At 62.5% G+C, this 224,621-nt stretch carries 209 protein-coding genes, 3 tRNA genes and 8 pseudogenes (2 of these 220 running past the window's edge); 151 read left to right on the forward strand and 69 right to left on the reverse strand.

The features are described from left to right. Positions 1 to 25: the end of a hypothetical protein gene (locus CLU85_RS09035; protein ID WP_100409970.1), read on the forward strand. The gene continues 668 nt to the left of window position 1, outside the view; only the last 25 of its 693 coding nucleotides appear in the window; the start codon falls outside the window, past its left edge; the stop codon is at positions 23 to 25. 116 nt (positions 26 to 141) lie between these two features. On the opposite strand, the gene CLU85_RS09040 is transcribed toward CLU85_RS09035, so the two are convergent. The 6 genes from CLU85_RS09040 to CLU85_RS09065 all read right to left on the reverse strand — a co-directional run bounded on the left by CLU85_RS09040 (position 142) and on the right by CLU85_RS09065 (position 3,644). Further along, positions 142 to 519: a hypothetical protein gene (locus CLU85_RS09040; protein ID WP_232727774.1), complete on the reverse strand. Its 378-nt coding sequence runs from the start codon at positions 517 to 519 to the stop codon at positions 142 to 144. A gap of 147 nt (positions 520 to 666) precedes the next feature. Next, positions 667 to 852 carry a hypothetical protein gene (locus CLU85_RS09045; RefSeq protein ID WP_100412455.1) on the reverse strand — a complete coding sequence of 62 codons (186 nt, stop codon included), beginning with the start codon at positions 850 to 852 and terminating at the stop codon, positions 667 to 669. Between the two features lie 303 nt (positions 853 to 1,155). Beyond that, the gene (locus CLU85_RS09050) at positions 1,156 to 1,935 is read right to left on the reverse strand and encodes an alpha/beta hydrolase (RefSeq protein ID WP_232727775.1); all 780 of its coding nucleotides are present in this window, start codon (positions 1,933 to 1,935) and stop codon (positions 1,156 to 1,158) included. A gap of 154 nt (positions 1,936 to 2,089) precedes the next feature. Further along, positions 2,090 to 2,179: transfer RNA gene (locus CLU85_RS09055), tRNA-Ser, on the reverse strand. A gap of 83 nt (positions 2,180 to 2,262) precedes the next feature. Then, positions 2,263 to 3,180 carry an SPFH domain-containing protein gene (locus tag CLU85_RS09060; RefSeq protein ID WP_100409971.1) on the reverse strand — a complete coding sequence of 306 codons (918 nt, stop codon included), beginning with the start codon at positions 3,178 to 3,180 and terminating at the stop codon, positions 2,263 to 2,265. A gap of 38 nt (positions 3,181 to 3,218) precedes the next feature. Beyond that, a complete protein-coding gene (locus tag CLU85_RS09065) occupies positions 3,219 to 3,644 on the reverse strand; it encodes an NfeD family protein (RefSeq protein WP_100409972.1) in 426 nt (141 codons plus the stop codon). A gap of 145 nt (positions 3,645 to 3,789) precedes the next feature. Here CLU85_RS09065 and CLU85_RS09070 point away from each other — a divergent pair, with 145 nt between their 5' ends. Continuing rightward, the gene (locus tag CLU85_RS09070) at positions 3,790 to 6,072 is read left to right on the forward strand and encodes an arginine/lysine/ornithine decarboxylase (protein ID WP_100409973.1); all 2,283 of its coding nucleotides are present in this window, start codon (positions 3,790 to 3,792) and stop codon (positions 6,070 to 6,072) included. A gap of 106 nt (positions 6,073 to 6,178) precedes the next feature. Here CLU85_RS09070 and CLU85_RS09075 read toward each other — a convergent pair whose 3' ends face one another. Both CLU85_RS09075 and fabI read right to left on the reverse strand, forming a co-directional pair. Next, the gene (locus tag CLU85_RS09075; protein ID WP_100409974.1) at positions 6,179 to 7,072 is read right to left on the reverse strand and encodes a DNA ligase; all 894 of its coding nucleotides are present in this window, start codon (positions 7,070 to 7,072) and stop codon (positions 6,179 to 6,181) included. Positions 7,073 to 7,178: 106 nt separating this feature from the next. Further along, the gene (gene fabI / locus CLU85_RS09080; protein WP_100409975.1) at positions 7,179 to 7,979 is read right to left on the reverse strand and encodes an enoyl-ACP reductase FabI; all 801 of its coding nucleotides are present in this window, start codon (positions 7,977 to 7,979) and stop codon (positions 7,179 to 7,181) included. A 104-nt stretch (positions 7,980 to 8,083) separates the two neighbouring features. Here fabI and CLU85_RS09085 point away from each other — a divergent pair, with 104 nt between their 5' ends. From CLU85_RS09085 to CLU85_RS09125, 9 genes and pseudogenes are all read left to right on the forward strand, one after another. Continuing rightward, the gene (locus CLU85_RS09085; protein ID WP_100412457.1) at positions 8,084 to 9,883 is read left to right on the forward strand and encodes an extracellular solute-binding protein; all 1,800 of its coding nucleotides are present in this window, start codon (positions 8,084 to 8,086) and stop codon (positions 9,881 to 9,883) included. 116 nt (positions 9,884 to 9,999) lie between these two features. Continuing rightward, on the forward strand, positions 10,000 to 11,031 hold the full coding sequence (locus CLU85_RS09090) for a microcin C ABC transporter permease YejB (protein ID WP_100409976.1): 1,032 nt from the start codon (positions 10,000 to 10,002) through the stop codon (positions 11,029 to 11,031). A gap of 9 nt (positions 11,032 to 11,040) precedes the next feature. Further along, the gene (locus tag CLU85_RS09095) at positions 11,041 to 11,475 is read left to right on the forward strand and encodes a nucleotidyltransferase domain-containing protein (RefSeq protein WP_232727776.1); all 435 of its coding nucleotides are present in this window, start codon (positions 11,041 to 11,043) and stop codon (positions 11,473 to 11,475) included. Beyond that, positions 11,465 to 11,881 (forward strand): DUF86 domain-containing protein, encoded by a 417-nt coding sequence (locus tag CLU85_RS09100; protein WP_100409978.1) that lies wholly within the window; start codon positions 11,465 to 11,467, stop codon positions 11,879 to 11,881. Before CLU85_RS09095 ends, CLU85_RS09100 begins: the two co-directional genes overlap by 11 nt. Before the next feature lie 18 nt (positions 11,882 to 11,899). Next, positions 11,900 to 12,966, forward strand: a pseudogene (locus CLU85_RS09105) (ABC transporter permease). Positions 12,967 to 12,983: 17 nt separating this feature from the next. Further along, the gene (locus tag CLU85_RS09110; protein WP_100412458.1) at positions 12,984 to 14,603 is read left to right on the forward strand and encodes an ABC transporter ATP-binding protein; all 1,620 of its coding nucleotides are present in this window, start codon (positions 12,984 to 12,986) and stop codon (positions 14,601 to 14,603) included. Positions 14,604 to 14,922: 319 nt separating this feature from the next. Then, on the forward strand, positions 14,923 to 15,480 hold the full coding sequence (locus CLU85_RS09115) for a DUF1003 domain-containing protein (protein ID WP_100409979.1): 558 nt from the start codon (positions 14,923 to 14,925) through the stop codon (positions 15,478 to 15,480). A 145-nt stretch (positions 15,481 to 15,625) separates the two neighbouring features. Continuing rightward, positions 15,626 to 16,207: a hypothetical protein gene (locus CLU85_RS09120; protein WP_198509162.1), complete on the forward strand. Its 582-nt coding sequence runs from the start codon at positions 15,626 to 15,628 to the stop codon at positions 16,205 to 16,207. A gap of 212 nt (positions 16,208 to 16,419) precedes the next feature. After that, positions 16,420 to 17,586, forward strand: a complete 1,167-nt coding sequence (locus tag CLU85_RS09125; protein ID WP_100409980.1) for a DUF4382 domain-containing protein — start codon at positions 16,420 to 16,422, stop codon at positions 17,584 to 17,586. A gap of 103 nt (positions 17,587 to 17,689) precedes the next feature. Here CLU85_RS09125 and CLU85_RS09130 read toward each other — a convergent pair whose 3' ends face one another. Next, positions 17,690 to 18,616 (reverse strand): LysR family transcriptional regulator, encoded by a 927-nt coding sequence (locus CLU85_RS09130; protein WP_100409981.1) that lies wholly within the window; start codon positions 18,614 to 18,616, stop codon positions 17,690 to 17,692. 115 nt (positions 18,617 to 18,731) lie between these two features. Between CLU85_RS09130 and CLU85_RS09135 the strand changes: the two genes are divergently transcribed. The 4 genes from CLU85_RS09135 to leuD are packed head-to-tail and all read left to right on the forward strand — an operon-like array spanning position 18,732 to position 22,791. Further along, entirely contained in the window at positions 18,732 to 19,733 is a 1,002-nt protein-coding gene (locus tag CLU85_RS09135) for a tripartite tricarboxylate transporter substrate binding protein (RefSeq protein WP_100409982.1), read from the forward strand. A gap of 26 nt (positions 19,734 to 19,759) precedes the next feature. Continuing rightward, complete coding sequence (locus tag CLU85_RS09140) at positions 19,760 to 20,665, forward strand: alpha/beta fold hydrolase (RefSeq protein WP_100409983.1); 906 nt, start codon at positions 19,760 to 19,762, stop codon at positions 20,663 to 20,665. Between the two features lie 33 nt (positions 20,666 to 20,698). After that, complete coding sequence (leuC, locus tag CLU85_RS09145; protein WP_100412459.1) at positions 20,699 to 22,117, forward strand: 3-isopropylmalate dehydratase large subunit; 1,419 nt, start codon at positions 20,699 to 20,701, stop codon at positions 22,115 to 22,117. Next, positions 22,114 to 22,791, forward strand: coding sequence for a 3-isopropylmalate dehydratase small subunit (leuD, locus tag CLU85_RS09150; protein ID WP_100409984.1), 678 nt, complete (start codon positions 22,114 to 22,116; stop codon positions 22,789 to 22,791). Before leuC ends, leuD begins: the two co-directional genes overlap by 4 nt. A 187-nt stretch (positions 22,792 to 22,978) precedes the next feature. On the opposite strand, the gene CLU85_RS09155 is transcribed toward leuD, so the two are convergent. Further along, positions 22,979 to 23,881, reverse strand: a complete 903-nt coding sequence (locus CLU85_RS09155) for a LysR family transcriptional regulator (RefSeq protein WP_100409985.1) — start codon at positions 23,879 to 23,881, stop codon at positions 22,979 to 22,981. Positions 23,882 to 24,007: 126 nt separating this feature from the next. Here CLU85_RS09155 and CLU85_RS09160 point away from each other — a divergent pair, with 126 nt between their 5' ends. From CLU85_RS09160 to CLU85_RS09170, 3 genes are all read left to right on the forward strand, one after another. After that, positions 24,008 to 25,408 carry an acyclic terpene utilization AtuA family protein gene (locus CLU85_RS09160; RefSeq protein ID WP_100409986.1) on the forward strand — a complete coding sequence of 467 codons (1,401 nt, stop codon included), beginning with the start codon at positions 24,008 to 24,010 and terminating at the stop codon, positions 25,406 to 25,408. Between the two features lie 104 nt (positions 25,409 to 25,512). Beyond that, positions 25,513 to 25,902 carry a hypothetical protein gene (locus CLU85_RS09165; protein ID WP_100412460.1) on the forward strand — a complete coding sequence of 130 codons (390 nt, stop codon included), beginning with the start codon at positions 25,513 to 25,515 and terminating at the stop codon, positions 25,900 to 25,902. Positions 25,903 to 25,969: 67 nt separating this feature from the next. Then, positions 25,970 to 26,971, forward strand: coding sequence for a Bug family tripartite tricarboxylate transporter substrate binding protein (locus tag CLU85_RS09170; protein ID WP_369858179.1), 1,002 nt, complete (start codon positions 25,970 to 25,972; stop codon positions 26,969 to 26,971). A 279-nt stretch (positions 26,972 to 27,250) separates the two neighbouring features. Here the strand turns inward: CLU85_RS09170 and CLU85_RS09175 are convergent, their stop codons facing one another. Beyond that, positions 27,251 to 28,144 (reverse strand): LysR family transcriptional regulator, encoded by an 894-nt coding sequence (locus CLU85_RS09175; RefSeq protein WP_100409987.1) that lies wholly within the window; start codon positions 28,142 to 28,144, stop codon positions 27,251 to 27,253. A 145-nt stretch (positions 28,145 to 28,289) separates the two neighbouring features. On the opposite strand from CLU85_RS09175, the gene CLU85_RS09180 reads away from it, so the two are divergent. The 3 genes from CLU85_RS09180 to CLU85_RS09190 all read left to right on the forward strand — a co-directional run bounded on the left by CLU85_RS09180 (position 28,290) and on the right by CLU85_RS09190 (position 30,150). Beyond that, entirely contained in the window at positions 28,290 to 29,153 is an 864-nt protein-coding gene (locus tag CLU85_RS09180) for an MBL fold metallo-hydrolase (RefSeq protein WP_100409988.1), read from the forward strand. Positions 29,154 to 29,229: 76 nt separating this feature from the next. Next, complete coding sequence (locus CLU85_RS09185; RefSeq protein ID WP_232727777.1) at positions 29,230 to 29,496, forward strand: hypothetical protein; 267 nt, start codon at positions 29,230 to 29,232, stop codon at positions 29,494 to 29,496. Positions 29,497 to 29,508: 12 nt separating this feature from the next. Further along, the gene (locus CLU85_RS09190; RefSeq protein WP_100409990.1) at positions 29,509 to 30,150 is read left to right on the forward strand and encodes a DsbA family protein; all 642 of its coding nucleotides are present in this window, start codon (positions 29,509 to 29,511) and stop codon (positions 30,148 to 30,150) included. Positions 30,151 to 30,375: 225 nt separating this feature from the next. Here the strand turns inward: CLU85_RS09190 and CLU85_RS09195 are convergent, their stop codons facing one another. Continuing rightward, a complete protein-coding gene (locus tag CLU85_RS09195; protein ID WP_100409991.1) occupies positions 30,376 to 31,242 on the reverse strand; it encodes a LysR family transcriptional regulator in 867 nt (288 codons plus the stop codon). Between the two features lie 93 nt (positions 31,243 to 31,335). Here CLU85_RS09195 and CLU85_RS23110 point away from each other — a divergent pair, with 93 nt between their 5' ends. Together CLU85_RS23110 and CLU85_RS09205 are read left to right on the forward strand one after the other, a co-directional pair. Then, entirely contained in the window at positions 31,336 to 31,515 is a 180-nt protein-coding gene (locus CLU85_RS23110; RefSeq protein ID WP_198509163.1) for a hypothetical protein, read from the forward strand. Then, positions 31,512 to 32,465: a DMT family transporter gene (locus CLU85_RS09205; RefSeq protein WP_100409993.1), complete on the forward strand. Its 954-nt coding sequence runs from the start codon at positions 31,512 to 31,514 to the stop codon at positions 32,463 to 32,465. Before CLU85_RS23110 ends, CLU85_RS09205 begins: the two co-directional genes overlap by 4 nt. Positions 32,466 to 32,504: 39 nt before the next feature. Here CLU85_RS09205 and CLU85_RS09210 read toward each other — a convergent pair whose 3' ends face one another. The 4 genes and pseudogenes from CLU85_RS09210 to CLU85_RS09225 all read right to left on the reverse strand — a co-directional run. Beyond that, positions 32,505 to 33,500: an endonuclease/exonuclease/phosphatase family protein gene (locus CLU85_RS09210; RefSeq protein ID WP_100409994.1), complete on the reverse strand. Its 996-nt coding sequence runs from the start codon at positions 33,498 to 33,500 to the stop codon at positions 32,505 to 32,507. Between the two features lie 125 nt (positions 33,501 to 33,625). After that, a complete protein-coding gene (locus CLU85_RS09215; RefSeq protein ID WP_100409995.1) occupies positions 33,626 to 34,708 on the reverse strand; it encodes an NAD(P)/FAD-dependent oxidoreductase in 1,083 nt (360 codons plus the stop codon). Continuing rightward, complete coding sequence (locus CLU85_RS09220; RefSeq protein ID WP_100409996.1) at positions 34,632 to 35,159, reverse strand: Rrf2 family transcriptional regulator; 528 nt, start codon at positions 35,157 to 35,159, stop codon at positions 34,632 to 34,634. The genes CLU85_RS09215 and CLU85_RS09220 overlap by 77 nt, the downstream gene beginning before the upstream one ends. Before the next feature lie 370 nt (positions 35,160 to 35,529). Beyond that, a pseudogene (locus CLU85_RS09225) lies at positions 35,530 to 36,101 on the reverse strand (IS5 family transposase); the annotation flags it as partial. 490 nt (positions 36,102 to 36,591) lie between these two features. Here CLU85_RS09225 and CLU85_RS09230 point away from each other — a divergent pair. The 17 genes and pseudogenes from CLU85_RS09230 to CLU85_RS09310 all read left to right on the forward strand — a co-directional run bounded on the left by CLU85_RS09230 (position 36,592) and on the right by CLU85_RS09310 (position 56,146). After that, positions 36,592 to 37,449 (forward strand): type II secretion system protein, encoded by an 858-nt coding sequence (locus tag CLU85_RS09230; RefSeq protein ID WP_100409997.1) that lies wholly within the window; start codon positions 36,592 to 36,594, stop codon positions 37,447 to 37,449. A 23-nt stretch (positions 37,450 to 37,472) separates the two neighbouring features. Next, positions 37,473 to 38,312 (forward strand): type II secretion system protein, encoded by an 840-nt coding sequence (locus tag CLU85_RS09235; protein ID WP_100409998.1) that lies wholly within the window; start codon positions 37,473 to 37,475, stop codon positions 38,310 to 38,312. Between the two features lie 61 nt (positions 38,313 to 38,373). Next, positions 38,374 to 39,300 (forward strand): type II secretion system protein, encoded by a 927-nt coding sequence (locus tag CLU85_RS09240; protein ID WP_100409999.1) that lies wholly within the window; start codon positions 38,374 to 38,376, stop codon positions 39,298 to 39,300. Then, positions 39,301 to 39,804, forward strand: a complete 504-nt coding sequence (locus CLU85_RS09245) for a hypothetical protein (RefSeq protein WP_100410000.1) — start codon at positions 39,301 to 39,303, stop codon at positions 39,802 to 39,804. Continuing rightward, complete coding sequence (locus tag CLU85_RS09250) at positions 39,801 to 41,105, forward strand: hypothetical protein (protein WP_100410001.1); 1,305 nt, start codon at positions 39,801 to 39,803, stop codon at positions 41,103 to 41,105. The genes CLU85_RS09245 and CLU85_RS09250 overlap by 4 nt, the downstream gene beginning before the upstream one ends. Before the next feature lie 698 nt (positions 41,106 to 41,803). After that, positions 41,804 to 43,591: a pilus (MSHA type) biogenesis protein MshL gene (mshL, locus tag CLU85_RS09260; RefSeq protein ID WP_100410003.1), complete on the forward strand. Its 1,788-nt coding sequence runs from the start codon at positions 41,804 to 41,806 to the stop codon at positions 43,589 to 43,591. A 568-nt stretch (positions 43,592 to 44,159) separates the two neighbouring features. Further along, entirely contained in the window at positions 44,160 to 44,534 is a 375-nt protein-coding gene (locus tag CLU85_RS09265) for a tetratricopeptide repeat protein (protein WP_157803951.1), read from the forward strand. Beyond that, complete coding sequence (locus CLU85_RS09270; RefSeq protein ID WP_100410005.1) at positions 44,531 to 45,979, forward strand: ExeA family protein; 1,449 nt, start codon at positions 44,531 to 44,533, stop codon at positions 45,977 to 45,979. Before CLU85_RS09265 ends, CLU85_RS09270 begins: the two co-directional genes overlap by 4 nt. Beyond that, positions 45,963 to 47,708, forward strand: coding sequence for a GspE/PulE family protein (locus CLU85_RS09275; protein WP_100410006.1), 1,746 nt, complete (start codon positions 45,963 to 45,965; stop codon positions 47,706 to 47,708). Before CLU85_RS09270 ends, CLU85_RS09275 begins: the two co-directional genes overlap by 17 nt. Before the next feature lie 22 nt (positions 47,709 to 47,730). After that, entirely contained in the window at positions 47,731 to 49,005 is a 1,275-nt protein-coding gene (locus CLU85_RS09280) for a type II secretion system F family protein (protein WP_100410007.1), read from the forward strand. 108 nt (positions 49,006 to 49,113) lie between these two features. Further along, positions 49,114 to 49,692, forward strand: a complete 579-nt coding sequence (locus CLU85_RS09285) for a hypothetical protein (RefSeq protein WP_100412462.1) — start codon at positions 49,114 to 49,116, stop codon at positions 49,690 to 49,692. Beyond that, positions 49,689 to 49,793 (forward strand): annotated as a pseudogene (locus tag CLU85_RS23325) (prepilin-type N-terminal cleavage/methylation domain-containing protein); the annotation flags it as partial. The gene CLU85_RS09285 and the pseudogene CLU85_RS23325, both read left to right, overlap by 4 nt. Positions 49,794 to 49,973: 180 nt before the next feature. Next, positions 49,974 to 50,471, forward strand: a complete 498-nt coding sequence (locus CLU85_RS23330) for a hypothetical protein (RefSeq protein WP_232727966.1) — start codon at positions 49,974 to 49,976, stop codon at positions 50,469 to 50,471. A gap of 22 nt (positions 50,472 to 50,493) precedes the next feature. Further along, positions 50,494 to 52,833, forward strand: coding sequence for a hypothetical protein (locus tag CLU85_RS09295; protein WP_100410009.1), 2,340 nt, complete (start codon positions 50,494 to 50,496; stop codon positions 52,831 to 52,833). Beyond that, complete coding sequence (locus CLU85_RS09300; RefSeq protein ID WP_100412463.1) at positions 52,833 to 54,050, forward strand: type II secretion system protein; 1,218 nt, start codon at positions 52,833 to 52,835, stop codon at positions 54,048 to 54,050. Before CLU85_RS09295 ends, CLU85_RS09300 begins: the two co-directional genes overlap by 1 nt. Beyond that, positions 54,047 to 55,360, forward strand: coding sequence for a prepilin-type cleavage/methylation domain-containing protein (locus tag CLU85_RS09305; protein ID WP_100410010.1), 1,314 nt, complete (start codon positions 54,047 to 54,049; stop codon positions 55,358 to 55,360). The genes CLU85_RS09300 and CLU85_RS09305 overlap by 4 nt, the downstream gene beginning before the upstream one ends. A gap of 27 nt (positions 55,361 to 55,387) precedes the next feature. Further along, complete coding sequence (locus CLU85_RS09310; RefSeq protein ID WP_100410011.1) at positions 55,388 to 56,146, forward strand: type II secretion system protein; 759 nt, start codon at positions 55,388 to 55,390, stop codon at positions 56,144 to 56,146. A gap of 164 nt (positions 56,147 to 56,310) precedes the next feature. Here CLU85_RS09310 and CLU85_RS09315 read toward each other — a convergent pair whose 3' ends face one another. Both CLU85_RS09315 and CLU85_RS09320 read right to left on the reverse strand, forming a co-directional pair. Then, positions 56,311 to 56,661: a hypothetical protein gene (locus CLU85_RS09315; RefSeq protein WP_100410012.1), complete on the reverse strand. Its 351-nt coding sequence runs from the start codon at positions 56,659 to 56,661 to the stop codon at positions 56,311 to 56,313. A 323-nt stretch (positions 56,662 to 56,984) separates the two neighbouring features. After that, positions 56,985 to 58,448 carry a PLP-dependent aminotransferase family protein gene (locus tag CLU85_RS09320; RefSeq protein ID WP_100410013.1) on the reverse strand — a complete coding sequence of 488 codons (1,464 nt, stop codon included), beginning with the start codon at positions 58,446 to 58,448 and terminating at the stop codon, positions 56,985 to 56,987. Between the two features lie 149 nt (positions 58,449 to 58,597). On the opposite strand from CLU85_RS09320, the gene CLU85_RS09325 reads away from it, so the two are divergent. The 12 genes from CLU85_RS09325 to CLU85_RS09380 all read left to right on the forward strand — a co-directional run bounded on the left by CLU85_RS09325 (position 58,598) and on the right by CLU85_RS09380 (position 75,664). Continuing rightward, positions 58,598 to 59,419 (forward strand): c-type cytochrome, encoded by an 822-nt coding sequence (locus CLU85_RS09325; protein WP_100410014.1) that lies wholly within the window; start codon positions 58,598 to 58,600, stop codon positions 59,417 to 59,419. A gap of 14 nt (positions 59,420 to 59,433) precedes the next feature. Beyond that, positions 59,434 to 60,714, forward strand: a complete 1,281-nt coding sequence (locus CLU85_RS09330; RefSeq protein ID WP_100410015.1) for a cytochrome c — start codon at positions 59,434 to 59,436, stop codon at positions 60,712 to 60,714. Between the two features lie 77 nt (positions 60,715 to 60,791). After that, on the forward strand, positions 60,792 to 61,193 hold the full coding sequence (locus CLU85_RS09335; RefSeq protein ID WP_198509164.1) for a thioredoxin family protein: 402 nt from the start codon (positions 60,792 to 60,794) through the stop codon (positions 61,191 to 61,193). 205 nt (positions 61,194 to 61,398) lie between these two features. Next, complete coding sequence (locus CLU85_RS09340; RefSeq protein ID WP_100410016.1) at positions 61,399 to 64,746, forward strand: DEAD/DEAH box helicase; 3,348 nt, start codon at positions 61,399 to 61,401, stop codon at positions 64,744 to 64,746. A 363-nt stretch (positions 64,747 to 65,109) separates the two neighbouring features. Beyond that, positions 65,110 to 65,706, forward strand: coding sequence for a ribosome maturation factor RimP (gene rimP / locus CLU85_RS09345; protein ID WP_100410017.1), 597 nt, complete (start codon positions 65,110 to 65,112; stop codon positions 65,704 to 65,706). A 78-nt stretch (positions 65,707 to 65,784) separates the two neighbouring features. After that, entirely contained in the window at positions 65,785 to 67,269 is a 1,485-nt protein-coding gene (gene nusA, locus CLU85_RS09350; protein ID WP_100410018.1) for a transcription termination factor NusA, read from the forward strand. A 24-nt stretch (positions 67,270 to 67,293) separates the two neighbouring features. Beyond that, positions 67,294 to 70,158, forward strand: coding sequence for a translation initiation factor IF-2 (infB, locus tag CLU85_RS09355; RefSeq protein ID WP_100410019.1), 2,865 nt, complete (start codon positions 67,294 to 67,296; stop codon positions 70,156 to 70,158). 18 nt (positions 70,159 to 70,176) lie between these two features. Beyond that, on the forward strand, positions 70,177 to 70,548 hold the full coding sequence (gene rbfA / locus CLU85_RS09360) for a 30S ribosome-binding factor RbfA (protein WP_010458038.1): 372 nt from the start codon (positions 70,177 to 70,179) through the stop codon (positions 70,546 to 70,548). A gap of 3 nt (positions 70,549 to 70,551) precedes the next feature. After that, positions 70,552 to 71,532, forward strand: a complete 981-nt coding sequence (gene truB, locus CLU85_RS09365) for a tRNA pseudouridine(55) synthase TruB (RefSeq protein WP_100410020.1) — start codon at positions 70,552 to 70,554, stop codon at positions 71,530 to 71,532. A 163-nt stretch (positions 71,533 to 71,695) separates the two neighbouring features. Beyond that, on the forward strand, positions 71,696 to 73,519 hold the full coding sequence (typA, locus tag CLU85_RS09370; RefSeq protein ID WP_100410021.1) for a translational GTPase TypA: 1,824 nt from the start codon (positions 71,696 to 71,698) through the stop codon (positions 73,517 to 73,519). A 178-nt stretch (positions 73,520 to 73,697) separates the two neighbouring features. Beyond that, positions 73,698 to 74,573 (forward strand): DMT family transporter, encoded by an 876-nt coding sequence (locus CLU85_RS09375; RefSeq protein WP_100410022.1) that lies wholly within the window; start codon positions 73,698 to 73,700, stop codon positions 74,571 to 74,573. Further along, complete coding sequence (locus CLU85_RS09380) at positions 74,570 to 75,664, forward strand: enoyl-CoA hydratase/isomerase family protein (RefSeq protein ID WP_100410023.1); 1,095 nt, start codon at positions 74,570 to 74,572, stop codon at positions 75,662 to 75,664. Before CLU85_RS09375 ends, CLU85_RS09380 begins: the two co-directional genes overlap by 4 nt. A gap of 52 nt (positions 75,665 to 75,716) precedes the next feature. On the opposite strand, the gene CLU85_RS09385 is transcribed toward CLU85_RS09380, so the two are convergent. From CLU85_RS09385 to smpB, 4 genes are all read right to left on the reverse strand, one after another. Beyond that, on the reverse strand, positions 75,717 to 76,610 hold the full coding sequence (locus CLU85_RS09385) for an anti-sigma factor (protein WP_198509165.1): 894 nt from the start codon (positions 76,608 to 76,610) through the stop codon (positions 75,717 to 75,719). Positions 76,611 to 76,633: 23 nt separating this feature from the next. After that, complete coding sequence (locus CLU85_RS09390) at positions 76,634 to 77,194, reverse strand: RNA polymerase sigma factor (RefSeq protein ID WP_100410025.1); 561 nt, start codon at positions 77,192 to 77,194, stop codon at positions 76,634 to 76,636. Positions 77,195 to 77,225: 31 nt separating this feature from the next. After that, complete coding sequence (locus CLU85_RS09395; protein ID WP_100410026.1) at positions 77,226 to 77,600, reverse strand: hypothetical protein; 375 nt, start codon at positions 77,598 to 77,600, stop codon at positions 77,226 to 77,228. Between the two features lie 144 nt (positions 77,601 to 77,744). Further along, on the reverse strand, positions 77,745 to 78,218 hold the full coding sequence (gene smpB, locus CLU85_RS09400) for an SsrA-binding protein SmpB (RefSeq protein ID WP_100410027.1): 474 nt from the start codon (positions 78,216 to 78,218) through the stop codon (positions 77,745 to 77,747). A 319-nt stretch (positions 78,219 to 78,537) separates the two neighbouring features. Between smpB and CLU85_RS09405 the strand changes: the two genes are divergently transcribed. After that, positions 78,538 to 78,978 (forward strand): type II toxin-antitoxin system RatA family toxin, encoded by a 441-nt coding sequence (locus CLU85_RS09405; RefSeq protein ID WP_100410028.1) that lies wholly within the window; start codon positions 78,538 to 78,540, stop codon positions 78,976 to 78,978. Then, on the forward strand, positions 78,971 to 79,339 hold the full coding sequence (locus tag CLU85_RS09410) for an RnfH family protein (protein WP_100410029.1): 369 nt from the start codon (positions 78,971 to 78,973) through the stop codon (positions 79,337 to 79,339). Before CLU85_RS09405 ends, CLU85_RS09410 begins: the two co-directional genes overlap by 8 nt. A gap of 61 nt (positions 79,340 to 79,400) precedes the next feature. Here CLU85_RS09410 and CLU85_RS09415 read toward each other — a convergent pair whose 3' ends face one another. After that, positions 79,401 to 79,934, reverse strand: a complete 534-nt coding sequence (locus CLU85_RS09415; RefSeq protein WP_100410030.1) for a DUF4124 domain-containing protein — start codon at positions 79,932 to 79,934, stop codon at positions 79,401 to 79,403. A 306-nt stretch (positions 79,935 to 80,240) separates the two neighbouring features. Here CLU85_RS09415 and guaB point away from each other — a divergent pair, with 306 nt between their 5' ends. The 5 genes from guaB to CLU85_RS09440 all read left to right on the forward strand — a co-directional run bounded on the left by guaB (position 80,241) and on the right by CLU85_RS09440 (position 85,414). Beyond that, on the forward strand, positions 80,241 to 81,716 hold the full coding sequence (gene guaB / locus CLU85_RS09420; RefSeq protein WP_100410031.1) for an IMP dehydrogenase: 1,476 nt from the start codon (positions 80,241 to 80,243) through the stop codon (positions 81,714 to 81,716). A gap of 92 nt (positions 81,717 to 81,808) precedes the next feature. After that, the gene (locus tag CLU85_RS09425) at positions 81,809 to 82,066 is read left to right on the forward strand and encodes a type II toxin-antitoxin system Phd/YefM family antitoxin (RefSeq protein WP_100410032.1); all 258 of its coding nucleotides are present in this window, start codon (positions 81,809 to 81,811) and stop codon (positions 82,064 to 82,066) included. Next, the gene (locus tag CLU85_RS09430) at positions 82,063 to 82,497 is read left to right on the forward strand and encodes a type II toxin-antitoxin system VapC family toxin (RefSeq protein ID WP_100410033.1); all 435 of its coding nucleotides are present in this window, start codon (positions 82,063 to 82,065) and stop codon (positions 82,495 to 82,497) included. Before CLU85_RS09425 ends, CLU85_RS09430 begins: the two co-directional genes overlap by 4 nt. A 12-nt stretch (positions 82,498 to 82,509) precedes the next feature. Next, positions 82,510 to 84,156 carry a glutamine-hydrolyzing GMP synthase gene (gene guaA / locus CLU85_RS09435; protein ID WP_100410034.1) on the forward strand — a complete coding sequence of 549 codons (1,647 nt, stop codon included), beginning with the start codon at positions 82,510 to 82,512 and terminating at the stop codon, positions 84,154 to 84,156. A gap of 184 nt (positions 84,157 to 84,340) precedes the next feature. After that, positions 84,341 to 85,414: a DUF6352 family protein gene (locus CLU85_RS09440; RefSeq protein ID WP_232727778.1), complete on the forward strand. Its 1,074-nt coding sequence runs from the start codon at positions 84,341 to 84,343 to the stop codon at positions 85,412 to 85,414. Between the two features lie 101 nt (positions 85,415 to 85,515). Here the strand turns inward: CLU85_RS09440 and putA are convergent, their stop codons facing one another. Further along, positions 85,516 to 89,274, reverse strand: a complete 3,759-nt coding sequence (putA, locus tag CLU85_RS09445) for a trifunctional transcriptional regulator/proline dehydrogenase/L-glutamate gamma-semialdehyde dehydrogenase (RefSeq protein WP_100410035.1) — start codon at positions 89,272 to 89,274, stop codon at positions 85,516 to 85,518. 126 nt (positions 89,275 to 89,400) lie between these two features. Here putA and CLU85_RS09450 point away from each other — a divergent pair, with 126 nt between their 5' ends. The 3 genes from CLU85_RS09450 to rlmD all read left to right on the forward strand — a co-directional run bounded on the left by CLU85_RS09450 (position 89,401) and on the right by rlmD (position 91,797). After that, positions 89,401 to 89,874, forward strand: coding sequence for an Lrp/AsnC ligand binding domain-containing protein (locus tag CLU85_RS09450; RefSeq protein ID WP_100410036.1), 474 nt, complete (start codon positions 89,401 to 89,403; stop codon positions 89,872 to 89,874). Positions 89,875 to 89,984: 110 nt separating this feature from the next. Further along, the gene (locus tag CLU85_RS09455; protein WP_100410037.1) at positions 89,985 to 90,278 is read left to right on the forward strand and encodes a hypothetical protein; all 294 of its coding nucleotides are present in this window, start codon (positions 89,985 to 89,987) and stop codon (positions 90,276 to 90,278) included. 58 nt (positions 90,279 to 90,336) lie between these two features. Next, the gene (rlmD, locus tag CLU85_RS09460) at positions 90,337 to 91,797 is read left to right on the forward strand and encodes a 23S rRNA (uracil(1939)-C(5))-methyltransferase RlmD (protein WP_100410038.1); all 1,461 of its coding nucleotides are present in this window, start codon (positions 90,337 to 90,339) and stop codon (positions 91,795 to 91,797) included. Between the two features lie 75 nt (positions 91,798 to 91,872). Here the strand turns inward: rlmD and CLU85_RS09465 are convergent, their stop codons facing one another. Together CLU85_RS09465 and CLU85_RS09470 are read right to left on the reverse strand one after the other, a co-directional pair. Continuing rightward, positions 91,873 to 92,247, reverse strand: a complete 375-nt coding sequence (locus CLU85_RS09465; RefSeq protein WP_100410039.1) for a hypothetical protein — start codon at positions 92,245 to 92,247, stop codon at positions 91,873 to 91,875. A 114-nt stretch (positions 92,248 to 92,361) separates the two neighbouring features. Beyond that, a complete protein-coding gene (locus CLU85_RS09470) occupies positions 92,362 to 93,057 on the reverse strand; it encodes a Bax inhibitor-1/YccA family protein (protein WP_100410040.1) in 696 nt (231 codons plus the stop codon). A gap of 235 nt (positions 93,058 to 93,292) precedes the next feature. Between CLU85_RS09470 and CLU85_RS09475 the strand changes: the two genes are divergently transcribed. Beyond that, positions 93,293 to 93,700, forward strand: a complete 408-nt coding sequence (locus tag CLU85_RS09475; protein WP_100412466.1) for a heme-binding protein — start codon at positions 93,293 to 93,295, stop codon at positions 93,698 to 93,700. A gap of 352 nt (positions 93,701 to 94,052) precedes the next feature. On the opposite strand, the gene hemP is transcribed toward CLU85_RS09475, so the two are convergent. The 9 genes from hemP to CLU85_RS09520 all read right to left on the reverse strand — a co-directional run bounded on the left by hemP (position 94,053) and on the right by CLU85_RS09520 (position 101,585). Further along, positions 94,053 to 94,280 carry a hemin uptake protein HemP gene (hemP, locus tag CLU85_RS09480; protein WP_100410041.1) on the reverse strand — a complete coding sequence of 76 codons (228 nt, stop codon included), beginning with the start codon at positions 94,278 to 94,280 and terminating at the stop codon, positions 94,053 to 94,055. Positions 94,281 to 94,460: 180 nt separating this feature from the next. Further along, a complete protein-coding gene (locus tag CLU85_RS09485; RefSeq protein WP_100410042.1) occupies positions 94,461 to 94,868 on the reverse strand; it encodes a biopolymer transporter ExbD in 408 nt (135 codons plus the stop codon). 3 nt (positions 94,869 to 94,871) lie between these two features. Then, positions 94,872 to 95,588, reverse strand: a complete 717-nt coding sequence (locus CLU85_RS09490) for a MotA/TolQ/ExbB proton channel family protein (RefSeq protein ID WP_100410043.1) — start codon at positions 95,586 to 95,588, stop codon at positions 94,872 to 94,874. A 25-nt stretch (positions 95,589 to 95,613) separates the two neighbouring features. Continuing rightward, positions 95,614 to 96,309: an energy transducer TonB gene (locus CLU85_RS09495; RefSeq protein ID WP_100410044.1), complete on the reverse strand. Its 696-nt coding sequence runs from the start codon at positions 96,307 to 96,309 to the stop codon at positions 95,614 to 95,616. A 98-nt stretch (positions 96,310 to 96,407) separates the two neighbouring features. Continuing rightward, positions 96,408 to 96,680 (reverse strand): bacterioferritin-associated ferredoxin, encoded by a 273-nt coding sequence (locus CLU85_RS09500; protein WP_100410045.1) that lies wholly within the window; start codon positions 96,678 to 96,680, stop codon positions 96,408 to 96,410. Positions 96,681 to 96,805: 125 nt separating this feature from the next. Continuing rightward, positions 96,806 to 97,945 (reverse strand): alpha-hydroxy acid oxidase, encoded by a 1,140-nt coding sequence (locus CLU85_RS09505; protein WP_100410046.1) that lies wholly within the window; start codon positions 97,943 to 97,945, stop codon positions 96,806 to 96,808. Between the two features lie 123 nt (positions 97,946 to 98,068). Continuing rightward, the gene (locus tag CLU85_RS09510; protein WP_100410047.1) at positions 98,069 to 98,758 is read right to left on the reverse strand and encodes a Fe2+-dependent dioxygenase; all 690 of its coding nucleotides are present in this window, start codon (positions 98,756 to 98,758) and stop codon (positions 98,069 to 98,071) included. A gap of 29 nt (positions 98,759 to 98,787) precedes the next feature. Beyond that, positions 98,788 to 100,956 carry a TonB-dependent siderophore receptor gene (locus CLU85_RS09515; RefSeq protein WP_232727779.1) on the reverse strand — a complete coding sequence of 723 codons (2,169 nt, stop codon included), beginning with the start codon at positions 100,954 to 100,956 and terminating at the stop codon, positions 98,788 to 98,790. Positions 100,957 to 101,264: 308 nt separating this feature from the next. After that, positions 101,265 to 101,585: an SWIB/MDM2 domain-containing protein gene (locus CLU85_RS09520; protein ID WP_100410049.1), complete on the reverse strand. Its 321-nt coding sequence runs from the start codon at positions 101,583 to 101,585 to the stop codon at positions 101,265 to 101,267. Between the two features lie 418 nt (positions 101,586 to 102,003). Here CLU85_RS09520 and rraA point away from each other — a divergent pair, with 418 nt between their 5' ends. Next, entirely contained in the window at positions 102,004 to 102,516 is a 513-nt protein-coding gene (rraA, locus tag CLU85_RS09525) for a ribonuclease E activity regulator RraA (RefSeq protein ID WP_100410050.1), read from the forward strand. A 36-nt stretch (positions 102,517 to 102,552) separates the two neighbouring features. Here rraA and CLU85_RS09530 read toward each other — a convergent pair whose 3' ends face one another. Next, positions 102,553 to 103,470, reverse strand: coding sequence for a DMT family transporter (locus CLU85_RS09530; RefSeq protein ID WP_100412467.1), 918 nt, complete (start codon positions 103,468 to 103,470; stop codon positions 102,553 to 102,555). 69 nt (positions 103,471 to 103,539) lie between these two features. Here CLU85_RS09530 and CLU85_RS09535 point away from each other — a divergent pair, with 69 nt between their 5' ends. The 12 genes from CLU85_RS09535 (at position 103,540) to CLU85_RS09590 (ending at position 114,397) form a co-directional block, all read left to right on the forward strand. After that, on the forward strand, positions 103,540 to 104,055 hold the full coding sequence (locus CLU85_RS09535) for a gamma-glutamylcyclotransferase (RefSeq protein WP_100412468.1): 516 nt from the start codon (positions 103,540 to 103,542) through the stop codon (positions 104,053 to 104,055). 153 nt (positions 104,056 to 104,208) lie between these two features. Next, the gene (gene aceA, locus CLU85_RS09540) at positions 104,209 to 105,540 is read left to right on the forward strand and encodes an isocitrate lyase (protein WP_100410051.1); all 1,332 of its coding nucleotides are present in this window, start codon (positions 104,209 to 104,211) and stop codon (positions 105,538 to 105,540) included. 318 nt (positions 105,541 to 105,858) lie between these two features. Next, positions 105,859 to 107,778 carry a threonine--tRNA ligase gene (gene thrS / locus CLU85_RS09545; RefSeq protein ID WP_100410052.1) on the forward strand — a complete coding sequence of 640 codons (1,920 nt, stop codon included), beginning with the start codon at positions 105,859 to 105,861 and terminating at the stop codon, positions 107,776 to 107,778. A gap of 80 nt (positions 107,779 to 107,858) precedes the next feature. Beyond that, positions 107,859 to 108,464 (forward strand): translation initiation factor IF-3, encoded by a 606-nt coding sequence (infC, locus tag CLU85_RS09550; RefSeq protein WP_100410053.1) that lies wholly within the window; start codon positions 107,859 to 107,861, stop codon positions 108,462 to 108,464. 180 nt (positions 108,465 to 108,644) lie between these two features. Next, on the forward strand, positions 108,645 to 108,848 hold the full coding sequence (rpmI, locus tag CLU85_RS09555; protein ID WP_100410054.1) for a 50S ribosomal protein L35: 204 nt from the start codon (positions 108,645 to 108,647) through the stop codon (positions 108,846 to 108,848). Positions 108,849 to 108,874: 26 nt separating this feature from the next. Beyond that, the gene (rplT, locus tag CLU85_RS09560) at positions 108,875 to 109,234 is read left to right on the forward strand and encodes a 50S ribosomal protein L20 (protein WP_055402682.1); all 360 of its coding nucleotides are present in this window, start codon (positions 108,875 to 108,877) and stop codon (positions 109,232 to 109,234) included. A gap of 101 nt (positions 109,235 to 109,335) precedes the next feature. Then, positions 109,336 to 110,388 (forward strand): phenylalanine--tRNA ligase subunit alpha, encoded by a 1,053-nt coding sequence (pheS, locus tag CLU85_RS09565; RefSeq protein WP_100410055.1) that lies wholly within the window; start codon positions 109,336 to 109,338, stop codon positions 110,386 to 110,388. Between the two features lie 72 nt (positions 110,389 to 110,460). Next, positions 110,461 to 112,908 carry a phenylalanine--tRNA ligase subunit beta gene (pheT, locus tag CLU85_RS09570; RefSeq protein WP_100410056.1) on the forward strand — a complete coding sequence of 816 codons (2,448 nt, stop codon included), beginning with the start codon at positions 110,461 to 110,463 and terminating at the stop codon, positions 112,906 to 112,908. Between the two features lie 23 nt (positions 112,909 to 112,931). Beyond that, the gene (locus tag CLU85_RS09575; RefSeq protein ID WP_232727781.1) at positions 112,932 to 113,258 is read left to right on the forward strand and encodes an integration host factor subunit alpha; all 327 of its coding nucleotides are present in this window, start codon (positions 112,932 to 112,934) and stop codon (positions 113,256 to 113,258) included. A gap of 97 nt (positions 113,259 to 113,355) precedes the next feature. Then, positions 113,356 to 113,793 (forward strand): MerR family transcriptional regulator, encoded by a 438-nt coding sequence (locus CLU85_RS09580; protein ID WP_100410058.1) that lies wholly within the window; start codon positions 113,356 to 113,358, stop codon positions 113,791 to 113,793. A 29-nt stretch (positions 113,794 to 113,822) separates the two neighbouring features. After that, a tRNA-Pro gene (locus CLU85_RS09585) sits at positions 113,823 to 113,899 on the forward strand. A 204-nt stretch (positions 113,900 to 114,103) separates the two neighbouring features. Beyond that, positions 114,104 to 114,397 (forward strand): single-stranded DNA-binding protein, encoded by a 294-nt coding sequence (locus CLU85_RS09590; protein ID WP_100410059.1) that lies wholly within the window; start codon positions 114,104 to 114,106, stop codon positions 114,395 to 114,397. Between the two features lie 206 nt (positions 114,398 to 114,603). Here CLU85_RS09590 and CLU85_RS09595 read toward each other — a convergent pair whose 3' ends face one another. Beyond that, on the reverse strand, positions 114,604 to 114,810 hold the full coding sequence (locus CLU85_RS09595) for a hypothetical protein (protein ID WP_232727782.1): 207 nt from the start codon (positions 114,808 to 114,810) through the stop codon (positions 114,604 to 114,606). A 697-nt stretch (positions 114,811 to 115,507) separates the two neighbouring features. Here CLU85_RS09595 and nirB point away from each other — a divergent pair. The 5 genes from nirB (at position 115,508) to CLU85_RS09620 (ending at position 122,740) form a co-directional block, all read left to right on the forward strand. After that, on the forward strand, positions 115,508 to 118,051 hold the full coding sequence (gene nirB / locus CLU85_RS09600) for a nitrite reductase large subunit NirB (RefSeq protein WP_100410061.1): 2,544 nt from the start codon (positions 115,508 to 115,510) through the stop codon (positions 118,049 to 118,051). Between the two features lie 16 nt (positions 118,052 to 118,067). Then, on the forward strand, positions 118,068 to 118,436 hold the full coding sequence (nirD, locus tag CLU85_RS09605; RefSeq protein WP_232727783.1) for a nitrite reductase small subunit NirD: 369 nt from the start codon (positions 118,068 to 118,070) through the stop codon (positions 118,434 to 118,436). Between the two features lie 58 nt (positions 118,437 to 118,494). Continuing rightward, entirely contained in the window at positions 118,495 to 119,808 is a 1,314-nt protein-coding gene (locus CLU85_RS09610) for a nitrate- and nitrite sensing domain-containing protein (protein WP_100410063.1), read from the forward strand. A 330-nt stretch (positions 119,809 to 120,138) separates the two neighbouring features. Then, complete coding sequence (locus CLU85_RS09615; protein WP_100410064.1) at positions 120,139 to 120,951, forward strand: formate/nitrite transporter family protein; 813 nt, start codon at positions 120,139 to 120,141, stop codon at positions 120,949 to 120,951. 49 nt (positions 120,952 to 121,000) lie between these two features. Further along, positions 121,001 to 122,740, forward strand: a complete 1,740-nt coding sequence (locus CLU85_RS09620; protein WP_100410065.1) for a bifunctional protein-serine/threonine kinase/phosphatase — start codon at positions 121,001 to 121,003, stop codon at positions 122,738 to 122,740. Between the two features lie 251 nt (positions 122,741 to 122,991). Here CLU85_RS09620 and dnaJ read toward each other — a convergent pair whose 3' ends face one another. The 3 genes from dnaJ to grpE form a co-directional block, all read right to left on the reverse strand. After that, positions 122,992 to 124,137 (reverse strand): molecular chaperone DnaJ, encoded by a 1,146-nt coding sequence (dnaJ, locus tag CLU85_RS09630; protein WP_100410066.1) that lies wholly within the window; start codon positions 124,135 to 124,137, stop codon positions 122,992 to 122,994. Between the two features lie 86 nt (positions 124,138 to 124,223). Beyond that, positions 124,224 to 126,176 carry a molecular chaperone DnaK gene (gene dnaK, locus CLU85_RS09635; protein WP_100410067.1) on the reverse strand — a complete coding sequence of 651 codons (1,953 nt, stop codon included), beginning with the start codon at positions 126,174 to 126,176 and terminating at the stop codon, positions 124,224 to 124,226. 94 nt (positions 126,177 to 126,270) lie between these two features. Then, entirely contained in the window at positions 126,271 to 126,822 is a 552-nt protein-coding gene (gene grpE, locus CLU85_RS09640; protein ID WP_100410068.1) for a nucleotide exchange factor GrpE, read from the reverse strand. Positions 126,823 to 127,125: 303 nt separating this feature from the next. On the opposite strand from grpE, the gene rpsF reads away from it, so the two are divergent. The 5 genes and pseudogenes from rpsF (at position 127,126) to dnaB (ending at position 130,220) form a co-directional block, all read left to right on the forward strand. Further along, positions 127,126 to 127,551: a 30S ribosomal protein S6 gene (gene rpsF / locus CLU85_RS09645; protein WP_100410069.1), complete on the forward strand. Its 426-nt coding sequence runs from the start codon at positions 127,126 to 127,128 to the stop codon at positions 127,549 to 127,551. A 14-nt stretch (positions 127,552 to 127,565) separates the two neighbouring features. Next, a complete protein-coding gene (gene priB, locus CLU85_RS09650) occupies positions 127,566 to 127,856 on the forward strand; it encodes a primosomal replication protein N (RefSeq protein WP_100410070.1) in 291 nt (96 codons plus the stop codon). Between the two features lie 18 nt (positions 127,857 to 127,874). Continuing rightward, entirely contained in the window at positions 127,875 to 128,156 is a 282-nt protein-coding gene (gene rpsR / locus CLU85_RS09655) for a 30S ribosomal protein S18 (RefSeq protein ID WP_005795932.1), read from the forward strand. 12 nt (positions 128,157 to 128,168) lie between these two features. Beyond that, positions 128,169 to 128,621 (forward strand): 50S ribosomal protein L9, encoded by a 453-nt coding sequence (rplI, locus tag CLU85_RS09660; protein ID WP_100410071.1) that lies wholly within the window; start codon positions 128,169 to 128,171, stop codon positions 128,619 to 128,621. A 178-nt stretch (positions 128,622 to 128,799) separates the two neighbouring features. Beyond that, positions 128,800 to 130,220: pseudogene (gene dnaB, locus CLU85_RS09665) on the forward strand (replicative DNA helicase). A 116-nt stretch (positions 130,221 to 130,336) separates the two neighbouring features. Here the strand turns inward: dnaB and CLU85_RS09670 are convergent. The 4 genes from CLU85_RS09670 to CLU85_RS09685 all read right to left on the reverse strand — a co-directional run bounded on the left by CLU85_RS09670 (position 130,337) and on the right by CLU85_RS09685 (position 133,754). After that, on the reverse strand, positions 130,337 to 130,726 hold the full coding sequence (locus tag CLU85_RS09670) for a hypothetical protein (protein ID WP_100410072.1): 390 nt from the start codon (positions 130,724 to 130,726) through the stop codon (positions 130,337 to 130,339). A 1-nt stretch (position 130,727) separates the two neighbouring features. After that, positions 130,728 to 132,482: a PhoH family protein gene (locus CLU85_RS09675; protein ID WP_100410073.1), complete on the reverse strand. Its 1,755-nt coding sequence runs from the start codon at positions 132,480 to 132,482 to the stop codon at positions 130,728 to 130,730. Positions 132,483 to 132,670: 188 nt separating this feature from the next. Next, complete coding sequence (locus tag CLU85_RS09680) at positions 132,671 to 133,156, reverse strand: peroxiredoxin (RefSeq protein WP_100410074.1); 486 nt, start codon at positions 133,154 to 133,156, stop codon at positions 132,671 to 132,673. Between the two features lie 226 nt (positions 133,157 to 133,382). Further along, positions 133,383 to 133,754 (reverse strand): Mth938-like domain-containing protein, encoded by a 372-nt coding sequence (locus CLU85_RS09685; RefSeq protein WP_100410075.1) that lies wholly within the window; start codon positions 133,752 to 133,754, stop codon positions 133,383 to 133,385. A gap of 153 nt (positions 133,755 to 133,907) precedes the next feature. On the opposite strand from CLU85_RS09685, the gene CLU85_RS09690 reads away from it, so the two are divergent. The 6 genes from CLU85_RS09690 (at position 133,908) to moaD (ending at position 140,361) form a co-directional block, all read left to right on the forward strand. Further along, positions 133,908 to 135,143 carry a pyridoxal phosphate-dependent aminotransferase gene (locus CLU85_RS09690; RefSeq protein WP_100410076.1) on the forward strand — a complete coding sequence of 412 codons (1,236 nt, stop codon included), beginning with the start codon at positions 133,908 to 133,910 and terminating at the stop codon, positions 135,141 to 135,143. A 95-nt stretch (positions 135,144 to 135,238) separates the two neighbouring features. After that, positions 135,239 to 136,573, forward strand: coding sequence for a homoserine dehydrogenase (locus CLU85_RS09695; RefSeq protein WP_100410077.1), 1,335 nt, complete (start codon positions 135,239 to 135,241; stop codon positions 136,571 to 136,573). Continuing rightward, positions 136,573 to 138,018, forward strand: a complete 1,446-nt coding sequence (gene thrC / locus CLU85_RS09700; RefSeq protein WP_100410078.1) for a threonine synthase — start codon at positions 136,573 to 136,575, stop codon at positions 138,016 to 138,018. Before CLU85_RS09695 ends, thrC begins: the two co-directional genes overlap by 1 nt. 109 nt (positions 138,019 to 138,127) lie before the next feature. Further along, positions 138,128 to 138,697 (forward strand): molybdopterin-guanine dinucleotide biosynthesis protein B, encoded by a 570-nt coding sequence (gene mobB, locus CLU85_RS09705; RefSeq protein ID WP_100410079.1) that lies wholly within the window; start codon positions 138,128 to 138,130, stop codon positions 138,695 to 138,697. Next, the gene (gene glp, locus CLU85_RS09710; RefSeq protein ID WP_100410080.1) at positions 138,682 to 139,944 is read left to right on the forward strand and encodes a gephyrin-like molybdotransferase Glp; all 1,263 of its coding nucleotides are present in this window, start codon (positions 138,682 to 138,684) and stop codon (positions 139,942 to 139,944) included. The genes mobB and glp overlap by 16 nt, the downstream gene beginning before the upstream one ends. 165 nt (positions 139,945 to 140,109) lie before the next feature. Next, positions 140,110 to 140,361, forward strand: coding sequence for a molybdopterin converting factor subunit 1 (gene moaD / locus CLU85_RS09715; protein WP_100410081.1), 252 nt, complete (start codon positions 140,110 to 140,112; stop codon positions 140,359 to 140,361). Here the strand turns inward: moaD and dapA are convergent. The 3 genes from dapA to CLU85_RS09730 form a co-directional block, all read right to left on the reverse strand. Continuing rightward, positions 140,348 to 141,268, reverse strand: coding sequence for a 4-hydroxy-tetrahydrodipicolinate synthase (dapA, locus tag CLU85_RS09720; RefSeq protein WP_100412469.1), 921 nt, complete (start codon positions 141,266 to 141,268; stop codon positions 140,348 to 140,350). The two genes, moaD and dapA, sit on opposite strands and share 14 nt — an antisense overlap. A gap of 270 nt (positions 141,269 to 141,538) precedes the next feature. Next, a complete protein-coding gene (locus CLU85_RS09725) occupies positions 141,539 to 141,898 on the reverse strand; it encodes a hypothetical protein (RefSeq protein ID WP_100410082.1) in 360 nt (119 codons plus the stop codon). 9 nt (positions 141,899 to 141,907) lie between these two features. Then, the gene (locus tag CLU85_RS09730; RefSeq protein ID WP_100410083.1) at positions 141,908 to 142,162 is read right to left on the reverse strand and encodes a hypothetical protein; all 255 of its coding nucleotides are present in this window, start codon (positions 142,160 to 142,162) and stop codon (positions 141,908 to 141,910) included. Between the two features lie 73 nt (positions 142,163 to 142,235). Between CLU85_RS09730 and CLU85_RS09735 the strand changes: the two genes are divergently transcribed. The 5 genes from CLU85_RS09735 (at position 142,236) to CLU85_RS09755 (ending at position 147,793) form a co-directional block, all read left to right on the forward strand. Beyond that, the gene (locus tag CLU85_RS09735) at positions 142,236 to 142,466 is read left to right on the forward strand and encodes a hypothetical protein (protein WP_100412470.1); all 231 of its coding nucleotides are present in this window, start codon (positions 142,236 to 142,238) and stop codon (positions 142,464 to 142,466) included. A 45-nt stretch (positions 142,467 to 142,511) separates the two neighbouring features. Then, positions 142,512 to 142,988 carry a molybdenum cofactor biosynthesis protein MoaE gene (locus tag CLU85_RS09740; protein ID WP_100410084.1) on the forward strand — a complete coding sequence of 159 codons (477 nt, stop codon included), beginning with the start codon at positions 142,512 to 142,514 and terminating at the stop codon, positions 142,986 to 142,988. Positions 142,989 to 143,180: 192 nt separating this feature from the next. Continuing rightward, positions 143,181 to 145,787, forward strand: a complete 2,607-nt coding sequence (gene clpB / locus CLU85_RS09745; protein ID WP_100410085.1) for an ATP-dependent chaperone ClpB — start codon at positions 143,181 to 143,183, stop codon at positions 145,785 to 145,787. A 75-nt stretch (positions 145,788 to 145,862) separates the two neighbouring features. Beyond that, a complete protein-coding gene (locus CLU85_RS09750) occupies positions 145,863 to 146,219 on the forward strand; it encodes a hypothetical protein (protein ID WP_100410086.1) in 357 nt (118 codons plus the stop codon). 134 nt (positions 146,220 to 146,353) lie between these two features. After that, positions 146,354 to 147,793: a coniferyl aldehyde dehydrogenase gene (locus CLU85_RS09755; protein ID WP_100410087.1), complete on the forward strand. Its 1,440-nt coding sequence runs from the start codon at positions 146,354 to 146,356 to the stop codon at positions 147,791 to 147,793. Here CLU85_RS09755 and CLU85_RS23335 read toward each other — a convergent pair. The 3 genes and pseudogenes from CLU85_RS23335 to CLU85_RS09765 form a co-directional block, all read right to left on the reverse strand. Continuing rightward, complete coding sequence (locus CLU85_RS23335; protein WP_369858310.1) at positions 147,765 to 148,334, reverse strand: response regulator; 570 nt, start codon at positions 148,332 to 148,334, stop codon at positions 147,765 to 147,767. The genes CLU85_RS09755 and CLU85_RS23335 overlap by 29 nt on opposite strands. After that, positions 148,329 to 149,731 (reverse strand): annotated as a pseudogene (locus CLU85_RS09760) (sensor histidine kinase); the annotation flags it as partial. The pseudogene CLU85_RS09760 and the gene CLU85_RS23335, both read right to left, overlap by 6 nt. Then, a complete protein-coding gene (locus CLU85_RS09765) occupies positions 149,625 to 150,260 on the reverse strand; it encodes a response regulator transcription factor (protein ID WP_100410088.1) in 636 nt (211 codons plus the stop codon). The gene CLU85_RS09765 and the pseudogene CLU85_RS09760, both read right to left, overlap by 107 nt. Before the next feature lie 163 nt (positions 150,261 to 150,423). On the opposite strand from CLU85_RS09765, the gene CLU85_RS09770 reads away from it, so the two are divergent. The 3 genes from CLU85_RS09770 (at position 150,424) to CLU85_RS09780 (ending at position 152,859) form a co-directional block, all read left to right on the forward strand. Then, the gene (locus CLU85_RS09770) at positions 150,424 to 151,017 is read left to right on the forward strand and encodes a hypothetical protein (RefSeq protein ID WP_100410089.1); all 594 of its coding nucleotides are present in this window, start codon (positions 150,424 to 150,426) and stop codon (positions 151,015 to 151,017) included. A gap of 154 nt (positions 151,018 to 151,171) precedes the next feature. After that, positions 151,172 to 151,693: a GNAT family N-acetyltransferase gene (locus tag CLU85_RS09775; RefSeq protein WP_100412471.1), complete on the forward strand. Its 522-nt coding sequence runs from the start codon at positions 151,172 to 151,174 to the stop codon at positions 151,691 to 151,693. A gap of 8 nt (positions 151,694 to 151,701) precedes the next feature. Beyond that, the gene (locus CLU85_RS09780; protein ID WP_100410090.1) at positions 151,702 to 152,859 is read left to right on the forward strand and encodes a class I SAM-dependent methyltransferase; all 1,158 of its coding nucleotides are present in this window, start codon (positions 151,702 to 151,704) and stop codon (positions 152,857 to 152,859) included. A gap of 84 nt (positions 152,860 to 152,943) precedes the next feature. Here CLU85_RS09780 and CLU85_RS09785 read toward each other — a convergent pair whose 3' ends face one another. Then, positions 152,944 to 153,522 carry a hypothetical protein gene (locus tag CLU85_RS09785; RefSeq protein WP_100410091.1) on the reverse strand — a complete coding sequence of 193 codons (579 nt, stop codon included), beginning with the start codon at positions 153,520 to 153,522 and terminating at the stop codon, positions 152,944 to 152,946. 247 nt (positions 153,523 to 153,769) lie between these two features. On the opposite strand from CLU85_RS09785, the gene CLU85_RS09790 reads away from it, so the two are divergent. Then, the gene (locus tag CLU85_RS09790) at positions 153,770 to 154,729 is read left to right on the forward strand and encodes a tRNA-dihydrouridine synthase (protein ID WP_100410092.1); all 960 of its coding nucleotides are present in this window, start codon (positions 153,770 to 153,772) and stop codon (positions 154,727 to 154,729) included. 60 nt (positions 154,730 to 154,789) lie between these two features. On the opposite strand, the pseudogene CLU85_RS23115 reads toward CLU85_RS09790, so the two are convergent. Both CLU85_RS23115 and CLU85_RS09800 read right to left on the reverse strand, forming a co-directional pair. Then, a pseudogene (locus CLU85_RS23115) lies at positions 154,790 to 156,666 on the reverse strand (phospholipase D-like domain-containing protein). 441 nt (positions 156,667 to 157,107) lie between these two features. Continuing rightward, the gene (locus CLU85_RS09800; protein ID WP_100410094.1) at positions 157,108 to 158,310 is read right to left on the reverse strand and encodes an ammonium transporter; all 1,203 of its coding nucleotides are present in this window, start codon (positions 158,308 to 158,310) and stop codon (positions 157,108 to 157,110) included. A 279-nt stretch (positions 158,311 to 158,589) separates the two neighbouring features. On the opposite strand from CLU85_RS09800, the pseudogene CLU85_RS09805 reads away from it, so the two are divergent. From CLU85_RS09805 to CLU85_RS09905, 21 genes and pseudogenes are all read left to right on the forward strand, one after another. Further along, a pseudogene (locus CLU85_RS09805) lies at positions 158,590 to 159,727 on the forward strand (IS3 family transposase). Positions 159,728 to 159,871: 144 nt separating this feature from the next. Continuing rightward, positions 159,872 to 160,339 (forward strand): Spy/CpxP family protein refolding chaperone, encoded by a 468-nt coding sequence (locus tag CLU85_RS09810; protein WP_100410095.1) that lies wholly within the window; start codon positions 159,872 to 159,874, stop codon positions 160,337 to 160,339. Positions 160,340 to 160,355: 16 nt separating this feature from the next. Further along, positions 160,356 to 160,685, forward strand: coding sequence for a hypothetical protein (locus CLU85_RS09815; RefSeq protein ID WP_100410096.1), 330 nt, complete (start codon positions 160,356 to 160,358; stop codon positions 160,683 to 160,685). Positions 160,686 to 160,702: 17 nt separating this feature from the next. Continuing rightward, the gene (locus CLU85_RS09820; protein ID WP_100410097.1) at positions 160,703 to 161,389 is read left to right on the forward strand and encodes a response regulator transcription factor; all 687 of its coding nucleotides are present in this window, start codon (positions 160,703 to 160,705) and stop codon (positions 161,387 to 161,389) included. Then, complete coding sequence (locus tag CLU85_RS09825; protein WP_100410098.1) at positions 161,386 to 162,765, forward strand: cell wall metabolism sensor histidine kinase WalK; 1,380 nt, start codon at positions 161,386 to 161,388, stop codon at positions 162,763 to 162,765. Before CLU85_RS09820 ends, CLU85_RS09825 begins: the two co-directional genes overlap by 4 nt. A 409-nt stretch (positions 162,766 to 163,174) precedes the next feature. After that, complete coding sequence (locus CLU85_RS09830) at positions 163,175 to 164,140, forward strand: ABC transporter substrate-binding protein (RefSeq protein WP_100412472.1); 966 nt, start codon at positions 163,175 to 163,177, stop codon at positions 164,138 to 164,140. Between the two features lie 140 nt (positions 164,141 to 164,280). Continuing rightward, positions 164,281 to 165,117 (forward strand): ABC transporter permease, encoded by an 837-nt coding sequence (locus CLU85_RS09835; RefSeq protein ID WP_100410099.1) that lies wholly within the window; start codon positions 164,281 to 164,283, stop codon positions 165,115 to 165,117. Beyond that, entirely contained in the window at positions 165,114 to 165,893 is a 780-nt protein-coding gene (locus tag CLU85_RS09840) for an ABC transporter ATP-binding protein (protein ID WP_100410100.1), read from the forward strand. Before CLU85_RS09835 ends, CLU85_RS09840 begins: the two co-directional genes overlap by 4 nt. Before the next feature lie 22 nt (positions 165,894 to 165,915). Next, complete coding sequence (gene hutC, locus CLU85_RS09845) at positions 165,916 to 166,731, forward strand: histidine utilization repressor (RefSeq protein WP_100410101.1); 816 nt, start codon at positions 165,916 to 165,918, stop codon at positions 166,729 to 166,731. Positions 166,732 to 166,798: 67 nt separating this feature from the next. Next, complete coding sequence (hutH, locus tag CLU85_RS09850) at positions 166,799 to 168,340, forward strand: histidine ammonia-lyase (RefSeq protein WP_100410102.1); 1,542 nt, start codon at positions 166,799 to 166,801, stop codon at positions 168,338 to 168,340. 39 nt (positions 168,341 to 168,379) lie between these two features. Then, the gene (gene hutU / locus CLU85_RS09855; RefSeq protein ID WP_100410103.1) at positions 168,380 to 170,110 is read left to right on the forward strand and encodes a urocanate hydratase; all 1,731 of its coding nucleotides are present in this window, start codon (positions 168,380 to 168,382) and stop codon (positions 170,108 to 170,110) included. 106 nt (positions 170,111 to 170,216) lie between these two features. Beyond that, on the forward strand, positions 170,217 to 170,963 hold the full coding sequence (locus CLU85_RS09860) for an IclR family transcriptional regulator (protein ID WP_232727786.1): 747 nt from the start codon (positions 170,217 to 170,219) through the stop codon (positions 170,961 to 170,963). 31 nt (positions 170,964 to 170,994) lie between these two features. Beyond that, a complete protein-coding gene (locus CLU85_RS09865; protein WP_100410105.1) occupies positions 170,995 to 171,744 on the forward strand; it encodes a glutamine ABC transporter substrate-binding protein in 750 nt (249 codons plus the stop codon). Between the two features lie 36 nt (positions 171,745 to 171,780). Continuing rightward, on the forward strand, positions 171,781 to 172,449 hold the full coding sequence (locus tag CLU85_RS09870) for an amino acid ABC transporter permease (protein ID WP_100410106.1): 669 nt from the start codon (positions 171,781 to 171,783) through the stop codon (positions 172,447 to 172,449). Beyond that, positions 172,446 to 173,240: an amino acid ABC transporter ATP-binding protein gene (locus tag CLU85_RS09875; RefSeq protein ID WP_100410107.1), complete on the forward strand. Its 795-nt coding sequence runs from the start codon at positions 172,446 to 172,448 to the stop codon at positions 173,238 to 173,240. The genes CLU85_RS09870 and CLU85_RS09875 overlap by 4 nt, the downstream gene beginning before the upstream one ends. A 65-nt stretch (positions 173,241 to 173,305) precedes the next feature. Further along, entirely contained in the window at positions 173,306 to 174,166 is an 861-nt protein-coding gene (locus tag CLU85_RS09880; RefSeq protein ID WP_369858311.1) for a phytanoyl-CoA dioxygenase family protein, read from the forward strand. Further along, positions 174,166 to 174,849, forward strand: a complete 684-nt coding sequence (locus tag CLU85_RS09885; protein ID WP_100410109.1) for a HutD family protein — start codon at positions 174,166 to 174,168, stop codon at positions 174,847 to 174,849. Before CLU85_RS09880 ends, CLU85_RS09885 begins: the two co-directional genes overlap by 1 nt. Before the next feature lie 66 nt (positions 174,850 to 174,915). Then, positions 174,916 to 176,202 carry an imidazolonepropionase gene (gene hutI / locus CLU85_RS09890; RefSeq protein ID WP_100410110.1) on the forward strand — a complete coding sequence of 429 codons (1,287 nt, stop codon included), beginning with the start codon at positions 174,916 to 174,918 and terminating at the stop codon, positions 176,200 to 176,202. Continuing rightward, positions 176,199 to 177,595: pseudogene (locus CLU85_RS09895) on the forward strand (formimidoylglutamate deiminase). The gene hutI and the pseudogene CLU85_RS09895 overlap by 4 nt, the downstream one beginning before the upstream one ends. Before the next feature lie 42 nt (positions 177,596 to 177,637). After that, positions 177,638 to 178,456, forward strand: coding sequence for an N-formylglutamate deformylase (gene hutG, locus CLU85_RS09900; protein ID WP_100410111.1), 819 nt, complete (start codon positions 177,638 to 177,640; stop codon positions 178,454 to 178,456). Positions 178,457 to 178,591: 135 nt separating this feature from the next. After that, complete coding sequence (locus tag CLU85_RS09905; protein WP_100410112.1) at positions 178,592 to 178,801, forward strand: hypothetical protein; 210 nt, start codon at positions 178,592 to 178,594, stop codon at positions 178,799 to 178,801. Between the two features lie 71 nt (positions 178,802 to 178,872). Here the strand turns inward: CLU85_RS09905 and asd are convergent, their stop codons facing one another. From asd to CLU85_RS09935, 6 genes are all read right to left on the reverse strand, one after another. Continuing rightward, the gene (asd, locus tag CLU85_RS09910) at positions 178,873 to 179,724 is read right to left on the reverse strand and encodes an archaetidylserine decarboxylase (protein WP_100410113.1); all 852 of its coding nucleotides are present in this window, start codon (positions 179,722 to 179,724) and stop codon (positions 178,873 to 178,875) included. A 63-nt stretch (positions 179,725 to 179,787) separates the two neighbouring features. Continuing rightward, complete coding sequence (locus CLU85_RS09915) at positions 179,788 to 180,504, reverse strand: ABC transporter ATP-binding protein (protein ID WP_100410114.1); 717 nt, start codon at positions 180,502 to 180,504, stop codon at positions 179,788 to 179,790. Between the two features lies 1 nt (position 180,505). Continuing rightward, entirely contained in the window at positions 180,506 to 181,279 is a 774-nt protein-coding gene (locus tag CLU85_RS09920) for an ABC transporter ATP-binding protein (RefSeq protein ID WP_100410115.1), read from the reverse strand. Then, positions 181,272 to 182,270, reverse strand: a complete 999-nt coding sequence (locus CLU85_RS09925; RefSeq protein ID WP_100410116.1) for a branched-chain amino acid ABC transporter permease — start codon at positions 182,268 to 182,270, stop codon at positions 181,272 to 181,274. The genes CLU85_RS09920 and CLU85_RS09925 overlap by 8 nt, the downstream gene beginning before the upstream one ends. Before the next feature lie 58 nt (positions 182,271 to 182,328). Continuing rightward, on the reverse strand, positions 182,329 to 183,192 hold the full coding sequence (locus CLU85_RS09930; RefSeq protein ID WP_100410117.1) for a branched-chain amino acid ABC transporter permease: 864 nt from the start codon (positions 183,190 to 183,192) through the stop codon (positions 182,329 to 182,331). A gap of 127 nt (positions 183,193 to 183,319) precedes the next feature. After that, positions 183,320 to 184,510 carry an ABC transporter substrate-binding protein gene (locus tag CLU85_RS09935; protein ID WP_100410118.1) on the reverse strand — a complete coding sequence of 397 codons (1,191 nt, stop codon included), beginning with the start codon at positions 184,508 to 184,510 and terminating at the stop codon, positions 183,320 to 183,322. A 476-nt stretch (positions 184,511 to 184,986) separates the two neighbouring features. Between CLU85_RS09935 and CLU85_RS09940 the strand changes: the two genes are divergently transcribed. The 5 genes from CLU85_RS09940 to CLU85_RS09965 all read left to right on the forward strand — a co-directional run bounded on the left by CLU85_RS09940 (position 184,987) and on the right by CLU85_RS09965 (position 188,579). Then, the gene (locus CLU85_RS09940) at positions 184,987 to 186,231 is read left to right on the forward strand and encodes an HPP family protein (protein ID WP_232727787.1); all 1,245 of its coding nucleotides are present in this window, start codon (positions 184,987 to 184,989) and stop codon (positions 186,229 to 186,231) included. 230 nt (positions 186,232 to 186,461) lie between these two features. Then, positions 186,462 to 186,713: a translation initiation factor IF-1 gene (gene infA / locus CLU85_RS09945; protein ID WP_100410119.1), complete on the forward strand. Its 252-nt coding sequence runs from the start codon at positions 186,462 to 186,464 to the stop codon at positions 186,711 to 186,713. A 199-nt stretch (positions 186,714 to 186,912) separates the two neighbouring features. After that, a tRNA-Pro gene (locus tag CLU85_RS09950) sits at positions 186,913 to 186,989 on the forward strand. Positions 186,990 to 187,365: 376 nt separating this feature from the next. Further along, positions 187,366 to 187,575 carry a hypothetical protein gene (locus CLU85_RS09960; protein ID WP_100410121.1) on the forward strand — a complete coding sequence of 70 codons (210 nt, stop codon included), beginning with the start codon at positions 187,366 to 187,368 and terminating at the stop codon, positions 187,573 to 187,575. Between the two features lie 197 nt (positions 187,576 to 187,772). Further along, positions 187,773 to 188,579, forward strand: a complete 807-nt coding sequence (locus CLU85_RS09965) for a heparan-alpha-glucosaminide N-acetyltransferase (protein WP_100410122.1) — start codon at positions 187,773 to 187,775, stop codon at positions 188,577 to 188,579. A 120-nt stretch (positions 188,580 to 188,699) separates the two neighbouring features. Here CLU85_RS09965 and CLU85_RS09970 read toward each other — a convergent pair whose 3' ends face one another. From CLU85_RS09970 to CLU85_RS09995, 6 genes are all read right to left on the reverse strand, one after another. Next, positions 188,700 to 189,485, reverse strand: coding sequence for a peptidylprolyl isomerase (locus CLU85_RS09970; RefSeq protein ID WP_100410123.1), 786 nt, complete (start codon positions 189,483 to 189,485; stop codon positions 188,700 to 188,702). A 67-nt stretch (positions 189,486 to 189,552) separates the two neighbouring features. Next, positions 189,553 to 189,813 (reverse strand): BolA family transcriptional regulator, encoded by a 261-nt coding sequence (locus CLU85_RS09975; protein ID WP_100410124.1) that lies wholly within the window; start codon positions 189,811 to 189,813, stop codon positions 189,553 to 189,555. Between the two features lie 11 nt (positions 189,814 to 189,824). Continuing rightward, a complete protein-coding gene (locus CLU85_RS09980) occupies positions 189,825 to 190,364 on the reverse strand; it encodes a septation protein A (protein WP_100410125.1) in 540 nt (179 codons plus the stop codon). A gap of 24 nt (positions 190,365 to 190,388) precedes the next feature. Further along, positions 190,389 to 190,802: a peptide-methionine (R)-S-oxide reductase MsrB gene (gene msrB, locus CLU85_RS09985; protein WP_100410126.1), complete on the reverse strand. Its 414-nt coding sequence runs from the start codon at positions 190,800 to 190,802 to the stop codon at positions 190,389 to 190,391. Continuing rightward, a complete protein-coding gene (locus CLU85_RS09990; protein WP_100410127.1) occupies positions 190,799 to 192,280 on the reverse strand; it encodes a YdiU family protein in 1,482 nt (493 codons plus the stop codon). Before CLU85_RS09990 ends, msrB begins: the two co-directional genes overlap by 4 nt. A gap of 77 nt (positions 192,281 to 192,357) precedes the next feature. Then, a complete protein-coding gene (locus CLU85_RS09995; protein WP_100412473.1) occupies positions 192,358 to 193,416 on the reverse strand; it encodes an AraC family transcriptional regulator in 1,059 nt (352 codons plus the stop codon). A 239-nt stretch (positions 193,417 to 193,655) separates the two neighbouring features. On the opposite strand from CLU85_RS09995, the gene CLU85_RS10000 reads away from it, so the two are divergent. Then, positions 193,656 to 195,317, forward strand: a complete 1,662-nt coding sequence (locus tag CLU85_RS10000; RefSeq protein WP_369858312.1) for a carboxylesterase/lipase family protein — start codon at positions 193,656 to 193,658, stop codon at positions 195,315 to 195,317. A gap of 46 nt (positions 195,318 to 195,363) precedes the next feature. Here the strand turns inward: CLU85_RS10000 and CLU85_RS10005 are convergent, their stop codons facing one another. Beyond that, positions 195,364 to 196,050 (reverse strand): Crp/Fnr family transcriptional regulator, encoded by a 687-nt coding sequence (locus CLU85_RS10005; protein WP_100410129.1) that lies wholly within the window; start codon positions 196,048 to 196,050, stop codon positions 195,364 to 195,366. Between the two features lie 272 nt (positions 196,051 to 196,322). On the opposite strand from CLU85_RS10005, the gene CLU85_RS10010 reads away from it, so the two are divergent. The 20 genes from CLU85_RS10010 to CLU85_RS10105 all read left to right on the forward strand — a co-directional run bounded on the left by CLU85_RS10010 (position 196,323) and on the right by CLU85_RS10105 (position 218,026). After that, positions 196,323 to 197,966, forward strand: a complete 1,644-nt coding sequence (locus CLU85_RS10010) for a 3-(methylthio)propionyl-CoA ligase (protein ID WP_100410130.1) — start codon at positions 196,323 to 196,325, stop codon at positions 197,964 to 197,966. Between the two features lie 188 nt (positions 197,967 to 198,154). Further along, the gene (locus CLU85_RS10015) at positions 198,155 to 199,387 is read left to right on the forward strand and encodes a branched-chain amino acid ABC transporter substrate-binding protein (protein WP_100410131.1); all 1,233 of its coding nucleotides are present in this window, start codon (positions 198,155 to 198,157) and stop codon (positions 199,385 to 199,387) included. Between the two features lie 82 nt (positions 199,388 to 199,469). Further along, complete coding sequence (locus CLU85_RS10020; protein WP_100410132.1) at positions 199,470 to 200,423, forward strand: branched-chain amino acid ABC transporter permease; 954 nt, start codon at positions 199,470 to 199,472, stop codon at positions 200,421 to 200,423. Between the two features lie 4 nt (positions 200,424 to 200,427). Continuing rightward, a complete protein-coding gene (locus CLU85_RS10025) occupies positions 200,428 to 201,750 on the forward strand; it encodes a branched-chain amino acid ABC transporter permease (RefSeq protein WP_100410133.1) in 1,323 nt (440 codons plus the stop codon). A 2-nt stretch (positions 201,751 to 201,752) separates the two neighbouring features. Continuing rightward, the gene (locus tag CLU85_RS10030; protein WP_100410134.1) at positions 201,753 to 202,538 is read left to right on the forward strand and encodes an ABC transporter ATP-binding protein; all 786 of its coding nucleotides are present in this window, start codon (positions 201,753 to 201,755) and stop codon (positions 202,536 to 202,538) included. Positions 202,539 to 202,540: 2 nt separating this feature from the next. Then, positions 202,541 to 203,236, forward strand: a complete 696-nt coding sequence (locus CLU85_RS10035; RefSeq protein WP_100410135.1) for an ABC transporter ATP-binding protein — start codon at positions 202,541 to 202,543, stop codon at positions 203,234 to 203,236. 334 nt (positions 203,237 to 203,570) lie between these two features. After that, the gene (locus tag CLU85_RS10040; protein ID WP_100410136.1) at positions 203,571 to 205,670 is read left to right on the forward strand and encodes a 3-hydroxyacyl-CoA dehydrogenase NAD-binding domain-containing protein; all 2,100 of its coding nucleotides are present in this window, start codon (positions 203,571 to 203,573) and stop codon (positions 205,668 to 205,670) included. 35 nt (positions 205,671 to 205,705) lie between these two features. Then, positions 205,706 to 206,881: an acetyl-CoA C-acyltransferase gene (locus CLU85_RS10045; protein ID WP_100410137.1), complete on the forward strand. Its 1,176-nt coding sequence runs from the start codon at positions 205,706 to 205,708 to the stop codon at positions 206,879 to 206,881. 2 nt (positions 206,882 to 206,883) lie between these two features. Next, positions 206,884 to 207,375 carry a PaaI family thioesterase gene (locus tag CLU85_RS10050; protein WP_100410138.1) on the forward strand — a complete coding sequence of 164 codons (492 nt, stop codon included), beginning with the start codon at positions 206,884 to 206,886 and terminating at the stop codon, positions 207,373 to 207,375. A 110-nt stretch (positions 207,376 to 207,485) separates the two neighbouring features. Then, entirely contained in the window at positions 207,486 to 209,345 is a 1,860-nt protein-coding gene (locus CLU85_RS10055; protein WP_100410139.1) for an acyl-CoA dehydrogenase, read from the forward strand. After that, positions 209,345 to 209,554, forward strand: a complete 210-nt coding sequence (locus tag CLU85_RS10060) for a hypothetical protein (RefSeq protein WP_100410140.1) — start codon at positions 209,345 to 209,347, stop codon at positions 209,552 to 209,554. Before CLU85_RS10055 ends, CLU85_RS10060 begins: the two co-directional genes overlap by 1 nt. A 126-nt stretch (positions 209,555 to 209,680) precedes the next feature. After that, positions 209,681 to 210,472, forward strand: a complete 792-nt coding sequence (locus CLU85_RS10065) for an SDR family oxidoreductase (RefSeq protein WP_100410141.1) — start codon at positions 209,681 to 209,683, stop codon at positions 210,470 to 210,472. Between the two features lie 70 nt (positions 210,473 to 210,542). Further along, the gene (locus CLU85_RS10070) at positions 210,543 to 210,974 is read left to right on the forward strand and encodes a PaaI family thioesterase (RefSeq protein WP_100410142.1); all 432 of its coding nucleotides are present in this window, start codon (positions 210,543 to 210,545) and stop codon (positions 210,972 to 210,974) included. Between the two features lie 95 nt (positions 210,975 to 211,069). Then, positions 211,070 to 212,086 (forward strand): NADP-dependent oxidoreductase, encoded by a 1,017-nt coding sequence (locus CLU85_RS10075; RefSeq protein ID WP_100410143.1) that lies wholly within the window; start codon positions 211,070 to 211,072, stop codon positions 212,084 to 212,086. Next, positions 212,086 to 212,538, forward strand: a complete 453-nt coding sequence (locus CLU85_RS10080; protein ID WP_100410144.1) for a GNAT family N-acetyltransferase — start codon at positions 212,086 to 212,088, stop codon at positions 212,536 to 212,538. Before CLU85_RS10075 ends, CLU85_RS10080 begins: the two co-directional genes overlap by 1 nt. Further along, positions 212,535 to 214,220 (forward strand): isovaleryl-CoA dehydrogenase, encoded by a 1,686-nt coding sequence (locus CLU85_RS10085; RefSeq protein ID WP_100410145.1) that lies wholly within the window; start codon positions 212,535 to 212,537, stop codon positions 214,218 to 214,220. The genes CLU85_RS10080 and CLU85_RS10085 overlap by 4 nt, the downstream gene beginning before the upstream one ends. Before the next feature lie 30 nt (positions 214,221 to 214,250). Further along, entirely contained in the window at positions 214,251 to 215,186 is a 936-nt protein-coding gene (locus CLU85_RS10090) for a glutathione S-transferase family protein (RefSeq protein WP_100410146.1), read from the forward strand. Further along, complete coding sequence (locus CLU85_RS10095) at positions 215,187 to 216,092, forward strand: SDR family oxidoreductase (protein WP_100410147.1); 906 nt, start codon at positions 215,187 to 215,189, stop codon at positions 216,090 to 216,092. A 101-nt stretch (positions 216,093 to 216,193) separates the two neighbouring features. Then, on the forward strand, positions 216,194 to 216,787 hold the full coding sequence (locus CLU85_RS10100) for a methylated-DNA--[protein]-cysteine S-methyltransferase (RefSeq protein ID WP_100410148.1): 594 nt from the start codon (positions 216,194 to 216,196) through the stop codon (positions 216,785 to 216,787). Between the two features lie 216 nt (positions 216,788 to 217,003). After that, positions 217,004 to 218,026 (forward strand): diguanylate cyclase, encoded by a 1,023-nt coding sequence (locus CLU85_RS10105; protein ID WP_100410149.1) that lies wholly within the window; start codon positions 217,004 to 217,006, stop codon positions 218,024 to 218,026. A gap of 16 nt (positions 218,027 to 218,042) precedes the next feature. Here the strand turns inward: CLU85_RS10105 and CLU85_RS10110 are convergent, their stop codons facing one another. From CLU85_RS10110 to CLU85_RS10120, 3 genes are all read right to left on the reverse strand, one after another. Next, complete coding sequence (locus tag CLU85_RS10110) at positions 218,043 to 219,116, reverse strand: DUF72 domain-containing protein (protein WP_100410150.1); 1,074 nt, start codon at positions 219,114 to 219,116, stop codon at positions 218,043 to 218,045. A 46-nt stretch (positions 219,117 to 219,162) separates the two neighbouring features. Further along, entirely contained in the window at positions 219,163 to 219,567 is a 405-nt protein-coding gene (locus tag CLU85_RS10115; protein WP_100410151.1) for a hypothetical protein, read from the reverse strand. Positions 219,568 to 219,935: 368 nt separating this feature from the next. Next, a complete protein-coding gene (locus CLU85_RS10120; RefSeq protein ID WP_100410152.1) occupies positions 219,936 to 220,229 on the reverse strand; it encodes a DUF4148 domain-containing protein in 294 nt (97 codons plus the stop codon). Between the two features lie 495 nt (positions 220,230 to 220,724). Between CLU85_RS10120 and CLU85_RS10125 the strand changes: the two genes are divergently transcribed. From CLU85_RS10125 to CLU85_RS10135, 3 genes are all read left to right on the forward strand, one after another. After that, the gene (locus tag CLU85_RS10125; protein ID WP_100410153.1) at positions 220,725 to 223,118 is read left to right on the forward strand and encodes a Tex family protein; all 2,394 of its coding nucleotides are present in this window, start codon (positions 220,725 to 220,727) and stop codon (positions 223,116 to 223,118) included. 84 nt (positions 223,119 to 223,202) lie between these two features. Next, the gene (locus tag CLU85_RS10130) at positions 223,203 to 224,030 is read left to right on the forward strand and encodes an HDOD domain-containing protein (RefSeq protein ID WP_100410154.1); all 828 of its coding nucleotides are present in this window, start codon (positions 223,203 to 223,205) and stop codon (positions 224,028 to 224,030) included. Between the two features lie 147 nt (positions 224,031 to 224,177). Then, positions 224,178 to 224,621 carry the 5' portion of an acyltransferase gene (locus tag CLU85_RS10135; protein WP_100410155.1) on the forward strand. It continues 663 nt past the right edge of the window, so the window shows 444 of its 1,107 coding nt (coding positions 1-444); it begins with the start codon at positions 224,178 to 224,180; its stop codon lies off the right edge, out of view.

Genomic DNA, 224,621 nt, shown 5'->3' on the forward strand with positions numbered 1-224,621 from the left:
GCAGGGGGGTGCTCTGCAGCGTTAGGGAGACGCAGGTGCTGAGGAGCGGCTGGCGCTAGATATCCGCGCAGGCTTGCCCGGCAAGGTCATAGGCTATCAGCCGCAGTCCGAATACCGCGCTTGCGCCGTCTGTCAGCAGATTCAGCGTAAGCGCGCCTGCAACTGAGTATCGATGTCGTCACGCTCCCTCGCAAACTGCTGGGGACTGATTTCGTTGGACTCCAGCTTGCGCGCCACGGACAGCAGTAGTACGGTGTTTTCGAGGCGCGTGTCTTGCTGCAGCGAGGGGGGTAGGGCGGTTAGGCGGTCAAAGCTTTGTTTGTAAAGCTCGCTCCAGCTCATGGCGCCTGCCTGGGCCTGAGCCTGAGCGCCGTCGTACCAGCGCGAGAATTCATCCAAGGAGTTGTCGCGGGGGCTGGAACAGCCCAGCAGAGCCGCCAGCAGCACCGTCGTGCCCCAGGATTTGGGGTAGAAAAATGAGAAGCAACGGTTTGCAGAGATGCGAAAACGTGTGGTCACGATCGTCCTCCATTTCAGAATGCCACCGAAAAAAACTCGGTGTGCAGCGTCAAATGGTACTCCGATGCTATGCTTTTTGCTACTTGGTTGCTGTTTCGACCCATAATGTGGTGGCGCAGTGCCAACCACTTCTGCAAACATCACATGTCAGTGGTCCAGGAAGCTGGTGGACAAAATCTGATCCAGCCCCGTGAGCCCGTAGGACATTGAATCCACAGACTGCACGGCCACGTCCGGCATGAGCAACGATACTGCAGCCAGCACAGCCAGCACCACGGTCCCGACGAACGCAACGAATGCGCGTGCTCCTGGCGGTAAAGAATGGCGTTTCATGGTGAAGTCCTTTTCAGCAAAAGGGTGAGGGGCCGCAATGACCTCCCAGTGCAACCTCAATGGCTGCTGGCTAGGATTTCAGCAAAATGCCGCAGTTCCGCGTGTAAGACAAGTGCCATAACAGTGCTTTATGGGTAACTGTTACGGCCTGTTGCCTTTACAAACCTGCCAAAAACCTTCCTCTCCGTGCACGCGGTGAGTGGTCCAATTCAGTGTCTGCAGCGCGCGGCGGATGGAATGCCAAGTGAACGGACTGCAGAGGGCTTCCTGTGGGGGTCAATCGTCGTCCAGGCACGGAATGGTTCAGGGCGCGGGCGCCTGAATCCACGCGGTGATCTTGGCTATTGCCTCCTGCTCCATGCCAATGAAGCCGTGCCAATGCTGGCCCGCACACTCATCACCTACAGGGTGGGCGCCGCCATTCACCACCATGAGCTTTTTGACCGGTGCCCGCGTCAGCCCTTTCAGAATGGCGGGCGTTTCGCCGGCTTGGCAGTGTTTGCAGCCGTCCTTCGCGTGGTGGTACACCAGCACCGGGATCTGTATGGCCTGCAGGTCCTGAGTGGGCACTGCGCCCGGTGTGTTCCTGTTCACCACGCTGGAGGTCAGCACCAACCCCGCAATCACCGGGTCTTTGACACGAATGGCCACAGCCGTCGCAGACACCGTCCCGCGGCTGGTGCCCACAACCCATACGGGTAAGTCGCTTTGGTGTTTCACAAATTCGAGCACTTTGGCGACGTCGGTCATGTGTGCGGGGCCCGTGCGCTCGTTCCAGCCCAGCTCCATGTCGCTGGGCCGCCCGAAGATCGCCACGTTGTAGCCGCGCGCAATGAAATGTGGCGCAGAGCGGACCAGAAAATTGCCGCCGGCGGCGCTGCCATCCTCCACCTTCCCGAATCCACCAGCGCCGCCTGGGAAAAGAAGCACGGTGGCCTTGGCGCTTGGAGCAACTTCCCAGAACACGGTGTTGGTTACCCCGTCACGTGTCGGCACCTTGAACAGCGTCCCTTCAGCCCACACGGGTGCCACCAGAGTCGTCAGGCACCAGCAGATGCCAACATACATCCAACGCATCAGCATTCGCAGAACTCCGGAAATTTCACCGATAACGCAATGAACCGGGCGCTCCGTCGGCGATGTTCAGCGCACAGCCGCGGCTGATTGGCGTACTGCGCCCAAAGAGCCAGCCAAACAACAAAAAACCCAGGTGACCTGAATCACCTGGGTTGATATGTGGCGGAGAGGGCGGGATTCGAACCCGCGGTGGGGATTAGCCCACACACGCTTTCCAGGCGTGCGACTTAAACCGCTCATCCACCTCTCCGAAGCCCTCGATTATAGCCACAGGAATGGGTGCATTTTGGCGACCTCTCAGCGCGGCCCGAAAATTCCCTCAGCCAATGGGTATCAGCCTGCCTTCTGCGACGTCTGCACCATCTTCATCGCCGACCCAATCAGCGCGGATACCTCGGTCATGTTGCTGGGGACGATAAGGGTGGTGGTGGCGTCCGATGCGACTTGGCTGTAGGCCTCTACGGCCTTTTCGGCTACCTTGAGCTGTACGGCTTGCTCGCCGCCGGGTTGGCGGATGGCGGCTGCCACGCGTTCGATGGCCTGGGCGTTGGCTTCGGCCACGGCTTTGATGGATTCGGCCTCGCCCTGGGCCTTGTTGATGACGGCCTGCTTTTCGCCCTCGGAGCGAGCGATGAAGGCTTCGCGCTCGCCGGTGGCGATATTGATCTGCTCCTGGCGACGGCCTTCTGATGCGGCGATCAGGGCACGTTTCTCGCGCTCTGCCGTGATCTGGGCCTGCATGGCGTGCAGGATTTCCTTCGGCGGGGTCAGGTCCTTGATCTCGTAGCGCAGCACCTTCACGCCCCAGTTGAGGGCCGCCTCGTCAATCGCCTGGACGATCTGGGCATTGATGATGTCGCGCTCTTCAAAGGTCTTGTCCAGCTCCAGCTTGCCGATCACGGAGCGCAATGAGGTCTGCGCCAGTTGCGTCACGGCCATGATGTAGTTGCTGGAGCCGTAGCTGGCTCGCATCGGGTCCGTGACCTGAAAGTACAGGATGCCGTCCACCTGCAGCTGGGTGTTGTCGCGCGTGATGCACACCTGGCTTGGGACGTCGAGGGGGATTTCTTTCAGGCTGTGCTTGTAGGCGACCTTGTCCACAAACGGGATCAGGAAGTTCAACCCCGGAGTGAGCGTTCCTGCATATTTGCCCAGACGCTCCTTGACCCAGGCATTTTGCTGGGGCACGACCTTGACGGACCGGGCGATGAAGATCACGGCAATGATCAGGATGACGATGGCAATTTCCATGGAAGGCCTTTCTTTTATATCGACAAGGAATCTGGGTTTTAAACCGGGTCCACCAGCAGGCGGTTACCCACCAGCTCGGCGACACGGTGCATTCCGGTAGAGGGCGTGACGCCGGGGCGATGGATGGCGGTCCATGGGGCGCCTCTGTACTTCACAGTAGCGGTGCCGTCGGAGTTCCAGCTCTCGATGAGGATGGTTTCGCCCACATCCATATTGACGCTCCGGTCTGCACGCGCCGACGGATCACCGGGCCGCCTTTTTCTCAGGAGGTAGCACGCCACAACCGCGCCTCCGCCCACGAGGGCTGCCGACACCATTTGCGGTGCGGACGGCAGGCCCAGATGGGCGGCCAAGGCGGCGGCCACCAGTCCCAACGCCACCATCAGCAAATAGAACGTGCCGGTCAGAAGCTCTGCCACGACCACCGCCCCTGCTGCCAGCCACCAGATGGTGGATGCCTCCATGTTGAACCTCCGCTTTTGATTGTGTTTAGTGCACCACATTCTGGGTCAAAAGGGGGGGAGTTCAAAGGCAGGTCAAGGTTATTCCTTACACTTCGCGCCTATTTCGTTTTTTGGCCGGCAGGGCACGGTTTCACGGAGGCTGCGCATGAAGTTTCGTTTTCCCATCATCATCATCGATGAGGACTATCGTTCCGAGAACACCTCGGGTCTTGGCATCCGTGCCCTGGCGCAAGCCATCGAGGCCGAGGGTTTCGAGGTGGTGGGGGTCACCAGCTATGGCGATCTGTCCCAGTTCGCGCAGCAGCAAAGCCGCGCCAGCGCCTTCATTTTGTCGATCGACGATGAAGAGTTCACCGTGGGCGAGGGGCTCGACCCCATCGTGCTGAGCCTGCGCAATTTCATTGGTGAAGTGCGCCGCAAGAACACCGAAGTGCCGATCTACGTGCACGGTGAGACCAAGACCAGCCGCCACCTGCCCAACGACATCCTGCGCGAGCTGCACGGCTTCATCCACATGTTCGAGGACACCCCCGAATTCGTGGCGCGCCACATCATCCGCGAAGCCAAGAGCTACCTGGAGAGCGTGCAGCCGCCGTTCTTCAAGGCGCTGCTCGACTACGCCGAAGATGGCTCGTACAGCTGGCACTGCCCAGGGCACTCGGGTGGCGTGGCCTTCTTGAAGAGCCCTGTGGGCCAGATGTACCACCAGTTCTACGGCGAGAACATGCTGCGCGCCGACGTCTGCAATGCAGTAGAAGAGTTGGGCCAGCTGCTGGACCACAACGGCGCCATCGGCGAGAGCGAGCGCAATGCCGCGCGCATCTTCAATGCCGACCACTGCTTCTTCGTCACCAACGGCACCAGCACCTCCAACAAGATGGTGTGGCACCACACCGTGGCACCGGGCGACGTGGTGGTGGTGGACCGCAACTGCCACAAGTCCATCCTGCACAGCATCATCATGACCGGGGCCATCCCCGTGTTCATGAAGCCCACGCGCAACCACTTCGGCATCATCGGGCCCATCCCGCAAAGCGAGTTCGAGCCTGCGGCCATCCAGGCCAAGATCAAGGCCAACCCGTTGCTCAAGGGCGTGGACGCCAAGAAGGTCAAGCCGCGTGTGCTGACGCTCACCCAGTCCACCTACGACGGCGTCCTTTACAACACCGAGACCATCAAGGGCATGCTCGACGGCTACGTGGAGAACCTGCACTTCGACGAGGCCTGGCTGCCGCACGCGGCCTTCCACCCCTTCTATGGCACATACCATTCAATGGGAAAGAAGCGCACGCGCCCCAAGTATTCGGTGACCTATGCCACGCAGTCCATCCACAAGCTGCTGGCCGGCATCAGCCAGGCCAGCCACGTGCTGGTGCAGGACTCGCAGACCACCAAGCTGGACCGCCACCTCTTCAACGAGGCCTACCTGATGCACACCAGCACCAGCCCGCAGTACAGCATCATCGCCAGCTGCGATGTGGCTGCGGCCATGATGGAACCGCCCGGCGGCACCGCGCTGGTGGAAGAAAGCATTCTGGAGGCGCTCGACTTCCGCCGTGCCATGCGCCAGATTGAGCACGACTTCGGCAAGAACGACTGGTGGTTCAAGGTCTGGGGCCCCGACAAGCTCGTGGACGAAGGCATTGGCCGCGCAGAAGATTGGATCATCCGCAGCGACAGCAAGAGCAAGAAGGCCGGTACCAAGTGGCATGGCTTCGGCCAGATGGCGGACGGCTTCAACATGCTGGACCCGATCAAGTCCACCATCGTCACGCCCGGCCTGAATCTGGACGGTAAGTTCGACAAGACCGGCATCCCCGCGTCCATCGTCACCAAGTACCTCGCCGAGCACGGCGTGGTAGTGGAGAAGACGGGCCTGTACAGCTTCTTTGTGATGTTCACCATCGGCATCACCAAGGGCCGCTGGAACACGCTGCTCACCGCGCTGCAGCAGTTCAAGGACGACTACGAGAAGAACCAGCCCATGTGGCGCATCCTTCCCGAGTTCTGCCAGCAGCACAAGCGTTACGAGCGCATGGGCCTGCAGGACCTGTGCCAGCACGTACACACCATGTACGCCAAGTACGACATTGCACGCCTGACCACCGAGATGTACCTGTCGGACCTCACGCCGGCCATGAAGCCCTCCGATGCTTACGCGCACATCGCGCACCGCAAGACGGACCGCGTGGAGATCGACCACCTGGAAGGTCGCATCACCGTGGGTTTGGTCACGCCCTATCCACCGGGCATTCCGCTGCTGATTCCGGGCGAAGTCTTCAACAAGAAGATCGTGGATTACCTGAAGTTCGCCCGCGAGTTCGCCAAGCTGTGCCCTGGTTTTGAGACCGATATCCACGGCCTGGTGGAAGTGGAAGACGAAAGCGGGCAGGTTCGCTTCTACGCGGACTGCGTGGCCAAGTCTTGACCACTGCTTTTTAGTCTGCCCCGGGTCCTGATCTCTGATCGGGTCTTGGGTAAAAAAGGCTGGTAGCGCTTATTCAGTAAGTGCTATCAGCTATTTTTTTGATAGCTTATTGCCTGGGTGACGCGGGGGATGATGCGGGGGGCATGTCCAGTCGCACCCGCACAAAGCTGGCAAAACGCGGCAGGCCGCCGTCGTGTGTGCCCCTGAAACGATAGGTCACCCAACTGCCAATGGGTGGCGGATTGGCGCGGTCCGCGTCTGTCAGCCCTGCGCCCAGCTTGAAGCGCTGGCCTGCGGGCATTTCCACCAGCAGCGCGCCCAGTCGCCCAGCGTGTTTGCCCTTGCCCGGCAGGTGGCCCACTACCAGGGCCTCGGTGTCTTCGTGCGTCTTGAGCTTGATGAGATCGTCGCTGCGGCCTGATCGGTACAGCGAGCTGCCTTTGTGCAGCATCAGCCCCTCGCCCCCGGCACGCACCGTGCGTTGCAGCAGGGCCTGCAAGGCGGCATCGGTGGCCAAGCGCTGTTGCGGCACGGCCTGTACCCAGGGCTGATGGATTTGGGCGACCAGGGCTTTCAGTGCAGCCAGCCGCTCATCAAACGGGCCGCCCTGGGTCGGCAGGTCAAACACCATGAAGCGCATCTGCCGCCAGGCCGCATCATCGGGCTGTTGTTGGCGCGTGGTGGACTGGGCGTGCGCAAAGCGCCCGCGCCCGGCCCACAGCTCGCCGTCCATGGGCGTGGCGGGCCAGTCTGCCGTGAACCACGCAGGAGCAGACACGGTCTCGCCGCCCCGGGTGCGCAGCGCGCGCCCATCCCAGTAGCCTCGCACACCGTCGTATTTCTCGCTCACCCAATAGTCCGCCAGCGGCATGCCGGGGCGGTACACATTGGCCAACAGCAGGGCCGGGGCATCCGCCGCCCAAGCCTGGGGCGTGACCAGCGGAATGAAGGGGCTGAGGGGCGCCAGGCCCAGCCAGGTCAGGCAGCGTCTGCGGTGCATAGGGTAATGTGGCGGTGGTTTTTGCTATAAAAAAATAGCTTCTAGCGCTTATTTGGTAAGCGCTAGAAGCCAATTTGGCATTGAGCTTGTTCAGCCCTGCAGAGCTTTAGACCTGGTCAGCACTCAGGCCTGCGGTCTGGCTGAAGCCACCGTCCACGTAGGTGATCTCGGCCGTCATGCCGCTGGCCAGGTCGGACAGCAGGAAGGCGGCCACATTGCCCACGTCTTCAATGGTCACGTTGCGGCGCAGGGGCGAGGCATCGGCCACGCGGCTGAGCAGCTTGCCGAAGTCCTTGATGCCACTGGCGGCCAGGGTTTTGATAGGGCCAGCGCTGATGCCGTTAGCGCGAATGGCGCGGCCGTCTTCGGTGCGGCCCACGGCTTCGGCCAGGTAGCGCACGCTGGCTTCCAGGCTGGCCTTGGCCAGGCCCATGGTGTTGTAGTTGGGGATGGAGCGCAGGGCGCCCAGATAAGACAGCGTCAGCAGCGACGACTTGTCGTTCAGGTAGGGCAGGGCGGCCTTGGCCATGGCCGGGAAGCTATAGGCGCTGATGTCATGCGCAATGCGGAACCCCTCACGCGACAGGCCTTCGAGGAAGTTGCCGGCAATCGCCTCGCGGGGCGCAAAGCCAATGCTGTGGACAAAGCCGTCAAACTTCGGCCACACCTGGGCCAAGTCGGCAAACATGCGGTCGATCTGCTCGTCACTGCCGACATCGCAATCAAAGATCAGCGTGGAGTTGAACTCGGCGGCAAAGTCGGTGATGCGGTCCTTGAAACGCTCACCCACGTAGCTGAACGCCAGCTCGGCGCCCTGCGCGTGGCAGGCCTTGGCAATGCCGTAGGCGATGGAGCGGTTGGACAAAACACCCGTGATGAGCAGCTTCTTGCCGGTCAGAAAACCCATGTTCAATCTCCTTTTGGAATGGCGAAATGTCGGCGGGCGGGCTGGCACACATGGATATGCGCGATCTGCAGCAAGGCCCGGCGAACGTAGTGCAGAATTGTCGCATGCGGTTTTGGCTGGTTTTTTTACTGATGGGTTGCGCTGTTCCTGCGTGGGCTGCGCATGCGTATGCGCTCTGGGGCGAGCCTCGCTATCCGGCTGGGTTCGGGCATTTCGACTATGTCAACCCCGATGCCCCTAAGGGCGGAGAGCTGCGGCTGGTGAGCAACCTGCGCACTTCCACCTTCGACAAGTACAACCCGTTCACCATCAAAGGCAACGCGCCTGCGTATTTGGCGTCGCTGATGTTCGACTCGCTGCTGGTGGGCTCCATGGATGAAACCGCCACGGGCTATGGTCTGCTGGCCGAAGACGTGGAGGTGGCCGCCGACGGGCTGTCCGCCACCTTTCGCCTGCGGCCCGAGGCGCGGTTTCATAACGGCAAGCCGGTGTTGGCGCAGGACGTGAAGCACAGTTATGAAACCCTGGTTGGCCCCTTCACATCGCCCGCCTATAAAACCCTGCTGATTGAGGTGGCGGGTGTGGATGTCATCAACGACCGCACCGTGCGTTACCGCTTCAAGCAGCCCAACCGGGAGTTGCCGATCACCGTGGGCGGCTTGCCGGTGTTCAGCCGCGACTGGGGCGTGGAGAACGGCAAGGCCAAGCCTTTCGATCAGGTGGTGATGGACATCCCCATCGGTAGTGGCCCCTACAAAATCGGCCCGGTGCGTTTTGGCAAGGACATCACCTATGTGCGCGATCCGCAGTATTGGGCGCGCAACCTGAACGTGCGCAAGGGCACGGCCAATTTCGACAGCATCCTGGTCAAAATTTACAAGGACAACACCGCGCGACTGGAAGCCCTCAAGGCGGGCGAGTTCGACCTCATGCGTTTCTTCAGCGCGGGCGATTGGGCCCGGCGCGTGACGGGCAAGAAGTTCGACACAGGGGAGCTGGTCAAGGGCGAGTTCAAGCACAAGTTGCCCTCGGGTTTTCAGAGCTACGTGCTCAATACCCGCCGCCCGCTGCTGCAGGACGCCCGCGTGCGCGAGGCCCTGGGCCTGGCCATGGACTACGAGTGGATGAGTCGGCAGATGTTCTACGGTGCCTACCAGCGGGTCAACGGCCTGTTTGGCAATACCGCGTGCGAGACCAAAGGCACTCCATCGCCCGAAGAGCTGGCGCTGATGGAGCCCTATCGCAAGGACATCCCGGTCGCAGCGTTTGGACCCATGACCGTCCCCCCGCGCACTGACGGTGATTCGTCGCTGCGCGCCAACCTCCGTCGTGCGCAGGCGCTGCTCAAGGACGCGGGCTGGGCGGTGCAGGATGGCGCCCTGCGCAATGCCCAGGGAGAAGCTTTGGTGCTCGAATACATGGACAGCAACGAGGGCGGCGTGCGTACCATCACGCCCTGGATGCGCAACCTCGAAAGGATTGGCGTCACGTTGCGGTTCCGCTCGGTGGACTTTGCGCTGTATCAGCAGCGGCTGCAGAAGTTCGACTTCGACATCACCTCGCTGGCTTTTCAGGGCACCAACAATCCGGGGCAGGAGTTTGCGGACATGTTTGGCAGCCAGGCGGCCGATGTGGAGGATTCTGGCAATTTTGCGGGCGTCAAGAACCCGGCGGTGGACGCCATGATCAAGGCCATGACGTCGGCCAAGACCGAGGCGCAGTTGCTGCCCGCCTGCCACGCGCTGGAGCGCATCATTGCGCACAGCCATTACCTCATTCCCCAGTGGACGGCGGCCACGCACCGCATGGCCTACAACGCCTGGCGGCTGGCCAAGCCCGCTACGGTGCCGCCGTACTCCAGCGGCGAGGGCTGGGTCATCGATACCTGGTGGGCCAAAAAATGATGCCCCCACGCTCCGCCGTTGCACGGGTCGCTGCCCCCCCAGGGGGCTTGCCTCGCTGGGGGCGGCCCAGCAAGGCGGCCGGTCGCCCTGCGACAAGAACCAGGGGTTGATTCCATATGTTTGCCTACATCCTCAAACGCGTGCTGCTGATGCTGCCCACTCTGCTGGGCGTGCTCTTGCTGACCTTTGTGGTCATCCAGTTCGTGCCCGGCGGCCCCGTGGAGCAGTACATGGCCGAGGCCAAGGCCGGCCTGGGCGGCAGCGGTGCGGAGGGTGGGGGCTTGAGCTATCGGGGTGCGCAGGGTGTGGACCCCAAGCGGCTGGAGCAGATCAAGGCGTTGTACGGCTTTGACAAGCCTGCGCATGAGCGCTTTTTTCAGATGCTGGGCCAGTTCGCACGGTTTGACCTGGGCCGGAGCTTTTTCCAGAACAAGGACGTGTGGCAGCTGGTGGTGGAGAAGCTGCCGGTTTCCATCAGCCTGGGCTTGTGGACATTTTTCATCAGCTACCTCGTCGCTGTGCCGCTGGGTGTGGCCAAGGCGGTCCGGGCCGGGTCGCGGTTTGACCTGGTGACCACGCTGCTCATCTTGCTGGGTTATGCCATCCCGGGCTTTGTGCTGGGCGTTGCGCTGCTGGTTGTTTTTGGCGGGCAGTTGCAGTGGTTCCCGTTGCGGGGGCTGACATCGGCCAACTGGGATGAATTGTCCTGGGGCGCACGCATCGTGGACTACCTGTGGCACATCACGCTGCCGGTGATTGCCATGGTGCTGGGCAGTTTTGCCGTGACGGCCATGCTGACCAAGAACGCGTTCCTCGAAGAAATTCGCAAGCAGTACGTGCTGACTGCGCGTGCCAAGGGACTGAGCGAGCGCCAGGTGCTGTGGAAGCACGTGTTCCGCAACGCGCTGATCCCCATCATCACGGGGTTCCCGGCCGCCTTCATCGGCGCTTTTTTTGCGGGTTCGCTGCTCATCGAAACCCTGTTCTCGCTCGACGGCCTCGGCCTGCTCAGTTACGAGAGCGTGATCCGCCGCGACTACCCCGTGGTGTTGGGGACGCTGTACCTGTTCACGCTGATCGGGTTGGTCACCAAGCTCATCAGCGACCTTTGTTATGTGTGGGTGGACCCGCGCGTGAAGTTTGACTGAAGGATTCAAATGCTCTCTTCGCGTATGGCGCTCCCATCGATGGCCCCTGAGGTGATTGAGCGCATCGTGCACCTTTTGCGTGCCCAAATGCCAGGGCTTCTGGCGGTGTATGGCTTTGGTAGCCGGGTGCATGGCACAGCCACGAACCGTAGCGACCTCGACCTGACGGTGCTGGTGGCTGGCTATGCTGACGTGCACCTGCTTTGGCAACTGTCTGGCGAGCTGGCTGATGTAGCCGGTTGTGCGGTCGATTTGCTGGATTTGCGTGCCGCCTCTACAGTAATGCAGTATCAGGTCATCACGCAGGGCGTGCGATGGTGGGTGGAGGGTGCACAGGCCGCGATCTTCGAGAGTGCGATCCTGAGCGAAAAAACTGAACTGGATGCGGCGCGGGCCGGTTTGCTGGCCGACATCCAGCAGCGTGGGAGCGTTTATGGCCGATGACGTGCTGATCAACAAGGCCGCCACGATTGAGCGCTGCGTGCTGCGAGCGCGTGAGGAGTATTTCACTGACCCCGGCAGTTTTGCCACCAACGTCAGTCGCCAGGATGCCGCAATTTTGAACATCCAGCGCGCGTGCGAGGCTGCGCTGGACATGGGGCAACACCTGATCCGGCGAGCCCGGTTGGACGTTCCGCAGAGCGCGCGCGATGTATTTGCCTTGCTGGCCCGTGCAGGCAGGATCCAGCAGGGGCTGGCTGAAGGGCTACAGCGCATGGTGGGCTTTCGTAACATTGCTTTGCACGACTACCAGAGCCTGCAATTACCCATCACTGTCGCCATCATCGAGAAGCATCTTGACGAATTTCTACACCACAGCAAGGCCCTCCTGCTGAATGACGCTGGATAGGCAAAGACCATCCTCACCATGGGTTTCACAACACTTTTGGGTTCGACGGACGCTGGGTCCGTGTCTCTTTCCCCCTCCCGCCGTGCCTGGCTGCGCTTCAAGCGCAACCGCCTGGGGTACTGGAGCCTGTTGATCTTCTGCGCCCTGGTGCTGGTGAGCCTGTGTGCCGAGCTGGTCAGCAACGACAAGCCGCTCATCGTGCGCTACGAGGGGCAGACCTACTTTCCCATGCTCAGGGACTACCCGGAAAAAACCTTCGGGGGGACTTCGAGACACCCACGGACTATCTGGACCCCTTCATCAAGGAGCGCCTGACCGCTGGCAGCAACTGGGCGCTGTACACATTGAACCCCTACGGGCCCAACACGCTCAACTACTTTGCCAAGGCGCCCAACCCGTCAGCCCCTGCGGCAGACAACTGGCTGGGCACGGACGACCGGGGGCGAGACCTGCTGGCGCAGCTGCTCTACGGATTTCGCGTGAGCGTGCTGTTTGGCCTGGCGCTCACCATCACGGGCGTGCTGCTGGGCATGCTCACCGGCGCCATCCAGGGCTTTTTTGGCGGCAAGACGGACCTGGCGTTTCAGCGTTTCATCGAGATCTGGGGCTCCATGCCCGAGCTGTATCTGCTCATCATCTTCAGCGCCGTGTTTGCTCCCAGCATTGCGCTGCTGCTCATTTTGCTGAGCCTGTTTGGCTGGATGGGGCTGTCGGACTATGTGCGCGCCGAGTTTCTGCGCAACCGCCAGCTTGACTACGTGAAGGCTGCGAGGGCATTGGGCGTGAGCAACAGCCAGATCATCTGGCGCCATATCTTGCCCAACAGCCTGACCCCCGTGGTCACCTTTTTGCCCTTCCGCATGAGCGGGGCCATTCTTGCGCTCACATCGCTGGACTTTCTGGGTCTTGGCGTGCCGCCTGGCACGCCTTCGCTGGGTGAGCTGCTCAGCCAGGGCAAGAACAACATTGATGCGTGGTGGATATCGTTGTCCACCTTTGGCGTGCTGGTGGTCACCTTGCTGCTGCTGACCTTTATGGGCGATGCCCTGCGCGATGCGCTGGACCCTCGAAAGGCGGACCTGTGACCAAGACTGCTCCGGCCATGAAGCCAGCGCTGCTGGATGTCCGCGACCTGCATGTTCGCTTCGGTGCCAAGGAAGTGGTGCGGGGTGTCCACTTCAGCATTGCTGCGGGCGAAAAGCTCGCGCTGGTGGGAGAGTCCGGCTCAGGCAAGACCATCACGGCGCTGAGTCTTTTGCGACTGGCGGGCGATGCGGCCATCACCGGGCAGGCGCTGCTGCAAGGGCGTGGCGATCTGCTGGCATTGACCGAACGCGAAATGCGCGGCGTGCGGGGTGGCGACATCGCCATGGTGTTCCAGGAGCCGATGACGGCCCTCAACCCGCTCATGACGATTGGCCAGCAGATCGCCGAGATTTTGCTGCTCAAGAAGGGCCTGACCGGAGCGCAATGCGCGCAGGCCGCGATCGAGCTGCTGGCGCAGACCGGCATCCCCGAACCGGCGCGCCGCGCCAACAGTTTTCCGCACCAGCTCTCGGGTGGGCAGCGCCAGCGCGCGATGATCGCCATGGCGCTGGCCAGCAGCCCGAAGCTGCTGCTGGCCGACGAACCCACCACCGCGCTCGATGTGACCTTGCGTGGCCAGATTCTGGACTTGCTGAGCGACCTGCAGCGCCAGACCGGCATGGCGGTGCTGCTCATCACGCACGACCTGAACCTGGTGCGCCGCTTTGCCGACCGCGTGGCCGTGATGGATCAGGGCGTGCTGGTAGAGCAGGGCCCTGTGGCCGAGGTGTTTGGCGCGCCCCAGCATGCCTACACCCGCCGCCTGATTGCCAGCCAGCCCCGCCGCGACGTGGTTGAGGCCGACCCGCCGGCAGAGACCGCACCGGTGGTGAAGACGCAGGACCTGCGTGTGGTGTACCCCACCCCCTTGCCTGGCATCAAGGGTTGGTTCCACAAGGGCGAGTTTGTGGCGGTGCAGGGCGCTACGCTGCAGTTGCTGCCTGGGCAGACGCTGGGGGTGGTGGGTGAGTCCGGCTCGGGCAAGTCCACGCTGGCGCAGGCCATCCTGGGCCTGCTGCCTTCTGCGGGCCGGTTGCAGGTGGGAGGGCAGGCGTGGCAACAGCCTGCCACGCGCAACACGCCGGCCAACCAGCAGCTGCGCCGCCGTGTGCAGGTGGTGTTTCAAGACCCGTTCTCGTCGCTGTCGCCGCGCCTCACGGTTGAGGAGATCGTGGGCGAAGGTCTCAAAGTGCACGAGCCTGCTTTGACCGTGGCCCAACGCCGTGCTCGGGTCGAGGCGGCGCTGGATGAGGTGGGGCTGGCCGAAGCACAGTACCCGCGCCTGCTGGAGCGTTACCCGCACGAATTCTCGGGCGGACAGCGCCAGCGCCTGGCCATTGCGCGCGCCCTCATCGTGCAGCCACAGGTGCTGGTGCTGGACGAGCCCACCAGCGCCCTGGATGTGACCATCCAGCAGCAGGTACTGGGCCTGCTGCAGCGACTCCAAAAAGAAAAGGGCCTGAGCTACCTGCTCATCACCCATGACGTGGACGTGATCCGCGCCATGGCCCACGACGTGGTGGTGATGAAGGATGGTGCGGTGCTCGAAAGCGGCAGTGTGACCAACGTGCTGGATGCGCCGCAGCACCCTTACACCCAGCGGCTGGTGGCGGCCGCCATGGTGCCTGGCGCCTGAATTTTTGGCGAAATATGCCGTTAGCGCCGGTGGTATTTGCGCTGGCTGCTATCAAATTTGAAGTGCCGGACGCTGCGCAGCGGTTGGGTTGGTCTCTGCGCTTGAAGGTAGGCACGCGCGCAGTACGGTTTGGCGGGGAGGCGCAGGCTGGCAGGTACTGTCGGCGCTGCGTCGGTGGGCCTGCCGCCATGCGGATGGCGTGGGGCACCGGATCGGTCTTGTGTCGCAGGCGATGTGCCGCCAGACATCAGGGCGTAGAGTGTGGCCAAGCGCTTTCTGCATTCTTCCAATGCGCCCTGACCTGGAAAGAAACATCCCCATGACTGCCCACGCCCACCCCGCGCATGACGCCGCAACCCATGCGGAGAGTCCGCCATCGGTGGATCATTTGCGCTTCCATCGGCGCCATTCGCATCTGGCGCCAACCTTTGGAACCGACCGATTTGCGCTGCGGGCAGAGGCTTTTGCGCGCTTCTTTGGTACGCCATTGTTTCTGGGGGCCCAGACGCTGATCGTGGCTGCGTGGATATCGATCAATGTGCTGGGTGTCGCCCAATTCGACCCCTATCCCTTCATCCTGCTCAACCTGGCGTTCAGCCTGCAGGCTGCCTACGCTGCGCCACTCATCCTGCTGGCCCAGACGCGGCAGGCCGCGCGCGACAAGCACCATGCCGACGCGGATGCGCAGCACCGCGAGGCGCTGGCTGTCGCCAGCGAACAGCGCCAGGCCATTGCCGCCCAAAATGCGGCACAGGTGCTGGAGCTGTTGCAGCAAAACACCTTGTTGACCGAGCAGACCCGCCAGCTCACGGCGCGCGTCGAAGCACTGACGGTGGAGATTCACCAGCGATTTGTCGCGCAGGCCGCGCGGCCGTGACGGGACGGATCCAAGAACGACTTCCTGCCGCCCCCGCGGGCCCGGGCCTAGCCCTCCCGCTCCATGGCCGACCAACCGCGGAATGCCCATGCCTTCACTATCTCCACCATCCCCTCCATCTCCATCGTCCCCACCGGCCCCGCCGGTGGCGTCATCGCCGTGGCCCCAGAGGGATGATGCGGACTTTGATATCGCGGCGCTGTACCGCCGGGTCCGGGGCCTCGCTGTGCCAGGGCAGCTGGCTACCGCCCTGCACATGGGGGCGGAGCACACCGTGGTGGCGACGGGGCTGGATCCTCGGTTGCCTTCCGTGGTGCTGACCCTGGCGCTGGGCAGCCAGAAGACGGCGCGCGATTTTTTCCGCGGAGCGCTTCCCACCCCCTTCGAGCTGGAGACCGCCATTGCGTGGGTGGAGGACGAGGTCTACGCAGCCCATGTCCGCCATCGCCCCTGGGTGCCGCAAGGTGCGGTGGCCGCGCCGTGCTCCACAGATCCGGCGCTGCACGAGATCGCCACCCTGGCGGGCATTGCGCAAGGTCCGCGGCGGATACTGAGTCTCGACGCCCTGGAGCATGTGTTCAACCGGCTTGTCTCCGTGTCGCAAGGGCGCCCGGTTTCGCAAGAGGGGTTGCCTGCCCAGGCCGCATTCGCGGCCAGCCTGCTCGTGCTGCGCGAACTGATGCACCACATGCCGTTCGGGTCGGTCACCCTGATGGACGGTGCCTGAGGGGCCGATCGGCGACAGGCGCCCCGTGCTGGGCGGTACTGACATGCAGTGGAAAGCGGCGCGCAGAGCGTGCGCTGCTCGTGGCCAAGTCTGGGTGTTGTCCTACAGACACGCGCCGGGATGTCTTTAAGGTTGTTTGTGTGAATTTTTCACATTCTTCGGGGTGCTCCCTGGTCCCGAAGCCGCCAACATCTCACCAAAGAGGCCACCCCATGAAAACCCATCCTTGTCTTCGCACCGTCCTGTGTGCACTGTCCATCGTCGGCCTTGCCGCCTGCGGGGGCGGCGGTGGAGGTGGAGGTGGTGAAACCAGCGGAAATGGCACGTTGCGCCTGGCGATGACGGATGCCCCCAGTTGCGGCTATTCCGCCGTGAATGTCACGGTCGAGAAGGTGCGCGTCCACCAAAGTAGCAGCGCTTCGGACAGCGATGCGGGCTGGTCCGAGGTCGTGCTGAACCCGGCGCGCAGGGTGGACCTGCTGACGCTGACCAACGGTGTGCTCATGGAACTGGGGCAGGTGCCGTTGCCCGCGGGAAAGTACACGCAGTTGCGGCTCGTGCTAGCCAGCAACACAGGGGCGCAGCCCCTGGCCAATTCGGTGCTCCCCACCGGGGCATCGGAAGTCGCGCTGAAAACACCGAGCGGGCAGCAATCTGGCGTCAAGACGAATGTAAATATCGACGTGGGCGCCAATCAGATGGCCGACTTCGTTCTGGACTTCGATGCCTGCAAGTCGGTGGTGGCCGCTGGTGCCTCGGGCCAGTATCTGCTCAAACCCGTGGTGTCGGTGATCTCGCGCTTCGTTTCCGGGGTGCAGGGCTATGTGGAACTAGGCACGGGCACCAGCGTCTCCCTGCAGTTCAATGGCGAGCTGGTGCGTGCCACCACACCCGACAGCGCGGGCAAGTTCCTGCTTCAGCCGGTGGCTCCGGGCAGCTACACGCTGGTCGTCGTGGGTGCGGGGCGCACCACGACGGTGGTCACGGGGGTGCCGGTGGCCGCCGAGACAGTGACTTCCGTGAGCACGGGCGCCGCGCCTTTGAGTCTGCCGCCCTCTCCGGTCGCGACGGTGCAGGGCACCGCCCCGGTGGACACCATGGTGCGGGTGCTCCAGCCCTTGTCGGTGGGGGGCACGATCGAAGTGGCCGGCCGGGGCGTTGACGGGGTGACAGGGGCCTACGGCTTCATGGTACCTACCCTTGCGCCGCGGGTCGCGCCCTATGCCGCGCCAGGCACCGGCCTGGTGTTTGCCGCCGACTCCGCGGCGACGGGGCGCTACGCCGTGCAGGCCCGCCTAGGCGGTTTTGCCGACAAGACGCAGGCGCTGCCTGTTCTGACGGAGGGCGCTGTACAAACCATGGACTTCACCTTCCCCTGACGCCGCGGGGGAGGGCGCCGTCCTGCCTGCGATGAGGAGGCCTTGCAAGCCGGTGGTGCATGCGGGAGCCGCGCCCTGGTGCCTATCGGCCAGGGTCGTGGTGTCAGGGCCGTGGGGCGGGCCGCGCCAGGAAGTCCTTCCTGTCGCCGGAAAACCAGGCTGCCAGGAAATCCGCCAGTGCCCGCGTCTTGGCCGACAGGTCGCTGCGGGTGGGGTACACCAGCGTCACGTCTGCCGCGGGCAAGGCCCAGGCGGGCAGCACGCGCCGCAGGCGGCCGGCGGCCAGGTGGGTTGCCACATCCCACTCGGATCGCATGAGCACGCCATGGCCAGCCAGAGCCCAGTGGGTGGCGGCCCCACCATCGTTGGTGCTGAGCATGCCGCGCACCTTCACGGTCTCTTGCCGCTGGCCCTGGTGCAGGTGCCAGGTGCCATAGGTCTCGTCGCTCTCGCGGATCACGATGCACTGGTGGGCCAGCAGGTCGGCTGGCTGGGTGGGCGCACCGGCCTGCGCCAGGTAGGCGGGTGATGCGCACAGCAGGCGCTGGTTGGCCATCAGGCGGCGCGCGGTCAGGCGTGAATCGGGCAGGTCGCCAAAGCGCACGGCGGCGTCAAAACCCTGCTCCACCAGGTTCACCGGCCGGTCGGTCAGGTGCAACTGCACCTCCACCTCGGGATACGCGCGCGCAAAGGCAGACAAGGCCGGTGCAATGTGCACGCGGCCAAAACCCAGCGTGGCGGCCAGCTTGATCAGGCCCCGGGGCGAGCTGCGTGCGCCGGCCACCGTGCGCTCCAGCGCCTCCAGGTCACCCAGGATGCGCGCGCCGTCCAGCAGGTAGGTCTCGCCCTCGGGCGTGAGGTGGATGCGTCGCGTGGTGCGGTGCAGCAGGCGCACCCCCAGCCGGTGCTCCAGCTGGGCCAGGCGCCGGCTGACCGCAGGCGGCGTGATGCCCATCTGCTGTGCGGCAGCGGCCAGGCTGCCTTCCTTCATGAGCAAAGCGAAAAAGCGCAGGTCGGAGAAGCCGTCCATGGTGTATCAGTGATTCGTGCGTTTAAATTATCAATGAAGTAATTTTGACGGTATTTATGGCTTTCAACATCACTCATAAGATGCAGGCAACAACAAATTGAAGGAGACAAACCCCATGACCGCGTTCACCGCCATTTCCTTCGCTTTTCGCCCGCTGGCCGCTGGCGCTGTGGCCACCCTGGCATTGCTCTCGCTGCCCGCCGCCGTGGCCCAGCCTGCGGCCTACCCCAACAAGGCCATCAAGCTGGTGGTGCCCTATGCACCGGGTGGCAGTGCCGACATCGCCGCGCGGCTGGTGACGGACGAGTGGGGCAAGGCGCTGGGCGGCTCGCTGTTCATCGAGAACAAGGGCGGGGCAGGGGGCAACATCGGTGTGGACATGGTGGCCAAGGCCGCGCCCGATGGCTACACCATCGGCCTGCAGACCGTGTCGCTGGCGATCAACCCAGGCCTTACGGCCAAGATGCCCTACGACACGCTGAAAGACCTGGCACCCATCGGCCTGGTGGCCAGCTCGCAGCATGTGCTGGTGGTCAACAACGCGCTGCCCGCTAAGAACATCAAGGAACTGGTGGCGCTGCTCAAGGCGAAGCCAGGCCAGTATTCCTACGGCTCGGCCGGGGCGGGCAGTACCTTCCACATGTCGGCCGAGCTGTTCAAGGCCGTGGCGAGCACGCCCATCGTGCACATCCCTTATCGGGGCGGCGGCCCGGCCATGATCGACACCATGTCGGGCCAGGTGGCGCTGAGCTTCCCCGTGCTGTCGGCCGCGCAGCCCCATGTGCAGGCCGGCAAGCTGCGGGCGCTGGGCGTCACAGGCACCAAGCGCTCGGCGCTGATGCCCGATGTGCCCACCATTGCCGAGGCGGGCCTGCCCAGCTACGCTTTTGAAACCTGGTTCATTGTTTTCGCCCCGGCCGGCACGCCCAAGCCTGTCATCGACAAGCTCAACGCCAGCTTGAACCAGGCGCTCAACACCCCCGCGCTCAAGGAGCGCATGGCCAAGGACGGGTTCGACCCCATGCCATCGACCCCCGAGCAGGCCCGCGCGCGGCTCGAGAAGGAGATGCCGCAATGGGCCAAGCTGATCAAGGAGCGTGGCATCACTGCCGAGTAGACCCGCGCCGAAACTCCAACGACACCATGACCGCCACCACCCCGCTTTTTCCCGGCTTCACACCCCACCGTGTGCCCACGCCCGATGGGCAGCGCATCCACGCGCTGGTGGGCGGCGATGGCCCGCCGCTGTTGCTGCTGCACGGCCACCCGCAAACCTCGGCCATCTGGCACAAGGTGGCGCCTGCGCTGGCGCAGCACTTCACGCTGGTGCTGGCGGACCTGCGGGGCTATGGCGATTCGGCCAAGCCCGCCGGTGACGCAGAGCACCTTCTCTACAGCAAGCGCACCATGGCCGCCGACATGCTGGCGGTGATGCAGCACCTGGGCCACCCGCGCTTCACGGTGCTGGCCCATGACCGGGGCGCGCGCGTGGCGCACCGCCTGGCGGCCGATCATCCTGCTGCCGTGCAGCGCATGGTGCTGCTCGACATCGCGCCCACGCTGGCCATGTACGAGCAGGCCAACAATGCCTTTGCGCGTGCCTACTGGCACTGGTTCTTTTTGATCCAGCCCGCGCCGCTGCCCGAGCGGTTGATCGAAGCCGACCCCGCCGCCTATGTGCGCGACGTGATGGGCCGGCGCAGTGCGGGCTTGGCCCCGTTCGATGCGCGTGCGCTGGCCGAATACGTGCGCTGCCTGGGCCTGCCCGGCACGGCCCACGGCATCTGCGAAGACTACCGTGCCGCCGCCGGCATCGACCTGGTGCACGACCGGGCCGACCGCCATGCGGGCCACCAGTTGCCCATGCCGCTGCTGGCCCTGTGGGGCGAGCAGGGCGTGGTGCACCAGTGCTTCCAACCGCTGGCCGAGTGGCAGCGCGTGGCGGCCGACGTGCGCGGCCATGCGCTGCCCTGCGGGCACTACATCGCCGAGGAAGCACCGGATGCGCTGCTCGAAGCGGCTTTGCCCTTCCTGCTGGATGGCCGATAGGTAAGAACCTGCACAACAAAACCCACGATGACCATGACCACTCCCACGACGCTCTACCAAAAGCTGGTGGCATCGCACACCGTGGCCGTTCTGGACGAACAGAACGTGCTGCTGTTCTGCGACCTGCACCTGATGAACGAATACACCAGCCCCCAGGCCTTCGCCGGCTTGCACGAGGCCGGGCGCGGTGTGCCCGCGCCGGGGCAGAACGTGGCGGTGGTGAGCCACATCATCCCCACGCACCCGGTGCGGTACCGCACCATCCAGGACCCGCCCTCGGCCCTGCAGGCCAGCAACCTCAAGGCCAACTGCGACCGCCATGGCATCCCGCTGTTCGACACCAACGACCCGCTGCAGGGCATCGAGCATGTGATCGCGCCCGAGCACGGCATGGTGCGCCCGGGCATGGTCATCCTCTGCGGCGACAGCCACACCACCACCTACGGCGCCCTGGGCGCCTTGGGCTTCGGCATCGGCACCTCGGAGGTGGAGCATGTGCTGGCCACCCAGACCCTGGTCTACCGCCTGGCCCGGGACATGCGCATCCGTGTGGACGGCGTGCTGCCCACGGGCACCACGGCCAAGGATCTGATCTTGATGGTCATCAGCCGCATCGGTGCGCAGGGCGCGCGCGGCTATGTGGTGGAGTTTGGCGGCAGCGCCATCAGCGCACTGTCGGTCGAGGCGCGCTTCACCCTGTGCAACATGGCCGTGGAGGCCGGTGCGCGCGGCGCGCTGATCGCCCCCGATGCGACGGCCATCGCCTATGTGCTGGCCAAGGCCCCCGACATCATCGGCGAGGTGCGTGCGCAGGCCCTGGCCCACTGGGCCACCTTGCACAGCGATGCGGGCGCCGTATTCGATGTGGAGCATGTGTTCGACGCCAGCGCGGTCGCCCCCTTCGTCACGTGGGGCACCAGCCCCGACCAGGCCATGGCCATCAACGCCACCGTACCCCGGCCAGAAGACATCACCGACGCCGTGCAGCGCAGCAGCGCCGAGCAGGCCCTGCGCTACACGGCCCTGGCCGCCGGCCAGCCGTTGGCGGGTGTGCCGGTGCAGCATGTGTTCATCGGCTCGTGCACCAATGCCCGCATTGAGGACCTGCGCGAGGTGGACCGCATTGTCGGCAGCCGTCACGTGGCCAGCGGTGTGCGCGCCATGGTCGTGCCTGGCTCGGGTGCCGTGAAGGCCCAGGCCGAGGCCGAGGGCATTGCCGCGCGTCTGGTGGCCGCCGGCTTCGAGTGGCGCCAGCCCGGCTGCTCCATGTGCCTGGCCATGAACGACGACGTGCTGGCCCCCGGCCAGCGCTGCGCCTCCACCACCAACCGCAACTTTGAAGGCCGCCAGGGCCGGGGCGCCATCACTCACCTGATGAGCCCGGCCATGGCCGCCGCCGCAGCCATCACCGGCTACATCACCGACGTGAGAACCCTGGAGGTGGCCGCATGACCACGGACAACCATAACGCCACCGTGCGCGGCCTGGCTGCGCAGCTTGATATCGCCAACCTCGACACCGACCAGATCATGCCCAAGCAGTTCCTGCGCGGCATCGACAAGGCGGGCCTGGCACCGGGCCTGCTGTACGACCTGCGCTTTGACGGCAGCGGCCAGCCGCGCGCAGACTTTGTGCTCAACCAGCCGGCGTTTGCCGGCACCGATGTGCTGCTGGCCGGCAGCAACTACGGCTGCGGTTCCAGCCGCGAGCATGCCGTGTGGGGCATGCAGCAATATGGTTTCAGGGCCGTGGTGGCGTCGAGCTTTGGCGAGATCTTCTACTCCAACGCCATGAACAACCGCCTGCTGCTGGCCATGGTGACCGAGGCCGACGCTCAGGCCTTTATGCGTGAGGCCCGCGCCACCGCAGGCCCGCTGGCCGTGGAGATCGACGTGGAACAACGCCTGGTGCGCACGGCAGGGCACTGCGCGCCGTTCACCCTCTCAGAGCGGCACCGGCGCATGTTCCTGGATGGCCTGGATGTGATCGGTGCATCGCTTGCCTACCAACGCCAGATCGATGCCTTTACCCAGCGGCACTGGGCTGCGCAGCCCTGGGTGAAAGACGTGGCGCTGCGCACGCGCGAACGCCTGGACCGCCAGGCGCTGCCGACTACGGGAGCCTGAACAGGCCGTCGTCGTCGACGACGCGCCCGATCTGCCTGTCAATCAGCAGCGTGTGGTGCGCAACAACGCAGTCGCTGAACCTGCATCGCACCCCATCGTTTGCTGAGAAAGGCGAAACCCCTGAACACTGGTATGCCCTGTTTTGTGCCGCGATCAAGCGGTGATGGGGCGCAAAACGAGGCCGCGTTCAACCCACATCCGGCCGTTTCTCCATCACCAGCGCATACAGCGCCTGCGCTGCCACCGACAGGCTTTCGTCCCGCCTGCGCACCAGGTAGATCTGCCGCATCAGGCCCGGCAGCGACAACGGCCGCGTGACCAGCCCCGGCTGCTCAAAGTGAAACAGCGTGAGTGCCGGCACCACGCTGATCCCCAGCCCCGCACGCACCATGCCCATCACGGTGGCCAGTTGCTCCACCTCCATCAACGTGTGCATGGCCTGCGGGTGCAGGGCCGCCTCCAGGTACTGCCGCACGCTGCTGGTGCGGGCCAGGTGGATGAAAGGCCAGGCGGCCAGGTCTTGCGCGGTGATCGCCTTGCGGCGGCGCGCCAGCGGGTGGTTGGCGGGGCACACCAGGTAGAAGTTGTCGCTGCAAAAGGGCTCGGCCTGCAGCGCGGGCGTGTCGGCGCGGATGGCGGCCAGTGCAAAGTCGGCGTGGCCGCTGGCCACACGGTCGATGCAGGGCTCTGACAGCACATCGGCAATGTCGATCTCAATGCCCGGGTGCGCCGCACGGTATTGCGCCAGCACGCCTGGCAGCCAGCCTGCTGCCAGTGAGGGCAGCAGCGCCATGGCCACTCGCCCGCGTTGCAGCGTAGCGGTGTTGCGCACGGCGGCCAATGCGTTGGTGATCTCTGCCCGGATGCGGCGGGCCGACTCCAGAAAGTTCTGCCCCTCGGGCGTCATGGCCACATGGCGCGTGCTGCGGTCAAACAGGCGCAGGCCCAGGGCGTCCTCCAGCGCGCGGATCAGGGCGCTGAACGCGGGCTGCGACAAATGGCACAGCGCGGCTGCGCGTGTGAAGCTGCGCTGCTCGGCCAGCGCAATGAAGGCGTCGACCTGGCGGCTGGAGAGGTGATAGGCGCTCATGGGCAGATTGGCATGTGGGCTAAGAATGTCCAATATTGATCTGAAAAACAGATGGATTCATCTTAACAATCGATTTCACAGAATACCGCCGCCTGCCTACAGTCTGGGCCAGGAGACAAAGGACGCATGGCGAACCATACAAACCTGCTGGTCGGCTGTGCCGCTGGCTTCTCGGGCGACCGCACCGATGCCGCAGCCCCGGTGGTGCAGGCACTCATTGCCAGTGGACAGCCGTCGGTGCTGATTTTTGAGACGCTGGCCGAGCGCACGTTGGCGCTGGCCCAGCTGGCGCGCCGCACCCACCCCGAGGCGGGCTACGAACCCTTGCTGGTCGACCTGCTGCAGCCCGTGCTGGCGCAGTGCCTGGTGCACGGCGTGCGCATTGTCAGCAACTTCGGTGCAGCCAACCCCTACGGCGCTGCGCGCCGCATCCACGCGCTGGCTGCCGAGCTGGGCCTGCGCCGCCCGCGCATTGCCGTGGTGCAGGGCGACGACCTGAGCGGCCCTGAACACCGCGCATTGCTGCAAGGCGCATTGGGCGATGCCATGCCCACCGAGCCCCTCGTCAGCGCCAACGCCTACATCGGCGCGCAGGCCATTGCCGATGCGCTGCGCGCAGGCGCCGACATCGTGGTCTGTGGCCGCGTGGCCGACCCGTCCTTGGTGCTGGGCCCGGCCCTGGCGCACTACGGCTGGGCGATGGATGACTGGGACCGGCTGGCCCGCGCCACCATGGCCGGGCACCTGCTGGAATGCGGTGCCCAGGTCACAGGCGGCTACTTTGCCGACCCCGGCTACAAGGACGTGCCGGGCCTGGCGCAACTGGGTTATCCCATCGCCGAGATCGACGCCGACGGCCACTGCACCATCACCAAGCCCGCAGGCACAGGCGGCTGCATCAACGAGCGCACCGTGAAGGAGCAGCTGCTGTACGAGCTGCACGACCCGGCGGCGTACCTCACGCCCGACGTGGTGGCAGACATCACGCAGGCCCAGGTGCGGGCTGTGGGCACCGATGCCGTTCGGCTCGACGGCGTGCAGGGCCACACGCGGCCCGCCACGCTCAAGGTCAATGTGTGTTTTGAATCTGGCTGGTTTGCCGAAGGCGAAATCTCCTACGCCGGCGCCCGCGCCGAGGCGCGTGCCCGCCTGGCGGGCGAGGTGCTGCGCGAACGGCTGCGCGGCCTGGGCCCGCTACGCATCGACCTGATCGGCGTGACCAGCGTGTGGGGCGACGACACCAGCCGTTGGCTGGATGCGCCCGCCGGTGATGGAGACGACACCCGCAACAGCGCATGTGACGTGCGCCTGCGCGTGGCCCTGCAGCACCGCGACCACGCCAGCGCCCAGCGCCTGGTGCGCGAGGTGACCGCGTTGTACACCTGCGGCCCCGCAGGCGGTGGCGGCGTGCGCACCGCCATGCGCCCACGCCTGGGCACCGTGTCGTGCCTGGTGCCGCGCGAGGCGGTGGCGGTGCGCTTTGAAATGGTAGAGCCCACGCCGCAGCCCTTGGAGGTATCACCATGACCACGACGACCACCCATCCATCCGACCTACAGCCTGTCAACATGGCGGGGCTCCTACCAGCGGCCGCCGTGCAAGGGCCGCCCCGCCGCACCGGCGGCGTTCCCCTGGGGGGGGAAGACGCGCAGCGTCTCAGGGGGGGCTTCCTAACCTTTCCCCTGTACCGCCTGGCCCACAGCCGCACCGGCGACAAAGGCAACCGTTCCAACATCAGCGTCATCGCCTGGCACCCCGCACTGTGGGATGTGCTGGTCGATCAAGTCACGGAAGCCACCGTCGCACGCCAGTTTGCGCTGCGCCAGCCGCGCCAGGTCACGCGCTACCTGCTGCCCCCATTACAGGCCATGAACATCGTTCTGGACGACGTGCTCGATGGCGGCGTGAACGACTCCCTCAACCTCGACAGCCACGGCAAGGCACTGAGCTACCTGCTGCTGGACCTGCCCATCCACGTACCCCAGGCGCTGGTTCAACACCTGGCAGGGCCTTCGGCATAGCCACTCACCGCGTTCCCGTTTTGGCTTTCCCCTTTTCGCATTCATACCAACACACAAGGAGACAAACATGACCCCATCCACTTCGCTGATGACCCTGAGCCGCCGCCATGCCATGGCCGCTGCCGTGCTGGCGCTGGGCGCCTTGCACGGCACGGCTGCGCGTGCGCAGGCCCCCGCTTACCCGGCCAAGGCCATCACCTTTGTGGTGCCGTTTGCCGCCGGCAGTGCCACCGATCAGCTCGCCCGCGCACTGGGCCAGTCGATCACCACCGACACCAAACAGCCCGTGGTCATCGACAACAAGGCCGGTGCCAGCGGCATGATCGCAGCGTCTGCCGTGGCCAAGGCCGCAGCCGACGGCTACAGCGTGCTCATCACCACCAACACCACGCACGCGGCCAACGAGCACCTGTACAAGAAGCTTTCGTACGACCCCGTGAAGGACTTCGCCCCCGTCACCGGCCTGGGCAAGGGCGGGCAGGTGCTGGTGGTCAATGCCAGCGCGCCTTACAAGAGCGTGGGCGAGCTGCTGGCGTTTGCCAAAAAGAACCCCGGCAAGCTCAGCTTTGGCAGCGGTAGCTCATCGAGCCGCATGGCGGGCGAAATGCTCAAGCAACTGGCAGGCGTCGACATCTTGCATGTGCCCTACAAAAGCAACCCCCTGGCCATCACCGACCTGCTGGGCGGGCAGATTGATCTGATGATCACGGACACCTCTACCGGCGTGCCGCAGGTCAAGGCGGGCAAGCTGCGAGCCCTGGGCTATTCCACCCAAAAGCGCAGCGCGCAACTGCCCGACGTGCCCACGCTGGATGAGGCCGGCGTGAAGGGCTACGACATGGGCTACTGGTTTGCCGCCTATGTGCCTGCCAACACGCCCGCACCCGTGGTGGCGCGCCTCAACGAGTTGCTGACCGCCGCCACCAAAAGCGCCGGCGCCAAGAGCTTCTTCGACAACGCGGGCTCGGAAGCCTGGAGCACCACCCCCGACGAGCTGGCCCGGTTCCAGGCGGCAGAGACGGTGAAGTGGGGCAAGGTCATCAAGGCGGCTGGCATCGAAGCGGAATAGACCGCAGGGCCGCAGGCCCGGCGGCGGTAGGTGGTCACACGCGCCACCCCGGTCTTCGCTCCCTCTCATCTCGCGGGAGCGGGCGGGGGAGAGGGGACTCTTCTTCAAGGCGCCGCGCCCCATACGCCCCCTCTCCCCCACCCACTCCCACCCAGGGAGAGGGAGTCTCAGCGCGCTTTCAGCGATTGTGAAAAATCAAGCCTGATGGGCCTCTACTGCTTGATGAATAAGCGCTGGTAGCTATCAAATTAGTAGTTCTTCAGCAGCGGCCTCCATCCCTCACCACGGCACCCCCGCAAACCTCTCCACCAAAAAATCCAGCAGCGCCCGCACCGCAGGCGACAAATGCCTGCGCGACGGGTACAGCGCATAAATCGTCATCACCGGCAAATCCCACCCCGGCAGCACCGCCTGCAGTTCGCCGCTGCGCAGGTAGGGGTTCACGAGGTACGTGGGTTGCAGCGCTATGCCCCCACCCGCCAGCGCCGCGCGCATCAGCGTGGTGGCCTCGTTGGCGCTGAAGGGGCTGGTGACGCCCACCTTGGCGACCTCGTCGCCGCGCGACAGCTGCCACACGCTTTTGCCAAAGTTGGCGTAGCTCAGGCAGCGGTGGCTCGCCAGGTTGGCAGGCACCTGCGGCGTGCCGTGTGCAGCCAGGTACGCGGGCGATGCCACCAGCGCCGAATCGCAGCGCGCCAGCGGCCGACCAATCAGCAACGGGTCGGGCTCGGCGCTGATGCGGATGGCCAGGTCGATGCGCTTTTCCACCAGGTTCAGCGAGCCTTCGCTCGCGTCCAGATCGATCTTGAGCTCTGGGTGCTGCGCCAGAAAGTCGGCAATCGCCGCGCCCATCTGCGCAAACGCAAACGACACGCTGCAGGTGATGCGCAGCTGCCCGCGCAGCTCGCCCTCGGTCGTGGTGGCGGTTTCTTCTTCCAGGTCTTGCGTCAGCGCCAGCATTTGCTGGCAGCGGCGCAGGGCCAGCTCGCCCGCGTCGGTCAGCGTCACGCTGCGGGTGGTGCGTTGCAGCAGGCGGGCTTGCAGCCATTGCTCCATCTCGCCCACATAGCGCGTGACCATGGCGCGCGACATCTCCAGTTGGTCGGCCGTAGCGCTGAAGCTGCCACTGGTGGCCACTTCGGTAAACACGCGCATGGCAGTCAAACGGTCCATAGGGTGGTTGGCAGGGTTATTTGATCGATTTTTGCAACAAGTTTGCGCATTTTATGGCGTTTATTAGATCGATTGGTGCAAATAAACTGCATCCCGTACCTCACGCAAACCCTTTCAACCCATCTCATACCCTGGAGATTTCGCCATGTTCCGCACCACCCTCATCGCCGCCACCTTGTCGCTCGCCTTCGCAGGCGCCCAGGCTGCCCAGCCCTTGCAGATCAAGGTATATAACGCCGACGGCAACAGCTTTAACGTGAACTCCACGCTGGTCTATGGCGAGAAAGAAGCCATGGTCATCGACGCAGGTTTTACCCGCGCCGACGCGCTGCGCATTGCCGCCAACGTGCTCGACAGCGGCAAAGAGCTCAAAACCATTTACGTGAGCCAGGCCGACCCGGACTACTACTTTGGCGCCGAGACGCTCAAGGCGTTTTTCCCCCAAGCCGAAGTGGTGACCACCCCCGCTGTGCTGGAGAAGATCAACGCCAAGCTCGCAGGCAAGCTCGCTTTTTGGGGCCCCAAGATGGGCGCCAACGCACCGCGCACGCCCGTACTGCCCAAGGCCATCAGCGGCAACACGCTGATGGTCGACGGCCAGACGGTCGAGATCCGTGGCACCACCGGCCTGCTGGCGCACCGCCCCTATGCGTGGATTCCATCGGTGAAGGCCGTGGTGGGCAACATTGGCGTGTTTGGCAACCTGCATGTGTGGACGGCCGACACCCAAACCGTGGCCGAGCGCAGCGCCTGGGTGGCCCAGCTCGACGACATGGCCGCCCTGCAGCCCACCGTGGTCGTGCCCGGCCACATGCTGCCCGGCACTACGCTGGATGTGACCGCGGTGACCTACACCAAGGGCTACCTGCAAGCGTTTGAGAAAAACGCTGCCGCCACCAAGACGGGCGCCGAGTTGATCGACGCGATGAAAAAGGCCTACCCCGCAGCACCCATGGGCCTGTCGCTGGACATTGGCGCCAAGGTGAACAAGGGCGAGATGAAGTGGTAAGAAGCGCCCTGGAGCGTGGGCCTGCCACCGTTGAAAGCCCGCGCCGCCACCCCTGTTAATTGAAAGGAACCCGATCGTGACGACCACGCACACCCTCCAACAAGTCCTGCAGCACCTGCACGCCGGGCGCTGGAACGCGGCGCATGATCTGGTGCAGCACGACGGCTCCCTGCTCGCCGCCTGGCTGCACGGCATCCTGCATGTGCAAGAGGGCGACCTCGAAGACGCCGAGAACTGGTACGACCGAGCCGGCCGCCACTTTCGCAGCCGGGGCACGCTGGCCGAGGAGATCGCTGCGTTTGAGGCCGCACTGGCCTCATCTCCCTCACTTGACGTTGAATAAAGACCCTGACGTATGTCCACCACGCTGACTTATCTGTTTGACCCCTTGTGCGGCTGGTGCTATGCCGCCGCACCGGCACTGGCGCGCCTTCGGGCCACGCCGGGCGTGCATGTGGCGCTGGCGCCCACCGGCCTGTTCGCAGGTGCCGGTGCCCGGCCCATGGATGCCCAGTTCGCCGCGTATGCGTGGTCCAACGACCAGCGCATCGAAAAGCTCACGGGCCAGCCATTCACCCAGGCCTATCGCGACCGCATTCTGGGCGCCGCGGAAGGCCGCTTTGACTCAGGCCCCGCCACGCTGGCACTCACCGCTGTGGCCGAGACAGAGGCAGAGCGCGAGCTGTATGTTTTGCATGCCCTGCAGCGCGCCCGTTATGTGGATGGCCGCGACACGGCCGACGCGCAGGTGCTGGCCGATGTGTTGACGGCCCTGGGCCTGGCCGATGCGGCTGCAAAGGTGCTCTCGCCCGATGCCGCATTGCGCGGCGCCATGGCCGAACGTGTTTCCAAAGCCCAGGCCACCATGCACACCGTGGGAGCGCGGGGCGTGCCGCAATTGGTGGTTACAGGGCAGGGCGGGGCGTTGCGTTTGATAGGCGGCGACGCTCTGCTGGGGCCGCACGAGGGTTTGCTGGCGCAGGTTTTGGCAGGTTGATGGAGACGGGCACGCGCAATGCGCGGAGCTGGTTTGCCCCATTTCCCTCACAGCGCTTTTTGCCGCCATCTCGACTCTATTCACCCACGCCCCACCGTTCGGGCTGAGCCCGTCGAAGCCAGGGCCCGCTGGTGCAAAAACCTTTGGCAAGCTCTGCACAAACGGTGCGGGTGCAGGCAGCCACGTCGGCCACCGCGCTCAACGCCACCACAGCGCTGAATGCCTTTAACCTGACAGCGTCCGCACCATCTGCTCATACATCGCATCCACCGCAGGCACGCGGTGTGACGCCTTGCTGCGCAGCACCGCCACGTTCATGGAGTCCAGCGCTGGCAGGTCAAACTCAGCGGGCAGGTTCTGCAAAATCTGCAAGTTGGCGGGCACGCTGCAGCGCGTGAGCACGGCCACGGCCAGGCCGCTTTCCACCGCTGCCAGCTGCCCCGCCAGACTGGAGCTGTGGTACACGATGCGGTAGCCGCGCCGCCGCGCCGCCAGTGCTTTCAGCGTGGCCGTGCGGGCCATGCTGGTGGCTTCGTACACCGCCAGCGGCAGCGGGTCGCGCCGCCACACGTCAAACTGCGCCGCGCCCACCCACACCAGCGGTTCTTCAAACAAAAAGTGCCCCCGCTGCGGCTTGTCGCGCGACACCAGCGCCAAGTCCAGCTCGCCACGCACCACACGCGGGATGAGTGAGGTCGATTGCTCACACGTCAGCTCAATCTCCACCCCCTGGTACCGGTGCGAAAAGCTGCGCAGCACCGGCGTGAGGTAGGTGCTGGCGTAGTCGTCGGGCACGCCCAGTCGCACGCGCCCCGCCAGCTGCGGGCCAAACATTGCGGCCTGTGTTTCGGCCTGCAGCTCCAGCATGCGGCGCGCGTACGACAGCAGCTCTGCCCCGGCAGGCGTCACCTCCAGGTGGCGCGGGCCGCGCAGCAGCACCGGGCGGCCCAGCGCGGTCTCCAGCTTCTTGATCTGCATGCTGACCGCTGATTGCGAGCGGTGCACCAGCGGCGCCGCGCCAGACAGCGAACCCGCATCCACCACCGCCACCAAGGCACGCAGCCAGTCGATTTGAAAGTCGGGGTAGTTCATGGACAAGATGGAGTCTGCTTATTCGATTAACGAATGATAGTTCTTCGAACTATGCGCTTTACGGCCTTAGAGCAAGCGCCGACCATCGGTGCCATGACCCATACGGCCTTTGCACCTCCATTGCTCTCCATGCTTTCAACGCTCGAATCCACAGCCGCTATCGATTCGGCCTCTTTGAACTCGAAATATCCGTTCGGTCTGAGCCTGTCGAAGCCTCGCGCAGCGCTTCGACAGGCTCAGCGTGAACGGCTCCAGTGGATGGATGCCGAATGAACACCGCCACCAATACCACGTTGGGCGATCCTGTCGTTGCCAGTGAGCGCAGCGGCCAGGGACTCATGATCTCTGGCGGCGTGCTGCTGGGCACCGTCGGCGTGTTTGTCGAAGAAGCGGGCCAGCACCCGCTCATCACCGTGTGGTTTCGCTGTGTGTTTGGCGCGATGGCGCTGCTGGCCTGGTGCCTGGCCACCGGGCGCGGGCGCGAGCTGCTGCTCCAAGGCCGCAGCCGCTGGGTGGCGTGCGCCACGGGCGTGCTGATGGTGGTGAACTGGGCGCTGTTTTTTGCCGCCATACCGCGCACGTCCATCGCCGTGGCCACGGTGATTTTTCATGTGCAGCCCATCTGGGTCATCGTGTTTGGCGCGCTGTTTCTGCGCGAGGCGGTGTCGCGCAGCCAGTGGCTGGCCACGGTAGCCGCGCTGGGTGGGCTGGTGCTGACCACGGGCTTGCTCGACGGCACCGCAGCCAGCAGCAACACCGGCACAAGCATCGGCATCGGAAGCAGCTACATGGCCGGCGTGCTGATGTGCCTGGGTGGCTCGCTCTGCTATGCGGGTGTGACGCTGCTGGCCAACACGCAAAAATCCGTCAGCCCGTTTGCCATGGCGCTGTGGCAGTGCCTGGTAGGCGCCGTGGCGCTGGCCTGGGCACCGTTTGTGCTGGGCTGGCCACCGCTGGGCGCTGCGTGGGGCTGGCTGCTGGGCCTGGGTGTGCTGCACACCGGGCTGGCGTATGTGGTGCTGTTTGCTGGCATGTCGCGCCTGGGGTTGGGGCGCATCGCCGTGCTGCAGTTTGTGTACCCGCTCACCGCCGTGCTGGTGGACTGGGCCGTGTACGGCCGCACCCTGAGCCCTGTGCAATTGGCCGGTGTGGTGTTGATGGCCGCCGCGCTGTGGACGATTCGGCGGCCCGGCGCTTCACCAGTGGTGCCAGCGCGGGCTTGAGCGCTTGGGTTGAGTTGCTTTGACCGCTTTGACTTCGGCCTAAGGCACCACCGCCAGCCGCACCACCACGGGCCGGTGGTCAGACCCCAGATCAGGCCCGATGCGCGAGCCCGCCACCTGCCAGCCCGGCGACGCCAACACATGGTCCAGCGGCAACACCGACAACCAACCCCACGCTTTGGGCCAACTGGGCGCAACGCTGTTGGCGCGGCGCATGTGCGCTTCTACCGCGAACAAGCCGCGTGCCCACGGGGTGATGTTCAAGTCGCCCGCCATCACGCCCAGGTCGCCCGTTTGCTGAATGTGCAGGGCTTCTTGCATCAGTGCGCGGTCGCGCGCCTGCGCAAACGCCGCATTCAGCGGCGGCATGGGGTGCAGCGCGGCCAATTGCACGGTTTTGCCCTGCCACGCCAGCGTGGCGCGCAGCCGCAGGGTGTCGAGGTCGTTGTGCGGCTGCAGCGTTTCGGTGCGGGTCAGCGCGTGGCGCGACAGCACCGCCAGGCCAAACGGGTCGGGCTGCGGCACCAGCAGCCGGTGTGGGTAGCGGGCCGCAATTTCGGGGTGGCTTTCCAGCGCGTTTTGCGCCCGCTGGGTGAACTCTTGCAGCATCACCACATCGGGCGCATCGGCCGATGCAAGCCACTGCAAAAGCGCTGTGAAATCGGTGGTTGCCAGGTTCATGTTGGCCGTGCCCACGGTCAACACCGGGGTGTCATCAGCCGGTTGGGTTGCGCGTTGCAAAGTGCCCGCCTGCCATGCGAAGCAACCCCCCAGCGCCACCGCCGCGATCAGCAGCCGCCACCCGCTGCGCTGCCCGCGCAGCAGCACCAGTGCACCCAGTGCCAACACGCCGACTGCGGCATAAGCCCATTGCCAATGGGCTGCCAGTTCCACCAGCCACTGCAGCCGGGGCCAAGCCTGCGCAGGCAGCAGGCGCGACATCGGCGCCGTCAGCGCACCTAGCGTGCACAGCCACACCAGCCATTGGCATCGCGCACTGATAAAACGAGAGAGGTTGAAACGTTGTTCTGGCATGGCGAGAAGAAAGTGGCCGCCAGCGCATTCTGCGCGAGGCGCGTGTCGCCCCCCGCTGTCGATGCGTCTAGCAAAAACCGGGGCTCAAACCAAGCCCCGGTTCGTGCGTTGGCTCATGCGTTGGTTCAGGTGTTGAACACCATCGCTTGGTGCGCGCCCACCCCCGCCAGCACGCCCTCGGCCGATGCCAGGGTGGCGTTGTGCCGCGCCAATGACAAATCGCCCGCCGCGTACACGCCCGGCACGGTGGTCATCTTGTTGGCATCCACGCGTATCACGGGGCCCGTCATTCCATCGTCCAACGCGCAGCCCAATTGCTCGGCCAGCGGGCTGGCGGGGCGGGTGACAGGGGCTATGTACAGCGCATCCACCGGCACGGTGCGGTCAACTCCCGCACCGTTGCTGGCGCCCTCTGCCACGCGGATGAGCTGCAGCGTGGTGCCAGCGCCTTCTAGCGCCGCAATGCGCGCAGGCTCAATGGCAATGCCCAGCGCCAGCAGCCGCGTGCGTTCGCTGTCTTCCAGCGTGGTTTCGCCATTCAAGAAGAGGGTGGTGGGGCCCCAGTCTGCAATCAGCTGCGCGTGCATGCCCGATTGCGGCGAGTGGTACAGCACGCCCAGCCGCTGGCCCGCAAATTCATAGCCGTGGCAATACGGGCAGTGCAGCACGCTGGCGCCCCAGCGCTCGCGCAGGCCTGCAATCTGCGGCAATTCATCGGCCACGCCAAACGCCAGCACCAGCTTTTTCGCGGTCAGTCGCGATCCGTCTTGCAACACCACGTCAAAGCCGCCATGCGCGTTGGCGGGTGTGGCTGCGCCTTGCGCTGCGGCCTCTTCATCGTTTCGGCCGGTGCGGCTGGGGGCGCTGGGGGCGCTGGGCGTGCTGTGTAGTGCCGTGGCAGACACCACCGTGCCCTGCACCAGCATCACCGTGGGGTAAGCCAACAGCTTGGCGCGCGCCTGCTCAATCATCGCCAGCGGCGGCTCGCCGTCTTGCCCAAAAAAGCCGTGCGATGCGGCTGCAAAACGGTTGCGCGGCGCGCCTGCATCCACCACGCACACGCGCCGCCGCGCCCGCGCCAGTTGCATCGCGGCCGACAGGCCCGCAAAGCTGCCGCCAATCACGATGGCGTCATACGCTGTCGCTGTCGCTGTCGCTGTCGCTGTCGTTGTCGTTGTTGGTGGGGTCGCTGGTGTTGTCGTCGTCATGAGAAATCTCCTGGTGCGAGTGGCTCCCGGCCACCATGCGTTGATGAAATTCGGCTGAAAGTTGCGCCAGCGTTACCTCGCCCAGGCGCGCCAGCAGCACATCCTCGGCGGCTTGGTAAGCGTCGGTCAGCGCGCGGTTAACTGCCTGCTCGACGATGCAGCCCGGGCTCTCCACCCGGTTCCCCACCGCCAGCAGCGTGGGCGCGCCCAGCGCCTCGTGGATGTCGCGCAGCGTGATGTCTGCCAGCGGGCACGACAGCACCCACCCGCCGCCATGCCCCTTGGCAGAGGTGACAAACCCCGCATACCGCAGCCCCGCCATCAGGCGGCGGACCACGACCGGGTTGGTCTGCATGGCCTGCGCCAGCGATTCAGATGTGGCGGGGCCATCCATCTCTGCCATGTGCAGCAGTGCGTGGAGGACGTTGGAAAGGCGGCTATCTCTTTTCATGCAACATTCAAAGTTGCTTGATATTGGCATGGGCGGAAAACCTCAGACTAGCACCGGAATACTCGTGATTTGATAGCTGTTAGCGCTTATCAGATAAGCACTGGAGGCCAGTTTGGCTTGATTTTGGGTGCAGGTTGGGCTTCACCACCACCCGTTCGGGCTGAGTTTGTCGAAGCGCTGCGCCAGCCCGGCAAGCTCTTCTCAACAAGCTCATCCCGAAGCGCCGTACAGCAACAGTGGGTGCAGACGGCTAAGGCTGGTCTGTACGAATCCCGTTTGACCATGCCATCAAGGGTCCTGAGCTAAGCGGTTGCCCAGGCCGCAGGCTGTCGGCCTCGATCGCATCACCCACATTTCCGCAGGTGCCTCATACCGCGTGCACCAGGCACGAGTCAGCATCCACTCCAATGTGGGCCTTCATACCGAAGTACCACTGGTTGCCCTTCTTGCTTTGGTGCATCTCGGGGTCACACTCGCCGCTTTGGTTCTTGGTTGAAGCGGGCGCAGCAATCAGCGCGGCATCCACCACCGTACCTGCTTTGAGCTGCAGCCCCCTGGCTTTCAGCGGGCCATTGACCATGGCCAGGATCTGATTGGCCAGTTTGTGGCGCTCCAGCAAGTGCCTAAAGCCCAGAATGCTCGATTCACTGGGAATGTGCTCGTCCTAGTGCGACAGGCCTGCAAAGTCACGAAATACGGGCACATCGTGCAGGACTTGTTGCGTGGCTGGATCGCTGAGCTTGAACCACTGCTGCATGAAGTGGATGCGCAGCGGGATATGCACTGCAAAAAGTTGTTGACCCCGGCGTCCACTCTCGGGTGCTTAGGGCTCAATGAGCGAGACCAGTTCAGGCCAGGGAGACATCAATTCCATGGCGTCGAGAAATTCGCACTTCCGGGTGCGCTCGGCTGTGTTGTCTAGGCCCAGCGGCTTTGTTTCATGCGCTTATTTTTTGGGCTTCAGGCTTGCTCAATCACATCACTCGGGGATTCGTGCAGAGGCTTCTAGAGCTGTCGCCGTTGCCGGTCGTCGCCAACACCAATTCGGTCGTTTCGATTTTTACAAGGGTAAACCCTTGTTTATTTTTGATAGTAAAAATGTATTGAATTTATTTTTCAATTGTTTATTGTTGTTTTTGTTGTGTCTCTAATACATACGCACTATGGCTAGCAAGCCCCGCTTGCGCGATGCTTGGACACTTTTCTGCGAGGACAGTGATACGGGGCCGCATAGCAGAATGATCGTTGATTTTATTAAGAAAATCGGCATTCTGAAATCCATGTGGTATCGCGAAATACACCCGTTCCAACGGATCGGAAGCAGGGTCCAAAAACGCGTTGCAGTTCATTTGTTGACGCCAGTTTTAAGTTGTTTACATTCGTTACATTCATTAGTCTTGGCGCTCAACCTTATTTAACGCTTGAGGAAATCATGCGATCACTTTTCTCCGTCCTGCCCGCTCGGCGCACGCATTTTTTCGCTGGCCCCCGAGCTGCGCAGGGTGGTTTCACCTTGGTGGAACTGGCTGTGGTTTTGGCCGTCATCGGTCTGATCATCGGCGCAGTGGCCATTGGCAAAGATGTTCAGCGCAACGCCGAATACACCAAGATCAAGAACAAGTTCATTGACCAGTGGGAGCAGGCCTACAACCAGTATTACCAGCGCACGGGTGTTGTGGTGGGTGACAACCAGGTGGCTCCTCGGATCATGGTCAATGGGACCGCTTACGTGGCGACGGCAGGTAATCCGACTTCAGGTGGAGACATGGCTGCACAGGTTGCCGTGGGCGCTGAGCCTGTGCCGGTGTGTGCGCGGAACCCTGAAGCAGGTGTGATGCGCGCAGATGCACCGTTTGATATTGCGACGAACAATCTTCGTTTGTACATGACGCGAGTTGGCATTCGCATGCCTCCAGGCCGTGCCGAGGGTCAAGAAGATCTCTATGTCTACACCGATACCAACGGCTCCCCGCAGGAAGTGCAGGTGTGCTTTCAATGGAATCGTCCAACCACGCCCGAAGGCGCTGGCAACGTGATGGTCATCTCGGGACTGACGCCTGATCTGGCGCGCATGCTTGACCAGATGATCGATGGCAAGCCGGACGCCAGGGAGGGGCGGTTTCGTCTGCGCGGTATCGACAACGCTACGAACAATGCACCTGGTGTGGAGTGGTCTGCGAACAACAGTTACGGCCGTGGTGCCGCTGCTACCACCGCCACAGGGGCGGGCAACACCCGCGACGAGGAGCAGGTCATTACGTTGACCGCCATTTACAAGATGAATCAGTGACGCAGGGCTAGGGAATCAACATCATGAACCAAGCATTCAAGCACCCTATCCGCCATCTGCGTTCTTCGCGCCAGCAGGGTTTTACTTTGGTGGAGCTGGCCGTTGTGCTAGCAGTTATCGGACTCATCATCGGAGCGGTGGCCATCGGCAAGGATGTCCAGCGCAATGCTGAATATACGAAAGTCAAGAATAAATTCATTGACCAATGGGAGCAGGCGTACAACCAGTATTACCAGCGCACGGGTGTGGTACTCGGAGACAGCCAGACTGCCCCGCAAAACATGGTGAACGGCGAGCAGTATTTAGCTGCGGGGACCCGATCTGGCCGCAACATGACCGGAGTGACGCCCCCCAACGCGATTTGCCGTGCTGCTGCCGGTCGCGGAATGACGCGGGGGTTTACGAATGGCACGGATCCTGATCTGCGTGCATTGATGACGCGTGCCGGTATTCGCATGCCACCTGGCCGTGCGGAAGGTCTGGAGGATCGTTATGTTTATCTGGACAGCAACGGCAACCCCCAAGAAATCCAGGTTTGCTTTCAGTGGAATGTGCCACTGGCTAACGGGTCTGCAGCCAATGCAGTTGGGGACGGCGCAGGCAATGTGATGATCATCACGGGCCTGACACCAGATTTGGCGCGCTCACTGGACCAGATGATCGATGGCAAGCCTGATGAGCGCGAAGGCAGATTTCGTCGTCAGGGCGTGGAGAACAACGCCGGAGGAAGTGCCATCAATGGGCCAGGCCAAGAATGGCAGGCTACCAACCGCGATTCGATCGATGCAGCGCACGCGCGAGATCGCAGTTTTGATGAAGACCAGGTGGCTATTGTCACGGCCGTCTTCCGGATGAACCAGTAACCGTTCTCCACTCTTTCCAATTTTTACCCCATCCGCATCGACTTATTGCCGGAGATTTTCAATGTCAAGAACCAATTCATTTCGCAGGCTGGGCCACAAGGTTCAGCAGGGTTTCACGCTGGTGGAGCTGGCCATTGTGCTGGCCGTCATTGGCTTGATCATTGGCGCAGTGGCCATTGCCAAAGACGTCCAGCGGAATGCTGAGTACCAGAAGGCCGTCAACAAGTTCGCCTATCAGTGGAAGATGGCCTACGACCAGTATTACCAACGTACAGGTGTTGTCCTGGGCGATTGCCAACAGGCCCCGACCTACATGGTCAACGGCTCTGAATCGGAAATTCCGGCTGGTACCAGCGCCTGTACCCGCGCGGGCTCTATGGCGGTTGCAGGGATTCCAGAGAATTTTGCCAATCGAGGTCTGAAAATCTGCAGCGGACAAGGCTACACCGCGGGTCAGGTTGGCGTGGGCGACGCTGCATTGGCAACGCAGAATCTGCGCACTGTCATGACCCGAGCGGGTGTTCGCATGCCCCCGGGCCGTGGTGAGGGGCATGAAGACCGTTTTCTCTATATCGATTCCAACGGCAATGCGGCAGAGATGCAGGTGTGCTTCCAGTGGAATACCTCGGGCACAGCCAGCGGTGCTGGCAATGTGATGGTGATTCGTGGTCTGACGCCTGACCTGGCCCGTTTTATGGATCAGGTGATTGACGGAAAGCCTGATTCACGGGAAGGCCGCTTTCGCATTCAGAGCCGTCCTGCACACAACGCTGCCAACGAGGCCAATGCTCCAGGTACGCAGTGGGAGGCCAATAATACAGAAGGCAACAACATCGCCAACACCGCTGCCAACAGCGCCATGGTCAATAGCGATGCTCGTCAGGCTGTTACCAACACCAGTGGTAATGCCGGGGGTACTGCCACCGGACGGACTTTCGACGAAGACCGTGTCATTTTGCTTACCGCCCACTGGACGATGGAGCAGTAATTGAACGGCACCCGTACCCTCAAGCTTGTCTCCCTGGCATTGGCCACGGCCCTGTTGGGGGGAGGGGCCTGGCTGGCCCACAGCGGGCTCAAGCGGCTGGCCATGGAGCGCCAGCAATTCGCCCAGTTGCAGTTAGGGCTGGACAATGCCCGCCGCCTGATGCCAGAGGTGCAGCAGCGTGAGCAACTGGTGCGTTCCATCAAAGATGTGGCGCAGCAGGTAGAGCGCATGGGCTTTGATCCCTCCCTTTGGGGAGAGCGACGGCTGCGGCGCGCCCAAGGGCCCTCCACTCGTGCAGAGGCTGCACAGTTCCTGGGTGAACTTGGGCGTGGTGGCGCGGGCCAGATTTTTGTCGCTGATGTATTCGATATTGGCACCGTGTCTCCGGGCGCCAGTTTGTTTCATCCTCCGTTGCCTGGTGACCAGGGACTGACACTGGGTGTCACTGGCACATTGCACTTTCAGGCAGTGTCTGCTTTTCAATCGCCCAGGGTGAAGCCATGAGCGCTGAACATGTTTATCGCGTTGCAAGCGCTGGTTGGCTGCATTGTCATGACCACCAGGTCGAAGAGGTGCCCGCATGGCCCACGTTGACTCACAGTGCTTTGGTCGTGTTGGATCTAGATGACATTTTTACGGACGTGTGGCGGTTTGAGGGCAAGCCCGAGTACGCCGCAGCCCTGATAGAGAAACGTGTGCGTACCCAGGGGTTGGTTGAGGGTGCGGCTCACATCGTGGTTCACCGGCTGCTCAAGCTGCCAGGTGGATTTCAGGTGTTCTTTTCCGCCATCTCACTTGAACTTTGGCAGCGCTGCACCCAGTGGGCCCACGAGCAGGCGGATCATTGCCTGGTGATGGTGACTGCTGGACTGCTGTGCCATGGTGTCGCATCTGGCAATGCACGGTTGATGCTTTCCCAGCGGCGACTGATGTGCTTTATTCAGTCTGAGGAAGGTATGGTGTTCGGGTCCACCCAGGCTTTGGGCTCTGGTTTGTCGGCCATGGCCAGCGCTGCACAGGTGGTGACCGCCAACCATGGCGCTCTCTTGGCCCGGCTTGGACCGGAGGCAGTGGAATGGGGAACCTTGTGGTCTACACAGTCGGTGGACAGTGAGACCTGTCTTGCTGCCGTGCAACGAGTGGCAGGTGGTGCACCGATTGTTCTCTCTGCGAAAGATCTCGGGTTTGCTGGTGAGCGTGTGCAGTCGGTGTTACCCGTTCTTGCGCGTGAAGCAGCCGGCCGTCACGCTCTCAATCCACTGCTCGAACGGGTCGCGTGGCGAGCAGAACGCTGGGTGTCTCCGATCACGGTAGTGACTGCCTTGGTAGGACTTGTGATGGCAATCGTTGGTGTGCTGGTCGGCCAGATGGCAGACCAGCAGCGTGCCGAAGGCCAAAATCAACGTGCTGAATTGATGGCATTGCAGGATCGCATAGAAGCAGTTTCGACCGTGGAGGCACCGCAAAAACTGTTGCCGGTGGCTGAGTTTTCACGAGCACTGGACGATGGTGCGAGACACGATCCTGTTGCTTTTATGGCGTTGTTGAAGGCATCGGCAGGAAAAGACATCTTGATTCAGCGAGTACGCCTGGAAGCGGCCGCCGTAGGCCAGGCGCGTTCCCGGGCTTTCAGGGTGGATGGTGTGTTGGCTCCTGGTGCTTCTGCCGCCGTGACCCAATGGGTGTCCCAGATGGTGGCGGCAGGTTGGACGCTGAAAGCCGTTGATCCCACTTACACGATCCCCGGTGCTTTTTCATATGAGTTGGTTGCTGCCGCGATCTCACCAGGAAACGTAAAACCATGAAATACGCGGCTTTGCTTTTGAATGGACTCGCCATACTTCTTTTGGGATGGGGCCTGTATGGTGTGCTGCAACTGACGCGCGCCCACACACCCTCTGTGCGCCCGGTGACAACCGAATTGGCCCCGCTGCCCGCAGCGTTGCGTAATGACCAAGCCCGTGTGGTGGACGCATTCGGAGCTATGTCGCGCATCCAGAAGCAGGCGTCTAGTGCCGGCACGGACCCATCGCGTCTTATTGCATTGCCCCTGCCTGGCAGCGATGTTGTGGGTAGTGTCCAAATGCCGCGCCGCTCGTTGTCTTTGCATCTGGATGACCTTGCGGCTGAGACCCAGTCAGTGGTGATTGATGGTCATCTGGCTCGCCAGGGTGCTCGTCTGGAGGGCGGAGGTCGGGTCGCCCGCCTTCGTCCCAATGAGGCCGTCGTTACTGAGCGGCTGGGGCGTCAAACGCTGACCCTGCCGGCGGGCGAGTTGCGGGTTGGGACTCTGCGTTGGGCGGATGGCTCATTGGCGAGCATTAATACGCAGGAATTCCGGTCAGGACTGCCGGGTAGCCAGCCGGGCCCGATCAGGAGTCTCCCATGAAGAGCGCAGCCGGTGTGCTCTCGGTCGCAGGAGATCCTGGTTTCGTTGTGTGCCCGCACGAACTTCCCATTTCGAAATTTCAAGAATCACGCTAGCAGCGCCGAGGACAGCGATATGAACAATCCCCCGTTTTTCAAACCTCTGGCGCTGGTGTGTGCCGCTCTCGTACTGAGTGGGTGTGCCAGCCAGTCCCCACGCAGTGCATCGAGTCTTCCTCCGCCAGATAACACGGCGGCAGATCAGATGCGCGAACATGCCGCACAGGAGTCACAGCGACTTCTTGTCCATCAGCAAATGCTGTTGGCTGAAATGAACAAGCCTGCACCCGCCCCGGTGATCGCTCCTGTAGCGCCTGTATTTGATCCTCTGGAGGGCAAGCTGATCAACGTGGCAATGTCCAAGGCCAGCATCAGTCAGATATTGGGTGCGTTTGCCGACGCGGGGAAGCTCAATTTGATCGTTGATCCTAACGTTCTCAAAGGCGGGCAATTGGCAGACATGCATTTGCGCCAGGTAACTTTGCGCGAAGGTTTCAACGAAGTGCTGCGCACTTACGATGTGGCCGGAGAGTTTCGGGGCAATACCCTGCGCGTGAACCTGACAGAAGAAAAGTTTTTTGCGCTGAATTTTCTCAACACCAAGTCGAGCATCCAGATGGGGTCCGGTGGCAATGTGTTTGGGAGCAGTAATTCCGGTGGAAGCGGAGGGGGAAGTAGTAGCGGCGGTGGTGGTGGCTCTGGCGCACAACAAGGCAGTCTCACGATGTCGGGCTCTGGTGGTACCAACACGGATCCCTATCTGGAGCTGGAGAGCGCGCTCAAGTCGGTGCTGGGCGACAGCGCTCAAGATCGAGCAGCCCAACAACAACAGCAGAGCTTGAGTATGGCCTCAGCTGTGCCCTCATCGTCGGCCTGGACGGGAGGAGCAGTTGCTGGCAAGCCACCCGTCATGCCGCAGGCACCCCTTGCAACCATGGGTGAAGACAGTGGCTTCACATTGAACAAGATGACGGGCACGCTGTACGTCAAGGCGCGCCCCTCGAAAATGCGTGCGGTTGAGAAGATGCTGGCCCAGGTGCACAAGGTGCTTGGTAAGCAGGTCTATGTGGAAGCGCAGCTGATCGATGTTCAGCTCTCCGATAACTTTGAGTTCGGGGTGGATTGGACGACGCTTCGCAGCCGTTTGGCTGCGGGTTTTGGATCTTCCCCGATGCAACTGGGCGGCAGCTCTGGGCTCTTGCCCAATGCAGCAGCCGGTTACCCTGCACGTGCCATTTCGATTCCTGCTGCATTGATTGGTAGTATGACTGGCCCCGCGCTTGGTATGTCTTACCAGGGCAGCAACTATGGTGTGGTGATCAACGCACTGCGTTCTTTCGGCAATCTCAAGGTGTTGTCGAACCCCAATGTGCAGGTTCGCAACGGCACGCCTGCTTTGCTGTCGGTTGGAACGAGTTCGCGCTACGTATCTCAGTCAGCGTCCACACAGACGGTGCCCGGCGGCGGGGCGTCCACGACGTCCTCCAGTGTGCAGACGGACACCGTGTTTTCCGGCGTGATGGTTGGTGTACTACCCATGGTGCGTGACGATGGGCGCATTGAGCTGTTGTTGAATCCGATGCAGAGTGATGTGGACCCCGCAAGCTTGCAACTGGTGTCTGTGGGTGGGGATAATTTGGTATCCCTCCCTAAGGTGAGCTACAAGGGGCTGACCACGACCCTCAACGTGGGTGATGGTGATGTCGTGGTAGTGGGTGGGCTGATTGATCAACGCACTTCCAGCAATGACCGAGGTGCACCGGGCGTTTCCGATATTCCCTTGTTGGGCAAACTCGTTGGCAATGAGAACAAGGTGCACGGCAGTCGAGAACTGGTGATTGTTTTGCGGGTGCGTGTGCTATGAGTCTTATCCATGACGCGCTGAAATCCATGGAGGCGCCCCAAGAGTCAAAACCCGTTGGGGCGCGTGCGCCCGCAGTGATGGCGCGTCATCGCCCAGCTTGGCTGGATGCCGTGCTGGCCTTCGTGGTTGTTCTGGGTGCGGGTGTGCTGGGTTGGTTCATTTGGCAGAGTCAGATGAAGCCCAAGACCGATCTGCCTCCTTCTTCCGCCGTATCGGTGACTTCACCTGCGAGCGTTCCCCAGCAATTGGTTGCTGCATCACCCCCTCCCACCGCAGAGATGGCGCAGTCGCCACAGCAGCCAGCAGCCCCGCAGGGTAATTTGGCGGTTCCGGCCGACGTCGCGATTCTGCTTCCAAATCCGATGGCGCAGCCGAGTCCAGTGCCGCAGCAACAGATGCCATCGCCGTCTGCACTGGATACGGCGGTACCCAAAGCGTTGGCTTCTGTCTCGCTGAGTGACGTGCGATCAGCACCTGCACAAACTGCAGCTCGGCAGTCTTCGTCCAGACAGGTGCAGACAAGCAAGCCTGGGGGTTGTCGGTGGCTGCACCTGCTGTGGCACCAGTGGTGGATGACACGCCGGTGGAACTTCGCTTTGCGCGGTTCGTATCTGCTATGAAGGAAGGGCGGACGGTCGATGCAGAGAATGAGCTGACCGCTCTCAAGGAACGGCTCCCCTTGGGTTCTCTGGGGCTGTTGCGTGCCCAGGCCTGGTTTGATCTGCGTGCGGGGCGCGATGCTGCTGCCACAGAGGGTTATCGCGCAATTCTTGAGCGCATGCCTGGAGATGAAGAGGCGGCCATTAATTTGGCCAGCATTCAGTCACGTCAGCATAAGTCTGAAGAAGCGCGTGCAACGCTGGACGCTGCTGCGCGTCTGCAGCCTGATTCCGCAGCATTGCGTGCGGCTTTGGCCCAGTTCACCCCTGCGGCGCGGCAATGACAGCGAGCTCCATTTATGCAACGCTGGGGTTGTCGCGTAACCCGTTTCCGCCGACTCCGGATGCGGGCTCCTACTTCTTCACCCCCCGCCTGGAGGAGGATTTTGTAGAGATAGTTCATTGCATCGAGGCCCGCAAAGGCTTTATTTTGTTGACTGGCGAGGTGGGCCTTGGAAAAAGCACGCTGGTGCGGCGATTGCTGGATAACTTGCAGGAAAGAAATTGCCATTCGGCGTTGATTCTGAATACCTTTCTGCAAGACGGTGCGCTGTTGTCTGCGATTCAGACTGATTTTGGTCTTCCTCCCACAGATTCTTTGGATCAGGGGCTTGCGCGTTTGACGGAGTTTCTGATTGCCGGGCACCAGGCGGGTGAAATCAATTTGCTGGTAATCGACGACGCGCAGAACCTGAGCGTGGACTCCTTGGAACTGGTACGTCTGTTGTGCAATCTTGAGACCGGCCAAGAGAAGCTTTTGCAGATCTTGTTGGTAGGTCAGCCGGAACTGGAGCAGACGCTTGCAACGCCAGAACTACGGCAACTGAAGAGCCGGATTGTTAAACATGCGCGTCTTAGTGGGCTGCTGAGGGATGAGGTAACGCGCTATTTTGATTTTCGAGTCAATGCTGCGGGAGCTGAAGGGCGTTTGTCCCTGGATCCTGCCGCAGCCGAAGTTTTGCACCGTGCTACCCAAGGCAACTTACGCCGGATTCATTTGGTGCTGGATCGCTGCTTGTATGGGCTTGCCAGCACCCGCGCATCGGTGGTGAATGTGGAGTTGTTAAACCGCGCGGTTGCAGACCTCCCCGTTTTGGGCGATGAATCTGTCGCTGGGGTTGCCTCTGTAGGTTTGCGTCATCGCAAAGCATGGATTTTTGCGGGTTTGCTGGCAGGGACAACAGCCACTGTGGCTTTAGCGAGCTTTAGTTTAGGGTCATCCTCGCAACCGACTTTGTCTGTCGCAAGGGGCGACGCCCAATGGCCACCCGCGCAAGAGGCGCCTAGTCAAGCGTTCCCTACGGCGTCCTCGGAGCTTGCGCGGGTTTCCACGATATCGCCTCAACTGGCCTGTGAAAACCAGTTGAAGGCTATTGCTGAAAAAGACGATGTGGTGCATGCGCAGGCCCTGCCTGACGGTGTGGTCAATAGTTTGAAATCCTCTTCGCGATTCTGCCGCTTTGCTCAGGGAAAAGAGTCCTGGATTGTTTGGTTGGGGCGCAGCGAAGCTCGGCATATTGTCGCGGCGCAACAGGCGACACGCAAAGTCCAAGGAAGGCTCAAGAGCATGGGCTTGCTCGACGTGCGAGAGCCTGACGATGGGTTTTTTGGTTCCAAGACTGGGGAGGCGCTTGCTCGCTTTCAGCAGCAACATGGTTTGGCGGCCACGGGCAGGCCAGACGAATTGACCTTATTACTTCTGGAGCATCAGGATGCATCCCCCCGCTGAATCATTGCTGGAGACCTCGGGCCCGATGTTGCCATCCGCTCCCACAGCTGAAGATCGCCTGGCGGTTTTGAGAGACAAAAGCCCCTCCCTGGGAGCCTCGTTGGTAAGTGCCGGTCTTGTTTCAGCAGTGGCCATCGACTATGTGTTGCAAAAGCAAAAAATCGAGAAGGTGCCAATGGGCAACCTCTTGGTGGAGCTGGGGTTTGCAAGTGCCAATGAAGTGGCGCGCCAGTTGGCGGAGCAACGCGGTCTGCGCTTTGTCAACGCCGATGAAATGCCCGAACCAGACACGGGTGTTGCGAGCGTATTTAATCGGTCCTTGTGCCTTACCTATGGCTTCTTGCCAGTGCGGGAGAACGCTGACGGGTTGATTGAGGTTGTTCTTGGCGATGCCCAGCCTGATGCGGTCACTGAACTGGTGCAGAGAAAGTTAGGGAAAGCGTGTCATTTCTTTCAGGGGGAGTTTGACAGCGTTGCGCAGGCCATTCAGCAGCACTACTACTTTGCTGAACATCCTCCAGCGAGATTGATCGAAAGCGAGGTGCGAAAGCTCGAGGCCGATGTGGACCGGGCCTACAGTCCAGCTCGGCTTTTAGAGCACATGCTGCACTTGGCGGTGCGAGAGCGCGCCACAGACATTCACTTGGCGCCGACCGCACGCAGTCGCTCGGTGCTGTTGCGTGTGGATGGCGTGTTGCGTCCCGTCTTTGCTTTGTCTCCGGCGCTGGATCGATTGGTGGTTTACGTCAAGCTTCAGGCGGATATGGATGCGAGCGAGCAGCGTCTTCCGCAAGACGGGAGTTTTACTGCGCAGGTGATGGAGCACAACTTCACTCTCCGGGTTTCGACGCTTATTTCCGAGTTTGGAGAGCGCATGGTGCTGCGCCTGCTTCCGGAGCGTAGCAACCTTGACAAACTCACTGACCTAGGGTTTTTGGAAGAAGATGTCGCGGTCATGGCCAAGGCGTTCTCGCGTCCGCATGGGCTGATCTTGATCACTGGTCCTACGGGCTCCGGAAAAAGCACCACATTGCATGCAGCATTGCGCATGCAGCCACTGATTGAACGCAATGTGCTCACGGTGGAGGATCCAGTCGAGTACAGAGTTCCAGTGGCTTGCCAGACAGAGGTCAACCGCAGGGCGGGTTATGAGTTTGCCAACGCCATGCGGCATTTTTTGCGCCATGACCCGGACATTATTCTGGTAGGGGAAATCCGCGACGCTGAGACCGCCAGAGCCGCACTGGATGCCTCGTCTACGGGGCACTTGGTTCTGTCCACTCTGCATGTGGGCACCATTTTTGGTGTTATGCCCCGACTCAAATTGTTGGGTGTTGACACCGAAACGATTGCTGAGAATTTGGTTGCGATCGTCAATCAGCGGCTGGTTCGGAGAATTTGCCCGCATTGCGCAAAACCGCGTCTCGCAACCGAAGATGAACGCCGCTGGCTGGGGAAAATGGAGTCGTCGCAAGTACCGCAGGTTTTCCAGGGTGCAGGCTGTCATAACTGCCGCGACACCGGCTATCTGGGGCGACTGCCCGTATATGAAATGCTGGCAGTCAGCCGCGACCTGGCGGATGCCATTGCTTCAGATGCTAATCGAGCCGATATGCGGCAGCGTGCTCTGACTGCGGGCATGCGCCCTATACATACCCTGGCGCGTCATCGTGTTCTGGCGGGGGAGACCACCATGGAAGAGATACTGCGCGCGGTGGGCGAGGACTGATCTTTATCGGCGGAACCATAGCATGGCCAATCTCAATACCTACTATTACCGGGTCTTGCTTCCCCACGGATCTGTTCGATCAGGCCTGCTGCGTCTGGCCGTGAAGCGCGACCTTTCAGCACGCCTGCGCCTAGAGGCGGACACGGACGGCACGGTCATCGGGCTGTGGCGTTTCCCCGTGTGGCTGGCACTGATCGCCGATGTAGTGATGCATTTTCTCCGCCGCCAGGTGCGTAGCGAAGATTTGGCGGGCTTCTTGCGCGACCTGGGTTTGATGATGCGCGCAGGTGTCCCAGCCCTTGATGCCTTGACCACCTTGGTGGAGGAGAGTAACAGTGTAGGTAATGCTGCCATGGCAACGGTGGCTCGGAACATGCTCGATGACCTGAATGCTGGTGTTGGCATGACAGAAGCGTTCAATCGACACCCGAATGTGTTTCCAGAGACCGTGCGTAATCTCGTCTCCATTGGTGATCAGACCGGTACGCTTGATCGCATGCTGGGTGAGGCTGCTGAGCACGTGGAGCGAATGATCAACATTCGGCGTGATATCAAAACCGCCCTGATATATCCGGCTTTTGTTTTTGCCACGATCATTGGGGTGGCAATCTTCTGGATCTATTACGTCGTGCCAAACATGGCACGTCTTTTCAAACAGTTGCAGGCCAAACTTCCGCCCATCACCGAGGGGTTGGTGGCGTTTGCCAACCTGCTTACTGCCCATCTTCCGTGGGTGTTGCTGGTGACGGCAGTGGTGGTAGTTATATGCACTGTTTTCTTTAAGCGATCTGAGCCTTTCCAACTGGCCACATACAGTTTGCTACATCGTTTGCCTATTGCGCGAACGCTATTGGTCTCGTCGGGTATGGCTCACATTACTGAGCATCTCTCCATTTTGGTGAAAGCGGGTGTCGATCTGGTGTCGAGCCTGCGTATTCTTGGACGCGCCACAAAGAATCGTTATTACCGAAGCCGATTGATTCAAGTCGCTGAGTCTGTTTCTCGTGGGGAATCAGTGTCTGCGTCCATGCGGCGTGTGGGGGGATTTCCTGCGATGGCTGTGCGCATGATCTCGGTAGGGGAGGAGTCAGGTAGTCTCGATCAGCAACTTTCTCACTTGGCAGGCGACTATCGTAAACGCTTGGAAGTATTGGTTAAGTCACTGGCGGAAATACTCAAACCCCTGATCATTCTGATTGCTGGTGGGCTGTTTCTTTTTCTGATTGTTGCTTTGTTGCTGCCCATTTATGACCTCGTCCGTCAGTCGGTCACCCAAAGCATGGGAGGCGTGCAGTGATGCGGCGCGCTCATTGGTGGCAGGCTATGTTTCGTCTGCTTTGTGCGCTTGGCTGGCCTTGCAGTTCGTCCTTTGTCGATGCTTGTCCGCTCTACAGAGGGGCGCTGCATGCGTAAGCCTTTAATGATTGGCGGCGGTCTGGGATTGCTGGTGTTGGTGCTGGTTGTGGGTGGGGGCTGGCTCGTTGGAAAAAACGCCGAACCAGGTGCTGTGGCCGTGAACAAGGCAGTTCGCAGTGATCGTGCTTCCCAACAAGGACTCTCCGGAGTGCTGGCTCCGCCTGCGATATCAGGCTCTGCGCCGCAGCCGCGATCTTCTCCGGCCGCTCAGGAGCGTCGCAGACGCTTGGCCGAGGTCCGGGCTGAATTCAATGCTCTGCGGGCCAAGGGTACACAGGCTCCTCCTGAGAAAATGCGGGCACTTATTGACGAACTCGAAGCGCTCTCACCGCCTGGTTTTGACCCGCGTTACTTCCAAACTCTGCGGAATATGCTGGATGCCAGTGCCCGAATCCAGACACTCAACCAAGAGCTACAAGGTCTTAGCAAGAGCGCCTCTTCGAAGGACGCAGTACGCCAACAAGCCATTGTGGATGAGATGCGCAGTTTGGGAGAGCGGGTCGGGGCAGAAGCGCGCAATCTTCAGGTGTATGCGCCCAAACCACCATCTGGAGTAAAGACTCCATGACAGGCTTTGCACTGCGAGCGTGTGCACGAACCGCTCATTCTGCGCAGCGCGGGTTTTCCTTGTTGGAGTCGGCTGTGGCGTTGGTTGTCGCAGGCCTTATGTCGTGGGCTGCTTTCAGTGGCTATGAAACGGTGTCTGCACAACAGGAAACTGAGCGAGGCCGTGCTGAGGCCCAGCAATTACAGTCAATGCTCCGTGCGTTTGCGCTGCGGCATGGGAGGTTGCCTTGCCCGGATGTCGGTGCCAGTGGATACGAATCTTTGGCGGCAGGGGTTTGCCCCGTGGGCACACAACTGGGGTGGTTTCCCTATGTGAGTGTGGGTTTGGAGATCCCAACTGACAGACTGAGGGCCCGTTACTCGGTGTTTCGCGCACCGAATGCGATCTTCGCCCAGGACGCAGATCTTGTTGCGGTGGCCATGGATCGCACCGGTGATAGCCCCGGAGATCCCCACTTCCTTGATATCACCGACCTCATCGTTGCACTGAACAACGCATCTGTACTACCGGTGGTTTCGACGCGCACGTATCTAACGGGTGATGCCGGCGCCGGGGGCGCGATTGATTGCGGTGCCAACCTGCTTATGGCTGCCGCTTACTGGGTGGTTGTTCCTCTCCAGGACAAGGACGGCGATGGCGCCCGCCTGGATCCGCCTCACGCCATGAACAGCCTTTGTGCAACCAGCCCTTCTGCTCCGCTTCGGCTCTTGTCTGACGATGTGGTTATCGCCGAGTCCCCTGCCCAACTGGCCGGATGGCTGCGCATGAGCCTGCCTTAGTGGCAAATGCCTTCAAGATTCCATGCTGTCTACCAATCTGACTCTTTTCATGTACCGACCGTCGGCTCGTCGTTTGCGGGGCTTTGGTTTGTTACAAGTGCTGCTGCTCATTTCCGTCATGGCGGGTCTTGCGACAATGGGTTACTTGCAATGGCGTGAACGCACTGCCATTGAGTCCTCGCGTCAGGAGCGCCAAGCTCTGGCGCAGGCAGATCAAGCGATCATCGCCTTTGCCACGGTGATGCGCCGCCTGCCATGTCCTGACACCAACCGTGATGGCGAGGAGGATTGCGGTGCTTTGGCCGATCAGAAAGGCTGGTTACCGTCAACGACGCTGCGCTTGGCGGGAGCCGATCCTGGTGTGGACGTCGGCCAGTTGCGCTACTTGGTGCAAAGGGGGGCAGGTGGGAACAACCTTACTGAATTGACCGATTCCTGGAGGCCCCTAGAGTACGACGAAGATGGTCAGACCTTTAGTGCCATGCGCGCTGGCGGATATCCGAACGATATCCTCACGCTGACCGACTTATGCCAACGCCTAGAGACTGCGCGCACTACGGCCCCAGGCGCGGCCCTGGCCAGGGTCAACGCGACTCCGCTGCGGTCTGTGGCTTACGCATTGGCGCATCCCGGTAACAACGACGCTGATGGTGACGGGGATCTGTTCGATGGGGCCAACTCGAATGCGGGGGGCAATGCCAATCTGATGGAAGATCCTGTCCGTAGGCCTGTGCTTGCGGTTTACAACGACATTGTTTTGGAGCGCTCGTTTGCCAGCCTGCAGTCGTCCTTTCATTGTCAACCGTTGATCGATTCCATCAATACTGTGGCCTTGGGGCATGACGTGGTTGAGCAGGTTGCAGAGATGCGGGCCGACAACATCGAAGCTGCGCAACGCGCTGTGGCTTTCTCCACCCTGGCGGCCGTCATGACAGGCTTGGAGATTGTGCTGGCAGTGGCGGAAGGAATTTCCGATGCTGGCAACGCGGCAGCGGAGTGGGTGATCTGTGCAGCATCGCTGGGGCTGGCTGTAAATGCCTGCGCCGCAGCGCCGCAGCACACAGTCGCCATCGGGCTTGCGGGTGGGGTTGTTTATGCAAACATTGCCGCAGTTGCCCTCAATGCCACTGCGGCTGGCATCGCCGGGACTGCATTGACCCTAGCCGACGACGCTGCCACGCCGGCTCAGGTATGCCCTCCTCGTGATCAGACGCTCGTCAACCAGATGCTGGCCAACGCCAAGACAGAGCGTACAAATGCGGCCAATGCGCGGGCAGCCGTGCAGACCGAAGTCACCAACAAGACCAATGAGTTGAATGCGGCGATTGCAGTCAGGACTGCGGCCATCGCGAATTTGCGCGCTGTGCTGCGTGGCAATGGAGCGTCTTCGCAGATTGACGATAGGGTTGATCCGCTACTTACGGCGGCCCTTGAGTGGGGTAACAATTCTTTTAATAACGAAGTGGCTCAGTCAAACCTGTCCCGGGCCACTGAGGCGCGAGATGTGTGGGCGGACAAGGTTGCGAGCTACGATGCCATGCTGACTGACAGCGCTGCCTCCCTGGTGCGTTTGAATTCGGATATTGCGACTCTCGATGCGCAAATTGCGGCGACCAGCCCTGCAGATACGGATGCATTGAATTTGCTGAGGGGGAAAAGGGCCAGCAAATTGGCCGAAATTCAGATGCTTCAAAGCATCCCCGCCATGGTGACGCTTCGCAATGAAATTGCGGCCTTGGATGCGCAAATTGCGACCAATCCCCCGAACAAGGCGGAGTTGCAGGCACAGCGTGCGAGAAAAGCCCGAGAGTTGGACAGTAATCTCTTTGCAAGTGCTCGTGCTGATGCCGTAAGTTCACTGGCATCTGCTCAAGCTGCACTGGATACCGCTGTAGCAGATCGAGATACAGCTGCATCGAACTTCAGCCTCTCACAGACAAGATATCAGAACGCCTTTTCTAATTTGCTTAGTGGCTCTAGCCGCTACGCCATTTATAACGGAAATGGCGATGTGATCGGTTATCGGTGCACGAGTGCATGTACTCCCGGTGATGTGGATGTGACCAGTGCCCTCAATACCGAGTTGTGGGGTCTTTTTGGCTTTCCCGGAAATGTAAGCCCGAGCACTGACGCGACATACCTTAAACCGCTGAAGTTGCAGAAAGAATTGGATGCGCTGAATGCGAAACTGGCTGCTGCGCGGACGCGTGAGATCAACGCTCAGGCGCAAGTCGATCAGATGCAGCAGATGGTGGATAACCCGGCTGCGTGCAATGTCACCGGGTCGGCTGTCATTCCCATGACACCCGCCCAAGCGGAGGCCATTTTGGTGGATGTAGATCGCAAGGGAGGGACGCGATGATGAGCAAGCGTCTTTTGCCTCGGCAGCAGTCGGGTTTTTCACTGGTGGAGCTTGGGGTGGTGATGGCCATCGTGGGCATCATTGGGATCATTGCTTGGCGCTGGATTGCGTCCACGAGAGAGCCTCTGCAGCGACCTGCAATCGTGAGCCAACTGGCAGAGGCGCAAGCGGCGATAGAGGGCTTTGTTCTATCCCGTCATCGCCTTCCCTGCGCCGCCCTTGATGCTGATGGTCGTGAGGATTGTGGTAGCGCTACTGCCATTTTTGTGCCCTGGCGAACACTCGGTTTGGGCAGTCGCTTTGGCCAGTTGCATTACGGAGTCAACCGCGGTGGCGTGGGCTTGGACCTCGCTGTTCTGCCGCCAGCATCCGTAGCCCCTGATTTGAATATCAACTTCAGCCCTTCTATTCCGGTACTCGCGCTCGATACTGATGCGGATGTCAACACGGCGGCAGCTGCAGTCACAGTCGCCATTGCTGCAGCCAGCGACCGTCGTACACAGATCAATGGCCTCGATTGGTGCCGTGTGGTTCGGCGGTTTGCGAGCAATTCCACGACGGCAGGGGTGCTGGAGGCGGGAAATTCGGGGGCCAGTATTCCAGTGGCGTTCGTGTTGGTGCACCCGGGTTTGAATAATATCTTTGAAGGCAGCAATGTGTCTGGCGGCGTAGGTGGCCGGCGATTCGATTTTCCGGGGCGACCGCAGGCTTCTGATTTTGACGATATTGCTATTGCCGTAGGGCCTGCCGATCTGTCTGCCCGTATTGGTTGCGCCGCGCGTTTGGGAGCCATGACGGCAGCGGGGCAGGGGGCTTACACCGCTTACGACAATGTGCGTGTGGTGCAGGAGTACTGGTCGTTGCGGGTGTTCGACATTGACCAGGCAGAGTCAGCTCTGGCGGGCGCTCAGTCGGGTGTCACGCTGGCCGCTGTGAATCTGGCGCTTGCCGTCGGCAGCGCTGCACTGGCGATCGCTTCCGCTTCCAATACGGAAGGAATCACGATTTTCGGTATTGCACTTTCAGCAGCGAATGCGATTGCCGCAGGTGTTGAGGTGGGTTTGGCTGCAGTAGATTTGATAGAGGCGCAACAAGCGCTGCAGGACTCCATTGATAAGGAGGCTGCTGTCCGCGCATATGTCGTGCAGCTGTTTGAAACATTCACACAGTCAATGAATGCTGCGGTATCGCTGGACGTGAAGGGACTCAATCCATGAAACACCGCATGATGGGTTTCACCCTGGTTGAACTGTCTCTGGTGCTGCTGGCTCTGGGGTTGATACTGCCGGGTGCCGTGATTTTCTGGCAGTTGTCCGAGCGACATCGCGTGACGACGGTGCAGATGGATGTGCAGAAGCAATCACGCGATGCACTGGTTGGTTACCTGTATGCCAACTTTCGGCTGCCTTGTCCTGCTGCAGACACGCTGGGGGTGGAGGATTGCTCCGCGACACGCCAGGTGGGTTTTTTACCCTGGCGCACGCTCAACCTGCCCCGTCCAGAGGCTGGTACGTTGCGCTACGGGGTATACCGTGGACCATCGGCGGCAGGGGCGATTGCTGCACCCCTTGATCAGGACTTGGCGGTCGTTCGGGATCGCATGAATCCGCTGCGCGTTCGGACTCCTGACCCGATCCCGCGTAACGCAGATGCCCCAAATCCCAACGCGCCGCCCATTCCGACGACAGCTGCCGGTCTGCTGGGCATGACGCAGTCGGGCAACGACGCTGCCCCCCTGAACGCGGCTTGTAATGCGTCCAATACTCCGCCATGCCCGCTGGGTGTGGAGAACGCGGTCAATCTGATTGACGTGTGCTTGGCTTTGAATACCGCCAGCGATGCGCTGGTGGCTCCTGCGGGGCGTCTCGCTTCGCAGGTGGGCGCGAGCAGGCGTGCCGCTGCTTTTGTGATCGCTGCACCGGGCATGCTGGATGCAGACGGTAATGGTCAGGCTTTTGATGGAGCGAACGCGTCGGCGTCCAATGCTGACCCCACTTTCGAGGCACCAGGTCGTGCAGTGACTGATACCTACGATGACATCGTGATCGCAGCAAGTCACACCGAGCTGTTTGCCGAACTGCACTGTGGGGCGGTGCTTTCTGCCGTGTCTCATGCCCATTTCAATGTAGCGACGGGTGCGTTTGTGCTTGAGCGCGCCATGTATGACTACCGGGATCAACTCTACATTGCTGTCGTATTGGCCAGGGCGGATGTGGCGGCTGCTGCTGCGGGGGTCGCCTCTGCGATAGCGGGGTCCCTGGATGCAGCCAAGGAGATGTTATCGGCCGTCGCGGACACGACGATGTCTGTTGGCGCGAGGTCGTTCCAGATTGCGCTTGCTGCCGTGGGCATCGGTCTCGCTGTTGCCAGTGACATTGCTGCTGCTTATTCAATCATTGATGCGGGGCTGTCTCTGGCAGAAGCCGAGGCTGTACATAACGATTTTGCAGCTCGTACCACGGCGATGACCGAACTGTCCCGTTCGATCAACGTGAATGCACTGACGGCCGACGCCATTGGCCACTGATATTTTTTGCCCAAAGAGTTACGCATCATGACCCCCATTTCAGCAATTTATCCCGCGCCCGGTGGCAAAGCGAAGCGCTCTCAGCACGGTTTTTCGCTCGTTGAATTGAGTGTTGTACTGATCGTGATTGGCTTGGTACTCGGGGCGGTGGCGGTGGGACGAGACCTGCAACGTTCCGCCGCTAATCAGCGCCTGTCGACGGATTTCATACAGGGGTGGCAACTGGCGTATGAGGCCTATTTCAACGGTGTGGGGCATCCTCCTGGAGACAGCGCCACGAGCCCAACGGGCCGCGTCAATGGCAACGTAGCTCCTGCAGGCACCGAGCTATGTGGCACCGAAATGATCAACGCATTTCTGGCTGCGGGCATTCGTGTTCCAACGGGTCGGACTGAAGGTCAGCAAGACCGTTATGTGTATCTGGATAGCAATGGCAATCCCCAGGAAGCACGTGTCTGCTTTCGAAGTGTCAATTGGTCGGAGCCTGCGGCAGCGGTCGGACGGTATGTGGCACTGCCGCGTAACGTGATGGTGATCCGGGGGTTAACATTTTCTTTGGCCGGTAGCCTGGATCAACAGATTGACGGCCGCACTGATGCCCGCTTCGGGAGTCTTAGGGAGGGACCTCTACCCAATGGGACTGTTCCAGCCAGCAACGTTGTAGATGACAACCCAGGGATGGCCTGGTCAATCGATGATCGGGTTGCCTTTGGTGCCACGCTGCCAACTTCGTTGGACGAGTCGCAAATCGCCATCACCACCGGGTTCTTTAAGATGATGCGCTGACCGTCGCGCTGAGCTGCCTTCGCCGTCCATGCAAACCGTTGCGTTAACGCAGCCTTTTTTGCAAAAGCGGTAATCCGATTCAGTGAAGGCGCACAGGCTTTGGAGCATGGCGTTGGGCCGCAGCGGAGTGGCAGGGTGCGCGGTTGTTTTTGCGGTCGCAGCCACTAGCCACCTGCCAGCTGAAACCGCTGGTCGAAGTTCATCTTGCCCAGCACGCGCAGTGCCGCGGTGCAGGTGGCGTTGTCTACCTTGCTGATGTCCAGGCTGTAGCGCTTGGCGGTGGACACCACGTCCACGCTTTTGGCGCCCCATTGCACGGCCACCAGCAGTGCGTGTCGCTGGCCTGCTTCGGCGCCCACCGACACGCCGCGTTGTTCAGGCCGCAGCATGAACTCCAGCCGGGGTGTGCGCACCAGCGTGAGGCGGTGAGCACCCTGGGGGCCCAGCGCAAACGAGACAACCCAGTCGTCTTCGTCTTCCACCGTCAGAAACGGGACATGTTGGCAAGCGGCCATGGGGAGGGCGTTGGGAGTTGGGGGAGGGCTTGCGGATAACCCCCGCAGGAGTCGGACGCGCAGCCCAGGGGGTGGACGGCAGTCAGTATGCCGATGCAAGGGCTGCGCCAACTGCGGAAGAACCCGAGGTTGGGCCCTTCCAACGGTGTGCCTCGCTTGTCAGCCTGGCGCAAGCCAAAGCGGGTGACAGTCCGCACGCGGTGGGTGCGCAGGCTACGTGCAGCGCACAGTGGTCTATGCATGTGCCTGTGTTGAATCAAATAGGTCGGTAGCGCTTTCTGAATAAGCGCAAGTAGCTATGTTTTAAATAGCAAATTGTGTTGCTAATGCGGTGGTACGCTGTTGGCCAGCGCCGTCGCCAGAGCGCCCACTGTTTGCAGCGCTTCTTCAAAGCGGCTCTGCGCGGGGTGCCCGTAGTTGATGCGCACGCAATGCGCAAAACGCCGGTCCGCCGAAAAGATCTGCCCGGGTGCAAGGCTGATGCCCCGCTGCAGTGCTTGCCAATGCAACTGCAGGGCATCGACCTGGGCTGGTAGCTCTACCCACAAGAAATACCCTCCTTCGGGCCGCGACACGCGCGTGCCGGGCGGAAAGTGCCGTGCCACCGCCGTCAGTGCGATCGCCTGCTGCTGCTCCAGGCTGCGGCGCAGGGCGCGCAAGTGCCGGTCGTAGCCGCCCTGGGCCAAGTATTCAGACAACGCCTGCTGCGATGGCGTGGCAGCCGAGAGCGTGGTCATGAGCTTGAGCCGCTGCACCGCCGTGGCATAGCGGCCCGCCGCCACCCAGCCCACGCGGTAGCCCGGCGCCAGGCTTTTGCTGAACGAGCTGCAGTGCATCACCAGCCCGTCGCTGTCAAACGCCTTGGCGGGGGGCGGGCGCTGGTGTGCAAAGTGCAGTTCGCCATACACGTCGTCTTCGATCAGTGGAATGCCGTGGCGGGCGAGCAGGGCGACCAGTTCGCGCTTCTTGGCTTCGGGCATCAGACTGCCCAGCGGGTTCTGAAAGCTGGGCATGAGCCAGCAGGCCTTGATGCGTTGTGGCGGGGGGCGCGACGATTGGCGCTCCAGCGCCTCGGCCAGTGCCACCAGATCAATCCCGTCGCGCGGGTGGGTGGCGATTTCCAGGGCCTGCAGGTTCAGCCGCTCCAGCGCCTGCAGCGCGGCATAAAACGTGGGGGATTCGACCACCACGATGTCGCCAGGCTGGGTAACAGCCTCCAGGCACAGGTTGAGCGCCTCCATCGCGCCGTTGGTGATGACGATCTCGTCCACATCCACCGCGCTGCCGTGCAGGCCGTACCGCAACGCAATCTGCTGGCGCAGGCGTTCGTCGCCGGGCGGCAGGCTTTGCACGATGCTCCAGGGGTCCAGCTTGCGCATGCCGCTGGCCAGGCAGCGCGCCAGCCGCTCCAGCGGGAACAGCTCCAGCCCCGGAAACGCCGAGCCCAGCGGCACCAGGTGGCGGTCGCGCGCCAGGCCCAGCACTTCAAACACCAGGTCGCTGATGGCCACACCAGTCGAGGTGGCGGCGGGCTGCGAGGGCAGGGGCTCGGCGGGCCGGGCTTCTGCCGTGGTGGGCAGCCGCGCACTCACGTAGTAGCCGGAGCGCGGGCGCGCGTGGATCAGGCCCTGCGCCTCCAGCAGGTAATACGCCTCGAACACGGTGGACGGGCTGATGCCCCGCGTGCGGCTGGCCTCGCGCACCGAGGGCACGCGGTCGCCCGGGCGCAGCGCGCCGCTGTGGATGAGCTGGGCAATGGCGTCGGCGTGGCGTTCGTAGCGTTTCATGGGGGGTGCGGTGGGATGCAGGGCAAACTGATCTGTATTTTTAACTCGAAACTGAATCTGTACTGTTTTTGGGGCTGCGCGTAGAGTGACGGCGTGTGCTGGTGTGCGTGTTGGCATCCACCAGCCCGTTTATTCACGGACCAAAGCCCATGACCGATCGCCCGCGCGGCCTGATGCGCCCTGTTTTTTGCCTGCCGTCCGGCCTGCCTGGCGTTGCGGCCCTGGTGGCGCTGCTTTTGAGCGCTGGTGCCGGGGCCCAAACGGCGCCCGCCAACGCGTCTGCTGTGGCCCTGGTCGCCCCGGTCGCCACGGTGTCTGCGTCATCGATGTCATCGCGCGTTCTGGCCTGTACGGCCTGCCATGGCAAGGAAGGCCGCGCCACGCCCGACGGCTACTTTCCGCGCATCGCCGGCAAACCTGCGGGCTACCTGGCCAACCAGCTGCTCAATTTCAGGGAGGGGCGGCGCAGCTACCCGCAGATGACTTACCTCATCGAGCACCTGACCGACGATTACCTGCGCGAGATGGCCGCGCACTTTGCCGCGCTGAACCTGCCGTACCCGCCGCCGCCCGCCCCCCAGGCGCCAGCCGCTGCGCTGGAGCGCGGCCGGGCGCTGGTGCACCAAGGCGACGCGGCGCGCAATATCCCCGCTTGCGTGGCGTGCCATGGGCCGGCGATGACGGGCGTGAACCCGTCCATCCCCGGCCTGCTGGGCCTGCCACGCGACTACCTCAACAGCCAGTTGGGCGCCTGGAAAACCGGCCAGCGCCGCGCGCATGCTCCCGACTGCATGGCCGACATCGCCAGGCAACTCACGCCCGACGACGTGAGTGCCGTGTCTGCCTGGCTGGCCGCCCAGCCGGTAGCGGCCGGTGGCAAGCCCGCCCGTACTTTGCCCGCTGTGATGCCCGCGCGGTGCGGTGGTGTGGCCGAGGTGCCCGTGGCTGCTGCGCCTGCGGCATCACGTTGAAAAAGGGTGTACCGATGAAACGCATCCTGTGGACCCTTTCTTCCGTGCTCGCGGCGTTGGGAGTGATCGCCGCCGTGCTGCTCACCCTGAACCTGCGGGGCGAAGAGCCGCTGCCCGCCGCCGAGACGCTGCAAAGCACGCCCGAGCTCGTGCAGCGCGGCGAATACCTCGCCCGTGTTGGCAACTGCATGGCCTGCCACACCACGCAGGGCGGAGCGCCGTTTGCAGGTGGGCGCGGCATCGAGACGCCGTTTGGCGTGGTGCACAGCTCCAACCTCACGCCCGACAAGGCGCACGGCCTTGGCGCCTGGACCTCGGCCGAGTTCTGGCGCGCCATGCACCATGGCCGCAGCAAGGATGGGCGGCTGCTGTACCCGGCGTTTCCGTACCCCAACTACACCGAGGTGACGCGAGAGGACTCGGACGCGATCTTTGCCTTTTTGCAAAGCGTGCCCGCTGCCGCCGACACGAACCGCCCGCATGCGCTGCGTTTTCCGGTCAACACGCAGGTGGCGTTGGGTGTTTGGCGGGCGCTGTTCTTCACTCCCGGTGCACCCCAGCACGAACCGACGCAAACCGCCGAGTACAACCGCGGCGCGTACCTGGTCAACGGCCTGGGCCACTGCACGGCCTGCCACACCCCACGCAATGCGCTGGGCGCAACGACGGACGCGCAGGCCTTTACGGGTGGGCTGATCCCCGTGCAAAACTGGTATGCACCGGCGCTCAACGCGGCGGCCGAGGCGGGCGTCAAAGAATGGGCCACCGACGACGTGGTCGCCTTGCTGAAGACGGGCGTGGCCCCGCACGGTTCGGTGTTGGGCCCGATGGCCGAGGTGGTGTTTCGCAGCACGCAGTACCTGAGCGATGCCGATGCGCGGGCCATGGCGGTGTACCTGCAAGCCTTGCCGCAGCAAAACCGCACTGCGCCAGCGCCACCGGTGGTGCCGCCCTCAGCCACGATGGACCGTGGCGCCAAGGTGTACGAACAGCAATGCGCGCAATGCCATGGAGACAAGGGGCAGGGCGAGGCCGGGGCCTTCCCGGCGCTGGCGGGCCATCGGGCCGTCACGCTCAGTGACCCGACCAATCTGGTGCGCGTGGTGCTGCAAGGCGGCTATCTGCCTGCCACGGCAGGCAACCCGCGCCCGCACGGCATGCCACCGTTTCAGCAGTTCCTGTCGGACGAGGAGGTGGCTGCCGTCACCACCTTTGTGCGCAACAGCTGGGGCAATCAGGCGCCTGGAGTGGGTACCATCGAGGTTTATCGCGCCCGCGAACGGCGCGGCATGTAGCGGGTGGCAGTGGGCGGTCGTGTTGGTCCGCCTCCAGCATCCGCCGCCTGCTGACCGACCACCCAGGAGCCCCGTTGATGCAAAGCCCGGCCGCATTGCCCGATCCCACCCAGCCCCCTTCGGTTGCCACCGTGCCCCGCGGCTGGTGGGCCGTGTGCTTGTGTGCAGGTTGGTGCGGCACCTGTGGTGTTTACCGCCCGTTGTTTGACGAGCTGGCCCGCGCGCACCCGGACGTGCGTTTCGAGTGGGTGGACATCGAAGACGACTCCGACATCGCGGGGGATCTGGACGTGGAAACCTTTCCCACCCTGCTCATTGCAGACGGCCAGCGGGCGCTGTTCTTGGGGCCGCTGCTGCCGCAGGCGCCGGTGCTGGCGCGCCTGCTGGCCAGCCTGCAGGCTGCTGCGCCCGGTGCTGCAGGGGCGGGCGGCGAGGCTCAGGCGGTGTTTGAGCGTGTGCGGGCTGCGCGCAGTGCTTAGTTGAATTGGGGTAGGTAGCTACCGCGTACCTTGGTTTGTGACCGTTCCCGTGTCATTGGTTACTCCTAATTTTATAGCTTCTAGCGCTTGATGGATAAGCGCTATAGGCATTTTTGACTTGAAATTTGTGCCTGCTTCCCGCACTTCGTGGTTTCCGCTGAATTCACTCCAAGCCCAATGTGACAAGGGCGCTTGGGCGCGTGGGATGGATCTGTACCTTGGCGGAGAGGTGGTCCAGTTGGATATCAAAGACGCCGGGGCTGGCCGCTGGCTGCTTGTGGGCGAGGTGCGGGGCAGTCTGCCCGAGCCGTATGCCGTGTCGGCAGAACTCATCCTAGCGCCCAACGGGCAGGTCAAGCACTGGTCGGGTGACTGCAGCTGCCCCGTGGGCGGTGATTGCAAACACGCCGTGGCCCTGACGCTGGAGGCCGCCCATCGGGGGCCCGAGAACAGCCCGCTGCCGGCGCAAACCGTGGATGCGCTCAAATCCCTGCAAGACCGCAAGGACGCCCTGGCGCGCGCCGAAGCCGAGGCCCGCCTGGTGCACTGGCTGCAGGATTGGGACCGTGCCATCGGCACCGCCGCTGCGCCGGGATTGAGCGCGCGGCCAGAGCGGCCCGAGTGCTATCTCTATCTCGTTTCCACCGTGGGGCGCTCGCGCACCAAGGTGCCGCAGATGCAACTGGAGGCCGTGGTGTCTTACCCCAAGGTCACCGGCGGCTGGGCCAAGCCCAAGCAGATCCGCACGCAGCCCGGGCCGGGCCAGGCGGTGTATGACCGCGCCAGCGATGCCGACCGCCAGGTGCTGCAGCTGCTGCGCGCCATGCCCCGCAGCGTGGGGTATTACTCGGCCTACAGCGTGGCGCCCATCGGGGTGCTGGAAGGCGCGGTGGGCGTGCTCGCGCTGGAGCAGGCCGCCGCCACGGGCCGCCTGTTTGCGGATGCGGGTGGGTCGACCGTGGGCACTCCCTTGCGCTGGGGCGACCCTCTGCCCATCGCTTGGGGATGGAAGGAGTCCATCGCTGCCGGTGGCGGCGAGAGTGCCTGGGGGCTGCAGGCCACGCTGCCCACCCCCACCGCCACCTTGTGCGACAACCACCCGCCCGTGTACCTGGACGCAGCCCACGGTGTCTGCGGTCCGGTACACGCCGATGGCCTGAGCTCGGCGCAGGTGGCCATGCTGCTCAAGGCCCCAGCACTCAACGCCATGGCCCTGCAAAAACACCACGCCGAATTGGCCCGCCGCATCGGCGGGGTGCTGCCGCTGCCGCCTGTGCTCGGCACGCTCACGCGGGTGCAGGGGGTGGAACCGGTAGCCCGCCTGCATCTGGCGCCGTCGCCCCCGCATGAGGTGGCTGCCTTGGGCCTGATCACTGCGCAACTGCGGTTTGACTACCAGGGCCATGTAGGTTGGTGGGCAGGGCAGGAGCTGGCTGTGCTGGTGCGTGGCACCGGTGGCAGCCAGGTGCTGCTTCAGCGCGACGCGCTGGCTGAACTCAACGCCATCGAGCGCCTGATGGGCCTGGGCCTGTTGGCCACGGATGACGGGGTGTTCGGCATTCCGGGCGAACGCTCGCAGGACGACTGGATGCACTGGGCGGACCAAGGCTTTGTGGTGCTGCGCGATGCGGGTTTCGAAATCACGGTCGATGCTTTGCTGGACGGCTGGATTCAGCATGCCGAGACGCTGGCCGTGGCGTTGCACGCCCAAGGTGATGACGAGGCCACCTCGCCCTGGTTTGGGCTGTCATTGGGCATGGAAATTGATGGCGTGCGCCACAACATCCTGCCGTGGCTGCCCCGCCTGATCGCTGCCGCTGCGGCCCAACCGGTAGACCCTGCCAGCGGCCTGCCCCCGCTGCCCGCCCATGTGTACCTGCCCGCACTGGTGGGCCCCGGCTTCGTGCGGCTGCCCACCGATGCGCTCCAGCCGTGGATGGCGGCGCTGCTGGACCTGGTGGGTGACCGGGCGCACGATTTCAACGGCGATAGCTTGAAGCTTTCGCGCCTGGACGCCCTGCGCACCAGCGCCGCCTTGGGGGGGGCGGTGTGGGAGGGCGCAGGTGCCTTGCGGGCCATGGTGGCCCAGCTGCAAGGCGCCACCGCGTTGCCCGAGGTGCCGCTGCCCGCCAGCGTGCGCGCCACGCTGCGGCCTTATCAGCAACAGGGCCTGAACTGGCTGCAGTTCTTGAGCACGCACGGTCTGGCTGGGGTGCTGGCCGATGACATGGGCCTGGGCAAGACGCTGCAGGCGCTGGCGCATATCCAGGTCGAAAAAGACGCCGGGCGCCTGACGCACCCCGCGCTCATCATTGCGCCCGTGAGTCTCATGGGCAACTGGCAACGCGAGGCTGCGCGGTTTTGTCCGGGTCTGCGGTGCCTGGTCCTGCATGGCGCCGGCCGCCACGAGGTGGCTGATGCCACGGCAGAGCACGATCTGGTCATCGCCCCGTATTCACTGCTGCAGCGGGACCGCGAGCGCTGGTTGGCCCAGCCCTGGCACTTGGTGGTGCTGGACGAAGCACAGAACATCAAAAACGCCAGCACGCACGCCGCCCAGGTGGTCGGCCAGCTGCAGGCGCGCCACCGGTTGTGCCTGTCGGGCACGCCCATGGAAAATCATCTGGGCGAGATATGGAGCCTGTTTCACTTTTTGATGCCCGGCTTTCTGGGCAGCCAGCAGCGCTTCAAAGAAGTGTTCCGCACGCCCATCGAGAAGCTGGGCGACGGTGCCCGCATGGCGCAGCTGCGCGCGCGCATCACGCCATTCATGCTGCGCCGCACCAAGGCGCTGGTGGCCAGCGAGCTGCCGCCCAAGGTGGAATCGATGATGCCCGTGGAGTTGACTGGCGCGCAGGCCGATCTGTACGAAACCATTCGCTTGGGCATGGAAAAAACCGTGCGCGAAGCGCTGCAGTCCAAAGGGCTGGCCAAGTCGCAGATCACCATCCTCGATGCGCTGCTCAAGCTGCGCCAAGTGTGCTGCCATCCGCAATTGGTGCCGCTGGAGGCGGCCAAAAAAGTCAAAACCTCGGCCAAGCTCGACCAACTGATGACGCTGTTGCCCGAAATGCTGGCCGAGGGACGGCGTATTTTGCTGTTCTCGCAGTTCACCAGCATGCTGACGCTGATCGAGGCGGAGCTGAAAGATCGCGGCGTGCCCTGGGTCAAGCTCACCGGCCAAAGCGTCAAGCGCGACGCGATCATCGAACAGTTCACTAGCGGCCAGGTGCCCTTGTTCCTGATCAGCCTCAAGGCGGGCGGGGTGGGGCTGAACCTGCCCCAGGCCGACACGGTGATCCACTTCGATCCTTGGTGGAACCCGGCGGTGGAAGCCCAAGCCACCGACCGCGCCCACCGCATCGGCCAGACGCAGAGCGTGTGGGTGATCAAATTGGTGGCCCAGGGCACGATTGAAGAGCGCATCCTGGCGCTCCAGGAGCGCAAGGCCGAGCTGGCTGGCAGCCTGTACAGCGGGTCTGCGGCGCGCAAGGAGCCGTTGTTTACCGAGGGCGATCTGGCGGAGCTGTTAGCACCGCTATCACTGTCATAGCTGCTAGCGCCGGGTGGACAAGCGCCAGATGCTGTTTAGGCACTGCGTGGCCCGGCAGGCCGCATGCACACTGGCCTGGGCGCGTTGACAACAGTTTTACCCGTCCACGCCTTTGCAGATCAACACTTTGCACGCTACAATACGACTCTCACGACCAAACGGGCGGGTACCAACCGCCCGTTTTTTTTGGTCGAACGCTTTTGGAGCTCGAAGCTGTCGGAGAGGGTCTCCGGGGGTTATCGGGTTTTTTGTTTTGGACTTGCGCAATCGAGGGGCACAAAGGTGCTTCTCTGGAATGGGCTGTTTTTTGGCCTGCTCCGCATTTGTGCAAGTTGTGTTGTTTTCCGGGATTGAACTGAACACGTGGCATTGCAGCAAGTCGTTGAACAAATTGTGACTGGCCTGGGGTATGACCTGGTGGAGATTGAGCGCTCTGCCGGTGGCCTGCTGCGCGTCACCATCGATTTGCCTTGGGTTCAACCGGCCGCCGATGCGCCTGCCCCCGTGCTCGATCAGTTTGTCACGGTCGAGGACTGCGAGAAAGTCACGCGTCAGCTGCAGTTTTCGCTGGAAGTGGATGGCGTTGAATACAAGCGCCTTGAAGTTTCGTCACCCGGTATTGATCGTCCATTGCGCCATGAACAAGATTTCGTGCGCTTTGAGGGCTCGATCATCGACGTCACCCTGCGGGCGCCCATTGGCGTAGCAGCAGCGGCGGGGCAGGTGAATGCCACCCGCAAGAAATTTCGCGGCACGCTGGAGCGGGCCGAGGCTGGAGGCTGGCAGATCGTCTGGAGTGACGAGCCGGCGGTCAAGCCAGGCCAAAGAGTCAGCAAGAAGCGCGTGCCCGCCCCGTTGCAGGCGCTGGGCTTTACCTTGGATGAGGTCCGGGATGTCCGTCTGGCGCCCATCGTGGATTTCAAGGGGCGTGGAGGCAAGGCTGGGTCTGAGCCCGTCTGATGTACTGAATGAATTGGGGTGGGTTGGCCGCTGCACATGGCGCCTGCCTTCGGGTGATTGAAACAGGAGAGTCGTCGCATGAATCGCGAATTGTTGATGTTGGTTGAGGCCATTTCGCGCGAAAAGAACGTGGAGTTGGACGTGGTCTTGGGCGCCGTGGAGGCAGCCCTGGCCCAGGCTACCAAGAAGCTGTACCAAGGCGAGGTGGACATTCGCGTGTCCGTCGATCGCGACAGCGGCAACTATGAGACTTTCCGTCGCTGGCTGGTGGTGCCTGATGATGCAGGTCTGCAGAACCCTGAAGCCGAAGAGTTGCTGATGGATGCGAAGGATCGCATTCCCGACATCGAAGTCGGCGAATACATCGAAGAAGGTGTCGAATCCGTGCCTATCGGCCGTATCGGCGCCATGGCTGCCAAGCAAGTCATCCTGCAGAAGATTCGCGATGCTGAGCGTGAAATGCTGCTTAACGACTTCATGTCGCGCGGCGAACGCATCTTCACGGGCACCGTCAAGCGCATGGACAAGGGCGACATCATCGTCGAGTCCGGCCGCGTCGAAGGCCGTCTGCGTCGCTCCGAGATGATTGCCAAGGAAAATCTGCGCAGTGGCGATCGTGTGCGCGCCATGATCATGGAGGTGGACCTGACGCTGCGCGGCGCGCCCATCATCCTGTCGCGCTCGGCCCCCGAGTTCATGATCGAGCTGTTCCGCCAGGAAGTGCCCGAGATCGAGCAGGGCCTGCTGGAGATCAAGAGCTGCGCCCGTGACTCCGGTTCGCGCGCCAAGATCGCCGTGCTCTCGCACGACAAGCGCGTGGACCCCATCGGTACTTGCGTCGGCGTTCGTGGCACCCGTGTGAATGCGGTGACCAACGAACTTGCCGGCGAGCGCGTGGACATCGTGCTGTGGTCCGAAGACCCCGCCCAGTTCGTGATTGGTGCGCTGGCTCCGGCCAATGTGTCTTCCATCGTGGTCGATGAAGAAAAGCATGCCATGGACGTGGTGGTGGATGAGGAAAACCTCGCGATTGCCATTGGCCGAGGCGGTCAGAACGTGCGCTTGGCGTCCGACCTGACCGGCTGGAAGATCAACATCATGGACGCCGCCGAAAGCGCGCAAAAGCAGGCCACCGAGACCGACACGGCCCGCAAGCTGTTCATGGAAAAGCTCGATGTGGACGAGGAAATCGCCGACATCCTGATCTCCGAAGGCTTCAACAGCCTCGAAGAAGTGGCCTACGTGCCGCTGCAGGAGATGCTGGAGATCGAAAGCTTCGATGAAGACACCGTGAACGAGTTGCGCGCCCGTGCCAAGGACGCGTTGCTCACCATGGAAATCGCCCGTGAGGAAAGCGTGGAAGAGGTCTCCCAAGACCTGCGCGACCTTGAAGGCCTCACCCCCGAGTTGATTACCAAATTGGCTGACGGTGGTGTGCACACACGTGACGACCTGGCCGATCTGGCCATTGATGAACTGACCGACCTGACCGGACAGTCTGAAGAAGATGCCAAAGCCTTGATCATGAAGGCGCGCGAACACTGGTTCGCGGGGCAAGAGTAAAGGTCAGGGAGGCACGAACCACATATGTCCAGTAATACTGTCGCCGAGTTTGCAACCGAACTCAAAAAATCGCCTGAAACCCTGCTCGACCAGCTCAAAGCTGCGGGCGTGGGCAAGGCTGCCCCCTCCGATGCGTTGACCGAGTCGGACAAACAAAAGCTGCTCGCATATCTGCAAGCCAGCCATGGCACGGCCTCCGCCGATCGCAAAAAAATCACACTGGTGAAGAAGTCCACCAGCGAGATCAAGCAGGCCGACGCCACCGGCAAGGCCCGCACGATTCAGGTGGAAGTGCGCAAAAAGCGCACGTTCATCCAGCGCGATGAAGGGGGCGATGTGGCTGTGGATTCCGAAGCTTCGGTGATGGAGGAAGCGGCTGTTTCCAGCGAGGACCTCGAATTGTCCCGCCGTGAGGAAGAAGCCCGCCGCCAAGCCGAGTTGATTCGCCGCCAAGAGACCGAACTGGCCGAAAAGCGTGCGGAGCGCGAAGCCCGCGAAAAGCGCGAACGCGAAGCCGAAGAGCGCGCGGCTGCTTACGCTGCCCAGGAAGCCGAGAAAAAGGCCCAGGCCTCTGCGGTCAAGCAGGAGGCTACCCGCGAGCAGGCGGCTGAAGCCGCTGCTCGCAACGCTGCACAGAGCGAAGCCCGCGAGAAGGCTGCCGCCGAGTCCAAGGCCCGATCCGACGAAGAGTCGGCCCGTGCTGCCGATCTGGATGCCCGTCGCCGCAAGGCCGAGGCCGAAGCCGCTGCCATTCGTTCCATGATGGCCACGCCCAAGAAGGCGGTCATGGTGGCCAAGAAGCCCGAGGAACCCAAGCCTGTGGCCAAGCCCGCAGCCGTGGGTGATGCGAAGAAGGGCACGCTCCACAAGCCTGCCGTGGGTGCTGGCGCCGCTCGCGCCGGTGCGCCGGCTGCTGCTGGTGCTGCCGCGCCAGGGGCTGGCAAGGAAGTGAAGTCCGCCAAGCTGTCCTCCAGCTGGGCCGGTGACACTGCCAAGAAGAAAGAAATCAAGACCCGCGGCGACAGCAGCGGCGGTGTCGGTCGCAACAACTGGCGCGGAGGTCCTCGTGGCCGCCGTGGTGACAACCGCGATCACCGCGACGATCACCAGCAATCCGCACCGGTCGAAGCGCGCATCATTGAAGTGCATGTTCCCGAAACCATCACGGTGGCAGAGCTGGCACACAAGATGTCGATCAAGGCGTCTGAAGTGATCAAGGCGCTGATGAAGATGGGCCAGATGGTCACCATCAACCAGCCACTGGACCAGGACACCGCGATGATCATCGTGGAAGAACTGGGCCACAAGGCTGTCGTGGCAGCGCTGGACGATCCGGAAGCCTTCACGGATGACGACTCCAAGCAACAAGATGTCGAATTGCTGCCCCGCGCTCCTGTGGTGACGGTGATGGGCCACGTCGATCACGGCAAGACCTCGCTGCTGGATTACATCCGCCGTGCCAAGGTGGCGGCTGGTGAAGCCGGTGGTATTACGCAGCACATTGGCGCTTACCACGTGGAAACACCACGCGGCATGGTCTCGTTCCTCGACACCCCTGGTCACGAAGCCTTCACGGCCATGCGTGCCCGTGGTGCTCAGGCCACCGACATCGTGATTCTGGTAGTGGCTGCCGATGACGGTGTGATGCCCCAGACCAAGGAAGCCATCAAGCACGCCAAGGCGGCTGGTGTTCCTATCGTGGTCGCCATCACCAAGGCCGACAAGCCCGATGCCAACCCCGACCGCGTCAAGCAAGAGCTGGTGGTTGAAGAGGTGGTGCCGGAAGAATACGGTGGTGATTCGCCGTTTGTGCCGGTGTCCTCCAAGACCGGCATGGGCATCGATACGCTGCTGGAGCAAGTGCTGTTGCAGGCCGAAGTGCTGGAACTGAAGGCTCCGGTCGATTCGCTGGCCAAGGGCCTTGTGATCGAAGCCCAGCTCGACAAGGGCCGCGGCCCTGTGGCGACGGTGCTCGTGCAGTCCGGTACGCTCAAGGTGGGCGACATCGTGCTGGCCGGCCAGACCTATGGCCGCGTGCGTGCCATGCTGGACGAAAACGGCAAGGTGGCCAAGACGGCAGGTCCGTCGATCCCTGTGGAAATCCAGGGTCTGACGGAAGTGCCCCAGGCGGGTGACGAATTCATGGTGCTCACGGACGAGCGCCGTGCCCGCGAAATCTCGACCTACCGTGCTGGCAAGTTCCGCAACACCAAGCTGGCCAAGATGCAGGCGGCCAAGCTCGAAAACATGTTTGCCGACATGACTGCGGGTGAAGTCAAGATGCTCCCGATCATCGTCAAGGCCGACGTGCAGGGTTCGCAGGAAGCACTGGCCCAGTCGCTGCTCAAGCTGTCGACCGACGAAGTCAAGGTGCAGTTGGTGTACGCCGCAGTGGGTGCCATCAGCGAGTCGGACATCAATTTGGCGATCGCCTCCAAGGCCATCGTGATCGGCTTCAACGTACGGGCAGATGCCGGTGCACGCAAGCTGGCCGAGGGCAATGGCGTTGATCTGCACTACTACAGCATCATTTACGATGCTGTCGATGAGTTGCGTGTGGCGATGTCCGGCATGTTGGCTCCTGAGCAGCGCGAAGAAATCATTGGTACGGCCGAGATTCGGACGGTGTTTGTGGCAACCAAGATCGGTACGATTGCCGGTTCCTACATCACCTCTGGCATGGTCCATCGCAATGCACGCTTCCGCTTGCTGCGCGATAACGTGGTGGTTTACACCGGCGAAGTCGACTCGATCAAGCGCCTCAAGGACGATGTCAAGGATGTCAAGGAAGGTTTTGAGTGCGGTATCAAGCTCAAGAACTACAACGACATCAAGGAAGGCGATCACCTCGAATTCTTTGACATCAAGGAAATCGCTCGGACGCTGTAAGGCAACGACGACGACGACATGGCTGCGAAGAAATCTTCCACCCCCAACCGCGCCTTCAAGGTGGCTGACCAGATCCAGCGCGATCTGACCGAGCTGATCGCGCGCGAGTTGAAAGACCCGCGCGTGGGCATGGTGACGCTGCAGGGCGTGGAGGTGACTCCCGACTACGCCCATGCCAAGGTGTTTTTCAGCCTCTTGACGGGCGACCCTGTGGAAACACAGGCAGCACTCAACCAGGCTGCGGGCTTCCTGCGCAATGGGCTGTTCAAGCGCCTGCACATCCACACCGTGCCCACGCTGCATTTTGTGTTTGACCGCACCTCCGAGCGTGCCGCCGATATGAACGCCTTGATTGCCAAGGCGGTTTCTTCCCGCGCTAAAGAGGAGTAGTCCATGCATGCGCCTCGCACCAGGGTGCAGCGGCGCCCTGTGCATGGGGTGTTGCTGCTCGATAAACCGCTCGGCCTTTCGAGCAATGACGCCTTGCAAAAGGCGAAATGGCTCCTGCGCGCCGAAAAAGCGGGCCATACCGGCACGCTGGATCCTCTGGCCACTGGTGTATTGCCCTTGTGCTTTGGGGCTGCCACCAAATTCAGCCAGTTGCAGCTGGACGCTGCCAAGACTTACGAAGCTGTTGCACTTTTGGGTGCGACGACAACCACCGGCGATGCCGAGGGTGATGTGGTGCAACGTTGTGATGTGAACCCCGAGCAACTCACTCCTGAGCGTTTGCTGGCCGTTCAGCAGCAGTTCACCGGGCCCATCCAGCAGGTGCCGCCCATGCACAGCGCCCTCAAGAAAGATGGCAAGGCGCTGTACGAATACGCTCGCGCAGGCGTGACGGTTGAGCGCGAGGCGCGTGATGTGGTCATTCATGCCTTGAAACTCACGCTGGTGCAGACGGATAAAGCGGAACTTGCTATCAATATGATAGTGAATTGCAGCAAAGGCACCTACATCCGCACCTTGGGTGAAGACATTGGTGCGGCTTTGGGTTGTGGCGCGCACCTGACCTTCTTGCGCCGTATTGATACAGGGGGGCTGGGTGTGGAGCGTTGCGTCACGCTGGCCCAATTGGAGGCCATGTCCGAAGCAGAGCGCCTGGCCAGCCTGGAAGCGCCCGAGTCGCTGTTGGCACAACACGTGCGTGTCACGCTCGACAGTGACAATGCGGCTCGGTTCCTGTCGGGCGTGCGCCGCCGCGGAGCCTGGCCGGACGCCAGTGCCGTGGCGGTTTTTGGAGAAAATCCCCCGGCATTGCTGGGGGTAGGCCACATCGTTGGCGGGGAGCTGGTGCCGGGCAGGCTCCTGAGTCCGCTGGAAATTCAACAAATCTTGGAAAGCACGTCGCAGCTTTCGCCATATCCCGCATGACGGATCGACTTGCACTTGCTCTCGCCACGCAGCACCGCGCTGCAGCCCTTGCCCATGCTTCAGCATGGGTTGCGGACTGCGCCTTGTGCTGCGCGCCGATGGCTTTGCGCAAATGCGACCCCTCATGCGGGATGTGACGCAACCGCGGCACATTGGAAAAACTATGACTAAACAAATCCGCAACATTGCCATCATTGCCCACGTTGACCATGGCAAAACCACCATGGTCGACCAGCTGCTGCGGCAGTCCGGCACTTTCGCCGACCACGAAAAAGTGGTGGACACCGTGATGGACAACAACGCGATTGAAAAAGAGCGTGGCATCACCATCCTGGCCAAGAACTGCGCCGTGAGCTGGGAAGGCACCCACATCAACATCGTCGATACCCCCGGTCACGCGGACTTCGGCGGTGAAGTGGAACGCGCCCTGTCCATGGTCGACAGCGTGGTGCTGCTGATCGACGCGCAAGAAGGCCCCATGCCCCAGACGCGTTTCGTGACCAAGAAGGCCCTGGCCCTGGGTCTGCGCCCGATTCTGGTGGTGAACAAGGTGGACAAGCCTGGTGCGAACCCCGACAAGGTCGTGAACGCCGCGTTCGACCTGTTCGACAAGCTCGGTGCCACCGACGAACAACTCGACTTCCCTGTGGTGTACGCCTCGGGCATCAACGGCTGGTCTTCGCTGGAAGAGGGCGCACCTGGTGAGCAGTGGGGCCCCGACATGTCGGCCCTGTTCAACACGATTCTGAAGCACGTGCCCCCGAACTCGGGTGACCCGGCCGCTCCGCTGCAACTGCAGATCTCCGCGCTGGACTTCTCTACCTTCGTCGGCCGCATCGGTGTGGGCCGTATCAGCCAGGGCACCATCAAACCCGGCCAGGACGTGTTGGTGATGGAAGGCCCCGATGGCAAGAGTGTCAAGGGCCGCGTGAACCAGGTGCTGACGTTCCAGGGCCTGGACCGTATGCAGACGCCCCTGGCTGGCCCCGGCGACATCGTGCTGATCAACGGCATCGAAGGTATCGGCATCGGCGTGACCGTGACTGACCCGACCAACCCGTCGCCGCTGCCCATGCTGAAGGTGGACGAGCCTACGCTGACCATGAACTTCTGCGTGAACACCTCGCCACTGGCAGGCCGTGAAGGCAAGTTCGTGACCAGCCGCCAGATCTGGGACCGTCTGCAAAAGGAACTGCAGCACAACGTGGCGCTGCGCGTGTCCGAGACCGACGAAGAAGGTATCTTCGAAGTCATGGGTCGCGGCGAACTGCACCTGACCATCCTGCTGGAAAACATGCGCCGTGAAGGCTATGAGCTGGCGGTTTCCAAGCCCCGCGTCGTGTTCAAGACCGTGAATGGCGAGAAGCACGAGCCCATCGAGCTGGTGACGGTCGACATCGAAGAAGGCCACCAAGGCGGCGTGATGCAAGCTCTAGGCGAGCGCAAGGGCGAGCTGGTGAACATGGAGCCGGACGGCCGTGGGCGCGTGCGTCTGGAGTACCGCATCCCGGCCCGTGGCCTGATCGGTTTCACCAACGAATTCCTGAATCTGACGCGTGGTTCCGGCCTGATCAGCAACATCTTCGACAGCTACGAAGCGCACAAGGGTGACATCGGTGGCCGCAAGAATGGTGTGTTGATCTCCATGGACGACGGTGAAATCTTCACCTATGCGCTGGGCAAGCTGGACGACCGTGGCCGCATGTTCGTGAAGGCGAACGACCCTGTGTACGAAGGCATGATTGTGGGTATCCACAGCCGTGACAACGACCTGATCGTGAACGCCACGCGCACCAAGCAGCTGACCAACTTCCGCGTGAGCGGCAAGGAAGACGCCATCAAGATCACGCCTCCGATTGACGCCACGCTGGAATACGCTGTGGAATTCATTGAGGACGACGAACTGGTCGAAATCACGCCCAAGTCCATCCGCATCCGCAAGCGGTTCCTGACGGAAAACGAGCGCAAGCGCGCAGGCCGTTCCTGAGCTGCTTTGCCGGGTGGAGCCGTTGCTATGGCGGCTTGAACCGGTAGCATCGGTGTGCAGCGAGTAGCTGTACTCCCGATGCGCGACCCGAAGGGCCACCGCCATGCTGTGGCCCTTTTTGCCGTCTTGAATTCCCGGTTTCTCTCGTCTCCCCAGATTCCATGAACTGCAGGTTCCCATGTTGAAGCTCACGCACTCCCGCGCGGTTGTTTTGATGGTGGCGGTGACCCTGATGTGGTCCATCGCTGGCGTGGTCACGCGCCACCTGGAGCATGCGCGCAGCTTTGAAGTGACGTTCTGGCGCAGCTTTTTCACGCTGCTGGCATTGCTGGTCATCTTGCCCGTTTTGCAGGGGCGCGCGGTGTTTGCTTCGATGCGCCACAGTGGCCGTGCCCTCTGGATCTCTGGCGTGTGCTGGAGCGTGATGTTCACCGCCTTCATGGTGGCGCTGGTGTTGATGCCAGTGGCCAATGTGCTGGTTACCATGGCAGTGGGCCCGCTGCTCACGGCGCTGTTTGCGCGCGTTTTTATTGGTCATCACATCGCACCGCGCACCTGGGCTGCGATTGCGGTGGCAGGCCTTGGCATTGCGTGGATGTACGGCTCGCAGATGGCCGGCTTGCCGCTGGCGGGGACGTTGGTGGCGCTGTGTGTGCCCGTGGCGGCGGCCGTCAACTGGACGGTGGTACAACATTCGCAGCGGCATGGCCATGCGGTGGACCTGGTGCCCGCTGTGCTGGTGGGGGCCGTGATCTCTGTGCTGGCCACGCTGCCGCTGGCTCTGCCATTTCAGGCGTCGGTGCACGACCTCGGCTTGCTGGCGCTGCTGGGCGTGGTGCAATTGGCGATTCCCTGCGTGCTGGCCGTGCGCTGCGGACGTGTGCTCAAGGCGCCAGAGATGGCGCTGCTGGGCTTGCTGGAAGTGATCTTTGGCATCTTGCTGGCATGGCTGGGCGCGGGCGAAGAGCCCGGCGGCGCCGTGCTGACGGGAGGCGCGTTGGTGATTGGTGCGCTGGTTTTCAATGAAATACTCGGTTGGAAGGAACAAAAATGACGGAGACGGTAGTTTCGGATGTGTTGAGTGAAGTGCGTGGTCAGGTCGGCTTCATTACGCTGAACCGCCCGCGTGCGCTCAATGCGTTGTCGCTGGGCATGGTGCGGGATCTCATGGGCGTGCTATTGGCCTGGCAGAACGATGCGCGTGTGCTGGCCGTGGCGATTCGGGGCAGCAACAAGGAAGGCCCATTTGGTGCCTTTTGTGCGGGCGGCGACATCCGCTTTCTGCACCAGGCGGGAAGCCAGGGCCACCCGCTGCTGGAAGACTTCTTCACCGAGGAATACGCGCTCAACCACCTCATCCATAACTACACCAAGCCCTACATCGCGTTCATGGACGGCATCGTCATGGGCGGCGGCATGGGTATCAGCCAGGGCGCTGCGCTGCGCGTGGTGACCGAGCGCACCAAGATGGCCATGCCCGAGACGGCGATTGGCTTGTTCCCCGATGTGGGTGGGGGCTACTTTCTGAGCCGCTGCCCCGGCCGGGTGGGCGAATGGCTGGCGCTGACGGGGGACGCCATCGGCGCGGGCAATGCCATCGAGAACCAGTTGGCCGATGGCTGCCTGCCGGCCGACCAGCAAGCTGCCGTGTGGGATAGCTTGGGCACGCAGGGCTTTGCCAATGGTGCTGCCATCAAAGATTATGTTGCTTCAAAATTCGTAGCTGCTGGCGCTTTGCAGTCAAGCGCTAGAGGCCAAATTGACCAATATTTTTCGCTCCCCACCGTGGGAGAGATCGTAGAGGCGCTGGAAGCGGCCGACACCGAATGGGCGCAGGCCACGGCTGCCACCCTGCGCAAGCGTTCGCCATTGATGCTGCATGTGGTGCTGGAGCAGATCCGTCGTGCCCGCACCATGGGTCTGTCCGATGACCTTCGCATGGAACGCGACATGGTGCGCCACTGTTTCTTTTTGCGCCCCGGCCAGAGCGAAACGGTGGAGGGCATCCGCGCACTGGCCGTGGACAAGGACCACACGCCGAAGTGGAGCCCCAGCCGTATCGAAGACGTGACGCCCGAGATGGTTGCCCCGTTTTTTGCCAGCCCCTGGCCTGCGCACGCACATCCTCTGGCATCTCTGGTCTGATCTGTCGTTGGTTCCATCGGGCCGTTAAACCGCCCGCCCGGTGGGGCGGGCGTTACGGCTGCAACTGTGGGTACACCGCCGTGGCCAGGTCCAGCAGTTCGGTGCGTGACAGCTTCCCGCTCAGGGCATAGCCAAAGCCTGCGTCGGTCCAGTAGAAGCCCGGCACCGGGCCTTCCTGCGTGAATTGAAAGGCGGTGCTGCTTGCCGGCACCGCTGAAGCGGGAGTGGGTGTGCCAGGGGTGCCTTGGGCCGCAGGCGCCACGGGGCCTGTCAGGGCTCCCAGATACAGCGTGATGCGTTGGCCGGCTCCGTTCTGGTACATGAACTGCGCGCGCGCGCCCGTTTCTCCTGGCAATAGCCTGCCTCCCACCAATTCATACCCCTGAGCAGCAAGAGCGGGCACTTTGAGCGGTCTGTCTAGCCGTTTGGACAGCCACTGCACCAGATGGTCCTGCTGCGCGGCCGTCACTTCGACAGGATGGCGCACTTCAGGCTGGTACACCGCATGTGCTACGGCGGCTTGGTGGGCGAAACGTTGTACGGGAGCGATGGCTTGCAGCGCTGCATCGCCTGCGGGCGTTCTGCCGGGGGTGTGGCGGGACCACTCGCTGCGTCCCACCCATCCCAGTGCAAAAGCCACCCATACCGAAGCGGCCATGCCGCCCCAGCGCCACCACCGCGCCTGTTGCTCTCTGCGCTCTGCAGTGCGCGACGCGGCGGCGAGCAGGGCATCCGGCACGGGGGCGTGGAGCAGATTCTGGTGCAGCGCTTGCAGGCGGGCACGCTGTGTTTGCCAATGGGCGACGGTGTCTTGCGCACTTTCATCACTCAGCAGTTGTTGGCGCAGGGCGTCTGCTTGTTTGGGCGGCAACTGACCATCCACCAAGGCGTGCCAAGGGGAGTCGTCACCAGCGTAAGGGCGGGGGGACTGAGGGTGCGTGTCCATGACAGTGTCGCGGGTCGTCGGCATCATTTGAGGCGGCGCAGCGCGGGCGGCTGGCCCACAGAGTCTGCCGCTGGGGGCGGGGCGGCATGAGGGGCTGGCGACGGTGCGGATGCCGCAGGCGCGCGCTCCATCAGCGTGCGCAGGCGGGCGCGGGCCCGTGACAGGCGTGACATGACGGTGCCCACCGGCACGGACAGAATGTGCGCCGTGTCTTCGTAGCTCATGTCTTCCATTGCCACCAGCAGCAGCACGGCGCGCTGGTCGGCGGGCAGGCGCTGCAGGCAGCGTTCCAGGTCCAGTGCGTCATCCGACGGGCTGGGGTTGCCAGGCAGCCGGTCCTGAACCTCGTCAATGTCCAAGTGGGCCTGCGTCGGTTGCGCACGGCGTTGGTTGAGGTACAGGTTGTGCATGAGGGTGAACAGCCAGGCGCGCAGGTCACTGCCGGTGCGCCACAGAAGCCACTTGCCGCAGGCGCGCTCCAGTGTGTCCTGCACCAGGTCGTCGGCCGCCCAGGCGTCTCCCGTCAGCACGCGCGCATAGCGGCGCAGGCCCGGCAATTGTTCGACGATCTGGGTGCGGTCCATGCGCGCGAGCGGAGTCTGGTTGCCGCAACGCTCAGGGGCGGGCCGTGTGCCAGACCTGGTTCACGCCTTCGCCAGTCTTGTCGCCGGGCTTGGCGTCCTTGACCCAGTAGTACAGCGGCTTGCCCTTGTACGCCAGCTGGGTCTTGCCGTCATCGCGCGTGACGATGCTGTATTCGCCACCGGGTGCCTTGGTGGCCATGAGCGGAGGCCAATTGGTGGCGCAGGGACCATTGCAAACCGACTTGCCGCTACCTGCTGCGTCCCGGTCAAACGTGTAGAGCGTCATGTTGCCCGCTCCGACCAGCACGCCGTCCATGGTTTGCACGGGCGATTCGGCCATGGATGCACAGCCCGCCATACCGGCCACGGCGACGATTGCCACAGCCATCGATACCAATTTCTTCATGGGTTTCTCCTTTGAGGGTGCAGGCAGACGCAAATGCTGCTTTGCACCGGGATAAACACATGGGGGCCGCGGTTTATTCCACTGGCACAGAAAAAAAGAACATTGGGCTCAGTCTGCCGCGATCTGGTCTTGTGGCCCCGGGGTTTAACGATTCCTGCTTTTCATGGCGCGTTCCACTTCGCGCTTGCCTTCCCGATCCTTGATGGTGTCGCGCTTATCGTGCTCGGCCTTGCCCTTGGCCAGTGCGATCTCGCATTTCACGAAGCCGTTTTTCCAGTGCAGGTTCAGCGGTACCAGTGTGTAGCCCTTTTGTTCCACTTTGACGATCAGATGTTTGATGTCGTCCTTTTTGAGCAGCAGCTTCTTGGTGCGCGCCGATTCCGGATTGACGTGGGTGGATGCGGTCTTGAGTGGATTGATCAGGCAGCCGAGCAGGTAGAGCTCGCCGTCGCGGATCAGCACGTAGCCATCGGTCAGTTGCACCTTGCCTTCGCGCAGCGCTTTGACCTCCCAGCCGTGCAACACCATGCCCGCCTCGTGGCGCTCCTCGAAGAAGTAGTTGAAGGCCGCTTTTTTGTTATCGGCGATGCGGGACGTAGGATCGGGTTTTTTGGCCATGGGATGAGAGCGTGTTTTGCACTTTGACGTGCCCGCGAAAACCGGGGAAAGGCCCGGTAACTGAGCGCACGACGCGCCGAAGTATGAATGCTGCAAGCGGACTGCAACAATGTGGCCGGGCCTTTACTCAGCTTTCCATAGGGGTTGGCACCCGAAGCAGGTGCTGAAAAGGGCGGAACACCCATCTACAAGATGCGGCGCAAACCGGGAGATGAAAGGCCTCCCTACAATTGTTGTTGTCTCGCACCCGCGATTCTAATTTCCTCTGGCCTGTGCTTCCCACACTGGCTTGCGATGCGCAGTCCAGAACCCCGTTTGCATGAAAACTGTTCAAAAGTCCGTCCTCATCTGGTACAGCCCCGAAGAAATGTTTGCCTTGGTCACAGGGGTGGAGCACTACCCACAGTTCCTTCCGTGGTGTGACCGTTCGGCTGTGCTGGAACAGACCGTAGATGGCATGACCGCAGAAGTCGGCATTGCTTTGGGCGGAATTCGCCAGACCTTTGTGACGCGCAATACCCATGAAGAGGGGCGACGCGTGCAGATGCACCTCGTCAAGGGTCCGTTCTCCCGGCTCGACGGCGATTGGCACTTTCACCCTGTGGGTGATGGCACTCAGCGTGCTTGCAAAGTAGAACTGCTCCTCAACTATGGTTTTGACAGTGCGGCGCTGGCGGCGCTGGTGGGGCCTGTTTTCGATCGGATTGCGGGCAGCATGGTGGACGCTTTTGTAAAGCGGGCGGAGCAGGTGTATGGCTGATGGTGCGGGGAAAGGTCCCCTGCTGCAGGTCACTGTGATTGTTTGTATTGCGCCGCGCGAGACAAGGGAGTGCCCCTTGGCGCTGCCTGCGGGGGCTACGGTGGCAGACGCCTTGAAGGCGTGCGACGATGGCGGAGGTGCTCTCACTGCGCCGACGGACAGTGCTGCCCTGGCCACAGTGGGCATATGGGGCAGGGTTGTCGGGCTGAATACGGTGTTGCAGCATCTTGACCGTGTGGAGGTCTACCGGCCGTTGACCGTGGACCCCAAGGTGGCCCGCCGTGAGCGGTTCGCCCGCCAGGGGGCCCGTAGCACGGGGCTGTTTGCACGACAACGCCCCGGCGGGAAATCAGGCTATTGATCCCGGGCCAGGGTTGTCCATCGCCGCTGCCACTCGCTGGTGGTTTTGGCGGTTGGGTGGGTTAGCGCACGCAGTCTGAAGCGACGATGTCGTCAATGCGCTTGGCTTCTGCCGCACGGGCTGGACCGTCCAGGAAAATGCGCTCACCTTGTGCGTTGGCCTGAGTGATGGGCTTTCCTGCATCAAAAGCTGCCTTGGCTGAACGGGCGCGGGTGCAGTTTTCGGCCTTGGCCTTGGCGATTTTTTCGTCTTCGGCCTTTTTCTTGGCAGCCTCTGCTGCTTCTGCCTGGGCCTTTTTCTCTTCCAGCTCCTTGTCCTTGCCGCCACCTGGCGTGCTGGCTGCCGGCTTGGGCGCGGAGGCCGCAGGCGCGGCCGCTGGGCTCGTTGCGCCCTCTGCCTGCACTGCGGTAGGCGCAGGCCGCGCTGGGCGGCTTCCGCCGGGTTGCTTCAAGATGCTTTTGTCCGGGATTTCTTGCGGTGGAGGGCGGTCGCTGAAGACTTTGCGTCCGTCCTTGTCGATCCATTGCCATTGCGCCGCCGCGCCCATGGCCCAGGTGCAGGCCACGGCCAGCAGGAGAATCTTGTGCATTTTCATGCGAAGCAGTTTATCCGGGTGGCCGGTCACCCGCCAGTGGTGCCGGAAGGATGGGTGGCAACCCAGAGGCAACGCACTGTCTGTTGTGTGCCATCCTGAGGCCGGGTGCTGCTCGTTGGCAAAGAGCTTTGCCAACGCAGTGGGCTTGCGGGCGGCGGGCGGCGGGCGGCGGGCGGCGGGCGGGGCAGCGTGTGCCAGAAAGTTGCTGACGGCGCCAACGCAATGTGTTGACGGAGCGCAGGTTATTGCTGCGTCGTCTTTAAGCCACACCCGGCGCGGGTACAATCCGTTTTTTGGAGCTTTCTCATGCGCCTTCTTGGAAAAGCGCTCACCTTCGACGATGTGTTGCTGGTGCCAGCGTACTCCCAGGTCCTGCCCAAGGACACGTCCCTCGCGACGAAACTCTCCCGCAATATCCAACTGAACCTGCCGCTCGTGTCCGCAGCCATGGACACCGTGACCGAGGCTCGGCTGGCCATAGCCATTGCCCAGGAGGGCGGCATCGGTATCGTGCACAAGAACCTCACCGCGCAAGAGCAGGCCGCCCACGTGGCCAAGGTCAAGCGGTATGAGTCGGGTGTGCTGCGCGACCCCGTTGTCATTACCCCCGAGCACACCGTGCTGCAGGTGTTGCAACTGTCTGAGCAACTGGGTATCTCCGGCTTCCCGGTGTGCGATGGTGGCAAGGTGGTGGGCATCGTCACTGGCCGCGACCTGCGGTTTGAGACGCGCTATGACGTCAAGGTTCATCAGATCATGACCCCGCGCGAGAAGCTCATCACGGTCAATGAAAAGCAGGGCACCACGCCTGCCGAAGCCAAGGCACTGCTGAACAAGTACAAGCTTGAGCGCATCCTGGTCATCAACGACGATTTCGAGCTCAAGGGCCTGATCACCGTCAAGGACATCACGAAGCAAACGAGCTTTCCCAACGCCGCACGCGACAGCGCCGGCCGCCTGCGCGTAGGCGCGGCAGTGGGTGTGGGCGAGGGCACCGAGGAGCGTGTGGAAGCTCTGGTGCGCGCTGGCGTGGACGCCATCGTGGTGGACACGGCCCACGGCCACAGCAAGGGCGTGATCGACCGCGTGCGCTGGGTCAAGCAGAACTACCCGCAGATCGATGTGATTGGCGGCAACATCGCCACGGGCGCTGCTGCGCTGGCGCTGGTCGAGGCAGGTGCGGACGCGGTCAAGGTCGGTATCGGCCCTGGCTCTATCTGCACCACCCGCATCGTGGCCGGCGTGGGCGTGCCCCAGATCATGGCGATCGACAGCGTGGCCACTTCACTCAAGGGCACCGGCGTGCCACTGATCGCTGACGGCGGTATCCGCTACAGCGGCGACATTGCCAAGGCCCTGGCCGCTGGCGCGGGCACGGTGATGATGGGTGGCATGTTTGCGGGCACCGAAGAAGCGCCTGGCGAAGTGATTTTGTTCCAGGGCCGCAGCTACAAGAGCTACCGTGGCATGGGCTCCATAGGCGCCATGCAGCAGGGCAGTGCGGACCGCTACTTCCAGGAGTCCAGCACGGGCAACCCCAATGCCGACAAACTCGTGCCCGAAGGCATCGAAGGCCGTGTGCCCTACAAGGGTTCGATGGTTTCCATCGTCTACCAGATGGCCGGCGGCGTGCGCGCCTCCATGGGCTATTGCGGTTGCGCGACGATCGATGAAATGAACACCAAGGCCGAGTTCGTCGAGATCACCACGGCAGGTATCCGCGAGAGCCACGTTCACGACGTACAGATCACCAAGGAAGCGCCCAACTACCGCGCCGACTGATCTGTTGTGCTTATTCTGGCCTGATTGAAAAAATCTGGTCAGACTGATATAGTCTGGTCTGAATTCACCATTCAGGTCAGACTTTTTTGTTTATGCAGTCCGTTGGTATCTACGAAGCGAAAAGCAGGTTTTCTGCCCTGATCGAACTCGTCGAACAGGGAGAAGAGGTGCGCATCACCCGCCACGGCAAGGAAGTGGTGCGCATGTTGCCTGTGCGCCGCCGCCCGGTCATCTCCGATGAGCAGATTGCGCGCGAGTTGGGCCAGATGGATGCGCTGCATGCCAGTATCCAGCCCGCAGGGCCATCCACTGTGAATGAGCTGCGGCACGCGGGTCGGAGCGCTGCATGACCGCCTTTGTGCTCGATGCCTCTGTGACTGCTGCCTGGCTGCTGCCCGATGTGGCCAGTGAACACACCCGCCGCCTTTACACCTTGATCCGCCGTGACGAGGTCGAGCCCCAAGCGCCCAATCTGTGGCACTGGGAGTGCAGCAACATCCTCTCCAGCGGCGTGAACAGCGGGCGCATTCCAGCCGCATCCGTCGAAGGTCTGTGGGGCGTGCTCGAAGCCATCCGCCATCGCGTGGAACTGCATGAACTCGCCCCCGCCCAGCACAAGGCCGTGCTGGATGTGGCGCTGGAAACAGGCCTGCCCACGTTTGACGCCGCTTACCTGTGGCTGGCACGCTCGCTGCGCTTGCCATTGGCCACCTTCGACCCCCAACAGATCGCTGCCGCACAGCGCAGCGGCGTACCCCTTTTCGACCTTTCCTGCCTCTGACGGACCACCACCATGCAACACCAGAAAATCCTCATCCTCGATTTCGGCTCGCAAGTCACCCAGCTCATCGCCCGCCGCGTGCGCGAGGCCAATGTGTATTGCGAAGTGCACCCCTGCGACGTGACCGACGAATGGGTGCGCGACTACGCCAAGGACGGCTCGCTCAAGGGCGTGATCCTGTCGGGCAGCCACGCCAGCGTGACTGAAGACACCACCGACCGCGCGCCGCAGGCCGTGTTCGATCTGGGCCTGCCCGTGCTGGGCATCTGCTATGGCATGCAGACCATGGCGCAGCAGCTGGGTGGCAAGGTTGAAACGGGCCACAAGCGCGAGTTCGGCTTTGCGGCCGTGCGTGCACGCGGTCACACTGCGCTGCTCAAGGACATTGCCGACTTCACCACCCCTGAAGGCCAAGGCATGCTCAACGTCTGGATGAGCCACGGCGATAAGGTGACCGAACTGCCCCCGGGCTTCAAGCTCATGGCCAGCACAGACAGCTGCCCCATCGCCGGCATGGCCGACGAAGACCGCCGTTTCTACGCCGTGCAGTTCCACCCTGAAGTCACGCACACCGTGCAGGGCAGGGCGCTGCTCGATCGCTTCGTGCTCGGCATCTGCGACACCCGCGCTGATTGGGTGATGCGCGACCATATCGCCGAGGCCGTGGAACAGATCCGTGCTCAGGTGGGCGACGAGGAGGTGATCCTGGGCCTTTCGGGCGGCGTGGATTCGTCCGTGGCCGCAGCGCTGATCCACCGCGCCATCGGGGACCAGCTCACCTGCGTGTTCGTCGACCACGGCCTTTTGCGTCTGAACGAAGGCGACATGGTCATGGACATGTTCGTTGGCAAGCTGCACGCCAAGGTTATCCGCGTGGACGCGAGCGACCTCTTCCTGGGCAAGCTGGCCGGTGTGGCCGAGCCGGAAGCCAAGCGCAAGATCATCGGCGGCCTGTTCGTCGACGTGTTCAAGGCCGAGGCCGCCAAGCTCAAGGCCGCAGGCAGCGGCGCCAAGGGTGAGGATGGGAGTCGCGCCGTCAAAGGCGCGACGTTCCTGGCCCAGGGCACGATCTACCCCGACGTCATCGAATCTGGCGGTGCCAAGAGCAAGAAGGCCGTCACTATCAAGAGCCACCACAACGTGGGCGGTTTGCCCGAGCAGCTAGGCCTCAAGCTCCTGGAGCCCCTGCGCGATTTGTTCAAGGACGAAGTGCGCGAACTCGGCGTGGCCCTGGGTCTTCCGCCTGAAATGGTCTACCGCCACCCCTTCCCCGGCCCCGGCCTGGGCGTGCGCATTTTGGGCGAGGTGAAGAAAGAGTACGCCGACCTGCTGCGCCGCGCCGACGCGATCTTCATCGAAGAGCTGCGAAACCATGTCGACGAAGCCACCGGCAAGAACTGGTACGACCTCACCAGCCAGGCGTTCACCGTGTTCCTGCCCGTCAAGAGCGTGGGCGTGATGGGTGACGGCCGCACGTATGACTACGTGGTCGCCCTGCGTGCCGTGCAGACCAGCGACTTCATGACAGCCGATTGGGCCGAACTGCCTTACGCCCTGCTCAAGAAAGTGTCGGGCCGCATCATCAACGAAGTGCGTGGCATCAACCGCGTGACCTACGACGTGTCAAGCAAGCCGCCAGCGACGATTGAGTGGGAATAATTTGTAGTTTTCCAGTGACGTTCAGCAACGAGTGGGATTGGGCTTTGCAGGTCTAAGTGCTGACCACATATCGCATTCACGGGGGTCTTGAAGTAATTCAAGGCCTTTTTTCTTTGGGTGTGTGACTTTGCTGGATGTTCGCAAGGTGTAGCCTCGGAGCTTTCGGATTTCAGGGCCCGTAGCCGTGACGCAACAGAGCAACGATTTTTGGACAGGCAGCGGTTTTTCACTTTTGCAGCGCAATGCGCGTGGCTGGCTGGTGCCCACCGAGGCCTATCTGCGCACGGTGCTGGGCCGACCCGAATTGGCATTGGTTCCCGAATCCTGTCCGGCCGAGGTGGCCTTGCACGAGGGCTTGCAGGCTGCGCCGCTGAAGCCCTTCGTAGAGGCCGAACTGGCCGCTGTGCAGGACGACGATGCCCGCGAGAACTACGCCGTGTTCCTGCGGTTTCGTGATGGCCTACTCGCTGCGGGCACGTTGGAGGCGTACTACCTGCAGCTCATGCGCAGCGGGGCGGTGAACGTGCCCGCCGTGTTCATCGACGCCGTGGTGCAGGCCCTGCTGCGCAACCTGCTGGACGACTGCAACGACGCTTTTGAAGCCCGCGCCGCCGAGATGCTGTTTCGCCCGCAGCGCATCACCCTGCAAGAGGGTCAGATGCTGGCAGGCGACCGGGCCACGCTGGACATGCTCAATGAAACGGCGGGGTTGGGCGAGGTGGGCCGTCTGCTGCTGCAAAGCGGCGCGCTGCAGCCCACAGCGCAGGTCCAGGTGCTGGCTGCGGACAACGCCAGTCAGTATTGGCAGGCGAGTGATCGCCACCACTTTTTGCTCGACCTGACGCATGAACTGACCCAAGACCTGAGCCATGGATTGACGTTCAAGATGACGCGCGCCCGTTCGGGCCTGAAGGCGCTGGCCCGGGTGTTGGAGCGCTGGGTGGCGCACCTGCTGGGCGTACAAGTGCAGATCGAGCCCGCGCACCAGGTCACCGACAGCGCCTGGCGCTGGCATGTGGGGCTGGACGTGGAGTCCACGGCCATCCTCAATGACCTGTACGAGGACCGCCCGGTGGAGGCAGAGCGCATGCAGCGGCTGGTGAGCCTGTTCACGCTGACCTTTGCCAACCCGGCGGAGATGCGGGCCGATGTGGCGGGCAAACCGGTGTACCTCGGGCTGGCTAGGGATGCACAGGGGCTGGTACGCATCAAGCCGCAAAATCTGCTGCTCAATCTACCGCTGGCATCTCTGTCTTGAAATGCTATTGAATTAATAGCTGCTGGCGCTTCATCTATATGCACTAGCAGCCAATTTGATTCAAATTGGCTGCTCTGCGAGCGGCTGTACCGAGACCGGTCTTATCCAATCGTCATCAGGCTCGCATTACCGCCGGCCGCCGCCGTGTTCACGCTGAGGGCCCGCTCGATGAGCAGACGCTCCAGCGGGATGTCCGTGGCACCGGGCCGCATTGCGGTCACGCCCACGATGGGCCCAGCGCGGCGGGCGAGGGCGTTGCATGTGGCCTGCAGTGATGGGGCGTCGCCATGGTGCAGCACGGCGTCCAGCGCCAAAGTGCCGTCGGTCAGTGTGTTGTCTTGCAGCATGACTTGCGCTTGCACCAGCGTGGGCAATGGCGCGCGCTGGTTGGCCTGGGCGTTGGGCCACAGGGCCGTGCCACCAGAGGCGAGCACGGCCGCGGTTTGCACCAACAGGTCGTCTGCGCCTTGCGCCAGGCACAGCACGCGGGCGCGCGGCGCCAGGGTGTAGATATTGCGCTCGCCGGTGGGACCGGGCAGCGTGCGGGCGGTGCCGCTTTGGGTTTGCTGGGCAAAGCGCTGGCAGGCACTGGCCAGTGTGGCGTTGCCTTGGTTCTGTGCCCATTGCTGCAGGGTAGCGAGCGGTGCCAGCAGGCGTTCACGCTGCGTGTCTTCGGGCGGTGTGATGCGGTCTGCTTCGGCCAAGGTGCGGGCCAGTGCATCGGCCGGGCGCTCTGACAGCAGGCGCAGCAGGTACAGCGGCCCACCTGCTTTCGGGCCGGTGCCCGACAGGCCTTCGCCGCCGAATGGCTGCACGCCCACCACGGCGCCCACCATGTTGCGGTTCACGTACACGTTGCCTGCATGGGCACGGTTCACCACGCGGGCAATGGTTTCATCGATGCGGGTGTGCACGCCTTGCGTCAGGCCGTAGCCGGTGTCGTTGATCTGGTCGAGCAACTGGTCAAGGTCCGTGCGGGCATAACGCACCAGGTGCAGAACGGGGCCGAAGACTTCGCGCTGCAGTTCGCCAATGTGGTTCAGCTCGATCAGCGTGGGCGGCACAAAGGTGCCCTGGCTCGTGGCTGCAGACAGATGGCTGGGGTGCTGGAACACGCGGTGGCCCTTGGCCTTCAACGCGTCGATATGGCTGGCGATGCCCGCTTGCGCTTCGGTGTCGATGACCGGACCCACATCCACGCGCAGCGCGCCGGGGTTGCCCATGCGCAGCTCGCCCATGGCCCCTTGCAGCATCTCGACCACGCGGTCGGCGGCGTCGTCTTGCACGCACAACACACGCAGGGCCGAGCAGCGCTGGCCTGCGCTGTCAAAGGCCGACGACACCGCATCGCCCACCACTTGCTCTACCAGCGCGGACGAGTCCACGATCATCGCGTTTTGCCCGCCGGTTTCGGCGATCAGCGGAATGGGGCGGCCAGCGGCATCCAGCCGCCCGGCGATGGTGCGCTGCAGGATGCGCGCGACCTCGGTGGAGCCGGTGAACATCACACCCATCACGCGGGCGTCGCCAATCAGGCGGGCGCCCACGGTGTCGCCCTGGCCGGGCAGCAGTTGCACGGCGGCGCGGGGCACACCGGCTTGCCACAGCAGGCGCACGGCCTCGGCGGCGATCAGCGGGGTTTGTTCGGCGGGCTTGGCCAGCACGGGGTTGCCTGCGGCCAGCGCAGCGGCGACCTGGCCCATGAAAATGGCGAGCGGGAAGTTCCAAGGGCTGATACAGGCCACGGGGCCCAGCGGGACGTAGGTGGCGTTGTCGAAGGTGCTTTGCACTTGGGCGGCGTAGTAGCGCAAGAAGTCCACGGCCTCGCGGACCTCGGCCACGCCGTTGCTGGCGCTCTTGCCCGCTTCGCGCATCAGCAGGCCCAGCAGGGGCAACATGCGGGCTTCCAGCAGGTCGGCGGTGCGCAGCAGGGCGGCGGCACGCTCGGCGGGCGGCGTGGCAGCCCAGGGGGCTGCGGCGGCCTGGGCATGAGTCAGGGCCTGGTCCACGTCGGCGGTGGTGGCCTCTTGCACCTGGCCCACCACATCGCTGTGGTCGGCGGGGTTGCGTACGGGCTGGGTGGTGCCTGTGGGCGCATCGGTGCCGAGCAGGGGGCCTGCTGTCCAGGCATGGGCTGCCGTGGCTTGCAGGGCGGCGGCCAGTTCGGTCAGCGTGTTCTCGTTCGACAAATCGAGCCCGCGCGAGTTGGTGCGTTGCGCGCCATACAGGCCCTGGGGCGTGGCAATGCGGGGGTGGGGCAGGCCGGCGGCGCCTTCTGTGGCGGCTTGCTGGTCCACCACCTGCACGGGGCTCTTCACCAGTTCATCGAGTGCAATGGTTTCATCGGCAATGCGGTTCACGAACGAGGTGTTGGCACCGTTCTCCAGCAGGCGGCGCACCAGGTAGGCCAGCAGCGTTTCGTGTGTGCCTACGGGCGCGTAGATGCGGCACGGGCGGCCCAGCTTGCCGGCGCTGATGGCGCCCACCACCTGTTCGTACAGCGGCTCGCCCATGCCATGCAGGCACTGAAACTCGTATTGGCCTGCGTAGTAGTTGCTGCCCGCCATCTGGTAAATGGTGGCTACGGACTCGGCGTTGTGGGTGGCGAACTGGGGGTACACGGCCTCGGGCGCCGCCAGCAGCTTCTTGGCGCAGGCGATGTACGAGATGTCGGTGTGCACCTTGCGGGTGTAGACGGGGTAGTCCTCCAGCCCATCGACCTGGGCGCGCTTGATTTCGCTGTCCCAATACGCACCCTTGACCAAGCGCACCATCAGGCGGCGCTGGGTGCGGCGCGCTAGGTCCACCACGAAGTCGATGACAAAGGGGCAGCGCTTTTGGTAGGCCTGGATGACGAAGCCAATGCCGTTCCAGCCCGCCAGTGTGGGCTCGTGGCACAGGCGCTCCAGCAGGTCCAGCGACAGCTCCAGGCGGTCGGCTTCTTCGGCGTCGATGTTCAGGCCGATGTCGTACTGCTTGGCCAGTGCGGTCAGGCGCAGCACCAGCGGGTACAGCTCGTCCATCACGCGGCCAAACTGCGCGCGGCTGTAGCGCGGGTGCAGGGCTGAGAGCTTGATGGAGATGCCGGGCCCTTCGTAGATGCCGCGCCCGGCGGATGCCTTGCCGATGGCGTGGATGGCCTGCTCGTACGAGGCGTAGTAGCGCTGGGCGTCTTCGCTGGTCAGCGCGGCCTCGCCCAGCATGTCGTACGAGTAGCGAAAGCCCTCGGACTCCATGGTGCGGGCGTTGCGCAGGGCTTCGTCAATGGTCTCGCCGGTCACAAACTGCTCGCCCATCATGCGCATGGCCATGTCCACGCCCTTGCGGATCAGCGGCTCGCCACCCTTGCCGATCAGGCGGCCCAGCGAATTGCCCAGGCTGCCTTCGCTGTGCGTGGCCACCAGCTTGCCGGTGATGAGCAGGCCCCAGGTAGCGGCGTTGACGAAGAGGGAGGGGCTCTTGCCCAGGTGGGCATCCCACTGGCCGTGGCTGATCTTGTCGCGGATGAGTGCATCGCGCGTGGCCTTGTCGGGGATGCGCAGCAGCGCCTCGGCCAGGCACATCAGCGCCACGCCTTCTTGCGACGACAGCGAGAACTCTTGCAGCAGCCCTTGCACGATGCCTGCGCGCCCGGCGCTGGCCTTGCGTTCGCGCAGCGCCTTGGCAATGCGCAGCGCCAGTTGCTCGGCCGAGGCCGCCTGGTCCTTTGGCAGCCGGGCCTGGGCCAGCAGCGGGGCCAGGGCTTCGGGCTCGGGGCGGCGGTAGGCCGCGGTGATGTGGGCGCGCAGCGGGTTGGTGAGCGGCGTGCGGGGGGCAAAGTCGGCGAATGGCGCGGAAGGCTGGGCGGTGGGCTGCGTCATGGCGGTGTCTTTCGGTGGATTTATCGGCCAAGGGCTTGTTTGGCGTATCGATAGCAATGATCTCTGGACGTGTGCTGAATAAATGTTCGAAAATCACGAATAACAACGAACGAATGACTATCGAGCATGCAAACGGATCCTGATATCGACCGGATTGACCGCAAGATCCTGTCAATCCTGCAGGAAGATGGCCGCATTGCCAACCTCAAACTGGCGGAGGCCGTGGCCCTGTCGCCCACGGCTGTGCTGGCCCGGGTGCAACGCCTCACGCGCGATGGTTTCATTCTGGGCTATGAGGCGCGCCTGAACCCCCTGAAGCTGGGCGCGGGCATGCTGGTGTTTGTGGAGGTGCTGCTGGACCGCACCACCCCCAACGTGTTCGACCAGTTCAAGGCCGCCGTGCAGGTGCACCCCGAGATCATGGAGTGCCACATGGTGGCGGGTGGGTTCGACTACCTGCTCAAAACCCGCTCGGCCGACATGAACGCCTACCGCGTGTTTGCGGGCAATGTGCTGTGGCAGCTGCCGGGTGTGCGCGAGACGCGCACCTATGCGGTGATGGAAGAGGTCAAGCACACCAACCACTTGGTTTTGCGGTGAACGGTGGCGAGGGCGGTCGTAGCCCGCCCGTGCGGTGCGTGAGGCGGTTGGCTCTGAGCGCAGAAGCCCGCATAATTCTCCACAGAACCGCCTGTGTGAGGAGCACAACCATGACCACCTTCCCCTATGCTGCAGCTGCCCTGGTGGCTGCGTTATTCAGCCAGTCGGCCACTGCCGCGTGTTACGTGGTCTATGGTCCCGACAAGGACATCGTGTACCGGGCGTCCCAGCCACCTGTGGATATGTCGCGCCAGATTCATGAAACCCTGCCTCTCGTGGCTCCAGGCTCCACCCTGGTGTTTTCGCCCGACAACTTCGGCTGCGAATTCTCCATCAACAAGCTGCCGCTGGCCTCGGCCTCGATGCGTGGCGGCATGCGCCCGGCACGTGCAGACCGGGGCTGAGCCCGCCGGACTGCCTTGGCTGGGGCAAGGGCAGCCCCGGGCCTGAGACAATCGGGGGATGAGCGCACCGAAAGAACTATCCCCCTCGTTTGAACCCTCCGCACAGGACGTCACTGACCTGCCCGAGGGCTGGCTGCATGTGCAGTCCATGGACCTTGACGCCCAGGGCGTGGCCCGCAAGCCCGATGGCAAGGTCATTTTTATCGACGGCGCCCTGCCGTTCGAGCTGGTCACTGCCAATACCCACCGCAAGAAGAACAACTGGGAGCAGGCGAGCCTGCTGGCCATTCATCGCGAATCGTCGCAGCGCGTGCGCCCCGGCTGTCCGCATTTCGGCCTGCACGCGGGCGCGTGTGGCGGCTGCAAGATGCAGCATCTGCACGTGGGCGCCCAGGTCGCCGTCAAGCAGCGGGTACTGGAAGACAACCTCTGGCACCTGGGCAAGGTCAAGGCCCAGACCATGCTGCGTCCCATCGAAGGGCCGGCCTGGGGCTATCGCTACCGCGCCCGGCTGTCGGTGCGCCATGTGATCAAAAAAGGCCAGGTGCTGGTGGGTTTTCATGAGCGCAAAAGCCGCTATGTGGCCGACATGGAGCAGTGCCCCGTGTTGCCGCCCCATGTGGACGCCATGCTGATGCCCCTGCGGGCGCTGATTGCCGGCATGGACGCGCGCGACACCTGCCCACAGATCGAGCTGGCCTGTGGCGACACTGTGACCGCGCTGGTGCTGCGCCATCTTGAGCCCCTGAGCGTGGACGACATCGCCCGGCTGCGGGCCTTTGCGGCAGAGCATGCCGTGCAATGGTGGCTGCAGCCCAAGGGCCCAGACACCGTCAAGCTGCTGGATGAAGGGGGTGAGACCCTGTCGTATGCGCTGCCGGACTTTGGCATCACCATGCCCTTCAAGCCCACCGATTTCACACAGGTCAACCCGCACATCAACCGCGTGCTGGTTTCACGAGCGCTGCGTTGGCTGGATGTGCAGCCCGACGAACGGGTGATCGACTGGTTCTGCGGCCTGGGCAACTTCACGCTGCCGTTGGCCACCCAGGCGCGCGAGGTGCTGGGCATTGAGGGCAGCGAGGCCCTGGTGGCCCGTTCACGGGAGAACTATGCATTGAATCAGGCTGTTGCGCAGGACCATAAAGCGCTGGCAGCTACTGATTTTGTAGCGCGCAATCTGTTTGAAATGACCCCCGAGATGTTGGTGGCAGACGGATCTGCCGACAAGTGGCTGGTAGACCCTCCGCGCGAAGGGGCGTTTGCGCTGGTTCAGGCGCTGGCCGACATTGAGCAGGCCCGCATCGGGGCCGAGGGGGCAGGGCCCCTGCCCGCCGGAGCCGAGGGCTGGACACCCCCGAAGCGCATTGTCTATGTGAGCTGCAACCCCGCCACGCTGGCGCGTGACGCGGGGCTGCTCGTGCATTCCGCAGGCTACCAATGCACGGCTGCAGGCATGGTGAACATGTTCCCACACACGGCCCATGTCGAGAGCATGGCCGTGTTCGACCGCGTTTAACGGGGACGAAAAAAAGCCTGAAGGACGTTTTCTTCCTTCAGGCAGCGTATCGGGTGTGTGGTTGCCCGCCGGTCGTCAGCTGCGGTTGCGGCTGGCGGCGGCTTCGCGTGGTTCGGTTTCGATGTCGGGTGCACGTTCGCTGCGTTCCGGCTTTTCGACCTTGCCCAGCACCGAGGGCGTGCCCTCGATCTTGTTCTCGCGCATGTAGGCATCCATGTCCTTCCAGCCCGCAAACACCGAGGCCTTGGCGGCCTTGGGGTTCAGGGTGTAGCAGTCTTCCAGCCCCCGCAGCGCGTGGCGGCAGGCTCCGCCGACGGCCTTGGCCTCAGCGTCCCGCTGAGCAACGCGTGGATCAGGGCCCAGGCCGGGGATCTTGTCGCAACCAGCAAGCAGCATCAGGCCGACAAAAAGCATCAGGCGCAGCGTGGTGGATGGGTTTTGGAGATACATGTACTTGCATTATCGGCACGCCCGCCGCGCTATTGAGGCTTGATCGGTGTGAAGGGCCAAGAAAAAAGGCTCCCGAAGGAGCCTTTTGACCGAGGTCAACCATCACCGTGGGTGTCAGTCGCGCTCACCGCCCATGATGCCCAGCAGGGCCAGCAGGCTCTGGAACACGTTGAAGATGTCCAGGTACAGGGCGAGCGTGGCGCTGATGTAGTTGGTCTCACCGCCATCCATGATCTGCTTGAGGTCATACAGCATGTAGGCGCTGAAGATGCCGATGGCCAGCATCGAGATCACCATCATGCCCACGCTGGAGCCCACAAACACGTTGATGATGCCGCCCACCATGAGCACCAGCGCACCCACCATCAGCCACTTGCCCATGCCCGAGAGGTCGCGCTTGATCACGCTGGCCAGGCTGGCCATCACGAAGAACACGCCTGCGGTGCCCGCAAACGCCGTCATGATGAGGTCGGTGCCGTTCTTGAAGCCCAGCACCATGCCGATCATGCGCGACAGCATCAGGCCCATGAAGAACGTGAACGCCAGCAGCACGGGCACACCAGCGGCCGAGCGCTTGGTCTTTTCGATGGCAAACATGAACCCGAACGCGCCGCCCAGGAACACGATCAGCCCCAGGCCGCCGCTCAGCGACTGGGTGATGCCCGTGGCCACGCCCACCCAGGCGCCCAGCACCGTGGGGATCATGCTCAGGGCCAGCAGCCAGTAAGTATTGCGAAGCACCTTGTGGCGCTCTTCCTGCGAGATGCCATAGCCCGCAGAGTGGCCCAGGGTGGTGACTTGGTCATTCATCTTGTGTCTCTCCTTGTTGGCCTGCACAACGCAGACCTTGCAAATTTTAGGGGGTGGCGGTTTTTTGCCTCGCAATAACCGAGTCCGCTCACCTACTTTTGGTAAGGGTACTTTCACCCTGGCTGAGGGCAACGGCCGCTGCGATGCCGCTATGCTCGGTGGCTCCTGTGCCTGGGTGGTGTTGTGTACCGGCCCCGTGCGCTCCCCATTTGTCTCCCTCTTTCCGGATACCTCCATGAAAACCAAACACGAACTCGAACTGGCCGACGTCAAGGCCGTTGCCGCTGCTGCCGAAGCCGAAGCCCTCAAAAACCACTGGGCCGTGACCATTGCCATCGTGGACGATGGCGGGCATCTGCTGTGGTTGCAGCGCCTGGATGGCGCCGCTGCCGTGTCGTCCCACATTGCCCCTTCCAAGGCCCGCACGGCCGCATTGGGCCGCCGTGAGAGCAAGGTCTATGAGGACATCGTCAATGGCGGCCGCACGGCCTTCCTGAGCGCTCCTACCATCGACGGCCTGCTCGAAGGCGGTGTACCGATCCTGAAAGACGGTCAATGCATTGGCGCCGTGGGCGTGAGCGGCGTGAAGTCCACTGAAGACGCGCAGATTGCCCGCGCCGGGATTGCAGCGCTGGGCCTTTGACCCCAGGGCGGGTGCCGCATGGTGACCATGCGGGTTGGATAGTGCTCTTTTTTTGATAGCTGCAGGTGCTTATGCTTGTTGCGCTTGATGCCATTCAGCCAATAAAACTACTGGCACCTATAAAAAAACCGGCCTGAGGGCCGGTTTTTTTGTGGGTGGCTTCCGAGTGCGGTGGCAGGACAGTGCGGGGAGAAAAAAAGCCTGGCTACGCGGGCGGACCCGTTGGCTGGCAAAAACGACCCTTGCGGACTTATTGCAAGCCCGGGAGTCGCCCCACGATGAAACTGTCTGTGGGCCCGGTGGCGCTGTCGGCGCCGCCCGGCGGTGATGGGGGAAGGGGTGGCTGCTGCGTTTACTTGGTCAAAATCAGTTTGCCCAACTTGGTGGCCTGCAGGCGGTACACCGATCCGTTGTGGCTGATGGCCACCGCCTTCTGGCCCTGCAACAGGGCGCTGCTGTCCACTGCGGCGGTCGCGGTCACCGCCTCGACGCTGAGTGTTCCCTCGCTGGGTGAGCGGGAGATGGCGTTGTCAGCGGTGGCGGAACGCAGGAGCGAGGCGGCGGTCAGTGTGGCTTGCATGGAGTTTTCCTGTGTCATTACAGTGCGTTTTGTTAATGATAACGATTCGCAATTACAAGTCAAGTGGATTGTGTGTTTCTTTTTGGGGGCAGTGCACGGGGCTGGTTCACGGCCATGCGGCAAAAAATGAGCCCGGCAAGCTGGGCCGACCGGGCTGGGAACGGGAGGCGCTGGAGTGGGCTACTGCGGATCGGTCACAAAACCAATCTTGCGCACTCCGGCGCGTTGGGCCGCCGCCATGGCTTGGGCTACGAACTCGTAGCGCACGTTTTTGTCGCCACGGATGTGCAGGTCGGGCTGAGGCTCCTTTGCGGCTTCGGCCTGCAAGCGTGGGAAGAGTTCTTCTTCTGTGACCTGCGACTCGTTCCAGTAGTACTTGCCCTCGGCCGATACCGACAGCCGCACAGTCTCCGGCTTGATGTTTTCGACCTGGTTGGTGGCGCGGGGCAGGTCCACGTTCACCGAGTGTTTCATCACAGGCACGGTGATGATGAAGATGATGAGCAGAACCAGCATGACGTCCACCAGCGGCGTCATGTTGATTTCGTTCATCACCTCATCGGCATCGTCTTGGGTTCCGAATGCCATGGCTTAGCCGCCTTTCTTCATGGGCAACACCTTGCCGGGTTCGCCAGCGTTCACACGGGCGCCGGTGACAAAGTAGGCATGCAGGTCATGGGCAAAGCTGTTGAGGCCGCCCAGGATGGACTTGTTGCCACGCACCAGCGCGTTGTAGCCCAGCACCGCAGGGATGGCCACGGCCAGGCCCAGGGCCGTCATGATCAGCGCCTCACCGATGGGGCCGGCCACCTTGTCGATGGTGGACTGGCCCGAGGTGCCGATGGCCAGCAGTGCATGGTAGATGCCCCACACCGTGCCGAACAGGCCGATGAACGGTGCCGTGGAGCCCACCGACGCCAGGATGGCCAGGCCCGACTGCAGGCGGGCGGTGAATTCGTCGATGCAGTTGCGCAGGCAGCGCGTCACCCAGTCGCTCACATCCAGGCTGTCGTGCAGGTGGGCCTTGGTGTTGCGGTGGTGGGCAGTGGCTTCGCGGCCTTCCAGCGCCAGGTGGCGGAACGGGTTGCTGGGATCGGTGCCCAGCTTGGTCAGGCCGGCAGCGAAGTCCTCGCTGTGCCAGAAGTCCTGGGCGGTGCGGGCGTGCTTCTTGAACTTGATGATGTCCAGCGCCTTGATGAGGATGACGATCCACGAGGCCAGCGACATGGCCAGTAGCAGGATGGCGACGGCGCGGGTGACAAAGTCGCCCTGAATCCAGACGTTGGCGATGCCGAATTGCGATTCCATGAAAACTCCCTAAGCGGTAATTGGTTTATTCGAGAACAAAATTGACGGGGACCAGGTTCCACATGGTCTCGGCCACGCCATTGCGTTTGCCAGGCACAAAGCGCCAGCGCATGACGGCCTCCTGGGCCTGGCGGTCCAGCCGGTCGAAACCGCTGGACTTGCTGATTTCCACCTTCTGCGGCAGGCCGTCGGTGCCAATCAGCACGCGCAGCACGACCTTGCCTTGCTCACCCATGCGCTTGCTGATGGCGGGGTAGCTGGGCTTGGGGTTGTTCAGGTAGGCCGCATCACTGGACGGCAGCTCGATCCTGGGCGGTGCAGGCGGTGAAGGCGGCGCCGGTGGCGCAGGTGTGGGCGAGGGCGCCACCACCGGTGCATCCATGGGGGGCGCAGGGGGTTGTGGCGTGGTGACGCCCGTCGGCGCATTGGGCGCGGGTGTGGGGTCGGCAATGGCCACGGGCATGGGGGCTGGGCGTGGCGCCACCTTGGGGGCGGGTTTGGGTGGCGGGGGCACCGGCGGTGGTGGAGGGGCGATCTTGGGCGCGGGCGGGGCGATGAATTCGCTCAGCAACTCGGCGGGCACGATGATTTCTGCCGCGCGGCGCAAGAGCCCCGACTGCAGTGCCCACAGGCCCGCCACATGCAAAGCCACCACGGAACCCACGATCACGGCATTGCGGCTGACACCCCCGGGGGTGGCGAAACGATCAGGGTGAGACATAAAAATGATAGCTGCCAGCGCTTATGGAGAAAGCGCTAGAGGCCAAAAAGACCTAAATTATTTGCGAAAGATCCACCAGGCCGAGCCTGCGACAAGGATCAGGCTGCCAGCGAGTGTAGAGAGGAGTTCCATGACTTGCTTTCCAAAATGGAGCTGGCAAGCTGGATCGTCTGCGGTGCTGCTTCGTTGTGCAAGGCGGCGACCGGGTTCGATGCGCTGCACTGCGCCACCACATCGCGGGCGCAGCTTTCGCAGCACCCGCATTGGGTGGCCACGCCCAGCTCGAACTGGATCTCATCGAAGCTCATGCCAGCGCGAGCATGGCGAGCAATCTCTCGGTCAGAAATCCGGCGGCAAACACAGACGATCATGATGGCGGCAGACAGTGTGGCTGGCTGTTGAAGGAATGAAAGTATTATAAATACGAATCTATCGCATTTGCAATAAATCATTCATGCCGCCAGGGTGAAAGGCCGCGAAATCCTGTCTGGGCCTGTCAAAGTCCTTGGGACGGTGGTGTGTCTGCGGCCAGCAGCGCGGGGGTCGCGTCGGCCAGTGTGGCGCAACCCGTCAGCGCCATGGCGATCTCCAGCTCATCGCGCAACAGGCGCAGCACATGGGCCACGCCCGCAGCGCCCGCGTGGGCCAGGCCCCACACGGCGGGGCGCCCCACCAGCACGGCCGACGCACCCAGCGCCATGGCCTTGAGGACGTCGGTGCCGCGCCGGATGCCGCCGTCCACCAGCACCGGCACCGCGCCCGCCACGGCCTGCACCACACGGGGCAGGGCGGTAGCGGTGGCGGGGGCGGTGTCCAGCGTGCGCCCGCCGTGGTTGGACACGATCAGGCCCCCGGCCCCCATCGACACGGCCTGCCGCGCATCGGCCGGGTGCAGCACTCCCTTGAGCAGCACGGGCAGGCGGGTGATGGACTGCAGCCAGGCAATGTCGTCCCAGGTGGGGGCCTGGTGCAGCAGGCCGTCAAACAGCGCACTCTGGCCGACGCGCAAGGCGGGTGGGGTGGGTGTTTGCATGCCTGCGAGGTTGACCGGGCCGACGCCGGGCGGCAGCCGAAAGCCCGCGCGCCGTTCGCGGTCGCGCACGCCGCTGGAGGGCGCGTCCACCGTCAGCACCAGGGCCTCGTAGCCCGCGGCTTCGGCACGTTGCACCAGCGCCTGCGTGAAACCCCGGTCATGCTGCAGGTAGAGCTGAAACCACAGCGGGCCCCGCCCGGGGTCGGGGTGTACGGCCTGTGCCACGCTTTCCAGCGATACGCTGGCCTGGGTGCTGAGCACTACGCCCGCTCCCAGCGCCGCAGCAGCGTATGCCATGGCCAGCTCTCCATCGGGGTGCGCCATGCGCTGAAAAGCAATGGGCGCCAGCAAGATGGGGTGCGCCAGGGTACGGCCCAGCAGGCTGACCCGGGTGTGGCCGCCCGCCAGGGGCCGCAGCACGCGCGGCCACAGGGGCAGGGTATCCCAGGCACTGCGGTTGGCCCGCAGGGTGATCTCGTCGGCGGCGCCGCCGCTGAAGTAGGCCCAGGCGTTGTCGTCCAGGTGCTGGCGCGCCTGCTGCTCATGGTCGGCCAGGGTGACGATCTCGGGGGCAACCTGCTGCCGTGCGGGGGTGTGGGTCATACAAAAGAAAAAAGCACCTGGCGCTTGTTCAGCAAGCGCGAGGTGCTATTGAAATGAGAGTCGTTGCGGCGGATATGCCAGAGGGTCATGCTGCCAATGTGCCATACCGCCCGGGCTGCCTTGTCACACATCGGCCCACATGCGCAGCAGGTTGTGGTAAGTGCCCGAGAGCGCAATGACCGAGGGCTCTTTGTCGCCATGTGCCTGGCGCAGCCTGAGCAGCGACATGTCCATGTCGAACAGCAATTGGCGCTGCTCCAGCCCGCGCACCATGCTTTCTACCCAAAAAAAGCTGCTGACGCGGTGCCCGCGTGTGACGGGTGAGACCTGGTGCACGGTGCTGCTGGGGTACAGAATCATGTCGCCCGCTGGCAGCTTGATGCGTTTCTCGCCCAGGGCTTCGGTGATCACCAGCTCGCCGCCGTCGTAGTCCTCCGGCGGGGTCAAAAACAATGTGCATGACAGGTCGCTGCGCACCCAGCTGTTGTCGGCCTTGGAGTGCATGACGGCACTGTCGACATGGTTGCCGTAGAAGTTGGCGCCGTCCCCGTAGTGGTTGAACAGCGGGTTGTAGATGCGACGCGGTAGCGCCGCTGAGAAGAACAGCGCGTTGCGGTGTAACGCGGCCTTCACCATGGACTGCAACTGGGTGGACAACTCGCTGTCTTGACCCAGTTGCAGGTTGTTTTTCTGATGAATCGCCTGGCCACCGGCACTGCGGGCGCCATCCACCCAAGGGGCTTGTGGCCCGAGGGCTTGCCGCAAGACGGTGATTTCTTCAGGGGTCAGAACGTCTTTGATGTGCAGAAACATGGTGGCAGGCCCCGGAGGGCCTTTCAGAGTCAGAAGCGGGTCTTCAGTGTCACTTGCACCGAACGGGGGGCGCCCGGTGTATAGAAGCCACGGTACAGCGCATCGGCATACACGCGGTCCGTCAGGTTGCTCACGTTCAGCTTGAGGGTGGTCTTCTCGTCAAACGAGTATTCGACCATGGCATCGATGGTGCTGAAACCGCTGGCGTACACCGCACGCGAACCCTCGGGGTTTTGCTTGCCACGGTATGTCAGACCGGCGCCGACGCGGATGTTGGACGTGACGGCGTAGGTGCTCCACACGCTGCCGCTGTGTTTGGGCGTGAGGCCCGGGCGGTCCCCTTGCACCTGCGCACCGCCGCCGTTGGCCGCCAGCGCCACATTGCTGCGGTCGATCTTGGCTTCAGGAATCCAGGTGTGGTTGAAGAACACTTCCCATTGCGGTGTCAGGCGACCCGCCAGGTTGAATTCCATGCCCAGCGCGTGGCGCTTGCCGGACAGCAGCTCTTGCGCTGCGGCCGTGTCGGGGTCGGTGTTGCGCTCGTTGTATTTCTCGCTGTAGAACGCAGCCACGCCCAGCAGCGCGCGGCGCTCAAACAGTTCGAACTTGCTGCCGATTTCGATGTTGCGGCTCTTTTCCGCCGGCGTGTTGGCAGCACGGGTGGTGCCGCTGTTCAGGTTGACGCCAAACTGGTAGGTGTCGCCCGAGGTGTTGTACGAAGTGCCATACGACACGTAGTACGAAGACAGCTCATCGGGTTGGAAGATCAGGCCCACGCGTGGGCTGAACAGGCTGTCGGAGCGGTCACCGCTCACGCTGCCATTGGGGTTGCGGTAGGTGGCCTTGAAGTTGTCGTAGCGCAGGCCGCCCACGAGCTTGAGGGTGTCGGTGAGCGAGACGGTGTCCTGGAAGTACAGCCCCAGGTTGCGCGACTTGAACGTGTTCCATTGCACGGCCGCACGGCCATCTGCCACGCCCACGCCGTTGTCGGGTGTGCCCACGGTGGTGGTGGGGCGGGTGGTGGTGTTGGCGTAGTTCTGGTTGCGTTGGGCATCGTCGTCGTAGTAGTCCACGCCGGTCAGCACTGCGTGCTTCTTGCCACCCCAGTTGAAGGTGTTGTTGTAGTCGCTCTGCACCTGCAGCACATCGCTCTCACCAATGCGGCCCTTGGAGCCACGCGTGAGCACCGTGCTGTCGTTGATCTGGTCCAGCGTGATGGCGCTGTTCTGGAAACCGATGGTGCTGGCCAGCATGTCGCGCTTGTACGTGCCGTAGCGCAGGCGGGTGTTGACCTCGCCGCCATCGTCAAAGCGGTGGATGTGGCCCAGCGTGGCGTATTGCGACGAGGTGTTGTTGTAGTCGCTCTCCAGGCCGTAGAAGTTGCGGGCGGGCAAAGGCGTGTTGATCTTGCCATCGGCCGACAGGCGCCAGGGATGGTTGTAGATCGGGCGGCCCTTGGATTCAAGGTAGTACAGGCCGATGGAGAACTCGTCGCGCGTACCAATGCCCCAGGCAAATGTGGGCGCAATGCCGCGTTTGTCTTGCTTGGCGCCGTAGTTGTCGGACTCCTGCACCATGGCGTTCAGGCGGAACGCCGCGTTTTCGCCCGTCACGAAGTTGAAGTCGCCGGTGGCGCGGTGGGATTTGCCCGTGCCAAAGGTGTAGGCCGCCTCATGCTGGTCGATCAGCAAGGGGTATTTGTTGACCTGGTTGACCACACCACCCGTGGACCCCTTGCCGAACAGCATGGAGGCCGAGCCCTTGAGCACCTCTACACGGTCCTGGTTGAAGGTATCGCGCTCGACCAGCGGGGCGTCCTTCATGCCGTCGATGTAGATGTCACCGGCCTGGCCGAGCGAGAAACCCCGCAGGCGCACGTCTTCTTCGCCGGTTTCGCCTGCCAGAAAGGTCACGCCGGCCGTGGTACGCAGCACCTCGCGGAAGTCGTCCTGGTTGCGGTCGTTCATCAGCTTTTCGGTGAACACTGTGACCGACTGAGGGATGTCCTTGATGTCCTGCTTGCCCTTGCCGACGGTGGTTTTCTTGAGGAGCAGGGTGTCTTTGCCTTGCACTTCAGCCGCTTCTTTCACGGTCACGGTAGACAGGGTGGTCTCGGGGGTGCTGGTCTGGGCCATGGCGCCCATGGAGGCCGCCAGCATCAGGGCGCCCAGCGGCAACAGGGCTTTGTCTGAAGACATGCCCAGCGGGGCTGCGGCTGGAGAAGAAGCGGGAGAGTTGTGTGAGCGCAGCACGGAGCTGCGGCGCTGAGCGCGTGATTTTGCCAAGAGGGCCTCCGTCGGGTGGGTGTGCAGATTGGTGCGCGGGGCACCAAGAGCAAGCGAGAGGCAGTGGCTAGGTCAACATGGCTGTGCGTCGTCGTGCATTCTTATGTTACATCAAATGCGGGTCATTCTCATTTGTGTTGACGTTTACGTGCCACAATTTCAGGATTTCTGGGCGAAAAAAAAGCCGGCCAGGCCGACTTTTTGCTGCAGTGCAGGGTGTCTTACTTGACGTGCTTGCCAATCAGGCCAGCCAGTTCAAACATGGACACTTGGGGTTTGCCGAACAGCTCCTTGAGCTTGGCGTCTGCATTGATGTTGCGCTTGTTGGCAGCGTCTTGCAGGTTGTTGGCCTTGATGTAGACCCACAGCTTGCTGATGATCTCCGTGCGTGGCAGCGGTGCCGAGCCCACCACAGCGGCCAGCGCTGGGCTGGGCGTGAGCGCCTTCATGAAAGCGGCGTTGGGGGTGCGCTTCTTGGCGGGTGCAGCGGCCTTCTTGGCTGCTGGGGCTGTGGTTGCCGGAGCTTTTTTTGCAGTTGCCATGTTGGGTTTTCCTTGTTGGAAGTAAATTTTCACCAGCGAAAACGACGCTTTCCCACTGGAAGACCGATGCTAATGGGAAAAAAACGGGTTTCCAAGGGAGAAACGGCTTTTTTTGCCTCGATTTGTAGCGGTTGCGCCGCTGAGCGCACAGTGAGTCGCCGCAGTGGCACGCCAGTCTTGACAAAACGGCGGCGGGGCTCGGTTTTGGGGTGCGCACAGGGGATGGCAAGGGGTGCCCAGGTCGGGGCATTGAAAGATGCTGCGTAACAATGAATGAATGCGGGGCATTGACCCATTGACCCGCGAGGCTGGCAGGTGGGCTCCCCACACGGGGTTCTGGGATTCCGGTTCCTGAATTTCGTGCCGCTTTTATCGTCCTGCCGTTGTAGCAACCTCCATTTTGAAAGGCATCTTCGCAATGACTCCACCATCTTCCACTCCATTCAGCACTTGCGACTTCTGCGACAAACACAAGGCCGACGTGAGTGGCGGTTTCCGTGTGTTACCACCCGTGTTTCAAAGCTTCGGGGGGACGGCTGTGTTTGCAGGCCCGGTGAGCACCGTCAAATGCCACGAGGACAACACCGTTGTGAAGGCGGCCGTGGAATCCCCTGGAGAGGGCCGTGTGCTGGTGGTTGACGGCGGCGGGTCGTTGCGCCGCGCGCTGGTGGGGGGCAACCTCGCGGCAGCTGCCGCCCGCAACGGCTGGGCGGGCATCGTGGTGGACGGCTGTGTTCGCGACGTGGCGGAACTCAACACTGCGGCCTTAGGCATCCGGGCGCTGGCACTGATGCCGTTGCCCACAGAGCGGCGTGGTGAAGGCCAGCGCGATGTGGCTGTGCAGATCCAGGGAGTGTGGGTGCGGCCCGGCGACTGGCTGTATGCCGATGCCGACGGTATCGTGGTCAGCGTGCAGGCGCTGTCTGTTTGAGCGACAGGGGTCGGTGTTTTCCGATGGCTGCGGTTCTCAGCGATGGCGCCCCACACGCAGTGCCGCGCGCGAGGGCAGGGTGGCCAACAGCACGCTGGCCAGGGCAATGCCAAAAGCGACCAGTTGTATGCCGGTGAGCGATTCGCCCAGAAAGACAACACCCACCAGCGCAGCGCTCACGGGCAACATGACCGAGAACACGCCGCCCTGCGCCGCTGGCACTGCCTTCAGACCGGTCATCCACAGCCACACGGTCCACATGCAGGCGGCGAGCGCATAAAACAGCAGCAGTGCCCAGGTGCCCCAGCCGACGGAGGCAAAGTGGAAGTCCAGCGCCAGATAAAGCCCGAAAGGTGTGGTCAGCACAAACCCCCACAGATTGATGAGCGATGTGATGCGTTTTGGGCCCAGGCTGCCTGTGAGTTTTTTGCCGATCACGGTGTAGGCGGCTTCACAGATCACAGCGCCCACCAGCAGCCATTGGCCGAGCCAGGCCATGTTTTGAGCGTTTTTGGGGTCTAGCGCCTGATCTGTATGCGCTAAGTGCTCTGGTTTTGATAGTGAAAATAGTGCAATGCCCACCACGGCGCACACCACGGCGATCCAGGTGCGCGGTGCCACCCGTTCGCGCAGAAAGGCCCAGCCCATCAATGCCACTGCGGCAGGAATGGCCGCCATCGTCACGCCGGCCGAAACCGCGTCGGTCAGGCTCACGCCATAGATCATGCAGATGGTGAACAGGAAGTTGCCCAGAAACGACTCGAGAAACAGAAGCCGTTTTGTTTGCGGGGTGAGCGGCGGTTCGTCTGCAGGCTTCTTGAGCCAATGCAGCATGGCCACACCGCCGATGCCAAAGCGCATCCAGGCCAGCAGGAACACCGGCAGCACGGCTGCCAGAGGCTTGGACAGCGCGACATAGCTGCCCACCAGCGCCATGCTGAGGGCCAGGCACATATAGGCGAAGGGGCGGTTGGGTTGGGTCACTAGACTGGGGCGCTGTTCAACAAAAAATGAGTGCGCATCATGCCCGACGAATCCGTGCCCGACCTGCCGCTCCGCTGTGTTTTTGTCTATGGCACCTTGCGCAGCGGAGGGAGCAACGACATCACGCGCCTGCAACCCCCGCCACGTTGTGTGGGGACAGCGCAGGTGGCTGGGGTGCTCTATCACCTGGGCGCCTATCCGGGCATGGTGCTGGGCGGAAATCAGTGGGTGCAGGGCGAGGTGTATGCCATCGAGCCCGCGCTGGAGGCTGTCCTGGACGCCATCGAGGGTCTGGGGGAGGACGCGAGTGACGAGTACATCCGGCGCGAAGTGTCCGTGCAGGTGCAGGGGCGTGCGGTGTTGTGCCTGCTGTACGAAATCAACCCCCGGTATGTGGTGTCCGTGCCTGTGATCGAGCGTGGCGATTGGTTCGCGGTGATGAATCGGCGACAAGCAAAATCCCATAATGTGAAAGTTGAATTTCTTAATGTGGTGTGCGATAGATGCTGCATTGCCGCATTTTTTCTCGATATGAGAAATCAATTTCTGTATTGAGAAATCTCGTGTTTAAGTTGTTGTTCTATAAGGAGAAAATTTATCTCTTCTATAAGACATAAGAGCTTGCGCAGGTCTTATAGAAGACTTAAAGTTGTCCTCAAGGGCGGCACAAGCAGCCCGGCGTTTTCAACCAACCTCTGGAGTGATCTCATGCCCCAATCCCTCAACGAACAACTGAGCCGCGAACAGCAAATTGCCGCCCTGGAAAAAGACTGGGCCCAGAACCCCCGCTGGAAGGGTGTGAAGCGCGGTTACTCTGCTGCCGACGTGGTGCGCCTGCGCGGCTCGCTGCCGATTGAGCACACGCTGGCCAAGCGCGGCGCTGAGAAGCTGTGGGACAAGATCAATGGCGGCGCCAAAAAGGGTTACGTCAACGCCTTTGGCGCCATTTCTGCGGGCCAAGCCATGCAGCAAGCCAAGGCCGGCCTGGAAGCCGTGTACCTGTCGGGCTGGCAAGTCGCCGCTGACGGCAACACATCCGAAACCATGTACCCCGACCAGTCGCTGTACGCCTACGACTCGGTGCCCACCATGGTGCGCCGCATCAACAACACCTTCAAGCGCGCTGACGAAATCCAGTGGGGCCGTGGCATCAACCCCGGCGACAAGGAATTCATCGACTACTTCCTGCCCATCGTGGCCGACGCCGAAGCCGGCTTCGGCGGCGTGCTGAACGCCTTCGAACTCATGAAGAACATGATCCAGTCGGGCGCTGCAGGCGTTCACTTCGAAGACCAACTGGCTGCCGTGAAGAAGTGTGGCCACATGGGTGGCAAGGTGCTGGTGCCTACGCAGGAAGCCTGCGAAAAGCTGATCTCCGCACGTTTTGCGGCCGACGTCATGGGCGTGTCCACCATCGTGCTGGCCCGTACCGATGCCGAAGCCGCCAACCTGATCACCTCTGACCACGATGCCAACGACAAGCCTTTCCTGACCGGCGAGCGCACCCAAGAAGGCTTCTACCGCGTCAAGAACGGTCTGGAACAAGCCATCAGCCGCGGCGTGGCCTACGCCCCTTACGCCGACCTGGTGTGGTGCGAAACCGGCGTGCCAGACATCGGCTTTGCCCGTGAATTTGCACAAGCCGTGCACGCTGCCTGCCCCGGCAAGCTGCTGTCGTACAACTGCTCGCCATCGTTCAACTGGAAGAAGAACCTCAACGACAAGCAGATCGCGTCGTTCCAGGAAGACCTGTCGGCCCTGGGCTACAAGTACCAGTTCATCACGCTGGCCGGCATCCACATCAACTGGTTCAACACGTTCCAGTTCGCCCATGCATACGCCAACGGCGAAGGCATGAAGCACTACGTGAACATGGTGCAAGAGCCCGAATTCGCGGCACGTGACAAGGGCTACACGTTTGTATCGCACCAGCAAGAAGTGGGCGCAGGCTACTTCGACGATGTGACCACGGTGATCCAGGGTGGTTCGTCTTCTGTGAAGGCCCTGACGGGTTCGACCGAAGAAGAGCAGTTCCACTGATCTGCGTGACTTTTGCGCCCCTTGGATGTGGCGCAAAATCCACCGCGCAAAAGCCCGAAGCCCTCGCTTCGGGCTTTTTTGTTGGCGGCAGGGTTAAAATGCGAACAAATTCACTGCACAAGAGCGAGAAAGGCAATCTGGTTATGACACCGCGAACTACATCGGAGATGTTGACCAGCCGCTGAGGCTGGATGTTCGCGCCTGCACGAGATTGCATACCTCTTCCAGAAAGCGCGGACCCGTTCCGCGCTTTTTTGTTTCTGGGCCTGGCGCGTGCCCGCACCCCATTGCACTGATTGAAAAGAAAGAGTTACTCCCATGATTCACATCACGCTCCCCGACGGCTCGCAACGCGAATTCCCCGGCCCCGTCACCGTGGCCGAAGTGGCTGCCTCCATTGGCGCGGGTCTGGCCAAGGCGGCCCTGGCTGGCAAGATTGACGGCAAGGTGGTGGATACCAGCTACCAGATCACGGCGGACAGCCCGCTGTCGATCATCACGGCCAAGGATGCGGATGGACTGGAGGTGATTCGCCATTCCACCGCTCACTTGCTGGCCTACGCCGTCAAGGAGCTGTTTCCCGAAGCGCAGGTGACCATCGGCCCGGTGATCGAAAACGGATTCTTCTACGACTTTGCGTACAAGCGTCCCTTTACGCTCGAAGACATGGCCGCCATCGAAAAGCGCATGGCCGAGCTGGCAGCCAAGGACGAGCCCGTGGTGCGCCGCGTCTTGCCGCGTGATGAGGCCGTCGCTTACTTCAAGGGCCTGGGCGAGCACTACAAGGCCGAGATCATTGCGAGCATCCCCAGCAATGAAGATGTGAGCCTGTACCGTGAAGGCAATTTCGAAGATTTGTGCCGTGGCCCTCACGTGCCCAGCACGGGCAAGCTCAAATTTTTCAAGCTCATGAAGGTGGCCGGCGCCTATTGGCGCGGCGACCACCGCAACGAGATGCTTCAGCGTATCTACGGCACGGCGTGGACGTCGAAGGAAGAGTTGCAGCAGTACCTCACGATGCTGGAAGAGGCTGAGAAGCGCGACCACCGCAAGCTGGGCCGCGAGCTGGATCTGTTCCACATGGACGAACATTCGCCCGGTACGGTGTTCTGGCACCCCAAGGGCTGGGCGCTGTGGCAAGAGGTGGAGCAGTACATGCGCCGCGTGTACCGCAACAACGGCTACCTGGAGGTCAAGGGTCCTCAGATCCTGGACAAGAGCCTGTGGGAAAAGACGGGCCACTGGGACAAGTACCGCGACAACATGTTCACCACCGAGTCGGAAAAGCGTGAGTACGCGCTCAAGCCGATGAACTGCCCCGGCCACGTCCTGATCTACAAGCAGGGCATCAAGAGCTATCGCGACCTGCCGTTGCGCTACGGTGAGTTCGGTGCGTGCCACCGCAACGAGCCCACAGGCGGTCTGCACGGCATCATGCGCGTGCGCGGCTTCACGCAGGACGATGGCCACATCTTCTGCACGGAAGAGCAGGTGCTGGAAGAGTGCGCCAATTACACGGCCTTGGTGCAGAAGGTCTACAAAGACTTTGGCTTTACCGACATCATCTACAAGGTGGCGACGCGCCCTGAGGCGCGCATCGGTACCGATGAATCGTGGGACCGTGCCGAGAAGGCGCTGATGGATGGCCTGCGCCATTCGGGTTGTGAGTTCGAAATCGCTGAAGGCGAGGGTGCTTTTTACGGCCCCAAGATTGAATACACGCTGAAAGACGCGCTGGGCCGACAGTGGCAGTGCGGCACGATGCAGATTGACCCCAATCTGCCCGAGCGCCTGGACGCGGAATATGTGGCCGAAGATGGCAGCCGTAAACGGCCCCTGATGCTGCACCGTGCTACCGTCGGCAGCATGGAGCGTTTCATCGGCATGCTGATTGAGCACTATGCCGGCGCCTTCCCTTTATGGCTTGCACCGGTGCAGATTGCGGTGCTCAACATCACCGACGCACAGGCGGACTACTGTCGCGAAATTGCCGAAAAGCTGCAAAAAGCACTGCCGAATCAAGACCTTAGGGTGGCGGTCGATCTGCGCAATGAGAAGATTACGTATAAAATACGTGAGCATTCGTTGCAAAAGCTGCCGTACATCCTTGTCGCGGGCGACAAGGAAAAGGCCGCAGGAGCCGTCGCAGTGCGTGGCCGGGGCAATCGTGACCTTGGCGTGATGTCTGTTGAAGCGTTCGCTGAGTTGATCGCCCAAGACATCGCCACCAAAGCCTGATTTTTGTTGAAAAAATGCTTTGGCGCATGTCAGTTGTGCGGTTGTAGCTACAAAGTTTGTAGTAATTTGATTGAAGGAAGATAGCCATCGCTACTGAATTTCGTGATCGTCGCCACCGTGAAGAGCGCAAGCACCGCCTGAACCGTGAAATCATGGCCCCGGAAGTTCGACTTTCCGGTCCTGAGAACGAGCCTTTGGGCGTTGTCAGCCTGATGGAGGCCTTGCGCATGGCGGGTGAGTTGGATGTGGACTTGGTGGAAATCGCCGCTACGGCGAATCCTCCGGTGTGTCGTCTCATGGACTACGGCAAGTTCAAGTACCAAGAGCAAAAGCGTGCGGCTGAAGCCAAGGCCAAGCAAACGGTCATCGAGATCAAGGAAGTCAAGTTCCGTCCCGGTACGGACGATGGCGACTACAACATCAAGATGCGCAACATCCGCCGCTTTCTGGCGGATGGTGACAAGTGCAAGATCACGCTGCGGTTCCGCGGGCGTGAAATTACGCACCAGGAGCTGGGTTTGGCGCTGCTCAACCGCATTCGCGATGAGTTGGCCGATTCGATCCTCATTGAGCAGTTTCCCAAGCTGGAAGGTCGTCAGATGATCATGATGATCGCCCCAGGCAAGAAAAAGCCTTCTGCCAAACCTGTTGCGGAGGTAGCACCTGCGCCAGGTGCTGCTGCTTAAGTCGGTAGGTAGTCTGTTGAGAATTTGAGTGTTGCGCCTGTATGGGCGCGGCGGTCAGAGGTGCTGCTTTTGCGGCACCGAACGAGAGGTGAAAGCCTGTCGATAAAAGTGGCTCGGGGCCAACAAGTTTGCAGATCGGTTTGCAAACGCCTCACGAGCACAAAGAAAAGGAGCATTCACATGCCCAAAATGAAGACCAAGAGCAGCGCGAAAAAGCGTTTCCGCGTTCGTCCCGGTGGCACCGTCAAGCGCGGTCAAGCCTTCAAACGTCACATCTTGACCAAGAAGACCACCAAGAACAAGCGTCACCTGCGTGGTGCAGTCGCTGTGCACGAGACCAATATGGCCTCGATTTCACAGATGCTGCCCGGTATGGGCGTTTAATTTACTGACGAACAAGGAGAAATAACATGCCTCGCGTCAAACGTGGTGTAACGGCCCGTGCCCGTCACAAGAAAGTTCTAGCCCTTGCAAAGGGTTTCCGTGGTCGCCGCGGTAACGTCTACCGTATCGCCAAGCAGGCGGTAATGAAGGCTGGGCAATATGCCTACCGTGACCGCCGCACCAAGAAGCGCGTGTTCCGCCAGTTGTGGATTGCCCGTATCAACGCCGCTGCCCGTGAACTGGGCCTGACCTACAGCCAGTTCGCCAACGGCCTGAAGAAGGCATCTATCGAGATCGACCGCAAGATGCTGGCCGACCTCGCAGTGCACGACAAGGCTGCCTTTGGCAGCATCGTGGAGCAAGTCAAGGCCAAGCTGGCTGCTTGAGTTCACGATGAGTGGCTATCTTTGTGATAGCTGCTTGCGCAATAACAGCAAGGGCTAGGGCTTGAAAAGGCACTAGCCCTTGTTTATTTTCAAGAGTCGATATGAACGAGTTGGATTCCCTGGTCGAGAGCGCGACGAAACTGTTTGCGCAAAGCGCAACCCCCGCAGATCTGGAAAATGCCAAGGCGCAGTTTCTGGGCAAGTCGGGTCGCGTGACCGAACTCATGAAGGGCATGGCGCAGCTTTCCGTCGAGGAAAAAAAGTCTCGTGGCGCGGCCATCAATGTAGCCAAGCAGGCCATTGAAGCCGCCTTGACTGCGCGCCGCCAGGCCTTGGCCGATGCTGAGCTGCAGGTCCAACTCAAGGCTGAGGCATTGGACGTGAGCCTGCCGGGCCGTCAGCGTGGACAAGGGGGCTTGCACCCCGTGTCGCTGACGCTCGAACGCATTCAGGGTATTTTCGGTTCGATGGGCTTTGACGTGGCCGAGGGCCCTGAGATTGAAACCGACTGGTTCAACTTCACTGCACTGAACACGCCGGAAGATCACCCCGCGCGTTCCATGCACGACACCTTCTACGTGGAAGGCGGCACGCCCGAGGCGCCCAACCTGCTGCGCACGCACACCAGCCCCATGCAGATCCGTCACGCGGTGCAGCACGTCAAAAAGCACCGTGCAATGCTCGATGCAGGCCAGTCCATGCCCGAGATCCGTGTCATTGCGCCGGGTCGCACCTACCGAGTGGACAGCGATGCGACGCATTCGCCGATGTTCCATCAATGTGAAGGCCTGTGGGTGGGTGAGAACGTGAGCTTCAAGGACCTGAAGGTCATCTTCACTGCCTTCTGCCGCACCTTCTTTGAAAGTGACGACCTGGTGCTGCGTTTTCGGCCGAGCTTTTTCCCCTTCACCGAACCGAGCGCCGAAATTGACATCCAGTTCCAGACCGGGCCTCTGGCGGGGCGTTGGTTGGAAGTGGCCGGTTCAGGCCAGGTGCACCCGAACGTGGTGCGCAATATGGGACTCGATCCTGAGAAGTACATCGGTTTTGCTTTTGGCATGGGGCCGGATCGCCTGACCATGCTGCGCTATGGGGTCAACGACCTGCGCCTGTTCTTTGACGGCGACATCCGTTTTCTGTCGCAGTTCCAGTAAAGCCTGCCGATTTCGCGCCGCGCGCGTGCCTGGTGGCCGCGCTCCGCACCTTCCGAACAAGAGTGTCCGACTATGCAATTTCCTGAATCCTGGTTGCGCGAATTCTGCAACCCTCCTTTGACGACGGCCGAGCTGGCCGAAACGCTGACCATGGCTGGCTTGGAAGTGGAAGAGTTGCGCCCCGTGGCGCCGCCTTTCACCAAGATCGTCGTGGGCGAGATCAAAGAGGCTGTGCAGCACCCCGATGCGGACCGCCTGCGCGTTTGCCAGGTGGATGTGGGGCAGGGCGCCCTGCTGAACATCGTCTGCGGTGCGCCGAACGCGCGCGTGGGCATCAAGGTGCCTTGCGCATTGGTGGGTGCTGAGCTGCCGCCCGGCGATGATGGCAAGCCCTTCCTGATCAAGGTGGGTAAGCTGCGTGGCGTGGAAAGCCAGGGCATGCTGTGCTCGGCGCGCGAACTCAAGCTGTCTGAAGACCATGGCGGTTTGCTGGAGCTGGACGCCGCTGCTCGCTTGGGTCAGGACATTCGCGAGCATCTGAACCTGGACGACACGCTGTTCACGCTGAAGCTCACGCCCAACCTGGCGCACTGCCTGAGCGTGTTCGGCATTGCACGTGAAGTCTCGGCATTGACCGGTGTGCCGCTGACCCAGCCCACCTTTCCGGTGGTGACATCTTCGGTGCCGGACACGCTGGCTGTGAAGGTGAGTGCCCCTGACCTGTGCGGCCGTTTCTCCGGCCGTGTGGTGCGCAACGTGAACACGCGCGCAGCCACTCCGCAATGGATGTTGGACCGCCTGGCCCGCTGTGGCCAGCGTGGCGTGTCGCCGCTGGTGGACATCTCCAACTACGTGATGTTTGAGCTGGGCCGCCCATCGCACATCTTCGACTTGGACAAGATCCACGGGGGCCTGGATGTTCGCTGGGGTCAGCCCGGCGAGCAGCTCAAATTGCTCAACGGCAACACCATCACGGTGGACGACAAGGTCGGTGTGATCTCTGATGCGCAGCAGGTTGAATCGCTCGCCGGCATCATGGGCGGCGATGCCACCGCCGTGTCTGATGACACAAAGCACATCTATATCGAGGCCGCTTTCTGGTGGCCCAAGTCCGTGGCAGGACGCTCGCGCCGCTACAACTTCTCGACCGACGCCGGCCACCGCTTCGAGCGCGGCGTGGACCCGGAACTGACGGTGGAACACATCGAACGCATCACCCAACTGGTGATCGACATCTGCGGCACGCCCGAGACGGCCTGCGGCCCGATGGACGACCAGCGCGTGAACCTGCCTGCACCCCTGCCCGTGACGCTCCGCGTGGCGCGCGCTGCCAAGGTCATCGGCATGCCGCTCACTCAAGCGCAATGTGTCGACGTGCTCAAGCGGCTGGGCCTGCCGCTCACCGAGGGGGATGGCACCGTCACGGTGGCTCCACCAGCCTACCGCTTCGACATCACCATTGAAGAAGACCTGATCGAAGAAGTCGCGCGCATGGTGGGCTACAACAACCTGCCCACTACACCGCCGCTGGCTCCCATCACGCCCAAACTGGCGCTGGAGGCCACGCGCAGCCCATTTGCCGTGCGTCGCACCCTCGCGGGACTGGGCTTTCAGGAAACCATCAACTTCAGTTTTGTAGAAGAGCGCTGGGAGCATGAGTTGGCGGCAAACCCTCAGCCCATCAAGCTGCTCAATCCCATCGCCAGTCAGATGAGTGTCATGCGCTCAACGCTGTTGGGTTCCTTGCTACAAGTTTTGAAGTTCAATCTGGATCGCAAAGCAGAACGTATTCGCATTTTCGAGCTGGGCCGTGTGTTTTTGCGCGATGCTGGTGTGCTCAACACCGACACCACTGTGGAAGGCTTTCACCAGCCCATGCGAGTGTCTGGCCTGGCTTATGGTCCCAATGATGCGTTGCAGTGGGGCCGCAAGGAGCAGTCCATTGACTTCTTTGATGTGAAAGGTGATGTGGAGGCATTGCTGGCACCGTTGCTCGCCACCTTCGAGCCGGGTACACACCCTGCTATGCATCCAGGACGCTGTGCGCGTGTGTTGGTGAATGGGCGCGCCGTGGGCTTTGTGGGCGAGTTGCATCCGCAGTGGCGCCAGTCATGGGAGCTGCCCCAGGCCCCGGTGATGTTTGAGCTGGAGCTGGATGCAGTATTGCAGCGTGTGGTGCCGCAGTTCAAATCCGTGGCCAAGCACCAGGCGGTTGAGCGTGACCTCGCTGTCGTCGTCGTTGAGCGGGTCACGCATGCCGAGATCATGGCGGCCATTGAGCAGGCAGTGCCCGGTGCCATGCTGCGATCTGCGGTGTTGTTTGACGTGTACCGCCCCAAAGCGTTGCGTGCAGGCGAGGAGGCGCCAGCAGGTGGCTTGGCGCAAGGGGAGAAGAGTCTGGCCGTGCGTGTGACTTTGGGTAGCGACGACGCTACGCTGACGGAGGCCGAGATCGATGCGGCCGTGCAAGCTGTGGTGACTCAGCTGACCCAGCGTACCGGCGCAAGGTTGCGTGTTTGACGATGTTGAAGGGGAGTGATGCCGTGATCGAATTTGCCGTCGAAAGCCTGGAAACCCCTGCATTGACCAAGGCGCAGCTGGCCGATCTGTTGTTTGATCAGATTGGCTTGAACAAGCGCGAGTCCAAAGACATGATTGACGCTTTTTTTGATCTGATTGCGCAAAGTCTTGTCGAGGGCAAGGATGTCAAGTTGTCGGGCTTTGGCAATTTCCAGATCCGTACCAAGGCACCACGCCCCGGACGAAATCCCCGCACGGGGGAAGCGATTCCGATCAAGGCACGCCGTGTGGTGACTTTTCACGCCAGTAGCAAGCTCAAGGAGCAGATTCAGACCACTGCATTGGCGTGAATTTGTACCGATTTCGTTCTCAAGATGAGGTTGGCGTCTGGCAGTATCGGCATGTCTGCGGTACGCTAGTCGGCTTTCCGGTTTGAATCCGCATTCCATGGGCAACACCCTTCCTTCCATTCCTGCCAAGCGATACTTCACGATTGGTGAGGTTGCGGAATTGTGCGGCGTCAAACCCCATGTCTTGCGCTACTGGGAGCAAGAATTCACACAACTGCGCCCCATGAAGCGGCGTGGAAACCGGCGCTACTACCAGCATCACGAGGTGCTCATGATCCGCCGTATCCGGGACTTGTTGTATGACCAGGGGTTCACCATCAGCGGAGCCCGTAATCGTCTTCAGGAACTTGTGCATCCGGCACGTGATGAGTCCGTGGTAGGTGCTACAACGATGGAGTCATCGAATGCCGAGTTGCCCAGCATGTTGGTGGACGGGGCGCGTGATCTTTCCATCGATCCGAAGAACTTCATGTTGGACTCGAATGCAGTGCGTAGAGAATTATTTGAGATTCGCGCGCTACTTTCTTTGAATTGAGTTTTTTCTGCATATAATCTAAGTCTTGTCGGCGTGTAGCGCAGCCTGGTAGCGCACTTGCATGGGGTGCAAGGGGTCGCGAGTTCGAATCCCGCCACGCCGACCATTGATAGCAAAAGCCCAGAACCGAAAGGTTCTGGGCTTTTTTGCTTGTTGCAGTTCACTGTGTGTCTCGGTGCGAATATCGCCTCGCACTTTGTGCTGCGGCAGGACAAGGGGCTGCAGCCTCTTGTAGTGACGGGTGACATGCAGAGGCGAATATTGGGCCTCAAGACCGACAACAGGAAGCCCGACTGGGCCGAGGACCTTCATGATCGATGGACTGGTGGCCGGAAGGCTTTATGGCGAGACGGAGCGGCGCATGGACAAGGCGGGCAAGGCGTTCACGCTGGCGAAGGTGCGGGCCAGCACGGCCGACGGCGAAATACTGTTTGTGAACGTCATCGCGTTTGACGGCGATGTCTGCGCCTCCCTTCATGCTCTTCAGGATGGAGATTCCGTGGCGCTTTCGGGTAGCCTCACGCCCCGAGTCTGGACGGATAAGCAAGGGAATGCCCGGCCCGCATTGGACATGGTGGCGCATCGCTTGATGGTGTTACCGTGAGCCGATGGCTGAACCTTTGATGGGATGGCGCGTTTGGCTGCACTGCGTCTGCAGTGCTGTATGCCTTGGGCTTTTGTGAGCAACACTGTGTCTGGTGGGGCGCTATTGACCTCACTTGCATTGCTGGGCACCGCATCCATGCATGTAACTGTACGGGCATTGATGATGAAGCCGATGGCATTTGCGGCGCTATCACTCCAGCGTTGCTAGGAGCGGGTTTTGTAGGGATTCGGCTTTTCGGGCGCAAATCCCAATGCCTTGAGTTCATCCTCACTCAGGTGCAACTCCGTCAGCTCTGGTTGTCGCGCCTCCACGGCGCGGCGACGTTCAAAGTTGGTTGGAGGCCCTTCCTCCATTTGTCGACGGTCTTTGCCGGTGCGCCGATCTGCGGCGATTCTGCGTTCCATACTCATGCTGATGGCCTGCTGATGGATGGTTTTTGTGGGGCTTCGAATGGGTGCCAACGCTTCTCTGTCACGGACGGCCGGAGAAGGAATGTCCGCGCTATTTGCAGTCTGCCCGAGTTGACTCCATTTGCAAACGAAAAAAGAGCACTCGACAGGTTGAAGGTATCTTGACGGCGGCCTTGATGGATTGTTGACCACTGTCCAAGGATCGCATCTCCGCAGTTGTGCCATGGTTTTCCCGGGGCGGAGCGCATGTCGCGGGGAGGGGGGCGCAGGTTCACGCCTCTCAAAAGCATCTTGGAGTTGTGGACTTACCTGCGGTGCGATGTTTTCGAGTCCCCACATTGGGGATGCAGGGTGCACCTCCATGATGCATTCAGCCCCCGGCAGTCAAAAGAAGTCGAATGGACGCCGCCAACTTCCGTTTGTGCACTGGTTTGTCGAGGGGTGTTGAGGTGGCGTGGATATTGCTTTTGAAATGTCGGTCCTCCGGTAATGCTGCCCTCTGGACCTATTGAATCCCTCCGCTAAAGATGGCGGAACCCAAGCGAGTGATGGGCTAGCAGGCCCACGTTTGGTCGTTCCAACCCACACCCCGTGCTGTCTGCGGAGGGTGAGGTGCTATGCATCCCATGACGGGCGCAATTTGCACTCATCCTGCACTCTCCTTTGCGGAGCACGGGGCTATTGCAGGATGAAAAGCATGAAGATTGTTCTCATTGGCCACGGCATGGTCGGCCACAAGTTCCTCGAAAGCCTGGCCGAGACCGGCATCACCGGCGTCGAAGTCACCGTGCTCTGCGAGGAGCCACGCCCCGCCTACGACCGGGTGCACCTCTCTGCATTCTTCAGCGGTACCTCGGCCGACGAACTCTCCCTGGTCGAGCCCGGCTTCTTCGAGCGCACCGGCTTCACGCTGCGCCTGGCGGCGCGCGCTGCCTCGGTGGACCGCCGCATCCGCACCGTGACCACCGCCGATGGCGAAGTGCTGCCCTACGACAAGCTGGTGCTGGCCACCGGCTCCAACCCCTTCGTGCCCCAGGTGGCCGGCCGTGACCGTGAGCACTGCTTCGTCTACCGCACCATCGAGGACCTGGAGGCCATGCAGGCCTCGGGCGCAAAGTCCAAGACCGGCGTGGTCGTGGGCGGGGGCCTGCTGGGCCTGGAATGCGCCAAGGCGCTGAGCGACATGGGCCTTGAAACCCATGTGGTCGAGTTCGCCCCGCGGCTGATGGCCGTGCAGGTGGACGAGGGCGGCGGCCGCGTGCTGCGCGCCAAGATCGAGGAACTGGGCGTGCAGGTGCACACCGGCCGCAACACGCAGGAGATCACCGACGGCGCCCGTGCGCGCCACCGCATGGTGTTTGCCGACGGTACGTATCTGGAGACTGACATGATCGTCTTCTCCGCCGGCATCCGTCCGCGCGATGACCTGGCCCGCCAGTGCGTGCTGGCCATCGGTCCGCGCGGCGGCGTGGCCATCGACAGTGCCTGCCGCACCAGCGACCATGACGTGTATGCCATCGGCGAATGCGCGTCGTGGAACGAGCAGACCTTCGGCCTGGTGGCGCCCGGCTACGACATGGCCCGCGTGGCGGCCCGCCATATCGCAGGCGACGCCGACGCGGCCTTCGTCGGCGCGGACATGAGCACCAAGCTCAAGCTCATGGGCGTGGACGTGGCCAGCATCGGCGACGCGCATGGCAAGACGCCCCACAGCCGCAGCTGCCAGTATGTGGACGAGCGCCGCCAGGTCTACAAGAAGATCGTCATCAGCGAAGACGGCAAGCAGCTGCTGGGCGCCGTGCTGATCGGCGACGCCACCGAATACGGCACGCTGCTGCAGATGGCGCTCAACGGCATCGCGCTGCCCGAGGACCCCGAGTTCCTGATCTTCCCGTCCAGCGACGGCAAGGCCAAGCCCGGCCTGGGTGTGGACGCCCTGCCCGACACGGCGCAGATCTGCTCGTGCAACAACGTCACCAAGGGCGGCATCTGCGCCGCCGTGGGCAACGGCGCCTGCACCATCGCCGAGATGAAGGCCTGCACCAAGGCCGGCGCCACCTGCGGCGGCTGCGTGCCCCTGGTCACCCAGGTCATGAAGGCCGAGATGGCGCGCCGCGGCATGGCCGTGAACAACCACATCTGCGAGCACTTCGCGTACTCGCGCCAGGAGATCTACCACCTGGTGCGCGTGGGCAACATCAGGAGCTTCGAGGACCTGATGGCCAGACACGGCAAGGGCATGGGCTGCGACATCTGCAAGCCCGTGGCGGCCAGTGTGTTCGCATCGTGCTGGAACGAGTTCGTGCTCAAGAAGGAGCTGGCCGGCCTGCAGGACAGCAACGACTACTACTTGGGCAACATCCAGAAGGACGGTACCTACTCGGTGGTGCCGCGCATGCCCGGTGGCGAGGTCACGCCCGACGGCCTGATCGCCGTGGGCCAGGTGGCCAAGAAGTACGGCCTGTACACCAAGGTCACGGGCGGCCAGCGCGTGGACCTGTTCGGTGCGCGCGTGGAGCAGTTGCCCACCATCTGGGAGGAGCTGATCGCCGCCGGCTTCGAGTCGGGCCATGCGTACGGCAAGTCGCTGCGCACCGTCAAGAGCTGCGTGGGATCGACCTGGTGCCGCTACGGCGTGGGCGACAGCGTGGGCCTGGCCGTGGAGCTGGAGCACCGCTACAAGGGCCTGCGCTCGCCGCACAAGATCAAGTTCGGTGTCTCGGGCTGCACCCGCGAATGCGCCGAAGCGCAGGGCAAGGACATCGGCATCATCGCCACCGAGAAGGGCTGGAACCTGTACATCTGCGGCAACGGCGGCATGAAGCCGCGCCACGCCGAGCTGTTCGCGTCCGACCTGATCAAGGAAGACCTGGTGCGCATGATCGACCGGGTGCTGATGTTCTACGTGCGCACGGCCGACCGGCTGCAGCGCACCAGCACCTGGCGCGAGAACCTCGAAGGCGGCCTCGGCTACCTCACGGATGTGCTGATCAAGGACAGCCTGGGCCTGTGCACCGAGCTCGAAGCCCAGATGCAGCATGTGGCAGACACCTACCAGTGCGAGTGGAAGACGGCCATCACCGACCCCGAAACGCGCAAGCGCTTCCGTTCATTCGTGAACAGCGACAAGGCCGACGAGAACGTGCTCTTCGTCGAGGAGCGCGGCCAGATCCGTCCGGCGCGCGCTGACGAGCGCGGCCCGACAACGGCCAAGGTTATTCCCATTCGTCAGGCCGCTTGAAAAGGATCAGAACACCATGAGCGCACTCCCCATGAATAGCAGCACCGACTCCCTGGCCTGGACCGACATCTGCGCGGTCGATGACATCCTGCCCAGCACTGGTGTCTGCGCGTTGGTCGCCAATCGCCATGTGGCGGTCTTTCGCACTAGCAGCGATCAATTTTTTGCCATCGATAATGTGGACCCGAAATCCGGGGCCAGCGTGCTGTCACGCGGGCTGATCGGCAATCTGGGTGACCGTGTCGTGGTTGCCTCGCCGCTGTACAAGAACCATTTCGACCTGCGCACGGGCGAATGCCTGGAGGCGCCCGAGCATTCGGTGAGCGCCCACAGCGTACGTGCGGTGGGAGGGCGTGTCAGCGTGGCCAGCGTGCCAGCAGCCTGACACAATCACAGCCACATCGCGGCCTCCTGCTGCATCAACCACAACCCAGGAATATTGCATGCTTGACCCGGCGGCGACCTTGTCCGTATCGAACCTTGTTCTTCGTTCCAAGCAACTGGAGATCGATGCCGTGCGCCATCTGGCCAGCCGGGCCGAACTGGTGGACGTGATCGGGCAACTGATCCAGGGCTTGCAGCGCGAGCGGGGCGCATCGGGGGCTTTTTTGGCGTCCAAGGCTCAGCGGTTTGCGGACATGCGCTTGCGGGTTGTTGAAGAGGTGGGGCCCCTGGAGGCGCAACTGCGCGAAGTGTTTGCCCAGCACACCGAGCCTGCACAGGGCGCTACTGCCAAGGCCTTGTCGTTGATGGCTTGGGCCTTGCTTGGCATGGAGTCGTTGCCGGCATTGCGCACCCAGATCGAGCGTCAGGCGATGACGGCACATGATTCGGTGGCTGCTTACAGTCACCTTATTGCAGGGCTCATCGAGTTGGTTTTTCATGTGGCTGATGCTGCAGGCCTGCCCAGCGTATCGCGCCTCCTGGTGGCGTTGCTGCACCTCGTGCAGGCCGAGGAAGAGGCAGGGCAGGAGCGGGCGTTGGGTGCACTGTTGTATGCGTCCGGCAGCAGCAACGAGGCGCATCAGCAGCGTGTGATTCACCTCATTGATGCGCAGGAGCGCAGCCTCAAGGTCTTTGCCGAGTTCGCCGAACCTGCGCTGCGCACCCGCTGGGAACAGCAGCAACTCGTGCCCGGCATGGCCCAGCTGGAGCGCCTGCGGCGAACGCTGTGTGTGGCCCGGCCAGGCGCCGTGCTCGATGGTGACCTCAGCGACACCTGGTTTGATGTGTGCTCGGAGCGCATTCATGCGCTGTGGCATCTGCAGGTTGATCTTGTCAAAACGCTGCGCGACGACTGTGAGGCTCGTATTCTCGAAGCCCAACAAGATCTACAGGACTCCAGGGGGCTGCTGCGTGACCTGCGCGACAACCCGCCGCAGCGCACGCACGCCGTGGACCGCTTTTTTGACATCGCCCTTGCTCCCACGGCCGTTCCCGAGCAACGTGGCGCTGTGTACGCTGGTGAATCCACTTCACTGGTGGATCTGTTGCAAACCCAGGCGGCACGCATGGTCAGCATGGAGGCCGAACTGGAGGCCGCTCGCCGCACGCTCAATGAGCGCAAGGTGATCGAGCGCGCCAAAGGCGTCCTCATGGCGCGGTTGGGCATGAATGAGGAGGTCGCCTTTCGGGTGCTTCAAAAGACCTCGATGGATCAGAACCGCCGCTTGCTCGATGTGGCGGAAGCCACGCTGTCGCTGCCCGACTTTGCGTTTGCGCATCAGGGCCCGCGCGATGCCAAATCTGTGCCTTGAGTGACCCAAGTTGGTGCCGGTTGCGTCGTGGAAAGGCGCACGCGCGGGGTTTCACCTTGGGGATGCACTGAAACGGATCTTCAAAGTCTGAGAAAGCTTCTACGCCACGGTACGGAAATTGCTCATTAGGAGAGCGTCCTAGGCTAATGGCGGCCTGGCACTTGTCTCCTGCAGAAACCTTCTGCAGGCCACGGAATCGCGCATCCAAGGATAACGGCGTCCCTTGTGTCACCCGGTCAGACGGGCAACACGTTGGACGCCGTTTTCTTTTGTTGCGCCGCCTTGGGCTCCAAGCCTGAGGGGTGCTTGTTTCCAGCCCAAGGAAGTCAAATGGCCTATCTCGCCCCTGCCGAGTTCGTGACCAAGATGGTCGATTCTGGTGAATCCAAGCTGCTGATGTCCACCCGCGACACACTGATTCGTTCTTATATGGCCGGTGCCATTCTCGCGTTGGCTGCGGCGTTTGCTGTGACTGTCACGGTCAACACCGGCAACCCCCTGCTGGGCGCCGTGCTGTTCCCCGTGGGCTTCATCATGCTGTACCTGATGGGCTTCGACCTGCTGACTGGCGTGTTCACGCTGGCGCCGCTGGCCGTGTTCGACAAACGTCCGGGTGCCACTTGGGCGGGTGTGCTGCGCAATTGGGGCCTGGTTTTCATGGGCAACTTCGCCGGTGCGCTCACTGTGGCCGTGTTCATGGCCATCATTTTTACTTTCGGCTTCAGTGAAGTGCCCAATGCGGTGGGCGAAAAGCTCGGCCATATCGGTGAAGGCCGCACGGTGGGCTATGCCGCCCATGGTGCGGCCGGCATGCTCACGTTGTTTGTGCGTGCCGTCATGTGCAACTGGATGGTGTCTACCGGCGTCGTGGCAGCGATGATGTCCACCACGGTGTCCGGCAAGGCTATCGGCATGTGGATGCCGGTGATGATTTTCTTCTACATGGGCTTTGAGCATTCCATCGTCAACATGTTCCTGTTCCCCACCGGCCTGATGCTGGGCGGCAAGTTCACGCTGATGGACTACCTGATCTGGAACGAGTTGCCCACGGTGCTCGGCAATCTGGTGGGGGGGCTTACCTTTGTGGGGGCCACGCTGTATTCCACCCACTACAAGACCGCGCCCAAGCGCACCATTGCATGATTGCTTCAAGGCGGGTGGCAACGGCGTTCTGTCTGCAGGAGGTGGTGTGATGACCCCTGCGCTGCGTGTCACCCTGGGCCAGTGTTCGCGCGCTGGGCGCAAGGGCATCAACCAGGATTTCCATGGTGCGATGCTGCCCGGCGAGCCGCTGCTCAGCAGCAAGGGCATTGTGGTGGCACTGGCTGATGGCATTGGGTCCAGCGCTGTCAGCCAAGAGGCAAGCGCAGCGTCGGTGCGCAGCTTTCTGGACGACTACTACGCCACGTCTGACGCATGGTCTGTGCGCCGCTCTGCGCAGCGTGTGCTGGGTGCCACCAATGCGTGGCTGCATGCGCAGACCCTGCGCAGCCATGCACGTTTTGACAAGGATCGTGGTTACGTCTGCACCTTCAGTGCATTGATCCTGAAAGGCCGCGAAGTCCATGTGCTGCATGTGGGAGACGCGCGCATCTATCGTCTGCATGCGCACTCCCTGGAGCAACTGACCAAGGATCATCGTGTCCATCTCTCGTCTGTGGAGGCGTTCCTGGGCCGCGCGCTGGGTGCCAGTGACAATGTGGAGATCGACTACGGCTGTACGGTGGCCGAGGTCGGTGCTCTATACGTGCTGGCAACGGACGGTGCTTACGCGTATTTCGATGCCGCGGATGTGCACGACGCATTGTCCCGATTTGCGGACGACTACGATGCAGCGGCGGATGCGCTGATCAGCCTGACCCAGGCGCGGGGTGCCGATGATGACATGACGGTGCAGCTGTTGCGTATTGATGCGCTGCCAGAGACCAGTCCCCACAACCTGCCGGCATTGCGCGAGGGGCTTGCCTTGCCACCACCACTGTCACCGCGCATGCAGTTCGAGGGTTACCGCGTTGTACGTGAACTGCACACTAGTTCGCGCAGCCATGTGCACCTTGCCGTGGATGAGCTGACGGGGCAGCAGGTGGTGCTCAAAATGCCCTCCACGGCACTGTCTGACGACCCTGGCTACCTTGACCAATTCCTGCTGGAGGAGTGGGTTGCGCGGCGCATTCACAGTCCCTATGTACTCAGACCCCATCTCAGCGACCGACCTCGCCGGCATGTGTACGTGGCGATGGAGTTTGTGGAGGGCCAGACGCTGGCCCAGTGGATGGTCGACCACCCCCGTCCAGACCTCGACGTGGTGCGCAGCATCATTGGTCAGGTGGCCAAGGGGCTGCATGCGTTTCACAGCAAAGAGATGCTGCACCAGGATCTACGTCCCGAAAACGTGATGATCGACCGCTCCGGCACCGTGCGCATCATCGACTTCGGGTCCACCCGAGTGGCCGGACTGGCTCCAGCAACGCCAGGAGGCGGCCCGGTCGACCCCATCGCAGGTACTTTGCAGTACACCGCACCCGAGTGCTTCATAGGCCAGGGGAGCACAGCCCGTTCTGACCTGTTTTCGCTAGCAGTTTTGACCTACCAGATGTTGACAGTGCAATTGCCATACGGTCTGCAGGTCGTACGCATACGCTCTCAGGCCGATCTGAAGGGGTTGCGGTATGTGCCTGTACGCCACCTGCGTCCCGACATGCCCGCGTGGCTGGATGGTGTATTGCAGAAGGCGTTGCATCCAGACCCTCTCAAGCGCCAGGAAGTGGTGTCCGAGTATTTGCACGACCTGCATTCACCCAGCCTGCAGTTTCAGAGCACGCGGACTGTGCCGCTGGTAGAGCGCAATCCGGTTGTTTTCTGGCAGGCCACAACGCTGGTGCTCGGTCTGATTGTCATTGGGCTGGCTGCGTTGTGCGTTGCCGGGCACTAGGTGCGCCGGGTGAAGATCCGTCGCCTTGGCCTCCACTGCCTACAACGCGGGTGAAAAAGCGGTGGAGCGCCATCGCGGCGTTCCCTCCCCTACGCCGAGACCCGCGAATACGTGCGCCGCATTCTGGGTTTTTACCGGTCTGCGAAGCATGAACGGCCCGAGGGCAGCGCTGCCGCGCAGGCATCTGCGCGCACAAAAAAACCGCCGGGGCCATGAGCCACAGGCGGTTTTTCCGAGTCAGAACGCCGGTATCAGCTAAAGAAGTTCTTCAACCGATCCGTCCAGCTCTCGCCGCTGGGCGAGTGGCGGCCACCACCCTTCTTGAGCGAATCTTCCAGCTCTCGCAACAGCTTGCGCTGGTGTTCGGTGAGCTTGACCGGGGTTTCGACCGCGATGTGGCAGTACAGGTCGCCCGGGTAGCTGGCACGCACGCCTTTGATACCCTTGCCGCGCAGTCGGAACTGTTTGCCAGCCTGGGTGCCCTCGGGGATGTCGATGGCTGCCTTGCCTGCCAGCGTGGGCACTTCGATTTCGCCACCCAGGGCGGCGGTGATGAAGCTCACCGGCACCTGGCAGTGCAGGTCGTCGCCATCGCGCTCGAAGATGTCGTGTTTCTTCAGGCGGATCTCGATGTACAGGTCACCCGGTGGGCCGCCATTGGTGCCCGGCTCGCCGTTGCCGGTGCTGCGGATGCGCATGCCGTCGTCGATGCCCGCAGGGATTTTGACTTCCAGCGTTTTTTGCTTCTTGAGCTTGCCTTGGCCGGAGCAGGTCGTGCAAGGCTCGGGAATGATCTTGCCCGTGCCACGGCAGTGGGGGCAGGTTTGCTGCACGCTGAAGAAGCCCTGGCGCATCTGTACGGTGCCGCTGCCTGAGCAGGTCGTGCAGGTCTTGGCGCTGGTACCTGGCTTGGCACCACTGCCGTGGCAGGTGTCGCAGCTTTCCCATGAAGGGATGCGGATCTGCGCATCCTTGCCCCGAGCCGCTTCTTCGAGCGTGATCTCCATGGCGTAGCTAAGGTCGCTGCCCCGGTACACCTGGCGGCCACCGGCTCCGCGCCCCCGCCCGCCTTGTTGGCCGAACATGTCGCCGAAGATGTCACCGAATGCCTCGGCAAAGCCGCCAAAGCCTTCCGCACCTGCGCCCCCCGGGCCCCGCATATTGGGGTCCACCCCGGCATGGCCGTACTGGTCGTAGGCCGCCCGTTTTTGCGCGTCGGAGAGCATCTCGTAGGCCTCCTTGGCCTCTTTGAATTTCTCTTCGGCAGGCTTGGCCGTATCACCCTGATTGCGGTCAGGGTGGTGCTTCATCGCGAGCTTGCGATAGGCCTTCTTGATTTCTTCGTCCGAGGCGTTTTTGGGAACACCCAGGATTTCGTAAAAGTCTCGTTTGGACATGGTCTTTTTGAGCCCGGTTGGAACAGTAACGCCGCGCAGGCCTCAGCTGAGGCATGGCGCGGCGGCTGGGGTCAAGGGGGGCGTGCTCAGCCCTTCTTGACTTCCTTCACTTCGGCGTCGACCACGTTGTCGTCGTCCGCAGGCTTGTTGGAGGATGCAGAGGCCGAAGCACCCGCAGCGTCAGCACCACCGGCAGCCTGGGCGGCTTGTGCTGCCTGGGATTCGGCATACATCTTCTCGCCCAGCTTCTGGCTGGCAGCCATCAGCGCCGTGGTCTTCTCGTCAATCGCGGCCTTGTCTTCGCCCTTGAGGACTTCTTCCAGTGCCTTCACCGCAGCGGTGATGGCGTCCTTCTCGCCCGCGTCGAGCTTGTCGCCATGCTCGGTCATGCTCTTGTTCACGCTGTGCACGGCGGCTTCACCCTGGTTGCGAGCTTGCACCAGTTCGAGTTTCTTCTTGTCGTCAGCGGCGTTCAGCTCGGCATCCTTGACCATCTGCTGGATTTCTTCTTCCGACAGACCGGAGTTGGCCTTGATGGTGATCTTGTTTTCCTTGCCGGTGCCCTTGTCCTTGGCGCCGACGTGCAGGATGCCGTTGGCGTCGATGTCGAACGACACTTCGATCTGTGGCGTGCCACGGGCTGCGGGTGGAATGCCTTCGAGGTTGAACTCGCCCAGCAGCTTGTTGCCGGTGGCCATTTCACGCTCGCCCTGGAAGACCTTGATGGTCACGGCGGGTTGGTTGTCGTCGGCCGTCGAGAAGGTCTGTGCGAACTTCGTCGGGATGGTCGTGTTCTTGGTGATCATCTTGGTCATGACGCCACCCAGGGTCTCGATGCCCAGCGACAGCGGCGTCACGTCCAGCAGCAGTACGTCTTTGCGGTCGCCCGACAGCACCTGGCCTTGAATGGCGGCGCCCACGGCCACGGCTTCGTCAGGGTTCACGTCCTTGCGGGGGTCCTTGCCGAAGAATTCCTTGACCTTCTCTTGCACCTTGGGCATGCGCGTCATGCCACCGACCAGGATCACGTCATGGATGTCGGACACCGACACACCGGCGTCCTTGATCGCCATACGGCAAGGGGCGATGGTGCGCTCGATCAGCTCTTCCACCAGTTGCTCCAGCTTGGCGCGGGTCAGCTTGATGTTCAGGTGCTTGGGGCCCGAAGCGTCTGCCGTGATGTAGGGCAGGTTGATGTCGGTCGCAGCCGAGTTGGACAGCTCGATCTTGGCCTTTTCAGCGGCTTCCTTTAGTCGTTGCAGAGCCAGGACGTCCTTGGACAGGTCTACGCCTTGTTCTTTCTTGAACTCGCTGATGATGAAATCGATGATGCGCTGGTCGAAGTCTTCGCCACCCAGGAAGGTGTCGCCGTTGGTCGACAGCACTTCAAACTGCTTTTCGCCGTCCACATCAGCGATTTCGATGATGGACACGTCGAACGTTCCGCCACCCAGGTCATACACGGCGATTTTGCGGTCGCCCTTTTCCTGCTTGTCCAGGCCGAAGGCCAGGGCCGCAGCGGTGGGTTCGTTGATGATGCGCTTGACATCCAGGCCGGCGATGCGGCCAGCGTCCTTGGTGGCTTGGCGCTGGGCATCGTTGAAGTACGCAGGCACGGTGATGACGGCTTCCGTCACGGGCTCGCCCAGGTAGTCTTCGGCCGTCTTCTTCATCTTGCGCAGGATGTCGGCAGACACTTGCTGTGCCGACAGCTTGTTGCCGCGCACTTCGATCCAGGCGTCGCCGTTGTCGGCGGCCACGATCTTGTAGGGCATCAGGTCGATGTCCTTTTGCACTTCTTTTTCAGTGAACTTGCGGCCAATCAGGCGTTTGACGGCGTACAGCGTGTTGCGCGGGTTGGTCACGGCCTGGCGCTTGGCTGAGGCACCGACGAGGATCTCGCCGTCTTCCTGGTAGGCCACGATGGACGGCGTGGTGCGCGCACCTTCGCTGTTCTCGATCACGCGCGTGGTGTTGCCTTCCATGATGGACACGCAGCTGTTGGTGGTCCCGAGGTCAATGCCGATGATTCTTCCCATGATTTTTCTCCGTATGCTTGAATGGTTTGGATGGCTAGTAACTTGTGGATAACTCGTGGTGGTTCAAGTCATCCGTACTGAATTATTTGAAGACTTACTTCGGGGCCGTGACGGTGACAAGTGCTGGGCGCAGCACGCGGTCGGCGATCACGTAGCCCTTTTGCAGCACAGCCACCACGGTGTTGGCTTCCTGCTCTGCCGGCACAACGCTGATAGCCTGGTGCTGGTGCGGGTCGAACTTGGCGCCCGCATCGGGGTTGATGGCCAACACCTTGTTGCGCTCCAGTGCCGATGTCAGCTGACGCAGTGTGGCGTCGGCGCCTTCGCGCAGTTGCTGGGGCGTCGCCTCCTTGATGGCCAGGGCGGCATCCAGGCTGTCGGCCACGGGCAACAGGCTCTCAGCAAAGCTCTCAATACCGAACTTGCGTGCCTTGGACACCTCATCATCGGCGCGGCGGCGGGCGTTTTCTGCTTCGGCCTTGGCGCGCAGAAACTGATCGGCCAGATCGGCGCTTTTGGCCTTCAGCTCGGCCAGTTCACCCTGCAGGCGTGCCAGCTCGTCGGAGGCGTGGGCAGCCATGGCGGCTTCTACTTCTTCGGGGGCGGGGGCATTCTGGGAGGTGTTGATTTGGCTTTGATCTGACATGTCTTGGTCTGAAGGTTAATGAACAGTGCGCGCGGTAGCTGAGGGCGTGCTGCCACAAGTCAAGGTCTGCACCAGGGATATTGCCGCTTTGGCTCGGAGTCCAGTGCGCTTTGTTGTAGTGCATGTCGGCCCGGTCCCTGTTTTTACAAGGGCGCGAGCCCCGACGAATATCTTTTGGAGGGCCTTGGTTGGGTTTGGCACCGCCTAAGTGTACAAGCGGCTTGCCTCGGGCTATAATCGCAGGCTTTCCCTTGCCACACCACTTCTCGACGCAGTGGGTGGTCTTACCCAAAAGGAGTATGCATGCGTCATTACGAAATCATTTTGTTGATCCACCCGGATCAAAGCGAACAAGTTCCAGCCATGCTGGAGCGCTACAAGGGCATGATCACCGCTGGCGGTGGCAAAGTGCACCGTGTGGAAGATTGGGGCCGCCGCCAACTGGCGTACCTGATCAACAAGCTGGCCAAGGCCCACTACCTGTGCGTGAACATCGAAGCCGACCAGGCTGTGATGGCTGAGCTGGAGCACGCCTTCAAGTTCAACGACGCCGTGCTGCGCCACCTGACGGTTCAGAAGAAGAAGGCCGATGCCGGCCCGTCTTCCATGATGAAGACGGTCGAGCGCGAAGAAGCCCGCAAGGCCAGCCAAGCTGAATATGCAGCTGCTGGCGGCGAGCGTGGCGAGCGCCCAGATCGCGCCGAGCGTCCAGAGCGCGCTGAGCGCTGATCCAGCCCGTTGGAGTGGAGAACCGCGTAGTCTTGACTGCGTGTATCGCTGAGGCTGAGTCCCTGCGCTACACACCTGCTGGATTGCCTGCCCTCACCCTGCGACTCGAACACGAGTCCCAGCAAACTGAGGCAGACCATCCCCGGGAAGTCAAGGCAGCCATCAAGGCCATTGCCTTTGGTGCAATGGCTGAGCGTCTGGCGAGGCAGAACATCGGAAGTCTCTGGACTTTCAGTGGATTTCTGGCCAACCCGCGCAATGGCAAGACCGCAGTGCTTCACATCCAGGATATTCAACAAAATTAATTTTCCAAGGGGTCCGCAATGGCCACGTTCAAGAAGTTCAACAAAGACAAGCGCCCAAAGCGCAACACCCAGTCCCTGCTGTTCAAGCGCAAGCGCTTTTGCCGCTTCACGGTGACCGGTGTTGAAGAAATCGACTACAAAGATGTCGACACGCTGCGTGATTTCATCGCCGAAAACGGCAAGATCATCCCCGCGCGCCTGACTGGCACGCGTGCCATCTTCCAGCGTCAGCTGAATACCGCCATCAAGCGCGCTCGCTTCCTGGCCCTGGTGCCTTACAGCGACCAGCACAAGATCTAAGGAGCACAACCCATGCAAATCATCCTGCTCGACAAGGTTGTGAACCTCGGCAACCTTGGTGAAATCGTCAAGGTCAAAGACGGCTACGCCCGCAATTTCCTGATCCCTTCGGGCCGCGCACGCCGCGCCACCGAATCGGCCAAGGCCGAGTTCGAAGCCAAGCGCGCTGAACTCGAAAAGGCTGCTGCTGCCAAGCTGGCAGAAGCCCAAGCCCAAGGCGAAAAGCTGGCTGGCACCACCGTCAAGCTGACGCAAAAGGCTGGCGTGGACGGCCGTCTGTTTGGTTCTGTGACCAACCATGACATCGCTGAAGAGCTGAGCAAGCAGGGCTACAAGGTTGCCAAGGCTCAAGTTCGCCTGCCCAACGGCCCTATCAAGGTCGTGAGCGAAAGCACCGTGAGCGTCGCTCTGCACACCGACGTGGTGGTGGACGTGACCGTTTCGGTCTACGGCGAAACGGCCTGATTCACCTTGGTGATTCAACAAAAAGCCGCCCTCGGGCGGCTTTTGTCTTTGTGTGCACCTGTTTTGTACATGATTGCCCACCGGTAATCCACGGATTACCCACAGCTTTATCCCCGTTGCCGCCTGTGCCTGGCAGCGGGCTTGTATTGTTGACTTAGGCCTTGTCCGGAGAACCTCCATGTCCGCAGTCTTTCCCCCACTGGATGACCATGGTTTCGTTCCGCCCCCGGTGGATCGGGAGATCGCCCAGTTGCGGGTTCCACCCCACTCGATCGAGGCCGAGTCCAGCGTGCTGGGGGGCCTGCTGCTGGACAACAATGCCTGGGATCGCGTGGGCGATCTGCTGGTGGAGAGCCACTTTTACCGACACGAGCACCAGATGGTCTATTCGGCCATTGGTGCGCTGATCAACGGCAGCAAGCCGGCTGACGTCATCACGGTGTTCGAGCACCTTCAGAACCAGGGCAAGGCACAGGAGATGGGGGGCTGGCCTACCTGAACAACCTGGCGCAGTACGTCCCCAGCGCGAGCAATATTCGCCGCTATGCAGAGATCGTGCGCGAGCGCGCCATCCTGCGCAAACTGGTCACGGCCAGCGATGAAATCTCCACCAATGCGTTCAACCCGCAGGGCAAGACGGTCGAGCGGATCCTGGACGAGGCCGAAGCCAAGATATTTGCCATTGGCGAAGAGGGCTCGCGCACCAAGCAGGGTTTTCAGTCGCTCGACACTCTGGTGATTGATCTGTTGGACCGGGTGCAGGAGATGGCGGACAACCCGGTGGACGTGACCGGTGTTCCCACAGGCTTTGCCGACCTGGACCGCATGACGTCCGGCCTGCAGGCAGGCGACATGGTGGTGCTGGCGGCGCGCCCGTCGATGGGCAAGACCTCGTTCGCGGTGAACATCGCCGAGCATGTGGCTCTCAATGAGGGCTTGCCGGTCGCCATCTTCTCGATGGAAATGGGCGCCGCCCAGCTGGCGGTGCGTATCGTGGGCTCGATTGGCCGTGTGAACCAGGGTAACCTGCGCACCGGCAAGCTCACAGACGACGAGTGGCCCCGGCTGACAGAGGCTATCGAGAAGCTGCGCACCGTCTCGCTGCACATTGATGAAACCCCGGGCCTCACACCCGGCGAGTTGCGCGCCAATGCGCGGCGCCTGGCGCGCCAGTGCGGCAAGCTGGGTTTGATCGTGGTCGATTACTTACAGCTGATGAGCGGATCGGGCTCGGCGGCCAGCTCGGACAATCGGGCGACCGAACTGGGTGAAATCTCCCGGGGCTTGAAGATGCTGGCCAAGGAGCTGCAGTGCCCGGTGATTGCGCTGTCTCAGCTCAACCGATCGGTGGAGCAGCGCACCGACAAGCGCCCCATGATGTCCGACCTGCGCGAATCCGGCGCTATCGAGCAGGATGCCGACATCATCATGTTCATCTACCGTGACGACTACTACAACAAGGACTCCAAGGAGCCCAATGTTGCCGAGGTCATCATTGGCAAGCAGCGTAACGGGCCGACTGGCACGATCAAGCTGTTCTTCCAGAAGAACCAGACACGCTTCGAGAATCTGGCGATGGGCTCGGGCGACGATTTCTAATGAAAATAGCTACTAGCGCTTATCGAATAAGCGCTAGTAGCTATTAAATTTATAGCAATTGTATGAAGGCGTTGTCCGGCGTCTGTGTCTTCGCTGTCACCGTGTGCTGACCGTTGTTATGACTGCTTCAGCACCCACACCAGCAAGCCCACGCATCCCGCAGTCAGAACGCCTGCGATGACCGTGAGCCGTTGGTGGCTTTTGCGCAGCAGTTCTACCTCCTGCACGACCTGGGCATTCTGTTCAGCCAGGGACTGGATCAGCACGGCCGACTCCTGTTGCTCCTGTTCAAGCCGTGCGACACGGTCACGCAAATGCCGCAGTTGCACGGCGATGGGAGTGGCGGATTCGCCGCCGGGCCCGTCCAGTGCACTTGCCTCCGCTTCTGCGTTGCCTTTTTGGGTGGTGCCCAACAGCTTCTTGGCTGCCTGCAGGATCTGGGGCGTCGCCTCGATGACGTCGCCCCAGGGCACCAGTTTTAGCGCAGCGACCCAGCCTGCAGCCAACTCAGAGCACCTCGCTGGCGAAATCTGCCAGGCGTGAACGTTCGCCCCGCGCCAGCGTGATGTGCCCGCTGTGTGGCCAGCCCTTGAAACGATCCACCGCATAGGTCAGGCCCGATGAGCCTTCGGTGAGATACGGTGTGTCGATCTGCGCCAAGTTGCCCATGCAGATGATCTTGGTGCCAGGGCCCGCCCGGGTGATCAGTGTTTTCATCTGCTTGGGCGTCAGGTTCTGCGCCTCGTCGATGATGACGTACTTGTTCAGGAAAGTGCGGCCGCGCATGAAGTTCATGCTCTTGATCTTGATGCGGCTGCGGATGAGTTCGTTGGTGGCCGCACGGCCCCATTCGCCTGCGTTGCCGCCATCGCCCTTGGCCAGGAACTCCAGGTTGTCGTCCAGCGCGCCCATCCAGGGGCCCATCTTCTCTTCTTCGGTGCCGGGCAGGAAGCCGATGTCCTCGCCCACGCTCACGGTGGCGCGGGTCATGATGATCTCGGTATAGCGGCGATCGTCCAGTACCTGGGTCAGGCCTGCAGCCAGGGCCAGCAGGGTCTTGCCGGTGCCGGCTGTGCCAGTCAGGGTTACAAAGTCAATCTCGGGGTCCATGAGCAGGTTCATGGCGTAGTTCTGCTCACGGTTGCGTGTGCTCACGCCCCACACCGCATTCTTGGCCGAACCGTAGTCCTTGAGTGTTTGCAGTACCGCCGTCTTTTCGCGGATCTCGCTCACGCGCGCAAATAGGCTGGGCTCGCCGGGGGCTTCGAAGTACACGAACTGATTGATCATCAGCTGCGGCACGATGGGGCCGCCGATGCGGTAGTAAGTGTGGGCACCGCTTTGCCAGCTTTCCACATTTTTGCCACTCTTGGCCCAGAAGTCGGGCGGTAGTGCCAGCACACCGGCGTACAGCAGGTCGCCGTCTTCCAGTGTTTTGTCGTTTTGGTAGTCCTCGGCGTTCAGGCCCAGGGCGCGCGCCTTGACGCGCATGTTGATGTCCTTGGACACCAGCACCACCTCGCGCGGCGCGTGCAGCTTGCGCAGTGCTTCGACCACGCCCAGGATCTGGTTGTCGGCCTTGCCCTGGGGAAGGCTGGTGGGCAGGCTGTAATCGAGCGGGACTGTCTGGAAGAACAGATGGCCGCCCGCTGCCCGCTGGCCGGTGGAGTCGAGCTTGAGGCCGTGGGCAATGTCGGCGCCTTGCACGCCAGCCAGTGCATCCAGGGTGCGACTGGTCTGGCGGCCATTGCGGGCCACTTCGGTCATGCCCTTCTTGTGACCGTCCAGCTCTTCCAGCACGATCATCGGCAGGAAGATGTCGTGCTCTTCAAAACGGAACAGGCTGGTGGGGTCGTGCAACAACACGTTGGTGTCCAGCACAAAAAGTTTGGTGGGGCCTTGCGAGGCAGACTTTCTGCTGCGTGCGGTGGATGGCGCAGGCGTTGCCATATTCACTGCCGGTGGCGCAATGCCTGTCGTGCGCGTCTTGCGGGGGCTGGTCGTACGGGCGGCTGGTGGAGTGGCTGGTTCTGGCGCGCGGGTGCGGGTCTCGACCTGCATGAGGGGTGTTGAATTTGCAGAGATCGCCGTCGATGCCACGCTGTCTGCTTTGCGTCCTGAGCGCGCAGGAGATGCGGTTTTTGCGGGTGCAGCGACGGGCTCGTTGGCGGAGGCTTGTGACACCCGTGGACGGGCGGTCACTTCAAAGGCTTCTGGCGCGAGGAGTGCAGCGCGCCGGCTGGGTGCGGGGGGCAGGGGCATGGTGGCGGGGCCTCGGTCGGTAAAAAAATCGGGGGGTCAGAAAGCAAAAAGCCGCCTGGAGGCCAAGGCGGCTTTTGGAAAGGGGGCAAGTGTTGCGATAACCAGGGGCATAAATCCATTATGCCTACTCCGGATGTCTTGCCTGGGCAAAACAAGCGGGGTGTCGCGCCGATGCCCCAGTGCTTGGATCAGGCGGCTTTTTTCAGGGCCTTGATGGACTTGACGGTCTTGAGGACTTCGTCCACGTGACCGGGCACCTTGAGTCCACGCCATTCTTGCACCAGCAGACCGTCGGGCCCGACCAGGAAGGTGCTGCGCTCAATGCCTTTGACCTTCTTGCCGTACATGATCTTGTTCTTGACCACGCCGAACATATGGCACATTTTTTCTTCGGTGTCGGCGATCAGCTCAAACGGCAGTTCCAGCTTTTCCTTGAAATCGTCGTGCGACTTCATGTTGTCGCGCGAGACGCCGAACACAGCAGCGCCAGCCTTCACGAAGTCCTTGTACTTGTCGCGAAACTGCATGGCCTCCGTGGTGCAGCCAGGCGTGTTGTCCTTGGGGTAGAAGTACAGAACCATGACCTGGCCGAGGTGGGAGGTGTTGGAGACCTTGATTCCACCAGTCGCGTTGGCTTCAAATTCAGGGAGGGGTTTGTTGACAACGATCGCCATATCACTTCAATCTCTCAGGATGTAGTCGTTGGTAAGCCGGGGGAGTGGGTGTGTTATTGCTCTTGATAGTGCCCCCGACCGCAACCGGTGATTTTACCCTGAAATCGGTTCCCGGCCAAATGTAAGACAGTGTGTCTTGCTTGGGTTTGAGCGCTTCGGCAAGGCCGTGCATAGGTGCCAGTGCTTTCGCAAACCGCCACGAACCCCGGCGGCCGCAGAAGGGGCCTCAGACTTCCAGAATCAGGGCGGCGACCACATTCCGTCCTTCGCTGGCGAGGATGTTGTAGGTGCGGCAGGCCGCTGGGGTATCCATGGTTTCCAGCCCCAGCCTGCGGGCAATGAGAGGGGCCAGCCAGGCGGGAGGAGGGAAGCGGTTGCGTGTACCACTGCCGAAAATGACGAGTTCCGTCTCCAGTTCCGCCAACTGCGCAAAGTGCTCTGGGGTCAGGTCCTCAAAGCGGGTGCAGGCCCATGCTTGGCGCAGTCCTGCAGAGCCAATGATGACGCTGTGGGTGATCTTCTCCGCATCAATGCCGATCCAGCCGGGGCCATAGCCGCTGATGGTTTGTGCGCTTGATCGGTCGGGCTGGAATTTCATGGGTGTTGGCGTGGATGGCAGAACGCGCTGCGCGGGCACTGCCATGAGGCGCGGCGCCGGGGGATTGCTTTGGTTCTGTGGTCAAATTATAGGTTTCGCCAAGATGCCAGCCGCTCTGGTTGACACCTGACCCCACTGCACCACCGTCAGCGCATGAAAACCGTCCAAAAATCCGCCAAGCTCGCCAACGTCTGCTACGACATCCGGGGGCCCATCATGGACGCGGCCAAGCAGATGGAGGAGGACGGCCACAAGATCATCAAGCTCAACATCGGCAATCTGGCGGTGTTCGGATTTGACGCCCCCGAAGAAATCCAGCAGGACATGATCCGCAATCTGCCCAACTCGGCCGGTTACTCGGACAGCAAGGGTATTTTTGCCGCGCGCAAAGCGGTGATGCATGAGACCCAGAAGCAGGGCATCAAGGGCGTCACGCTGGACGACATTTATCTGGGCAACGGTGCCAGCGAGCTGATCGTGATGGCCACGAATGCGCTGCTGGACACGGGCGACGAACTGCTGCTGCCCTCGCCGGACTATCCGCTGTGGACGGCTGCTGCAAGCCTGTCGGGGGGGACTCCGGTGCACTACCTGTGCGATGAGGCCAATGGCTGGATGCCGGACCTGGATGACATTCGCGCCAAGATCACTCCCAGCACCAAGGGCATCGTCGTCATCAACCCCAACAACCCCACAGGGGCGCTGTATTCGGACGAATTGCTCAAGGGCATTGTCGAGATCGCGCGGGCGCATGGCCTGGTGATCTTTGCCGATGAGGTGTACGACAAGGTGTTGTATGACGGCGTCCGGCACACGGCCATTGGCTCGCTGAGCGAGGATGTGCTCACTCTTACCTTCAACTCGTTGTCCAAGAGCTACCGCTCGTGCGGCTACCGCGCGGGCTGGCTGGTGGTGTCGGGTGACAAGAAGCCCGCCAAGGACTACATCGAGGGCCTGAACATGCTCTCGAACATGCGTCTGTGCGCCAACGTGCCTGGCCAATGGGCGATTCAGACGGCACTGGGGGGGCACCAGAGCATCAATGAACTGGTGTGTGAAGGCGGGCGTCTGCGCAAGCAGCGTGATCTGGCCTATGAACTCATCACGGCCATCCCCGGTGTGACCTGTGTGAAACCGCGTGCGGCGCTTTATATGTTTCCGCGCCTGGACCCTGCCATCTATCCCATCAAGGACGATCAGCAGTTCTTCCTGGAGCTGCTCCAGGAAACCAAGGTCATGCTGGTCCAAGGCACGGGCTTCAACTGGGCTGCACCCGATCATTTCCGCATCGTGTTTCTGCCCCACGAGGATGATTTGCGCGACGCCATTGGCCGTGTGGCCCGGTTCCTGGAGCAGTACCGCAAGCGCATGCAGACGGCCACGGCCTGATCAGTGTGTTGCCCTGTTGTTTGATTGCTCTTTTTTTATAGCTGCTAGCGCTTTATAAATAAGCGCTAGAGCCCATTTTGACTGGTATAAATCCCATGAAACCCATCCAAGTAGGCCTTCTGGGCATTGGCACTGTCGGTAGCGGCGTGTTCAACGTGTTGCAACGCAACCAGGACGAAATCAGCCGCCGCGCGGGCTGTGGCATCGAGATCACCATGGTGGCCGATCTGGATGTAGAGCGCGCCAAGAACGTGGTGGGCCCCAACGTGCAGGTGGTGAATGACGCCCGGGCCATCATCGCCAACCCCGACATCGACATCGTCATTGAGCTGATCGGCGGCTATGGCGTCGCCAAGGCGCTGGTGCTCGAAGCCATCGCGGCCGGCAAGCATGTGGTCACCGCCAACAAGGCGCTGCTGGCCGTGCACGGCACCGAGATCTTCGCCGCCGCATCGGCCAAGGGCGTGATGGTGGCCTTCGAGGCCGCCGTGGCCGGTGGCATCCCCATCATCAAGGCACTGCGCGAAGGCCTCACCGCCAACCGCATCCAGTGGATTGCCGGCATCATCAATGGCACCACCAACTTCATCCTGTCTGAGATGCGCAGCAAAGGGCTGGACTTTGATGTGGTGCTCAAGGAAGCGCAGCGCCTGGGCTACGCCGAGGCCGATCCCACCTTCGACATCGAAGGCGTGGACGCAGCCCACAAGGTCACGCTGATGAGCGCGATTGCGTTCGGTATTCCCGTGCAATTTGACAAGGCCTATGTGGAAGGCATCACCAAGCTGGGCGCTGCCGACATCAAATACGCCGAACAACTGGGCTACCGCATCAAGCTCTTGGGTATCACCAAGCGCGCGGACAAGGGCATCGAGCTGCGTGTGCACCCGAGCCTCGTGCCCACCAAGCGCCTGATTGCCAACGTCGAGGGCGCCATGAACGCCGTGGTGGTGCAGGGTGATGCCGTAGGCACCACGCTGTACTACGGCAAGGGCGCGGGCAGTGAGCCCACCGCCAGTGCCGTGATTGCCGACCTGGTGGACATCGCCCGCCTGCACACGGCCGACCCCGAGCACCGCGTGCCGCACCTGGCTTTCCAGGCCAACACGCTGACCGATGCCATGGGCACGCTGCCGCTGCTGCCCATGAGCGAAGTGGTCACCAGCTACTACCTGCGCCTTCGTGTGGCCGACCAGGCGGGCGTGCTCGCCAAGGTCACCGGCCTGCTGGCCGAGGCGGGCGTGAGCATCGATGCCGTGCTGCAGCGCGAGGCGGACGAGGTAGGAGGCGAGGGCTCTACCCAGACCGATCTCATCATCCTGACCCACGACACCCGCGAAGGCACCATGGACGCCGTGATCGCCCAGATGCAGGCGCTGCCTACCGTGCTGGCGCCCATCACGCGCATCCGCAAAGAGGAGCTGAACTGATGCTGTACGTCTCCACCCGCGGCCATGCAGACCGCAAACAGTTTTGCGACATCCTGCTCGAAGGCCTGGCCCCCGATGGTGGCCTCTACATGCCCGAGCACTACCCGAAGGTCAACCGCGCCATGCTCACGCGCCTGCGCAAGGCCTACCACGAGCAGGGGTACGCCGAGCTGGCGTTCCAAATCCTGTCGCTGTACATCGACGACATCCCGGCCGCCGATCTGAAGGCGATCTGTGCCAAGACCTACACCGCCGAAGTCTTCGGCACGGGCGAGATCGTGCCCTTGCGTCATCTTGAAGACGGCCTGTGGCTCGAAGCCCTGTCCAACGGCCCCACGCTGGCCTTCAAGGACATGGCCATGCAGCTGCTGGGCAACCTGTTCGAGTACGAACTGAACCGCCGTGGCGAAGAACTCAACATCCTGGGTGCCACCAGCGGCGACACCGGCAGCGCTGCCGAATACGCCATGCGCGGCAAAGAGGGCGTGCGCGTTTTCATGACCAGCCCGCACGGCCGCATGAGCGCCTTCCAACAGGCCCAGATGTTCAGCCTGCAGGACGAGAACATCCACAACATCGCCATCGAAGGCGTGTTTGATGACTGCCAGGACATCGTCAAGGCCGTGAGCAACGACCTCGATTTCAAGCGCAAGTACAAGATCGGCACCGTCAACTCCATCAACTGGGCGCGCCTGCTGGCGCAGGTGGTGTACTACTTTGCGGGCTACATCCAGGCCACCGAGAGCAACGACCAGAAGGTCAGCTTCACCGTGCCCAGCGGCAACTTCGGCAATGTCTGCGCGGGCCATGTGGCGCGCCAGATGGGCCTGCCGATTGCCAAGCTGGTGGTGGCCACCAACGAGAACGACGTGCTCGATGAGTTCTTTCGCACCGGTGCCTACCGCGTGCGTGCTGCTGCGGACACGCATGAGACATCGAGCCCCTCGATGGACATCAGCAAGGCCAGCAATTTCGAGCGTTTCGTTTTTGACCTGCTGGGCCGCAACGGCCAGCGCACCAAGGCCTTGTTCAGCGCCGCGCTGCAAACCTATGGCCGGTTCGATCTGAGCGCCGACCCCCTGTTTGCCGACGCCGCCAAGAAATACGGCTTTGAAAGCGGCAAGAGCACCCACGCAGACCGCCTGGCCACCATCAAGGACAACTTTGAGCGCCATGGCGTCACCATCGACACCCACACCGCCGATGGCGTGAAGGTGGCCCGTGAGCACCACCAGGATGCCAAGGTGCCCATGATCGTGCTGGAGACGGCGCTGCCCATCAAGTTTGCCGAGACCATCGTTGAAGCCCTGGGCCACGCGCCCGAGCGCCCAGAGAAGTTTGTGGGCATCGAAGACCTGCCCAAGCGTGTGCAGGTCATGCCCGCCGACGTGGAGCTGGTCAAGGCTTACATCGAGCGTCATTGCGCGCCTGCCGTGTTGGGCTAGGGCCTGCTTTGGATGTGGTGCGGCTGGGTTTTGAGGTCAAAGATGCCCCTGGCGCTTTTCTGTTAAGCGGTAGCAGCTATAAATAGCATAGCTAACCAAGGAGCAATGGATGAAAGTTGTCGGTTTTGCCGGTTTCTCTGGCAGTGGCAAGACCACGTTGGTCGAGCAGTTGATCCCCGAGTTGCGGCTGCGGGGGCTGCGTGTGTCGGTGGTCAAGCATGCCCACCATAGTTTCGACATCGACCACCCAGGCAAGGACACCTACCGCCACCGCGAAGCGGGTGCTTTCGAGGTGGTGGCCGCCTCGGACAAGCGGTTGATGCTGGTCCGTGAGTTTGAGCAGCCCGCCACGCTCAGCGTGCACCACCTGCTGGCCGAGTTGTACCAGGGCGTGGACTGGGTGCTGGTGGAGGGTTTCAAGGACAGCGACTTGCTCAAGGTCGAGGTGTGGCGCGCACCTGAACCCGGCCAGGTGGCCAAGCCGGTGCGCTACCCCGAAGACGATTTTGTGGTCGCCGTGGCCACCAATGCACCGCAGAGCCTGCCCGTGCCCACGCAGTTGCCCCTGCTTGACCTCGATGCGCCCGCCCAGGTGGTGGATTGGCTCATCCAGTACGAGCACCGCTTTGACTACAACTGGGAACTGCACGGAGGGCTGCTGCCATGCGCCCCCCGATGAAGCCGCTGAAACCACTCGATGAAGCGTTGGCCGACCTGTTGGCCAGGGCCGCCCCTTTGGCAGGGACGGAGACGATCACCACCTTTGATGCAGACGGTCGCGTGCTGGCGCAAAACTGCATCTCGGCCCTGCAGGTGCCCCCGCAGGACAACAGCGCCATGGATGGCTACGCCGTGCGTTGCGCCGACGTGGCCGAAGCGGGTGTGCTGTTGACCGTGTCACAGCGCATTGCCGCTGGCAGCGCGGGCGAGCCCCTGCGGCCGGGCACGGCAGCGCGCATCTTCACCGGCGCTCCGGTACCCGCAGGTGCCGACGCGGTCCTGATGCAGGAAGACTGCGAGGCCCTGGCCAGTGCCACAGATGGCGATGGCTTGGGCCAAGTGCGCATCAACACCGTGCCCCAGCAGGGCCAATGGATACGCCATGCGGGTGAAGACATCACCCGCGACGCGGTAGTGCTGGCCGCAGGCACACGCCTCACGCCAGCGGAGCTGGGTCTGGCTGCGAGCATCGGGCAACACCAGCTACAGGTGGCGCGTCGCCCGCGCGTGGCGCTGTTCTCCACGGGGGATGAGCTCGTTATGCCCGGCGAGGTGCCACCTGAGCAGATGCGGCCTGGCGCCATCTACAACAGCAACCGTTTCTTTTTGCGCGCCATGTTGCTGCGCCTGGGCTGCGAGGTGACGGACTTCGGCATCGTGCCCGACCGACGCGAAGCCACCATCGACGCCCTGCGCAAGGCAAGTGCTGCGCACGACCTGATCCTGACCAGCGGTGGTGTGAGTGTGGGCGAAGAAGACCACATCAAACCCGCCGTGGAGACGCTCGGGAGCCTGGACCTGTGGCAGATCGCCATGAAGCCCGGCAAGCCGTTCGCTTACGGCCAGATCCCGCGTGCCGATGGTGCCGCGCACTTCATGGGGCTGCCCGGCAACCCTGTATCGAGCTTTCTGACCTTTGCGTTGCTGGTGCGGCCGTTTGTGCTGCGATTGCAGGGCGTGCAGGACGTTGCTCCTCAATCCATAGCTGCTCGCGCTGATTTCATCTGGCCCAAGGCCGATAAACGCCGTGAGTTTCTGCGCGTGCGCCACAACGCGGCGGGCGGACTGGATCTGTTCAGCAATCAAAGCTCGGGTGTGCTCACCTCGGCCGCGTGGGGCGACGGCGTGGTGGACAACCCGGCGGGCCAGACGATGGCACCCGGTGACACGGTTCGGTTCATCGCTTTCTCGGAGCTGTTGGGATGAAACACCCCCTGAGTCGCTTCGCGCCTTCCCCCTCTCTCGCATTGCTGCGCAATGCGGGAGGGGGACGCCCCCAGCGCGGCGGGACGGCCCTTGCGCGGGGGCGCTGGCTTAGGGTGTGCCAGTTTCATGCGCTGCAAATGACGCGCCGCGTTATGGAGAACTGAGATGAAAGTCGGTGTACGCTACTTCGCCTCCATCCGTGAGGCCATTGGGCAAGGCAGTGAGGCCTTGGAGACCACATCCTCCACGCTGGGCGCGCTGCGTGACGAGTTGATCGCGCGCGGCGGCGCTCACGCCAGCAGCCTGGCGCGCGGCCGGGCCGTGCGCATGGCGCTCAACCATACCCTGAGCGATGAATCCGCCGCCCTGGCCGATGGGGCAGAGGTGGCGTTTTTCCCTCCGGTTACGGGCGGCTGAGTTCGTGCAGCGTCCGCAGGCGCTGCCCCAGCTCCCGAGACGCGGGCATCATGGGTGCCCGCAGCTCATTGCGCACCTCGCCCGCATGGGCCAGCATGGCCTTGAGCGGCGCGGGGTTGGGTTCTGCAAAACAGGCCTCCACCCAAGGCAACAAGGCTTGCCACACGCGTCGGGCTTCGGGCAGGTTGCTCGCACGCACCTGTTCCATCAGGTCCACAAAACGCGGTGTCTGCCAATGCGCGCAGGCCGAAATGGCGCCCGCACCGCCGAGTGCCAGTGTGTTGAAGATTTGCGCGTCTTCGCCAGTCAGCACCTCAAGGCGGCCATCGGCAATCAGGGCCTGTGTCTTGCCGGTGTTACCGCCGCAGTCCTTGATGGCTTGAATGCGTGGATGCGCCGCCAGCGCCAGCAGTGTCTCGGTGCTGAGTGTGGCACCCGTGCGGTACGGAATGTCATAGATGACCACGGGCACCGTGCTGGCATCGGCCAAGGCGCGGAACCAGTGGAGCAGGCCGTCTTGCGAGGGGCGAATGTAGTGCGGGGCGGACACCAGCAGGCCCGCCAGCGGGTAGCGTGCGAGGGCCTGCACCTGCGCCAGCACCTCGCCCAGGTGGTAGCCCGACACGCCCATCACCACGGGCACGCCCTGGGCGGCGTCGAGCACGGTTTGCAGAACCAGTAGTTGTTCGGCCTTGTTCAGCGCGGCAGCCTCACCCGTGGATCCGCAGGCCACAAAGCCCGACACGCCCTGGGCGCGCAACCGGGTGGTCAGCGCAAAGAGGGCCGTATGGTCCACCGCGCCGTCTTTGAACGGGGTGACCAGGGCGATCCAAAGCCCGCTGAAAACGGAGCGATCGGGGAGGGCGGCCGTTGCGATATCGGCCGTTACAGAAGTGTGGGTGGGCATGCGTAGCATCCTTGGGTGGGTTCGACCGATGGAAGAACCGCCCTGAAGAGCGCACGGAATACCGGGAAGGAAAAAGAGGGAGGAGAGATTTTCTGCCAGGAGGTTCCGTCGCTCATCCGGACGGAACCACAGCTCCGGTCAGATGAGCTTTGGTTTTTTGGCTTTGACCACGCACGGCAAGGCCACCGCAGAAGCGGCGGTCATGGCGAGGGGAGCGTGCGTGGGCATGGGTCGCAGTATAGCGATGCACCAGCGGTGCAAAAAAGCAGTTCAGCCTGTGTGCGGTTGTTGTGATGTGCCGTCCGCTGGCTCTGGCTGCGGTGCCATCAGCTCGGGGCATTGCCAGGCGAGTAGCTCGGCCAGGCGGGTGACGATCCAGGTGGCCTCAGGCACCGACACGCCAGATTCGGCCGTACACAGCCCTGCGTGAATGCGCCGCAGGATTTCGGTCTCGGACGGTGCCTGCACGTGGTACAGCGTCTGCGCATGTTCCACCAAGTGGCCCGCCAGGTCTTCACACAGCTCGTAGCGGGTGCGCACACCGTTCGCCTTGTCGGTGAGGCGCCCCCGGGCGTCGGTGTACACCGCCATGAACGAGGGCGGTACGTGGATCTGGTTGTCATCGTCCATGGGCATCGCTCAGTCTGGGGTGAACAGCCGCTCGAACCTGGCTTGGTCGGATGGCAGCTCAAACGTCACGACCTGGCCCATTTTCATGTCCGACAGGCGGCAGGCGCCAAACAGTGTCGTTTTGCCCGCCAGCTCCATCACATCGAGGTCAATGATGGCGTAGGGGTGGGGCACGAAGACCTGGTGCGCAAACACGTCGCGCACCGTGTTGCGCGGGGACGGGTAGAGCTTGTACAGATCGGTTTGAATTGTTTGTGTGGCCATGGGCTTCAGGTGCAAGGGGCGGCAGTGCGGGTACAGTGCGGGCGAATCGTACAGACAAATTTTTTACCAATCTATGGCACGTAACAAAAGTGAATGGCCGGCCAAAGTGCTGGCGCTGGTGCGCGGCGGCAATGTGGATGCCGCCATCGCACAGATCAAGGTGGCGCCCACGGTGGGCGATGTCACGCGCCTGCAGACCCTGCTGGCCCAGTTGCCGCCGTCGCCGTCACTGGCACAGCTGCACAAGGTGGTCGAGGAAGAGCGTGCCTTGCTGGCTGCGCCCCGACTGCACCGGTCGCCTTGATCCAGCCTTCTTGCTTTTCGTTATCAGCCCGTTGAGAGTTTTGCCATGACTTTGCCCCGTGTTTCCGTCCAGCCCGAGGACTTCGACCTGTCCACGGAAGTGGCTGCACTGCGCCGCGAGAACAAGGGTGTCGGTGCCGTGTGCAGTTTCATTGGCACGGTGCGCGACCGCAATGAAGGGGATCAGGTGTCGTCCATGGAGCTGGAGCATTACCCGGGCATGACCGAGAGATCCATCGAGGCCATGGTGGACGAGGCCTTTCGGCGCTTCGATATTTTTGGCGCCCGCGTGATCCACCGCGTGGGGCTGCTGCAGCCGCTCGACCAGATCGTGCTGGTGGCCGTGACCAGTGCCCACCGGGGCCAGAGTTTTCAGGCCTGCGAGTTTTTGATGGACTACCTCAAGACCCAGGCGCCGTTCTGGAAGAAGGAAGAAACCCCCCAGGGCGCCCGCTGGGTGGATGCGCGGGTGAGTGACGACGCGGCGCTGGCGCGTTGGGGCATCACTGCCTCCAACGCCTAAATGGTGGGTGTTTGCATAAAAATGGCGTTCTGCGCTTGCAGAACAAGCACCGATAGCTATTGAATCTATAGCGGCCTGGTGCGGTCGCTCACCATCGATTCTCTGACCTGGGTCAATTCATTCGTTTGCCTGCTGCCTTGAAATGAGGCAGTGCTTGCCCCAACTGCAGTGCAATTCGGAGGACATCAACCCATGCGTCTCGACAAATTCACCACCAAGTTCCAGGAAGCCCTGAGCGATGCCCAGAGCATTGCGCTGGGCAATGACCACGCCTACATCGAGCCCGTGCACATGCTCGTGGCCATGCTCAAGCAAGACGACGGCCCCAAGGCGCTGCTGCAGCGTGCGGGCGCCAATGTGCCGGGGCTGCTGACGGCGGCCGAGGCCGCCGTGAAGCGGCTGCCGCAAGTGCAGGGCAACGACCAGGTGCAGGGCGGCCCCGAGCTGGGCCGCGTGCTGCAGGCCACCGAGAAAGAGGCCATCAAGCGCGGCGACCAGTTCATTGCGAGCGAGCTGTTCTTGCTGGCCGTGATCGACAGCAAGGGCGAGGCCGCCAAGATCGCCAAGGACAACGGCCTCACGCGCAAGAGCCTGGAGGCTGCGATTGAAGCCGTGCGCGGCGGCCAGAAGATGGACAGCGCCGAGGCCGAAGGCCAGCGCGGGGCCCTGGCCAAATACTGCATGGACCTGACCGAGCGCGCCCGCATGGGCAAGCTCGACCCGGTGATTGGCCGTGACGATGAAATCCGCCGCGCCATCCAGGTGCTGCAGCGCCGTACCAAGAACAACCCCGTGCTCATCGGCGAGCCCGGCGTGGGCAAGACCGCCATCGTCGAAGGCCTGGCCCAGCGCATCGTGGCGGGCGAGGTGCCTGAGTCGCTCAAAGGCAAACGCGTGTTGTCGCTGGACATGGCGGCCTTGTTGGCCGGTGCCAAGTTTCGCGGCGAGTTTGAAGAGCGCCTGAAGGCCGTGCTCAATGAGCTGGCCAAGGACGAAGGCCAGACCATCGTTTTCATCGACGAGCTGCACACCATGGTGGGCGCTGGCAAGGGCGAAGGCGCGATGGATGCGGGCAACATGCTCAAGCCCGCTTTGGCCCGTGGCGAGCTGCACTGCGTGGGTGCCACCACGCTCGACGAGTACCGCAAGTACATCGAAAAAGACGCAGCGCTGGAGCGGCGCTTTCAGAAGATTCTGGTGGGCGAGCCCACGGTGGAGGCCACCATCGCCATTCTGCGCGGCCTGCAAGAGAAGTACGAAGTGCACCATGGCGTGGACATCACCGACCCCGCCATCGTGGCCGCGGCCGAGTTGAGCCACCGCTACATCACCGACCGATTCTTGCCCGACAAGGCGATTGACCTGATTGACGAAGCAGCGTCCAAAATCAAGATCGAGATGGACTCCAAGCCCGAGGTGATGGACAAGCTTGATCGCCGCCTGATTCAGCTGCAGATCGAGCGTGAAGCCGTGCGCCGCGAGAAGGACGAATCCTCGCAAAAACGCTTTGCTCTCATCGAGGAAGAGATCGTCAAGCTGCAAAAGGAAATCGCCGACTACGACGAAATCTGGCAGTCTGAAAAAGCCCAGGCGCAGGGCAGTGCCCATGTGCGCGAAGCCATCGACAAGCTCAAGTTCCAGATCGAAGAGTTCACCCGCAAGGGCGACTTCAACAAGGTGGCTGAGCTGCAATACGGCAAGCTGCCCGACCTGGAAAAGCAGCTGAAAGAAGCGCAGGCGCAAGAGGCCGGCAAAGATGGTGCACCCGCCCCGCGCCGCCTGCTGCGCACGCAGGTGGGCGCGGAAGAAATCGCCGAGGTGGTGAGCCGCGCCACGGGCATCCCGGTGGCCAAGATGATGCAGGGCGAGAAGGACAAGCTGCTGCAGATGGAAGGCAAGCTGCACGAGCGCGTGGTGGGCCAGCAAGAGGCGATTGCTGCGGTGGCCAACGCCATTCGCCGTTCGCGCTCGGGCCTGAGTGACCCCAACCGGCCCACCGGATCGTTCCTGTTCCTGGGCCCCACCGGCGTGGGCAAGACGGAGCTGTGCAAGGCGCTGGCAGGTTTCCTCTTCGACAGCGAAGACCACCTGATCCGCATCGACATGAGCGAGTTCATGGAGAAGCACTCGGTGGCCCGCCTCATCGGCGCGCCGCCGGGCTACGTCGGCTACGAAGAAGGCGGCTACCTGACCGAGGCCGTGCGCCGCAAGCCCTACAGCGTGCTGCTGCTCGACGAGGTGGAAAAGGCCCACCCTGACGTGTTCAACGTGCTGCTGCAGGTGCTGGACGACGGCCGCCTGACCGATGGCCAGGGCCGCACCGTGGACTTCAAGAACACGGTGATCGTGATGACAAGCAACATCGGCTCGCACCTGATTCAGGCCATGGTGGGCCAGGACTCTCAGGACATCAAGGACGCGGTGTGGGGGGAACTCAAAAACCATTTCCGCCCCGAATTCCTGAACCGCATCGACGAGACCGTGGTGTTCCATGCGCTGGATGCGCAGCACATCGCCTCGATCGCCAAGATCCAGCTGCAGCTGCTGCAAACCCGGTTGGCGAAGATGGATTTGGAGTTGCAGGTGTCGGACGCGGCCTTGGCAGAATTGGCCAAGGTGGGGTTCGATCCGGTGTTTGGGGCGCGGCCGCTCAAGCGGGCGATTCAGCAGCGCATCGAGAACCCGCTGTCCAAGCTGCTGCTGGAAGGGCGTTTCCCGCCCAAGAGCGTGATTCCGGTCACCGTGAACCCGGTGCTGGAGCCGGGTGTGTTCCAGTTTGGCGTGGCCTCGCAAGAGTGATGCAGGCCCGGGAAGGGGTTGCGGCGCTGGTCAGGGCTGCAATCCCTTCCCCAAGATGTGAAGGAGAGGTGTCGTTTGAATGAATTTGTTGCGGGCGTTGTGCGCCTGCTGCTGCGGATGGTGGTCATCGCCATGGGCTTGGTGTTGTTCGCCAGCCTGCTGGCGGCGGCCTTGGTGCTGGCGCTGGTGTGGGCGCTGCGCGCAGGCTGGGCACGCCTCACGGGCCAGCCGGTGACCCCCTGGGTCATGCGCATGGACCCGCGCACGGGCTTCAGCACGGTGTTTCGTTCCACCGAGCGCTGGTCGTCGGGCCGCCGTGGTGCTGCGCCAGCGGCAGATGGCACCAGCGACGAGACCGCCGCATCGCGCCGGGGCGGCATCCTGCCCGGCGCCGCCGAGGTCACGGACGTCGAGGCGCGAGACCTGCGCTGAGGGGCGCTGCTGACCGGGTGCCGATCTGCGCCTTTTTCCATCCAGCATGGAGCCGCTGGTGCCGCGAATTTGTGCCGCTGTCTCCTCTGCATTGTCCGTGACGCGCCTGTCGGGGTGTCTTCTATGATCCGACCATGACACCAGCCGATATCCACGCCCATTTCGATCTTCAACGCCAGGCCAGCCGCGCGCATGTGGATGTGCCGCTGCTCGTGCGCCGAGAGCGGCTGCTGCGCCTTCGCAAGATGCTCGACGAGAACGGCCCCGTGCTGGCAGCGGCCGTGCAGGCCGACTTTGGCATGCGCTCACCACGCCTGACCGAGGTGGCCGACTTCTTTGTGTTGCGCACCCTGCTGTCGCACACGCTGAGTCATCTGGCGAAGTGGATGAAGCCCCAGAAAGTGCACACACCGATCTACCTGCAGCCGGCCCATGCGTTCATTCAGCGCCAGCCTCTGGGCGTGGTGGGTGTGATTGCCCCGTGGAACTACCCGGTGCAGCTGGCCCTGGCGCCTGCCATCACGGCACTGGCGGCAGGCAACCGCGTGATGCTCAAGCCCAGCGAGCTGACACCCCATACCTCCGCCCAACTGGCGCTGCTGGTGGCGCAGTTCTTTGCTCCCGACGAGTTTTGCGTGGTGCAGGGCGATGCCAATCTGTCGGCTTTGTTTGCCTCGTTGCCGTTCGATCATCTGGTGTTCACCGGTTCCACAGCGGTGGGCCGCAAGGTGGCGCAGGCGGCGGCGCAGAACCTGACACCGACCACGCTGGAACTGGGCGGCAAGTCTCCCTGCATCATCGACGGCCACTGTGACATGGCGGATGCGGCGCTGAAGATTGCGCACGGCAAGCTGCTCAACGCGGGGCAGACCTGCATTGCCCCCGACTACGTGCTGCTGCCACGCGGCCGCGAGGGTGAGTTTGCGCAGGCCTACCGGGCTGCGGTAGCACGCCTGTTCCCCACCATCGAGGGCAACGCCGACTACGCTTCCATCATCACGCCACGCCATCATGCGCGCCTGCGCACCATGCTGCAGCAGGCGCAAACGCAAGGGGCAGAGGTGCACACGATCGACCCTACCGACGGCAAACCTATGGTGCCCACCTTGGGAACGCTGGGCGACGGTGCCAGCCGCCAGATGCTGCCCACGCTGGTGTTTGGTGCGACGTCGCAGATGCAGCTGATGCAGGAGGAAATTTTTGGCCCCATCCTGCCCGTGATCTCGTACGAGCGGCTGGACGATGCCATTGCCCACATCAACAGCGGGCCCCGCCCGCTGGCGCTTTATTGGTTTGGCCAGAGCGAGGCCGTGCGCGACGATGTGCTGCGCCGCACTGTGAGCGGTGGCGTGACGGTGAACGACACCCTGATGCACATTGCGCACGACAACCTGCCGTTTGGTGGTGTGGGCGACAGCGGCTGGGGGGCTTACCACGGTGAGCGGGGTTTTTTGCGCTTTTGCCACCAGAAATCGGTGCTGGTGCAATCGCGCTGGGCCATGGGCTCACTGTTCTACCCGCCCTATGGCGCCAGGTTTGATCAGGTCATGGGACTGCTGCGGCGCTGGCTGTAGCGGATTCACCTTCTGATGCCTCAGGCTCCTCGGCTGATATGGCCGGGGGTTGAGGCCGCGTGATGAGCTGCACCATTGCATCGCGCAGTTGGCCGGTGGACACGGGTTTGTGCAGCAACAGCGCAGAGGTCGATTGTGCATCTCGCAGGCGCTGCGGGGATGTATCGCCCGTCATGATGATGGCGGGGACGGGCGCTCCCAGATAGGCGCGCAGTGCTTGCAGCACGTGTTTGCCGGTCTCTTCGTGGCGCAGGCGGAAGTCCGTGATGATGATGTCGGGTGTCACATCTTCCAGCACTTCGAGCGCATGGGCGCTCGACTCCGCCGTCATGCACTGGCAGCCCCAGCTTTGCAGGAGCGATTGCATGCCCATGCGTACCGCTTCGTCGTCATCGATGGCCAGAACCTTCAGTCCCACCAGACTGTGTGCGTCGAGCGCCGGGGTGGCATCGTCCTCCAGGGCGCCTTGCCAGCAGTCCAGCCACAGCCGAAAAACGGAACCTCTGCCGGGGTGCGAGCGCAGCTCGACAGATGTCTTCATCTCGCGCGCCAGCCGCTGGACAATGGCCAGCCCCAGGCCGAGCCCCTTGCGGCGGTCGCGCTCGGGGTTACCGAGCTGGTGGAACTCCTTGAAGATGTCCCCCATTGGTGCTCTGGGATGCCTGCGCCGGTGTCCCACACTTCCAGCGCGAGCCGCTTGCCCCGTGTACGGCAGGCAATCAGCACGCCGCCCTTGGCCGTGTAGCGCAGGGCGTTGGAGATGAAGTTGTGCATGACCAGCCCGACCAGTGAGCGGTCGGCAAAGGCGGCGGCCGAGGTTTCGCGGGTGCGGTACACCAGCCCTGCTGTGTCGGCCTGCACGCCAAACTCCTGCTCCAGAGCGGTCAGCAGTGGTTGCACGGCGAAGGCCTCTGGTCGCACCTTGACCACTCCTGCCTCCAACCGCGAATAGTCCAGCAAGGTGGTGAGCATTTCCGCCGCAGCGCCAGACGCTGCATGCGCGTGCTTGAGCACGGTGCGCTGGTGTTCGTTGAGCGGGCTGCGCTGCAGTGATTCCAGAAATAGCCCCATGGCGTGCAGGGGTTGTCGCAGGTCGTGGCTGGCGGCTGCCAGAAAACGGGATTTGTCGCGGTCGGCTTGCTCTGCGGCCTCCTGGGCGGCCAGGGCGCGCTGCGATTCGTCGCGCAGTTGGCTGACCAGGCGCTCGTTTTCGAGCTTGAGTGCAATGCTGCGCCTTGTGGCCCGGTCCGCCGTGCGCGCTTGCAGGCAGGTCAACGCGAAGTACACACTGGTCAGGAACAGCGCCGGCCACATTACGGGCCCCCCTGCCAGTGCAACCGACATCATCACCCCCCCAATGGCGCTGGTGAGGTAGGTGACATAGGCCCGGTAGAGCGGTGCACCCAGACCCAGTGCCCCCGACGACACGGTGCTGATGATGCCGATGGCATAGATCACGCTGTCGGACGTGCCCCAGTAAAGCACCACATAGCCCAGGCTGCCCCAGCTCAGACCCATGGCCGCCATGCAGGCGATCAGTTTGCGCGCTGCGCGCGGCGCCGGATCGACGAAGGGCGCAATGCTGCGCAGCGCGATGTAAACGCCGGCAATCACGAGGGTGTGTGATACCAGCCATACCGTGATGGCCTGTGTGTCGGCCACACGGGCCATCACCCACAAGGTGCCCAGCGCGGTGGCCAACGACGCCAGCAGCGTCATCGGGAAATTTTGCCGCAGCAGCGCTACCTGCTCGCGCAGCACTTCATCGCGCTCCCACACGGGCCAACCCCAGCGTGTGGGAGGGGTGGCGGAGGGCGGCTGAGGCGCAGTCTCAGAGGGTGTCATGGAGCTGCGGGGTAGACAGGCCCAGGCGCTGCGCTGCCAGCAGGGCGGCGCTGCGGCTATTGACGCCCAGTTGCGCAAAGATGGCGGCAACATGCACGCGCACGGTGTTCTCGCTCAGGCCCAGGTCGCGAGCAATCACCTTGTTGGGCTTGCCGGTGCACAGCAGCGCGAGCACATCCAGCTGTCGCGCGGTCAGTGAAGGCGCGTCGGGCCCCCGTGTGGTGGCACTGTTGCCACTGTTGATGGGAAAACAGGGGTGACCTGACAGTGCGCAGGTAATGGCTTCCAGAATGTCCTCTGCCCGCGCAGATTTGGGCAGAAAGCCATCGGCACCTCGGGCGCGCGCCTCGTGAATGGCATCGGGCGCCACACTGGCCGACACCAGAACGATGCGGGCCCGTGGGCAGGCTTGCCGCAGCAGCCGCAGGCCATCAAGGCCACTCATGCCGGGCAGCTGGATGTCGAGCAGTACCAGATCGATGTCCGCCTGCTGCAGCGCGCAGGCGTCGGCGATTGAGCCTGCTTCGGCAATCGCACCCACCGAAGGATGGTCCTGCACGATCAGGCGCAGCCCCGTGCGGAACAGGGTGTGGTCATCCACAAGCAAAAGTCGGGCACTCATCGAGCAAGTATTGCGCACAACGCAGTGTTGCGGGCTAGTCCATTTGTGCGATGGACGCACGGTTGTGCACTTTCTAGACTTTCCGTCAAGCATTGAAAGGCACTTCGGGTGCGCACCAATGCGCAAACCTTCGTTTTCACCCTTCGTTTTCAAAGGTAGTCCCATGACATCCAATGCTCTCCTTCACGCCGCCACATCACCGGACAATGCCCATCGCCGCAGTGAACGGCGACCGACCGCTGCTGTGGAGGCCTCCCAGGCAAGTTCGGGCCTCGGGGGCAATACCCTGGCGCACATCGTGGAGGAAAACTGCCCCGACATGCTCGTTGCTGCGGGCGTAGTGATTGAGCACCTGGACGCTCAGGCCGGTACTTGGCAGTTTTCCGCCGACCAGGGCCAGAACTGGCGCGCAATCCGCACCGATCTGATCAACCGTGCGGGCAATCTGGGTCTGGCGCTAGACCGGGATGCACGACTGCGTGTATTGCCGTTTGGGGGCCACCGGGTGACGGGCGTCCGTGTAGCGTTTCATACGGTCCAGCGCAGCCATGGGCAGGGCAATGGCAGCTATCGCGCCTATGCCCCCGACGAGCGTGACGGTGGCTCGCGCACCGTGACGCTGGTGCTCAGTCTTTCTTCTATCAACGGCGCGCCGCCTGCTGTGCATGTGCCCCGCCCGCGCAACAAGCGGGCCATGGTGCAGCGGGCTGCGGCCTCGGTCGGTGCGTCGCTGTCGGGCGCGATGGCGATGGCCTGAAGGGGGCTGGCAAGGGCTTCGCAAGGCCTTTTTATGCACTGGAAGTGTGCAATTTTGGAGGGCAGGGAAACCGGCTGTGCAGGTGGAAAAACCGTTTGCGGCGACAATGCCGGTCCTTTCGGTTTTTCTTTCCCTGTTTTCGTTCAGTTTTTCCATGTCCAGTATCCAGGTTCGTCCCGCCACGCTTCGCGATGCCAAAGCCATTGCCCAGATCCACACCGTCTCTGCCCAAGAGGTCTACAAAGGACTGGTGCCAGACGAGCAGTTGAAATCCATGTCAGTCGAAAAGCGCCAGGCCTACTGGCGCGAGGCCATTGAATATTGTGAGCCCCAGGTCCAGGTGGCCATTGACGGTGAAAAGATCGTCGGCTTTGTGGGCTACGACCGCTCGCGCGATGAGAAGTCCCGCCCCACCACCGGTGAAATCTGGGCGATCTATGCAGCCCCCACCCATTGGAACCAAGGCGTTGGCCTGGCCCTGTGGGATGCCGCCCGCGACGGTTTGCACGAAGAAGGCTGCACCAACGTCACTGCGTGGGTGCCGCTGCGCAATGAACGCGCCATCCGGTTCCATGAAATGGCCGGCTTCAAGCGCGAGCTGTCTACTGCCAAGACGGCGGTGATTGGTGGCGTGAAGATCGAAGAAGTGCGCCTGAAGCGCCCCATCAACGCATAAGGCACACGATGATCGAATGGAGCCGCCAGGGCCAGATACAACAAGCCCAGTGGCGCTCCGAGAGCGGTGCCCCGGCCCCGCGACGGGTCGTCACTGCCGATGACACCCTGGCCGCAGATACGGCTTACCGCATGGCCTGTGAAGGCACGGGCCTGTTGTGGCAGGGTGACTTTCAGAATGCGCGCATGCTGCTTCAGGCGCTCATGCGCCGGGTCGATGCCAAGACCGGCAAGCACCGCAAGGCAGCCGCCAAGGCCGTCCAGAAAGCAGCCGTGGCCACGCCCTCCGAAGCGTTTCATCTGCATCGACAGGCGCAGGCTCAGCGGGCACGCGTGCTGGCTGCGGTTTTGATTCCGCTGGAAGGCGACTACAGCATTCCATTGCGCCGTGCGCCGGATTGGCGCGAGGCCTGCACACAAGCCTGGGGTCCTGCCACGGGTGAGCCTTGCGTGGCCACGCTGCGTGAGTTGCTGGGTTTGGTTGGTGCCTACGAGTGGCGCAAGAAAGGGGTGGAGGTGGCCGCGCTGGGCGCCCCCCCGCGCAACCGGATTCATCCGTACTACGGCGTTTTCTCACCGGTGCGCGGTGAGTATGTGGATCTGGTTGCCACCACGGATCTGCCCAGCAAAGCGCTGGCTTTTGACATTGGCGTGGGCACGGGCGTATTGTCGGCCGTGCTTGTGCGCCGTGGTGTGCAGCAGGTGGTTGCCACCGACCAAGACCCACGGGCCCTGGCCTGTGCGCACGACAACCTTCAACGCCTGGGCGTTTTGTCTCAGGTCGAGCTGCAGCAGGCGAACCTGTTTCCGCCGGGTCGCGCGCCGCTGGTGGTGTGTAACCCGCCCTGGGTGCCCGCGCGTGCCAGCTCGCCCATTGAGCATGCGGTGTACGACGAGGGCAGCCGCATGCTGCGTGGGTTTATTGCGGGTTTGGTCGAGCATCTGGAGCCTGGAGGCGAAGGTTGGCTGATCCTTTCGGATCTGGCTGAGCACCTGGGTTTGCGCCCCCGCGAGCAGTTGCTGGGCTGGATTGCCGATGCAGGCTTGGTGGTCCGCGGGCGACACGATGTCAAGCCGGCACATGCCAAGGCCGCCGATGCCGGGGATGCGCTGCACGCGGCGCGTGCCGCAGAGGTGACTTCTTTGTGGCGATTGGCCGCGGCCTAGCGGCCCACAACCGACGTTTGTGCGGTGCCTGGAGCCACGGCGCTCTGGAAGTGCCATGCCGTGGTTGTCCCGCCTGATCGCGTCCTAGTCAAGCAGGGCTGGCTGGGTGTGTGCGAAAGCGCCATAGGTGGCTTCTGATACGGTGGGGAGCAGTTGCTCCAGCCGTTCACGCAGGCTGGCGGAACGCTCGGCTCCTGCGGCCAGGGCGACTTCCTCGAACATGGCGTCACCCACATCCAGCATGCTCGTGCGGTCCTTGGCTCCGCGCAGGGCTTCTCGAAAGTGCTGCGCCAGCACAGGGTCACGGCGTGAAAAAAGCCGCTCGCAAGTGTCGAAAAGGTACATGCGCGCCCCCGCGAGCGAGCGCAGGGATTCGCCCGGCTCAGGCCGCAGCAAGGCGGGCACTGGGCTTGATGTTCGGGTGGGCGACGCTGTATCGGTAACGGTTGCTGCGCCATCGACAGGGAGATCGGCAGGCCCCGTCAGGTAGCCTTGTCGCATGAGGTTCTCGACGATTTGCGCCCCGATACCGTTGTACATGGCTTGCAGGGCGGACAGTGGCTTGCCATCGGCCAACAGAAGCAGAGAGCGCTCTCGCAGGCTCAGGGTGCGGACACCCGGTGAGAGTTCAAGGCGGGCTTTTTCGGTTTTTTGCAGCAGCATGGGCGCCTCAGGTCACGGGTGAATGCCCGCTATTGCAGCGGGCTGCCATGACGCCGTGATGACCCTTTGCCGCACAATGCCGGGTGGCGTTCGGTTGCTCCCCGGTGTGCGGCTGTGATTGCTATATATTTAATAGCTGTTGGCGCTTTTAAAACAAGCGCCTCGACCTGTTTTGCTTCATGCGTCTGCGAATGGGAACGACCTGCAGCGCCCGGCTCCCAGACACCACTTTGACCGTTCCATTGCGATGACCCTGCTGCTTGCCCCCATGGAAGGGCTTTTGGATTTTGTGCTGCGCGACGTTCTGACCCGTGTCGGCGGTGTGGACCGTTGTGTCTCTGAGTTCATTCGCATCACTGGCACGCTGTTGCCCGACAAGGTTTTTTTGCGCTATGTGCCCGAGTTGCAGCATGGCAGCCGCACGCTGGCGGGCGTGCCCGTGCGGGCACAGTTGCTGGGCTCGGACCCGGTCTGCATGGCCGAGAACGCCGCGCGCCTGTCCGCGCTAGGTCCCGAGGGGATTGATCTGAACTTCGGTTGTCCTGCCAAGGTGGTCAATCGCCATGGTGGGGGTGCGGCCCTGTTGCAGGAGCCCGAGCGCATCGTGGCCGTGGTGGCAGCGGTGCGGCGCGCTGTGCCAGCGCACCTGCCGGTATCGGCCAAGATGAGACTGGGGTTTAACGACACGCACCTGATGCGTGAATGCGCGCAGGCCATGCAGGCAGGCGGTGCCTCCGAACTGGTGGTGCACGCGCGCACCAAGGCCGATGGCTATCGCGCACCTGCGTACTGGGAGCACATCCCCGCGATCCGTGCGGCCGTGAGCATCCCGGTGGTGGCCAATGGCGAGATCTGGACGGTGGCCGATGCGCATCGTTGCCGGGAGGTGTCGGGCTGTGATGCCCTCATGTTGGGGCGCGGCATGGTGGCTGACCCAGGGCTGGCTCGCGCCATCCGATCAGCCGATGCCGGACAACCCGGCTCGGACGCCGTGGGATGGCGCGATCTGATCCCCCATCTGGTTGCCTTCTGGCAATTGGTGTGTGTTGACCTGGAGCCGCGCCAGCGTGCCGGGCGACTGAAACAGTGGCTCAACCTGCTGCGCAGACGCTTTAGTGAGGCCGAGGCGGCCTACCAGCATGTGCGCACGATGACGGACCAGCGCGCGATCACCGTCTGGGTGGCTGCGTTGCAAGCCGAGGCCTGAAGCGGCGGCAGCGGGGCTGCATACCGGGTCTGCCAACGGGCTTCCGTGTGCCCGGGAGGCTTACAAGAGGTGGTCGGGAGCGAGGGGGCCCAGTAACTGCAGCATCAGGCGCAAAGGGGCGCTGGCATCGGGTTCGCTTGTGGCGTCGGAAAGGCCACTGCCATGGGGTGCGCGCCACACGATGCCGTTGTCGGTCAGCTGCACCTGCCACGCGGCATCTCGCAAGGCTGCCTCGATTTGTGCGGTGGCCCGCCGGGACAGCTCTGTACTGTGAATCAACAGCGCAACTTCAGTGTTCTGCCGCTGCGAGCGAATGTCCAGATTCATGGAACCGACCGCGAGCAGGCGACCGTCCATGATCAGCAGCTTGGAGTGCAGCATGGCGCGCGAGCTGCCCGAGGAGCCCGTGCCCCCCATGCTGCCGGTGGAGCCGAGGGCGCCACGCAGCATTCCGGTGAGCTCACTGCGCATTTCATACAGTTCAACACCCATGGTCAGCAGAGCAGGGCGGTGCCGTGCATAGCCTGCGTGCGCAATGGGTGCGTCGTTGGAAGCCAGTGAGTTGGTGAGTACCCGAACACGCACACCGCGTGCACGCGCTGCGGCAAAGGCGCGCTTCATGTCGGGCCCCGGTACAAAGTACGGCGAGATGATGAGCAGGTCGCGTCGCGCCTGGCCCATGAGTTGGAGCAATCCGTCCACCACCGTGTCGGTTGGGGCGTCGACCGCTTCGCTAGCCTGCGAGCGGATGTTCTTGCCCGTGCCGCTGGGTTTGGCAGAGGAAGAGGGCGCAGGCGCGGTGGTGGATTCCGCTGGGGCTGGGGTCAGTGAGGCTCCTGCAGTCGGTGCCCGAGGCCCCCGCAATGTTGCCGCGACTTGGGTGGATTGGGCAGGGAGGTTGGGGGGCAGCGCGGTAGCGGATGCGCCATCAGGCGGAATCTTGGCGGGCTTGTCCACAAGCACAGCGGCTGGTGCCCAGACAAAAGGGACCTTTTCAAGGTCCATGGGTTCGTAGTTCCAGATCCGTGCACGCTGAGCGGCCGTAGTCCGTTGCCCGTCGCTGGAGGGGGTTGTGTATCTGGCGCTGGGGCACCCCCCTGTCCCGCACTGCGCTCGCGTTGCACCGCGTCAGAGGCGCGAATGTTTTTGCGCAGGTTATCGAGTTCATCGCGCGTGACAAGCGACTGAACCGGGTAGGCGCGTTCGTTGTTCCAATAGCTGTCAAAGCTGCGCGATAGCTCCTGCACGATGGGCCCTGCGGCCAGCACGTCCAGGTCTACAAAGTTGCCGGAATCAGAGTTCCCAAAATAGGCATCGCCCAGATTGCGTCCCCCTGCCACGCCCATCGCGTTGTCGGCAATGAAAAGCTTGTTGTGCATGCGCTGCTGCACACGTGCAAAGTCGCCCAGCAGGCTGAACATGCGGCCCAAGGACGACCCCCGCGCACCCGTGAGCGGGTTGAACATGCGCATCTCGATGTTGGGCACGAAGGCCAGTCGCATCACCTGCGCGTCGCGTCCGGTGCTGTGAAAATCGTCCAGCAGCACGCGCACGCGCACCCCCCGTTGGGCGGCGGCCACCACACTGAGCAACAGACGTTCACTGCTCGCATCGGCGTGGATGGCGTAGTACTGCAGGTCCAGCGTCTTCTGCGCTGCGTCCACCAAAGCCAGGCGGCTGCTGTATGCCGCTTGCGGCCCACTCAGCAATACAAACCCCGAGGGTTGTCTCGCCCCCTGGGCCGCTCTGCGCGCCGTGACTAACTGGCCCAGCGCTGTGTCGCTGGGGGCTTGCAAGGCGATGGTGACGGGTCGGTCCACATCTTTGGGCAAGCCCGTGCAGCCCCCCATGGCCATTGCAGCAACCATGGCGATGGCCAGCCCAGCGCGGCGAGTGGCCGCCGATACAAGGACGGTGGATGTGGGCAGGTAAGCCATGGTGCGATTGTGACCTTGGAGTTGTCAGGAGCAGGTGCTCGGAGCCTGCGCAAAGGCATTTCATGGAGTCTGATACCCCCAGAACGGCGGCAGGTGCACTGCTGCGCATGGCCCAAGCCGCAGTCGGACCAGCGACCCAGCGAGGATTTGCGACGCTGCAGACACTGCCTTTTCGGCGCAGCCCTTCGGGCAAGGCAGCCGGCAACCGGTAACCGCACCCGGTGTTGTACACATTGCCCAGGCCACTTGCCTGAACGCTGACGCGGGCCTAGGTCGCAGCGGCTGGCTTCCTAGTGAGCACCATGGAATGACATTGAACAGGCGCTAAGGTACATCCGTGAACAGTCCTCGCCTGTCGGACGAAGCTCCAATCCGCGGGAGTTGCAGGCGGAAATGAACGCACTTGGAGTACATGGTCTTGGCGCTGGGCGCTGGCCAACCTCACCAGCTCACTTCGCGGTCTGGTGTGGCACTGATCTTGTGAATGGACAGGTCGGCCCCGTCGAACTCTTCTTCTTGCGTGAGCCGCAGGCCGACGGTTTTCTTGAGGATGCCGTACACGATGGTGCCGCCCATCACGGCCCATGCCACCCCCAGGCCTGTGCCGATGAGTTGTGCCGATAGGCTGACGCCACCCAAGCCACCCAATGCCTTGCTACCGAAGATGCCCGCGGCCAGCCCGCCCCAGGTGCCGCACAGGCCATGCAGGGGCCAGACTCCCAGCACATCGTCGATCTTCCACTTGTTCTGGGTGAGCGTGAACATCAGTACAAAAATGGCACCTGCCACGGCCCCCACCACCAGCGCACCCAAAGGGTGCATCAGGTCCGAACCCGCGCAGACGGCCACCAGTCCGGCCAGTGGACCGTTGTGCACGAAGCCAGGATCGTTTTTGCCCAGCAGCAACGCAGCCAGCGTGCCTCCCACCATGGCCATGAGCGAGTTGACCGCCACCAGGCCTGAGAGCTTGTCCAGGGACTGTGCGCTCATCACGTTGAAGCCAAACCAGCCCACCACGAGCACCCACGCTCCCAGCGCCAGAAAGGGAATGTTTGACGGTGGGTGCGCGGAAATCGCGCCGTCCTTGCGGTAGCGGTTGGCGCGCGATCCCAGCAGAATCACGGCAGGCAGTGCGATCCATCCGCCCATGGCGTGCACCACCACCGAGCCTGCAAAATCATGAAATTCCTCCCCGGCGACGGCTTTGATCCAGGCTTGCACACCGAAATGCTGGTTCCAGGCAATGCCTTCAAAAAAAGGGTATACAAAGCCCACGATGACGGCCGTGGCCATGAGTTGCGGCCAGAACTTGGCTCTCTCCGCAATTCCGCCCGACACGATGGCCGGTATCGCGGCTGCAAACGTTAGCAAGAAGAAGAACTTGACCAGCGCATAGCCACTTTGCTGCACCAGCGATTCCGCCCCCATGAAAAAGTGCGTGCCATACGCCACGCTGTACCCCACCACAAAGTAAACGACGGTGGATACTGAGAAATCCACCAATATTTTCACCAGCGCATTCACCTGGTTCTTTTTGCGGACCGTGCCCAGCTCCAGAAAGGCGAAACCTGCATGCATGGCCAACACCATGATGGCCCCGAGCAGAATGAACAAGGCATCCATGCCCTGTTTGAGTGCATCCATAACATCCTCGCGCTTGTGATTGATTGATTCTGGTGCGTTGTGAGTGTTTGCAACAGATTTGCACCAATATAAGCAAAATTTGTGCCTGCTATTGGTGCGAAAATTTGCACCAATCTGGAGCGTTGTCGCTGGGTGTTGGGCCGCTACCCGTTTCGATGACACCTTGTAAAGGCGGATTGTTAGCGTCAGTGCAATCGTGATCAGCAGTGCCAATCGAACTGGACTTCACCCGGTTCAATAGACACCTATCAAGGTCGAAATTGAATTGGAGAGTGAGAAATGAAGAGAGTGAGATACCCGGCTGAATTCAAGGCGGAAGCCGTCAAGCAGGTGACCGAGCGTGGTCATGGGGTAGTGGATGTAGCCAAGCGATTGGGTATGTCGGACAAAAGCCTGTACCTGTGGGTGCGGCTTGCCAAAGAGCAATCGAGTGCAGGGGGGCAGAAACAAGCCAACTCAAGGCCGAGGTATCCCGGCTAAAAGCGGAGCTCAAAAGGGCCAATGAGGAGCGTGACATCCTAAAAAAGGCCGCAACGTACTTTGCCAAGCTGTCCGTGTGAAGTACGCATTCATGGCCGAACACAAAGGCCAGTTCCGACTCAGCAGCATGTGCCGCGTTCTGCGCGTACAGCGCAGTGGCTACTACGCCTGGAAGGCCAATCCAAAGTCCAAACGCGCCTTGGCCGACGATGTCTTGCTGGCCAGCATCCGGCAGTCCTTTGACGACAGCCATGGAATTTATGGAAGCCCACGCATCCTGCGGGACTTGCGAGAGGACGGTGTGACATGCGGTCAAAAACGTGTAGCACGCCTGATGCGCCAGGCCCAACTGCGCTCAGTGCGTGGTTACAAGCGGCCACGCTACCGGGTCGGCCTTCCTGCGACTGCCGCACCGAACCGGTTGCAACGTGAGTTCACGGTCACGCTACCGAACCAAGTCTGGGTCACCGACATTACCTATATCCGAACCCATGAGGGCTGGTTGTACCTGACGGCCGTTATTGACCTGTACTCGCGCATGGTGGTCGGCTGGTCGATGAACTCCAGCATGGCTACAGAGTTGGTGTTGGATGCGCTCACGATGGCTGTGTGGCGCAGGCGCCCAACGGGCCCCGTGATGATCCACTCCGACCAAGGAAGTCAGTTTGGCAGTGACGACTTCGCCCGCTGGTGCAAGGACAACCAATTGGTGCCAAGCATGAGCCGGCGTGGAAACTGTTGGGACAACGCGGTAGCAGAGTCCTTCTTCAGCAGCTTGAAGAAGGAGAGAATCAAACGCCGTATCTATGCCACCAGGCAAGATGCCAAGTCAGATGTGTTTGACTACATCGAAGGTTTTTACAATCGAATCCGTCGGCACAGTCACCTCGACCAACTGAGTCCGCTGGCATTCGAACAACTCCGAAACGGAAGTTGAAATATGTCTACGAAACCGGGTGAAGTCCAAGCTTGTTTGCGCGAAACAAAATGAAATAAACCGAAACTGCGTCGAGACGACGCGCAGCGAGCTATTCGGCACCATCAGGGGCATGTTCAACACCGTCCTCGAAAGGACTGCATCATGAAACCCTGGATCAAGAAAACCCTGATGGGCATTTTTGGCGCTTCCATTGCGGTAGGTGGTTTGACGGCCTGTTCCAGCAGTCACTCGCATCGGGGCCCGGTGAGTGCTGAGAAGATGGCGGAGATGCGTGCCAAGGTGGTCGAACGGGTCGGTAGCAAGTTGGATTTGAACGACGCGCAAAGGGCCAAGCTCAACGTCTTGGCTGACAAGATGGAGGCACAGCGTGCAGCATTCATTGGCACGACAGCAGACCCACGCGCGGAAATGCGGGCCATCGTCGCGGGCGAAAAATTTGACCGTGCGCGCGCGGAGACCTTGCTGGACGAGAAGACCCGTGCGGTGCAGACAAGCAGTCCTGAAGTGATTGGTGCGCTGGCCGATTTTTATGACAGCCTCAACCCCGAGCAGCAGAACAAGGTGCGTGAGCTGATGCAGCGGCGCAAGGGCTGGCTGGCGCGCGGCTGATGGCGGGGTGCTTCACATGTCACCCACGCTGGAACCTATTCATCGCCTGGCGCAAGGCGTGCGCACGCATGGGTTAGCGCTGCTGGCCGGTATGCCCGACCCCCATGACGAACTGATGTCCCTGGTCTGGGGGCCGCGCTTTGACCGTGAGCATGCGCTGGAGCTGCTGGCCCGCCAGCCGGAAGCTGCGGTCCATACCTTGCCGGTCTTGCTCGCAGCTGCCGATCATTTCGATACGCTCCACGCCGGAGCCCAGGGTCGCTTGCGCCGGCTGATCGTGAGACATCGCGCATTGTGCGGGGCGGACGATTGCGTCGCCGGGACCATTGGCGGGATGAGCACCTGACGGTGTGAGAATTGCGCATGTATCGCATCCTGCTCATTGACGACGACGCACAGTTGGGCCCGCCGCTGGCCACCTATTTTCAGCGGTTCGAGCTGGAGTTGATCCACGCTCTCAAGCCCAGCGATGGGCTGACACAACTGGGTGGAGGGGGCTTTGATGCCGCCATTCTGGATGTCATGCTGCCTGAGATGGATGGGTTCGAACTGTGCCGCACCATCCGTAAGCAGGGTGACCTGCCCATCGTGATGCTCACAGCACGCGGCGAAGTGATGGACCGGGTTGTCGGGCTGGAGTTGGGGGCGGACGACTATCTGCCCAAGCCCTTTGAACCGCGCGAGCTGGTGGCACGCTTGCAGACCGTGTTGCGCCGGCGGCGGGCGCCAGGGCAGGGCGCCGCCGCAGGTTCGCTGGAATTTGAAGGATTGACCATCGACCACGCCCGCCGCAGCGTGCTGCGCCAGGGGGTGGTCGTGGAGCTGACGGGGACCGAGTTTGACCTGCTGCACCTATTGGCCCGGGAGCCTGGCAAGGTGTTCAGCCGCGACGACATCCTGAACCAGTTGCGTGGCCATGAGGCCGAGCTGTACACCCGTGCTGTCGACATCGTGGTGAGTCGGCTGCGCAAGAAGCTGGAGCCACTCGACTGCATCAAGACGCTGCGCAATGCCGGTTATTCGTTGGCCTTGCGGCGGGCCGCACCATGAGGATTGGATCGACAGCCCAGGATCCAGACTGCCCGTGGCATCGCCGTGCGCGGCATGCGGTGGGGCACTCGCTGCGCATCCGCCTGGTGCTGGTGTTCATGGCATTGGCTGTGACGGTGGCGGTTACTTTCATGGGCGGGGTGCAAAAGGCTGTAGCGGTGGGGTGGCGTGAGGCAGCCCGCCCGCTGCTGATGGACTATGTGGACCGGCTCACCGCCGAGATTGGCAGTCCGCCGAGCATCGAACGTGCGCAGGCCATTGCCAACCGCTTGCCCGTCACGCTGCGCATCGACGGCCCGCAGATTCATTGGGCTTCCCATCCTGACCAACCGCGCCCGGATTGGATGAGCGACAAGTTTCGCAAGGAGGATCGCTGGGCAGGTGATGAGAGCGGGCACAGCTTGCTGCAGCGCACCACGGCGGATGGACACCACATCGAGTTCGGTTTGAATGCGCTGTCCTGGGATAAGCGCCCACGCATTGCCTGGGGCACGCTGACGGTGTTGCTGCTGCTGACCGCGTTGGCTTACGTGTATGTGCGTCATCTGCTGCGCCCGCTGGACGATATCCGCCGAGGGGCCCAACGTTTTGGCGACGGTAACTTTGCCCAATCTATCCCGGTGCGGCATGCCCATCGGCCTGACGAATTGGGGCAACTCGCGGCCACCATCAACACCATGGGGGATGACATACACCAGATGCTGGAGGCCAAGCGCGCGTTGTTGCTTGCCATGAGCCACGAGCTGCGCAGCCCGCTGACCCGCGCCCGGTTGAACACCGAACTACTGCCCGAGACCGCCGACATCCAAACCCAGCGGCTGGCCCTGATGCGGGATCTGGGCGAGATGGCAGGTCTCATCACCGACCTGCTGGAGAGCGAACGCTTGGCCGGGCGCCATGCCGCTTTGCACCGGGAGCCTACGGACATGGCAGAGTTGGCGCGGGAGGTGGTGGCAGAGCTGTGTTCCCGCCACCCCGGCGCGGCCGATATTGTGCTGCAGGTGCCACAAGGCCTGCCCACGGTCAGGCTTGATCGCTCACGCCTGCGGCTGCTGCTGCGCAACTTGCTGGACAACAGCCTGCGCCACAGTGACTCCGGCGCATTTCCCCCCGAGTTGCACCTGCGACTGGCGGACGATGGGCGCGTGATCGAACTGGAAGTGCGCGATCACGGCAGGGGGGTGCCTCCCGAGCACCTGCCCCATTTGGCGCAGGCGTTCTACCGCCCAGACACCGCGCGCCAGCGCACCACCGGCGGCGTGGGGCTGGGGTTGTATTTGTGTCGCCTGGTCGCCCAGGCGCACGACGGCCAGTTGCACGTGCGCAATGCCGAGCCCGGCCTGTCGGTCACCGTGCGTCTGCCCATTGTGGAATGAGTCGCCTGCAGGCGGCATAGACAGGTTGCACGATGCTCGCTGCCGCCGCACCGTGCTGCGTCTGCTCCCCCGTGTTGGCAAATGCACAGGCTTGGTGCAAATGCTGCTTTGGGCCGCAATGGGGCGACCAGCGTATGGGGCGGCAATTTTTACGCCAAATTGATCTCTAGCGCTTATTGATAAAGCGCGGGCAGCTATCAATATGGAAGCGATTGAGGTTCGAAGGCTGGGCGCCATCGCGGCTTTCCATGCCTGGCCTCGTTTTTGCTCTTGTCGAGTACCTCGCTTAATGACCAGGCTTTGCAGGTGTTTACCCTGTATATACAGGTATGCTGCAAATGTCATCATGGCGACCGGAACGCAGGTGCGGACCGGCTGGGGTGGTACTTTCTTCAAACAGGAGCAGATGATGACTCGATCGGTTGTGAAATGGACGTCGCTGGCAGCGGCTGCGGCATGTGCATTGGTTCTGGCCGCACCAGCCCAGGCGCAAGACACCAAGATAGTGTTGGGCATGTCGGGCTGGACCGGTTTTGCACCCCTCACGCTGGCAGACAAGGCTGGCATCTTCAAGAAGAACGGCCTGGATGTGGAGATCAAGATGATTCCGCAGAAGGACCGCCACCTGGCCCTGGCCTCCAAATCCATCCAGTGCGCCGCCACCACTGTCGAGACGCATGTGGCCTGGAACGCCAATGGCGTGCCCATCGTGCAGATCTTCCAGATGGACAAGTCTTTTGGTGCTGACGGCATCGCAGTGCGTGGCGACATCAAGGGCTTTGCCGACCTCAAGGGCAAGACCATTGGCGTGGATGCGCCCGGCACCGCGCCGTACTTCGGCCTGGCCTGGATGCTGAGCAAGAACGGCATGAGCCTCAAGGACGTGAAGACCACCACCCTGTCGCCCCAGGCGGCTGCGCAGGCCTTTGTGGCCGGCCAGAACGACGCCGCCATGACGTACGAGCCGTACCTCTCCACCGTGCGCGACAACCCTGCCGCAGGCAAAATTTTGGCCACTACGCTCGACTACCCCATGGTGATGGACACCGTGGGCTGCGACCCCACCTGGCTCAAGGCCAACGGCAAGGCTGCGCAGGCGCTGGCCAACTCGTACTTCCAGGCGCTCGACATGATCAAGGCCGACCCCACCAAGTCCAACGAGATCATGGGGGCCGCCGTCAAGCAGACGGGCGAGCAGTTTGCCAAGTCGTCGTCGTTCTTGCGCTGGCAAGACAAGGCCGCCAACCAGAAGTTCTTTGCGGGCGAACTGCAGACCTTCATGAAAGACGCCACGGCCATCTTGCTGGAGGCCGGCATCATCCGCAAGGCGAATGAAGACCTGGCCGTGACCTTCGACGCGAGCTTCATCAAGTAAAAGGAGCGGCCAACACAACGCTTTTGGCATCGCTGCTCCCTCTTGTCGTACCAACCGTACTGCCTGCGAGGAAGCGCCCAGCCATAACCGCTTCGCTGAGTTGTCTTGGCCACTCCCAATCACCAAAAAAAGAACGCGCCATGTCTGCTGTGCAACCCTTGTCCGTTACCGAACCCCACGCAACTGTGCGACGGCGTTCCCTGGCTCCACTGGAGCCTGTGAGCGCCCGTGCACGGTGGCTGCTGGGCTTTGGTTTTTTTGTGGTGTTCGTGCTGGTGTGGGCGTTCTTCACGCTGGGCGGCTTTGTGTCGCCCACCTTCCTCGCCAGCCCGGTGACCATGGCCAAGGAAGGCTGGTTGCTCTTTACTGAATACGGCTTTCACAAAGACATCGGCATGACGGTGTGGCGCGTTTTCGGCGGCTTCATTCTGGCCGCTGTGGTGGCCGTGCCGCTCGGTATTGCGATGGGCGCCTACAAGGGCATCGAGGCGTTCTTTGAGCCCTTTGTCTCGTTCTGCCGCTACCTGCCTGCGTCGGCGTTCATTCCGTTGCTCATCTTGTGGGCGGGCATTGGTGAGACGCAAAAGATCCTGGTGATCTTCATCGGCTCAGTCTTTCAGATCACGCTGATGGTGGCTGTGACGGTGGGCGGCGCGCGGCGCGATCTGGTGGAGGCCGCGTACACGCTGGGGGCGGGCCACAAGGGCATCGTCACGCGGGTGCTCATCCCCGGCGCTGCACCCGAGATCGCCGAGACGCTGCGCCTGGTGCTGGGCTGGGCTTGGACGTACGTCATCGTGGCCGAGCTGATCGGTTCCTCGAGCGGCATCGGCCACATGATCACCGACAGCCAGTCGCTGCTCAACACCGGCCAGATCATCTTCGGCATCATCATCATCGGCCTCATCGGGCTGGTGTCCGACTTCGCCTTCAAGGCGCTCAATCAACGTCTGTTTGCCTGGAGTTTTGTGCGATGAGCAGCGTATCCATTCAAGCTGTTTCGCGCGTCTTCGAGACCGCCAAGGGCCAGCGCACGCAGGCCTTGCAGCCGGTCGACTTTGAGGTGCGCGACAACGACTTTGTCACCATCCTTGGCCCTTCGGGCTGCGGCAAATCCACCCTGTTGCGCATCGTGGCGGGGCTGGATCACGCCACCAGCGGCCGCGTGCTGCTCGATGGTGCGCCGGTCGAAGGCCCGGGCCCCGAGCGCGGCATGGTGTTCCAGAGCTATACGCTGTTCCCCTGGCTCACCATTGAGCAGAACATTCGCTTCGGCCTGCGTGAGCGCGGCATGCCTGAAGCGCAGCAAAAAGAGCGCGCCGCGTACTTCATTGCCAAGGTGGGCCTGCGCGGCTTTGAACAGCACTTTCCCAAGCAGCTCTCGGGCGGCATGCAACAGCGCACCGCCATTGCGCGCGCGCTGGCCAACGACCCCAAGATTTTGCTGATGGACGAACCCTTTGGAGCCCTCGATAACCAGACCCGCGTGCTCATGCAAGAGCTGCTACTGGGCATCTGGGAAGCCGAGCGCAAGACCGTGCTGTTCGTCACCCATGACATCGACGAAGCCATCTTCATGGCCAACCGTGTGGCCGTGTTCAGCGCCCGGCCCGGCCGTATCAAGACCGAGCTGGCGGTGGACTTGCCCCACCCGCGCCATTACACGATCAAGACCAGCCCTGAGTTCATGGACCTCAAGGCGCGGTTGACTGAAGAGATCCGCGCCGAGTCCATGGCCGCTGACTTGCATTGAGCCTGACTGACTGCTTCCCACCATGAGCGCCCGTCCTTCCCGTCGCACTGCTGCCGCCACTGCACCCCGCAGTGCCCCGCCCGCCAAGGCCGGGGCAGCCGTGGCTGCGCCCGCGCAGGCGATGGCGCTGTACGAGCAGATCAAGGACCACATTTCCCGCAAGATCCAGGAAGGCATCTGGCGCGCGGGCGACCGCCTGCCGTCCGAGAACGAGCTGGTCACCCAGTTCGGCATCTCGCGCATGACGGTGAACCGCGCGCTGCGCGAACTGGTGGAGCAGGGCCGCATCGTGCGCGTGGCTGGTGTGGGCAGCTTTGTGGCCGAAGACAAGCCGCAGTCCACGCTGCTGCAGATTGCCAATTTGGCCAGCGAGATTCGCCAGCGCGGGCACGACTACCGCTGTGACGTACTGGCAGTGGAACGCATCTCCGCCACGCTGGAGGTGGCCGCCGCGCTGGACCTGCGCACTGGCGAGTCGGTGTTCCATTCACTGTGCATCCACCGCGAAGATGGCCTGCCCGTGCAACTGGAAGACCGCTACGTGAACCCGCGCCAGGTGCCCCAGTTCGCCGCGCAGGACTTCGCGCAGCTACAGCCCTCCGAATACCTGGTGCGCAACGTGCCCTTCGACCAGATCGAGCACGTGGTCGACGCCGTCATGCCCACTGCCGAGCAGGCCGCGCTGCTGGAGATGTCGCCGCAGGAGCCCTGCCTGCTGCTCACCCGCCGCACCTGGTCGCGCGGCGTACCCATCACCGTGGTGCGCTGCCTGCACCCCGCTACCCGCTACCGTTTGGGCAGCCGCTTCCGAGCCGACGGCAACCCCGTCGCTGGTTGATGGCTGTTGGTCAAAAGCCCCAGAATTTCTTTCGCTTGTACCTACTTGTATATACAGGATCAACGCCATGACAAAAGCCACCACTTCCTCCCTGACCCTGGTCCCCGGCCATGTGTCGTTGGCCGCGCTGCGCAGCATCTATACCGCGCCCGTGCAACTGTCGCTCGACCCATCGGCCCGCGCCCTCATGCAGGCGTCGCTGGCCACGGTGCAGCGCATCGTCGATGAAGACCAGGTGGTCTACGGCATCAACACTGGCTTTGGCAAACTCGCCAGCACCAAGATCGCCCACGAGCGCCTGGCCGAGCTGCAGCGCAACCTGGTGCTGTCGCACAGCGTGGGCACCGGCGATGCGCTCGCAGACGATGTGGTGCGCCTCATTCTGGCCACCAAGGCCATCAGCCTGGCGCGCGGGCATTCGGGCATCCGGCCAGAGATTGTGGATGCGCTCCTGGCCATGGCCAATGCGAACGTGTTGCCTTTGATTCCGGCCAAGGGCTCGGTGGGCGCATCGGGTGACCTGGCGCCGCTGGCGCACTTGGCCTGCGTGCTGATTGGGGAAGGGCAGGCCAAGGTGAATGGAGTGGTGGTTTCGGGGGCGGATGCGATGCGCTCCATCGGCCTCGCGCCGTTCGTGCTCGGCCCCAAGGAAGGGCTGGCACTGCTCAACGGTACGCAGGTGTCCACCTCGCTCGCGTTGGCCGGGCTGTTCGGTGCAGAGAGCGTGTTTGCTGCTGCGCTGGTGGCGGGCTGCCTGTCGCTCGAAGCCATCAAGGGCTCGGTCAAGCCCTTTGACGCACGCATCCACGAAGCGCGTGGCCAGGCCGGGCAGATCGCCGTGGCGGCTGCCGTGCGGGCGTTGCTGGATGGCAGCGCGATTGACCCGTCCCACCCCCACTGTGGTCGTGTGCAAGATCCATACTCCATCCGCTGCGTGCCGCAGGTGATGGGCGCGTGCCTGGACAACTTGCACCACGCCGCACGCGTCTTGACCATCGAAGCCAACGCGGCGTCGGACAACCCGCTCGTTTTTGACAATGGCGACGTGATCTCCGGCGGCAACTTCCACGCCGAGCCCGTGGCCTTTGTGGCCGACATCATCGCGCTGGCCGTGGCCGAGATCGGTGCCATCTCCGAGCGCCGCTTGTCGTTGCTGCTGGACCCCGGCCTGTCGGGCCTGCCAGCCTTCCTGATCCGCGACAGTGGCGTGAATTCTGGCTTCATGATCGCGCAGGTCACCGCCGCCGCGCTGGCGGCCGAGAACCAGTGCCTGGCCAACCCCAGCAGTGTGACCAGCCTGCCCACATCGGCTAATCAGGAGGACCATGTCTCCATGGCCACCTACGGCGCACGCCGCCTGGGCGACATGGTGCGCAATGCGGCCGTGATGGTCGGCATCGAAGCCATGGCCGCTGCGCAGGGCATGGAATTCGACCGTGCGCTGAAATCATCGCCTTTGGTGGAAGAACAGTTCGCCGCCATCCGCCAGCGAGTGGCTTACCTGGAGCAAGACCGCTTCCTCGCCACCGACATCGAAGCCATGCGCGAATGGGCCATACAGACGCCATGGCCTGCGCCACTGCTGCAATGCCTGCCCAGCCACGCCTGATCATTTCTGTTCACACCCATTGATTCACAGGAGCCCACCATGAACGCCAACGACGCCATCATTGCTGCCGCAGCTTCCCCCAGTGCCGACCCCCGCCACGACGCCACCCGTGTGATTCGCGCCCCGCGCGGCAGCCAGCTCACCTGCAAGAGCTGGCTCACTGAAGCCGCCTACCGCATGATCCAGAACAACCTGGATGCCGAAGTGGCCGAGCGCCCGCAGGACCTGGTGGTGTATGGCGGCATTGGCCGCGCCGCGCGCAACTGGGAGTGTTATGACCAGATCCTCGCGTCGCTCAAGGACCTGAACGACGACGAAACCCTGCTCATCCAGTCCGGCAAGCCTGTGGGCGTGTTCAAGACGCACACCAATGCGCCGCGCGTGCTGCTGGCCAACTCCAACCTGGTGCCCAAGTGGGCCAACTGGGAGCACTTCAGCGAGCTGGACCAGAAGGGCCTGTTCATGTACGGCCAGATGACCGCAGGCAGCTGGATCTACATCGGCACCCAAGGCATCGTGCAGGGCACCTACGAAACCTTTGCCGAGGCGGGGCGAAAGCACTACGGTGGTTCCCTCGAAGGCAAATGGATATTGACCGCAGGCCTGGGCGGCATGGGCGGCGCGCAGCCGCTGGCCGCCACGTTTGCGGGCGCCGTTTCGCTCAACATCGAGTGCCAGCAAAGCAGCATCGACTTCCGACTGCGCACGCGCTACGTGGACAAGCAGGCGCGTGACATCGACCACGCGTTTGAACTGATCCAGCAGCACACGGCAGCCAAGGAAGCCGTGTCGATTGCGCTGCTGGGCAACGCAGCAGACGTGCTGCCCGAACTCGCCAAGCGCGCCCAGGCCGGTGGCCTCAAGCCCGACCTCGTGACCGACCAGACCTCGGCCCACGACCTCGTCAATGGCTATCTGCCTACGGGCTGGACGGTGGAACAATGGCGCGCAGCGCAGCAGGATGTGGCGCAGCATGAAGGCTTGAAGAAGGCCGCGGCGAAATCGTGCGCCGTCCATGTGCAGGCCATGCTCGACTTCCAATCGATGGGCATCCCCACGGTGGATTACGGCAACAACATCCGCCAGGTGGCGTTCGACGAAGGCGTGAAGAACGCCTTCGACTTCCCCGGCTTCGTGCCCGCCTACATCCGCCCGCTGTTCTGCGAGGGCAAGGGCCCGTTCCGCTGGGTGGCCCTGTCGGGCGACCCCGAAGACATCCGCAAGACCGACGCCAAGATCAAGGAGCTGTTCCCCGAGAACAAGCACGTGCACCGCTGGCTCGACATGGCAGGCGAGCGCATCGCCTTCCAGGGCCTGCCCGCACGCATCTGCTGGCTGGGCCTGGGCGAGCGCCACATCGCGGGCCTGGCCTTCAACGAGATGGTGAAAAACGGCGAGCTCAAGGCGCCCATCGTCATCGGCCGCGACCACCTCGACACCGGCAGTGTGGCCAGCCCCAACCGCGAGACCGAAGCCATGAAAGACGGCACCGACGCCGTGAGCGACTGGCCGCTGCTCAACGCGCTGCTCAACACCGCAGGCGGCGCCACTTGGGTCAGCCTGCACCATGGCGGCGGCGTGGGCATGGGCTACTCGCAGCATTCGGGCATGGTCATCGTGGCCGACGGCACCGATGACGCCGCCGAGCGCCTGGCGCGTGTGCTGGTCAACGACTGTGGTAGCGGCGTGATGCGCCATGCCGACGCGGGCTACGAACTGGCGGTGGAAACCGCCAAGAAGCAGGGCCTGAAGCTACCCATGGTGAAGTGAACCGACGAAAGTGAGGACGTGACAGAAATGTGAAAAAGGGAACTGAATTCCCACTCCGTGGGAATTCAGGGTTTGAATGCCGCTGCAATCCTTTGATACTGAGTCCATGCCCGCCCGTGGACCCACCTCTGTTGCCGCCGCCGACCGTGTTTTGCACGTGCTGGCGGTGCTGGCGCAGCACGGTCAGCCCATGTCAGCCGCCGAGCTGGTGGAGGCCACGGGCCTGGCCCGCAGCACGCTGTACCGGCAGCTCGCGCGGCTCAAGCTGTGGGGCTTTGTGCTGGAGAGCAGCGGGCACTACGCGCCCGGGCCGCTCAGCCTGCAACTGGCCCTGGGCTTTGACATGGCGTCGCACCTGGTGCACCAGGCGCGGCCGGACATGCAGGCGCTGGCCCGGCAGTCCCACGAGAGCGTGGGGCTGGTGGTGGCCGTGAACGACAGTGTGGTGTGCCTGGACATGGTCGACAGCACGCAGGCCCTGCGCTGTTCGTTTGAAAAAGGGCGCAGCGTTCCCTTGCGCGCGGGTGCCTCGGCCAAATGCCTGCTCGCCCATGTGGCACCGGCCACGCGCAATGCGACTCTCGACCTGCACTACGGCGCAGGCACGGCGGAGCGCCAGGCTGCGCTGACCGACCTGGAGGGCATTGCCAAAGCCGGCTACGCAGTCAGCTACGGCGAGGTGGATGCCGGTGTCTGGGGCGTCAGCGTGCCGGTGTTCGGCTCACCCCGGCAGGCCGCCGGTGCCATCACGCTGATGGCCCCGATCTTGCGAGCCCAGGGGCAGGAAGCCACGCTCATTGGCATGGCCGTTGTCGCCGCAGCGCGCATCTCTCGCCAGCTCACCCCTCCCTGAATTCCCTCACCCCTCCTTAGGAGCTTTTCCCATGAACCTTCGCCGCAATCTTCTTCTGGCCAGCCTGGCCGCCGCAGCCTTTTGCACCACCGGTGCGCAGGCCCAGGACAACGTGCTGCGTGTGGGCACCGATGCCACGTTCCCGCCCATGGAGTTCGTCGACAACGGCAAACGCACGGGCTTTGACATCGAACTGGTGGAAGCGATTGCCAAGACGATGGGCAAGCAGGTCGAATGGGTGGACATCGACTTCAAGGGCCTGATTCCCGGCCTGATCTCCAAGCGTTTTGACATGGCGGTATCGGCCATCTACATCACCGACGAGCGCAAGAAGGTGGTGGACTTCACCGACTCTTACTACGCAGGGGGCCTGGTGGTGATGGTGAAAGCCGACAACAAAACCATCAACAAGCTGGCCGATCTGGACGGCAAAAAAGTCAGCGTGCAGGTGGGTACCAAGTCGGTGAGCTACCTGACCGAAAAATTTCCCAAGGTGCAGCGTGTCGAGGTGGAAAAGAACCAGGAGATGTTCAACCTAGTGGACATCGGTCGCGCTGATGCGGCTGTGACCGGCAAGCCCGCCGCCTTCCAGTATGTGCGCACCCGCCCCGGCCTGCGCGTGCTCGATGAGCAGCTCACCACAGAGGAATACGGCATGGCCCTGCGCAAGGACACGCCCGAGCTGACGAAGGCCGTCAACGGCGCCATCACCAAGCTCAAGGCCGACGGTACTTACGCTGCCATCGTCAAGAAGTGGTTCAGCAACAGCGCTGCCAAGTAAGCCCCTGACTGTTGCCGATTTGAGCTGAGCTAAGCCATGGAACTCGATTTTTCTCCTGTGTGGGCCGGATTGCCCCAGTTGCTGGCGGGCGCGCTGGTCACTGTGGAAATCACGGCGGTCTCGCTGCTGCTGGGCTGTGTCATGGGCCTGCTGGTGGGCATCGGCCGGCTGAACCCCAAGCGCCGCGTGATCTACGGCCTGTGCACGGCCTATGTGGCCGCGATCCGTGGCACTCCGCTGCTGGTGCAGTTGTTCATCCTGTTCTTTGGCTTGCCTCAGTTCGGCATTTTGCTGCCCGCCTTTGCGTGTGGCGTGATGGGCCTGGGCATCTACTCGGGCGCCTATGTGTCCGAGGTGGTGCGGGGCGCCATCCAGTCCATCGACAAGGGGCAGATGGAGGCGGCGCGCTCCATTGGCTTGTCGTCGGGCCTGGCCATGCGCACCGTGGTGCTGCCACAGGCGGTGGTTCGCATGATTCCGCCCCTGGGCAATGAGTTCATCGCACTGATCAAGAATTCGGCATTGGTGTCGCTGCTCACCATCCACGACGTGATGCACGAGGGACAGAAAATCATCAGTGTGTCGTACCGGTCGCTGGAGGTCTACCTGGCGATTGCGGTGGTGTATTTCATCCTCACCGGCATCACCACGCTGGTGCTGCGGCGCATCGAACTGCGCCTGCGCTCCGGGGGGATGGTGCAATGAAGAAAGAGTCTGTAGTGAACGGAGCGAGCCAGGCCGCCGAGCCCATCGTGCGCATTCGTGGGTTGCGCAAATCGTTTGGCAACCATGTGGTGCTCAACGGCATCGACTTTGACGTCTTGCCATCGCAGGTGGTGGTGGTGATCGGGCCCAGCGGCTCGGGCAAAAGCACCTTCTTGCGCTGCTGCAACGGGCTGGAGCAGCCTGAGGGCGGCACGGTCGAGATCTGTGGCCGCACGCTGGTGCAGGACGGCCGCATGTTGCCCGACCATGACCTCAACGCCCTGCGCGAAGAGGTGGGCATGGTGTTCCAGTCGTTCAACCTGTTCCCGCACCTGTCGGTGCTCGACAACGTCACGCTGGGTCCGCGCAAGCTGCGCGGCCTCTCGCGCAAGGAGGCCGAGGAGCGTGCCAACGCTCTGCTGACCAAGGTGGGGCTGGCGCACAAGGCCACGGCCATGCCCGCCAGCCTGTCGGGTGGCCAAAAGCAGCGTGTGGCCATTGCGCGCGCGCTGGCCATGGAGCCGCGCGTGATGCTGTTCGACGAGCCCACCTCGGCGCTCGACCCCGAGCTGGTGGGCGAAGTGTTGCAGGTCATGAAACTGCTGGCCAGCGAGGGCATGACCATGATGGTCGTGACCCACGAGATGGACTTTGCGCGGGAGGTGGGCGATGTGGTCGTCGTGATGGACGGCGGCGGCATCATCGAATCGGGGCCGCCCGCCACCATCTTCACCCATCCCACGCAGGAGCGCACGCGTTCCTTTTTGCAGGCCGTGCTCACCCGCGCCTGAGGCGTGGAGCATCCGCACACGCACGGTCGCCATCAAACCCCGAGGAGGAAACCCGCATGCCCCCGATGTCCCCCGTGTTGCTGCAGCGCCTGCAAGAACGATTGACCGAAGAAGACGTCGCGCGTTTTGACCGCGACGGTGCGCTGTGTATCAAGCAACTGCTCACGCCCGATGAGGTGGCGCTGCTGCGCAGCGGCATTGACACGAATCTGGCCGCGCCCAGCCCACGGGCCAAGGTGGCGAGCCGACCCGATGACCCGGGGCGCTTTTTTGAGGACTTCTGCAACTGGCAGGACATCCCGCAGTTCGGTCAGTTCGTGCACGAGACGCCGCTGGCCCTGGCTGCACAGCGCCTGATGCAGTCGCGCACCGTGCGGCTGTACCACGACCATGTATTGGTGAAGGAGCCGGGCACGCGCCAGCGCACGCCGTGGCACCAGGACCAGCCGTACTACAACATCGACGGCAAACAGAACATCAGCATGTGGATTCCGGTCGATCCGGTGTCGCGCGCAGCCACGCTCGAATTTGTGGCCGGTTCGCACAAGGGCCCCTGGCTCATGCCGCGCACGTTCATGGACAACCAGGCCAAGTGGTTCCCTGAGGGCAGCTTGCAGGACCTGCCCAATGTGGAGGCCGACCGCGATGCCTTCCCCATCGTGGGCTGGGAGATCGAGCCGGGCGACGTGGTGTGTTTTCACATGCTCACGCTGCATGCAGCGGGTGGGGTGGAAGGCGCGAACCGCCGCCGGGTTTTCTCCGTGCGGTTCCTTGGCGACGACACGCGCCATGCCCCCCGACCCTGGAAGACTTCGCCCGAGTTTCCGGGTCTGGCCGAGGTGTTGCCCGCCGGGGCCGAGATGAACCACCCGCTGTTCCCGCTGCTGGTGGGTGGCAACCCGGTGCTGCGGGGTGCCCAGGCGTGATGGAGTTTCTGGACATGGCCACAACGCCCCAGGTGCCGTGGAAGAACGGCGGCGGCAGCACGCAAGAGTTGGTCTGCTGGCCGCCGGGCGCAGGCATGGAGCATTTTGACTGGCGTGTGAGCGTCGCAACCATTGCGCGCCCGGGGCCGTTCTCGGCGTTTCCTGGGGTGGATCGCCAGATCATGCTGCTCAAGGGCGATGGCGTGGCGTTGCAGGGCGCGGGCGGGCACTGGCAGCATGTGCTGGCCCAGCCTTGGCAGCCCTTTGTGTTCTCGGGGGACGAGCCCGTGGATTGCCGCATGCTGGGGGGCGTGTCCACCGACTTCAACCTCATGGTGCGTCGCGGGGGCTGGCGCGGCACGCTGCAGGTGGTGCGCGGTGCGCCGCCGCCTGCAATGGGCGTTGCGGGCCTGTGCATGGTGCTCCAGGGATCATGGCAATGGGGTGGTGGTCATGGTGTCCACCTCGGTGGGACGCCAGACGGCAAGGCACCCCGCGTGCTGAAGACGGGACAGGGCATCTGGTGGATGGATGAGGAGACCGAGGGCGGGCAGGGCGATCAGCGCTCACCGGCCATGGTCCCCCTTCACCCCCTTGGCGCCGCAGCTGGCACCGGGTCGGCAGGCGATTCCCCTGTACTGGCCTGGGTGGCGCTCTGTCCCGCCCTGGATACAAAAGATTAATAAAATTGGCCGCTAGCGCAAATGAGATAAGCACTGGCAGCTATATAAAACATAGCAATTCAATCCATGAACACAGCAGCAGACAGCGACATGCAGGGCGCAATTCTTCAGACGTCTCCGGCGCCCAGCGCCGATGGCGTGTGGTCGGGCCTGCGACCCGTGGCGTCGTTGTGGGTGGCCGATGTGCCGGTGCCCGAGGGCGAGCAGGCATGCGTGGTGGTACAGGGCGGCACGGTGTGTTGGGTGGGGCCCCAGGCCCAGCTGCCATCGGCCTTCAGCGCCTTGCCCCGCTTTGACGGCCGAGGCGCCATCGCCACCCCTGGCCTGGTGGACTGCCATACGCACCTGGTCTACGGCGGTCAGCGTGCCAACGAATTCGCCATGCGCCTGGCGGGGGCCACGTACGAAGAGGTGGCCCGGGCGGGCGGCGGCATTGTGTCGTCGGTCCAGGCCACGCGCGAGGCCACGGAGGACGAACTCTTTGCCCAGGCCGCGCCGCGCCTGCAAGCGTTGCTGGCTGAGGGCGTGTGCGCCATCGAGATCAAATCCGGCTATGGCCTGGCGCTGGAGCATGAGCGCAAGCAACTGCGCGTCGCCCGCCGCCTGGGCGAGGCGTTTGGCGTGACGGTGCGCACCACCTTTTTGGGTGCCCACGCGCTGCCGCCCGAATACGCTGGGCGCAGCCAGGACTACATCGACCTGGTGTGCCACGAGATGCTGCCTGCGCTGGCCGCCGAGGGCCTGGTGGACGCGGTGGATGTGTTCTGCGAGCGCATTGCCTTCACGCTGAACGAGACGGAGCAGGTCTTTCAGGCCGCGCAAAAGCTCGGCATACCGGTCAAGCTGCATGCCGAGCAGCTCTCGGACATGGGCGGGTCGGCCCTGGCTGCGCGCTACGGCGCGCTGTCGTGTGACCACATCGAGCATTTGTCGGCCGAAGGCATTGCCGCCATGCGCGCAGCGGGCACCGTGGCCGTGTTACTACCGGGGGCCTACTACACGTTGCGCGACACGCACCTGCCGCCGATTGCACAGCTGCGCGAAGCGGGTGTGCCCATGGCCGTCTCTACTGACCACAACCCGGGCACCTCACCCGCGCTCAGCCTCTTGCTCATGGCCCACATGGCGTGCACGCTGTTTCGCATGACGGTGCCTGAGGTGCTGGCGGGCATCACCATTCATGCAGCGCGAGCGCTGGGCCTGCAGGATTCGCATGGTCTGATCGCATCGGGCCGGCCTGCCAATTTTGTGCTCTGGCCATTGGGTCAGCCTGCTGAGTTGGCGTATTGGTTGGGCCACAAGCCCGCATGCACCATCGTGCGGCAGGGGCGCGTCTACGGAGTGATGCCATGAGTCAGCCTCTTCATCGTCAGTTGTTTGCAGCCAACGCGCTGCTGCCTACCGGCTGGGCGCGTGACGTGCTCATGCAATGGGATGAGGCAGGGCGTATCACGGAAGTCACACCCGGCGTTTTGGCGCCTGCAGGCGCCGAGCAGGCTGCAGGCCCGCTGTTGCCGGGCATGCCCAACCTGCACTCGCACGCGTTCCAGCGCGCGTTTGCGGGCTTGACCGAATACCGGGGCCAGGCCGACGACAGCTTCTGGAGCTGGCGCAACCTGATGTACCGCTTTGCGCAGCGCATCACCCCCGAATCGCTGGAGGCCATTGCCACCTGGCTGTATGTCGAGATGCTGGAGGCTGGCTACACCTCGGTGTGCGAGTTTCACTATGTGCACCACGACCAGGGGGGGACGCCCTATGCCGACGATGCAACGTTGTCACAGGCCTTGCTGCGCGCCGCGCGCAACGCGGGCATGGGCATCACGCTGCTGCCGGTGCTGTACCAGACCAGCGGATTTGCTGCCAAGCCGCCGCGTGCCGACCAGGCGCGTTTTATCCGCAGCACCGACAACATGCTCTCTTTATTAGAGCGCCTCGCGCCCGCCACACAAGCACAAGGGGCCGTTTTGGGTCTTGCGCCGCATTCGCTGCGTGCCGTACCACCCGAGAGTCTGAGTGCGGCCGTTCAGGGGCTGACCGCCCTGAACCCCAAGGCGCCGATCCACATCCACATTGCCGAGCAGACACAAGAGGTGGACGACTGCTTGGCCTGGAGCAACCGGCGCCCCGTGCAGTGGCTGCTGGAGCACGCGCCCGTGGACGAACGCTGGTGCCTGGTGCACGCCACGCACATGACGCCGGATGAGTACGCCGCCGCGGCGCGCACCGGCGCGGTGGCTGGCATCTGCCCCACGACCGAGGCAAACCTGGGCGACGGTATTTTCGACATGCCGCTGTGGCTGAAGCACGGCGGCCGATGGGGCGTCGGATCGGACAGCCATGCCTGCGTGAATGCGGCCGAAGAGCTTTTGATGCTCGAATACAGCCAACGCCTGTCGCGCCGCCAGCGCAATGTGCTGGCCAGCGCCGCACAGGCCGAGGTGGCCACCGCCATGACGCTGCAGGCTGTGCAGGGGGGGCGCAGGCAGCGGGGCGCGCCATTGCAGGCTTGGCCGTGGGCCAGCAGGCCGACCTGGTGGTGCTGGATGCATGCCATGTGGCTCTGTGCGATCTGCCGGCTCACAGCATGCTCTCGGCCCATGTCTTTGGCAGCCACCGCACTTCAGCCATCGACAGCCTGTGGGTTGCGGGCGTGTGCCGCGTATCCAAAGGCCGCCATGTGCTGCACGAGGCTGCCGCGCGGGCCTTTGTGGCCGCGCGCTCTGCCACCATTGCGCCCGACTGATACACAGGGCGTCGAACCTATTTTTCCCTGATGGAAACCTCCATGACCGACACCACACACCCGCCATTCGTTTTTCACCAGGGCACACAACCACTGCTGCTGTCGATGCCACACGCGGGCACCTATGTGCCACCGGCCCTGGCGGCACGCTTTACCGACGAGGCCCGCCAGGTGCCCGACACGGACTGGCACATGGACCGTCTGTATGCCTTTGCCCGCGATATGGGGGCCTCCATCTTGTTGGCCACCCATTCGCGCTATGTGGTGGACCTCAACCGCCCGCCCGACGGTGCGAGCCTCTACCCCGGTCAGAGCGTTACCGGCCTGTGCCCGGTGGATACGTTTGACGACACCCCCATCTATGCGCACAGCGATGTGCCGGATGAAGCGGAGATTGCGGAACGCCGCGCTGTGGTCTGGCAGCCCTACCACGCGCAGCTGCGTGCAGAGATCGACCGCATACGCGCCCAGCATGGGGTGGCCATATTGTGGGATGCGCATTCGATCCGCTCCGTGCTCCCGCGCTTTTTTGAGGGCAAGTTGCCCGACCTGAACCTGGGCACTGCCAATGGCGCCAGCTGCGATCCCGCGCTGGCGCAGGAGCTGCTGGCCATCGCAAAGGCTGCGGCGGGGTACACCGCTGTGCTCAACGGCCGGTTTCAGGGGGGGTACATCACACGCCACTATGGCCAGCCCGAGCAGGGCGTGCACGCTATCCAGCTGGAGATGACCCAGTGCAGCTACATGCAAGAGGTCTTGCCGTTTGACTACGTGCCCGAGGCGGCTGCAGGTGTGCAACCCCACCTGCACCGGATGCTGACCTCTGCCTTGGTGTTTGCCAACTCCAAATTGGCGGCTTGAGCCGGTTCCTTCGTTCAAGGCAGAAGATTTACCGCTGGGCGGGCTTCGGTGCTAGTATGAAGTGGCGACTTGCACCAAGCTCGTAAAGCGAGTGGGCCACGGAAAGGCCCACTTCAGCGGAAGGAGCCGCACCCTATGGATCCAACCGCCTACTACTACATGCCCCATTTCAAGCCCGGCGCTTCCGTGCATTGGAATCAGCGGCGTGAAACCGTCAGCCATGTGGTGATTCGCCGCAACACCTTGATGGTTTACCTGGTGGGTGTCGACAGCCCCGTGTACCCGGATGCCCTGCAGTTAGCGCCCAGCGCCTTTCACCTGACCCGCGTGCCAGACCGCGTCTGAGCTGCCGGTGCAGCGTGTGGGTGTTGGCCACACACATCCGTTATTTGCAACGCCCTGAGCGCTGAAACTGCCTACACTGGCACTCGCTGCGCCATGGCCTCACCGAGCTGAATCCCCCGCGCTGGTGCCCACTGGGGGTTGAACTGCAGCGGTCCCTTGGGGAACAGCATCACCACGGTGGAACCCAGCAAGAAGCGGCCCATTTCCTCGCCTTGCTGCAGTTGAATCTGCCCCTTGGCGTAGTCCCACTGGCGCAGCGTGCCGGTGCGAGGGGGGTTGATCTGGCCGTGCCATACCGTCGCCATACTGCCCACGATGGTGGCGCCCACCAGCACCAGCACAAATGGGCCCTGGGCCGATTCAAAAAAGCACACCACCCGCTCGTTGCGCGCAAACAGGCCCGGCACACCACGCGCTGTGGTGGGGTTCACCGAAAACAGATCGCCGGGCACATGCACCATGCGCGTCAGCTCGCCCGCGCAGGGCATATGAATGCGGTGGTAGTCGCGTGGGCTCAGGTACAGCGTAGCGAAATGGCCGTTGTCAAAACGGGCTGCTGCCGCGGCATCGCCACCGACCAGCGCAGTGGTGGAGTAGGTGTGGCCCTTGGCCTGGAAGACCTGGTCCTTGTCGATGGGGCCAAACTGGCTGATGGCGCCGTCCACCGGGCAGATCATGTCCGCCATGGCCAGCGGTCGTGCGCCGGGTTGGAGGGCGCGCGTGAAGAAGTCGTTGAATGATGCGTAGCTGGCAACGTCGGGGTTGGCCGCCTCGGCCATGTTGACGTTGTAGCGGGCGACAAACCGGCGGATCACCGAGGTGGTCAGGCCCCCCAGCCTCGCCGACGCGAACTTGCCAGCCAGGGTGGTCAGTGCCTGCTTGGGCAGGAGGTATTGCGGCAGAACTGCCAGGCGATCAGACACGGGCGAATCCCTCGAAGACGAAAGCGGATGATTCTATCGGCGGGGCGCTGTCACCCGCATGGTTCATACCCCGAGGTACTGGTCCAGCAACTGGGGTTGCGCGTGCAGCGCGTCTGAGCTGCCCTCAAACACCACCTGGCCCTTGACCAGGATGATGTTGCGGTCGGTGATCTGCGTGACGTGCTTCCAGTTTTTGTCCACGATGACACTGCTGATGCCACTTTCCTTGATGAGGCTGCAGATGCGCCATATCTCGCGCGCGATCAGCGGGGCCAGGCCCTCGGTGGCTTCGTCTAGGATGAGTACGTCGGGATTCGTCATCAGCGCGCGGCCGATGGTGAGCATCTGCTGTTCGCCACCGCTGAGCTGCTGGCCGCCGTGGCCCAGGCGCTCCTTCAGGCGCGGAAAGGTCTCCAGCACGCGCTCGTAGGTCCAGTCGCGCTGGCCGCGGGTGCCGGCGCGGGCGGCCATCTGCAGGTTCTCGACCACGCTCAGGTTGCCGAAGATGCCCCGGCCCTCGGGCACGTAGGCAATGCCCAGCCGGGCCACTTCGTAGGGCGGCTTGCCGGTCATGTCGCGGCCCGCCACGGCCACGCTGCCCGAGCGGGGCTTGACCAAGCCCATCAGCGACTTGAGCAGGGTGCTCTTGCCCATGCCGTTGCGGCCCATGAGGCCGATGGTCTCGCCCTGGCCCACGGTGAAATCAATGCCGTGCAGGATGTGGCTGCTGCCGTAGAAGGTGTGGATGCCCCGGGCATCGATCCAAGGGGTGTTCTTCATCTCAGTGATCCTCGCCCAGATAGGCGGCCTGCACACCCACGTCGGCACGAACCTCGGCGGGGGTGCCATGGGCGATGACTTCGCCGTTGACCATCACGGTGAGGCGGTCGGCGAGCGCGAACACGGCGTCCATATCGTGTTCCACCAGCATGATCGCGTGGGCGGGTTTGAGACGCTGCAGCAGTTCGACCATGCGCTCTGCCTCGGCGACACCCATTCCGGCCAGAGGCTCGTCCAGCAGCAGTACCTGGGGTTCTGTGGCCAGCGTCATGGCGATTTCGAGCTGTCGCTGTTCGCCGTGGCTCATCGCTCCGGCAATCGCGGCTCGCCGGTCTTTCAAGCCAGAAAGCTCGATAGCGCTTTCCATTCGTGCGTTGGTAGCTCTGTTTTTGATAGTGTTGGCACGTGTGTCCTGCCACCAGCGCAGTGGGTTCCAGGGCTGCTGTGCATCGCGCGACTGGGCCGCGAGGCGCACGTTTTCGTGCACAGTGAGTGGCAAAAAGATGTTGGTTTTTTGGTAGCTGCGGCCCAGACCCTGGCGCGAGATGCGTTCGGGAGCCCAGCCGGTCACATCCGTGCCACCCAGCAGCACCTGGCCCGAGGTGGGGGGCAGGTCGCCTGAGAGCAGGTTGGTCAGCGTGGACTTGCCCGCGCCATTGGGGCCAATGACAGCATGGATGTGGCCACGCCACAGATCCACAGACACTCCGTTGACAGCGGCCAGGCCGCCAAAACGCTTGGTGAGCTGGCGGGCAGAGAGCAGGGCGTCAGCCATGGTGTGGGTCCTCCTGCGTCTTGGCCGCCCGGCGTTGCCCCAGCATGCCCAGCAGTCCCCGCGGCGCGGCCACCACCACCAGCACGATGAAGCCACCCATCAGCAGTTGCCAGTGTTTGGTGATGTCCTTGAACACATGCAGCAGGTATTCGAAGGCGAAGGCGCCCACGATGGCTCCGGCAAAATTACCCATCCCTCCCAGGATGACCATCATGATGGCGTGTGCGCTCATGTGGAAACCCATCAGCTCAGGGTTCACGTAGCCGGTCTGCGCGCCCCACAGGTAGCCTGCCAGGCCCGCGAGCGCGCCCGCCACCGAGAACGCCGTGAGCTTGTAGCCGCGGGTGCCGAAGCCCATGGCACGCATGCGGTGCTCGTTGATGCGAATACCTGACAGTGCACGGCCCAGAGGGCTCCAGAGCAAACGACGCAGCAACACGTAGACCAACACCACAAGCGCCAGTGTGAAGTAGTAGAAGGTTTTACGGCCTTCCAGGTCGAACGGCAACCAGCCGAACACCGATGCATCGGGCCGGAAGTTGATGTACAGCCCATCCGATCCGCCGAGCAATTTGTTGTCAAAGAACAGATAGAACACCATCTGCGCAAACGCCATGGTGACCATGATGAAGTAGATGCCGTGGGTGCGAACCACGAAGAACCCGATGATGAGGGCCACCAACCCCGAACCCGCCACGGCCAGCGGCAGTGACCACCACAGGCTCACCGGCACGTCGGCAGGTGTGAGAAAAGCAAGCGCATAGCCCGCCACGCCAAAGTAGGCGGCGTGGCCTAGCGACACCAGGCCGGTCACCCCCTGAAGCAAGTCCAGGCTCATCGCAAAGATGGCCATGATCATCATGCGGGTGACCATCTGCACATAGAAGTCGCTGCCGACGACGGGGAACAGCAGCAGCGCCGCCAGCCCCAGTGCGAGGGAAAATTGAACGCTGCGCGGCAGCACTTCGATATTGGCGCGGGGAGTGCTCATGGGTGGCCGCCGGGCTGCGAAATGCGCAGAGGGTGCAAAGTGACAAGCGAGGAGGCATTCATTGTTTGAAAAGACCTTCGGGTTTCCACAGCAGCACGGCTGCCATCAGCATGTAGACCAGCATGCCCGACATCGATGGCAGCAGTACCTTGCCAAAGGTGTCCACCAGCCCCACAAGCAGTGCCGAGATCAGCGCGCCGCGCACAGAGCCGATGCCACCAATGACCACCACCACAAAGCACATGATCAGAACCGACGATCCCATGTTGGGGTAGACACTGGACACTGGCGCGGCCACCATGCCCGCGACGGCCGCGAGGCCAACCCCCAACGCAAAGACGGTGGCGTGGATGAGCTTGATGTTCACCCCCAGCGATTCAGCCATGTCCCGGTTGAAGGCACCGGCACGGATCTTCATGCCCAGGCGGGTCTTGGAGATCAGCAGATACAGGCCCAGCGCCAGCGCAATGCAGACGCCGGAGATGAACAGTCGGTAGACCGGATACGAGAGGGTGTCGGTGAGCGCAATGGACCAGTCCAGCATGGCTGGAATCGCTACACCGTGCACATCATCTCCCCAGAGGATGGAACGCAGTTCCTCAAAGATATAAATCAGGCCGAAGGTGAGTAGCACCTGGTCCAGATGGTCACGGTGGTAGAAATGGCGAAACAACAGCCATTCCAGCGCCAGGCCGAACACCACGGCCAGCACAGCACCACCCAGGATGGCGAGGGTCAGGCTGCCGAATTGTCCCGACAGCGAGTACCCCAGGTAAGCCCCCAGCATGTAGAAGCTGCCATGTGCCAGGTTCACCACGCCCATGATGCCGAAGATCAGCGTGAGGCCAGCCGCGAGCATGAACAGCAAAAGACCGTACTGCACGCTGTTGAGCAACTGGATCAAAAAGGTGGCGAAATCCATGGAGAGCTGGGGCTATGAGGCTGTGAATGGAGTGCAACAAATCTTGCCGCACGGCGCGCGGCCTGCAGCAGAGAGCCCCGCGTGGAAGCCACGCGGGTGGATCGAGGGGGCGGGCCGAATGGGCCGGTCAGCCCATGCGGCACCCGGCACCGCTGTCGGCCAGCGCTTTGGCGGCAACGCCGATCACCTTGTTTTCCTTGTTCTCCACCCTGCGCAGGTAGATGTCCTGCACGGGGTTATGGGCCTTGCTCATGGTCCACTTGCCCCGTGGGCTATCGATCACGGCACTCTCCAGCGCCCTGTACAGCGCGGGTTTGGCGGACAGGTCGCCCTTCACGGCGTTGGCGCCTTGTACCAGCAGCAGGCCGGTGTCGTAGCCCTGCACGGCGTACACGTCGGGCTGGCTGCGGAATGCCTTGGCGTATTCCAGGCGGAACTGCTTGTTGCGCGGCGTGTCCAGCGAGTCGCTGTAGTGCATGGTGGTGATGATGCCGTCGGCTGCAGGGCCTGCGGCGTCCAGTACACCTTCGGTGAGGAAGCCTGATCCGTACAGTGGAATTTTGTCCTTGAGGCCCGCCGCAGCATAGTCGCGGATGAACTTGGCCGCGCCGCCACCGGCAAAGAAACACGCCACGGCATCGGGCTTGAGTGCGGCGATTTCGGTGAGCAGTGCCTGAAACTCTACGTTGGGGAAGGGCAGGCCCAGTTCCTTGACGATGGTCCCGCCTGCCTTGGTGTAACTCTCTTTGAAGCCTTCAAAGGCTTCGTCGCCCGCTGCGTATTTCCAGGTGATCCACACGGCTTTCTTGTGACCCTTTTCGACCATGGCTTTGCCCAGGGCCAGTGTGGGCTGGGAATTGCTGAACGAAGTGCGGAACACGTTGGGGGCACACAGTGCGCGTGTCGCTGCATGAACGCCTGCGTTGGGGATGAGGCTGAGCACGCCAGTGTTGTCGCGCGCCACCTTCTGGATACCCATCTGCACACCTGAATGCACGGTCCCGATCAGCACATCCACCTTGTCGCGCTGCACCAGCTTGCTGGCGTTCTCGACGCCCTTGCTGGGCTCGGATTCGTCGTCCACCTTGAACCACTCGATTTCGCGACCACCGAGTTTGCCACCCTGCTGGTCGATGGCCAGGCGCACGCCATTTTCGATGGCCACCCCCAACTGAGCGAACGTGCCGGTGTAGGGCAGCATGAAACCCACACGCACCTTGCCGCTTTGAGCGCGCACGATGGAGGGCAGCAACAGCCCTGTGGATGCTGCGCCCACAAGGGCGGCGCTGCGGCTGATGACGAGGCGGCGGGTGGTCATTGGGCTTGTCTCCTTTGTTTAGGCTTAAAGTAATTTACTCCAAGCACTCTGTGGTGAATACCTATGGGTTACCCGTACCGACGGGCCTGGGTGCATGCATTCGAGGGCTGTCCGTCCTGCGCTATTGCTTCATGGGTTGACAGGGTTTGAACGCTGTCCGGGCACCGGTTCTTCTGAAAAAGACCGCTAGGGATTGCCAGAACCTCTTGACGTCGGTAAAGATAGATCAATGAAGTAAACTGCATTTTTTTGTATTTTATGCAGTATAGATCATGTTTTCAGGGTGGTGTCGCGCTGTTTGATGCCTCGGTATTGGTAGTTTCGAGCATAGAGAGGCCTCTGCATCATCCTGGGCCGTCGACCTGTGGGCTCAGTCGGAAAACATGGAGCCTTCACCCGGCAAAATAGAGGTCATTGGTCACAGGGGAGGTCTTGCTGTCCGTGGCCCCCCAGTTCGCAGTGTTACCCATTGCTTCATGTCTCTTCCATCTCGCTCTTCTTCCGCGTCCTTGTCCTCGTCTTCTGCGCCGTCCATTCGGGTGCGTCTGGCCCGGTGGCTGCGTCATTTTTGGCCAGCCCCGCTGGGTATTGATGGTCGCGAAAGACTGCGTTTCATCGTTGGTGCGGTGACTGGCGTGTTGCTGACAGCATTGCTCAGCCGTTGGTGGGCAGGGAGTGGCAGTACGGGCCCCTGGATGGTGGCGTCGCTGGGGGCCAGCGCGGTGCTGGTATTTGGTATGCCATCAAGCCCATTGGCCCAGCCTTGGCCTGTTCTGGGTGGAAGCACTTTGTCGGCACTCGTTGGTGCAGCCGCTGCCGCTTTTATCCCAGATCCCGCGATCGCAGGGGCGGTGGCGGTGGGGTTGGCCATAGCGCTCATGGTGCCGCTGCGCTGCCTGCATCCACCAGGTGGAGCGATGGCGCTTTATATGGTGCTGACGGCGGGCGAGGGGTGGCACCTGGCCGCGTTTCCCATACTTTTCAATGTGCTCGTATTGCTGGTGGCTGGGGTGGTCTACAACGGCCTGACCGGGCGCCGTTACCCGCACCCCCAGCGTGCAGCGGTCAGGACTGATGTTGCCCAGGGTGCTTTCACCGCGTCAGATGTGGATGCTGCTTTGTCCCATTACAACCAGGTGCTGGATGTCAGCCGTGCGGATCTGGAGGGGCTTTTGCATCTGGCGGGCAGGGCCGCTTTCCAGCGAACGCTGGGTGAGGTTCGTTGTTCGGACATCATGTCCAAGCCTCCGTTTGCGGTGGAGGCGGAGGTCTCCCTCAAGGATGCATGGGCGCTGATGCGTGCCCAGCAGATCAAAGCGTTGCCGGTGGTGGACCCGCTGCGCCGGGTTGTAGGGATCGTGACAGTGGCGGATTTCATGCGGCTCGCCAACCTTGATACGCACGAAGGGCTGGGGCAGCGCCTGCGCACACTCGTCATGGGTCGCAGTGGCCAGCCTCAGGATGTGGGCGAAATCATGTCGCACCCGGTGCAGGTGGCCCGCGTGGCGCAGCACGCCATGGATCTTGTTCCCCTGTTTTCTCAAGGCGGGCACCACCATATTCCCATCGTGGATGGGGATGAGCGGTTGGTGGGTGTGATCACCCAGACGGACCTGGTGCGAACGCTGGCCACAGCCGTTCAGGGGCGTGATGAGGGGGACGTTGTGAGCGCAACCAGGGCGCATGGGGCGGCCTCAACAGCCTCCAACGCGGGCCAATAGGCAAAACGTGGTACATCGCGGTACAATCGACAGGCTATGCACAGCGCTTGAGCCTGTCCATTGACGCCGTCTCCCCCGGCCCTCTGCCTGATCTGCGCCCCGGGTGCAGCGACTCCCACCGCCCGCAATGCACCGTGTGTCGAGTACCGACCACGTCGTAGCTGCCGTGGTGGATGCACAAAGCGTTCAGGCGCTGATCACAGAATATTTGTTTTGAAAAGATAGAGAACATGGCCAAAGAAGAACTCATTGAAATGCAAGGCTCCGTCACGGAAGTTTTGCCCGACTCGCGCTTTCGCGTCACGCTGGAAAACGGTCACCAACTGATCGCCTACACGGGCGGCAAAATGCGCAAGCACCACATCCGCATCCTGGCGGGCGATAAGGTTTCGCTGGAGATGTCTCCGTATGACCTGTCCAAGGGACGCATCACGTTCCGCCATCTGGCTGGCCGTGGTCCCGGACCGTCGAGCAACCGTTAATTCACTGAGTCCTTGGTCTTTTTCAGCCCTGTGGGCTGATCCGTTTCTCGTTTCTTGTGGTTCTCTCATCCATGTGCCCCCTTGCGAAAGAGGTAGTGGATTCCCGGTTTTAGTTTGTTGCTCGCTGTTTTTGGAAAAAACACAAAAAGTACGCAACGAACCAGAAAGTAGGGAAATACCGAGTTAGAATACGAGCTGTCGGAGCGTAGCGCAGCCTGGTAGCGCATCTGCTTTGGGAGCAGAGGGTCGCGAGTTCGAATCCCGCCGCTCCGACCATCAATCGTAAGGGCTCCTAGCTATCAAGTTAGGAGCCCTTTTCGTTTTCCGTTATGCGTTTGTCTAACGGGTTGCTCTGGCCTCGATGTGTTTTTGTGCCGCACTTTTTCTGCCCTCTGAGCTCGCGTGGTGTGCGCCCATCCGCTGGACCTCGATAGGCCTGCTCTTTTCGTTCACACCCGTCTGGGCTTTGGCTTGCAGGTCGCAGAATGACGTGTTGGGGGGATGGGCGTTGTACGTCCGGGGCTTGTCGCTGTACCGACAGCCCACGTTACGGGGCCAATCCCCGATCATTCTGGGTGTGGTGTCGGCGTGGATTGCGCGGTTTCAATGTCCGCCAGCGTTGAAAATGGCACGTTAGAAAAATGAGGCTCCTGTGAATCAACCTGCTCCATATGCCGAATTGATCGCCACTTACAAAAGGGCGAGGGCAGAGGCCGCCCACAAACAGGGGCTGATCAAAGCGGTTGCGGCCAAGGGCCCCAAGGCAATTCAAGCAGCTATCGATACGGCAGGCAAAGCCGTGAAGCGCAGGGACTCCTATGCGGACAAGCTGGCTTCGCTGGGAGTTGTGCTCAAAGATTGAGCGGGGCAGGGCGATACCCTCGGTTTAAAGAAACCGAGGGGCGCCGATGGATGCCAATGAGCTGCTCGAAGCGTTGGGGATGCTGCAGGGTCGGCAAGGCCGCCGCAGGGATTTCTTACCAAGTGGCGTGTGAACATTGCGTACCATCTGGCATCCGTATGGGCCGTTGTCCGTGCATCTGATGGGCTATTCATGCGATGAAATTTTCCACGTCGGCAATCCTTTCTTTTTCGGAGGCAGCCGTTGATGCAGGTGCCCATTCGAGACGCTACGACACGGTGGATGCGCTGCGTGGCTTGGCCATGGTATGGATGACGGTCTTTCACTTCTGTTTTGACCTGAGCCACTTCGGGTTTTGGCCACAGAATTTCCGTGCGGACCCCTTCTGGACAACCCAGCGCACGTTCATCGTCAGCCTCTTCCTGTTTTGTGCGGGACTCGGTCAGGCCATTGCATTGCACCAAGGGCAGGGCTGGTTGCGTTTTGGACGCCGATGGGTGCAGGTTGTAGGCTGTGCCTTGCTGGTCACAGCAGGTTCTTTTGTGATGTTCCCCCAAAGCTTTATCTACTTTGGTGTGTTGCACGGTATGGCTGTGATGCTTCTGATTGCGCGGTGCTCTGTCAGTTGGGGGCGATGGTTGTGGTTGGCGGGGCTGGTGGCAGTGGTGTTGCCGTCGCTGGCACTGCATGCGTTGACCGGAGTTTTTGAGGAAGCAGCACCCTGGCTGAATGGGCGCGCCCTCAATTGGCTGGGACTGGTGTCACGCAAGCCCTTTACCGAAGACTACGTGCCGATTTTTCCGTGGCTGGGTGTGATGTGGTGGGGTCTTGCCGCAGGGCAGTGGACACTGCTCAGGCGGCCTTTGTGGGCGCAGTGGGCATTGCCTGGAATCTTTCGGCAATTGGCGGTGCTAGGGCGCTGGAGTCTCAGTTACTACATGCTTCATCAGCCAGTGATGATCGGGCTGCTGACGATGGTGGCCTGGGTGCTGAACCGTCCATGAGCGAATGGCGGCACGGCCTGAGCGACCAGAGGCGCAGTGCAATCCGCAATATCCATAAAAAAACGCGACCTTGGTCGCGTTTTTTTATGGGCATCCCGGATGGGATGCGATGGAAGCCGATTACTCGACCTTGGCCTTGGCGCGCAGGTCTTCCTGGAACTTGGCCAGCTTTTGCTGTTGCAGTTGTTGAGAAACTTGCGGCTTGACCTCTTCCAGCTTGGGCAACTCGGCCTGGCGCACGCCATCCAGACGGATCACATGCCAGCCAAATTGGCTCTTGACGGGGGTGTCGGTCATTTTGCCCTTTTCCAGCTTGATGAGGGCTTCTGTGAATTCGCTCACGTAGCTGGCGGGGTTGGCCCAATCCAGGTCACCGCCCTTGGCGCCAGAGCCTGCGTCCTTGGACTGCTTCTTGGCGATGTCTTCAAACTTGGCGCCCTTCTTGATGGACGCGATGATGGCCTTGGCGTCAGCTTCTTTTTCCACCAGGATGTGGCTGGCCTTGTATTCCTTGCCGCTATTGGCGGCCACGAACTTGTCGTACTCGGCCTGGATCTCGGCGTCGGTCACAGGGTTCGTCTTCTGGAAGTCGGCGAACAGTTCGCGGATCAAGATGCTTTGGCGGGCCAGGTCTATCTGGGCTTTGTAGTCTGCCGAGGCTTCCAAGCCGCGCTTTTGCGCTTCCTGCATGAAGATCTCACGGGCGATGACTTCTTCCTTGATCTGGCCTTCGATGTCTGGCGTCACCGGACGGCCGGAGCGTTCCACTTGCTGCTTGAGCGCTTCGACGCGCTCCTTGGGCACGGCCTTGCCATTGACGATGGCAATGTTCTGGGCGGAAACGGGCAGGGCCATCGTGCCCAGCACGGCAGCGGCGACGAGGCCGGACAGGAGCTGTTTCTTCATGCGGAATCCAAAAAATAAGGGAGTTGTTTGCCAGCTGAAATCCGGCAACTGATGACTTGGGGCCGGCTCAGAGAACTTCAATGGCGAGGGCGTGAACGCCTTGGTCAATAAATTCTTGCAGCGCATCATACACAAGGCGGTGTTGCGCTACACGGGGCCGTCCTGTAAAGAAAGGTGACGCAATGCGGACCCGGAAATGGGTGCCAAAGCCGGTGCCATTGGCACCGGCATGGCCCGCGTGGGCTGCGCTTTCGTCCAGCACTTCGAGTTGGGTGGGGGTTAGCTTTTCCACCAGTGCCTGGTGCATTTGTTGGGCAAGGGTTGTCATATCCGGCGTTCTCAGGCGGCAGGCTCATCACCCTTGAGGTGTGGCGCAATGTAGATGCCTTGTGCAATCAGGAACACCAGGGGGAAGGCATAGCCCCAGAGCTTGAAGTCCACCCAGGCCTCGGTGCTGAAGTTGAGCACCACATAGGCGTTGATGGCAGACATGAAGGCGCAGTAGATGATCCAGGCCACGTTAAGCCGCAGCCATACGTTGTCGGGCAGTTCCAGCTGGCTGCCGAGCAGCATCTTGAGGAAATTTTTCTTCATTGCCCACAGGGCCACGGCCAGTGCGAGGGACATGGCCCCATATAAAACCGTCGGCTTCCATTTGATGAAGCGGTCGTCCTGCAACACCAAAGTAAGGGTGCCAAACAACAGGATGAGCACCAGCGTGACCTTGTGCATGGTCTGAAGGCGCCGGTCGATGAAGTAAATCAGGGCCATCTGCGCCACAGTGGCGGCCATCAGCACGGCCGTGCCCACGTAGATGCCATAGAACTTGTAAGCCCCGAAGAACAGCAGGATGGGGAAGAAATCGATCAGAATTTTCATGGGATCAGAAAAGAGTCTCGGCGCTCAGGTTGTGCCGGATTCGAAGTCCAGCGAGGCCGAGTTCATGCAATAGCGCAGGCCGGTGGAGGCAGGACCGTCTTCAAAAACATGGCCCAGGTGCGCCCCGCATTGTGCACATACCGTTTCGGTGCGAACCATGCCATGGCTGCGGTCGACGATTTCCGTGATCGAGCCAGGAAGGGCTTCCGAGAAGCTGGGCCAGCCGCAACCTGCGTCAAACTTTGTCACTGAATCAAATAACTTGCTGCCACAGCAGATGCAATGGTAGCTGCCGTCGGCCCAGTGGGCTTCGTACTTGCCGGTGAACGGGCGCTCGGTGGCGGCATGGCGCGTGACCTGCAAGGCCACGGGTTCTGCGCCTTTTTCGCGCAAGACGGCTTGCCATTCGGCATCGGTTTTCTGAACAGGGTAGGTCATGATGAACAGCTGATCTCGATGGAGGACGCCCAGTCGGGCGGGAAGGCTGCATAGGCGTCGTGCCCAGGGTGCTCGTCAAAGGGGCGCTCCAGCAGCCGCTGAAGGGTTTGGAGTTCGTTGAAGTCGCCAAGTTTCGCTGCGCGGATGGCCTGCTCGCCCAAGTGGTTTCTCAACACAAATTTGGGATTGGTTTTTAGCATCAAATCGGCAACAGGCGCTTTATCCATATGCGCAAGTAGCTCCGAATACGATAGCAACCACTGGTCCAACCCGTCACGGTCCGCACACAGGTCGCGGACCGGCTCGAAGTCGCCCGCAACAACGGCGTGCGACAAGCGCCGCCAGAAGATCGTGTAGTCCACACCGTTGCGGGCCAGCAGCAGCAAAAGAGTATCGATGAGTTCAGCGTCGCCATCGCTTGCGTCCGTCAACCCCAGCTTGGCGCGCATCCGGGCCATAAATTCAGTGGGAAAGACGGTTTTGTAGGATTCCAGCGCCTCTTTGGCGATCTCCGGGTCGCCCATCAGTGGCAACAAGGCTTGGGCCAGACAAAACAGGTTCCAGTACGCCACGTTGGGCTGGCGGTTGTAGGCGTAGCGGCCCTGCGTGTCACTGTGGTTGCAGATGTGACCGGGCACGAAAGCGTCCAGAAACTGGAAAGGGCCGTAGTCGAGGGTCAAGCCCAGGATGCTCATGTTGTCGGTATTCATCACCCCGTGGCAAAACCCCACGGCTTGCCATTGGGCCATGAGGCGGGCGGTGCGCTCGCTCACGGCTTTCAGCAGCGCAGCGTAAGCATTGCCTCCAAACTCGGTGGTGCCGCGACATTCCGGGTAGTGACGGTCAACCACGTAGTCGGCAAGCGCTTTCAGCTGCAAGTCTTGGCCGTTGGCTGCGAAGTGCTCAAAGTGCCCAAAGCGCACAAAACTCGGTGCCACGCGGGTGACCACGGCGGCCGTTTCGATCTCTTCGCGGCGCACCGGGCCGGTTGATCCGGTAACGCACAAGGCGCGTGAGGTAGCAATGCCCAGACCATGCATGGCTTCGCTGCACAGAAATTCCCGGATGCTGGACCGCAGTACCGCGCGCCCGTCACCCATTCGGGAATAGGGTGTGCGACCTGCCCCTTTGAGTTGGATCTCCCACCCGCTGGCGGTCTCGCCCAGCAGGATGGCCCGGCCGTCGCCCAACTGGCCTGCCCACACACCAAACTGGTGTCCGCTGTACACGCTGGCCAATGGACGCGAACCCGCCAACAGGTGGTTTCCGGTAAATGCCTGCAGGGCATCGTCGCTGCGCAGATGGGCTTCATTCAGGCCCAGTAGTTGCGCCACGGTCGGGCTGGTGCCCACCCAGTGGGGTGTGGGCAAGGGGGTGGGGCGTAGTTCGGTGAAAAAGTCGGGGCCCAGCGCGGCAAAGCGGTGGTCCCAGGCCAGGCCGAGGTCGGTGCGGGTGTCGCTGTCGGCAGTCAAGGTCATGGGTTCGATTGTCTCGCAGCCCGGATGTCCCGGTGCCCACAGGGCCATGGCGAGCGGATGAGGCTGCGCGCGGGCAGCTACGCCGGCGCCTCAGTTCCCAGGGCGACCTGGCTTGTTGCTGGCGGCAGCAGTTGCAGGCGGTACTGGCCTGGGGGCATGCCAAACCAGCGCTTGCAGGCCCGAAACAGGTTGCTCTGGTCGCAAAAACCGAGCAGATCGGCCACCTCGGCCAGATTGCGGCGCGGGTCGGCCAGGTACTGGCGGGCCAGTTCGCTGCGGGTGTCGTCCAGCAGTTGCTGGTAGCTCACCGACTCTGTCTGCAGCCGCCGCTGCAGGGTGCGGTCCGTCAGGTGCAGGCGCGCTGCCACGTCCTCACGCCGGGGCTCGCCCAGGTGCAGCGTGCGCGATATTTCGGCGCGTACCTTGGCGCTCACCAGCGATGGGCCCAACTGCCCCAGCTCGGTTTCGACCAGTTGTTCGTGCAGCGCCCACAGGCTGGGGTTGTGGGTGGGAATGGGCTGCAGCAAGTCGGCTTCGGCCATCAGGAAACGGTTGCCCGACTGGCCAAAGCGGGGCAGCACGCCAAAGGCGGTGCGGTGGCGCGCGTCGTCGGCCGGTGGCGGGGTGACCAGTTCGACGGCCAGGGGCGTGAGGTCACGCCGCGTGAGCCAGTCGCACAGCGTCAGCAGGGTCAGCACCGCAAATTCCACCCGCTGGCGCGGAATGGGGCGCGATGCGCCAATGTGGTTGAGCACCATCCAGTACCCACGCGGGTCGCGTTCCATCGAAAACGTGGTGGCGTCCGAGATCAACGCCATGTGCCGGTCCAGGTGCCTGAAGCCTTCGAGCAGGTTTGGCCCCGAGGCCAGCGCATGGCCCACCAGGTCCAGCTTGCCGTAGCGCGCGGCGAGTTGGCGGTCCAGGCCCAGCCCCGGGCGGTCGTGGTGCTGGGCTGCTGCCTCCCACAAGCGGCTGACGCGGTCCACATCCACGCGGGTGTGGGGGTGTTGGAGGCTGTCCAGGTCAATATCGGCCTGCGCGCACAGCGCCTGCACCGGAAGTCCCTCGGCCGCAAACAACTCTGCGATGCCGCGTACCCAGGCGGCAGAGCTGGTGCGCTGCGGCAGCGGGTTCATGGGCATGTCCCTGTCTCAGGGTTTACGCGCGGGTGGTGTTCTGAAGTCACTGTTTTGGTGTGGTTGCGATAGTGGGCTGCGGGCCAGGCGTTCCCACAATCGGCGCCGAGGTTGTGCCCAGGTGCAAGTGTGATGTGTTCCAGAGGCTCGACCCATTCCTGAAAACCCCGAAGGAGACAAACAACATGGCCTATATTGCAAAGTGCCTGCGCTGGAGCGCGGCTTGCCTCGCCGCCGTCATGGCGACCGCCTGTGGCGGCTCGGGCGGTACGCCGCCCGAGTTGCGCGAAACCCGCTACGGTGTGGTGCGTGGCACAGATGACAGCGCGGCCAGCGGCACCTACGCCTGGAAGGGCGTGCCCTACGCCCAGCAGCCGCTAGGTGCCTTGCGCTGGCAACCGCCGGCCGAGCCCGCCGCCTGGACGGGCGAGCGAAGCGCCGCCCAGTTTGGCAGCGCCTGCCTGCAGATGGGACGCATCTATGGCCCGGGCGCCAACAACCGCTTTGACGACACCATCGGCCAGACGCTGAACACGCCGCTGGGCAGCGAGGACTGCCTGACCCTCAATATCTGGCGCCCGGCCACCACGCAGGACAACCTGCCGGTGCTGGTCTTCATCCACGGCGGCAGCGCCATCTCGGGCTACACCGCCGATCCGGTGTACGACGGTGCCGCGCTGGCCAAATCTTCCAATGCCATCGTGGTCACGGCCAACTACCGGCTGGACGTGCTGGGCTATTTGCAGTTGCCCGCCTTGCATGGCGGCAACAGTGGCAGCAGTGCCTACACCGGCAACTATGCGCTGCTGGACATTGTGCAAGCGCTGCGCTTCGTTCAGGGCAACATCGCACGCTTTGGCGGCAATGCGGGCAACGTCACACTGATGGGTCAGTCGGCGGGTGCCATCAATGCATTGGCGCTGCTGACGGCGCCGCAAGCGTCTGGCCTGTTCCACAAGATGGTGCCGATCAGCGGCGGGATCTCCCTGGCATCCAACCTGCCTGCGGGCTCCATTCCCACACTCAGCCCCGCCTCGCGCTACGCCACACAGGCCAGCCAGCTGCTCGCGCATCTGGTGGTGGCCGACGGCCTGGCACCCGCCTTGCCCGAGGCACAGACCCTGGTGGCCGGCTGGACGCCCGCCCAGGTGGCCAGCTACCTGCGTGGCAAGGATGCGCGGGTGATTTTGCAGACGGTGCTGGCGAAGGGGCTGACCGGCTCCGGCCCGATCCCTGACGGTGTGGTGGTTCCCGCCGATCCGATTTCCGAGATCGCGGCAGGGCGCTATCAGAAGGTGCCGGTCCTGTCCGGCTACACGGCCGAGGAGGGCAAGTTGTTTGCGCCCTTCCTCGTGCTGCTCGGTGGCAAGCCCGGCATGAAGATCAGCGATGCCGAGCGCTTTGCGATGATGCAGCGCTTTGACCCCGATGCACCCACGAGCCTCACAGCGGCAGATATTCTGGATGCGTCTTACCTGCCTGTGACGACCCCTGGCACGGGCTACAACGCACGCACACAGCTGCTGGGCAATGTGTTCATCGGTGCCAGCCGCGACAACCTGCTCAATGCCCTGCGCAGCCAGCAGAGCAGTGTGTGGAACTACCAGTTCAACTGGGCCCAGCAGCCCGCGCCCTGGAACGATGTGTATGGCGCGGCCCATGCGTTTGACCTGCCGTTTGTGTTCGGCAACTTCGGTCCCTCGGTGTTTGCCAAGGCCACCAATAGCCTGGCCAACCAGCCGGGGCGCCTGGCGCTGTCCCGGGCCATGATGGACAGCATGCGCGCCTTTGTGCACACCGGCGATCCCAACAACGGCACCCTGGGCCAGACCTGGCAGCCATGGCCCCGCAAGCTGTTGCTGGACGCTGACCAGAAGGCGGTGCGCCTGAGCGTTCAATGACACCCATGCTGACTGCGCTGCGTCGGTTTTGGCAGAGTGCAGAGGGTCACTGCGCCGCTGTGGCGGCGAGGTATGCGTTCAGCGCCTCGTCGTCCACGATGGCCACGCGCCCAAAGTCCAGCGACACGATGCCCATGCCCTCCAGCGAACGCAGCACCTTGTTGACCGTTTGCCGCGACAGGCCCACCAGCTGGCCCAGCTCGTCCTGGGTCAGGTTGAGCCGCCGGGTGCTGCGCCAGAAAAGGCGGCTGAGGTACAGCGCCACGCGGTGTTCTGTGGACTGGGTGCGCCCGGCCTCAATGATGGTCATGGCTTGCCCGAGCCGCATGTTCAGGTGCAGTACGAGGAACTGGTTGAACGCCAGGCTGGTCTCGCGCAGCGTGGAAAAAAGTGGCAGCGGCAGGCACAGCAGGGTGGTGGGGCGCAGCGCTACCACATGGTATCGGCGGGGCTCGGGCTTCATGGCAGAGCCCTCGCCAAACCACTCGCCATCCGGCGCGCCAATGAAGGCCGAAGACCTCCCCTTGCTGGCCGGGCTTTGCAGCATCACCAGTCCCGACAGCACGGCGTGCCAGCCTTCGACCGTACTGCCTGCGGGCAGCATGACCTCCCCTTTTTCGCCTTGCACGGCAAACACCTCGTTGCGCAGGCGCTCCTGCAGAGTGGCCGGCACGCTGGCAAACCAGGGCTGGCCTGAAATGAACCGAGGAGCCAAGAGGGAGGTACTGAGCATGAGCGCAATTGTCGCTGCACCCTGGCGGAACGTTCAGGGTAATCCCTCGGCCTTTGTCAATGGGACGACAGGTGTTGGCAGTCGCCAATGCACGGCGCACACTGCGGGCTCGCCGCGGGCTGTGACCGGGCGATGGCATTGGAGCCAGACTGCAGCGCGCTTGGGGATGACTCGGGTTTTTCCGGTCTCGTTTCATGACCAGGGAGACACCTTGGCCAAGCGCCTCACGCTACCATGATCTTTCCCTTCACTACAACATTCAAGGAGCACCCATGCTGGGCCTGATGCAAAGTCAACCGTTGCTGATTTCGTCGTTGATCGAATTCGCCGAACGCCACCATGGCGACGCCGAAATCGTGTCTCGACGGGTAGAGGGTGACATTCATCGCTACACATACCGTGATCTCGCTGTGCGTGCGCGCCGTGTTGCCAATGCGCTGGACGCACTCAAGCTCCAGTTCAGCGACCGCGTGGCCACGCTGGCCTGGAACGGCTACCGCCACATGGAGATGTACTTTGGCGTGAGCGGTTCGGGCCGCGTGCTGCACACGGTCAACCCGCGCCTGCACCCCGACCAGATCGCGTGGATCGTCAACCACGCCGAAGACCAGGTCATGTGTTTTGACACCACTTTCCTGCCCTTGGTACAGGCGGTGCACGCCAGGTGCCCTACTGTGAAGAAATGGGTGGCCTTGTGCGACGCAGACAAGCTGCCTGCGGATTCAGGCATTCCAGGCCTCACCAGCTACGAGACCTGGATTGGTGCGCAGTCGCCTGACTATGACTGGCCTGAGTTTGACGAGAACTCGGCATCGAGCATGTGCTACACCAGTGGCACCACGGGCAACCCCAAGGCTGCGCTCTACAGCCACCGCTCCACCACGCTGCATGCCTATGCCGCAGCACTGCCCGACGTGATGTGCCTGTCGGCCCGCGACTCGGTTCTGCCCGTGGTGCCCATGTTCCACGTCAACGCCTGGGGCATCCCGTACTCGGCAGCGCTCACCGGCTGCAAGCTCGTTTTTCCGGGCCCCGCGATGGATGGAAAGTCCATCTACGAACTCATCGAGGCGGAGAAGGTCACGTATGCCGCTGGCGTGCCCACCGTGTGGCAGATGATGCTGGGCCACATGAAGCCTGCGGGCCTGAAGTTTTCTACGCTGCGCCGCACCGTGATCGGCGGGTCGGCCTGTCCACCGGCCATGATCCACGCCTTCAAGGAAGACTACGGCGTGGAGGTGCTACATGCCTGGGGCATGACCGAGATGAGCCCGCTGGGCACGTTGTGCACCCTGAAAAACAAGCACCTGGCGATGTCCAAGGAAGACCAGATGAAAGTCCTGCTCAAGCAGGGCCGGGCGATCTATGGTGTGGACATGAAGATCGTCGGCGGCGACGGCGAAGAACTGCCCTGGGACGGAAAAACCTATGGTGACCTTTTGGTCAAGGGCCCGTGGATTGTGGACAGCTACTTCAAGGGCGAGGGCGGCAATCCCCTCATCAAGGACGGTCAGGGCCGGGGCTGGTTCCCTACGGGCGACGTGGCCACCATTGATGCGGACGGCTTCATGCAGATCACTGACCGCAGCAAGGACGTGATCAAGTCCGGAGGCGAGTGGATCAGCTCCATCGACATTGAAAACATTGCGATGGCGCACCCCGCGATTGCGATGGCAGCCTGTGTGGGAATGCCCCATCCGAAGTGGGACGAGCGCCCCATCGTGGCAGTGGTCAAACGCCCCGGTACCGAGGTCACACGTGACGAGTTGCTGGCCTTCTACGAAGGCAAAACGGCCAAGTGGCAGATCCCGGACGATGTGGTGTTTGTTGAAGCCATTCCGCTGGGCGCTACCGGCAAGATGCTCAAAACCAAACTGCGCGAGCAGCTCAAGGATTACAAGCTTCCGAGCCTGTGATCGGGGAGATGCCGGGCCGGTCCTTGCACGGGTGCGTGAGGGTTGTGCTCGGCATTGCCCCAGGCTGGTGCGCGCTCGGGGGAGTGCTGTGCCAGTCACGTGTGCGACGCTGGTAGGGGCAATCCCTGAGCATCGCTTTGTTGCAACGCGGTACGCTGCGTTGTGTCGATTTACTAGGAGACAAAACTATGAAGTTCGCTATAAAGGCTGTAGCAGCCTCGGTAATCTTGGCAAGCGCTGGCGGGGCCTTCGCTCAAAAGGGCGAGACGGTGAAAATCGCCTGGCTCGACCCCCTTTCCGGCCTGATGGCAGCGGTAGGAACGAACCAGCTCAAGAGCTTCCAGTTCATCGCTGAAGAGTTCAACAAGAAGAACTCGGCTGGCGTCAAATTTGAAATCATCGGCATTGACAACAAGCTCAGTCCCCAGGAAACCACCAGTGCTCTGCGCTCGGCGATGGACCAGGGGGCACGCTACGTGGTGCAAGGCAATGGCTCCGGTCCGGCGCTTGCCATCATGGACGCGCTCGAAAAGCACAACGCACGCAATCCCGGCAAGGAAGTCCTGTTCCTGAACTACGCCGCCGTCGACCCAGACCTCACGAATAGCAAGTGCAGCTACTGGCACTTCCGTCTGGACGCTGACACCTCCATGAAGATGGAGGCGCTGACGACCTATATGAAGGACTTGCCCGAGGTCAAAAAGGTCTACCTGATCAACCAGAACTACTCGCATGGCCACCAGGTCTCGAAGTTCGCCAAGGAAATGATGCAGCGCAAGCGCCCTGACGTGCAGTTCGTCGGCGATGACCTGCACCCCCTGGCCCAGGTGCGTGACTTCTCCCCCTATATCGCCAAGATCAAACAGTCGGGTGCCGACAGTGTGATCACCGGCAACTGGGGCTCCGACCTGGCATTGCTGATCAAGGCCGCCAATGATGCGGGCCTGAACAATGTCAACTTCTACACCTACTACGGCTCTGTCACGGGCAGCCCCACGGCCATGGGTCCTGCCGCCGCAGGCCGTGTGTACATGGTGGCCTACGCCCACATGAACCTGCCGGGTGAACTCAACAAGATCGTGGTGGACTACAAGAAGAAGTTCAACGACGACATGTACACGGGCGCTGTCTATCACGCGTTCACGATGCTGTCCGAAGGTTTTACCAAGGCCAAGTCCACCGACCCCGTCAAGGTTGCCGCTGCGTTTGAAGGCATGAAGTTCAAGAGCTTCAATGGCGAGGTCGAAATGCGCAAGACCGACCACCAGTTGCAGCAAGGCCTGTTCATCTCCAAGTGGGAAAAGGCGGGCGGCAAGTTCCCGATCGATTCGGAAAACACCGGCTATACCTTCGTGCCTTTGAAGTATTACGAGCCCTATGTGGCCAGCACGCCCACTTCGTGCCAGATGAAGCGTCCTTGAATCCGGTGCTGGTGTTTCGGCACCAGAACTTCGAGGCCCGACCTACTCGGGCCTTTTTTTTACCCAGTGATGAAAAATTCCAATGAATCCTGAGTTTTTCGTGATCTCTTTGCTGAACGGTGTGAGCTACGGGCTCCTGCTGTTCATGCTGAGTTCCGGCCTCACGCTGATCTTCAGCATGATGGGCGTGCTCAACTTTGCACACACCAGCTTCTACATGCTGGGTGCCTATTTTGCGTTCACCATCTCCGGGGTGGTGGGCTTTTGGCCCGCACTGGTGCTGGCGCCCCTGGTGGTGTTTGTGCTGGGGGCTGCATTCGAGCGTTACTGCTTGCGCCGGGTGCACAAGTTCGGCCATGTGCCTGAACTCCTGGTCACGTTTGGGCTTTCGTATCTGATACTGGAAGTGGTGCAGTTGGTTTGGGGCCGCTCCACGGTGCCCTATGGCCTGCCTGAGCAACTGCAGGGACCCTTGTTCTCGCTGTATGGCACGCAGTTCCCCAAGTCGCGTTCGTTCGTGATGCTGGTGGCTATGCTGATGCTGGTATCGGTGTGGCTGCTGCTGACACGCACGCGCATCGGGCTGGTGATCCAGGCGGCGCTCAAATACCCCGACATGGTCGAGGCTCTGGGGCACAACGTTCCGCGCGTCTTCATGCTGGTGTTTGGCGGCGGCGCAGCGCTGGCGGGTCTGGCGGGTGTGATTGGTGGCAATACCTATGTCACAGAACCCGCCATGGCGGGATCGGTGGGCTCCATCATCTTTGTGGTGGTGGTGGTGGGGGGCATGGGTTCTTTGGCGGGGGCCTTTCTGGCATCGCTGCTCATCGGACTGGTGCAGACCTTTGCTGTGGCCCTCGACTACTCGTTGATCCACGTTTTCAAGGCCGTGGGTGTGGCGGTGACCGACCAGACCTTTGGCTACCCTTTGCTCAAACTCACGATCTCTCAGGTGGCGCCGATCCTGCCTTACCTGTTTCTCGTGCTGATCCTGATCTTCCGCCCCAAGGGCTTGCTGGGCACGCGGGAGGATTGATGCCATGAATTCCACCAACACTACTGTTTCGAGTGCTACGTCGCACTACCGGTTCAAGCCCTGGAACGTCGGGCGGTTCGTCATCTGGACGCTGTTTGCCGCTGCGCTCATCGTCGCTCCCATGCTGTTTCGCAGCAGCCTGGCGCTGACCATGCTCTCGCAGATTGGTTACCTCATCATCATCTGCCTGTCCTACAACATGCTGTTGGGGCAGGGGGGCATGCTGAGCTTTGGCCACGCTGTTTACACCGGTTTGGGTTCTTTCATTGCGATCCATGCGATGAACATGGCGGCCAAGGGCAGCTTCAGCATTCCGCTGGTGTTCATTCCCGTGGTGGGGGGGCTGGCCGGTGCGTTCTTCGCCATTTTGCTGGGCTTTGTGACCACCAAGAAGTCAGGCACCACGTTCGCCATGATCACACTGGGCATTGGCGAACTGGTGGCCTCGATGGCGCTGATGTTCCCTGAGTTCTTTGGCGGCGAGGGCGGCATCACGACCGATCGCGTGTATGGCCAGTCATTCTTCGGCATCAGTTTTGGGCCAGCCATTCAGGTGTACTACCTCATTGCCGCGTATTGCTTTGTGTGTACAGCGGCGATGTTTGCATTCACCGGCACCCCTTTGGGCCGCATCCTGAACGCTGTGCGCGACAACCCCGAGCGCGTGGAGTTCATCGGCTACAACACGCAGCGAGTGCGCTACTTTGCCTTCATCATCGCGGGCTTTTTCGCAGGCATCGGCGGCGGCCTGGCCACGATCAACTTCGAGATCGTGACTGGTGCGGACAGCCTGAACGTAGTGCGCTCGGGTGGGTATCTGCTGTTCACCTTCCTGGGCGGGGCCACGTTCTTCTTTGGTCCCATCATTGGTGCCGTGCTGCTGGTGCTCGCCTCGGTCCTGCTGTCAGAACTGTCCAAGGCTTGGCTGCTTTACCTGGGCCTTGTTTTCCTGTTCATGGTGATGTACGCGCCCGGCGGTGTGGCCAGCCTGATCATGATGAATCTGCGCCTGGCCAAGTTTGGCAAGTTGCGCCAGTTGTGGACCTCCTACCTGGGGCTCGGTAGCACGGCCTTGGTTGGTGTGATGGGTGCTGCCTGCATGATCGAAATGACCTACCACCTGCAACTCAATGCGGCGCTGGGGTCTGAGCTGACGTTCCTGGGGGCGACGCTCGATGCCAAGGGCTTTACCAGCTGGTTTGGTGCTGTTTTTGTGATGGTGACGGGCTTTGCCCTGTTCGAACTTTGCCGGCGCCAGTTTGTGCGCCAGTGGAGCAAGATTCAGGAAGAAATAGAACATGAAATCAAGCGCGGGGAGGCTTTGTGACCATGGCGGCTGACAACGCAACTTATGCGCTCGAACTGCGCGACCTGCGCAAGAGTTTTGGCAAGACTGAAATCATCCGGGGTGCCAATCTGTGCGTGGTTCCTGGCGAGCGTGTGGCCATCATTGGCCCCAATGGTGCGGGCAAATCCACGCTGTTCAATTTGATCAGCGGACGTTTTGCGCCTACCAGTGGCGACGTGATCCTCAACGGCCAGCGCATCAATGGGCTGGCACCGTACGAGATCAACCGCAAGGGGCTCTCGCGCAGCTTTCAGATCACCAACATCTTCCCCAAGCTGTCGGTGTTTGAGAACCTGCGCTGCGGCGTGCTGTGGAGCATGGGCTACAAGTACACATTCTTGCGCTTCCTGTCGAACCTGCACGATGCCAACGAGCGTGCCAAGCAGCTCATGGAGATGATCAAGCTCGACAAGAAGCGCGACACGCTGGCGATGAACCTCACATACGCCGAGCAGCGCGCGCTGGAGATCGGCATCACCATTGCTGGTGGTGCCAACGTGATCCTGCTGGACGAGCCCACGGCGGGCATGAGCAAGACCGAGACCACGCGTTTCATCCATCTCATCAAGGAAGTGACGGAAGGCCGCACCCTGCTCACGGTAGAGCACGACATGGGGGTGGTGTTTGGCCTGGCCGACAAGATTGCCGTGGTGGTCTATGGCGAAGTGATCGCTTTCGATACCCCTGACAAGGTACGCGCCAATGCGCGTGTGCAGGAGGCCTACCTGGGATCGGCTGTGGCCGACGAGCAGGGTGCAGGACACTGACTATGCTGAAAATCGAAAACCTCCACGCCTATTACGGCAAGAGCCATGTGTTGCATGGCGTGACCTTTGACGTCCAACCTGGTGAAATCGTAGCCCTGCTGGGGCGTAACGGTTCGGGCCGTTCGACCACCGCCAAGGCCATCATGGGCCTGGTGGACTGGGAAGGCACCCTCCAATGGAAAGGGCAAGACCTCAATGGCAAAAAGGCCTATGAGATCGCCCACTTGGGCGTGGGCTACGTACCGGAAAGCCGTGACGTGTTTCCCAACCTCACGGTGCACCAAAACCTGATGCTGGGGCAAAAGGGCAGCGGTAAAAACAGCCGCTGGTCATTTGACGACATGTACGAGATGTTTCCCCGCCTCAAGGAGCGCCAGCACACAGAAGCGGGCGTGATGTCGGGTGGCGAGCAGCAGATGCTCACACTGTGCCGCACGCTGATGGGCGACCCCGACCTCATCATCATCGACGAGCCCACCGAGGGGCTGGCCCCCAAGATCGTGGAGCTGGTGGGCCAGTACCTGCAGACCATCAAGGCCCGAGGCATCTCGGTACTGCTGATCGAGCAGAAGTTGACCATCGCCATGAAGATCTCCGACCGGGCGCTGGTGATGGGCCATGGCGCTATCGTGTTCCAGGGCACGCCGGACAGCCTGCGTGCCGACAATTACATCCGCAAGGAGTGGCTGGAGGTTTAGAAGCCCCCCTGAGTCGCCTTCGGCGCCTTCCCCCGGAGGGGGACGCCCCCAGCGCGGCGGGGCGGCCCTAGCGCGGGGGCGCTGGCCTGGAGTGCGCCAGTTTCGCGGGCTGAGCGCGTGGCTGAGGCCTGAGGAGGCCTTTTTGCATCGGTCCACAGAGGCGCCCGGTCTTCGGTGGCGTCTCTTTTTTTTTGCCCGACGGAATGTGCTCTGCAGGGGATGTCTGAAACCCCCTTGTCCCGCCCGGGACAAATTGACACGCCAAATGGGTTTGAAGTCTCTACAATAAAAACGCACGATCGTTCTTTTTCACTTTCCAAGGAACAACAGCACCATGACCGCTGAATACAAAGTCCACGGCTCCGTTGCCGTGATCACCATGGCCAACCCTCCCGTCAATGGACTCGGTCTGGCCACCCGCCAGGGCATCGTGGACGGCCTCAGCCGGGCCAATGCCGATGCAGCGGTCACGTCCGTCGTGATCACTGGCGCTGGCGGTGCGTTTTCTGGTGGTGCCGACATCAAGGAGTTCGGCACCGACAAGTCGCTGCAAGAACCCAACCTGCTGTCGGTGATTGCGGCCATCGAGAACTCGGCCAAGCCCGTCGTGGCTGCCATGCACAGCGTTGCCATGGGCGGTGGCCTGGAGCTGGCCCTGGGCTGCCACTACCGCATTGCGGCGCCTGGTTGCCTGATTGCACTGCCTGAAGTCAAGCTGGGTCTGATCCCCGGCGCTGGCGGCACGCAGCGCCTGCCCCGCGTGATTGGCGTGGAAGCAGCGCTCAACCTCATCGTGAGCGGTGAGCCCATCAAGAGCGAGATGATTGGCGCCGTGCCTGGCCAGAAGCTGTTTGACAAGATGGCTGCGTCGGCCGAGTCGCTGGCCACTGAGGCCTTGGCGTTCGCGCAGAGCGTGGCCGATGCACGCCCACTGCCCTTGGTGCGCAACTTCCCTTGCAAGCACCCCGAAGGCGACGCGTACTTCCAGTTCGCGCGCAACATGGTCAAGGGCATGGCCAAGAACTACCCTGCGCCCGCCAAGTGCGTGGATGCGGTCGAAGCGGCCACCAAGAAAAAATTTGCTGACGGCATGCTGGTCGAGCGCGAGATCTTCATCAACCTGATGTGGACACCCGAGTGCCGCGCCCTGCGCCATTTGTTCGTGGCCGAGCGTGCAGCGAGCAAGATTCCCGATGTGGCCTCCGACACCCCCAAGCGCGACATCAAGCTGGTCGGCGTGATTGGTGCTGGCACCATGGGCGGCGGCATCTCCATGAACTTCCTGAACGCGGGCATCCCCGTCAAGATCCTGGAGATGAAGCAGGAAGCGCTGGATCGCGGCATCGCCACGATTCAAAAGAACTACGAAGCCCAGGTCAAGAAGGGCAAGCTCAAGCAAGACAAGTACGAGCAGCGCATGGCCCTGCTAAGCACCACGCTGAGCTACGAAGACTTCAAGGACTGCGACCTCATCATCGAGGCCGTGTTTGAAGAAATGGGCGTCAAGGAAGCTGTGTTCAAGCAGCTGGACGCCGTGGCCAAGCCCGGCGCCATCCTGGCTTCCAACACCTCCACACTCGACGTGGACAAGATCGCGGCGTTCACCAAGCGTCCGCAGGACGTGGTGGGCATGCACTTCTTCAGCCCTGCCAACGTGATGAAGCTCTTGGAAGTGGTGCGTGGCAAAGAGACCGCCAAGGACGTGCTGGCCACCGTGATGGCCATTGGCAAAAAGATCAAGAAGACCTCGGTGGTCTCGGGTGTGTGCGATGGTTTCATCGGCAACCGCATGATCGAGCAATACAGCCGCCAGGCCGGCTTTCTGCTGGACGAAGGCTGCACGCCCCAGCAGGTGGACAAGGCGGTTGAAAAATTCGGCTTTGCCATGGGCCCGTTCCGCATGGGCGATCTGGCCGGCAACGACATCGGCTGGGCCATCCGCAAGCGTCGTTCCGTGGAGCGCGCTGACATGAAGTACAGCCGCACGGCCGACAAACTGTGTGAACTGGGCCGCTTCGGCCAGAAGACCGGTGCAGGCTGGTACGACTACCAGGCCGGCAAGCGCGACGCGATCCCGAGCGATCTGGTCAACAAGATGATCGAAGACCACCGCAAGGAGCTGGGTATCACGCCGCGCAAGATTTCCGATGAAGAGATCGTGCAACGCCTGGTGTTCGCACTGGTCAACGAAGGCGCTCACATCCTGGAAGACGGCATTGCCAGCAAGTCCGGCGATATCGACATGGTCTACCTCACGGGTTATGGCTTCCCCATCTACCGTGGTGGCCCCATGCACTACGCCAGCGAGGTCGGCTTGTTCAACGTGGTGCAGGCCATGGACCGCTTTGCCAAGAACCCTCTGGACGACGCAGAGTTCTGGAAGCCCGCTCCGCTGCTGGCCAAGCTGGCCGCAGAAGGCAAGTCCTTCCAGTAAGCCGCATCCACAGATACCGAATCAAAGGAATTCACATGACCTCCGCCGTGATTGTTTCCACCGCCCGCACCCCGCTCGCCAAGAGCTGGAAGGGTTCTTTCAACATGACGCATGGCGCTACCCTGGGCGGCCACGCTGTTCAGCACGCCGTGTTGCGCGCTGGCATTGATGGCGCTGACGTGGACGACGTCATCATGGGTTGCGCCACGCCCGAAGGCGCCACCGGCAGCAACATCGCCCGCCAGATCGCGCTCAAGGCCGGTTTGCCCATCACGGCCTCCGGCGTCACGGTCAACCGCTTTTGCTCGTCGGGCCTGCAAACCATTGCCATGGCTGCCCAGCGCATCATCGCGGGCGAGGCCGATGTGTATGTGGCTGGGGGTGTCGAGAGCATCTCCTGCGTGCAGCAAGAGATGAACCTGCACATGATCCAGGACCTGGCCTTGGCCAAGCAAAAGCCCGAGATCTACTGGAGCATGCTGCAGACCGCCGAGCAAGTGGCCAAGCGCTATAACATCGGCCGCGAAGCCATGGACGAATACGGCGCCGCCAGCCAGCAAAAGGCTTGCGCTGCGCAAGCGGCCGGTCTGTTCGATGCCGAAATCGCCCCCATCACCGTGACAGCCGGTATTGCCGACAAGACGCTGGGTCTGATCACCAAGCAGGTCACCGTCAGCAAGGACGAAGGTACGCGCGAAGGCACCACGGTCGAAGCCATCAGCGGTTTGCGTTCGGCACTGCCTGGCGGCCTCATCTCGGCCGGCAATGCCAGCCAGTTCTCTGACGGCGCAGGCGCTTGCGTGGTGGTGAGCGAAGAGTACGCCAGCAAGAAGGGCTTGAAGCCCCTGGGCCGTTTCCTCGGCTTTGCGGTGGCAGGCTGCGAGCCCGACGAAATGGGCATTGGCCCCGTGTTTGCCGTGCCCAAGGTGCTGAAGAAGTTGGGACTCACGGTGCAAGACATCGACCTGTGGGAGCTGAACGAAGCCTTCGCGGTGCAGGTGCTGTACTGCCGCGACAAGCTGGGCATCCCAGCCGACCGCCTGAACGTGAACGGCGGCGCCATTGCCGTGGGCCACCCCTACGGTGTGTCGGGCCAGCGCCTCACGGGCCACGCACTGATCGAAGGCAAACGCCGTGGCGCCAAGAAGGTGTGCGTGACGATGTGCATTGGCGGCGGCATGGGCGCTGCAGGCATTTTTGAAGTGTTCTGAACATGCCGGGTGAAACCTCTGCGCAACCACCGGCTGGCGGGGTGTCGCCAGAGGTTTTCCTGGCCATGGGGCGCGAGGTGCTCGCGGCCCAGGCGTTCAGCCAGCTGCTGGGCGCAACGCTGCAAGCATTGTCGCCAGGGCATTGTGAGCTTCACTTGCCCATCCGGCCCGATCTGCTCCAACAACACGGTTTTGTCCACGGCGGCGTGCTCAGCTACGTGGCCGACAACGCTCTGACCTACGCCGGCGGCACCGCCATGCAGGTGCCGGTGGTGACGTCCGAGTTCAAGATCAATTACCTGCGGCCTGCTGTGGGTGATTTGTTGATTGCACGTGCCCGAGCCGTGCACCACAGCCGCTCGCAGGCCGTGTGCCAGTGCGATGTTTTCGTGGTTCAGGCGGGGGTCGAAAAGCTGTGCGCCGTGGCGCAGGGCACTATTGCAGCGTTGCCCGCGCGCCAAGCCGATGCAGCCACGCCTGCAGCCAGTGCTTGAGAGTGCAGCGCGGTGGCTACGCAAAAACTATCTGTTTACCGGTACTCATATTTTCATAGCTGCTAGCGCTTGATGGATAAGCGCTAGAGGCACTTTTTGCTTGGAATGCCATGAGCCTACGCCCTACCGTCGACTTCCTGCTGTACCAATGGCTGCACGCCGAGAATCTGCAGGAGCGCAGCCGCTTTGCCGACCACTCTCGCGAAACTTTCGATGCGGTGATCGACACCTGCGAACGCATTGCGCGTGAAAAGTACGCACCCTTCAACCGCACGGTCGATACGCAAGAGCCGCATTTCGACGGCGAGAAGGTCACGCTGCCCCAGTGCACGCACGATGCGCAGAAGGCCTATGCGGCTTCCGGCATGCTCAGCGCCGCGCAGGACTACGACATTGGCGGCATGCAACTGCCCTACACGGTAGAGGCCGCGGCCAACAGCTTCTTTGCCGTGGCATCGATCAGCATGGGCTCGGGCCTGCTCACGGTGGGCAATGCCAACCTGTTGATGGTGCATGGCACCGAGGCGCAGCAGAAGGTGTTTGCGCTCAACGAATTTTCGGGCCGTTTCTCCGGCACCATGTGCCTGTCGGAGCCGCAGGCGGGCTCGTCGCTCAGCGACGTGGCCACGCGCGCCGTGCCCGACGGCGAAGGTTTTGAGAACGACCCGCTGGGCCCGCGCTACCGCCTCAAGGGCAACAAGATGTGGATCTCGGCCGGTGAGCATGAGCTGACCGAGAACATCATCCACCTGGTGCTGGCCAAGATCCCTGGCCCCGACGGCAAGCTGGTGCCCGGCACCAAGGGCATCTCGCTGTTCATCGTGCCCAAGAAGCTGGTGGGCACCGATGGCCAACTGACGGGTGTGCGCAACGATGTGGCGCTGGCGGGCCTGAACCACAAGCTCGGCTGGCGCGGCACCACCAACACGCTGCTCAACTTTGGGGAGGGCAAGTACCCCGTGGATGGCGAAGCAGGCGCTGTGGGCTACCTCGTGGGCCAGGCCGGCAAGGGCCTGCATTGCATGTTCCACATGATGAACGAGGCGCGCATCGGCATCGGCATGGCCGCCACCATGCTGGGCCTGGCGGGCTACTACGCCAGCCTGGACTACGCCAAGAACCGTCCCCAGGGACGCCCGGTGCAAAACCCAAAGGACAAGGGCGCAGCCGCCGCCGTGGTCAAGGACGTGGCGCAGCCGCAGGTGCGCATCATCGAACACACCGACGTCAAGCGCATGCTGCTGGCGCAAAAGTCGTACGGCGAAGGCGCGCTGGCGCTCAACCTGTTCTGCGCACGCCTCGTGGACGAACAGGCGACCGGTGATGCGGCTGCCGCCGACGAGGCGCGCCTTCTGCTGGAGGTGCTGACCCCCATTGCCAAGAGCTGGCCCAGCGAGTGGTGCCTGGAGGCCAACAGCCTGGCCATCCAGATCCATGGCGGCTACGGCTACACGCGCGATTTCCCGGTCGAGCAGTATTGGCGCGACAACCGCCTGAACATGATTCATGAGGGCACGCACGGCATCCAGGCCATGGACCTGCTGGGCCGCAAGGTGCTGATGGAAGGTGGGCGCGGCCTGCAACTGCTGGCCGGGCGCATCAATGCCACCATCGAGCGCGCCATCCAGGTGCCTGCGCTGGCCGCGCACGCCAATGCCCTGGGCAGCGCACTGCAGCAGGTGGGTGCCGCTACCAAAGCCGCCTGGTCCACGGGTCAGCCTTCCGATGCGCTGGCCAATGCCGTGCCCTACATGCAGGCCTTTGGCCACATGGTGCTGGCCTGGGTCTGGCTGGACGTGGCGCTGGCTACGCTGCACGCCGATGCGACTCTGGAGCGGGCATCGAGTGTGGGCAGAATGGGCGCCATGCGCTTTTTCTTCCACTACGAGCTGCCCAAGATCGGCGCCTGGCTGCAGGTGGTGAGTGCGCGCGATGCGACCTGCGCGGTGTTTCCTGAAGAAGCCTTCTGATGACCGCACCAAAGACCTTGCAGCGTCTGCACAAGCTCATCTGGACGCTGATTTATGGCGGCCTGCTGGCGCTGGTGCTGGGCATCGCCACGGCACGCACCGACGACGCTATTGGCTGGAGCCTGATGGTGGGGGGTGGCCTTGTGGCCGCAGCGGGTGTGGTGCTGATCGGCGTGCGGGCACGCCTGAAGGCCGACACCGGCACCTGACCGTTTGCACCGAGACCCGGACCGACGCGGGGGCGACACAATGGCCCCGCGTTGCATCGCACAATGATCGATGGAGGTCGGAGTCCTGCATTCGCCGATCCCACCAAAAATTCTGAAGGAGACACCATGACACGCACCATCCAACAACTGTTTGACCTCACCGGCAAGACCGCACTGGTCACCGGCGGCTCGCGCGGCCTGGGCCTGCAACTGGCGCATGCGCTGGGCGAGGCGGGCGCCAAGATCGTGCTGAGTTCGCGCAAGGCGTCCGACCTGGAAGAGGCCACGGCCGACCTGCAGGCCGCAGGCATCGATGCCCGCTGGATCGCCGCCGATTGCTCCAACGAAGCCGACATCCGCCGCCTGGCCGACGAGACGCTGGAGCGCCTGGGTCACGTGGACATCCTGGTGAACAACGCGGGCGCCGCCTGGGGTTCTCCCGCCGAGGACCATCCCGTGGAGGCCTGGGACAAGGTGATGAACCTCAACGTGCGCGGCTACTTCATCCTGAGCCAGCACATCGCCAAGCACAGCATGATCGGCCGCCGCAGCGGCAGCATCATCAATGTGGCGTCCATCGCGGGCCTGGGCGGCAACCCCAAGGGCATGAACACCATCGCTTACAACACCTCCAAGGGTGCGGTGATCAACTTCACGCGGGCGCTGGCTGCTGAATGGGGCGCGTACAACATCCGCGTCAACGCCATTTGTCCCGGCTTCTTCCCCAGCAAGATGACGGTGGGCACGCTCAAGGCCATGGGTGAAGAAGCACTGGCCGCGCATGCGCCCCTGGGCCGTCTGGGTGACGATGAAGATCTGAAGGGCCTGTGTGCCCTATATGCGTCCGACGCGGGCAAGCACATCACCGGCCAGTGGCTTGCGGTGGATGGCGGCGTGAGCATTGTCACGGGCGGCTAGTCAACAGCGGCGGCGGGGGCGGGCAGCGTTCGCTATGCTCGCCTTTTTGTTCTAACTACCGGAGTTGCCCTTGCTGAAATTTGGCGTTGAAATCCCCTTTGTCAGCCACCTCGGTTTCACGCTGCACCGCATGGAAGGCGGCGAGTCTGAGTTGCGCTATGAGGCAAAGCCCGAGCACTTGAATTCCTTTGAAGTGACCCACGGCGGCGCGTCGATGACGCTGCTGGATGTGACCATGGCCACGGCGGCGCGCAGCGTGACACCCGATATGGGGGTGGTCACCATCGAGATGAAAACCAGCTTCATGCAGCCCGCACGCGGGCCGCTGGTGGCCAAGGGGCGGCTCATCCATCGCACCGCCACCATGGCTTTTACCGAAGGCACGGTATACGACGCGCAAGGCAAGGTTTGCAGCCACGCCACGGGCACGTTCAAGTACGTGCGGCGCCTGCCCGTTGACGGGCGCAATGTGAATGACCTCAAGGTCATTTCCACCGATTGAGCGCCATTTTTAGACCATATTGGCCTCTAGCGCTTTATCCATAAGCGCTGGTAGCTATTTAATTAATAGTGACAGACCTTCTGAAGGAGCCTCGCATGCCACGCAACCAACAAATCGTTCTCGACAACCGCCCCCAGGGCGAAGCCGTGGCCAGCAACTTCAAGCTGGTGGCGGTGGACACGCCTGCGCTCAAGGATGGCGAGGTGCTGGTGCGCCACCACTTCCTGAGCCTGGACCCCTACATGCGCGGCCGCATGAACGAGAGCAAGAGCTACGCCGCGTCGCAAGGCCTGGGCGAAGTCATGATTGGCGGCACCGTGGGCGAGGTGGCCGACAGCAAACACCCCAAGTACGCCGTGGGCGACAAGGTGGTGGGTATGGGCGGCTGGCAGGAATTCAGCGTGATTGACGGCAACGCCGTGGGCGCACTGCGCAAGGTGGACACCACCCACGTGCCCCTGTCGCACTACCTGGGCGCCGTGGGCATGCCCGGCGTGACCGCCTGGTACGGCCTGGTGAAGATCATTGCGCCCAAGGAGGGCGAGACCGTGGTGGTGAGCGCTGCCACCGGCGCCGTGGGCAGCGCGTTTGCTGCCCTGGCCAAGGCCCGCGGCTGCCGCGTGGTGGGTATCGCCGGCGGCCCGGACAAATGCAAATACGCGGTCGAGGAATTGGGCTTTGACGCGTGCATTGACCACCGCGAGCATGGCGATCTGCGGTCCATGTCCAAGGCGCTGAAGGAAGCCTGCCCGAACGGCATTGATGGCTATTTCGAAAACGTGGGCGGCTACATCCTGGACGCCGTGCTGCTGCGCTCCAACGCCTTTGCGCGCATTGCGGTGTGCGGAATGATCGCGGGCTACGACGGACAGCCCCTGCCGCTGCAGAACCCGGCGCTCATCCTCATCAACCGCATGAAGATCGAAGGCTTCATCGTCAGCGAACACATGGAAGTGTGGCCCGAGGCGCTCAAGGAACTGGGCATGCTGGTAGGCACGGGTAAATTGCGCCCGCGCGAGACGGTGGCCGAAGGCATCGCCGCGGCACCCGAGGCTTTCCTGGGCCTGCTCAAAGGCAAGAATTTCGGCAAGCAACTTGTCAAACTGATCTGATGGCCATGCGCTGGGTGTGGGACCGCTTTGACGACCTGGGCGTGCACGCGCTGCACGACACGCTCGCGCTGCGCTGCAAGGTCTTCATCCTGGAGCAGGGCCCCTACCAGGACCCGGATGGTGCCGACAAACAATCGTGGCACCTGCTGGGTTATGACGATGCGGGCGCTTTGATGGCCAGCCTGCGCGTGGTGGACCCAGGCGTGAACTACCCCGAGCCCTCCATCGGCCGTGTGGTCACCGCCAAGGAAGCGCGTGGCAACGGCTCCGGCCGCGCGCTCATGGTCGAGGGCATGGCGCGTTGCCAGCAGGCGTGGCCCGGCCGCAGCGTGCGCATCAGCGCCCAGGCGCACCTGCAGCGTTTTTACGGCAGCCTGGGTTTTGTGCCGGTGTCGGACGAATACCTGGAAGATGACATCCCGCACATCGAAATGTTGTGGAGCGCCCCATGACCGCTGCAACCGCCCGCCTTGCACACACCCATGACGTGTTCAACCAGAGCACACCCTGGGCCGATGTGAACCTGTTCACCACCAACCTGCCTTTGCAGGACGCGCTGCGCCTGCATGCGCCGGACCTGCCTTTGGCGGGCCTGACGGCACTGGGGGCCGAGATGGGGTCGGCCGAGATGCAGACCCATGCGCGCCTGGCCAACACGCACAAGCCCCAGCTGCGCACGCACGACCGCTTTGGCCACCGCACCGATGTGGTGGAGTTCCACCCCAGCTACCACGCGCTGATAGGTGCCGCGCTGCGCCATGGGCTGCATGCCACGCCCTGGTCGCGCACGGACACCGCCCATGCGCACACCGAGCGCGCTGCGGGCTTCATGATGTTCACCGAGGCCGAGCCCTCGGTGCTGTGCCCGGTGTCGATGAGCTACGCCGTCACCCCGGCTCTGCGTAGTGCAGGCGGCAACCCTGCCGTGTGGGCCGACTGGAGTGCGGGCCTGGCCAGCACGCAATACGACCCACGCCTGGCGCTGTTCTCGCAGAAATCCGCGCTCACCATGGGCATGGGCATGACGGAGAAGCAGGGCGGATCGGACGTGCGGGCCAACACCACGCAAGCGGTGGCTGATGGCGAAGACGCCTGGGGCCCGCGCTACCGCATCACCGGCCACAAATGGTTTTTCTCGGCGCCCATGTGCGATGCGTTCCTGATCCTGGCGCAGGCGCCGGGTGGGCTCACCTGTTTCTTCCTGCCGCGTGTTGTGCCGGGCGGGGCCGATGGATCGGTCAACAACATCCGCATCCAGCGCCTCAAGGACAAGCTGGGCAACCACGCCAACGCCAGTTCCGAAGTCGAGTTCATCGACGCCATCGCGTGGCGCGTGGGGGAGGAGGGGCGCGGCGTGGCCCAGATCCTGGAGATGGGCACTATGACGCGGCTCGATTGCGCCTTGGGCACCAGCGGCCTCATGCGCCAGGCGCTCAGCATTGCGCTGCACCACACGCGCCAGCGTGCCGCCTTTGGCAAAAAGCTCATCGACCAGCCGCTCATGCGCAACGTACTGGCCGACCTTGCTCTTGAAAGTGAAGCGGCTACCGCTTTATCGATAAGGCTCGCCAACGCTTTTGACCATAAAGACCAAAGCGAACACGAGGCCGTGATGGCCCGTTTGTTGACGCCCGTGGCCAAGTTCTGGGTGTGCAAGCGCGGCAGCGTGTTTGCGCAAGAGGCCATGGAGTGCCTGGGCGGCAATGGCTACGTGGAGGAGGGCGGCGAAGGCGTGATGGCCCGCATCTATCGCGAGATGCCGCTCAACTCCATCTGGGAAGGCGCGGGCAACATCATGGCGCTGGATTTGCTGCGCGCCGTGCGCCGTGCCGACACGGCCGCTGCCCTGGCCGATGAACTGGCCCCGGTACGCGGCGCCCACCCCGCGCTGGACCGCATGGCCAGTGCGCTGCCGCTGCGTGTGGACGCCATGACCACTGAGGCCGAAGCCCGCCGCCTGGCGCAGGACGTGGCCCTGGCCGTGCAGGCTGCGCTGCTGGTCCGCAGCGCACCTGCCAGCGTCTTCGGCGCCTTCTGCGATTCACGCCTGGGCGGTGACTGGGGCTACAGCTTCGGCACGCTGGGCACTGGCGCTGATCTGGATGCGCTGCTGGCCCGCGCTCTGCCAACCTGACCATCCTCACATTTTTTGTGGAGAACCCCCATGTCCCACCTCATCCTGCACCACTACCCCTCGTCGCCGTTCTCCGAAAAGATCCGGGCAGTGCTGGGCTTCAAGCAACTGGCTTGGAAGTCGGTTGTTATCCCCAGCATCATGCCCAAACCGGACGTGGTGGCCCTGACCGGTGGCTACCGCAAGACACCGTTTCTGCAGATTGGCGCTGACATCTATTGCGACTCGGCCCTGATCTGCGATGTGTTGGAGCACGAACAGCCCGAGCCCGTGCTGTACCCGCCCCACCTCAAAGGCGTGGCGCGCGTGTTTGCGCAGTGGGCCGACACCACGCTGTTCTGGGCCGCCATGGCGTACAACTTGCAGCCCAAGGGCGCATCGGCCATGTTTGCCAACCTGCCGCCTGCCGCAGCCCAGGCCTTTGGCGAGGACCGCCGGGAGATGAGCGCAGGCATGCAGCGCCTGCGCCCGGCCGATGCCACGGCGGCCTACCGCTCGTACCTGCGCCGCATTGCGCACATGGCCGAAGAGCACGACTTTCTGTTTGGCGCCGAGCCCAGCCTGGCCGACTTTGCGGCGTACCACCCGCTGTGGTTCACGCGCCAGTGTGTTCCGGTCATGGCCGATATTTTTGCTGCTACCCCGGCCGTGCTGGAGTGGATGGACCGTGTGGCGGGCCTGGGTCACGGCCGCATGGAGAAGTTCAAAGCCGAAGACGCCATCACCGTGGCTGCCGGGCTGGACCCGCTGCCACTGGCCGACGACCTGTTCCAGGACGAGCATGGCATTCCCCTGGGAACCTCGGTGGCGATTTCCGCCGAGAGTTTTGGCACCGAACCCACGGAGGGCGAATTGATTGCGGCGACCCGTACCCGCTACACCCTGCGCCGCACCGACCCGCGTGCAGGTACGGTGCATGTGCATTTCCCCCGGATTGGCTACACATTGCGAAAGCTGGAGACTTAAATGATCGACAACTTCAACGGCAAAACGGCCGTTCTCACCGGTGCGGGCTCGGGCTTTGGCCTCGAATGCGCCCGGATTGGAGCCCGCCTGGGCATGAACCTGGTGCTGGTGGACGTGCAACAGGACGCGCTCGATGCTGCAGCGGCCGAGATGCAGTCCGCAGGCTGCCAGGTGCTGGCCCGCAAGGTCGATGTATCGAATGCCGCGCAGATGGAACAGCTGGCCGTGGATGTGGAGCAGCGCTTTGGCGCCCCGCACCTCGTGTTCAACAACGCGGGCGTGGGCGCGGGCGGCCTGGTGTGGGAGAACTCGGTCAAGGACTGGGAATGGGTGCTGGGCGTGAACCTGTGGGGTGTGGTGCATGGCGTGCGCCTGTTCACCCCCATGATGCTGGCAGCAGCCAAGGCAGACCCTGCCTGGCGCGGCCACATCGTCAACACGGCCAGCATGGCGGGCCTGCTTGATGCGCCCAACATGGGCATTTACAACGTGAGCAAGCATGCGGTGGTGAGCCTGTCGGAGACGCTGTACCAGGATCTATCGCTCGTCACTGACCAGGTCAGTGCCAGCGTGTTGTGCCCCTTCTTTGTGCCCACCGGCATCAGCCAGAGCCACCGCAACCGTCCGGGGGAGCTGCCTGCCGACAAGCCCACCAAGAGCCAGCTCATCGGGCAGGCCATGAGCGACAAGGCGGTGGGCAGCGGCAAGGTCACGGCGGCCGAGGTGGCGCAAAAAGTGTTCGATGCAGCCGCGCAGGGCCAGTTCTATGTCTACAGCCACCCCAAGGCGCTGGCCTCGGTGCAGACGCGCATGGAAGACGTGATGCTGGGCCGCAACCCCACCGACCCTTTTGCTGCCAAGCCCGAGGTGGGCGCGCAGCTGCGCGCAGCGCTGCGGGCCGACTGAGCCACGCTGGCGTGTTCCGAACAGTTGGCGGCATCAATGGGCAAAAAAATAGCCGAAAGCGCAGGTAAATCAAGCGCTGATAGCTATTAAAAAGATAGCATATGTCCTTGCAGCCCCCCATAGGAACGGACGCGCAGGAGACCGCATGCGGCCACACCCTGTTCGCCACCGCGCTTGGCACCTGCGGCATTGCGTGGGGGCCGGGCGGCATCGTGGCGGTGCAACTGCCTGAGGCCAATGCACAGGCCACGCAGGCGCGCCTGCTGCGGGGGCTGGCGCCGGGCACGTATGGGCAGGCTATGCCATCCGCCCTGGTGTGCCATGCCATCGCAGGCATACAGGCCTTGCTGGCTGGGCAGCCGCTGGACTTGCAGGAGCTGCCGCTCGATATGTCGCGCATCTCGGCATTTCACCAGCAGGTGTATGCCGTTGCCCGTGACATCCCGCCGGGCCAAACGCGTACCTACGGTGAGGTGGCGGAGCTGTTGGGTGGCAAGGGCCTTTCGCGGGCGGTTGGGCAGGCGCTGGGGCTGAACCCATTTGCGCCCGTGGTGCCCTGCCACCGGGTGTTGGCAGCGGGCGACAAGCCCGGTGGTTTCTCGGCCGGCGGTGGCGCGCTGACCAAGATGCGCATGCTGCAAATCGAAGGCGCATGGCTGGGGGGAACCCGGTCGCTGTTTGGTGAGGCGGACTAAGGCCCCTCCGCGACAGCGGTGAGGGGCACCGGCCACCCACTGCACACTGCGCCCTGCCGCAGGCTGCACAAGAATGTTACGGAGTGCTACATTCATTGAGGCGCCTGCTTTTTGTGCAGTGCGCGCCCCTGCCGGGCTGGCGACGCCAGCATCCTCTTCGGCGTTGTTTGTCTGCCGCACCATCATCCCGATCCCAGCCCCAGGAGGAAGTCCCCCATGTCACCTGAACGCCAACGGCTGGCCCGCATGTTGTTTGACGAGTACATCGCGATGTACTCGGCGCGCGATGCCCGGCTGGTGGACCGCTTCAGCGAGAACTTCAGCGGTTTTGCGGGCAGCAGCGACAAGCTGATCAAGAACCGCAGCGATTGGCTGGAGGTGACGCTCTTGGACTTTGCCCAGGTGCCTGAGCGCATTCGCATCGAGGTGCTGGATCTTTTTCCGCAGGAGCTGGGCGCGGATGTGCTGGCTGTCACCGCGTTCTTCCATATCCATCTGCCCAGCCCCGATCCGCTGTTTTCCCGCGAAATCGCCCGCCTCGTGGTCATTTTTCGGCAAGAGGGTGATGACTGGAAAATTGCGCACAGCAGTATTTCCATCCCCTATGGACTTGCCCGGGACGGTGAGGTGTACCCCGTCAGCCGGTTGCAACAGCGCAACCATGAGTTGCAGGAGATGGTGGACGAGCGCACCCAGGCGCTGGCCCAGGCCAACCACCAGTTGCAGCTGCTCAGCAATACCGATGGCCTGACGGGTATTCCCAACCGCCGCTTCTTTGATGAGGCCCTGGCCCACGAATGGGCGCGCGCCCAGCGGGCCAACGCCCCGCTGTCCCTGATCATGCTGGACGTGGACGTGTTCAAGCACTTCAACGACCACTACGGCCACTTGGCGGGCGATGCCTGCCTGAAGTCGTTGGCCCTGACCCTGGCGCAAACGGGCGGGCACCGCGACGGTGACCTGGTGTCCCGGTTTGGCGGCGAAGAGTTTGTCGTGCTGCTGCCTGGTGCCGATGCCCGCGCTGCCATGGACATGGCCACACACATCCAGCAGGCCATCCATGCGCTGGCCCTGCCTCACGAAGGCGCGCCGTTCGGCATCGTGACCGTGAGTTTCGGTGTGGCCACCATGGTGCCGCAACGCGACCAGTTGGCCCAAGAACTGGTGCGGCGCGCCGATCGCGCGATGTACCGCGCCAAACAGGGCGGCCGCAACCGCATCGATCGGGCGCCGGACTGAAGCGGGCAGTGGGGCCCTAGCCGGCCTGCTGCTTTGCGACTTCTTGCGCGACGCCCCGCACCGTCAGCGGCGCGCAGCCCTCGGCATGGTTGCTGATGGTCACCAGCGCGTTCTGCCCTCGGCCCGTGACGCCCGCAATCACTGCCGCCAGCGCCGCCCGCGTCTCCCGGTCCGGGTGGTGCAGCCGGTCATAGGGGGTGTAGAGCCGTTCGGCCTCTTCGTAGCCGTAGGGACCATGCACGGGGTTCAGGTTCCAGCGGCACACCAGCGGGCTGGGCCACAGTGCGCGCAGAATCGGCAACTGGTCCTTGAGCGGCGGCATTTTGGCGTGCAGGCCCAGGCAGTACGTGGCACCGGCTTCGCGCAGCACGGCGGCAAAGTCGGGGGTCAGCCATTCGGGGTCACGCACTTCCACGGCGATCACGCCGTCTGGCGCCAATGGGGCCAGCGAGGGCAGGGCCAGCAGCATGGCGCGCAGGCGTGCCAACAGGGCCGGCATGCGATCGAGCTGCGCCAGGGGCAGGGGACTGAGCTGGAACACCAGCGCACCCAGCTTGTGCCCCAGTCCCTGCAGAGCGGGTTCCACACATTCGCTGCGGGCCAGCTCCGGGCTCAAAAACGCCGCGTTGGGCTCACGGCCCCGGCCGTCTTCGCTGCGCACCAGGGCATCGGTCACCACGCTGGGCGCCTTCACCACAAAACGAAAGTCGTCGGGCACTTGCGACGCATAACGCTCGTACTGGCTCGCGGTCAGGGGCCGGTAAAAGCTGCGGTCGATGCTGACAGTGCGCATCAGTGGGTGCTGGGCATACACGGCCAGCCCCTGTTTGGAGAGTTGCGCATCGGAGTGCTCGCCTTCCCACACCAGTCCCTTCCATCCGGGGTAGGTCCACGACGAGGTGCCCAGCCGCAGCCGCTCGGGCAAGGCGGTGGCCAAGGATTGAAGAGCGTCGTCCGGCGCGCAGGCCGCCACCTGGCCAGACCGTGCGCGCCGCACCGAGGGGGCTGGGGCTTCGGCGCAGCGCTCTGCGGCCACAGACGTCGTGGGACCGGGCTTGGGCGCGGCATCGCCAAACAGATCGTCTTGCATATGGGGGTGTCAGTGGAGGACAGCCGTATGGCTTTGCCTGCAACGGCTACATGTCCGCAAACAGCCCACCCTCGTCCAGCAGGTCGTAGGTAATCTGGGGCCGCGCATCCATGCTCTTTTTGATGGCTGCGGGAATGGCCTGCCGCGTTTTTCGGCACAAGCCCGGTTGCTCCAGCACCAGAATGGCAATGCCGCGCAGGCTGCGCACTTCATGGGGGCTTTGTGTGATGGCCAGCCGAATGCCCAATTGCTGTTGCATGCGCTCCTGCATCTTGCGGAGGTCGCCCAGGCTATCCAGGTTCTCCAGCCGATCTAGCATTTTCTTTTCTTCCGCTCGGGTCAGCTGAAGAATGCGCATGTCCCCGCTCGGTGCCTGAAGCAGTGCATCCCGCTCGCACACGCAGGTGCCAGGAGGGCATTCTGTGCGGATCGGGAAGGGTGGGGAGGGCATGGAGCGTGTGGGCCGACAGGGCAAGGGTCCGCGCATTTTAGGGAATGGCGGGCCTTGCTGCGCAAGTACCCGGCGCGCAAAGGAGCCGGCGATGGGTGCGGTTCTGCGGCGTGTGGGTGCAGTTGCAGGCGCCATCGGCATGCAAATGGCGCTCTGCGCTGGCCAATGTGCAAATGGGTCGTGGCCCACGAGCGCATGGCGAATGTGGAACCGCTAAAAAATCACCAACAAAAAGGGCTCCCAACGGGAGCCCAGTTTGCTTGGCCAGTGCGGATTGGTTCAAAACACCTCCCATGGCAGCAGCACCCGCACCGCGCGAAGTGCCGCCACCATGGGAAGTCCCGCAACTGCGTCAATCCTTCAATCGATTACATGGCGCTGAATTCGCCCGAAGGGATCTGGCCGGTGCGCAGAGCTTCTGCCGCCTGGGCACGCACCGCAGCGCGGTCAGCCGTGGACTTGTAAGTCACCACGCGCGAACCTGCTGGCTCGATGGAACGGGTCTGTGCCACGGTAGCGGCTTCAGCAGCCACTTCAGCGCGGGTGCGGCTGGTTTCAAACTTGGTGGCAAATTGCGAAGCATCGGCTTCGTCGGCTTGTGCGCCAAAAGAAGCGAAAGCGGCCACAGCGGCGATAGAGAGGAAACGTGCGGTGTTGTTCATGATGAAATCCTTAAAAGCAAAAAAAGCGTCTCAAAAAAGCCGGGTCAAAAACCATTCCTGAACCGGGTTCGGTGAGTCGCCTTGCGGGTTCGGCTCATCGATGGGTTGAACTGTACGCCGATGGTGTTCAGCGAAAAACCACCGGGTCACGAACTAACTGTTCCAGTATTGAGAACAATCAGTCCGCAACTTCTGCACAGTTTTCGCTTCGGGCTGCGACCTGTCTTTTCTGGCGGGGCTGGGCCGCCGCTCTCACGTGGGCATGGTCAATCTCCTGGGGCGCAAACTGCAGCGCTCCTTCGCCGTTCTGTTTCTGAATGCGTCCAGCCAGTAGGCGCCTTACACCGCCCATTAGAGCGCCGGCCACCCAGGGCCGTGGACGGGTCTTCCACATGGGCGACCACGATCACACCGTGGGGGCCCAAACCGCCTGTGGCAAACTCGCGCGCTTCGCTTTTCTTTCGTTTGATTGAGTCTCAGAGAGTTTGCCCACACATGCAGCAGATCATTCGGCAGTTGGCCGCAGAAATCAGGGTCAGTGAACAGCAGGTGCGCGCAGCGGTAGAGCTGCTGGACGGCGGCGCCACGGTGCCCTTCATCGCCCGCTACCGCAAGGAAGTCACCAACGGGCTGGACGATATCCAGCTGCGCGAGCTGGAGGCCCGCCTGTCGTACCTGCGCGAGCTGGACGACCGCCGCGCTACCGTGCTGAAAAGCATTGACGAGCAGGGCAAGCTGACCGACGTCCTGCGGGCTGCCATTGCCGCCGCGCCCACCAAGCAAGAGCTGGAAGACATCTACCTGCCGTTCAAGCAAAAGCGTCGCACCAAGGGCCAGATGGCACGCGAGTTTGGTATCGAGCCGCTGGCCGACAAGCTGTTTGCCGACCCCACGCTCGACCCAGCCGTGGAGGCCGCAGCCTTCACCAAGCCTGCCGAAGTGCTGGACGATGGCAAAACAGGCGCTGACTTTTCGACCGTGCCTGCGGTGCTGGACGGCGTGCGCGACATTCTGAGCGAGCGCTGGGCCGAAGATGCCGTGCTGGTGCAAAGCCTGCGCGAGTGGCTGTGGACGGAAGGGCTTCTGCGCAGCAAGAAGGTCGATGGCAAGAACGAGAACGACCCCGAGGTCTCCAAGTTCCGCGACTACTTCGAATACGACGAGCCCATCGGCCGCGTGCCCTCGCACCGCGCGCTGGCGGTGTTCCGGGGCCGTGGCCTCGAAATTCTCGAAGCCAAGCTGGTGTTGCCTGTCGAACCTGAACCCGGCAAACCGAGCCTGGCCGAGGGCAAGATCGCCCTGCACTTGGGCTGGAGCCATGCCAGCCGCCCGGCCGATGACCTGATCCGCAAAAGCGTGGCCTGGACCTGGCGCGTGAAGCTGAGCCTGTCGACCGAGCGCGACCTGTTTGCCCGCCTGCGCGACGATGCCGAAAAGGTCGCCATCAAGGTGTTTGCCGACAACCTGCGCGACCTGCTGCTGGCCGCCCCCGCCGGTCCGCGCGTGGTGATGGGGCTGGACCCCGGCATCCGCACGGGCGTGAAGGTGGCTGTGGTGGATGCTACCGGCAAGCTGGTGGAAACCGCCACTGTCTACCCGCACGAGCCGCGCCGCGACTGGGAAGGCTCGCTGCACACGCTGGGCAAGCTGGCCGAAAAACATGGCGTGAACCTGATCGCCATTGGCAACGGCACCGCCAGCCGCGAAACCGACAAGCTGGCCGCCGAGCTGATCAAGTTAATGGAAAAAGTGCCTGTAGCGCAGACAGGAAAAGCACGAGCAGCTATCGAAAAGGTAGTGGTGAGTGAGGCGGGTGCCTCCGTCTACAGTGCCAGCGAATACGCATCCCAAGAGATGCCCGATGTGGATGTGAGCCTGCGCGGCGCCGCATCCATTGCCCGCCGCCTGCAAGACCCGCTGGCCGAGCTGGTCAAGATCGACCCCAAGAGCATCGGCGTGGGCCAGTACCAGCATGACGTGAACCAGAGCGAACTGGCCCGCACGTTGGGCACGGTAGTAGAAGACTGCGTGAACTCGGTGGGCGTGGACCTGAACACGGCCAGCGTGCCGCTTTTGAGCCGCGTGTCGGGCCTGTCGGGCAGCGTGGCCAAGGCCGTGGTGCGCTGGCGCGAGGCCAATGGCGCGTTCAAAAGCCGCAAGCAACTGATGGATGTGGCGGGCCTGGGCGCCAAGACCTTTGAGCAGAGCGCGGGCTTCTTGCGCATCCGTGGCGGCGACAACCCGCTGGACATGACCGGCGTGCACCCCGAGACCTACCCCGTGGTCGAGCAGATCATGCAAACCACCGGCAAACCCGTGGCCGAGATCATGGGCCGCGCCGACATGCTCAAGACCCTCAAGCCCGAGCTGTTTGCCAACGACAAATTCGGCGTCATCACCGTCAAGGACATCCTCACCGAGCTGGAAAAGCCCGGCCGCGACCCGCGCCCCGACTTCAAGGTGGCGCGCTTCAACGACGGTGTGGAAGACATCAAGGACCTGAAGGAAGGCATGATTCTGGAGGGCACGGTGAGCAACGTGGCCCAGTTCGGCGCCTTCATCGACCTGGGCGTGCACCAGGACGGCCTGGTGCATGTGAGCCAGCTGGCCCACAAGTTCGTGAACGACGCGCGCGAAGTGGTCAAGACCGGCGACATCGTCAAGGTCAAGGTCATGGAAGTGGACGTGGAGCGCAAGCGCATCGGCCTGTCGATGAAGCTGGGCGACGCGCCGCCGCGCCAAGGTGGCGACCGGGGCGCGCCGCGCGACAACCGCTTCGAAGGCCCCGGCCGGGGGCATTCGCAACCGCAGCGTCGGGCCTCAGAGCCCGCACAGCAGTCGGCCATGGCGTCTGCGTTTGCAAAGTTGCAACAGGTCAAAGGCCGATAGCGACTGGGGTCCTCCGGGGTAGCCGATCAGGCTTCCCGGGGGCCATAATCGTCAGCACCTGAACCAACCCCGGCACACCACCCCATGGAGTTGAACGCACTGCTGGCCCAACCTGTGGCGCTGCCCAGTCTTCCGCGCGCTGTGGCGTTGCTGATGAGCGAGCTGGCCCACAATGAGCCCAGCCTGCGCCGCTTGAACCAGCTGTTTGGCACCGACCCGGCATTGGCGGCCCGGTTGCTGGAGCTGGCCAACTCCGCGACCTTTCAGCTGCCGCGCCAGATAGCGGGTATCCCCGAGGCGCTGGCATTGCTGGGCACGGCGCAGCTGCGCACGCTGGTCACTACGGCGCCGCTGGGTACCACGTCGCGGTCCGTGCCAGGGGTGAACATGCAGCAGTTTTGGCGCTACAGCCTGAACACCGCCAAGCTCGCCCGATCACTGGCGGGCATCGTCCATCAGAACCAGATCGCGGCCTACACCGCAGGTTTGCTCCACGCCTTGGGCGAGCTGGTGATTCACCTGGCAGACCCGGAAAAGGCCCAGTCGGTGAACACCCTGGTGGCACCGTTTGATTTGCGCCGCGACAAGATTGAGCAGCGTATCTTTGGCTTCAGCTACGGCCATGTCACCGCAGGCTGCGCCCGCCGGTGGCAATTGCCTGAGGTGGTGATTGACGCCTTGCAGCACCAGAGCGCGCCATTTGACAACAAGGCCTACGAACCACTGGCAGGGGTCATCCACCTGGCTGCATGGCGTGCCCGCGCCCGCGAGGCCGAATTGAGCGAGAAAGAGCTGGCGGTGTCCTTCCCTGGTGAAGTAGGCCTGACCTTGGGGCTTGATATCGACATGGTGCTGCAACAGGACCCGATTGACTGGACCGCTCGGCCTGAGGCGGCGGATTTCGTGGTCTGAATTTCGGGTGTTGCATCGGCAAAATGCCATGCATTTTGATCACCCATTTCGGATGTTTCATTCGCTGGTGGGTTTGTGGTTTTAGGCATGCTTTTATTCCCATATTTTTCTTATTTAGAATATGTTTGAATATTGGATGCTTTCTGCATGAATTTTGAAATTTGCGCGGTTTTAGTGGAAAAAATTTCAAAAATGACGAATAGAATTTTGGGCTGGGACCTTCTTCGTGGTTTGTGTGCGTTGGCGGTTGGTGGCTATCACTTGTTGATGTGGCTGGAAATAGGGCATTTCCACGCAGTCGGTAGTTATGGTGTCTATCTTTTTTTTGTGCTGTCTGGCGCTAGCTTGATGTATACCTATGGCACGCAATTGGAAAGAAAGGGTTTTGATTTTAAAAAATTCCTTCTGATGCGATACCTTCGTTTAGCACCACTTTATGTTGTTTTGATGCTGCTGGTGCTACCTTGGAAGATTGTTAAGGAGGGCCCCACTCTAGCGCTCTTAAAAAAATTTCTTTTGAATGGATTTTTCATATTTGGATTTTTCGATCCTGCCGCCAACTCAATGCTGGTTGGCGGATGGTCGCTGGGG

The organism is Acidovorax sp. 69, assembly GCF_002797445.1.
In the GTDB taxonomy this organism is placed as follows: Bacteria; Pseudomonadota; Gammaproteobacteria; order Burkholderiales; family Burkholderiaceae_C; genus Acidovorax.

Excerpts from the sequence above, each read along its gene's own strand:
- CLU85_RS10065 (WP_100410141.1), top strand. The coding sequence starts at position 209,681 with ATGACACGCACCATCCAACAACTGTTTGACCTCACCGGCAAGACCGCA.
- CLU85_RS10060 (WP_100410140.1), top strand. The coding sequence starts at position 209,345 with ATGACCGCACCAAAGACCTTGCAGCGTCTGCACAAGCTCATCTGGACG.
- CLU85_RS09875 (WP_100410107.1), top strand. The coding sequence starts at position 172,446 with ATGAAGAAAGAGTCTGTAGTGAACGGAGCGAGCCAGGCCGCCGAGCCC.
- CLU85_RS09220 (WP_100409996.1), bottom strand. The coding sequence starts at position 35,159 with ATGAAAAGAGATAGCCGCCTTTCCAACGTCCTCCACGCACTGCTGCAC.
- CLU85_RS10090 (WP_100410146.1), top strand. The coding sequence starts at position 214,251 with ATGTCCCACCTCATCCTGCACCACTACCCCTCGTCGCCGTTCTCCGAA.
- CLU85_RS10025 (WP_100410133.1), top strand. The coding sequence starts at position 200,428 with ATGAATTCCACCAACACTACTGTTTCGAGTGCTACGTCGCACTACCGG.
- CLU85_RS09725 (WP_100410082.1), bottom strand. The coding sequence starts at position 141,898 with ATGGACGATGACAACCAGATCCACGTACCGCCCTCGTTCATGGCGGTG.
- guaB (WP_100410031.1), top strand. The coding sequence starts at position 80,241 with ATGCGCCTTCTTGGAAAAGCGCTCACCTTCGACGATGTGTTGCTGGTG.
- CLU85_RS09915 (WP_100410114.1), bottom strand. The coding sequence starts at position 180,504 with ATGAAGAACACCCCTTGGATCGATGCCCGGGGCATCCACACCTTCTAC.
- CLU85_RS09680 (WP_100410074.1), bottom strand. The coding sequence starts at position 133,156 with ATGGCGATCGTTGTCAACAAACCCCTCCCTGAATTTGAAGCCAACGCG.
- CLU85_RS09595 (WP_232727782.1), bottom strand. The coding sequence starts at position 114,810 with ATGAGTATGGAACGCAGAATCGCCGCAGATCGGCGCACCGGCAAAGAC.
- aceA (WP_100410051.1), top strand. The coding sequence starts at position 104,209 with ATGCCCCAATCCCTCAACGAACAACTGAGCCGCGAACAGCAAATTGCC.
- CLU85_RS09285 (WP_100412462.1), top strand. The coding sequence starts at position 49,114 with ATGCGTAAGCCTTTAATGATTGGCGGCGGTCTGGGATTGCTGGTGTTG.
- CLU85_RS09170 (WP_369858179.1), top strand. The coding sequence starts at position 25,970 with ATGACCCCATCCACTTCGCTGATGACCCTGAGCCGCCGCCATGCCATG.
- CLU85_RS10050 (WP_100410138.1), top strand. The coding sequence starts at position 206,884 with ATGCCGGGTGAAACCTCTGCGCAACCACCGGCTGGCGGGGTGTCGCCA.
- smpB (WP_100410027.1), bottom strand. The coding sequence starts at position 78,218 with ATGGCCAAAAAACCCGATCCTACGTCCCGCATCGCCGATAACAAAAAA.
- CLU85_RS10010 (WP_100410130.1), top strand. The coding sequence starts at position 196,323 with ATGCTGGGCCTGATGCAAAGTCAACCGTTGCTGATTTCGTCGTTGATC.
- CLU85_RS10045 (WP_100410137.1), top strand. The coding sequence starts at position 205,706 with ATGACCTCCGCCGTGATTGTTTCCACCGCCCGCACCCCGCTCGCCAAG.
- fabI (WP_100409975.1), bottom strand. The coding sequence starts at position 7,979 with ATGGGTTTTCTGACCGGCAAGAAGCTGCTCATCACGGGTGTTTTGTCC.
- CLU85_RS09835 (WP_100410099.1), top strand. The coding sequence starts at position 164,281 with ATGTCTGCTGTGCAACCCTTGTCCGTTACCGAACCCCACGCAACTGTG.
- CLU85_RS09230 (WP_100409997.1), top strand. The coding sequence starts at position 36,592 with ATGCGATCACTTTTCTCCGTCCTGCCCGCTCGGCGCACGCATTTTTTC.
- CLU85_RS09310 (WP_100410011.1), top strand. The coding sequence starts at position 55,388 with ATGACCCCCATTTCAGCAATTTATCCCGCGCCCGGTGGCAAAGCGAAG.
- CLU85_RS10040 (WP_100410136.1), top strand. The coding sequence starts at position 203,571 with ATGACCGCTGAATACAAAGTCCACGGCTCCGTTGCCGTGATCACCATG.
- CLU85_RS09510 (WP_100410047.1), bottom strand. The coding sequence starts at position 98,758 with ATGTTTCTGCACATCAAAGACGTTCTGACCCCTGAAGAAATCACCGTC.
- CLU85_RS10125 (WP_100410153.1), top strand. The coding sequence starts at position 220,725 with ATGCAGCAGATCATTCGGCAGTTGGCCGCAGAAATCAGGGTCAGTGAA.
- CLU85_RS10085 (WP_100410145.1), top strand. The coding sequence starts at position 212,535 with ATGACCGCTGCAACCGCCCGCCTTGCACACACCCATGACGTGTTCAAC.
- CLU85_RS09405 (WP_100410028.1), top strand. The coding sequence starts at position 78,538 with ATGAAAACTGTTCAAAAGTCCGTCCTCATCTGGTACAGCCCCGAAGAA.
- CLU85_RS09335 (WP_198509164.1), top strand. The coding sequence starts at position 60,792 with ATGCAAAGCCCGGCCGCATTGCCCGATCCCACCCAGCCCCCTTCGGTT.
- CLU85_RS09485 (WP_100410042.1), bottom strand. The coding sequence starts at position 94,868 with ATGGCATTCGGAACCCAAGACGATGCCGATGAGGTGATGAACGAAATC.
- CLU85_RS09970 (WP_100410123.1), bottom strand. The coding sequence starts at position 189,485 with ATGAAGAAACAGCTCCTGTCCGGCCTCGTCGCCGCTGCCGTGCTGGGC.
- glp (WP_100410080.1), top strand. The coding sequence starts at position 138,682 with ATGCGCCCCCCGATGAAGCCGCTGAAACCACTCGATGAAGCGTTGGCC.
- CLU85_RS09520 (WP_100410049.1), bottom strand. The coding sequence starts at position 101,585 with ATGGCAACTGCAAAAAAAGCTCCGGCAACCACAGCCCCAGCAGCCAAG.
- CLU85_RS09430 (WP_100410033.1), top strand. The coding sequence starts at position 82,063 with ATGACCGCCTTTGTGCTCGATGCCTCTGTGACTGCTGCCTGGCTGCTG.
- CLU85_RS09820 (WP_100410097.1), top strand. The coding sequence starts at position 160,703 with ATGTATCGCATCCTGCTCATTGACGACGACGCACAGTTGGGCCCGCCG.
- CLU85_RS09235 (WP_100409998.1), top strand. The coding sequence starts at position 37,473 with ATGAACCAAGCATTCAAGCACCCTATCCGCCATCTGCGTTCTTCGCGC.
- CLU85_RS09320 (WP_100410013.1), bottom strand. The coding sequence starts at position 58,448 with ATGAAACGCTACGAACGCCACGCCGACGCCATTGCCCAGCTCATCCAC.
- CLU85_RS09090 (WP_100409976.1), top strand. The coding sequence starts at position 10,000 with ATGTTTGCCTACATCCTCAAACGCGTGCTGCTGATGCTGCCCACTCTG.
- CLU85_RS09965 (WP_100410122.1), top strand. The coding sequence starts at position 187,773 with ATGAAATTTTCCACGTCGGCAATCCTTTCTTTTTCGGAGGCAGCCGTT.
- CLU85_RS09115 (WP_100409979.1), top strand. The coding sequence starts at position 14,923 with ATGACTGCCCACGCCCACCCCGCGCATGACGCCGCAACCCATGCGGAG.
- CLU85_RS09825 (WP_100410098.1), top strand. The coding sequence starts at position 161,386 with ATGAGGATTGGATCGACAGCCCAGGATCCAGACTGCCCGTGGCATCGC.
- CLU85_RS10020 (WP_100410132.1), top strand. The coding sequence starts at position 199,470 with ATGAATCCTGAGTTTTTCGTGATCTCTTTGCTGAACGGTGTGAGCTAC.
- CLU85_RS09815 (WP_100410096.1), top strand. The coding sequence starts at position 160,356 with ATGTCACCCACGCTGGAACCTATTCATCGCCTGGCGCAAGGCGTGCGC.
- CLU85_RS09135 (WP_100409982.1), top strand. The coding sequence starts at position 18,732 with ATGACCGCGTTCACCGCCATTTCCTTCGCTTTTCGCCCGCTGGCCGCT.
- CLU85_RS09455 (WP_100410037.1), top strand. The coding sequence starts at position 89,985 with ATGACCACCTTCCCCTATGCTGCAGCTGCCCTGGTGGCTGCGTTATTC.
- rraA (WP_100410050.1), top strand. The coding sequence starts at position 102,004 with ATGACTCCACCATCTTCCACTCCATTCAGCACTTGCGACTTCTGCGAC.
- CLU85_RS09325 (WP_100410014.1), top strand. The coding sequence starts at position 58,598 with ATGACCGATCGCCCGCGCGGCCTGATGCGCCCTGTTTTTTGCCTGCCG.
- rplT (WP_055402682.1), top strand. The coding sequence starts at position 108,875 with ATGCCTCGCGTCAAACGTGGTGTAACGGCCCGTGCCCGTCACAAGAAA.
- CLU85_RS09315 (WP_100410012.1), bottom strand. The coding sequence starts at position 56,661 with ATGGCCGCTTGCCAACATGTCCCGTTTCTGACGGTGGAAGACGAAGAC.
- rpsR (WP_005795932.1), top strand. The coding sequence starts at position 127,875 with ATGGCCACGTTCAAGAAGTTCAACAAAGACAAGCGCCCAAAGCGCAAC.
- pheS (WP_100410055.1), top strand. The coding sequence starts at position 109,336 with ATGAACGAGTTGGATTCCCTGGTCGAGAGCGCGACGAAACTGTTTGCG.
- CLU85_RS09340 (WP_100410016.1), top strand. The coding sequence starts at position 61,399 with ATGGATCTGTACCTTGGCGGAGAGGTGGTCCAGTTGGATATCAAAGAC.
- CLU85_RS09045 (WP_100412455.1), bottom strand. The coding sequence starts at position 852 with ATGAAACGCCATTCTTTACCGCCAGGAGCACGCGCATTCGTTGCGTTC.
- CLU85_RS09390 (WP_100410025.1), bottom strand. The coding sequence starts at position 77,194 with ATGGACCGCACCCAGATCGTCGAACAATTGCCGGGCCTGCGCCGCTAT.
- CLU85_RS09840 (WP_100410100.1), top strand. The coding sequence starts at position 165,114 with ATGAGCAGCGTATCCATTCAAGCTGTTTCGCGCGTCTTCGAGACCGCC.
- CLU85_RS09530 (WP_100412467.1), bottom strand. The coding sequence starts at position 103,470 with ATGTGCCTGGCCCTCAGCATGGCGCTGGTGGGCAGCTATGTCGCGCTG.
- CLU85_RS23335 (WP_369858310.1), bottom strand. The coding sequence starts at position 148,334 with ATGAAGACATCTGTCGAGCTGCGCTCGCACCCCGGCAGAGGTTCCGTT.
- dnaJ (WP_100410066.1), bottom strand. The coding sequence starts at position 124,137 with ATGTCCAAACGAGACTTTTACGAAATCCTGGGTGTTCCCAAAAACGCC.
- CLU85_RS09610 (WP_100410063.1), top strand. The coding sequence starts at position 118,495 with ATGCTTGACCCGGCGGCGACCTTGTCCGTATCGAACCTTGTTCTTCGT.
- CLU85_RS09375 (WP_100410022.1), top strand. The coding sequence starts at position 73,698 with ATGTTGAAGCTCACGCACTCCCGCGCGGTTGTTTTGATGGTGGCGGTG.
- moaD (WP_100410081.1), top strand. The coding sequence starts at position 140,110 with ATGAAAGTCGGTGTACGCTACTTCGCCTCCATCCGTGAGGCCATTGGG.
- pheT (WP_100410056.1), top strand. The coding sequence starts at position 110,461 with ATGCAATTTCCTGAATCCTGGTTGCGCGAATTCTGCAACCCTCCTTTG.
- hutG (WP_100410111.1), top strand. The coding sequence starts at position 177,638 with ATGACCGACACCACACACCCGCCATTCGTTTTTCACCAGGGCACACAA.
- CLU85_RS09300 (WP_100412463.1), top strand. The coding sequence starts at position 52,833 with ATGAGCAAGCGTCTTTTGCCTCGGCAGCAGTCGGGTTTTTCACTGGTG.
- CLU85_RS09740 (WP_100410084.1), top strand. The coding sequence starts at position 142,512 with ATGACTTTGCCCCGTGTTTCCGTCCAGCCCGAGGACTTCGACCTGTCC.
- CLU85_RS10015 (WP_100410131.1), top strand. The coding sequence starts at position 198,155 with ATGAAGTTCGCTATAAAGGCTGTAGCAGCCTCGGTAATCTTGGCAAGC.
- CLU85_RS09580 (WP_100410058.1), top strand. The coding sequence starts at position 113,356 with ATGGGCAACACCCTTCCTTCCATTCCTGCCAAGCGATACTTCACGATT.
- CLU85_RS09775 (WP_100412471.1), top strand. The coding sequence starts at position 151,172 with ATGTCCAGTATCCAGGTTCGTCCCGCCACGCTTCGCGATGCCAAAGCC.
- CLU85_RS09930 (WP_100410117.1), bottom strand. The coding sequence starts at position 183,192 with ATGGATTTCGCCACCTTTTTGATCCAGTTGCTCAACAGCGTGCAGTAC.
- CLU85_RS09830 (WP_100412472.1), top strand. The coding sequence starts at position 163,175 with ATGACTCGATCGGTTGTGAAATGGACGTCGCTGGCAGCGGCTGCGGCA.
- CLU85_RS09695 (WP_100410077.1), top strand. The coding sequence starts at position 135,239 with ATGAAACCCATCCAAGTAGGCCTTCTGGGCATTGGCACTGTCGGTAGC.
- CLU85_RS10100 (WP_100410148.1), top strand. The coding sequence starts at position 216,194 with ATGTCCTTGCAGCCCCCCATAGGAACGGACGCGCAGGAGACCGCATGC.
- CLU85_RS09425 (WP_100410032.1), top strand. The coding sequence starts at position 81,809 with ATGCAGTCCGTTGGTATCTACGAAGCGAAAAGCAGGTTTTCTGCCCTG.
- CLU85_RS09675 (WP_100410073.1), bottom strand. The coding sequence starts at position 132,482 with ATGCCCCTGCCCCCCGCACCCAGCCGGCGCGCTGCACTCCTCGCGCCA.
- CLU85_RS09295 (WP_100410009.1), top strand. The coding sequence starts at position 50,494 with ATGCTGTCTACCAATCTGACTCTTTTCATGTACCGACCGTCGGCTCGT.
- CLU85_RS09130 (WP_100409981.1), bottom strand. The coding sequence starts at position 18,616 with ATGGACGGCTTCTCCGACCTGCGCTTTTTCGCTTTGCTCATGAAGGAA.
- CLU85_RS09940 (WP_232727787.1), top strand. The coding sequence starts at position 184,987 with ATGTCTCTTCCATCTCGCTCTTCTTCCGCGTCCTTGTCCTCGTCTTCT.
- CLU85_RS09270 (WP_100410005.1), top strand. The coding sequence starts at position 44,531 with ATGACAGCGAGCTCCATTTATGCAACGCTGGGGTTGTCGCGTAACCCG.
- CLU85_RS09215 (WP_100409995.1), bottom strand. The coding sequence starts at position 34,708 with ATGACGACGACAACACCAGCGACCCCACCAACAACGACAACGACAGCG.
- CLU85_RS09415 (WP_100410030.1), bottom strand. The coding sequence starts at position 79,934 with ATGAAAATGCACAAGATTCTCCTGCTGGCCGTGGCCTGCACCTGGGCC.
- CLU85_RS09790 (WP_100410092.1), top strand. The coding sequence starts at position 153,770 with ATGACCCTGCTGCTTGCCCCCATGGAAGGGCTTTTGGATTTTGTGCTG.
- CLU85_RS10075 (WP_100410143.1), top strand. The coding sequence starts at position 211,070 with ATGCCACGCAACCAACAAATCGTTCTCGACAACCGCCCCCAGGGCGAA.
- CLU85_RS09160 (WP_100409986.1), top strand. The coding sequence starts at position 24,008 with ATGGCGAACCATACAAACCTGCTGGTCGGCTGTGCCGCTGGCTTCTCG.
- CLU85_RS09140 (WP_100409983.1), top strand. The coding sequence starts at position 19,760 with ATGACCGCCACCACCCCGCTTTTTCCCGGCTTCACACCCCACCGTGTG.
- CLU85_RS09880 (WP_369858311.1), top strand. The coding sequence starts at position 173,306 with ATGTCCCCCGTGTTGCTGCAGCGCCTGCAAGAACGATTGACCGAAGAA.
- leuC (WP_100412459.1), top strand. The coding sequence starts at position 20,699 with ATGACCACTCCCACGACGCTCTACCAAAAGCTGGTGGCATCGCACACC.
- leuD (WP_100409984.1), top strand. The coding sequence starts at position 22,114 with ATGACCACGGACAACCATAACGCCACCGTGCGCGGCCTGGCTGCGCAG.
- CLU85_RS09125 (WP_100409980.1), top strand. The coding sequence starts at position 16,420 with ATGAAAACCCATCCTTGTCTTCGCACCGTCCTGTGTGCACTGTCCATC.
- msrB (WP_100410126.1), bottom strand. The coding sequence starts at position 190,802 with ATGACCTACCCTGTTCAGAAAACCGATGCCGAATGGCAAGCCGTCTTG.
- nusA (WP_100410018.1), top strand. The coding sequence starts at position 65,785 with ATGAATCGCGAATTGTTGATGTTGGTTGAGGCCATTTCGCGCGAAAAG.
- CLU85_RS09060 (WP_100409971.1), bottom strand. The coding sequence starts at position 3,180 with ATGGAAATTGCCATCGTCATCCTGATCATTGCCGTGATCTTCATCGCC.
- mobB (WP_100410079.1), top strand. The coding sequence starts at position 138,128 with ATGAAAGTTGTCGGTTTTGCCGGTTTCTCTGGCAGTGGCAAGACCACG.
- CLU85_RS09615 (WP_100410064.1), top strand. The coding sequence starts at position 120,139 with ATGGCCTATCTCGCCCCTGCCGAGTTCGTGACCAAGATGGTCGATTCT.
- CLU85_RS09865 (WP_100410105.1), top strand. The coding sequence starts at position 170,995 with ATGAACCTTCGCCGCAATCTTCTTCTGGCCAGCCTGGCCGCCGCAGCC.
- CLU85_RS23110 (WP_198509163.1), top strand. The coding sequence starts at position 31,336 with ATGACCCATACGGCCTTTGCACCTCCATTGCTCTCCATGCTTTCAACG.
- CLU85_RS09730 (WP_100410083.1), bottom strand. The coding sequence starts at position 142,162 with ATGGCCACACAAACAATTCAAACCGATCTGTACAAGCTCTACCCGTCC.
- CLU85_RS09475 (WP_100412466.1), top strand. The coding sequence starts at position 93,293 with ATGAAAACCAAACACGAACTCGAACTGGCCGACGTCAAGGCCGTTGCC.
- truB (WP_100410020.1), top strand. The coding sequence starts at position 70,552 with ATGCATGCGCCTCGCACCAGGGTGCAGCGGCGCCCTGTGCATGGGGTG.
- CLU85_RS09050 (WP_232727775.1), bottom strand. The coding sequence starts at position 1,935 with ATGCTGATGCGTTGGATGTATGTTGGCATCTGCTGGTGCCTGACGACT.
- putA (WP_100410035.1), bottom strand. The coding sequence starts at position 89,274 with ATGACGCAGCCCACCGCCCAGCCTTCCGCGCCATTCGCCGACTTTGCC.
- CLU85_RS09100 (WP_100409978.1), top strand. The coding sequence starts at position 11,465 with ATGGCCGATGACGTGCTGATCAACAAGGCCGCCACGATTGAGCGCTGC.
- CLU85_RS09810 (WP_100410095.1), top strand. The coding sequence starts at position 159,872 with ATGAAACCCTGGATCAAGAAAACCCTGATGGGCATTTTTGGCGCTTCC.
- CLU85_RS09870 (WP_100410106.1), top strand. The coding sequence starts at position 171,781 with ATGGAACTCGATTTTTCTCCTGTGTGGGCCGGATTGCCCCAGTTGCTG.
- CLU85_RS09395 (WP_100410026.1), bottom strand. The coding sequence starts at position 77,600 with ATGAAGAAATTGGTATCGATGGCTGTGGCAATCGTCGCCGTGGCCGGT.
- infB (WP_100410019.1), top strand. The coding sequence starts at position 67,294 with ATGTCCAGTAATACTGTCGCCGAGTTTGCAACCGAACTCAAAAAATCG.
- infA (WP_100410119.1), top strand. The coding sequence starts at position 186,462 with ATGGCCAAAGAAGAACTCATTGAAATGCAAGGCTCCGTCACGGAAGTT.
- nirD (WP_232727783.1), top strand. The coding sequence starts at position 118,068 with ATGAGCGCACTCCCCATGAATAGCAGCACCGACTCCCTGGCCTGGACC.
- rpmI (WP_100410054.1), top strand. The coding sequence starts at position 108,645 with ATGCCCAAAATGAAGACCAAGAGCAGCGCGAAAAAGCGTTTCCGCGTT.
- CLU85_RS10000 (WP_369858312.1), top strand. The coding sequence starts at position 193,656 with ATGGCGACCGCCTGTGGCGGCTCGGGCGGTACGCCGCCCGAGTTGCGC.
- CLU85_RS09075 (WP_100409974.1), bottom strand. The coding sequence starts at position 7,072 with ATGCACCGCAGACGCTGCCTGACCTGGCTGGGCCTGGCGCCCCTCAGC.
- CLU85_RS10095 (WP_100410147.1), top strand. The coding sequence starts at position 215,187 with ATGATCGACAACTTCAACGGCAAAACGGCCGTTCTCACCGGTGCGGGC.
- CLU85_RS10005 (WP_100410129.1), bottom strand. The coding sequence starts at position 196,050 with ATGCTCAGTACCTCCCTCTTGGCTCCTCGGTTCATTTCAGGCCAGCCC.
- CLU85_RS09990 (WP_100410127.1), bottom strand. The coding sequence starts at position 192,280 with ATGACCTTGACTGCCGACAGCGACACCCGCACCGACCTCGGCCTGGCC.
- CLU85_RS09885 (WP_100410109.1), top strand. The coding sequence starts at position 174,166 with ATGGAGTTTCTGGACATGGCCACAACGCCCCAGGTGCCGTGGAAGAAC.
- CLU85_RS09450 (WP_100410036.1), top strand. The coding sequence starts at position 89,401 with ATGCAAACGGATCCTGATATCGACCGGATTGACCGCAAGATCCTGTCA.
- CLU85_RS09110 (WP_100412458.1), top strand. The coding sequence starts at position 12,984 with ATGAAGCCAGCGCTGCTGGATGTCCGCGACCTGCATGTTCGCTTCGGT.
- mshL (WP_100410003.1), top strand. The coding sequence starts at position 41,804 with ATGAACAATCCCCCGTTTTTCAAACCTCTGGCGCTGGTGTGTGCCGCT.
- CLU85_RS09175 (WP_100409987.1), bottom strand. The coding sequence starts at position 28,144 with ATGGACCGTTTGACTGCCATGCGCGTGTTTACCGAAGTGGCCACCAGT.
- CLU85_RS10080 (WP_100410144.1), top strand. The coding sequence starts at position 212,086 with ATGGCCATGCGCTGGGTGTGGGACCGCTTTGACGACCTGGGCGTGCAC.
- CLU85_RS09210 (WP_100409994.1), bottom strand. The coding sequence starts at position 33,500 with ATGCCAGAACAACGTTTCAACCTCTCTCGTTTTATCAGTGCGCGATGC.
- CLU85_RS09735 (WP_100412470.1), top strand. The coding sequence starts at position 142,236 with ATGGCACGTAACAAAAGTGAATGGCCGGCCAAAGTGCTGGCGCTGGTG.
- grpE (WP_100410068.1), bottom strand. The coding sequence starts at position 126,822 with ATGTCAGATCAAAGCCAAATCAACACCTCCCAGAATGCCCCCGCCCCC.
- CLU85_RS09330 (WP_100410015.1), top strand. The coding sequence starts at position 59,434 with ATGAAACGCATCCTGTGGACCCTTTCTTCCGTGCTCGCGGCGTTGGGA.
- CLU85_RS09195 (WP_100409991.1), bottom strand. The coding sequence starts at position 31,242 with ATGAACTACCCCGACTTTCAAATCGACTGGCTGCGTGCCTTGGTGGCG.
- CLU85_RS09860 (WP_232727786.1), top strand. The coding sequence starts at position 170,217 with ATGCCCGCCCGTGGACCCACCTCTGTTGCCGCCGCCGACCGTGTTTTG.
- CLU85_RS09180 (WP_100409988.1), top strand. The coding sequence starts at position 28,290 with ATGTTCCGCACCACCCTCATCGCCGCCACCTTGTCGCTCGCCTTCGCA.
- CLU85_RS09070 (WP_100409973.1), top strand. The coding sequence starts at position 3,790 with ATGAAGTTTCGTTTTCCCATCATCATCATCGATGAGGACTATCGTTCC.
- rpsF (WP_100410069.1), top strand. The coding sequence starts at position 127,126 with ATGCGTCATTACGAAATCATTTTGTTGATCCACCCGGATCAAAGCGAA.
- CLU85_RS09765 (WP_100410088.1), bottom strand. The coding sequence starts at position 150,260 with ATGAGTGCCCGACTTTTGCTTGTGGATGACCACACCCTGTTCCGCACG.
- dnaK (WP_100410067.1), bottom strand. The coding sequence starts at position 126,176 with ATGGGAAGAATCATCGGCATTGACCTCGGGACCACCAACAGCTGCGTG.
- CLU85_RS10030 (WP_100410134.1), top strand. The coding sequence starts at position 201,753 with ATGGCGGCTGACAACGCAACTTATGCGCTCGAACTGCGCGACCTGCGC.
- CLU85_RS09770 (WP_100410089.1), top strand. The coding sequence starts at position 150,424 with ATGACATCCAATGCTCTCCTTCACGCCGCCACATCACCGGACAATGCC.
- CLU85_RS09785 (WP_100410091.1), bottom strand. The coding sequence starts at position 153,522 with ATGCTGCTGCAAAAAACCGAAAAAGCCCGCCTTGAACTCTCACCGGGT.
- CLU85_RS09380 (WP_100410023.1), top strand. The coding sequence starts at position 74,570 with ATGACGGAGACGGTAGTTTCGGATGTGTTGAGTGAAGTGCGTGGTCAG.
- CLU85_RS09250 (WP_100410001.1), top strand. The coding sequence starts at position 39,801 with ATGAGCGCTGAACATGTTTATCGCGTTGCAAGCGCTGGTTGGCTGCAT.
- CLU85_RS09590 (WP_100410059.1), top strand. The coding sequence starts at position 114,104 with ATGATCGATGGACTGGTGGCCGGAAGGCTTTATGGCGAGACGGAGCGG.
- CLU85_RS09975 (WP_100410124.1), bottom strand. The coding sequence starts at position 189,813 with ATGACAACCCTTGCCCAACAAATGCACCAGGCACTGGTGGAAAAGCTA.
- CLU85_RS09410 (WP_100410029.1), top strand. The coding sequence starts at position 78,971 with ATGGCTGATGGTGCGGGGAAAGGTCCCCTGCTGCAGGTCACTGTGATT.
- CLU85_RS09065 (WP_100409972.1), bottom strand. The coding sequence starts at position 3,644 with ATGGAGGCATCCACCATCTGGTGGCTGGCAGCAGGGGCGGTGGTCGTG.
- CLU85_RS09240 (WP_100409999.1), top strand. The coding sequence starts at position 38,374 with ATGTCAAGAACCAATTCATTTCGCAGGCTGGGCCACAAGGTTCAGCAG.
- CLU85_RS09905 (WP_100410112.1), top strand. The coding sequence starts at position 178,592 with ATGGATCCAACCGCCTACTACTACATGCCCCATTTCAAGCCCGGCGCT.
- guaA (WP_100410034.1), top strand. The coding sequence starts at position 82,510 with ATGCAACACCAGAAAATCCTCATCCTCGATTTCGGCTCGCAAGTCACC.
- CLU85_RS09385 (WP_198509165.1), bottom strand. The coding sequence starts at position 76,610 with ATGGACACGCACCCTCAGTCCCCCCGCCCTTACGCTGGTGACGACTCC.
- CLU85_RS09935 (WP_100410118.1), bottom strand. The coding sequence starts at position 184,510 with ATGACCACCCGCCGCCTCGTCATCAGCCGCAGCGCCGCCCTTGTGGGC.
- CLU85_RS09470 (WP_100410040.1), bottom strand. The coding sequence starts at position 93,057 with ATGAATGACCAAGTCACCACCCTGGGCCACTCTGCGGGCTATGGCATC.
- CLU85_RS09780 (WP_100410090.1), top strand. The coding sequence starts at position 151,702 with ATGATCGAATGGAGCCGCCAGGGCCAGATACAACAAGCCCAGTGGCGC.
- CLU85_RS09535 (WP_100412468.1), top strand. The coding sequence starts at position 103,540 with ATGCCCGACGAATCCGTGCCCGACCTGCCGCTCCGCTGTGTTTTTGTC.
- CLU85_RS09505 (WP_100410046.1), bottom strand. The coding sequence starts at position 97,945 with ATGACCCACACCCCCGCACGGCAGCAGGTTGCCCCCGAGATCGTCACC.
- CLU85_RS09995 (WP_100412473.1), bottom strand. The coding sequence starts at position 193,416 with ATGAACCCGCTGCCGCAGCGCACCAGCTCTGCCGCCTGGGTACGCGGC.
- dapA (WP_100412469.1), bottom strand. The coding sequence starts at position 141,268 with ATGCCCACCCACACTTCTGTAACGGCCGATATCGCAACGGCCGCCCTC.
- CLU85_RS09685 (WP_100410075.1), bottom strand. The coding sequence starts at position 133,754 with ATGAAATTCCAGCCCGACCGATCAAGCGCACAAACCATCAGCGGCTAT.
- hemP (WP_100410041.1), bottom strand. The coding sequence starts at position 94,280 with ATGCAAGCCACACTGACCGCCGCCTCGCTCCTGCGTTCCGCCACCGCT.
- CLU85_RS09515 (WP_232727779.1), bottom strand. The coding sequence starts at position 100,956 with ATGTCTTCAGACAAAGCCCTGTTGCCGCTGGGCGCCCTGATGCTGGCG.
- CLU85_RS10110 (WP_100410150.1), bottom strand. The coding sequence starts at position 219,116 with ATGCAAGACGATCTGTTTGGCGATGCCGCGCCCAAGCCCGGTCCCACG.
- CLU85_RS10115 (WP_100410151.1), bottom strand. The coding sequence starts at position 219,567 with ATGCCCTCCCCACCCTTCCCGATCCGCACAGAATGCCCTCCTGGCACC.
- CLU85_RS09800 (WP_100410094.1), bottom strand. The coding sequence starts at position 158,310 with ATGGATGCACTCAAACAGGGCATGGATGCCTTGTTCATTCTGCTCGGG.
- rplI (WP_100410071.1), top strand. The coding sequence starts at position 128,169 with ATGCAAATCATCCTGCTCGACAAGGTTGTGAACCTCGGCAACCTTGGT.
- CLU85_RS09925 (WP_100410116.1), bottom strand. The coding sequence starts at position 182,270 with ATGAGCACTCCCCGCGCCAATATCGAAGTGCTGCCGCGCAGCGTTCAA.
- CLU85_RS09500 (WP_100410045.1), bottom strand. The coding sequence starts at position 96,680 with ATGATCGTCTGTGTTTGCCGCCGGATTTCTGACCGAGAGATTGCTCGC.
- CLU85_RS09620 (WP_100410065.1), top strand. The coding sequence starts at position 121,001 with ATGACCCCTGCGCTGCGTGTCACCCTGGGCCAGTGTTCGCGCGCTGGG.
- typA (WP_100410021.1), top strand. The coding sequence starts at position 71,696 with ATGACTAAACAAATCCGCAACATTGCCATCATTGCCCACGTTGACCAT.
- CLU85_RS10055 (WP_100410139.1), top strand. The coding sequence starts at position 207,486 with ATGAGCCTACGCCCTACCGTCGACTTCCTGCTGTACCAATGGCTGCAC.
- CLU85_RS09190 (WP_100409990.1), top strand. The coding sequence starts at position 29,509 with ATGTCCACCACGCTGACTTATCTGTTTGACCCCTTGTGCGGCTGGTGC.
- CLU85_RS09495 (WP_100410044.1), bottom strand. The coding sequence starts at position 96,309 with ATGTCTCACCCTGATCGTTTCGCCACCCCCGGGGGTGTCAGCCGCAAT.
- CLU85_RS09280 (WP_100410007.1), top strand. The coding sequence starts at position 47,731 with ATGGCCAATCTCAATACCTACTATTACCGGGTCTTGCTTCCCCACGGA.
- CLU85_RS09755 (WP_100410087.1), top strand. The coding sequence starts at position 146,354 with ATGACACCAGCCGATATCCACGCCCATTTCGATCTTCAACGCCAGGCC.
- CLU85_RS09095 (WP_232727776.1), top strand. The coding sequence starts at position 11,041 with ATGCTCTCTTCGCGTATGGCGCTCCCATCGATGGCCCCTGAGGTGATT.
- CLU85_RS09490 (WP_100410043.1), bottom strand. The coding sequence starts at position 95,588 with ATGGAATCGCAATTCGGCATCGCCAACGTCTGGATTCAGGGCGACTTT.
- CLU85_RS10120 (WP_100410152.1), bottom strand. The coding sequence starts at position 220,229 with ATGAACAACACCGCACGTTTCCTCTCTATCGCCGCTGTGGCCGCTTTC.
- clpB (WP_100410085.1), top strand. The coding sequence starts at position 143,181 with ATGCGTCTCGACAAATTCACCACCAAGTTCCAGGAAGCCCTGAGCGAT.
- thrC (WP_100410078.1), top strand. The coding sequence starts at position 136,573 with ATGCTGTACGTCTCCACCCGCGGCCATGCAGACCGCAAACAGTTTTGC.
- hutC (WP_100410101.1), top strand. The coding sequence starts at position 165,916 with ATGAGCGCCCGTCCTTCCCGTCGCACTGCTGCCGCCACTGCACCCCGC.
- CLU85_RS09155 (WP_100409985.1), bottom strand. The coding sequence starts at position 23,881 with ATGAGCGCCTATCACCTCTCCAGCCGCCAGGTCGACGCCTTCATTGCG.
- CLU85_RS10105 (WP_100410149.1), top strand. The coding sequence starts at position 217,004 with ATGTCACCTGAACGCCAACGGCTGGCCCGCATGTTGTTTGACGAGTAC.
- CLU85_RS09085 (WP_100412457.1), top strand. The coding sequence starts at position 8,084 with ATGCGGTTTTGGCTGGTTTTTTTACTGATGGGTTGCGCTGTTCCTGCG.
- thrS (WP_100410052.1), top strand. The coding sequence starts at position 105,859 with ATGATTCACATCACGCTCCCCGACGGCTCGCAACGCGAATTCCCCGGC.
- CLU85_RS09690 (WP_100410076.1), top strand. The coding sequence starts at position 133,908 with ATGAAAACCGTCCAAAAATCCGCCAAGCTCGCCAACGTCTGCTACGAC.
- CLU85_RS09465 (WP_100410039.1), bottom strand. The coding sequence starts at position 92,247 with ATGTATCTCCAAAACCCATCCACCACGCTGCGCCTGATGCTTTTTGTC.
- CLU85_RS10035 (WP_100410135.1), top strand. The coding sequence starts at position 202,541 with ATGCTGAAAATCGAAAACCTCCACGCCTATTACGGCAAGAGCCATGTG.
- nirB (WP_100410061.1), top strand. The coding sequence starts at position 115,508 with ATGAAGATTGTTCTCATTGGCCACGGCATGGTCGGCCACAAGTTCCTC.
- CLU85_RS09980 (WP_100410125.1), bottom strand. The coding sequence starts at position 190,364 with ATGAAAATTCTGATCGATTTCTTCCCCATCCTGCTGTTCTTCGGGGCT.
- rlmD (WP_100410038.1), top strand. The coding sequence starts at position 90,337 with ATGAGCGCACCGAAAGAACTATCCCCCTCGTTTGAACCCTCCGCACAG.
- hutU (WP_100410103.1), top strand. The coding sequence starts at position 168,380 with ATGAACGCCAACGACGCCATCATTGCTGCCGCAGCTTCCCCCAGTGCC.
- CLU85_RS09275 (WP_100410006.1), top strand. The coding sequence starts at position 45,963 with ATGCATCCCCCCGCTGAATCATTGCTGGAGACCTCGGGCCCGATGTTG.
- hutI (WP_100410110.1), top strand. The coding sequence starts at position 174,916 with ATGAACACAGCAGCAGACAGCGACATGCAGGGCGCAATTCTTCAGACG.
- hutH (WP_100410102.1), top strand. The coding sequence starts at position 166,799 with ATGACAAAAGCCACCACTTCCTCCCTGACCCTGGTCCCCGGCCATGTG.
- CLU85_RS10130 (WP_100410154.1), top strand. The coding sequence starts at position 223,203 with ATGGAGTTGAACGCACTGCTGGCCCAACCTGTGGCGCTGCCCAGTCTT.
- rbfA (WP_010458038.1), top strand. The coding sequence starts at position 70,177 with ATGGCTGCGAAGAAATCTTCCACCCCCAACCGCGCCTTCAAGGTGGCT.
- CLU85_RS09920 (WP_100410115.1), bottom strand. The coding sequence starts at position 181,279 with ATGGCTGACGCCCTGCTCTCTGCCCGCCAGCTCACCAAGCGTTTTGGC.
- CLU85_RS09205 (WP_100409993.1), top strand. The coding sequence starts at position 31,512 with ATGAACACCGCCACCAATACCACGTTGGGCGATCCTGTCGTTGCCAGT.
- CLU85_RS09305 (WP_100410010.1), top strand. The coding sequence starts at position 54,047 with ATGAAACACCGCATGATGGGTTTCACCCTGGTTGAACTGTCTCTGGTG.